The sequence below is a fragment of the Sphingomonas phoenicis genome, from assembly GCF_047238005.1.
Lineage (GTDB): Bacteria > Pseudomonadota > Alphaproteobacteria > Sphingomonadales > Sphingomonadaceae > Sphingomonas.
In genome coordinates, this window is the sequence record NZ_JBDFMC010000002.1 from 1,111,362 (window position 1) to 1,336,698 (window position 225,337).

Below are 225,337 nucleotides of genomic sequence, written 5' to 3' on the forward strand. Positions count from 1 at the left end.
TGTGGCCGACGATATCGATTTCGAGATCAAGGGTCAGGAACTCCAGTTCGTCGAGATCGAGCTCGATCCGGGCGAGAGCGCCGTGGCGGAGGCCGGGGCGATGGTGTGGAAGGATGCCGCCATCCAGATGACCACCGTCTTCGGCGACGGCTCAAGCGATCAGGGCGGTGGCTTCATGGGCAAGCTGCTCGGCGCGGGGAAGCGGCTGGTGACGGGCGAAAGCCTGTTCACCACGGTCTTCACCCATCATGGCCACGGCAAGGCGCGCGTCGCCTTCGCCTCGCCCACGCCCGGCTCGATCCTGCCGCTCAACCTGCGCGATCTGGGCGGCACGCTGATCTGCCAGAAGGATTCCTTCCTCGCCGCCGCCAGGGGCGTGTCGATCGGCGTCCATTTCCAGCGCAAGGTGATGACCGGGCTGTTCGGTGGAGAGGGCTTCATCATGCAGCGGCTGGACGGCGACGGCTGGGTCTTCGTCCAGATGGGCGGCACCGTGGTCGAACGTCGGCTCGCTCCCGGCGAGGAACTCCATGTCGATACCGGCTGCCTCGCCGCGCTCACCCCCGACGTCGATTTCGATCTCGTCACCGTCGGCGGGATCCGAACCATGTTCGGCGGCGGCGAAGGTGTCTTCTTCGCCCGCCTGCGCGGCCCCGGCCGCGTCTGGATCCAGTCGCTGCCCTTCTCCCGTCTGGCCGGCCGGATGATGGCGGCGGCAGGCAGCCGTGGCGGCCAGAACCGTGGCGAGGGATCGGCGCTGGGCGGCCTCGGCGACTTCATCGGCGGCAACGACTGACATCGTTCAAGCAACCGCTGCATTCCAACTGCGTGCTCCTGCGCAAGCAGGAGCCCAGGGCCACGAGCCCGACCGGCATTGTTCGACCAATCGCGGGTTCGCCGAAGCGCAGGCCGAAGCGGACTTGCGCGCACATCGCACCCGGGCCAGGGACGACGGAAAGGCGCGTCGCCCGCATGTCCTACACTACCCCATCCGGGGTAAGGATCGGCGATGCGCCAGGCGTCCCATCCCGCCCCGATCGCTCCCGCCCGCTTGCGACAGCTTTCCTGTCACAACCTTCGCACGACTTGCGACAGGAAAGCTGTCGCAACTTACCCGGTAGCCACCATCTCGCCGCACGTCTCACATCTTCGTCGCAAGCCGTTGATCGCGTTACCGGACGCACGTCGCCGCGGCCCGGCCCGCACCCCGGCCCGAACCCGTCGCAATCCACAACTTCCTCAACATTCGCGCCGCCGCATCCCCGTGCAGGACGGCGACCGGGCGGCTGCGTCAGGCGTCCAGCGCTTCCTCGTCCAGCCGCGCTGCATTCTCTTGGATGAAGGCAAAGCGATGCGCCGGGTTGGTCCCCATCAGCCGGTCGACCAGATCCTTCACCCCTGCCCGCTCCTCATATTCCTGCGGCAGGGTGATGCGGATCATCGACCGCGTTTTCGGGTCCATCGTCGTCTCGCGCAGCTGGATCGGGTTCATCTCGCCCAGCCCCTTGAACCGCGCCACCTCGACCTTCTTGCCCCGAAACGCCGTCCGCTCCAGCTCGGCCCGGTGCGCGTCGTCGCGCGCGTACAGGCTCTTCGCGCCGACAGTCAGCCGGTACAGCGGCGGCTGGGCCAGATACAGGTGCCCGCGCCGGACCAGGTCGGGCATCTCCTGGAAGAAGAACGTCATCAGCAGCGTCGCGATATGCGCGCCGTCGACATCGGCGTCGGTCATGATCACGATCCGCTCGTACCGCAGCGCGTCGGGCTGGCATTCCTTGCGCGTGCCGCAGCCCAGCGCCTGGATCAGGTCGGCGATCTCCTGATTGGCGACGATCTTGGCAGAGGTGGCGGAGGCGACGTTCAGGATCTTGCCGCGGATCGGCAGGATCGCCTGCGTCTTGCGGTCGCGCGCCTGCTTGGCGCTGCCGCCGGCCGAATCGCCCTCGACGATGAACAGCTCGGTACCCGCGGGCGAATCGGCGGCGCAATCGGTCAGCTTGCCGGGCAGGCGCAGCTTGCGCGCGCTGGTCGCGGTCTTGCGCTTCACCTCGCGTTCGGCCTTGCGCCGCAGCCGCTCGTCCATCCGGTCGAGGACATAGCCGAGCAGCGCCTTGCCGCGCTCCATGTTGTGGCTCAGCCAATGGTCGAAATGGTCGCGCATCGCCTTCTCGACCAGCCCGGCCGCCTCGGGGCTGGTCAGCCGATCCTTGGTCTGGCTCTGGAACTGCGGCTCGCGGATGAAGACGGACAGCATCAGTTCGCTGCCGACCATCACGTCGTCGGCGCTGATCTCCTTGGCCTTTTTGTTGTTCACCAGCTCGCCGAACTGGCGCAGGCCACGGACCAGCGCCTGGCGCAGCCCCTGTTCATGGGTGCCGCCATCGGGCGTCGGGATGGTGTTGCAGTACCAGCTATAGCTGCCGTCGCTCCACAGCGGCCAGGCGACGGCCCACTCCACCCTGCCCTGATCGCCCGGAAAATCCTGTCTCCCCGCGAAGCACTCCGCCGTCGCGCATTCGCGGCCGGCGATCTGCTCCTTCAGGTGGTCGGCCAGCCCGCCCGGAAACTGGAACACCGCCTCGCCCGGCGTGTCGCCCTCCACCAGCGACGGGTCGCAGTGCCAGCGGATCTCGACGCCCGCGAACAGATACGCCTTCGATCGCGCCAGCCGGTACAGCCGAGCCGGCTTGAACGACAGCTCGGGCCCGAAGATCTCGGTGTCGGGCGTGAACGCCACCGACGTGCCGCGCCGGTTCGGTGCCGCGCCGACATGCTCCAGCGGTCCCAGCGTCTGCCCGCGCGCGAAGCGCTGGCGATACAGTTGCCGGTCGCGCGCCACCTCGACCACCGTGTCCGACGACAGCGCGTTCACCACCGACACGCCCACGCCGTGCAAGCCGCCCGACGTCGCATAGGCTTTCCCCGCGAACTTGCCGCCCGAATGCAGCGTCGACAGGATCACCTCCAGCGCCGACTTGTCCGGGAACTTGGGATGCGGGTCGACCGGGATGCCGCGGCCGTTGTCGACGATGGTCAGCCGGTTGCCGGGTTCCAGCGTCACCTCGATCCGGGTGGCGTGGCCGGCGACGGCCTCGTCCATCGCATTGTCCAGCACCTCGGCGGCCAGATGGTGCAGTGCGCGTTCGTCGGTGCCCCCGACATACATGCCGGGGCGGCGGCGGACGGGCTCCAGCCCCTCCAGCACCTCGATCGACGAGGCGTCGTATGCGGTGGTCGGCGTCTGCGACGCCGCGAACAGGTCGGATGACATGGCCGCATCATGGAACAAAACGGCGCCATGCGCCAGCATCGGGCAACGGTCGTGGCTGTGGCCGAAGAGACACATGCAGGTGGCAAAGCGCAGCGGGGAGGATATTTCGGCGCCGCTCTCCCGTTTCTGCGCACACCTGCATCAATCTCGGAGAACCCATGCGTACGATCATGCTCGCCGGCGCGGCCTTCGCTGCCGTCACTGCCGCTCCCGCTCTGGCGCAGGAGACGACTGCGGACGCTCCTTTCTCGGGCATCTATGTCGGTGCGGCCGGCGGCTATGACGTCCAGTCGAACGATGTTGGCTCGCGCATCCTGTTCGACCGCAATCTCGACGGCAACTTCAACGACAGCGTCCTGACCGGCGCCGGCGGCAATGCGTTCGCGCCCGGCTTCTGCAACGGCGCCGCCCGCACCCAGCTGGCGCCCCAGAACGGCGGATCGTGCCGCAACGACAAGGACGGCTGGGCCTATTACGGCCGCGTCGGCATGGACGCACAGCGCGGCAACATCGTCGTCGGCGCGGTCGGCGAATTCGGCAAGTCCGAGATCACCGACAACGTCACCGCCTTCTCCGGCACGCCCGCCAGCTACGTCATGTACCGCAACGTGAAGTGGGAAAGCTCGATCCGCGGCCGTGCCGGCTACGCCGTCGACACGACGCTGTTCTACGGCACGTTCGGCGCCGGCTATGCCCGGATCGACCGCGCCTTCCGCTCGTCGCAGTCGACCAACACCTTCGACGGCACCGGCAAGCGCAACCAGTGGGGTATCCTGGGCGGCGGCGGCATCGAGCAGAAGCTCGGCCGCAACATCTCGTTCGGCATGGAATACATGTTCCACCAGTACCAGGACAACGACTACCGCGTCCGTGTCACAGGTCCGGCCGGCACCCCCTTCACCAATGCGGCGAACGGCGGCACCACGGCGGGCACCGACTTCCGCCGCTCGGACGACAAGTTCCGCTGGCACTCGATCCGCGCCACCGCGGCGTTCCGCTTCTGAGGCGGCGGGTGGGCCCTAGCAGGGTCCACCCCAGCCCGGCCTGCGACGCAGCGCGCCGAATCCGAAAACGAGGACACCCGCCGGGAGCGATCCCGGCGGGTGTCTCTTTATCGATCGAAAGCCGCGTTCAGCGGACCCGCGGGCCACCGAAAGGCAATGGCGGCGGCGGCCGACGATCGCGCCGGGGCAGCTGCGCCTGATACGCGTGGCCGCAGTGATCGACGCAGTACGGGAAGCCGGGATTGACCTTCTCGCCGCAGAAATGAAAGTCCGGCTCCCCCGGATGACCCAACGGCCATTTGCAGATGCGGTCATTCAGGTCGAGCAGGCTCGTCTTGCCGGCGATCTCCGGCGCCGGCTTGGCCGGCACCAGCCGCCGCGGCGGGGCCGGCGCGATCGGCGGCTGCTGCTCGCCGGGAGCCTGGCGCAGAAACCCGCCCGGCCCGACAGATCGCAGGATCGGCTGTGGCGCCTTCACCGCCACGGGTGCCGCCTCGACGGCGACCTCGTCCTCTTCCTCGTCGATCTCCTCGACCGGCTCGGGCGCGGGCGTTGCCGGTGCCGCCTCGACGACGGGCTCGGGCGCCGCAGGCGCTTCCACGGCCGCGGCCGGCTCGCTGGTCTTCACCGGCGAGGGACGCGCCTGAAGGCCCAGGCGGTGCGCCTTGCCGATCACCGCGTTGCGGCTGACGCCGTCGCCCAGTGCGTCGGCGATCTGGCTGGCGGTCTGCCCGGCCTCCCACATCGTCTTGAGCGTGTGGATCCGCTCGTCGGTCCAGGACATCGTACTTCCTCGCAAAGACACCCGATCAAAGGCCCGGATTGCAGCCAGCGTCCACAGCGGTTACGCGCTGTGACGATGAGCAGCCAGCCCCCCATCGGCGAAATTCAGGCATATGACCGGGAACCCGGCGTGCCCGTCATCCGGAACATCAACTGGGGCGGCCTACGCACGCTCTATATCAAGGAGGTGCGCCGGTTCTTCAAGGTGCAGCTCCAGACGATCTGGGCGCCGGCGATCACGACGCTGCTGTTCCTCGTCATCTTCACGGTCGCGCTTGGCGGTCGCCACGCCGTGCCGGTCGGTGGGCGCCAGATCCCGTTCGCCGATTTCATCGCGCCGGGCCTGATCGTCATGGGCATGCTCCAGAACGCATTCGCCAACGCCAGCTTCTCGCTGCTCGTCGGCAAGATCCAGGGTACGATCGTCGATTACCTGATGCCGCCGCTCTCCACCGCCGAACTGCTGGCCGCACTGGTCGGCGGAGCGGTGACAAGGGCGATCCTGGTCGGCTGCGCGGTCGGGCTGGCGATGGCGCTGTGGCCCGGCGTCCACGTGACCCCGCATGCACCGCTCGCGATTCTGTGGTTCGGCATCCTCGGCTCGACCTTCCTCGCCCTGCTCGGCGTGCTGACATCGATCTGGGCGGAGAAGTTCGACCACGCGGCCGCCGTCACCAACTTCGTCGTCGCGCCACTATCGCTGCTGTCGGGCACCTTCTACTCGGTCGATGCCCTCGCCCCGACCTGGCGGGCGATCAGCCACGCCAACCCGTTCTTCTACATCATCTCCGGCTTCCGTTACGGCTTCCTCGGCATCGCCGATTCGCCGGTCATGTTCGGTGCGATCGTCGTGCTGGCGATCGACGTGGCGCTGGGGCTGACCTGCTACGCCCTGCTGAAGCGCGGCTGGCGGCTGAAGAACTGAGGTCGCCGGACCGCTGCCGGTCGGAAGGTAAGGCTAAGGTAAGGCCAAGAACGTTACCGCGCGCAGGCTAACGGCCGCCGAGGAAGGTGAAGCACGACACTGTCAAAGAGCGTGCGGCGGCATATAGCGTATCGGATAGAGTGTAGGACACGGCCGCCTTTGCACGGTGCCTGACTTCCGGCGCGCGACGATCAGGCCAGTCCGTGTGGCGTTCCGCGTTCCTGGGCGCCGGTTAAAGTGTGATCCATCTAGGCTGTATCACTCACAGCAACCACCCCGGCGAAGGCCGGGGTCCAGCGGACGGGCGGCAGAGAGGGGCGTTTTGCATCGTCAAGCCGGCCATTCCAACTGGACCCCGGCCTCCGCCGGGGTGGCGCTTCATCCCGATTGAATCGCACTCTAGCCGGCCAACGCCTCGACGAGCGCCCGCACCTTCTTCTGGCGCCATTGCGGCGTCGGCGCGACGAGCCAATAGCCAGATCGCGACGGCGCCGGATCGCCCAGCGCCACCAGTCGTCCGCTCGCCAGATCGTGCGCAGCCAGCAGTTCGGGCACGGTCGCACGGCCGAGCCCGGCCGCCGCCGCATCGATCGCCAGCCCCGCATCGGCGACCCGCACGGGCGCGGACGGGTCCTCGGGACCACCGGGCCAGCCGATCGCGGTATCCGCACCGCCCTGCGGCCGCGCGACCGTCACCAGTCCCTCTGACTCGATCGCCTCGCCCTCATGCTCGCCCGGCCCCTCACCCCAGCGGATCGCCAGATCGAGGTTGGCCTGGGTGAAATCCGCCTCCTCGTCCGCGGACAGCAGGACGAAACGCAGCTCCGGGTCTCCCGCCGCGATCCGTGCCAGCCGTGGCATCAGCCACTTCTCGGTCAGGTCGCGCGGCGCGGCGATGGTCAGCGACTTGGAAGACTGCCCCGCCTGCATCGCGCGCACCGCCTCCTCGAACTGAAGGAAGCCGTCGCGCAGCGGCGCCAGCCCCGCCTCTCCCTCAGGCGTCAGTTCCAGCCCGCGCGTGGTGCGGCGGAACAGGACGACGCCCAGCGTATCCTCCAGTGCGCGGATCTGTTGCCCGACCGCAGCCGGCGTCACCGCCAGTTCGTCCGCCGCGCGGGTGAAGGACAGGTGCCGCGCCGCCGCATCGAGCACGCGCAACCCATTCAGCGGAAGGTGGGTGCGCTTCATACCGCCGCCCTCACTGTGCCACCGCCGGTGCGATCAGGGCGAAGCGTGGGATCGTCACGTCGAACGTCCCGCCATCTTCCGCCACCATGCGGTAACTGCCCTGCATCGCCCCGGTCGGCGTCGCCAGCGGGCAGCCGGAGACATAGTCGAAACTGCCGCCCGGCTCGATCAGGGGCTGTTCGCCGACCACGCCCTCTCCCTCGACCGAGTGGCGGGCGCCGCGACCGTCGGTGATGATCCAGTGCCGCGTCAGCAGTTGCACCGCAGCCGTACCCTCGTTCTCCAGCCGGATATGATAGGCCCAGAACCACCGACCCCGTGCCGGTTCCGACTGTTCCGCCAGATAGCTGACCGAGACCCGGACGGTGACACCCTGCGTCGTCGCGGCATGGGGAAAAAGCGCCTTCACCGGCGGACCTTACAGCCCCACCCGGGACAATGCCCGGTCGAGATCGGCGATCACGTCGTCGGCATCCTCCAGCCCGACGTTCAGGCGCAGCATACCCTCGCCGATCCCCATCTCCTCGCGCTTGTCGACCGCGACACTGGAATGGGTGGTGGAGGCGGGATGCGTCATCAGCGACCGCGAATCGCCGATGTTGTTCGAGATGTCGATCAATTCCAGCGCATCGAGCAGGCCGTGCGCCTGCTCGCGCCCGCCATCCAGTTCGAGTGCGAAGATCGGGCCCGAGGCCGACATCTGCCGCATCGCCAGTTCGTGCTGGGGATGGCTGGGCAGACCCGGATGCAGGACGCGCGGCACCCGACCCTCCAGGAAGCCGCCGACCTTCACGGCATTCTCGGATTGACGACGGATCCGCAGGTCGAGCGTCTCCAGCCCCTTCAGGACGACCCAGGCATTGAACGGCGACAGCGTCGGCCCGGTGTTGCGCGTGAACGGCAGCAGCGTGTTGTCGATGAAATCCTGCGTGCCGCACACCGCGCCGGCGAGCACACGGCCCTGTCCGTCCATCATCTTGGTCGCGGAATAGGCGACCACGTCCGCCCCGAACTCCATCGGCCGCTGCAGGGCGGGTGTCGCGAACGCATTGTCGACCACGGTCGTGATCCCGCGTTCCCGCGCGATCCCGCACACCGCCGCCAGATCGACCACGTCCATCGTCGGATTGGCCGGCGTCTCGAAGAAGAAGACCTTGGTCTCCGGCTTCACCGCATCGAGAAAAGCCTGCGGATCGCGGGCGTCGACCACGGTGGTGGCGATGCCGAACTTCGGCAGCAGCGTGTCGGTCAACCAGCGGCACGAGCCGAACGCCGCCCGCCCGCCGACCAGATGGTCGCCGGTCTGCAACTGGCACAGCAGCGCCGCCGTCATCGCCGCCATGCCGCTCGCCATCGTCCGGCAGGCCTCGGCACCCTCGAGCAGGGCGATCCGCTCCTCCAGCATCTCGACCGTGGGATTCTGGAGCCGAGAATAGGTCATCCCGACCTGCTCGCCCGCGAACCGCGCCGCGGCATCGCCGGCACAATCATAGGCATAGCCGGAGGTCAGGAACAGCGCCTCCGACGTCTCGCCATATTCGGAACGGGCGGTCCCGCCGCGGATCGCCTGCGTCGCGGGCTTCCATGTCGAGGTGATCGAGCGATCCTGGCCGGTCTTGCGCTTCATGGCTGCGCGCTTTGCCCCCTCCGCCGCGGCCTTGCAAGCGACGCGCGAAACGGGAACAAGCCGCAGGTGCCCGCCATCCTCCGCCGCCCCCTGCCCGTTGCCCTGCTGATCGGCGCGTTCGCACAGGCGCTGTTCGCGTGGCGACTGACGATCCCGCACATCCTGGTGTTCGACGAGGTCCATTACGTCACGGCCGCGCGCAAGTTGCTGGCGCTGGAGGGCCCGACCAACATCGAGCATCCGCTGCTCGCCAAATCGCTGATCGCTGCGGGCATCCTGCTGTTCGGCCACACGCCGCTCGGCTGGCGCGCGCTGTCCAGCATCGCGGCCACCGCCGTCGTGCTGGGCGTGTTCGCCATCCTGTGGCTGGGTCTCGGACGGATGCGGCCGGCGGTGATCGGGGCCGTTTCGGTGATCTTGGGCTTCACCGTGTTCGTGCAGGCGCGCATCGCCATGCTCGACGGGTTCATGGCCGGCTTCGTCGTGACCGGGGCAGCCTGCCTGCTTTGGTCGATGCGTGGCCGCGGCGCGCAGGTTTGGCGACGATGGGCGGCGGGTGCCATCATGCTGGGGCTCGCCACCGGCTGCAAATGGACCGCCGCGCCCTATGTGGCGTTCGCCGCGATCGCCCTGATCCTGCTGAAGCACCGGCGACCCGATCGCTGGAAGGGGATGGGCGTGCTGCCGGCGCTGACTGTTCTGGGCACGCTGAGCGTCGCCACCTATCTGCTCACCTTCGCCCCCGCCTTCTTCTATGCGTCGGAGGCGCTGACGCTGGATCGGCTCATCCCGTTCCAGCTGACCATGTACCGGCAGCAGGTGCAGGTCCTGCCGCCGCATACCTATCAATCGGTATGGTGGACCTGGCCGTTCGATATCCGGCCGATCTGGTATCTCTATGAACAGGTCGACGGGGCGCAGCGCGGCATCCTGATGATCGGCAACCCCGCGATCATGTGGGGCGGGCTGGTCGCCGTTGCGGCATGCGCGATCGGCTGGACGCGCACCCGCGATGTCCGGCTGGGCGTGGCGGCGGGGCTGTGGATCGGCAGCTTCGCGATCTGGCCGGCGATCCCGAAATCGCTGGGGTTCTTCTATTACTATTATCTGCCGAGCATCTGGCTGGCGGTGTCGATCGCGGTCGCGTTCGATCACTGGCGCGAGCGGCTGCGGGACTGGGACGAGGTTTTCCTGATGCTCGCGGCCGGGCTGTTCGTGTATTTCTACCCCATCCTGTCCGCCGCACCACTGGCGGGGCCGCGCAGTTTCGAGCGGTGGATGTGGCTGTCGACCTGGCCGTGAACGACGTGTCGCCTACGCCTCGGCCGTCTCCAGTCCCGCCAGCACCGCCGCGGTCATCGCGTCGGTCGACATCGTGCCGCCAAGATCGGCCGTCCGTGCCCCGCCGGCGATCGCCGCCGCTACCGCCCCCTCGATCCGGACTGCCGCAGCCGGGCGATCCAGCGAGTGGCGGAGCATCATCGCCGCCGACAGGATCGCCGCACAGGGATTGGCCCGGCCCTGCCCCGCGATGTCGGGCGCCGAGCCGTGGATCGGCTCGTACAATCCCTTGGCATCGGTATCGAGCGCGGCGGACGGGAGCATGCCGATCGAGCCCGCGCACATCGACGCCTGGTCGGACAGGATGTCGCCGAAAAGGTTGCCGGTGACGATCGTGTCGAACTGCCCCGGATCGCGCACCAGCTGCATGGCGGCATTGTCGACATACATGTGGGACAGTTCCACGTCGCGATAGTCGCGCGCCACCTCGTTCACCACGTCGCGCCACAGCTGCGACGTTTCGAGCACATTTGCCTTGTCGACCGACAGCAGCTTGCGGCGACGCGTGCGCGCGGTTTCGAACCCCACGCGAGCGATCCGGGCGACCTCCACCTCGTCGTAGCGCATCAGGTCGTGCCCCTCGCGCAAGCCGGTGCTGGTGAAGCCGCGGCCCTTCTCGCCGAAATACACGTCGCCGACCAGTTCGCGCACGATCACCAGATCGATCCTGCGCGCGATCTCCGGCTTCAGCGCGGACGCGTCCTCCAGCCCTGCGAACAGGCGGGCCGGGCGCAGGTTGGCGAACAGCTTCAGCGACTTGCGCAGGCCCAGGATCGCCTGTTCCGGCCGCATCGCGCGCTCCAGCGCATCGAAGTCGGGATCGCCGACCGCGCCGAACAGGACCGCGTCCGCGCGATGCGCCAGTTCCAGCGTTTCCGGCGGGAGCGGATGCCCCTGCGCCCGGTAGGCCGCGCCACCGACCAGTCCCTCTTCATAGGTCAGGTCGGGGGCGACCACATCGAGCACCCGGCGTGCGGCAGCGACGACTTCGGGTCCGATGCCGTCACCGGCGAGCAGCGCAATCATGGTCATGATGCGGCCATTGCCGGGCAGGGCGCGATCACGCAACCGCTCTCTTCAACCGTTCCACCAGCCGCTCACGCGCGGCGAGCGGGGCCGCCCGGCGATCGATCAGGATATCGCGCGCCAGAAAGTGCCCGGTCAGGCGCAGCCCGTCGAGCAGCGCGGCGCCATCGGGCTGGCCACCGTGGCGGACGAACGCGGGCAGCGGCAGCAACTGGCGCTCGTACCCCGCCGCTGCCGACCGGCCGACCGCGGCGGCGCTGCGCGGGCTGACGAAGTCGAGGTCGGCGTCGCCGCCGGTGACGACGCATCGATCCAGATCCAGGCCGAACCCCAGTTCGGCCAGCACCAGCAACTCGAACCGCACCAGCCCTCCCGCCCATCCCCGGGCGGCGGGTGCCGCCTCGATCGCGCGCAGAACGCCGTCCAGACCGTCGTACAGCCGGGGATAAGGCTGCTCCTCGGGCAAGGCAGCGGCCGCCAGCGCGGTGAGCCACTCGATCGCCGCTGCCGCCAATGGCTCTCCGTGCAGCGCCGCCCGGCTGTGGAGCGGCTCCAGCGTCATCGCCGCCAGCTGCTCCGCCGTTCTCGCGCGCCACTCGCCCCGCACGGCGTTGCCCGGCTGCAGCACCGGCCGCAACTGGCGCGAGCGCCCGCCCCTGACATAACCGGGGCGAACGCCGTCATTTCGGGTGAGTGCGCGCACGACGCTGCCATGCTCGCCATGCGCGCGGACCGACAGGATGATGGCATCGGCAGCGAGGTGCATCGCCCCAGATATAGCGAGCCTGTGACCCGTTACACCATGATGCCGTCGTTCGACCGCTCCTCAGCGTGCGTGATAGAAGTCGTAGACCTGCTGGGCCACCGCCGCCGACACGCCGGGCGCCTTTTGCAGATCCTCAAGGCTGGCGTTCCGCACGGCGCGACCCGTGCCGAAATGCATCAGGAGCGCCTTCTTGCGCGCAGGACCGATGCCCGGCACCTCGTCGAGCGGCGATGCGCCGATCGCCTTCGCCCGCTTCTCGCGGTGAGCGCCGATCGCGAAGCGGTGAACCTCGTCGCGGAGACGCTGGAGGTAGAACAGGACAGGCGCGTTCACCGGCAGGGTCAGTTCGCGCCCGTCCATCAGGTGGAATACCTCCCGCCCCTCACGCCCGTGATTCGGCCCCTTGGCGACGCCGACCATGCACACATCCTCGATGCCGAGATCCTCCAGCACGGCCTTTGCCGCGTTCAACTGGCCGCGGCCACCGTCGATCAGCACCAGATCGGGCCATTCGCCGCTGTCGCGATCGGGATCCTCCGCCTGCGCGCGGGAAAAGCGGCGCTGGAAGACCTCTCGCATCATCGCGAAGTCGTCGCCCGGCACAGTGTCCTTGTTGCGGATGTTGAACTTGCGATACTGGCCCTTGCGGAACCCCTCGGGCCCGGCGACGACCATCGCCCCCAGTGCGTTGGTGCCCTGGATGTGGCTGTTGTCGTACACCTCGATCCGGTCCGGCGGTTCGGGCAGGTCGAACAGGTCGGCCACCTCGCGCAGCAGCCTGGCCTGGGTCGTGCTCTCCGCCAGTCGACGCTCCAGCGCCTCAATCGCGTTCCGCCGGGCCTGTACCATCAGGCGCCGCCGGTCTCCCCGCTGCGGCACGGACAGCGCGATCTTGTATCCCGCCGCGTCGCCCAGCGCTTGGGCGAGCAGTTCCGCCTCCGCCAGATCACGGTCGAGCAGGATCGTGCGGGCGGGCGGCACCTCCTCGTAGAACTGGGTGAGGAAGCTGGTCAGAACCTCGTCCTCGGGCACGTCGGCGGTGTGCGACGGGAAGAAGCTGCGATGGCCCCAGTTCTGCCCACCGCGGATGAAGAACGCCTGGATGCCGATCAGCCCGTCCTTGCACGCCAGCGCGAAAATGTCGGCGTCGCCAACCCCCTCGGCGTTGATCGCCTGCGTACCCTGAACGAAGGTCAGCGCCTTCAGCCGGTCGCGCAGCAGGGCGGCCAGTTCGAAGTCCATCGCTTCGGCCGCAGCCTGCATCTGCGCGCCCAGCTTGGCCTGAACCTGGGTCGACTTTCCGGCCAGGAAGTCCTTCGCGTCGCCGACCAGTTCGGCATAGCCGTGCTTGTCGATCCGGCCGACGCAGGGCGCCGAGCACCGCTTGATCTGGTAGAGCAGACACGGCCGGTCGCGGGTCTTGAAGAAACCATCGGTGCAGGAGCGTAGCAGGAACAGCTTCTGCAGCGCATTCAGCGTGTTGTTGACGCTGCCCGCACTAGCGAAGGGACCGTAGTAGTTGCCGACCGCGCGCCGTGCGCCGCGGTGCTTCTGCACCCGCGGAAAGTCGCTGTCGGCCCGCAACAGGATGAACGGGAAGCTTTTGTCGTCGCGTAGCAGGACGTTGTAGGCAGGCCGGTAGCGCTTGATCAGCTGCGCCTCGAGCAGCAGCGCCTCCGCCTCGTTGTTGGTCGTGACGATCGTCATCGAGCGGGTCTGGGAGACCATGCGCTGGAGCCGCTTGGGCAGCGCCTTGATCTGCGTGTAATTGGCGACCCGCTGCTTCAGCGAGCGCGCCTTGCCGACATACAGCACCTCGCCCCGCGCATCCTGCATCCGGTACACGCCCGATCGCTGGGGCAGTGTGTTCAGTACGTTGCGGATCGCCGCGACGCCGGCGTCCAGATCCGGGGTATCGGACCCGCGGATCGTGAACATGGCCTTTTCTTCGTTGAAGCGGTCGGTGGTGGGCGTTGCCATAACGCCCATCTAGGACTCGATACCCGCCGCCGCTACCTCCGACGATGCACGATTACCGACCGGGAGCGGCACCGGCGGGGTCGAAGGGGGCGGGTTCGTCGGCCGGGCTGGTCAGCGCCCAGAACGGATCCCGATCCGCCAACGGCGCGATCGGCGGGGCGCCGTCAGCCATGCGTGGTCCGGCGACGGCATGGAGAGCGAGATGATCGGCGAGCGACTCCGTCGGCGCCAGCCATGGATCATCGCGAGCGGCCGACGGCGCCGCTCCGATCGCAGCTTGCCGGGTCTGATCGATCAGGCCTTCTTCGCCGGCGCGGCTGGTACCCAGCACGGCGGTGCCGGCGGCGATGAACAGGCCGATTGCCATGCCCACCGCAATGGCATCATAAGGTCTACGCCGGCCGGCCCTGCCCATCATTCATCCACTCCGTGGCCGCCGCGCTGTCATGTCGCGGCGATCCTGTCGGGGATATTGTCATACCAGCGGGCCCGCTGGTCAAGTCGTCGTCATCAAAAGCTTCTACGACGAAAGTACTGGCGCAGGTCGTCAGTTAGGGCGAGCAAGCCCGGTGATGGCGCGATCCACCATCGCGCGATCCGCGTTCGCGTCATGATGCTCGGCGATCAGCAGGCCCGCCGCCTTGGCCGCGGCATCGGCCGCCCGCATCCGGACCTCCGCGATCGCGGCGCGCTCGGCGGCCGCGATCTTCCCCTCGGCCATCCGGGCACGCCGCTCCATCAGCGCCTCGGCATCTGCCTTCGCCTTGACGACGATGGCGTGCGCCTCCTGATGAGCGTGGGTGCGGATCGTCTCGGCATCGGCATGGGCCGAGCGCGCCTTCGCCTCATATTCGGCACGCAGCGCCTCCGCCTCGGCGCGCAGCCTGGCTGCCTCGTCGAGCTGGGTACGGATCGCCGCGATGCGCGTGTCGAGCATCCCGCCGATCAACGCCGGTACCTTCTTCCACAGCATCAGCAGCACCACGACCAAAGCCGCGATGGCGACCCAGCCGGTCGAGTCGAAGCCGAGCGCGGTCGGCGAGGCGACATGCTCCTCGGTGGCGACCGTGTGGCCCTCCAGCCCGTCACCGCCCTTGATCGGGCGCTCGGTCAGGCTGGTGGCCGCCGCGGGATCGGCGAGGTTCGCGGCGACCTGCGTGTCGCCCGATGCGGTAATCGGATCAGCCATGTGCCCTCACCTCACGTACCGCGTTCGCCGCCTGATCGACCGATACCTCGATACCGGCCAGCCGGGCGACGAGATCGCGTGCCGCCTCGGCGGACACGATCTCGAGATTGGCGAGCGCCTCTGCCTTGGCATTGGCGATCGCCAAGTCGTGATGGCCCGCACGCTCGGCAAGGTCGGCATCCGCCGCCTTCACCTGCTGCTCGGCGGAGGACAGTGCCTGCGCCTTGGCCGCGCTGGTCTCGGCCAGCGCCGCCGCACGGGCGGCGTCCATCTCGACGCGCCATGCCTCTTCCGTCCGGTCCGCTTCCCGGCGTGCGGCCTCGGCCGCCGCAAGGTCACCGGCGACGCGCGCTTCACGCGCATCGACGGTCGCGACGATCTTGGGAACCATCCCGCGGCCCACCACGAAATAGAGGAGGCCGAAGGTCACCAGCAGCCAGAAGATCTGCGAGGCGTAGGTAGCGGCGATCTGGGATATCTGTGGCATGCGCGTCCTCTAGCGTCGGCCGGCCGCGAACGGCCGGCCGGACACCGACAAGTTCAGGCGACGAACACCAGGATGATCATCGTCACGAAGGCGAGCAGGCCGAGCAGCTCGGCACCGGCGAAACCGATGAACAGGCGGCCCTGCTGGCTGTCCGCCGCACCCGGATTGCGCAGCGCGCCTTCAAGGAACTTGGCGAACACGTTGCCCACGCCGAGCGAGGCGATACCCATGCCGATGGCGGCCAGGCCGGCACCGATCAGCTTTGCGGCTTCTGCGTCCATGTCATTACTCCAGTTCGATATTCTGTTGAAAGGTAAGGCTAAGGTAAGGCCCACGACGCCTAGTGCAGATTGACCGCGTCGTTGAGATACACCGAGGTCAGAAGCGCGAAGACATAGGCCTGGATCGCGGCGACCAAGAGCTCGAGCAGGGTGATGCCGATCATCAGCAGGAAGCTGGGCAGCGTCACGATCGCGACATAGCCCGGCCCCATGTTGATCCCGTTGATGACGAACGCGGCCAGCACCTTCAGCAGGATGTGCCCCGCGGTCATCGCGACGAACAGTCGCAGGCCGAGCGAGAAGGGACGCACCAGGAAGCTCATCAGCTCGACCACGAAGATCAGCGGGATCATCAGGACGGGCGTGCCGTGCGGCACGAAGAGCGAGAAGAAGTGGAAGCCGTGCTTGCCGAAGCCGACGATCAGCACGATCGCGAACGAGATGATCGCCAGCACGCCGGTGACCGTCAGATGGCTGGTCACGGTGAAGGGGTGAACGCCGGGGATCACGCCGAACGGCAGCAATCCCAGGATGTTGGCGAACAGAATGAACATGAAGAGCGAGAAGACGTAAGGCACGAAGCGCTTGCCGGCCGGGCCGATGTTCGACGTCAGCATGCCCGACACGAAGCCGGTGAAACCCTCCACCGCGGCCTGCCAGCGGCCGGGAACCAGCTCGCGCTTCATCCCGCCTAGCATGAACAGCCAGAGCGCGGCGAGCGTCACAACCATCCACAGCGCCGAGTTGGTGAACGACAGGTCGTAACCGCCCACCACCCAATGCGAACCCATCACGGGTTCGATCAGGAACTGGTGCATCGGATCGATCTTGCCGCCTTCCGCTGCCGCCACTGTTCTCTAGCTCCAATTGCGAAAAAGCGCTCGGATCACTCCGGGCGCTCGTTGCCGATACGAATGATTTGCCTGAACGCAACCGCTATTCCGAGGAAGAGCAGCACGATCAGTCCCCATGGCGTCGTGCCGAACCAGCGGTCGATACACCAGCCGATCAGCGCGCTGCCGACGAGACTTCCGATCAGCGCGGCGATGACGCGGTTGCCCTGGGCATAGCCCCGGTCAGTATCCTGCTTCACCCCCGACCGCGCCGCTTCGGCTGCCCGCGCCTGACGCAATCGCTCATCGAGCGCGGTCAGTCGCGGATCCTCCGCGTCGTGGAAGTCCTGTCCGGAGTCGTTTTCCGCCACGCGCCATCCCCTGTCTGAACCAGCTGCACATCAGCCGAACGGGGGAGAAACGCACAACGGCGGCGAGCGACCCCGCCAAGGCACGGGCCGTTTAGGTGGGGGTAAGGATCAAGTCAACGGCCGACAGGCAGCAGCGGCCTTTTCAGGACGAGCCTCCCTTTGCACCGGGAAAGCTTGCGGGCGGCGCCGCCCACCGCGCGGCGCGAAGGTCGATCAGACGCAGCGCGGATCGCGGGTCGGCGCGCCGCTGCCGCGGGTCGCCCAATCGCCGGTCGGCGTCCGGTACTTCTCGCCCGCCGCCGTCTGCGCGATCAGGTTGCAACCGCTGGTGAAGGCCAGCTGCTCGACCGTCGCGCCGCTCGCCGCGGCTTTCTGGGTGTAGGCGGACTTGCGCTGGATGTTGATGTTGTTGACGATCGCGCGCAGCTCGGCCGAGCCGGCCCCGACGACGCCCAGATAACCGTCCGGCTGCTCGCCCACCTGGCCGGCGGCGCGGGCGGCGGCATAGGCGGGATCGCGCTGCGCCCAGGCGGCGACCGACAGGCCGGCGAGGCCGATTGCGGCGGCGGTGAAGAAGGCGGCCCTGGCGTTCATCAGAATATCCCCGGGTTCTGCTGGATGAGCGATTTCGCCTCTCCATCGAGGCGGTATACCACTTCCTGCGTCACATTGATGTTGAGATTGATCTCGATCGGCTTGTCCGGCGCACTGATGCTGATGCACCCGCTGGCCGTCAGGCCCATCGTACAGGTCGTGATCCATCGCATCGTCGTCAACCTCGAACGCTTCATCGCACGGTCTCGCTTGCAGGGGGCTGAATGATGGGTGGGGTGGCAGAGGTTTTCGGCGCCGGCGCCGGCGGAGCCCGCCGCTTCTGCTCCTCCAGCAGCGCCGGCAGGTTGCGCTGGATCAGCCGGCGGGGATCGTAGAACGACGCAGCCGAATCGATCAGGCCACGAAACGGCGCCCGGATGCGGACGTTGAAGATGAAGGGCAGTCGCTGGAGGCGACGGACGATGAAGTTGCTTTTCGCCCCCTGCCCCTGGCTGACGCCGGCGAACCGGACATCGGTGACCATCTCGCCTGCGAGCGGTCCGTTCATCGTCAGCGCCAGGCTGCGATAGCGAAGCGAGCGGAGCGCCTGGAAGGCGAGATTGCCCCACATGCCGAGCTGCTCCTCGCCCAGCGCCCCGACATAGGCGATTGTGCCGCCCCCCTCCCGCATCGCCAGGTGACCGTCCTCGATCCGGCCGCCGCTCTGGTCGAAAGTCATCGGGAGGATGCCGTCGAAGGTGCCCGTGGCGTTCAGATTGTCGAAGTCGAACTGCTGCAGGAACTGGTCGGCGCGGGCGCCGGCGATGCGGAAGGTGAGCCGGCGCGAGCGCTGGGCATCGAAGTCGAGCAGCGACGGATCGAGGGTCAGCGATCCGCCGGCAAAGGGCCAGTCCGCCCCCTCCACCTGAACGCGGGTGCCGCCGAGCAACTGGTAGCGGACGGTGCCGTCCTGCACCTCGATCCCGGGATTGACGCTGCGGATGGTGGCGCGCTGACCCGGCGGCGTGTGCAGGCCGAGCAGATCGTCGAAGCGGACCCGGCCGGCGATACCCTGCGCCGGCCCGAACGCGGCGGCGAGATCGAGACCGGCGGAGCCGGGTGCGGTGCCGAAATCGCCCGTGCTGGTCACGCCCGTGGGGCTCCAGTCGATCCGCCCATGGCCGTCGATCGTGCCGTTCACGTCGGCGATCACGCCGAAGGTGAGCGGGGTCAGGCGATCGGGCTGGAAAGCGGGTCCGAAGGTGAGACCGGTGACCGACAGATCGGCATGGCCCCGTCCGGCGGCGAGCAGGTGATCGATCGCGACGGTCGCGACGCGGGTGCCGGTGGTGGGCTCGTGCAGGACGCCGGCCACGGCGACGCGGCCATCGCGCAGGGTGAGCGCGACGCCGCGGGCGTCGACCGGGCGGAACCGCGGCGAGGCGGTGTCCGCATCGGCGACGCGCAGCCCGGCCGAGAGCGACAGGACGCCGTCCGCCAGGCGCCACTCCCCCGCCCCCTCGCTCATCAGCAGCGGCACGTTGGCGATGCGGCCGGTCGCGCCGGAGAAACTGCCGCCGACGATCGATCCGGTGACGGTGCCGGTCAGGCGATCCGCGGCGATCAGGGTCTGCCCGTCGGGCGCGCCCAGCCGGGCGGCGACCGTGGACAGCGCGAACCCGCGATCGGACAGGGCGAACTCGCCGCCCCCGATCGTCATCGCGAGCGCCGTCGCCCCTAGCCGGCCGGTCAGCGCCGTCGCGGTCAGCCGGGCGCCGCCGGACATGCGCGCGCCATCGACGGTGACGAGCGCCCCGCCGGTGGGACACAGCGTCGTTGCCGCGGGGTCGAGGACCAGCCCGGCCACGGCGAGGCGGCGGAACACCAGCGGCGCGCAGCCGGGGTTGACGGTCATCCGGCCGCGCCCATCGCCACGGATCGCGAGCGGCAGCCGCAACGCATCGAGGCGGCCGTCACCGAGCGGACCGGTAAGCGTGAGATCGGTGGTGACGCGAAACGCGCCGGAGCGCGCCACGACGACGTCGACGGGACCTGCCTCCAGACGGGCCGGGCCGGCGACGTAGGGCGCGACGACCGCCCGCGCGCTGAAGGGACCGTCCGGCGTGCGGTGGACCAGGGTCAGCGTGGCGCGGGGCAGCCCGCCCCCTGCGGTCGTCAGGCTGGTATCGACCCGGAGGCCGCCGGCTCCGACAGCGATCCCCTGCCCTCCGGTCATCGCGATCCGGGCGCCGCCGGGCGCGGCGATGGTGGCGTGGCCGACCGCGATGCCGTCGCGCGTCAGGCGGATGGCGGCGTCCACGGCGGCGTCTCGTGCCGCCGCATCGGCGGCGGTCGCCAGTTGCGCCGCCAACGGTGCCAGCGGCGTGTCTGCCGCGGCGCCGCGCCACGACCGTGGCACGCGCCGCCACCGGTCGGCCAGGGTCGCGCCGCGGAGGCGTGCCTCCCCTTCGAACCGGGTGTCGCTGCCGAGTGCGTAGACGCCGTCCAGCGTCAGGCGCGCGGCGGTGCCCATGATGGTCCGCACCCGCTCCGCCGTGAGGTCCAGGGTGCCGCGGGTAACGGCGGCGGCGCCGTCGAAATCGATCGAACCGGTCACACGTTCTGCACCGGCCGCGCCGGTGGCTGCCGGCCCCGAGGCGACCTGTGCGCGGCCGTGCCAGCCGTCCAGCGCGGCGGTCAGGGCGAGGTCGAGCTGCGCCTGCGGACCGGCGACCGTCGCGTCCGGGCAGGCGACGGACCCGGCCCGAACCGGCCCGACCAGATGCGGCCGCGCCTGGTCGATCGACACGCGCATCGCGGCGCGGAGGGCCCTAACGGTACAGCCGCCCACCGTGAGCCGCGGCGCGACGGCGGCGACCGGGCCGGCGAAGCCGTCATCCAGACGCCCCTCGCCCGCCACCGCGAGGCGGACGGGTCCATGCGGTGTCGCGAGATCGACGATGGCGCGGCCGACCGTTACCGGCAGGGCGGGAAGCGCAAACGGCTTGCCCGATGGCGGCGGCAGCAGGCGGTCGAGCGCGCCGAGCGACACGCGACCGTCCGCCAGTGTCGCCTTCAGGTGAACATGGCCGGCGGCGACCTCGGCTAGGTAAGGACCCGACAGGCCGAACTCGATCCGCGTCTCTAGCCAGTCGGCGGTCAGGTCGGGATCGGCGGGATCGCCCAGAACGACGCCGGTCAGCCGCTGGCGGCCGAGCCCCAGATCGGCGATCGCGTAGCGTGCCGGCACCCGGGCGGCGGCAAGCTCGCGATCGATGAAGTGGGTGGCGATCGGACGCCGCTCGACCCAGACGAGCAGCGCGGTGGCGGGGATCAGCAGCAGCGCACCGTAACGGCGGCGCAGGCGGCGGGAACGGGTGGCGGGCGGGATCACAGGAGGCGCGCCGTTGTAATCCTCCACGCGCCTGTCCTGCTCCACCGGGCTCTGCCTTCAGCCGCTTCTACCGGGAACGGCAGGACAAATGAAGCGCCCGAACGCGAAACGGGCCCCCGCGTCGATGACGCGAGAGCCCGATCCAAGCAAAATCCGGAACTTGCCCGTTCCGTTTCGTGCGTTACTTGGCGTCGTCGGCGGTCTTGGCCACCGTCGAACCCGCGGAGCTGACGTCCTTGCCGACGCCCTCGACCGTGTTGCAGGCCGAGACGAGCAACGTGCCGGCGACCAGCGCCAGGCCTACCAACTTACGCATGGGATACCTCCTGAAGGCGAAACTGCCGTGGCGGGGAATGATCCGCATCAACAATCGTTCCGCCTGCCGCATGATCGGGCGCCGACGAGGATCGATGAGATTGAGACGTTAAAGGCCCGGAAGCGTCACCGGGGGGGGGAGGGGTGGACGCTTCCGGGCCTATGTCGTGGATCGCGAGAGCGGGGGGGCATAAGGTCGCGATCCGCAGTGCAGAACCGTCCTCGCGTTCTTCGGTTCCCGCGAAAATGCGATTTTCTGCTGAAGTTTTTTTAGTCGCGGCCCACGACGGCGAAGGCGATCTCGTACGCCCCGGTCAACGGATCGTGGTGCAGCTTGGAACGGAGCTGGCGCGACAGCCCCTCCATGACGCGGCCGTAGCGGGTGCCCGCCAGTTCGCGCAGCTCGTCATTGTCGACCAGCGCGCGCGACACGACGCGCAGGACGGCGCGATCGGCCTCGGCCGCGGGCTTCACCGATACGCGGATCTGCGCCGCGGTGTCGCAGGTGGCGGCGAGCTCGATCATCTCGGTGACCAGGAACGCCAGGGCGACCGCCACGTCCTGGTTGACGAGGAACGCATCGACATCCAGCGTCAGGCCGATCGTCTGCGACTGTTCCGACGCGGTCGCCCGGATGTTGGACGACAATTCGCCGATCATCGTCCGCAGGTTCAGCCCGCGATGCTCCTCCAGCTCGGCGAAATGGTGGCGGTGGACGACCGCCAGCGCATCGACGCGCCGCTGGATCGAGGCATAGGCCCCCATGGCATCCGCACTGCGCGCGCCGCGGGCATGAAAGGCGATCAGGCTGGAGATGACCTGAAGGTTGTTCTTGACGCGGTGATGGACCTCGCGCGTCAGCTTCGTCTGGCGACGCAATCCCTCTTCCAGTCCAGCCTCGTGTGCGGCGACGGTTTCGCTGATGGCGCGGAACGTCTCGCCCAGCTCGCGGATCTCCTGCGAGGGCAGGCTGGTGGCACGGGAGTCGATCACCTTGCCCGGCGTGAAGGCGGCGACGCTGGCGCGCAACTGGCGCAGCGGGCGCAGCAGCAGGCGGTCGACCACGAACCAGGCGATCCCCGCCGCCGCCGCCCACATCACCATCGGCAGCATCAGGGCGACGATCAGCGACGAGGTGACGGGCGCACTGCGCACCGCCGTGCTCAGGACCAGATCGGCGATCCCGACCTCGGTCCGCAACGTCTCGACCCGGCGCAGCGGACCGCCCTCCAGATCGGGTTCCAGCGGCAGTGCCGCCTCACCCAGCACCAGCGCACTGGCGAAGGTGGTCGCACGGCTGATCGGCCTGCCGAGCCGGCGCAGGAACGCCTGCGGGAAGAACGCGGTCGCGGTGACGCCGGGTCGACCACCGGCGATGGTCAGCAGCACGCCCTGATCGGGCGCGATCGATGCCTTCACCTCTCCCGGGGCGGACGTGCGGGGGCCGGCGGGCAGTTCCTCGCCGCACAGCAGGCGGCCGCGGCGGTCGACGATCTCGAACCGGGCGCCGGCGGATGCCTGCTGCGCGAACACGCCTTGGGCGCGGGCGCAGCTTGGTAGATCGGCGGGGTCATTGCCGAGCGCGTCGAGGGCGACTCGCAGCGCCGTGGTATCGCCGATCAGTTCGGTCGCGATCGCCCGCGCACTCTCGTTGGCGGCGATGCGCAGGCGCGACCGCGCCTCGGAATCGGCGACGCGGGTCGTCTGGAGGGTCGCGATGACCGCGATCAGAGCGAGCGGCAGCAGCGCGGCGCTGAGGATCAGGAACAGTTTGGCGCCGGTGGGCAACCGCGCGATCGTCGACTGGCGCACGGCCGCGAGGATCGGCGAGGCGCCGCCTGCCTCGCGGACTGCTCCATCGTGTGCGGAGGCGGCGGCCGGCTGGTCTGGCGGATGCGGGGGCACGGGGTCGGGTGACACGGTAGTGGGATCGCCGGCAGCCATGCCCCGGCTTACGGTCCAATCCCGGCCAGGGCAACGCCGCGGCCGGGATCGGAGCGCCTTATTTCAGCTTGCCGAGCAGATCGAGAAACTCGTCCGGAATCTGCTCGTCCACCGTCTTCTGATAGACGGTGCGCAGCGCCGTACCCATATCCCGGTCACCATCGCCTCCGCCCTTTCCGGCGGGGCGCTTGCCGGTGGGCGCCTTCTTGTTCGTGTCCTGACCCAATCTAGACGTCTTTCCCCCTGGAGCCGCCGGACACCGCGTCGATGCGGCACGTCCGTACGGCCCGCCGCATTGGCGGGTGCGGCGTGATTACGGGCATGAAACCAAAAACCATCTCGTTGGTTCCCGCAGCCTGTATGAAATTTCGGCGCGGATCGGCGGGAGCCGTCGGGCACCGTTTCGCGTTGCATCTTTGCCGATCCCCGAGGTTAAAACGGGGCGGTCAATTTTCAGGGAGTACCTATCGCTCATGTCGCTCGGTCAGCAACTCGCACCGCATCTTCCCTTCCTGCGGCGCTACGGCCGGGCCTTGACCGGCAGCCAGAGCCATGGCGACCGCTATGTCCGTGCCACGCTGGAGGCGATCGTCGCGGCACCCGACCAGTTTCCGCGCGATGTCGATCCGCGGCTGGGCCTCTACCGCATGTTCCAGGGCATCTGGACGTCGGCTAACTATGACGAGATGGAGGATCACCTCGGCAGTGAGCTGGACGGTGCGGAGGCGGTGACGCGTGCACGCCTGTCGCGGATGACGCCGCTGTCGCGCCAGGCACTGCTGCTGACCGCGATGGAGGGCTTCACGCCGGAGGATGCGGCCTATCTGATCGACGTCGATCCGGACGAGGTCGACGCGCTGGTCGCCGAGGCGCTGAGCGAGATCGAGAAGCAGACGCGGGCCCGCGTCCTGATCATCGAGGACGAACCGATCATCGCGATGGACATCGAATCGATCGTCCGCGACCTGGGCCACGACGTCACCGGCGTTGCCGTGACCCGCGACGAGGCGGTCGGGCTGGCGATGGAGGATCGCCCGGGACTGGTACTGGCCGACATCCAGCTGGCCGACGACAGCTCGGGCATCGATGCGGTCAAGGACATCCTGGCCGAGTTCAAGGTGCCGGTGATCTTCATCACCGCCTTCCCCGAGCGGCTTCTGACGGGCGAGCGGCCGGAGCCGACGTTCCTGATCACCAAGCCGTTCCAGCGATCGACCGTTAAGGCGGCGATCAGCCAGGCGCTGTTCTTCGACCAGACAACGGTGCCGGCCGAGTAGGCGGCGACCGTCGCGGGGCCCCCGTCGGGATTTTTCCGGCGGGGTCCGCACGGTTACGGACCCAAAACGAGTTTCGAAGGTTGAAGCGTGATGGCTGATCCCAACGACCGCACCCACCTGTCCACCGACGAGGCCCGCGCCGGAGCGACGCCGCACATGACGCGGTATATCCTGCCGATCTCGCTGGCGCTCATCATCGTGATCTTCGCGGTACTGGTATTCCGTTGAGCGCATTGACCGGCCAGGGCGGGTTGGAAAGCCGCGCCCTTATGCCTATTTTGGCCGAGCGCGGTCTTCGCGCCGAGCCTCAAGATCGGACGAGAATGACTGAGCCCATGTCGCGCGACGACGCAGCCGACAGCCTGGACGTCGACGGCGAGGATGTCTCGCCGGTGGAGCATGTCTCGCTCTCCGACCCTGAATTCAAGAAGCAGCTGGCGCAGGTGATCCCCCACCTGCGCGCGTTCGGCCGATCGCTGTCGGGCAGCCGCGATCTGGCGGACGACCTGGTGCAGGAAACCCTGCTTAAGGCATGGGCCGCACGCAAGCGGTTCCAGGCCGGCACCAACATGCGTGCCTGGACCTTCATCATCCTGCGCAACCTGTACCTCTCGCAGATGCGCCGTGCCCGGTTCAAGGGCGAGTGGGACGATCTGGTCGCCGACCGGATCCTTGCGGCACCGGCCAGTCAGGATCGACACGTCGAACTGGGCGACATGCAGCGCGCCTTGATGCACCTGCCCCAGCCGCAGCGCGAGGCGCTGATTCTGGTGGGCGCGGGCGGCTTCGCCTACGAGGAAGCGGCCGAGATCTGCAACGTGGCGGTCGGCACGATCAAGAGCCGGGTGGCGCGCGGGCGCGTCGCTCTCGACGCGCTGCTGACCGACGGCGCCCTGCCCTCGCGTCGCAGCCACGAGGTCGATCCGAACAAATCCGCGCTGGACTCGATCATGGGTGATGTCGACCAGCTCAGCCGCGGGCGTTAAGCGTCCGAGAGCCAGCGGTCGTCCGAAAGACTTTTCGAGGTAACAAGCGCGCTGAAGCTGCGCTTAATGCGGACGATTGTCCCGGTTCAGCTTCCTGAGCAACTCGGCCATATCGTCCGGCAAGCCCGCACCCGCCGGAAACGCCCCGCGCAGCGCGGTGCCGACATCGTCGGTGACCCGCGGCGGCCGCACGATCTGCTCGCCGCCGGCGCGATCGATAAAAAGGGACGCGGACGTCATCATGCAGTCCACAACGTCCCGTATCGTCATTCGTTGCGGTGATTCGCCGTTCTTCCCCGGTTGGCGTCCGTGTGCGAGGCGCGTACGTCATCGGCGATGACGGTGACGATGACGACCGAAGATGCCGCGCGGCGGCTGAACGATGCCGTGGAACGGGCGACTCTGTACTCGCCGTTCCTGGCGATGATCGCCGATCGCGAGCCCGCAATCGTCGCGGAGGCACGAGCGGGCCGGATCGACCTGAACCCCGTCATCGACCCCGATATGCCGGTCGCACGGGCGCTGCGCATCGCCCGCCGTCAGATCGCGCTGGGCGTGGCGCTGGGCGACCTGGCCGGCATCCTGGACCTGACCGCGGTCACCGGCGCGCTGACCGCCTTTGCCGACCGGGCCCTCGACATGGCGATCACGGCGGCCATCGTGGAGCGCTATCCCGGCGAGGAGCCCCGCGGCTTCGCGGCGATCGCCCTCGGCAAGCAGGGATCGCACGAGCTGAACTACTCGTCCGACATCGATCCGATACTGCTGTTCGATCCGGCCACCCTCCCCCGTCGTGCGCGCGAGGAGCCGGAGGAGGCCGCGGTGCGGATCGGCCGGCGGGTCGTCGAACTGCTGCAGGCGCGCGACGGCGACGGCTATGTCCTGCGCGTCGACCTGCGCCTGCGTCCCTCGCCGGAGGCCACGCCGATCGTGCTGCCGGTGAACGGCGCGATCGCCTATTACGAAAGCCAGGCGGTGGCGTGGGAGCGGGCGGCGTTCATTCGCGCACGCGCCGCGGCGGGCGATGTGGCGCTGGGCGCGACGTTCCTGGCGGCGATCCGCCCCTTCGTCTGGCGGCGAACGCTGGATTTCGGCGCGGTCGGGGAGATCAGGGCGCTGTCGGCGCGGATTCGCGATCATCATTCGCAGGGACAGTCGCTCGGCCCCGGCTATGATCTGAAGCGTGGGCGCGGGGGCATCCGGGAAGTGGAGTTCTTCGCCCAGATCCACCAGCTGATCCATGGCGGACGGGACGCGGTGCTGCGAGCGCCGGCGACGCGCCACGCGCTGACCGAACTCGCGATCGCCGGTTGGATCGATGCCGACGATGCCGGGGCGCTGGCCCAAGCCTATACGCTGCTGCGCACGATCGAACACCGGGTGCAGATGATCGACGACCGCCAGACCCATCGCCTGCCGACCGGCGATGCGCTGGACGGCGTGGCGCGGCTGCATGGATGGCAGGATGGCGGTGCGCTGGTCGAGGCGCTGCGACCACATGTCGAGCGGGTCGGGTCGGTGTACGACGCACTCGACGATCGTCGTCGCCCGGCGCTGGCCGTCCATGCGGAGACGCTGGAGCAGATGCTCGCATCGCGGGGCTTCGACGCGGCCGGCGCGGCGAAGCGGATCGCAGTGTGGCGCAGCGGCGGCTATCCCGCGCTGCGCAGCCCCGCCGCGCGCGAGGCGCTGGAGGCGGTGCTGCCGGTGCTGATCGAGGCGCTGGCCGCGGCGCCGGATCCGGACCAGTCGTTGCTGAAACTCGACCGCATGCTCGAGCGGATGTCGAGTGCGATCAACATCTTCCGCCTGCTGGAGGCGCGCCCGGGACTGGCGGAGCTGCTCGCCCGGCTGCTCGCCCATGCGCCACCGCTCGCCGACGAGCTGGCGCGGCGGCCGGCGCTGATCGACGGGCTGATCGATGCGAGCGCGCTGGACGGGATCGACGAGGTCGGCACGCTGGTCGCCGCCATGCGCGGCGGCGACGTGGCCGATTACGGCACCCGGCTGGATCATGTCCGCCGCGTGGTGGGCGAGGCGCGGTTCGCCCTGGGCGCGCAGATCGTCGCCGGCACGGCCGATCCGCTGGCGGTCGCCGCCGGCTATGCCCGGGTCGCCGACGCGGCGGTGCAGGTGCTGGCCGATGCGGCGATCGACGAATTCGCGCTGGCGCATGGCCGGGTGCCGGGCAGCGAACTGGTGATCCTGGCGCTGGGGCGATACGGCGGCGGCGCGCTGACCCATGCGTCGGATCTGGACCTGATCTATCTGTTCACCGGCGATTTCGCGGCCGAGTCGGTGGGACCAAGGTCGCTCGGTGCGACGCTGTACTACAACCGGCTGGTCAGCCGGGTCACGGCGGCACTGTCCGTCGCGACGGCGGGCGGCGCGCTGTATCAGGTCGATACGCGGCTGCGGCCGTCCGGTGCGCAGGGCCCGCTGGCCGTGTCGCTCGACAGCTTCGCGCGGTATCAGCGGCAGGATGCCTGGACGTGGGAGCATATGGCGCTGACCCGTGCGCGCGTGGTGTACGGTTCGACCGACGCCCGCCTTGCGACGCAGGCGATCATCGACGACGTGCTGAACGGCGCGCGGCCGCCCCGCGACATCGTGGCCGAGGCGGCGACGATGCGGGCCGAGATGGCGCGGCACAAGCCGCCGCGCGGCAGCCTCGACGTGAAGCTGTCGCCGGGTGGCCTCGTCGATCTGGAGTTCGCGGTCCACGTCCTCCAATTGACCCGCCGCACCGGGTTCGACCCGGATCTGGGCGGGGCGATCGATTCGCTGGCGGCGGCGAGGCTGGTCGCGCCGTCGCTGCGCCAGGCGCACGACCTGCTGACCCGGTTGCTCGTGACGCTGAGGCTGGTGGCGCCGGACCTGGAGCCGCCCGGCGGCGCCACGCAGGTGCTGGTGGCGGCGGCCGTCGGCCTGCCCGGCTGGGACGCGGTGATTGCCAGCGCCGATGCCGCCCGGCAGGAGGTGCAGGCGCAATGGGCGCGACTGGTGGAGGCATGATGAACCAAGGCGATCCGATTCCCACGGCGCACGTCGTCGACGCCGGCGGCCAGCCGGTCGATCTCGCCAAACTGGCGGGGCCGCTGGTGATCTATTTCTATCCGAAGGACGATACGTCCGGCTGCACGCGCGAGGCGCAGGATTTCACGGCGGCGGCCCGCGCCTTCGCCGCCGCAGGGGCGCGGGTGATCGGCGTGTCGCCGGACTCGCCCGCGTCGCACGCGAAGTTCGCGACGAAGCACCACCTGACGGTCGAACTGGCCAGCGACCCCGATAATGCGGCGGCGATGGCGTTCGGCGTATGGGGCGAGAAGAAGCTGTACGGCCGGACCTATATGGGTGTCGAGCGTGCGACTTTCCTGTTCGGGGCTGACGGCATGCTGGTGCAGGCTTGGCGAAAGGTGCGCGTCCCCGGCCATGTCGAGGCGGTGCTGGCGGCGGCGCAGGGGCTGTAATGCCGACCGCCCCCGACCTGCCGGAGACGCTGGCCGGGGCGTGCCGCGCCGTATTGCTGACCGCGGATCCCGCCACCAAGGTCCGCCTGGCGCGGGCGACCGCGCGGGCGTGGCGCCGCGGCCGGCTGACGCATCGGTTCGACACGGCGATGCCCGACGCGCCTGCCCGCCCGGAACGCCCCGAACTGCTGCCGCCCAACCGCATGCCGAAGCGGGGCCGTGGCGGGTCGGAGCGGGGGCGCATCGCACTGCTCCACGCGCTGGCGCATATCGAGTTCTCCGCGATCGATCTGGCGTTCGATGCCGCCGGCCGATTCGGCGCGCTGTTCCCGCGACGGTTCGTCGACGACTGGATCGGGGTGGGCGCGGACGAGGCGATGCACTTCGCGATCCTCGACCGGCGGTTGCGTGCGCTGGGATCCGGTTATGGCACCATGCCCGCGCATGCCGGCTTGTGGGAGGCGGCGGCGGAAACGGCGCACGATGCCGCCGCCCGCATGGCGATCGTGCCGATGGTGCTGGAAGCGCGCGGATTGGACGTGACGCCCGAGACGGTCGCCCGGTTCGAGGCGGCGAGCGACGTGACGAGCGCGCGCATCCTCCAGCGCATCTTCACCGACGAGATCCGCCATGTCGGCGTGGGCACGAAATGGTTCGGCTTCCTGTGTGCCGATGCCGATATCGCCCCCGCACCGCACTGGCAGATGCTGGTCCGCCGCCACTTTCGCGGGCCGATTAAGCCACCGTTCAACGACTCGGCGCGCGAGCGTGCCGGTCTGACGCTAGACTATTACGGTCCTCTTGCCGCGTTAACCTCTTCCGGGTCACACCAGCCTCGTTGAAGCGCGGTGGGGCTGCGAATCAGCAAGGATTGGCCAAGTAGGCCTCGCCAGCGGGCGGGACCAACGGTGTTGTGCGGGGTTCGATGAACAACCAACTGCTATCGGTCGTGGCTCTGGTCGCCACTTTGGTGACGACGCAGGCGACTGCCCAGACGGTCCGCCACGCCGCGCCGGCCACTGCCGCGGAGGGTGGCGAGTACATCCCCGTCCCCGGTGCCGAAGCCGCCGCCGACCTGAAGGCGGACAAGGAATTCAAGACGCTGTTCCAGACCTGGAAGAGCTTCGACGGCGGTCTGGGTCGCGGTGCGATCGCCATCCCGTCGGTCCAGCCGGTCGCCTCGCTGAAGTTCACCAGTAATTTCGGCATCCGTTCCGATCCGTTCCGCGGCACCGCGGCGATGCATGCCGGGGTCGACATTCCCGGTCCGGTCGGCACCCCGATCTATGCCACCGCCGACGGCATCGTCGCCAATGCCAGCTGGCGCGGCGGATACGGCAACCTGGTCGAGGTGAACCACGGCAAGGGTATCGCCACCCGGTACGGCCATCTGTCGAAGATCCTGGTCGCCGACGGTGCCCGCGTCACCCGCGGCCAGTTGATCGCGTTGATGGGATCGACCGGACGCTCGACCGGCCCCCACCTCCATTACGAGGTCCGGATCGATGGCCATGCCGTCAACCCGCTGCCGTTCCTGACCACCGCCGATTATCTGCTGGCGGCGCAGGATCAGGCCGTGCGCGAGATCCCCGTGTCCAGCGACGGACCCGCTGCACAGGATTGATGCGGTAGCCTCACGAGGGTGAGGTGCTCGGCCGAGCAGGCCGGATCAAGCATGCTTATGGGGCGTCAGGCGCCCCGCCGCAGCCGGTAGATGCTGCGGCAGTACCCGTAAACGGGCACGCCCTGCCCTTTCCTTCGACCGCGGGAGAGGTTGGCGAACGTCTCGCGCAGGCGGGTATCCAGAACCGCGCGACTGACCGGCGATAATCCCACCGCGCTCCGCGTTCTGGCGTTCGCCCGGAGCACGGCAGATGGCATCAATCACAAGCGACTTTAGCAGACATCTCGCGAAAGCGATCTCCGGTCCGCATATGGTCGCGGCTCCGCCATTGCCTCCTGGCTAGCTCCAGCCTGAACCGGAAGGCCATCGTGCATCGTACGATCGGACAGATCACCGATCCCCAGACGCCCTAGCAATCGTTATTGCCGCGGCAGTGAGTACGGAAAAGTCGGGTATAACGAGCGTCGACGAGGCCGTTCGGCCCCGACCTCAACCCTCGACGATCTCCGTGCCGGCTTCACGGGCGCGTTTGCGTTCGGTGAACCAGATGCCGATGATCGCCAGTTCATAGAGGAGGATCAGCGGAACGGCGAGCAGCACCTGGCTCATCAGGTCGGGCGGGGTCAGTACCGCGGCGACGGCGGTCGCGCCGACGATCGCATACCGGCGCGCGGCGATCAGGCCCTTGCGCGTGACGATACCCGCGCGTTCCAGCAGCATCAGCAGCACCGGCAGCAGGAACGACAGGCCGAAGCCGAACAGGAACTGCATGATGAACGACAGATAATTGCCGATCGCCGGCAGTGCTTCTCGCTTCACGCCACCGACAACGCCGTCGAAACCGAGGAGGAAGTGCAACGCCATGGGAATCGCGACATAATACGCCATCGCCGCGCCCATCAGGAACAGCACAGGCGTCGCGAACAGGAAGGGCAGGAGCGCTCGCTTCTCCTTGCGATACAATCCCGGCGCGACGAATTGCCACAGCTGGTTGGCGATGACGGGAAAGGCGAGCATCATCGCGGCGAAGAACGCGACCTTCACCTGGACGAAGAACGCCTCGAATATCTCGGTATATATCAGCGTTCCTTGTCCGGCACGCAGCAGCGGCTGGACGAGGAAGGCGAAGATCGTCTCGGAAAAGTAGAACGACACGCCGAACGTGACGATCAACGCCGCGATGCAATACAGCAGGCGACGACGCAGTTCGAGCAGATGATCTAAAAGCGGTGCCTTGCTGTCGTCGATCTCGCTCACGATGCGGCCCCTTCGGAGCGATGCGGCGCATCGTGCGGTGCGGGAACGATGTGGGGCTTCTCGACCGTCACCGGATCGGACGTGGTGTCGTGCAGCTCCGGATGATGGCCGGTTGCCGGCGCGGGGTCACCGCCGTCCGTCGCAGCGGCCGGAGCATCGGCATCCGGCGACTGATCCGGCTGCGGATGTTCGCGCATGATCCGCTCGTTCTCGGCGGCCCAGCGCTTCTCCATCTCCTCCAGCTCGGCCTCGCGGACCATCTGGTCGAAGCCGGAGCGGAACTGGCGGGCGACGCCACGGGCACGGCCGACCCAATAGCCGACGACCCGCATCGCCTTGGGCAGATCCTTCGGGCCGATCACGACGAGCGCGACGAACGCCACGAGCAACAGCTCGCTCGAATCGATATTGAACATTCAGCCGCGCCTGTGCGCCAGAGGCAGGATCAGCGATCGTCGCGGACGCGCTCGCCCTCTCGGTCGAACGCCGGCTCGGCGCGGGTCTGCGCCTCGATCCGCTTGGCGGACTTCGTCGATTCGTCTTCCTCCGCCATGCCCTTCTTGAAATTCTTCACGCCCTTGGCGACGTCGCCCATCAGGTTGGAGAAACGGCCGCCGCCCAGCAGCAGGATGGCGACGATGGCGAGAACGAGCAGGTGGATCGGGCTGAAGCTGCCCATAGCGCTTACTCCTGGAAGATATGATCGTATCTAGGCGTTCCCGCCGGGCATTGCCAGCCGATCCGCGACATTGCTTGCGGCTAGCAACGTATCGCGACGGGCGATGGCTTCGCCGGCGTCGCCCGGCCTCGATCTGGCGACGACTGCCCGTGCCAGCCGGTGCTCGGCCAGCGTCGTCATCGGCCCCAGCCGCGCGGCGATCCGCAAGGCCTCCGCCGGCGCAACATGGCAACAGAGCGCCAGGTCGCAGCCGGCGGCGATCGCCGCGACGGCCCGCTCCTCGATCGGCCCGGTCAGCGCATCCATGTGCAGGTCGTCCGACAGGAGCAGCCCGTCGAAGCCCATGGTGCCGCGGACGATCCGGTCGATCACGGTCGGCGACTGGCTGGCCGGCCGCCCGGCATCCCAGGCGGTATAGACGACATGACCGATCATGGCGGCTGGCGCGCCCTGCCCCGCCACCCGGCGGAACGGCGCCAGATCGATCGCGAGGGCGTCGGCAGTCGCCGTCACGACCGGCCGCGCGCGATGAGCGTCGACAGTGGCCCGGCCATGCCCGGGCAGATGTTTCAGAATGGCCACGACCCCGGCCGAAGCCATCCCCTCGACCAGGGCACGGCCGAGTGCCGCGACGGACAACGGATCCGCGCCCAACGTTCTGGCGGCAAGCCCGGCCTCGGTGTCGAGATGCCCGAGGTCGAGCACGGGTGCCGCGTTCATGGTGATGCCGACACCGGCGAGAACATGGCCCAGTGCCTCGCCATTCGCGCGGGCGGCCTGGATCGCGGTCATCGGCGCCTGACGGTACGCCGCCGCGAAACGCGACGCGCCGGGAAAAGCGGGCCAGTGCGGCGGCCGGAGCCGGGCGACGGAACCGCCCTCCTGATCGATCATCACCGGCAGGTCGGCCCGGCCCGTGACGGCACGCAGATCCGTCGTCAGCGCAAGGAGTTGCGCCGGGTCGACGATGTTGCGAGCGAACAGGATGAAGCCGGCAGGATCCACCTGCCGGATCATCGTCCGTTCCTCGTCGGTCAGCACGGGCCCGGCGATGCCGAGGACGATCGGGCTCATGCCGCAGCCGACGCTCCACGCCGTAGCACGATCAGCTCGCGACGAAGCACGCCTCGCCCGCAACGCGAAGCCGGCCGCAAAGCTCGGCGGCCTGGTTCGAATTGCCCGCGTCGACGCGCAGGCGGTAGAGGGTCTTCCCCTCCCGCGCGACCGGCTGCACCGACTTGGTCAGCGGCGCCAGATAGCCGAAGCGCTTGGCGAACCGGTCCCAGGCGGCATTCGCCACCGCCTCGCTGGGATAGGCGCCCAGCTGGACCAGCGATCCGCCGCGGCCGGCGGCGGCGTTGACCGGCCGGTCTGCCGTGAGCGGTGCGGCGGCAACGAGCTTGCCGCCACGCTCCGGCACCTGTGCGACCACGTTGCGGCCGGCCTCCGGACCCGCTGCCGCTGTCGGCGCGATCTGGGGCGTGACGTTCACCGGGGTTTCCGGCACCGCGTTCAGATCGATGGCCCCGGTGCCCGCGTCCTTGCCGGCGCTGGTGGCGATCGCGGTGTCGCCCTCCCCCTCGACCTTCAAGCCGCCCGGTTCCTCCGGCCGCACCTTGTAGGGGCCGACCTCGGCCGGGATCAGCTGCCCGGTGCCCGCACGCTCGCCGCCCTGAAGCCTGACGATCATCAGCACGATTCCGGCCAGCACGACCAGACCGACCACGACCATCGCGATCGTGCGACCCCAGGCACGCTGCGGCTCCTCGTCCGGCTCCACCGTCTCGAGCCAAGGCAAGCGATCCTCGTCGCGCAGGAACCCGTCGTCGCGCATCAGTTCATCTCCGACACGGCCTCTACGCCCATCACGCGCAGGCCGTTGCGGATGATCTGCCCGACACCGGCGGCCAAGAAAAGCCGCGCGCGCGTCGCCTCCGGATCTTCGACGACCAGGAACCGGCGGTCCGGCCGATCATTGCCGACATTCCACAACGCGTGAAAGCCAGCTGCCAAGTCATAGAGATAGAAGGCGATCCGATGTGGCTCCCGGGTTGCCGCGGCGGTTTCGACGACACGGGGAAACTGCGCCGCCAGCTTGACGAGCACCAGCTCGTCCGTCTCCAAACGGGACAGATCGGCCTCACCCTGCTCGATTCCGGCCTCGGCGGCACGACGGTGGAGCGAGGCGATGCGCGCATGAGCATACTGGACGTAGAAGACCGGATTGTCCTTCGACGCCTCGACCACCTTGGCGAAATCGAAATCCATCTGCGCGTCGGCACGCCGGCTCAGCATGGTGAAGCGGACGACGTCCTTGCCCACCTCGCGCACCACATCGGCCAGGGTGACGAAGTTACCCGCCCGCTTCGACATCTTCACCGGCTCGCCGCCGCGGAGCAGACGGACCATCTGGATCAGCTTGACGTCGAACCGCTTGGCGCCCCCGGTCAGCGCGGCCACCGCGGCGACGATCCGCTTCACGGTGCCCGCGTGATCGGCACCCCAGATGTCGATCAGCTGGTCGGCCCGCTCCGCCTTCTGGAAGTGATAGGCCATGTCGGCGCCGAAATAGGTCCATTGCCCGTTCGACTTGCGGATCGGCCGGTCCTGATCGTCGCCAAAGGCCGTGGAGCGGAACAGCGGCAGCTGCACGGGCTCCCAATCGTCCGGCGTCTCGCCCTTGGGCGCTTCCAGTACGCCGTCATAGACCAGGTCGCGGGCCCGCAGCTCCGCCTCCGCCACTTCCGGCTTGCCGGTGGCCTGCAGCTCGGCCTCGGACGCGAAGACGTCGTGATGGATGCCGAGCAGCGCCAGATCGGCACGGATCAGCACCATCATCGCCGCCACCGCGCGGGTGCGGAACGGCACCAGCCACTCCGCCTCCGGCGCCGAAACATAACGGTCGCCGAACTCGGCCGCGAGCGCCTGGCCGAGGGGGACGAGGTAATCGCCGGGATACAGCCCCTCGGGGATCTCGATCGTCTCGCCCAACGCCTCGCGATACCGCAGATGGACGGAGCGGGCGAGAACGTCGACCTGCGCACCGGCGTCGTTGACGTAATATTCGCGGATCACGGTCGATCCCGCGAACTCCAGCAGGCTCGCGAGAGCATCGCCGACCACGGCGCCGCGGCAATGCCCCATATGCATCGGGCCGGTCGGGTTGGCCGACACATACTCGATGTTGACGGTGGTGCCCCTGCCGGACTGCGACCGGCCGTAATCGTCGCCGGCCGCGTGCACCGCATCGAGCTCCGCCCGCCAGCTATCGTCGGTAAGCATCATGTTGATGAAGCCGGGGCCGGCGACATCGACCCGCGCCACGTCGGGCAGCATCGCCAGTTCGGCGGCGAGCGCATCGGCCAGGTCGCGCGGCTTCACCCCGGCCGGCTTGGCCAGCACCATCGCGGCGTTGGTCGCGAGGTCGCCGTGAGAAGCGTCGCGCGGGGGCTCGACCGTCACGTTGCGGCGATCGATTCCGGCCGGCAGCACCCCGCGCCCGGCAAGGATATCGAGCGCGGCATCGATGTGCGCGGCAAAGCGGGTGTAAAGCGTCATGGACCGTCCGTGGTTGGGAAGCCCCCGGCCTTAGCGGAGTTGCACGCCGCCCTCAAACCCCGGTTGGTCCGACCGGTCATACGATTGCATCACCTGCAATCGCAGCGGGCGGCTTTGCAGTTGCCGGTATTGCTGCAGCGCAATATTCCGATGCCAACGACATAAAGAGGACACCTGATCGACATCACGCCATCATCAGCGAGGATAACGATCATGCGCACCATCATCTTCACCCGCGTCGTCGCGCTGTGCACCCTGGCCCTGGTGGGTACCGCCGCACGCGCCGCCGAGGGCGAGAAGTCCTTCGTGCACGAGGGTTATACCTATACCTACACGACGTCGCAGGACGCCGCCGGCCGTACCGTCATCGACGGCCAGCGCCTGCCCGACAACAAGGACTTCCATCTGGTCGTCGACAATGGCCGCGTCGCCGGCCGCTCGGGCAGCAGCGCCGTCACCTTCCGCGTCGCCGATGCCAAGGGTGCCGCCACCGGTGCATCGGGCAGCATGATCGCGATGGGTCGCTGATCCGATACGGTTTCCCGGCCTGTCCCCGTTGAGTAACGGGCAGGCCGGGGGACGATGCGGATCCCGGGCGCCGCGGGATCAGAACCCCTCGGGCATTTCGACCGGGCCGACCACTTTGCGGTACTGGCCGATCGCGTACCGGTCCGTCATCCCGGCGATGAAGTCCGCGATGTGCCGGCTGCGGTCCGGCTCCGCACTGGGCAGGCGTGCCGCCCATTCCGCCGGCAGCGCCGCCGCATCCGCCCGGTAGGCGGCGAACAGTCCCGACACGACATCGTGCGCCGCGGCGGCGGCGGCCAGCTGGACCGGATGATGGTACAGGTTGGCGTACATGAACCGTTTCAGGTCCCGCTCCTCGACGCGCAGGCCATCCGAAAACCCGACCAGCGGGCGCCCGGCGGCGCGGACATCGTCGGCATCGGCGATGTCCGCCTCGGCGATCCGCCGCCGCGTCTCGGCGATCAGGTCGGTGACCATCGCGCCGATCTGGCTGCGCACCAGCTCGCGGGCTAGCCGATCGCGTGGCGCGTCGCCGTGCCTCTCCTCGACCTCGCTCCAGACCCGCTCGACAAGCGGCACGGCGAGCAGCTGATCCAGGGTGAGCAGGCCGGCGCGCAGACCGTCGTCGATATCGTGATTGTCATACGCGATGTCGTCGGCGATCGCCGCAACCTGCGCCTCCAGCGACGACCAGCGCGTCAGATCGAGCGCGTGGTCCGCCTCCACGGCGGCGAGCGCCCAGCCGGGATGGCGGACGGGGCCATTGTGCTTGGCCAGTCCCTCCAGCGTTTCCCAACTGAGGTTCAGGCCGTTCCACCGTGGATAGGGCCGCTCGATCTCGGTCAGGGTGCGCAGCGTGTGGCCGTTATGGTCGAATCCGCCCTGACCGGCCAGCGCAGCCTTCAGCGCGTCCTCGCCCGCATGGCCGAACGGCGGATGGCCGATGTCGTGCGCCAGGCACAGCGCCTCGGTCAGATCCTCGTTCAGGCCGAGCGCGCGTGCGATGGCGCGACCGATCTGCGCCACCTCGATACTATGGGTCAGGCGTACCCGGAAATGATCGCCGTCAGGGGCCATGAACACCTGCGTCTTGTGGCGCAGTCGACGGAAGCTGATCGAGTGGATCACCCGGTCGCGGTCGCGCTGGAACGCGTCGCGCGGGCCGCGGACACCGCCATCGTCCTCATCGTGGCGGCGGCCACGGCTTCTGGCGGGATCGGCCGCCCATGGCGCCCGACCGCTCGTCGTGCCGCTCACTTGGTCGACAGGCGCGTGACGGGCTGGCCGGCGTCGCTGGTGAAGGCGTAGCTGGACACCCCCTCCTTGGCGAGCTTGTTGACGAAGGCGCGCGCCTCCGCATCGGTCTTGAACGGGCCCGTGAGAACGCGGTTGGTGGCGCGCAGCGGCGTCGTATAGCCCGATCGGCCGGCGAACGCGGCGGGCGACTTCGCCCTGGCACCGCTCCACGCCCGGGCAAGGTCGCCCTCGTTGGCGCCGCTGGCGACCTGCACCCAGATGCGTGACGGATTGGCCCTGGCGGCCTTCTTCTCGGCCGCGGCCTTGTCCGCCAGCGCCTTCTTGTCGGCCGCCGCCTGCTTCTCGGCGCGGGCCTTGCGATCGGCGGCACGCTTCTGCGCGGGCGTCAGGACGGGCTCTTCCACGGCGGCAGCCACCTTCGCACCGCGCTTGCCCTTCGCCGCCGGGGCGGGATCGTCGGCGGCGGCATCGCCGGTCAGCCGGGCGGCGACCGCGCGGCGGACCGCAGTGTCTCGCGCCTCCTTGATCGACGCGCCCGCCTCGACGCGCTTGCCCGCGGCGGAAACGGGTGCGTTGGCGATGGCGGCGGGGATGGTGTCGGTCTGTGCCGATGGATCCGCGACACCCAGTTCCGACGCCGGGATGGTCAGGCTGGCGACGATCCGTGCGAGCACGGCATCGGCGCGGCGGGTCGCGGCGTTCGACTCGACCGGGGCGACGCTGGTCGGCGGAGCGGCTCGCGGCGTGACGGCCGCGACCTGCACCGGCGGGCGCGCACGCACCGGCGCGGGCGCGGGTGGCGGCGTGACGGGCACGGACTGCACCACCTCCTGCCGGGGTGCCATGACGATCGCGGGTTCGGTCCGTACCGGGGCCGACGTCACCAGCGGCCGCGTCGCTACCGGAGCGGCGGCGACCGTGGTCGGCTGGGTACGTACGGGCGCCGCGACCACGGGGGCGGTGGTCGCCATCGGTGCCGCTGCGGCCACGACCGGCGCAGCGACGCGCGAGCCGCGCCGGCGATTTGCCGAGCGGATGTCACGCGTGGCCGGCATCGGGGTGACGGCCGCGACCTGCACCGGCGGGCGCGGCTCGCCGGGCAGCGCAGGCAGCGTCGGCGCCAGCTTCGCATCCGCAAGCCGTTCCGGCGTCGGATAGATCTCGCCGAAATGAACGGCGAACGCCCGGTCGACCGCGGACAGGCCGGGCAAGCGGGTGAAGAACACGCCCAGCCCCTGCGCCAGTTGCGGCGGCATCATCGTCGTCGCGATCTTGTTGGCACCCGTCGTGTCGCCGGTCATCGCGAGGATGAAGGCACGCGCGCGCCAAGCCGCCCGGTCCTGCCGGCGGATCAGCGGATCGAGCAGGTCGAGCGCCTCCGCCTGCCGGCCGGAGATGCCGAGCGACAGGGCATAGCGCCGGACCGTCTCGTCCGCCCGCGTCGCGGCGAGAGCGGTGCGATAGTCGCGCTGCGCCCGCTCCTGCTGCCCGATCAGGTCGTACGCCAGGCCGCGATCCGCGGCGTAGGTCGCCGCCGGAAGGCCGCTGCGCTCCGCCTGCTGAAAGAAGCGGAGCGCCTCGCCCGGACGTTCCGAGCGGACCAGGATGGAGGCCATGCCGGCTTTGACGCGGCCGTCGCGCGGATCGATCTTGTCCGCGCGCGCATAGAGCGCGGCCGCGCCGCTGAGATCGCCCAGCTTCAGCGACAGGTCGCCCGCGGTCGTCAGCGCCGTCAGGTCGCGCGGGTTGGTCGCCAGCTGGCGCATCTGCGCGGCGAGCAGATCGGCATCGGTCTGCTCCAGTGATTGGACCATCGCCTGCGCGGCGAGCGGCGACGAAAGCGTCGTCGCGGCGAGGGCGATGGCAAGCGAGGTCAGGCGGTGCGAGTGCGGCATGGGTCAGCCTGATCCTACAGCCGAGGGAAGGTGAACGGACAATGCACCGTGGCAGCCGCCGCGACGAACCGGGGGGCGCCAGCGACGAACCATGCCGATGATGCATGGGACACGTGGGTTGAGGCGACGCATCCGGGAAAGCGGTGGCGCTTCATGAACGATGGAGGTCACGCCAGAATAGCCGGACGTCATTACCCGCGCGAGACAGTCGGCCGCGCGCAAGGCAGGCAACCCAAGGACTGGCCATGGCGATCGTCGCCCACAAAGGCAACGACGCCTGTCGTGACGATCACCCCGGCACGGGTCCATGCGTATCGATCGTCGGTCGCACCGGCATCGCTGCGATGCGGTCGACGATCAGGAATTGCTCTGTCGATGAAGGAACCGCGGGATGTCGAGCGGCTCGGTACCGGGCTTCTCCTCCTCCCGCGGCGCGCCGCGGGCGGCGTTCGACATACGCTCGAACAGGGTTCCGCCCAGCTTCACGCGGGGGACCGGAGCCGCCTCCGGCGCGGGTGCGGCCTCGCTGCCGGGCGCGACCCAGCGGCGCGGAGTCGCCTCTTCGGCGGGTGCCGCCGGTGTCACCGGTGCGGCGGGTGCGGGCTGGTAGCCGCCGTTCGTCTCCGGCACCATCGTATCGGCACCCAGCACCAGCTCGTCGTCGGACGATGCCGCCTCGCGCGGCGGCTCTGCCGGGACGGCCGCTGCCGGGGCCGGCGGCGCGGCGGGCGCCGGCTGCGGATCGGTGCTGGGCCGGAACGACGGCGTCTCGTCGGTGCGACGGGCGCCGGAGAAGCTGAACGGCTGCGATGCCGGGGCAGGCGCGGCAGGTGCCATCGTCCGTTCCACCGCCTCGATCCCGGTCGCCACGACCGAGACGCGGATCTTGCCCTCCAGTTCGGGATTGAAGGCCGAGCCCCAGATGATGTTGGCGTCGGGATCGACCAGCTCGCGGATGTGGTTCGCGGCCTCGTCCACCTCCAGCAGGCGCATGTCGTCGCCGCCGGTGATCGAGATGATGACGCCCTTGGCACCCTGCATCGACACGCCGTCGAGCAGCGGGTTGGCGATCGCCTTCTGCGCCGCCTCCAGCGCGCGGTTGTCGCCCGACGCCTCGCCGGTGCCCATCATCGCCTTGCCCATTTCCTGCATCACCGAGCGGACGTCGGCGAAGTCGAGGTTGATGAGGCCCGGCATGACCATCAGGTCGGTGATGCCGCGCACGCCCTGCTGCAGCACCTCGTCCGCCATGCTGAACGCCTCCTTGAAGGTGGTGTTCGCGTTGGCGATCAGGAACAGGTTCTGGTTGGGGATGACGATCAGCGTATCGACGAACTTCTGCAACTCCTCGATCCCGCCATCGGCGGCCTTGGAGCGACGATTGCCCTCGAACGCGAACGGCTTGGTGACGACGCCGACGGTCAGGATGCCCATGTCGCGCGCCGCCTTGGCGATGACGGGGGCGGCGCCGGTACCGGTGCCGCCGCCCATGCCGGCGGCGATGAAGACCATGTGGCAGCCCTCGAGCTGCTTGGCGAGCGCGTCGATCGTCTCCTCGGCGGCGGCGCGGCCGATCTCGGGACGGGCGCCGGCGCCGAGCCCTTGCGTGATCTTGGTGCCCAGCTGGATGCGGTTGGGCGCGGTCGACTGCTTCAGCGCCTGCGCATCGGTGTTCGCGACCAGGAAGTCGACGCCCTGCACGTCGGCACGCATCATGTTCGCGATCGCGTTGCCGCCCGCGCCGCCCACCCCGATCACCGCAATGCGCGGGGTCAGCTCGTCGACCTCGGGGGCCAGGAATTCGATGCTCATCGCCGTGTGTCTCCGCCCGTATCCGACCGAAGAACGCTGGCCGGACCCATCATTAACGCTATCTACCGTGTCATTCGTCCGCCGCCACCACAAAACGGCGGCGAAGCGCCAGTACGGTCAATAATTCGCCCGTGCCGCCTGGATCAGCTTGCGGAAAAGTCCCATCCCGCCGCTCGGCCGCATCACCGTCTGCCCTGCGGGCGCCAGACTGCGCAGGTCCACCGGGTCGGTCGCCGCATAAAAGGCCAGTCCGGCCAGCGTGGCGAAGGCGGGTCCGCCATGCGCCTCCGGCAATCCGGTCAGCCCGCGTGGGCGGCCCAGCCGCACCGATCGGCCGAGCGCCTGCTGCGCATAGTCAGCGATCCCCTTCAGCTCGGCCCCACCGCCGGTCAGGACCACCTGGCGCCCGACCGGTCCCTCGAACCGCAGATGCGCCAGCGCCTTGCGGATGTCGCCCATCTGATGTTCCAGCCGCTGGCGGATCACACCGATCAGCTGCGCCTTGGTGATCTGCACGCCGGCATGCGCATCGTCCTCGGCCGCGATCGGGGTCACCGGAATCATGTCGTGATTGTCGCGGGGGGACGCGTTGGCGGACCCGTGGAAGCACTTCATCCGCTCCGCCTGCTGGCGCCGCGTGCCGAAGGCCGAGGCGATATCGTCGGTGATGTCGGCGGACCCGGTCGGGATCGAGCACAGCCCGACCAGCATGCCGCCGGCGAACAGCGAGACGTTGGTGATCCCCGCGCCGATCTCGACCAGCGCCACGCCCAGCTCGCGTTCCTCGTCCGACAGGCAGGCGAGCCCGGTCGCGACCGGCGAGGCGATGATCGACTTCACCTCCAGATGGGCAGAGCGGACGCACAGGTCGAGGTTGCGGACCGGTGACCCGTCGGCGGCGACGACGTGGATGTGCACGCCCAGCTTGTCGGCATGCAGCCCCAGCGGCTTCTTCACGCCGGTCAGCCCGTCGAGCGTGTAGAGCGCGGGCTGCGCGTGCAGCACCATGCGGCCCTGCGGATCGATCGACTGGCGACCGGCGGCGAGCAGGGCGTCGATGTCCTGCTGCTCGACCTGATGGCCGCCGAGTTCCACCTCGACCTCGGCCACGTCGGACACCAGGCCGCCGGCGGAAAAGCCGACCCACACATTCTCGATGTTCAGCCCGGCGATCCGCTCCGCCTGTTCCACCGCCTCGCGCACCGCGGCCTCGGTCGCGGCCATGTCGGCGATATAGCCGCGCTTCACCCCGCGGCTTTCGCGCTGCCCGGTGCCCAGCACGATCAGCTCGCCCCCGTCGCCCTTCTTCGCGATCATCGCCGACACCTTCGACGACCCGATGTCGAGTGCGGTGATCAGCCCTTCCGGTGCAGCCTTTGCCATGTTCCGTCCCCCAACAATCGATCAGCCCTCGTTCGGCGCCCCGTTGCCGATCGTGGACGGTTCCGGCCCGCCGCCGATCCGGGCGGGTTCGGCCAATGCATGGTTCTGATTCAAACCGGGTTTCCGCGCAACCAACTTCGCCGGATCGCGCATGTCGAAGCGTAGCCAGCCGCGCCCCAGTAGCGGCCGTGCGCCGTCCAGCTCGGCGAAGCGGACCAGCGCGCGCGGCGCCTCCTCCTCGGGCAGGGCCAGCACCTCCCCGCTGTCGAAGGTCAGGTCCCAGCGGCGATTGCCGATCCAGGTCGCGGCCTTGATCCGCGGTTTCAGCGCCGGTGCCGCGGCGAGCAAATTCTGGTAGCTCGCCTCTTGCCGGTCGGCGCCGGGGCCGATGATCAGCGGCAGGTCCGGGATCGCTTCGGGTCGCACCGGTTCCAGCAGCACGCCGCCTGCGTCGATCAGCGTCAGCTCGCCGCGATCCTGCCACACCGCCGCCGGTGTCCGCTCGACGATGTCGATCAGCAGCGTGTCGGGCAGGCGACGCGAGACATGCGCGTCGGCGATCCAGCCGTAGCGGAGCAGCTTCTGGCGCACCTCCTCCAGATCGACGAGCGGCATGGCCCGGGTCTGCTGATCGAGCGCGACGGCATAGACCGTCATCCGGTCCATCCGCTTCAGCCCGGTGATCTCGATCTGCTGGACACGCAGTCCCGCCTGCCCCGCCGTTTCCGCCAGCGCCGCGCCGACCATCGCCGGCACGCCCAGCCAGCTGGCCGCCACGATCGCGCCCGCGCCCACCGCGCCGGTGATCGTCCAGGTCACGGCGCGGCGCAGCGTCTGCTCGCTGACCGGCAGGCGCGCGACCAGCCGGTCCATCAACGGCACCTTCTTCGCCGGCTGGCGGCGCCGCGGCGCCGGCCGCTTGGGCGGGGAGCCGCGCTTGATCGTGCGGCTCATCCCGACCGGTCCTGCGTATCGACCATCGCCTCATCGACGATCGCCTGTACCAGCTCGGCATAGGACAGCCCGACGTGCCGCCCCTGTTCCGGGACCAGGCTGAGCGCGGTCATCCCGGGCTGGGTATTCACCTCGAGCAGGAACAGGCCGTCGACCCCCCGCTCGTCGTCCCAACGGAAATCGGACCGGCTGGTCCCGCGACAGCCGAGCAGCCGATGCGCCTCCAGCGCCAGCGACTTGCACGCGTCGGCGATCTCGTCCGGGATGCGTGCCGGGCAGACATGCTCGGTAACACCGTCGGTGTACTTGGCGTCGAAATCGTACCAGCCGTTGCGCGGGATCAGTTCGGTGACGCCCAGCGCCCGGTTGCCGAGCACCGCCGTCGTCAGCTCGCGCCCGCGGATATAGGGCTCGGCCAGCAGTTCGTCGAATTCCTGCCAGGGCCCGGTCGCGCCGGGTGAGATCGGATCCCCGTAATTGCCGTCCGCGGTGACGATCGCGACGCCGACCGACGAGCCCTCGTTCACCGGCTTCAGCACATAGGGGCGGGGCAGCGGATCGCGCTGGTACAGGTCGGCGGACTTCACGATCCGCCCGCCCGGCATCGGAATGCCATGCGGGACCAATGCCTGCTTCGTCAGCACCTTGTCGATCGCGATGACTGAGGTGGCAAGCCCGGAATGGGTGTAGCGGATACCCATCAGGTCCATGCATCCCTGAACGGTGCCGTCCTCCCCCGGCGAGCCGTGCAGCGCGTTGAAGACCAAGTCGGGCTTCGCCTCGGCCAGTCGCGCGGCGACATCGCGGTCCATGTCGATCCGGGTGACGCGATGCCCCAGCGACTCGAGCGCCACGGCCACGCCGGCGCCGGACTGCAGCGACACCGGCCGCTCGGCCGACCAGCCGCCCATCAGGACCGCGATGTGCATCGATCGGGGCGAGGACAGGTCAGCCAACACTCTCTCCGTCATCCCCGCGCAGGCGGGGATCCATAAACGCCGACGTGGCGATCGCAATCAGACCTTCACGGGTCCGGATTCCCGCCGGCGCGGGGATGACGGCGGGGCCGGCGCTCACGCCGCCACCCCCACCCGCTGGATTTCCCATTCCAGCGTCACGCCCGCGTGCGCCGCGACCCGTTCGCGGACTTCCTCGCCGAGCGCCTCGATCTCGGCACTCGTCGCCGAGCCCAGGTTGAGCAGGAAATTGCAATGCTTCTCCGACACCTGAGCGTCGCCGCGGGTCAGGCCGCGACAGCCGGCCGCGTCGACCAGCGCCCATGCCTTGTGCCCGGCCGGGTTCTTGAACGTCGAGCCGCCGGTGCGGGAGCGTAGCGGCTGGGAGGCCTCGCGCTCGGCGGCGATGCGGTCCATCTCGGCACCGATCGCCGCCGGTTCGGCCGGATGGCCCTCGAACACCGCCTCGATCACGATCGCGCCCGCCGGCAGGTCGGAATGGCGATAGGTATAGCCCAGATCGGCCGCGGCCAGGTCCACCCGCTCGCCGCTGCGCAGCACCACCGTTGCGCGGCGCAGGATGTCGGACACCTCGCGGCCATAGGCGCCGCCGTTCATCCGCACGAACCCGCCGACGGTGCCGGGGATCGACCGCAGGAACTCGATGCCGCCGATCCCCGCGTCGCGCGCCGTCGACGACACCAGGATACCGCTGGCACCGCCGCCGCACGACAGCGTCGTCGCGTCCAGATGCACGACCTTCGCGAACGGCTTGCCGAGCCGCACGACGACGCCGGGCACGCCGCCGTCGCGGACGATCAGGTTCGAACCCAGCCCCAGCGGCCACACCGGGACGGCAGGATCGAGGGCACGGAGGAAGTCGGCCAGATCGTTGCCATCGGCCGGTTCGAACAGCCACTCGGCCGCGCCGCCGGTCTTGAACCAGACGAGCGGCGCCAGCGGTGCCCCCGGGGTCAGGCGGCCGCGAACGGACGGCAGGGTCACCACGGACCGATGCCCCATAGTCGCGTCCATGCCTGCCACGCGGCCAGATTGGCCTCTGCCGCCTTGCGCGCGGCTTCCTGCGCCTGGACCATCGCATCACCGGCCTTGTTCGCCTGCCCGCCGGCATCGAGCAGCCGGCGCTGCGCATCCAGCATCTGCTTCTGAAGATCCACGGATGCCTTGAACCAGTCGGTCATCGCCGCTCTCCGATCGCCTGCGCCAGCCCGGCCGCCCATTTGGTGATGTCGCCGGCGCCCAGGCATACGACCATGTCGCCCGCACGCAGGTCGACCGCCAGCTCGGCGGCGAGCGCGTCGGCATCGGCGACGGTCGCGGCGTGGCGATGGCCGCGGCGCTTCAGGCCGGCGACCAGCGCCTCGCCATCGACGCCGTCGACCGGTGCCTCCCCCGCCGCGTAGACGGGGGTCACGAGCACGCGGTCCGCATCGTTGAAGGCGGTCTGGAAATCCTCCATCAGATTGCCGAGCCGCGAGTAGCGATGCGGCTGGACGACCGCGACGACGCGGCCCTGCACGCCCTCACGCGCCGCAGCCAGCACGGCGCGGATCTCGACCGGATGATGGCCGTAATCGTCGATGATCGTGGCGGTGCCACCGTCGATTGCGACCTCCCCGACCTTGGTGAAGCGCCGCTTCACCCCGCCGAACGCCTCGAACCCGCGCTGGATGGTCGCGTCGTCGATACCCAGTTCCAGCGCGACGCCGATCGCGGCCAGCGCGTTCTGGACGTTGTGGCGGCCCGGCATCGGCATCTCGATGCCCTCGATCGACCGGACGCCACCGTCGCGCGAGCGGACCAGACACTCGAACCGGTTGCCGCCGGGAATCGGCTGGACGTTGACGCCGCGCACGTCCGCCTGCGCGGAAAAGCCATAGGTGACGACCCGCCGGTCGCGGACGCGCGGCAGCACGTTCTGCACCTCGGGATGGTCGAGGCACAGAATCGCCGCGCCATAGAAGGGCACGTTCTCGACGAACTCGACGAACGCGTCCTTCACCGCATCGAAGCTGCCATAATGGTCGAGATGCTCGGGATCGATGTTGGTGACGACCGCGATCGTGCCGTCCAGCCGCAGGAAGCTGCCGTCGCTCTCGTCCGCCTCGACCACCATCCAGTCCGACGCACCGAGCCGGGCGTTCGAGCCATAGCTGTTGATGATGCCGCCGTTGATCACGGTCGGGTCGATCCCGCCCGCGTCGAGCAGCGCGGCGACCATGCTGGTCGTCGTCGTCTTGCCGTGCGTGCCGGCGATCGCGACCGTCGATTTCAGCCGCATCAGTTCGGCCAGCATCTCGGCCCGGCGCACCACCGGCACGCGCCGCTCCAGTGCCGCCTCCACCTCCGGGTTCGACCGGGTGATCGCGGTCGACACGACGACGACCGCCGCGTCGCCGATATTGTCGGCGGCATGGCCGATCGCGACCGGGATCCCCTTGTCGCGCAATCCTTGCACGACATAGCCCTCGGCCACGTCGCTGCCCTGCACGCGGTAGCCCAGGTTCTTCATCACCTCGGCGATGCCGGACATGCCGATCCCGCCGATCCCGACGAAGTGGATCGTGCCGATGTCGGTCGCGACACCCTTCATGCCGCCCCCCTCATGCCAGCGCCACCTTGCGCTGGGGTACCGTCACCGGCAGCCGGGCACGGGGGGCATCCAGGCTCTCGACCAGATCGGCCAAATCGCTGACCGCGTGGGGGCGCCCCACCCCCCTGGCGCGGCCGGCGGCGTTCTCCAGCGCGGTGGGGTCCAGCCCCAGCTTCTGCATCTGCTTGGCGAGTTCGACGGCGGTGAAGTTCTTCTGCGCGATCGTGCGCGCGCCGCCGGCATCGGTCATCTCGCGCGCGTTGGCGGTCTGGTGGTCGTCGGTCGCGGAGGGCAGCGGTACCAGGATCGCCGGGCGCCCGGCCGCGGTCAACTCCGCGATCGTCGAGGCGCCGGCGCGGGCGATCACCAGATGCGCCCAGGCCAGCTGCTCGGGCAGGTCGGGCAGATAGGTGGCGAGCTCGGCCGCGATCTGGTGTTCGGCATATTGCGCGCGCGCGGCGTCGATATCCTCGATCCGCGCCTGATGCGTGACCTGCAGCCGGCGGCGGAAGGTGGGTGGCAGCATCGCCAGCCCGTCCGGCACCACCGCGCTCAGCACGCTGGCCCCCTGGCTGCCGCCGGTCACCAGCACGCGGAAGATGCCATCCTCCTCCAGCAGCGGATAGGCCTTCGTCCGCAGCGCCAGCACCTGTTCGCGCACCGGATTGCCGACCAGATGGCTCTTGCCCATCAGCTTCTCGGGCAGGCGCTCGGTGCGCTCGTACGAGGTGGCGATGGCATCGACCCGGCGGGCGACCAGCCGGTTGACCCGGCCCAGCACCGCATTCTGCTCGTGCACCGCGGTCGGGATCTTCTCGGCGAACGCCGCCAGCAGCGCGGGCATCGCCGGATAGCCGCCGAAACCGATCACCGCCGCCGGACGGAACGTGCGGTACAGCTCGCGCGCCATCGCCCGCCCGCGCCACATCTCGCGCAGGGCCTTCGCATAGCCCAGCGGTCCGCCGACGAAGCGGCCCGCGGGCAGGACATGCGTCTGTACGCCGTCGAACAGGCCGGGAAAGCGCACGCCGCGTGCGTCGGACACCAGGGCGACGTGGTGCCCGCGCTTCGTCAATTCCACCGCCAGCGCCGCGGCCGGGACCATGTGCCCCCCGGTACCGCCCGCCGCCAATACGTAGTGTCTAGGGTGAGAGCTCATGATCGACGATGGCCATGACGGAGCCGGATCGGGCTCACAGGAAGGAAAGAGGAGGAGGCGATGCATCGCATCGTTGACGACGACTGACGCGTCTGTGGGGCCGATCCGGCCCGCCGCTCCGCGGTCGCCCCGAACGGGCTGCCGGACGGCGTCGCTTGCTTGCGCGTAGCATCAGCTACGCGTCTGCGCCGCGCTCCTTGCCGGCAGCCCGTCCGGGGCGATCCTGGCCATCGTCGATCATGAGTTCTCACCCTTGTCATTCGCCGCTCCAGCGGACCACGTAAGGCGACCGCGTCAGGAACGGATTGCGACGGGTGAAGGCCAGGAGCAACCCCATCCCGATCGACAGCGCGATCATCGACGACCCGCCATAGCTGATGAAGGGCAGCGTCATGCCCTTCGACGGCGCCATGCCGGTGTTCACCGCCATCGACACCAGTGCCTGCGCCCCGAACTGGGTCGCCAGCCCGGCCGCAGCCAGCAGCTTGAATTCATCCTGCTCGTCGAGCAGCTTGACGAAGACCCGCACGACGATGGCGAGGAACACGAGCGCGACGACGGAGCAGGCGATCAGGCCGAATTCCTCGCCGATCACCGAGAAGATGTAGTCCGTATGCGCCTCGGGCAGGCCGAACTTGGCCGATCCCGCGCCCGGCCCCGTCCCCGTCCAGCCGCCGGACGTCAGCGTGCGGTGCGCGGCATCCACCTGGAAATGGTCTGCCGCGCCCTCTCCCTCGACCGAGGGGAACAGGAACGCGTCGATGCGCGCACGCGCGGTGCCATAGAACAGATAGGCGGCGACCAGCCCGGCCGGTACCATCGCGCCCAGCCCGACCAGCACCCGCATCGGCGTGCCCGCGATCATCAACAGCGCCATCCACACCGCGCAGAAGATCACCGTCTGCCCGAAATCGGGTTGCAGCATCAGGATGACCGCGATGCATCCCGTCAGCCCGCCGGTGATCAGCACCGTCGGCAGTTCGCGGTCCTTGGCCTTCAGCGACAGCAGCCAGGCGACGGTGACGATGAACAGCGGCTTCAGGAATTCCGACGGCTGGAACTGCGCGAAGCCCCAGCCGATCCACCGCTTGGCGCCGTTCACCTCCACCCCGATCAGCGGGGTGAGCGCCAGCATCGCCACGAAGAACGCCGCGCCCGACACCGCGAACCGGCGCGCCTGCGCCACCGGCAGCATCGACACGACGAACAGCACCGGCAACGACACGCCGACCCACATCAGCTGCCGCCAGAAATAATAGAGCGGCGCGATCTTGTGCTTGTCGCCCGAATAGCGGGCGGCGGTGGCGGGGCTGGCCGCGGCGACGGCGATCAGGCCGATCGCGATCAGGAACAGCGTCAGCAGCAGGAGCATCCGGTCGATGTCCCAGAACCAGGTGCCGAGCGGCGAGCGGTCGCCGCGTCCGCCGCGCTTCTTAACCTGCGCCATCAGGCGTCCGGGGCCGTCCCGTGACACGTCGGTCATGCCGCACCCTCCTCTGGCAACGCCTCTACCGCAACGCGGAAGGCGGCACCGCGCGCCTCGAAATCGGCGAACTGGTCAAAACTGGCGCACGCCGGGGACAGCAGGACCACCTCGCCGGGCTGCGCCGCTGCTGCCGCTGCGGACACGGCTGCGGCCAGCGTGCCCGCTTCGTCCACCGGCATCCGCTCGCGCAGGATGGTGGCGAGCCGCGGCCCGGCCTCGCCGATGGTATAGGCGCGGATGACATGATCGAAATGCGGCGCGCACGCGTCCAGGTCGTCGCTCTTCGCGCGACCCCCGACGATCCAGTGGATGCGCGGAAACGCGGCGAGCGCCGGGGCGGCGCTGTCCGGATTGGTCGCTTTGGAATCGTTGACGAACCGTACGCCGCCGCGCACCGCGATCGTCTCCATCCGGTGCGGCAGGCCGGCGAAGCTGGCGAGGCAGCGGTCGATATCCACCTCGGCGATGCCCAGCGCCTTGGCCACGGCGATGGCGGCCAGCGCGTTCTGCGCATTGTGCGGCCCCTGCAACCCGGGCCAGCCGCGCTGGTCCAGGCACACGCCCGGCGCGATCTTGGTCAGGTGCTCGGCGCGCGCGGACAGGCTGCGGGCGATCGCGGCGGAGGGTGCGTTGCCGATGCCGATCACCGCCTCGTGCGCCGGCGACTGCATCACGAACAGCCGTGCCTTCGATGCGGCATAGTCGTCGAACCCGGCATAGCGGTCGAGATGATCGGGCGTGACGTTCAGCAGCACCGCGACATCGCAGTCGAGCGACGTCGTCAGGTCGATCTGGTAGCTCGACAGTTCCAGCACGTACACGCCACCGGCGGGCAGCGGATCCTGCGCCAGGATCGGCAGGCCGATATTGCCGCCCATCAGCGTCGGGATCCCGGCCGTCATGCAGAGATGATGGACAAGCGCGGTGGTCGTCGACTTGCCGTTCGTGCCGGTGATGCCGACGACGCGGTGCGGCGGCAGGTCGCCCCGCGCCTGCGCGAACAGCTCGATGTCGCCGATGACCGACACGCCCGCATCCCGCGCCTGCGCGGCGATCGGATGGGTGTTGAGCGGCACCCCGGGCGACACGACCAGCGCGTCGAAGCCGGTCAGGTCGTCGAGCGGCGCGACGACAAGATCCTCCCCGGCACGGGGGGCGAGTTGGTCGCGCCGCGCCGCGTCGCTATCCCACGCCACCACGCTCGCACCGCCCGCCACCAACGCGCGCACCGTCGCCGCGCCGGAGCGCGCCAGCCCCAGCACCGCGAACCGCTTGCCCGCCCAGGCGCGCGACACGATCACCGCAGCTTCAACGTCGACAGGCCGGCGAGCGCCAGCACGAAGGCGATGATCCAGAACCGGATCACGACGGTCGGCTCGCTCCAGCCCATCTGCTCGAAATGATGGTGGATCGGCGCCATCTTGAACACGCGCTTGCCCGTCCGCTTGTAGAAGAACACCTGGATGATCACCGACAGCGCCTCGACGACGAACAGGCCGCCGATGATGCCCAGCACGATCTCGTGATGGGCGACGACGGCGATGGTGCCCAGCGCGCCGCCCAGTGCCAGGCTGCCGGTATCGCCCATGAAGACCGCGGCCGGCGGCGCGTTGAACCACAGGAAGGCGAAGCCGGCGCCCACCACCGCGCCGCAGAAGATGGCGAGCTCGCCCGCGCCCGGCACGTGCGGGATGCCCAGATACTCGGCGAACTTCACGTTGCCCGCCAGATAGACGATGACCATGAACGCGACCGACGCGATGATGACCGGCATCGTCGCCAGTCCGTCCAGCCCATCGGTCAGGTTCACCGCGTTGCCGAACGCCACGATCGTGAAGGCGGCGAACAACGGGTAGAAATACCAAAGCTCGATATACATGCGGTTGGTGAACGGCAGGAACAGTCCCGATCCGTTCTGCTGCATCACGATCCATGCTGCGATGCCGGCGATGATGAATTCCAGCAGCAGCCGGACGCGCCCGGGTACGCCGGCCGTCGTCGCCTTCCGCACCTTGTCGTAATCGTCGAGGAAGCCGATCGCGCCGAACCCCAGCGTGACGAACAGGCAGGCCCAGACGAACGGATTGCTCAGGTCCATCCACAACAGGATGGCCAGCGTCATCGCGGTCAGGATCATCAGCCCGCCCATCGTCGGGGTGCCGCGCTTGGCCAGATGGGTCTGCGGACCGTCGGCGCGGATCGGCTGCCCCTTGCCCTGGCGAACCCGCAGCCAGCCGATGAACCGCGGGCCGATGACCAGCCCGATCAGCAGCGCCGTCGCCACCGCCGCGCCGGTCCGGAACGACTGGTAGCGGATGAGGTTGAGAACGCCGGTGAAGCCCAGCTGCTCGGCGATCCAGTACAGCATCTACGCGCCCCTGAGGCCCGCGACGACCCGCGCCAGCCCTACCCCGTTCGAACCCTTGATCAGCACCACGTCGCCGGGCGCCAGCATGTCGCGCACGGCCGTCGATGCCGCCGTCGCGTCGGCCACATGGACGATGTCCATCCGCCCGGCAAGCGCCGCGGCGAGCGGCGCCATTGCTTCGCCGACCAGCACGGCCGCTTCGACGCGGGCGGCGATCACGGCGTCGGTCAGGCCGACGTGGTACGCCACGGATGCGTCGCCCATCTCCAGCATGTCGCCCAGCACCGCCACGTGCCGGCCGGGCTCGTTGGCGAGTACCGCCAGCGTCGCCCGCATCGATGCCGGATTGGCGTTGTAGCTTTCGTCGATCACCAGCGCCTCGCCGCCGGGCAGCACGGTCGTGAACCGCGCGCCCCGCCCCGGCAGGCCGCCCAGCTCGGCCAGGGCCAGTCCAGCCAGCCCCAGATCCGCGCCGATCGCGTCGACGGCGGCCAGCACCGCCAGCGCGTTCGACACCCAGTGGGCGCCCGGCTGCGACAGGGTAAAGCTCAGTTCGCGCTCGCCGATGCTGGCGGTGACGAAGCTGGCCCCGGAATCGAGCCGCATCGATTCGAGCGCGCGGACGTCGGCGCCCTTCCCTTCGCCGAAGGTCACGATGCGCCCGGCATGGCGCCGCGCCGCGGCGATCAGGCGGTCGCGGTGCGGGCTGTCGAACGGCACGATCGCGGTGCCGCCGGGCTCCAGGCCACGAAAAATCTCTCCCTTGGCATCGGCGATCGCGGCTTCGTCGGGGAAGAACTCGGTGTGCGCCGGCGCGATGGCGGTGACGATCGCGACATGCGGGCGGACCAGCGTGGTCAGGTGTGCCAGCTCGCCCGGATGGTTCATCCCCATCTCCAGCACGGCGGCACGGGTCGCTGCCGGCATTCGCGCCACCGACAGCGGCACGCCGGTGTGATTGTTGTAGCTTTTCACCGACCGGTGCACCTGCCCGCGCATGCCACGGTCCAGGCAGGCGAACAGCGCCTCCTTGGCGCTCGTCTTGCCGACCGATCCGGTGACGCCGATCACCCTGGCGGCGGTACGGTCGCGGGCGGCACGGGCGATGGCCTCCAGCGCGACGAAGCTGTCTTGGACGCGGACGTGCGGGTGCGGCGTCTCGGCGCTGACGATGGCGCCCGCCGCCCCTTGCGCGAACGCCTGGTCGAGGAAGCGGTGACCATCGGTCGTCTCGCCCGCCAGCGCCACGAACAGATCGCCCTGCCCCACCTCTCGCGAATCGAACGCCACGCCGCCGACATCGAACGCGGCGGAGGCGGTGCCGCCCGTTGCCGCGGCGAGCGCGGCGGACGTCCAGAGCGCGCTCACGCCGCCACCTCCCGCGCGACAGCGACGTCGTCGAACGGCAGCACCATTTCGCCGACGATCTGGCCCTGCTCGTGCCCCTTGCCCGCGATCAGGACGATGTCCTGGTCGCCCGCCTCCCCGATGGCGGCGGCGATCGCGTCGCGGCGATCGCCGATCTCGATCGCTTCGGGACAGCCGCGCAGCACCTGCGCACGGATGCGGGCGGGATCCTCCGTCCGGGGATTGTCGTCGGTGACGTAGACGCGGTCGGCACGCGCGGCGGCGACCTGCCCCATCGTCTCGCGCTTGCCGGCGTCGCGGTCGCCGCCGGCGCCGAAGACGACGATCAGGCGGCCGCCCGCATGCGGCTTCAGCGCGGCGATGGCCGCCTCCAGCGCATCGGGCGTATGGGCGTAATCGACATAGATCGGTGCCCCGCTGGGCGCGATCGCGGCGCGCTCCAGCCGGCCGCGCACGGGTTGCAGCCGCGCCATCGCCGCCAGCGTCTCGGCGACCGGTCCGCCGGTCGCGATGACCAGTCCCGCCGCCACCAGCGCATTCGCCGCCTGGTACGCGCCGATCAACGGCAGCCGGACATGATGGACCGCGCCCGCCGCCTCGATCGTCAGCCCCTGTCCCAGCAGCGTCGGATCGCGGCCGACCAGCCGCAGCGTCGCACCGCGCTCGCCGACGGTGATCAGCGTGTTGCCGCGCTCCCGCGCCAGATCGAACACGCGGCCCGATTCGACGTCGTCGACCCAGATCACCGCCGTCCCGTCCGGGGAGAGAACCTCGGAGAACAGGCGAAGCTTGGCGGTCAGATACGCGCCCATGTCGCCGTGATAGTCGAGATGGTCGCGCGACAGGTTGGTGAAGGCCGCCGCCTCGACCCGCAGCCCCTCGGTCCGGTACTGGTGCAGGCCGTGACTGGACGCCTCGAACGCCAGATGCGTCACCCCCTCGCGCGCGAGCCCCGCGACGTTCGACAGGAAGGTCACGACATCGGGCGTCGTCAGCCCGGTCGTCACCCGCTCGTCGGCGGTAGTGACGCCCAGCGTCCCGATCGATGCCGCGTGGTGGCCGGCCATCCGCCACAGCTGGCGGGTCATCTCGACGACCGACGTCTTGCCGTTGGTACCGGTGACCGCGACCGCCGTCGCCGGAAAGGGTGCGAAGAAGGCGGCGGCCAGCCGGGCGAACGCGGCGCGCGGCTCGTCGTCGACGATGTGGACCGCGCCCTCGACCGTCGCGCCCGGCGCCGCCACGACGGCGACCGCGCCCGCCCTGACCGCCTCTGCGATATAATCCTCGCCGTTCACGCGGGCGCCGCGGAATGCCCCGAACACCGTGCCCGGCGCGACCTTGCGGTGGTCGATCGCGAAGCCGGTCACTGCCACCGCCTCGCCGCCGCCGGTCAGCTGCCCCAGCCTCACCGCGCCGCCCTCACTGGCCGGTGGGCGGGCGGCGGGACGGATCGTCCCACAGGGTCGGCACGATGTCCGACACGTCGATGTCGCGCCGCTCGTCGGGGACGACGCCCAGCATCGCGCCGACGCGCGAGATGGTGCGCCCCACGACCGGGGCCGCGTTCCAGGCGGCGGTTTTCCAACCGAAGGTCTCCTTCGTCCCCAGCGGCGAGTCGAGCATCGCCAACACGACATAGCGCGGTGCGTCCATCGGGAAAGCCGCCGCGAACGTGGCGACGTTGCGCGACCGGTCGTACCCGCCGGCCACCGCCGCCTCCGCGGTCCCGGTCTTGCCGCCGACGCGGTAGCCGGGCGCCTCGCCCTTGCGTCCGGTGCCGCGCAGCACGATCAGGCGCAGCATCTGCCGCATCCTCGCGCTCGTCGCCTCGCTGATGACGCGGCGGCCGGCGGCGGCGTGGCCCGGCTCGACCTTCAGCAGCGTCGCCGGGCGCCAGATGCCGCCGTTGACCAGCGTGGCATAGGCGCTGGCGAGGTGCAGCGGCGTCACCGCGATGCCGTGGCCATAGGCGGTAGTCATCGTCGTGGTGCGCGCCCAATAGGTCGGCATCAGCGGCCGTCCCTTCTCGCGCAGCTCGATATCGGGCTTGGTGTCGAAGCCCAGCTTGCGGAACATCGCCTGCATCCGCTGCGGCCCGATCTCGTCCGCGACGCGCGCGGTGGCGATGTTGGACGAATAGATCAGCGTCTCGGCCATGTTCAGCCAGCGCTTGGGATCGCCGCGCTCGTCGTGGATCGTGTAGCCACCCACCTTCAGCGGATGGGTTGCATCGAAGCGGCGCGCGAACGAGGTGACGACGCCGGTCTCCATCGCGGTCGCCATGGTGATCGGCTTGAAGGTCGATCCCAGCTCGAACACGCTCTGGGTGGTGATGTTGCGCAGTTCCTCGGTGCCGGCCATGCCGACGCGGTTCGGGTTGAACGTCGGCAGCGACACCATCGCCACGACCTCGCCCGTCGCCACGTCCATCACGATACCGCCGGCGCCCCGCGCCGAGAAGGTCGCCATCGCCCGGCCGAGTTCGCTCTCCATCGCCGCCTGGACCCGCGTGTCGATCGACAGGGCGATCGGCTGGCCGGCGGTGGCCGGGTTGGTCAGCCGCTCGTCGAGGACGCGCTCCATTCCCGACATGCCGTGGCCGTCGGTCGACAGGAACCCCAGCGCATGCGCCGCCATGGTCGATTGCGGGTACAGCCGCTGCGTCTCGCGCGCGAAGACCAGCGCCGGCTCGCCGATCGCATTGACCTGCTCGACCAGCGCCGGGCTGGCGCGCCGCTGCAGATAGGTGAACGAGACGGGCTTGGTCAGCTGGGCATAGAACCATGCCTGGTCGCCCCGGTCGGGCATCAGCGCGGCGAGGCGCGCCGCGATCTCCATCGGGTCGCCGATCAGCTTCTTGGGGTGGACCGCAATCGTCCATGCATCGATCGTCCGCGCCAGCGGCGCGCCGTTGCGATCGACGATATCGCCGCGCCCGGCGATCGCGGTGGCGCGCGCCTCGGCCTCGGATCCCGACAGCACCGCCAGCATGCCCAGCCGCGCGATCACCAGCAGCACCGCCGCGGCGAACGCCAGCATCATCATCATCAGGCGCGTATGCGCCGTCGCCACCAGCTGGTGGCGCTGCTGGGCGGTGCCCCGATGCGCGACCGGCCGGGCGACGAGCGTGGTCAACGGCGGTGGCCCGCCTCGGTCCGCGCACCGGTCAGGATGTCGCCCAGCGTCGAATCCGACAGCAGCTTGCGGTCGAGCAGCGCCACCGCCTGCGGCCGCACCTTGGCGACGGCGGCGGCGGCGCGGGCGACGGATACCTCGGCGACGCGTACCGGCGCAGCGGCCGGCGCCCGGGTCGTCGTCGCCGTCACCCGCGCGACCGCGGCGGCAGGCGCCGGCACCGGTGCGGTCGCCGCGACCAGCGTCATCGCCGGCTGCATCAATGGCTGCGGCACGCCCGACGGCACGACCAGCGCGGCCTGCCGCACGCCCGGCATGCCACCCGTCGGCAGTGGCGTATTGACGTCGAGCGAGGCCAGCGCCGCCTCGTCGCTGACGAACTGGCCGGCGACCGGCGCCGTCAGCGCCAGCGTGTCGCCGTTCCACTTCTCCAGCTGCACCAGATTGGCGCGGGTGTCGAACTCGGTCTCCAGCGCGCGGATGTCGCGCTCCGCCGTCGCGATCCGGCGGTTGACCAGGTCGAGCTTCTTCCGCTCGCCGGCGACGTGGAGCGAGATCAGGTAGAAGCCGAGCACGGCGGCGACACAGCCCCCGAACCAGCCGATCCCCCGCAACCGATACGCCGCCGTCATATTCCCGTCTCCTGTTCCCACGCCGGGGCGGCCGTCCGCCTCGCCACCCTCAGCGTCGCCGATCGTGCGCGCGGATTCGTCGCAACCTCGACCTCACCGGCGCGCACCGCGCGGCCCACCTCTTCGAAACTCGGTGCCGCCGCCTTACTGGCCTGCGGCAGATGACGCGAACCTGAAGGCGCGGCGCCGGACCGGTCGCGCAGGAAGCGCTTGACCACGCGGTCCTCCAGGCTGTGGAAGGTCACGATCGCCAGCCGGCCGCCCGGCTTCAGCACCCGCTCCGCGGCGGCGAGGCCGTCGGCCAGTTCGCCCAGTTCGCGGTTCACATGGATGCGGATCGCCTGGAACGTGCGGGTCGCCGGGTCCTTCTTGTCGTGCGGCTTGTGGCCGGTCGCCCGCCGCACGATCGCGGCCAGTTCGCCGGTCCGTGTCAGGGGTCGTGCCGCCACGATCGCGCGCGCGATCCGCCGCGACTTCGGCTCGTCGCCGTAGCGATAGATGACGTCGGCGATGGCTGCCTCGTCGGCCTCGTTCAGGAAATCGGCCGCGCTCGGCCCCTCCTGGCTCATCCGCATGTCGAGCGGCCCGTCCGCCTGGAACGAGAAGCCCCGCTCCGCCTGGTCGAGCTGCATCGACGACACGCCGATGTCCATCGTCACCCCGTCGACCGGCGCCGCATCCAGCGCGGCCAGTTCGCCCTCCATCGCCGAGAAGTCGGCATGGACCAGCGTCAGCCCGTCGATGCCGGACCGCCGCCCCGCCCCGATCGCGTCGGGATCGCGGTCGAACGCGATCACCCGCGCCCCCGTCGCCAGGATCGCGCGGGTATAGCCGCCCGCGCCGAACGTCGCGTCGACCATCGTCTCGCCCGGCTGCGGCGACAGGCCGGCGATCACCTCCGCCAGCAGGACGGGTACGTGCGGCGCCACGGTCACAGCGCGATCCCCTTCTGCGCCATGTGGAACTGCGCCATCGCCTTCACGACGCGCGGCATGTCGGCCGTCTCGATCAGCGTGCGGGGATCCCAGATCTCGATATAGTCGAGCACGCCGTAGAAGAACGCATGCTCGCCGATGCCGGCATAGAAGCGGGGAAAGGCGGGCATGATGAACCGGCCGGAACCGTCGAACGGCACCGCCTCGCCGGATGCGCCGGCCCGCTTGATGTTGTAGTCGAACTCGCCGTCGGGGCCGGTGTGCTCCGCCTCGCGCTTGTCCAGCTGCGCGGCCAGCACGTCGAGATAACCCGGATCATAGGCGATCAGGCACGGGTTCTTCTGGTGCGCGCCGATCACGATCGTGCCGCCGTTCTTGCCGTCGGCCTTGGGTGCGTTGGCCGCGAGCGTGGCGCGCAGGGCAGAGGGTATGGCAACGCGACCCTTGTCGTCGACAAGACCGATGCCATCGCCCTGATATCGCCCCCTGGACACAAGCTGACTCCGCCCCTCTGCAGGCAAATCTTTCCCATGTCGAGAAGCGACCTTCGCCACCGCCCGACCAACGAACGCACACGGGAATTCTGCCCCTGAGTTAACCTGTACGTATCAGTGCCCCCCCTTCGTCGCAACGGGATTTTTGGGGAAATCAGGGGAAAAGATGGTCGACCATGGTCGAACCGGGGGCCAGTTGGGGTGAAGCGCACTTCACATCCAATCTGCCGGCAAAAATGCTTTCAGATCAGCGATTAAGCCGGAGTGTCTAAGTTTGGGACAGAATCGCTGATGCGGGCGTCCAAGCGGCCCGGGATGACGTCCCGCGGGCCCGGCGATCCGGCCACTCCGGCCTGTTCCGGCACGTCTCGCAGGGGGGGGGCAAAACGGCGATGTCGCAGCGGGCGGCGGGATCGCATCCCGCGGCGGAAAAAGTGACCGATCGCCGCCCGGGGTGGGGACGACCGCGGTGGGGGAGGCAGCGATCGGTCTCTCCATAGACGGAGACGAGCCACCGATCCCTTGCAAAATGGACGAAGAATTTTCCGGCCGGACCAGCGCGATCGGGGCAAGCCGGCGCAGATCGCGGCCTCAGCGTGCTCCTTCGGCCGGACCCTGGAGGTTCGCACTGCTGGGTGCCACCCCCATCTCCGCGAGCGGCTCGCCCGTTCCCAGGGCGGCGGTGTCGTTGGTCGCGGCGATCTCGGCAACCAGATTGGCCTGTGCGGAGCCGGTCACCGGCCGCTCTCGCGTGGCGCTACTGATGATCGCACTCGCGATCACGATCAGCACCACCACCGCGATAAGGCCGATCATGCCGACCTTGATGCGCTGGAGCGGCTGCGAAGGTTCGGGCCGGCCATCCATCTGGTCCGATCCATCTACCCGTTCGTCGCCCATTTCTCAAGCCACGGTCTGGCCCAGCCCTTTCGAGGCACGCCACGCCGGATCGTAGAGGCTCGACAGGTAGCGGAAGCCGGTATCGCACAGGATGGTCGCCACCCGGCTCCCCGCCCCCAGCTGTCGGGCCAGCGCCACCGCACCGGCGACGTTGATGCCCGACGACAGGCCCAGGCACAGCCCCTCCTCGTCGAGCAGCCGCCGCACCCAGCGGTAACCCTCGTCGTCGGAGATGCGGAACTGGGTGTCGATCGGCGCGCCTTCCAGATTGGCGGTGATGCGGCCCTGGCCGATCCCCTCCGCCACCGACGATCCTTCCGACTTCAGCTCGCCATGCGCGTAATAATCGTACAGCGCCGCGCCGTGCGGGTCGGTCAGCGCGATCGTCACGCCTTCGTCCTTGGCCTTCAGCCCCATGCCCACCCCGGCGATCGTGCCGCCCGTGCCGGCCGCACAGGTGAAGCCGTCGACCCGCCCGTCCATCTGCGCCCAGATCTCCTCGGCGGTACCGGTGATGTGGGCACGGCGATTGGCGATGTTGTCGAACTGGTTGGCCCAGACCGCGCCCGGCGTTTCCTCGGCGATCCGGCGCGAGGTGTGAACGAAGTGGTAGGGGCTGGCATAGGGCGCGGCCGGCACCAGCACGAGTTCGGCGCCCAGCGCTCTCAGCGTGTCCATCTTCTCGCGGCTCTGGGTCTCGGGCATCACGATGATCGTGCGATATCCCTTGGCGTTGGCGACCAGTGCCAGGCCGATGCCGGTGTTGCCGGCGGTCCCCTCCACGATCGTTCCGCCCGGCTGCAACGCCCCGCGCGCCTCGGCATCCTCGACGATCGACAGCGCCGCGCGATCCTTCACCGAGGCGCCGGGATTGGCGAACTCGCACTTGCCGAAGATCTCGGCCCCCGCCTCGTCGCTGGGGCCCTTCAGGCGGACGAGCGGCGTGTTGCCGATGAGGGACAGGGTATCTGGGATGATGGGCATCGCCCGGACATAGGAGGATGGCGGGTCCGGGCCAAGCGATGCCGGCTTGACCGTCGCCAAGCCGCGCTAATGACCCCACCCGGCCTGCCGCGTTTTTCGCGATTGCAGCACATCCGTGCTTGACGCTGGGGAAAGCAGAGGCGAAGCGCGATCCGCTATGAAGATGCGCTCCTTTATCGTCCTCCCGCTCCTGGCGCTCGCCGCCTGCAACTCGCAGCCCTCGCAGCCCGAGGTGATCGAGACCAATCCCGACCCGATGAAGAACCAGCTGGCGAACGCCGCGCCGGTCGAACTGCCGCCGGCGATCCGTGCGGACAAGACGCTGCGCTGCGCCGACGGCTCGCTGGTCGGCGTCACCTTCTTCCAGGGCGACAAGCTCGCCAGCGTCCGCGTGCCCTCCACGGCCACGCCGGTCCGCGTGACGGCGCCGGAGGCGGGAAAGCCGTTCGTCGGCGAAAACGGCACGACGCTGACCGGCGACGAGAAGAACGTGACGGTCACCGTCGCGGGCAAGCCCGCGCTGTCCTGCCACGACTGATCGTTCCGATCGGTGTATCGCAAAGCGGCCGGCGGAGCGATCCGCCGGCCTTTTTTCTTGCCAGGCCGTCCCGTGGCAGTCACCCTGACGGGTACCGATGGAGCGACTTGACCCGCAGATCGTGCTGGGCGCCTACGCGCTGGGCGTTTTCCCGATGGCCGACGCACGCAACGCCGATGCCGTCTATTGGGTGGAGCCGCGGCGCCGCGCCATCCTTCCGCTCGACGGCTTCCGTCCCTCCCGGTCGCTGCGCCGCACGATCGCCGCCGACCGTTTCCGGGTCACCGCCGACCGCGCATTCGGCGCCGTCGTCCGGCTATGCGCGGAAAGCGTCGCGGATCGGCCGGAGACCTGGATCAACGGCAGCATCGAACAGGTCTTCAACGACCTCCACCATGCCGGGCGCGCCCACTCGGTCGAGTGCTGGCATGGCGAGCAGCTGGTCGGCGGCCTGTACGGCCTGGCGATCGGCCGGGCGTTCTTCGGCGAAAGCATGGTCAGCCGCACGACCGATGCGTCGAAGGTGGCGCTGGCATGGCTGGTGGCGCGACTGAAGGCGGGCGGGTTCACCCTTCTCGACTGCCAGTTCCAGACGACCCACCTCGCCTCGCTGGGCGCGGTCGAGATCCCGCGGGCGCGCTATATGGAGTTGCTGGCCGGGGCGTTGGCGGGTTCGGTGCCCTCGCCGTCGGGATTGACCCCCGGGGTCGACGATGCGGACTTCGGCGCGCTCGACCGGGCGGCGCGCGGTTCCGCGACGGTATCCGGCCCGGTCGCCGGAAAGGACATCGTGCAGCTCTTGGTCCAGACGTCGTAGATCGGGTGGTTGACGACGTTCAGCGCGGGACGCTCCCTGAACAGCCAGCCCGAAAAGGTCCGCCGCCACGCGCGGTCGGCACCCCGCACGTCGACCTGCACGAACGCGCCGGTCAGCGCCTCCTGCTCCCATGGCGCGGTCTTCTCGCAGGCACTCAGGCGGACGACGAGATCGCCGATCCGCGCGACGCCGCCCGGCTTCAGCGTCACCTCGCGTGCCTCGCCGTTACGCTTGTTCAGCACGCCGAGCACCGCGACGCGCTGCGCCATCGGCGTCGTACCCTGGTCGGCGACCGCGCCGCCGGTCGCGACCGTCTCGATGTCGTCGGGCACACCCTCCGGCACCACCTGCGCCACCCGGCCGACGGTGGCGGGCGCGGGGCGGCTGGTCAGCGCGCGATAGCCGAACCATCCGCCAGCCAGCAGCGCCGCGGCCACGATGACCGCGGCCAGCCACCGTATCATCCCTCGGGCGTCCACGCTTCGTAATCGCCGGTGGCGGCGGCCCGCTGGCCACCCTTCTCCAGCGCGCCCGACGGGCGATAGGCGAGCGCGGTACCGGTCATGTTCGGCACGGCCGGCTTCTCCCACCGGCGCTGCGGCGGCAGGGCGCGGTCGGGCACGTCGTCGACCTGGCGGTGCAGCCAGCTGAACCATTCGGGTGGCACCCGGCTGGCGTCGTTCGCGCCCTCATAGATCACCCAGCGGCGCGGATTGCCGGCGGTGTCGGTCCGGCCCTCGTAATAGACGTTGCCCAGCGCGTCCTCGCCCATCTTGCGCATGCCGCGCAGGCCGTAGAACCAGGTGCCCCAGCTGGCGCCGTTCCACCAGGTGAAAGGATTGCGATTGATGCCCATGGCGCCCGCTTACCGCGGCGCGGCGTCGCCAGCAACCGCCGCTTTGAGCCAGCTGACCCGGTCGCCCTCGCCGATCCCCAGTTCCGCGGTACGGCCGCCCGGCACCTCCAGCACGGCGGCGACCACCTCGCCCGACAGCACCGGCGTCTCGGAGAAGGGGACGGCGTTCTCGGCGATGCGGGCGATCGTGCCGTCCGCGCGGATGAACACGATGTCCAGCGCGCTCGGCGTGTTCCTCATCCAGAAGCTGGCGAGCCGCGGCGGCCCGCCATCCGGCGGATACGGGGCGAACAACATGCCGAAATCCGGCGCCAGCCCGGTCCGGTACATCAGCCCGCGCTCCTGCTCCGCCGCGGTCCGCGCCAGCTCGGCGCGAAAGACGTGGCGTCCGCCCGGTCCCTGTATCGTCACCGGCACCACCCGGACGGCGTCGGCCTGCTCGCGTTCGCCACCGCAGCCGGCGATCAGGCAGGCGAGCGCGAGCGGGGCGACGATGCGCGGCGTCACGCCCATATCCTCAGTCCAGCGGCTCGACGGCGGCGGCCAGCGGCCCCTTGCCGCCGTCCACCACCCGCGCGCGCAGCGGCTGCTCGGGCTCGACCTCGCCGATCCCGGCCCGGCGCAGCGTCTCCATATGGACGAACACGTCGTGGCCGTCCGCGGCACGGACCAGGAAACCATATCCCTTCAGCCGGTTGAACCATTTGACGGTCACCGGCTCGAACGGCCCGGCATCGTCGATCAGCGCGACGGGATCGATTCGCCCCGACGCGGGGCGGGTACGGGCGGGGCCGGTCTCGACCACCGCGTCGGTCAGGTCGATGGCGACGATCTCGCTCGCCTGGTAACCGCGCCCGCGCTCGACGACCAGCGCCTCGACCCGCGCCCCCTCGGGCAGGCTGCGGCGGCCATGCGGCTGCAGAACACTGAAATGGACCAGCACGTCGCCGACCGACGCGTCGTCAGTCACCGCAAAGCCGAAGCCGCGGGTCACGTCGAACCACTTGATCACGCCGGCGACCGGCATCGGCTGCCCCGCCGGCCCGTCCACCTGCTCCTGTTGCGCCATCATCGCGTCACCCCTGGCAGGCGCCTGACTAGCATGGTTCTGCGCCGTCGCAACAAGATGACGTCATACCTTCATCGAAATGGGGCATCTCCCCCGGTGCGGCCGAGGCGATCGTCCGCGCCAGGCCAAAGGGATGGCCGGCGCGGATCATCGCGCCGATGTGCTTCTCGCGCTGCGGCCGGTCCGCCGCGGCCGTCGCGAACGGGCCGATCCGCTTGCGCCGGGCGAACGCCAGCGCGCTGTCCAGCGCACCGTCCTCCACCGCGGGGCGCACCGCGTCGGCATCCTGCTGGCCGACCCGTGCCTGGCGCAGCGCCGCGGCCACCCGGCCCGCGCCCAGACCGCGCCGGGTCAGCGACGCCGCCTTCGCCTCGGCATAGGCCCGGTCGTCGACATAGCCGAGCGCGGCCATCCGCCCGGCCACCGCGTCCGGATCCGCCGGCGCGCCGTCCCATCCCCGCTCGCGGATCTTGCGGCGCAGGTAATCGGCCAGCTTCCCCTGCGTCGTCGCGAACCGCTCGACATAGCGCAGCGCCAGCCGGTCGAGCGCCGCGGCGTCCAGGGGTGGAATGGGGCGGCGCGGTTGGGCCATCGGCCATCATTGTGCCACACTGGCCCGCGAGAGGAAACGTGGGTGCGCACGCGCGCCGCAGAAAAGCAACGAAGGCTTCGACGATGACGACCGACACGCCCGCCATGGCCGCGCCTGCCGCCCCGCCCCCCGCCCCCATGGCCGGGACGCCGACCCAGGATGCCCTGCCCCGCCGCTTCGCCGACTTCGCGACTCTGGGCGAGGCACTGGATTACGCCGCGACGGGTAACCGCGGGCTTAATTTCCACGACGCGCGTGGCGCGCTGCTGCGGCCCTATTCCTTTGCCGAGCTGCGGCAGGACGCGCTGGTCGCCGCCCGCCGCCTGATCGCCGCCGGGGTGCAGCCGCAGGACCGCATCGCGCTGGTCGCCGAAACCTCCGCGGAGTTCGCGGCGCTCTTCTTCGGCACCGTCTATGCCGGCGCCTGGCCGGTGCCGCTGCCGCTGCCGACCTCGTTCGGCGGCCGCGATTCCTATATCGACCAGCTCCGCGTCCAGCTGTCGAGCTGCGATCCGACCATGCTGATCTTCCCGCCCGAACTCGCCGCGATGGCGGGCGAGGCGGCATCGCTCGCCGGCGTCGCGGGCATCGACTGGTCGGAACTCGCCACGCGCGACGCGCCGGAGGCGGCGCTGCCCGGCGCCGGGACGGACGACATCGCCTATCTGCAATATTCCAGCGGATCGACCCGCTTCCCCCACGGCGTCGCGATCACGCACCGGGCGCTCCTGAACAACCTCGCCGCGCACAGCCACGGCATGGCGATCCGGGACAGCGATCGCTGCGTCTCATGGCTGCCCTGGTACCACGACATGGGGCTGGTCGGCTGCTTCCTCTCGCCCGTCGCCAACCAGGTGTCGACCGATTACCTGAAGACCGAGGATTTCGCCCGCCGTCCGCTCGCCTGGCTCGACCTCATCAGCCGCCACGACGGCACCACCCTCTCCTACTCGCCGACCTTTGGCTACGACATCTGCGCACGGCGCATGTCGTCGCAGACCCGCGCCTCCGACCGGTTCGACCTGTCGCGCTGGCGGGTGGCGGGCAACGGCGCCGACATGATCCGCCCCGACGTCATGCAGGGCTTCGTCGACGCCTTCGCCGATGCCGGGTTCAAGGCGTCGGCCTTCCTCCCCAGCTATGGCCTTGCAGAGGCGACGCTGGCGGTATCGATCATGCCACCGGGCGAGGGCATCCGCGTCGAACTGGTCGAGGAGACCGAATTGTCCGGCAGCGACCATGACGGCCAGCGCCCCCAGCGCTTCCGCGCCATCGTCAATTGCGGCAAGCCCGTCCGCGACATGGACGTCGAGGTCCGCGAGGAAGACGGCACGCCGTTGCCGGAGCGGGCGATCGGCAAGATCTGGTGCAGCGGCCCGTCCGTCATGGTCGGCTATTTCCGCGACGAGGCGGCGACCGACGCCTGCATGGCCGCCGATGCCGACGGGAAGGTCTGGCTCGACACCGGCGACATGGGATACATGTCGGACGGCTATCTCTACATCGTCGGCCGCGCCAAGGACATGATCATCGTCAACGGCAAGAACCACTGGCCGCAGGACATCGAATGGGCGGTCGAGCAGCTGCCCGGCTTCAAGGCGGGCGATATCGCCGCCTTCGCCATCACCACGCCCGGCGGCGAGGAGACGCCGGCGGTGCTGGTCCAGTGCCGCAGCAGCGACGAGAACGAGCGCACCCGCCTGCGCGACGCCATTCGGGAGCGGGTCCGCTCGGTCACCGGCATGAACTGCGTCATCGAACTCATCCCGCCGCGCACCCTGCCCCGCACCAGCTCGGGCAAGCTCAGCCGCGCCAAGGCCCGCAACCTCTACCTCGCCGGCGAGATCAAGCCCTACGCCATCGCGGCGTAACGGCGATATGCGAGGCGGAGGCCTGCTCTCCCCCCATCGTCATCCCCGCGAAGGCGGGGATCCAGATGCACAGGCTTGCGCGGGACGCACGAGCTTTGACGAAGAGGGCGCCGACCCTGCACGCGGATGGCGGGAAGCGGTGAAATCCAGCCAGACAGCTTTCAGCTATGAGATGATGCAAGCGGCCGTTCAATTCGCGGTAGCGCAGCCCCAGCCGTCGTAGTCGCCGTCGTTCTCCCGTGCTGCTCTATAAAGATCGATCGTGACATCATCGATCTCATCGGGCCGATCGATCCTATCGAATTCGATCTGAAACTCTCCATCGGCGTCTCTGTTTTGGGAGATGGCATAGCCTTTGGTGACAAGGTGCTGCGTAAAGGCCTTCCTGTCGCGAGGTGTTTTGAAGATCGCAGAATGATCAATTTTCCGAGCAGTTTCGATGTGGTCGCCGGCCTTAAGCAACCGGTCAATCACGTCGCGGTTCCCCATACGTTGCAGGTCTCCCGGGGACGGGTGAAGAAACTGCCAGTAAGTAGACCAATCGGCGTCTGCACGAATCCCGGTTTCAAAACGATACTCTGGCCAATTTTCCATTGCCGTTTTGATGACTCCCTCAATGGACTGGCACCGAGTGTAAAAATAGAACTCTCTGTTCCCGCTAGAAGTATTTCGACCTACTTATAGGGAGCTTCCATCGCTTTCGATAGCTAGCGCGAGGGAATTTTCGATCTTTATAAGTTCGTCATATTCTTCTTGGCTAGAAAGCCCATCTGGTCGGGGACTATTCAAATGAACGCGCAAGTATGCTATATTCCGGAGGTCAGCAATCGGAGCCTCTTTGGCTACCCCAAGGTCAACGAAGATCGAGGCTGGTTCGTCGTCAACGAGCAATGCGTAGAAGTTCCACTGGTCTGACATCTGCAAATCCGAACCTGTTACGGTCTGACGTTAGCGCCCCAACCCTAACTTTCAACGGCCACTTCTGGGTGAACCGCAACGCATCGCGATCGGCTACGACTGGCCGCATCCGGCCATGTCCTACTCGCCGTCATGAGCATAGAACCACCTCATGCGCGCGCCACCACCTCGCTCCATCACGCCGCCAACGTGGCAAACTTACGTTAGCAAACCTGTCTCAACTTTCCGTTGCCAGATGATCCGCGTCGTTTTGCAGCCACCCGCCGCCATCCCCTTGATCCCGCACGCGATCACCTGTGCCCGGCACCCCGCCTCAACATTCGGCGGGAGGGCTCGCATGGCACAACTTCCTCAACATTCGCGGACGCCGTCACTCGTGGCGCAGGGCGTCGATCGGGTTCAGCGCCGCCGCGCGGCGCGCGGGGAAATAGCCGAACACCACCCCGATCACCGCCGATATCGCGAAGGCGATCAGGTTGATCTGCGGGTCGAACGTCCATGGCACCCGCATCCACGGCACCAGCGCCAGGATCACCAGCTGCGCCAGGATCAGTCCGATCACCCCGCCCAGGCACGACAATGCCACCGCCTCGACCAGGAACTGGAGCAGCACCTCGCGCGCGACCGCGCCGATCGCCAGCCTGATGCCGATCTCGCGCGTCCGCTCGGTCACCGACACCAGCATGATGTTCATGATGCCGATCCCGCCGACCACCAGCGAGATCGCGGCGACCGCGGCGACGATGCGGGTCAGCATCATCGTCGTGCCGGTCAGCGTATCGCTGATCTGTTTGGTATCGAAGATATTGAAATCGTCGTCCTTGCCGCCGGTGATGGTGCGCCGCTCGCGCAGCAGGTCGGCGATCGCCGCCTGCACCGTCTGGGTCGAATAAGCCTGGTCGACGCCGACCAGCATCAGCCGGATGTCGCGGCTGCCGGTGAAACGGCGCTGCACCGCCTTGATCGGCATCACCACCACGTCGTCCTGGTCGCCGAAGCCGCCCTGCCCGCGCGTGGTCAACGTGCCGATCACGTCGCAGCTGATATTGCCCAGCCGCATGCGCGCGCCGACCGCCTCGCCGCCGCGGAACAGGTTCTGGCGAACGGTATTGCCGATCAGGCATACCGCCTTGCCCGCCGCTTCCTCGGCCGGCGTCCAGTACCGGCCCGACGACAGCGGCCATGGCTGCACCGTCAGGAACGCGCTGGTGGTGCCGTTGATCGTCGTCGACCAGTTGGCGCCGTTGTAGATCGCGGTGGCCGACGCGCTGGCCTGTGGCGCGACGGCGGTGACGCCGGCGATCTGGTTGGCGATCGCCTCGACATCCTCTTCCTTGAAGTCGGGCGGACGCGGCCCGCCGCCGCCGCGGCCGAAGCCCTGTCCCGGCCGGATCTGGAGCACGTTGGTGCCCAACGCCGAGATCGACGCCTGTACCGCAGAGGTCGTCGCCTTGCCCAGCGTCACCATCGTCACGACCGCGCCGACGCCGATGACGATGCCCAAGATGGTCAGGAACGAGCGCAGCAGGTGCCGACGGATCGATCGGAGCGCCAGGACGAGCGTGGTGCCGAACATCAGGTCATGCCCCCTTGCTCGTCATCCCCGCGCAGGCGGGGATCCGGACGCGTGGCGGCGTCGATGGAAGCGCACGAATTGGCGTGTTTAGCAGCGTCACGCGTCCACCGCCTCGCCCTGCCGGTGCCGGCTCTCGATCCGCTCGACCAGCCCGTCCTTGAAGTGGACGACGGTGCGCGCGAACGCGGCCATGTCGGGTTCGTGCGTCACCATCAGCACGGTGATGTTGCCGTCGCGGTTCAGCCCGGTCAGCAATTCCATGATCTCGATCGATCGTTCCGAATCGAGGTTGCCGGTCGGCTCGTCGGCCAGCAGCACGTCGGGATTGGTCACGATCGCCCGCGCGATCGCCACCCGCTGCTGCTGCCCGCCCGACAGCTCGGCCGGCGTATGGTCCCACCACCGGTCCAGCCCGACCTTCTCCAGCGCGGCCATGCCCAGTTCGCGACGGCTCTTCTTGTCCTCGCCCCGGTACAGCAGCGGCAGCTCGACATTCTCCAGCGCGGTCGTGCGGCTGAGCAGGTTGAAGCCTTGGAACACGAAGCCCAGGTACCGGCGGCGCAGCAATGCCCGCTGGTCGCGGTCGAGCCGCTCGATATGGTGGCCGCGGAACAGGAACTCGCCCGCCGACGGCACGTCGAGGCAGCCGAGGATGTTCATCGTCGTCGACTTGCCCGATCCCGACGGGCCCATCACCGCGACGAAATCGCCGGTCTGGATGTCGAGGTCGACGCCCTTCAGCGCCTGGAACTGCGTCGCCCCGCTGCCGTACAGCTTGGTGACGCCGCGCAGGCTGATCAGCGGCGGCGCGGCGGGACCGGCGTTATTGTCCACCGCCGCCACTCCGCCGCCGCTGGCCGCCCGCGCCCGCCGGCGCCTGATCGGTGCCCGTCAGTTGCCCGGTGATGACCTCCTGCCCAGGCTTCAGGTCGCCGCCGACCACCTCGGTCACCGTACCGTTGGTGTCGCCGGTGGTGATCTCCACCGCCTGCGGCTGGCCGTCCGCGCCCTTCACATACACCGTCTGGGTCGCGCCGCGCGCCAGCGTGGCGGTCCTCTCCGGCCGGTCGCGGCGGGGGCGGAACGTCAGCGAACCGGCGATGCCGCCGCCCTGCGCCGCACCGGCCGCCGCCGGCTTGAACCGCAGCGCCGCATTCGGCACCAGCAGCACGCCGCGCCGGTCGGACGTCACGATGTCCGCCGTGGCGGTCATGCCGGGGCGCAACTGACCCTGCGGATTGGCGACCGTCAGGTCGGCGGCATAGCTGACCACCTGTCCGGTGGTCGCCGTCGTGCTGGTGCTGGTCGACGAGGATGTCGCCGAACTGACGGTCAGGTTCGATCCCAGATCGACCCGCGTGATCGTCGCCGGAAAGCTGCGGCCGGGAAACGCATCGACGGCGAAGCTCGCCTTCTGCCCCAGCTTCACCTCGCCGACGTCTGCCTCGTCGATCGCCACCTCCAGCTTCATCTTGGTCAGGTCTTCGGCGATGACGAACAGCGTCGGCGTGTTGAACGAGGCGGCGACTGTCTGGCCGGGATCGACCTGCCGGGCCAGCACCACGCCCGACACCGGGCTGCGGATGATCGCGCGGCTGCGCTGCGTCTGGCTCTGCGCCAGCTGTGCCCGCGCCGCGGCGACGTTGGCCTGCGCGGTACGCACGCCGGCGACCGCGCGCTGCGCATTGGCGCGCCCGGTCTGGAGTTCGGTGGCGGAAGGAACGCGGCCGTTCGACAGCTTGTACACCTCTTCCAGCCGCGCCAGCTGCGCATTCGCCTCGCTCAACGTCGCCTGCGCCTGCGCGACCTGCGCCTGGTTCGCCGCCAGCTGCGCCTCGTTGGCGCGGATCTGGTCGTCGATCTGCTCGGGATCGATCAACGCCAGCGCCTGCCCGGCGGTCACCCGGTCGTTGACGTCGACCACGACCCGCGTGACCAGTCCCGACAGCTGCGATCCGACCGTCACCTGATTGGTCGGCGCCAGCTTCCCCGTCGCCGAGACGCTGACGGTCAGGTCGCCGCGCCGCACCGGCGCGGTGGCGAAGCCCGCCGCCTCGTCCCCGCGCATCCACCGCGCCACCAGCAGCGCGAGCAGCACGACCCCGACCAGCACCGCCGCCCATTTCGCCCAGCGGCGCCACGCCGGCACCGGCTTCACACCCAGGAATTCGTCCGTGCTCTGGTCGGCCATCAGCGGGTCTCTGTGTCAGAAGTGGCGGGCACCGGCACCGGTGAAGGCGTCGTCCCGGCAGGCACCGTGCGCGGCGGCGCCTGCGGCACGGTGGCGGCATCCCAGCCGCCGCCCAGCGCGACGTACAGCGCGACCAGCGCGCTCGCCGCATCGGCGCGCGCCTGGGTCAGCCCGTTGCGCGCCGACAGCAGCGCCGCCTCCTGCTGGTTCAGCGTGGTGAAGTCGGTCAGGCCGGATCGATACTGGCTGCGGCTCAGGATCGCGGAATTGTTGGCGGCGTCCAGCGCGATGGCGAACTCCCGCGCCCGCGCCTGCGCCGTACTCAGGGCGACGACGGCATTCTCCACGTCCTCCAGAGCCAGCAGCACCGTTCCCTTGTACGCCGCCAGCGCGGCGTCGGCGGCCGCTTCCTGCGTGCGGACCTGGCTCCGCAGCCGCCCGCCGTTGAAGATCGCCTGGGTCAGCCCTGCGAACAGGCCGCCGGTGATCGCGTCGCCGATCCCCGACAGCGAGGTGGCGTTGGTGTTGATGTTGCCGGTGATCGCCAGCGCCGGATACAGCCGCGCCTTCGCCACCCCGATCTGCGCCGTCGCCGCCGCCAGCGTCCGCTCGGCCGCCCGCACGTCCGGCCGCTGGCGCAGCGTCTCGGCCGGAATGCCTGCCCCGACGGTCGCCGGTCCGTTCGGAATGGGCCGCGGCGCCGCCAGCAGCGGTTTCAGCGCACCGGGCGCCTGCCCGGTCAGCACGCCCAGCCGCGACACGGCGGCGTTGTACTGCTGCTCCAGCGAAGGGATCGTCGCCGCGGTCTGCGCCCGCTGGCTGCGCGCCTGCTCGCTGTCCAGCGACGAGACCAGCCCGGCCTGCACCCGGAAACCGGCGATCTCCAGATTGTCGTCCTGCAGCCCCAGCGAGGCCCGGGCATTGGCGATCTGCGCCTGCAGCCCGCGGGCGATCACATAATTACGCGCGACCTCGCTCTCGACCGTCAGCAGCACGCTGGCATAATCGTAACCCGATGCCTCGTACTGCGCGCGGCTCGCCTCCACGGTCCGGCGCAACTCGCCGAAGATGCCGACCTGATAACTGGCGGACAGGCCGAGCGAGAAACTGTTGGTGCCCCCGCCGCCGGTATCCACCACGGTACCGTCCGGCAGCGTAAACGAACGACCGCCGCCTCGCAGGTTCTCGTTGCGCTGATACCCGGTCGATCCGGACAGCGTGGGCAACAGGCTCGACCGGCTCTGCACCAGCGCTTCCCGCGCCTGACGCAATCGGGCGACCGCCTGGGCGATGTCGGTGTTGGACGTCGCGGACTGCTGGACCAGCTGGCCCAGTACCGGATCGTCGAACCTGTCCCACCAATGCGTCAGATCCTCACGCCTCGGTGCGGCGGGCACGGACCAGGTGACGGGCACCCCCAGCTCCGCCGGCGTCGCCGGCCGATAGTCGGGCCCGACGGAGCAACCCGCCAGCAGCATCGGGACAAGCAGGGGAAAAACGCGAAGGCGCGGCATGACAGCGGGGATGACCAACCCTCCCCTCACTGTCCAGCGCGTTTATGTCGCAGTTTGTCGCTCCACGACGCTGCGGCCTCGTTCCTACTCCAGTTCCAGGATGACCTGATCGACCGACAGGCTCTCCCCCGCCTGAACCTCGATCGTCTTCACCACGCCGGTCTTCCCCGCCCGCAGGATGTTCTCCATCTTCATCGCCTCGACCACCGCCAGCGGCTGGCCGGCTTCGACGCGGTCGCCCGCTGCCACGTCGAGCCGCACCAGCAGCCCCGGCATCGGCGCGATCAGGAACCGGGAAAGATCCGGCGGCACCTTCTCGATCAGGTGATCGGCATAGCCGGCGACGCGGGTCGGCAGCACGCGCGCGACATGGCTGGCGCCGCGGGTGGTGAGCCGGAAACCCGCGCGCACCGGCTCCAGCCGCACGATCAGTTCCTCGCCTGCCACCTCCGCCTGGACGACGCGATCGCCCGGGGTGTACTCGGTGGACAGGTCAAGTGGCTCTCCGTCCACCACGATCGCGTCGGGCGACACCGTCACCGCGTGATCCCGCCCGTCCAGCCGTACCGTCCAGTCGGCCGGCGGGCGCAGGCGGCGCCCCAGCTGGCCGTCGATCCGCCGTGCCCGGTCGGCGTGGGCGGCGGCGGCAAAGGCGGCGATGGCGGCAAGCGAGCGCAGCAGCTTCGCATCGGCGGGCGCACCGCCGAAACCATCGGGATATTCTTCCGCGATGAAGCCCGTGGTGATCTCCCCCGACCGGAAGCGGGGGTGCTGCATCAGCGCGGACAGGAAGTCGATATTGGTGCCCGGCCCCTCGATCTCGAACGCATCGAGCGCCGCAATCTGCGCATCGATCGCCTGCTCGCGGGTCGGCGCCCAGGTGATCAGCTTGGCGACCATGGGGTCGTAGAACATGCTGACCTCGCCACCCTCGACGACACCGTCGTCGACGCGGATGCGGGGCTCGCGCTCCGCCAGCAGGGCGTTGGCCGGCGCATCGCCGCGCTCGACTGCCGTCGTCTCCGGCGGATTGTAGCGGACCAGTCGCCCGATGCTGGGCAGGAAGCCGCGGTACGGGTCCTCGGCGTACACGCGGTTCTCGATCGACCAGCCGTCGATGCCGACCTGATCCTGCGTGATCGACAACGGCTCACCGGCCGCGACGCGGATCATCTGCTCGACCAAGTCGAGCCCGGTGATCTCCTCGGTCACCGGATGCTCCACCTGCAGCCGGGTATTCATCTCGAGGAAGTAGAAGCCCTGCCCGGTCGTGTCCGCTCCGGACACGATCAGTTCCACTGTGCCGGCACTGTAGTAACCAACAGCCCGCGCGAGCGCGACCGCCTGCTCGCCCATCGCCTTGCGCATCGCAGGCGTGACGAAGGGCGACGGCGCTTCCTCAACGACCTTCTGGTGCCGTCTCTGGATCGAACATTCGCGCTCGTTGAGGTACAGGATGTTGCGGTGCTGGTCGCCCAGCACCTGGATCTCGATATGGCGCGGGCTCTCGATGAACTTCTCGATGAACACCCGGTCGTCGCCGAAGCTGGCCAATCCCTCGCGCTTCGTCGCCTCGAACCCCTCGCGTACGTCCTGCTCGCCGTACGCCAGCCGCATGCCCTTGCCACCGCCACCGGCAGAGGCCTTCATCATCACCGGATAGCCGATCTCGGTCGCGATCCGCACCGCCTCGTCGGTGTCGGCGATCTCGCCCAGAAAACCCGGCACGACGTTCACGCCGGCCGCCTTGGCGAGCTTCTTCGATTCGATCTTGTCGCCCATCGCCGCGATCGCATTGGGCGGCGGCCCCACGAACGCGATGCCGGCCTCCGCGCAAGCGCGTGCGAAACTCTCCCGCTCGCTCAGGAAACCGTAACCCGGATGGATGCAGTCGGCCCCTGTTTCCCTGGCAGCGAGCAGGATCAACTCGGCCTTCAGATAGCTTTCGGCAGCCGGTGCCGGCCCAAGCCGAACGCTCTCGTCGGCCATCAGCACGTGCGGGCTGCGCGCGTCCGCGTCCGAATAGACGGCGACGGTGGCGATCCCCATCCGCTTGGCCGTCCGCATCACGCGGCACGCGATCTCACCGCGATTGGCGACCAGGATCTTCTTGAACATCAACGGTACCACTTGCGATGAAGAGCGAGGGGGATAACGGCCTCGACGGTCATTCCGCGGCGACCCGCATCGGCTCGCCGCTCGCCATCGGCACCAATCCCAGCTTGGCGAACAGAGCGGCGTCCGCACCCTCCCCAGCGTTGCCGGTGGTCAACAGCTTGTCGCCGGTGAAGATCGAATTCGCGCCGGCCATGAAGCACAATGCCTGCGTCGCCTCCGACATGCTTTCCCGCCCGGCCGACAGGCGGACCATCGACAGGGGCATGGCGATCCGGGCAACGGCGACGGTGCGTACGAACTCGATGTCGTCGATCTTCGCCATCGGCGTGCCCGCCAGCATGTCGCCCAGCGGCGTACCCTTCACCGGCACCAGGGCGTTGACCGGCACGCTCTCGGGATGGCGCGGCAGCGTGGCGAGCGCGTGGACGAAGCCGACCCGGTCGCCGCGAGTCTCTCCCATCCCGACGATGCCGCCACAGCAGACGTTGATGCCCGCCGCGCGGACGTTCTCGAGCGTCTCCAGCCGGTCTTCGAAGGTGCGGGTGGTGATCACAGCGCCGTAATGCTCCGGCGACGTATCGATGTTGTGATTGTAGTAATCGAGCCCGGCGGCGGCCAGCCGCGTGGCCTGATGCGGCTCCAGCATGCCCAGCGTCATGCAGGTTTCCATGCCCATGCCGCGCACACCTTCGACCATGGCGACGATCGCATCCATGTCGCGGTCCTTGGGATTGCGCCACGCCGCGCCCATGCAGAAGCGCTGCGACCCGGACGCCTTCGCCTCCGCCGCACTGGCCAGCACCGCCTCCACATCCATCAGCTTCGCCGCTTTAAGCCCGCTGTCGGACGAGGCCGACTGCGAGCAATAACCGCAATCCTCGGGGCAACCGCCTGTCTTGATCGACAACAGCGTGCAGAGCTGAACCTCACCGGCAGCATGGTGCGACCGGTGGACGGTCTGCGCCTGAAACATCAGCTCGTCGAACGGCAGATCGAACAGTGCCGCGATCTCGGCGCGGGTCCAGTCGGTACGGGTCATTGGCGATTCCACAGAAGCTTGGCGAGCTGCGTCGTGCGCTCGCGGGTCAAACGGGTCTTGCATTGCGCTTGCGCCAGCGGCTGCATCGATCCGCCGGCGAACTCCCCTCCCTCGATCACGCACTGCGTGTCGCGGAACTGCAGCCACGCGCGCTGGCTGGCAAGCGTCGCCGCGGCATAGCCGAACCCGCCGCCGCGCGATCGGTCCTGCGCGTCGCGGCCCTTCATATAGGCATAGGTACGCTGCCACTGCCGGGTCATCGCGGCATCGGCCGCGCGGTACTCCGTACCGGCCTGCTGGTTCATCTGCGCCTGGGTCTGCGCGGCGGCGGGTGCGGCGGTCAGCAGCACGAGCGGGATCAGGCGTATCATTCGGCGGCCTCCGTCTCTGGTGGCATGTTGTGACCGAGCAGCCGCAGCACTTCCTCGGCCGCGGCGATCAGGTTGGTGCCCGGCCCGAAGATCGCCTGCACCCCGGCATCGCGGAGGATCTGGTAATCCTGCGCCGGAATCACCCCGCCCGCAATGACCTTGATGTCGGCCCGCCCGGCGTCGCGTAGATGCCCGATCAATTCCGGGATCAGCGTTTTATGTCCGGCCGCCAGGCTCGACGCGCCCACCACGTCGACCTGCTTCTCCAGGGCGAGCAGCGCTGCCTCGTGCGGGGTCTGGAACAGGGGGCCGGGCACGATCTCGAAACCCAGGTCGCCGAACATGCTGGATACCAGGTTCGCACCGCGATCGTGCCCGTCCTGCCCCATCTTGGCGACCAGCATGCGGGGCCGGCGCCCCAACCGACGCTCCGTCGCCTCCACGCCGCGCTCAAGCCGCGTCCAGCGAGCGTCGTCGGCATAGGCGCCGCCATAGATGCCGCTGACCGGCGTCGGCTGGGTTCCATAACGGCCGAAGGCGATCTCCATCGCCGTCGATATCTCGCCTAGCGTCGCGCGCGCACGCGCCGCCTTGACTGCCAGGGCAAGCAGGTTGTCGTTCGCCGATGCGCCAACGCGCAGTGCCGCCAACGCCTTCTGGCAAGCCGCTTCGTCGCGCGTCTCGCGCAGACGACGCAATCGCGCGACCTGGGCCTCGCGGACGGCATGGTTGTCGACATCCAGAATGTCGATCGGATCCTCGTCCTTCAGCCGATACTTGTTGACGCCGACGATCACGTCCTCACCGCGATCGACGCGCGCCTGGCGGGCGGCGGCGGCTTCCTCGATCATCGCCTTGGGCCAGCCCTTCGCCACGGCGGCGGCCATGCCGCCTTCCGCCTCGACCCGTTCGATGATCGTCCACGCCTGATCGACCAGCTGCTGCGTCAGGCTCTCGACATAATAGCTGCCGCCGAGCGGATCGACGACCTTGGTCATCCCGGTCTCTTCCTGCAGCACGATCTGGGTGTTGCGGGCGATGCGGGCGGAGAAGTCGGTCGGCAGGGCGATCGCCTCATCTAGCGCATTGGTGTGCAGGCTCTGGGTACCGCCCAGCATCGCCGCCATCGCCTCGACGGTCGTGCGGATGACGTTGTTGTACGGATCCTGCTCCTGCAGGGACACGCCTGATGTCTGGCAATGGGTCCGCAGCATCTTCGACCGCTCGTCCTTCGCGCCCAGATCGGTCATCACCCGGTGCCACAGCACGCGCGCGGCGCGCAGCTTCGCGACCTCCATGAAGAAGTTCATGCCGATGGCGAAAAAGAACGACAAGCGGCCCGCGAACTTGTCGATATCTAGCCCCGTCGCCATCGCTGCGCGCGCATATTCGCGACCGTCGGCGATGGTGAAGGCCAGCTCCTGCACCTGCGTCGCCCCGGCTTCCTGCATGTGGTAGCCGCTGATCGAGATGCTGTTGAATTTGGGCATTTCGGCCGACGTGTACGCGATGATGTCCGCGATGATCCGCATCGAGGGCCCGGGCGGGTAGATATACGTGTTGCGGACCATGAACTCCTTGAGGATGTCGTTCTGGATCGTCCCGTCGAGCAGCTTGCGGTCGACGCCCTGTTCCTCGCCGGCAACGATGAAGAAGGCGAGGATCGGGATCACGGCGCCGTTCATCGTCATGCTGACCGACATCTGGTCGAGCGGAATGCCGTCGAACAGGATCTTCATGTCCTCCACGCTGTCGATCGCCACGCCGGCTTTGCCGACATCGCCGGTCACGCGCGGATGGTCGCTGTCGTATCCGCGATGGGTCGCCAGATCGAAGGCGACGGACAACCCCTTCTGACCGGCGGCGAGATTGCGCCGGTAGAAGGCGTTCGATTCCTCGGCGGTCGAGAAGCCGGCATATTGGCGGATCGTCCACGGACGCCCGGCATACATCGACGCGCGCACCCCACGAGTGAACGGCGCGAAGCCCGGCAGGCCGGGGTCCACCGGCGCATCCGCGGCGGTATAGAGCGGCTTGACGTCGATCCCCTCGGGCGTGGGCCAGATCAGGTCGCGGCCCTTCACCTCCCTGGCGGCGGCGGATTCCCAGTCCGAGAGGGTGGGTTGCGAAGTCGGTTCGGGTGCCGGCTGCGGCTTGGGCGCGGCGCCGCTATCCTCGCCGGTGTTGGTTTCAATGATCGCCATGCGGCGTCTCCATCAATTCCACGAGCACACCGCCCATGTCGCGGGGGTGCACGAAGACGATCGGCGTGCCATGCGCACCGATGCGCGGTTCGCCCAGGATCGTTGCCCCCTTTTCCTTCAGGTCGACGACCGCGACGTTGATATCGGGTACCTCGAAGCAGAGATGATGCTGCCCACCGGCCGGATTCTTCCTGAGGAAGCCGGCGATGGGCGAGGCGTCGTCATACGGTTCGATCAACTCGATCTGCGTGTTCGGCGCATCGATGAAGCACACCTTCACCCCCTGCGCAGGCAGGTCGAACGGACTGCCGATGGCAGTGGCACCCAGCAAGGTGCGATAACTCTCCACCGCCGCCGCGATCGACGGCGTGGCGATACCGACATGGTTCAGGCGGCCGAGGATCATAGGGCGGTATTTCCCAACGCGAGCAACATGCCAAGACCGACGATGAGGAAGACGATCCCCATCACCCCAGTGGCGGCGGTGTTGAGGACGCATCCGACCGCCATGGCGAAAAGCGCCGAGAACATGTCCCTGCTCACAGCGGGATATTGTCGTGCTTCTTCCACGGGTTCTCCAGTGTCTTGCCACGGAGTTTCCGCAATCCCAGGGCGATGCGCCGACGGGTCGAGTGGGGTTGGATCACCTCGTCGATGAAGCCCTTGGATGCCGCGACGAACGGATTGGCGAAGCGTGCCTCGTACTCCGCTGTCCGCTCCGCGATTTCTTCGGGCGTGCGACCGCGGAAGATGATCTCCACTGCGCCCTTGGCGCCCATCACCGCGATCTCGGCGGTCGGCCATGCATAGTTAAGGTCGCCGCGCAGATGCTTCGACGCCATCACGTCGTACGCGCCGCCATAGGCCTTGCGGGTGATCACGGTGATCTTCGGCACGGTCGCCTCGGCATAGGCGAAGAGCAGCTTCGCCCCGTGCTTGATGATGCCGTTATGCTCCTGTGCCGTTCCGGGAAGGAAGCCCGGCACGTCGACGAAGGTCACGATCGGGATTTCGAAGGCGTCGCAGAAGCGGACGAAACGCGCAGCCTTCTTTGACGAGTTGATGTCGAGCACCCCGGCCAGGACCATCGGCTGGTTGGCGACGATCCCGACCGTGCGTCCCTCGATCCGGCCGAAGCCGCACAGGATGTTGCCCGCATGCGCCGGCTGGATCTCGAAGAAATCGCCTTCGTCGACGACCTTCCGGATCAACTCGTGCATGTCGTAGGGCTGGCTGGCGCTGGCCGGGATCAGCGTGTCGAGGCTCTCCTCGATCCGGTCCCAATCGTCGGCCGCGGGTCGTTCCGGCACGCCGTCGCGGTTCGATGCCGGCAGGAAATCGATGAAGTCCCGCGCCGCCAGCAGCGCCTCGATATCGTTCTCGAACGCGACGTCGGCGACGCTGGTCTTGGTGGTATGCGTGACCGCTCCGCCCAGCGCCTCCTGCGTCACCACCTCGTTGGTCACCGTCTTCACGACATCCGGGCCGGTGACGAACATGTAACTGGAATCCTTCACCATGAAGATGAAGTCCGTCATCGCCGGCGAATAGACCGCACCACCCGCGCACGGACCCATGATCAACGACAACTGCGGCACTACGCCCGATGCCAGCACATTGCGCTGAAACACCTCGGCATAGCCGCCAAGCGAGGCAACGCCCTCTTGGATGCGCGCACCGCCGGAATCGTTCAGGCCGATCACCGGCGCACCGACCTTCAATGCCATGTCCATGATCTTGCAAATCTTGGCAGCGTGCCGTTCAGACAGCGACCCGCCGAAGACGGTGAAGTCCTGGCTGAAGACGAAGACCAGCCGCCCGTTGATCGTTCCCGACCCTGTGACGACGCCATCGCCCGGCACGATCTGATCCTGCATGCCGAAATCGACGCAATTGTGCTCGACGAACATGTCGAGCTCCTCGAAGCTGTCCTCGTCAAGCAGCACATCCAGCCGTTCCCGCGCGGTCAGCTTTCCCTTGGCGTGCTGGGCGGCGATGCGCTTCTCGCCGCCGCCCAGCCTCGCCGCCGCGCGCTTCGTCTCCAGCATTGCGATGGTAGACGACATTGGCAGTTCCTCTCGCAGACACGGCCGATGCGTCCTGCCCGCCGATCACGGCCAGCGCAAATGTGAACTTGCGAAGTTGCGAACGTCTTTCTTGCGAACTAGTGCCGGAGACATGCCCAACCCGCGACTGTACGCCGGAGAACAGCTCCGCTCGCTACGAGGCTCCGCCGGCCTGAACCAGCGGGGCATGGCCACGCGGCTGGGCCTGTCGGTCAGCTACCTGTCGCAATTGGAAAGCGGGGAACGGCCGCTGACGGCAGCGGTGATCGCGGCATTGGCCCGCCACTTCCCGCACGCACTGGCGGGGATCGAGGGTCAGGGGTCGGCGCGACGAATAGCCGCCCTTGGTGAGGCACTGGCCGATCCGGCCTTGATGCCGCTGGGTGTCGATGTCGCAGTACGGCTGGCGGAGGAACAGCCGGACATCGCCGATCGGCTGATCGCCCTGCACGTCGCCAAACGGGCGGCCGAGGACCGGCTCGCCCTGGCGGAGGAGACGCTGGTCGCCGGCGGCTCGGCCCGTCTACCGTGGGAGGCGGTGCGCGACTGGTTCCACGAGGCGGGCAACTATGTCGACCCGCTCGACCGGGCGGCCGAGGAATTGGCGGCAACGCTGATGGCCAAGGATGCCGAGGCGGGAATCGCCATGGTCGACGGGATCCTCGACACTGCACTCGGCGGTTACGGCATTCGAACCGTCCTTGATCGCGATCCCGATGCGCCACTCGCGCGGATGGAGAGAGATGTCCTGCTTCTTGGCGGCGCGCTGACCCCGGAGAGCCGCCGCTTCCAGCTCGCCCATCGCCTGGTCGCCATCGCCTTCGTCGATCGGATAGCCGCAATCGTCGCGCAATCGGGGCTCGAAGCGCCGGAAGCGCGCCGCCTGCTGGAGATCGGGCTGGCGAACTATGCCGCGGGAGCGCTGCTGATGCCCTATGCGGCATTCCGATCCGCGGCCCGATCGATGCGCCATGACATCGACCTGCTGTCGCGTCGCTTCGGCGTCAGCTTCGAACAGGCGTGCCATCGCCTTTCGACGCTTCAGCGACAGGGAGCGGCGGGGATCCCGTTCTACTTCTGCCGGGTAGACATGGCGGGCAACATCACCAAGCGGCACTCGGCGACACGATTGCAGTTCGCCCGCTTCGGCGGCGCCTGCCCCTTGTGGCACGTCCACGAAGCCGCCGCGATCCCCGACCGGATCCTTGTCCAGCATGCCGAGACCCCGGACGGAGTGCGCTATGTCTCGATGGCGAAAGGACTGGTGAAGCCGTCGGGCCGCTTTGCCCGCCTGTCACGCCGCTACGCCGTAGTCCTGGGATGCGAGGCCGTCCACGCGGCCGAGTTCGTCTACGCCGACGCGATCGATCGATCCGGGGCGGCGACGCCCATCGGCATCTCCTGTCGGCTCTGCCCCCGCCCGGACTGCGACCAGCGGGCATTTCCGCCGGCGGACCGCCGGATCGCCGTCGACCCGCTGACGCGACGAACCGTGCCGTATCGGGTGATCTGAGGCAGACAGGGCGGAACGGTCACGAGCGCGACGGGTTGACCGGCCATGGCCTCTTCGCAATCGATCGAGCTCGATCCCCCTCCCTATCCAGACCTTGCCACCGCCAGCCTGTTCTTCGACTTCGACGGCACCTTGGTCGATCTGGCGCAGACACCTGACGGCGTCGTCGTCGACGATGCGCTGGGGAACCGATTGTCCCGGCTATCCCGCGCCACGAACGGCAGGGTCGCGATCGTCACCGGTCGCTCGATCGCCCAGATCGACGCATTGATGGGGCATCATGCAAAGGGGCTCGCCATCGCTGGCAGCCACGGCGCAGAGCGTCGCACCTCACGAGAGGGGCATGTGCGTCCCGAGCGGTCCGCAGAGTTGGAAAGCGCAGCCGCGGAGCTGAAGGCGTTCGCGGCGCTGGAGGGGCTGTTGTTCGAGGCCAAGTCGCTCGGCGTCACGCTCCATTATCGCCAATGCCCGGAGCGGGAGGGTGAGGCGGTCGCGATGGCGGAACGGGTCGCGACTCGATTCGGCCTTCATGCCAATCGCGGCAAGATGATGGTCGAGGTTCGCCTGCCCGGCGACAAGGGACAGGCGATCGCCACGCTGATGGACAACGCCGCGCTGCACGGTACCACGCCCTGGTTCTTCGGCGACGACCTGACCGACGAGGACGGCTTCGTGGCAGCAACCGAACTGGGCGGAGCAGGAGTGTTGATCGATCCGCCGCGCGCGACGGCTGCCGCCTACCGGCTTGATGACGTGGCCGCACTTCGCGAGTGGATCGACGAGGTCCTCGCCCGCGCGGAGGCGGTGGCGGAGCAGCGGGCATGAGCCGGCTGGTCGTCATTTCAAACCGGGTCGCGGTACCCAGCAAGGATGCCAGCGCGAATCAGGGCGGCTTGGCCGTCGCGCTGCTCTCTGCCTTGCGCGAACATGGCGGCATCTGGTTTGGATGGTCGGGCGAAACGACCGAGCATTTCACCGGCGATATCCAGCTGACCCAGGGCGACGGCGTCACCACGGCGACCATCGACCTCGAGGAACAGGATATCGACGAGTATTACAATGGTTTCGCAAACCGGACGTTGTGGCCGCTATTCCACTACCGAATCGACCTGACCGAGTTCGAGCGCGACTTCGATAGCGGCTATGCCCGCGTGAACGCGCGCTTCGCCGACACGGTATTGCCGCTGATCGAGCCTAGCGATCTGGTCTGGGTGCATGACTATCATTTGATCCCACTAGGCCGCCAGTTGCGCGAGCGTGGACTGAAGAACCGGCTCGGCTTCTTCCTTCATACGCCTTGGCCGCCGTCACGGCTGCTCACCTCCCTGCCGAGTCATCGAAAGCTCGTGGAATCGCTGTTCGCCTACGACGTTGTCGGCTTCCACACGGAGGATTGGCTGGACAGTTTCCGCCGCTACGTCGTCGACGTAATGGGCGGCACCCTGGGCGAGGGCGATGCGGTCACCATCGGCGACCGTACGATATGCGCGATCGTCGCCCCGATCGGCATCGACACGGCAGAGTTCGAGGCGGCCGCCATTTCCGACGAGGCACGGTTCGCGCGCGACCGCATGCACATGTCGCTGACCGGGCGGAGCCTGATCGTCGGCGTCGACCGGCTGGATTACTCGAAAGGACTGCGAGAGCGCTTCCTGGGGTACGAACGCTTTCTCCAGAACGATCCGGACCGCCGGGCGCTGGTGTCGCTGCTGCAGATCGCGCCGCCAAGTCGTGAGAAGGTGAACACCTATCAGGAGATCCGCGCCGATCTCGACGCGTTGTCGGGCAGGATCAACGGCGAATATGCCGATATGGACTGGGTACCCATCCGCTACGTCAATCGCGGCTACCCCCGCCCGCAATTGGCCGGAATCTACCGCGCCGCGCGGGTGGCACTGGTGACGCCGCTGCGCGACGGAATGAATCTGGTGGCGAAGGAGTATATCGCCGCTCAGGACCCGGAGGACCCCGGCGTCCTGATCCTGTCGAGCTTCGCTGGAGCTGCCGCCCAGATGATCGAGGCAGTGCTCGTCAACCCGTACAGCGCCGAGGAGATGGCGGACGCGATCGTCACCGCGCTGACCATGCCACGTGAGGAGCGCGTCCGTCGTTGGGAAGCACTGATCGAGGGCATCCGCCGCGAGGACGTATTCTGGTGGTGCCGGCTTTTTCTCGACGCATTGGAGAAGACGCCAGTGGCCGAGCCGGCAACAGCCTGACGCTCATCCCCCGATCAAGCCGTCACAGTACATGATCAGCCGGAGCGTACGCCGTGGCTTCGTCATGCCGCCGCGCGCCGATCCGGCATCGCCACGCGCGTACGCGGCATCGCTTCGGGCATATCCACTCGAATGGCGGCGAGCACCGCCTCCCTGACCTCGCACCGGAGATCGAAGGCGGTCGAGGCATCCTTGGCGGTCATCAATCCGCGGACCTCGATCGCGTCCGCCTTTACGTCGGTGACCTGACAGTTCCAGAAACGCCGATCCCATCGCGCGCTCGCCTGAACCGCATCACCCACGATTGCCCGGACGCGATCGATGTCGCTTGCCGGATCGAGGTACCAGAAGACCGATCCCAACAATTGGCTGGTCTCGCGCGTCCAGTTCTGAAAACTGGTCTCCAGGAACTTGGACACCGGCACCACCAGTCGCCGCTCGTCCCACAGCCGTACCACGACGAAGGTCAACCGGATCTCCTCGATCCGTCCCCACTCCCCGTCCATGATGATCACGTCGTCCAGCCGGATCGGCTCGGTAAAGGCCATCTGGATACCCGCGATCAGGTTCTTGAGCGCGGGCTGCGCCGCAGCACCCACGACCAGGCCGACGATGCCTGCCGAGGCCATCAGGGTTACCCCGATGGTGCGGATGCCCGGCACGCTCAGAAGCATCAGGCAAACCGTCAGGAACGCGATGAAAACGCTGCCGATACGCCCCAGTATCGCGACCCGGGTGCGCCGCCGGCGGGCGGCCAGATTGTCCTCGACCGTTATGTCGGTGTTCAACTCGACACCCAGCCGCACGGCTTCGAGAACTCCTACCGCAAACCAGCCCATCAGGGCGGGAAAGACGAAGCCCAGCAGCCGCTCCCACATCTCGCGGGTGTCGGCGGACATCGGCAAGGCGCGCGACACGAAGCTGACCGCGACCATGACGAACAGCCACTGCAAGGGCCGCCGCACGCTGCCGACCACGATCTGCCGGGCATCGCGCCGACTGCGACGTCCGGCGCGCAGGATCAGCCGCATGGCAAGCCAGTGTGTGGTCAGCGCAAACAGAATCGCCAGCGAGACGGCGATGACGCTCTGCATCCACAGCCATTCGCGCGGCAGGCGGAGGAGATCGAGTAAATCCATCCACGCTCAACCGGGCAACGATCCCGCAGTTCCGCTGCGTTGCAGCATCGACAAAGGGCCGACAATGTCCTCGCGTGTCCGTGCGTGCACGCCGACTGCCCCTGCGCTGCAACAATCCAGCTGCATCCACGACTTGTTTAACACCTCCGTTTAGGAGATGACGCCAGCATGTCAGTCACGACCCCCGTCCTGATCGAGCCGCGGCGCTTCGGCGATGCCCGTGGATGGTTCACCGAAGTCTATAACGAGGCGACCTTCCACGCTCGTGGCATCACCCAGCGCTTCGTGCAGGACAATCATTCGCTGTCGGTCCCGCGCTACACGCTGCGCGGCCTGCATTTCCAGACGCCGCCGCATGGGCAGGACAAGCTGGTTCGTTGCATCCGCGGGCGGATCTACGACGTGGCCGTCGACGTTCGGCGTGGCTCGCCGACCTTCGGCCAGTATGTCGGCGCGGAACTGTCGGCGGAGAATGGTCATCAGCTGTTCGTCCCCGTCGGCTTCGCCCACGGCTTCCTGACGCTGGAGGAGGATTGCGAGGTCACCTACAAGGTCAGCGACCTCTACGCGCCCGACTGCGACGGTGGCATCCGCTGGGACACGGCGGACATCGACTGGCCGATGCCCGTCGGCGTCACCCCCGAATTGTCTGCAAAGGACATCGAACTGCCGGCACTCGCCCAGTTCGACAGCCCCTTCCCCTATGATGGCGCACCGCTCGCGCCGCTCGCCTGAGGACCATCGCATGCGTATCCTGCTCACCGGCGGTGCCGGCTTCATCGGCTCGGCACTGGTTCGGCAACTCATCCACAACACCACCCACGAAGTGCTGAACTTCGACAAGCTGACCTATGCCGGAACGCTGACGACCGTGGAGGAGGTAGCCAGCTCGAACCGGTATAGCTTCGTACAGGGCGACATCTGCGACGGCGAGGCGGTGCGGGCGGCGATCGAGGAGTTCAAGCCGGACATCATCACGCATCTGGCGGCGGAGAGCCATGTGGATCGCTCGATCGATGGGCCGGATGCGTTCATACAGACCAACATCGTCGGCACCTTCACGATGCTGACCGAGGCGCGCCGCTACTGGCAGTCGCTGGACGGCGCGGCAAAGGACGCCTTTCGGTTTCACCACATCTCGACCGACGAAGTGTTCGGGTCGCTGGGCGACACGGGCTACTTCACCGAAGACACGCCCTATGATCCCCGCTCACCCTATTCGGCATCGAAAGCGAGCAGCGATCATCTCGTATCGGCGTGGGGCCATACCTATGGCCTGCCGGTGCTGATCACCAACTGCTCGAACAACTACGGGCCGTACCACTTCCCCGAAAAACTGATCCCGCTCATGATCGTCAAGGCGCTCGCCGGCGACACCCTGCCCGTCTACGGCAGGGGCGATCAGGTGCGCGACTGGCTGTTCGTCGAGGATCACGCCCGTGCCCTTCAGACGGTGTTCGAGAAGGGGCAGGTCGGCCGTACCTACAATATCGGCGGTAACAACGAGAAGCAGAACCTAGAGGTCGTCAAAACAGTCTGCGCGATCCTGGATCAGGAGCGTCCGCGCGCCGACGGTCAATCGTACGAAACACAGATCGGCTATGTGGCCGATCGCCCCGGGCACGATATGCGCTATGCGATCGATGCCGGCCGCATACGCGACGAACTCGGCTGGACGCCGCAGGAGACGTTCGAGACCGGCATCGCCAAGACGGTGAAATGGTATCTCGCCAACGAGGGCTGGTGGCGGCAGATCGTCGACGAGCGCGGCGCCGCCCAGCGCCGCGGCCTCGCTGCCTGAGTAAGCCCAGGTGATGAAGCAAGTACTCGTCACCGGCGGCTCCGGGCAGGTCGGCACGGAGCTCGCCCGCTACGACTGGCCCGCGGGTTGGCAGGCCATCGCGCTAACCCGTGCCGAACTCGACCTGACCGATCCCGCGGCCATCAACAGGATGGTCGCATCGCACCCGTGGGTCGCGATCGTCTCCGCCGGCGCCTACACGGCGGTCGACAAGGCGGAGACTGATGCGGTCGCCGCCTGGCAGGTCAACGCTCTCGCGCCAGCCGCGCTGGCCGTTGCCGCACGGGATGCGGGCATCCCCATCGTCCATGTCTCGACCGACTATGTCTTTCCGGGCGATCGGGAGGGAGCTTGGGAGGTCGACGATCCCGTGGCGCCGCTCGGCGTGTATGGCGCATCGAAACTGGGCGGGGAATTGGCGGTTCGAACGTCGGGCGCCCGTCATGCGATCGTCCGCACCGCCTGGGTGGTGAGCGCGCACGGCAACAACTTCGTCAAGACGATGCTCCGCGTCGGCGCCGACCGCCCGGTCATGCGCGTCGTCGCCGACCAGCATGGCAGTCCGACCAGCGCCGCGGATCTCGCTGCTGCTCTCGCAACACTGGTGGTTCGGCTGGCGGAAGATGCGGAGGCGCCGACCGGCACCTATCATTTCTCCAACGCAGGACCGACCAGCTGGCACGGGTTCGCCGAGGAGATCTTTCGTCAGGCGGCGCCGCGCGGCGGCCCCTCCCCCACGGTCGAGGCGATCACGACCGCCGAATTTCCGACGCCGGCCACACGACCGGCCAATTCCCTGCTCAGCCACCGTGCCATCGAACGCGATCACGGCATCCAGCCGCGCGGATGGCAGACCGCGCTGGGCGACATTCTCGACGAGTTGCTAGGAAAACCGAAATGAAGGGTATCATTCTTGCCGGCGGCTCCGGAACGCGCCTGCATCCGGCCACCCTGGCCATCAACAAGCAGCTGCTGCCAGTATACGACAAGCCGATGATCTATTATCCGCTGTCTGTATTGATGCTGGCGGGTATCCGCGACATCCTCATCATCTCGTCGCCGGAGTTCATCGACAATTATCGTCGCATGTTCGACGATGGATCGAAGTGGGGCCTGTCGATCAGTTATGCCGAACAACCCCGGCCTGAAGGGCTAGCTCAGGCATTCACCATCGGCGCGGAATTCATCGGCGACGAGAACGTCGCGCTAGTTCTGGGCGACAACATCTTCTTCGGCGCACACCTGACCGATCTGCTGGCCAGTGCCGTTGCGCGCACCAGCGGCGCGACGGTCTTCAGCTACCGAGTCGAGGATCCGGAGCGTTACGGCGTCGTCGAGTTGGCGGAGGGCGGCAAGGCGATCAGCCTTGAGGAAAAGCCGGAAAAGCCGCGCTCCAATCACGCGGTCACCGGCCTGTATTTCTACGACAATCGCGTCGTGCAACTCGCCCGTGACCTCAAACCCTCACACCGTGGGGAGTTGGAGATCACCGATCTCAATCGCCTCTACATGGAGGCGGGCGACCTGTACGTGGAACAGATGGGCCGTGGTTATGCATGGCTCGATACCGGCACGCACGATTCGCTGCTGGAGGCCTCGGAATTCGTTCGCACGATCCAGCACCGCCAGGGCATCCAGGTCGCCTGCCTGGAAGAAATCGCGTTCGAGCAGGGATTCATCACCGCCGATCAGGCGAGAGCGCAGGGCGAAGCGCTGAAGAAGACCGCCTATGGCCGCGCCATCCTGAATGCGGTGGCCGACGCCGACTGATGGCGACCGGTGGCGTGCAGGAGCGCGCCACCGTCTGCGGCGACTATCGCGCCTTGTCCGTGCATTCGCGCCGCTGTTCGACGCGATTGTCGCCGTCCCGTCGCGTCAGGATGGAAAGCGAACGGCATCCGCTGGTGCCATCCGCAGGGCCGACGACCACGAAGCCGCGTTCGCTGCCATCGGCCGCTGTCCATTGCTGGAGATGTCCGCTGCTCATCGCAGCCCGGATCGCGACGGTCATGCTGGTCGCGACTGCCGTCGCCTCGACCGTATCGAGATCGCCTACCGTAAACTCGTTCGCCGCCGCCCTTTCCGCCCGTGGAGGTGACTGGTTCGCCACTGATCGGAAAGAACTCGCCCTGCGCTCGGCTGTCATTGGCATCTTGGATTTGATGTCCGGTCGCGCCGGGAACGTCCGTACCGGCGGCAACGGCATGCTGACGACGTAACGATAGCCGGCACTGGCCCGCGACGAATTGATCGCCAGACCGATCATGGTCGCACCACCCAGCATTCCGAGCATCGTGCCAATGATCGCGGTAGGCCGCCATCCACGTTGGCGTGGGGCGACGATCCGATGGCCCGTTGCGAATGACGCGGTATATTCGGTCCGGCTGAACGAGAAGTGCCGATTGCCCGCACTAAATACCCATGACCGCTCACGGCGGTCGACGGTCGCGGCTTTGGGCATGGGACTCGAAGGACGAAGCTGCATGACGGTCTCCAAGTCCGGCTTCTACGCCAGCTGTGCGCCCAAACCAAAATGTTTGACGCCACATTGTCATGCTCCGCGTCGGCAAGCACAAAAAAACGCCGCGACCATCAGGCCGCGGCGTCCCTTTTAACCGATTACGCCGAGATTAGGCGAAGACGGTCGTCGTGCGGCGACGCGAGCGCATCGCGAAGCCGACCATGCCGAAGCCAGCCAGCATCAGCGCCCAGGTCGAGGGCTCCGGCACCGCGAACACGAGGTTGTCGAACTCGGCCGCGTTGAACTCCGTCGATGCAACTCGCAATCCGCCAAACGCCGCATCACCGGCCTGTCGGGTGAACGTCACACGATATGCAGCCTGGCCATTCGGCGTACCGGCGGGCGTCGCGAAGCTCAGCAGTTCAGTGCCGGTGTAGGTGCGGATCACCGAACCGGTCGTAGTCAGCAACGAGATCGAATTGTAGCTGTCGACGGAACCGACATACAGGCTGATGAGATCGTAGCTCTTGCTGCGATTGAAAATGCTGACGCTGCTATTTGCCTGCACCGAAGCGTAGGGCGAATTGTCACCCGGCGTCGGGACCGACCACATGTTAGGGTTGCTACCGGTACGAACGCCGAAATTTCCGCCGGCGGGGGCAGGATTCGGTCCAGTCGCTGCCAGCGTAAAGCCAGCGCCTTGAAGATTCGAGATCTCGGTTGCGGTGTTGCCCGAGTTGAAGGTGAATACCGTGCTCGACGGTCCGGTGACCGGCACGTCGAACGCGTCACGCGTAGATACAACAGTAATGGCCGACGCCGGTGCGGCGACGGCAATGGCGGCGAGAATGCCGGCCGCGGTCAATGCGAGCTTGTTCATGGAAAAACCTCCCTGTTTCACCTTCGGAAGCGACCCACGCCTTGATGGTTCGGGCGAATGATCGCGTACGGGCCGCAGGACGGCCTGCGCTCGATAGAGCAGCAGTTTAGCAAAAAGTAAAGATCGTCTATGTCAAATCCGCCCCATTTTGGGATACGTAAGCTGAACCTAATATAAACAGGGCACACATTGTTTCTGATCGAGACACAGGCCTGACAGCGGTGACTCACCCGGATGTGGCTCAGTAGGCGGATTTCGGAAACATCACCGCGGCCACGGTACGCGCCATGATGTACAGGTCGAAGCCCACCGACCAATGGTCGATATAGAACAGGTCGAATTCGACCCGCTTCAGCAGCTTCTCGTCAGTGTCGGTCTCGCCGCGCCAGCCGTTGACCTGTGCCCAGCCGGTCATGCCCGGCTTTACGCGATGTCGTGCGGCATATTTCTGAGTCGCTTCGCTGAAAAGGACCCCAGCCACCCGAGTCGACGGCGCGTGCGGTCGCGGCCCCACCAGCGACATGTTCCCGATCACCACGTTGAACAGCTGCGGTATCTCGTCGATGCTGGTCGCACGGATGATCCGTCCGACACGGGTGACACGAGGATCACCGACCTGCGCTTGCCGAATGTCGCTATATTCCAGCATGTCGGTCCGCATCGATCTGAACTTCCAGATGTGGAAGCTGCGCTGGTTGAACCCTTCGCGTTCCTGACGGAAGAAAACCGGCCCCGGGCTATCGAGCTTCACGGCGATGGCGACGATGACAAGGAACGGCGCCGCCATGATGAGGATCAGCGTGCCCAGAAACAGATCCTCCGCCCGCTTGAGGATCTGGTCGATGCCACTGATCGGCCGCTCGAACAGGGTCATCAGCGGCAGGTCGCCCAGCATGACCAGGGTCTGGCCGGCCATCGTGAACGACGACAGATCGGGAGCGAGTCGGATCAGGACCGGCAGCATCGACAATTGCGCTACCACGCCCTGCAGCTCCGCATCGTTGACATAGGGCATCGCGACGATGACCTGATCGATCCGTCCGGCCCGGATATCCGCCAGCAATGTCTGGACGCCTCCCCTGTAGGGGCAGGACGACGGGGTGAGATCGCCGCTGACATGATCGTCGTAACAACCCACCAGATCGATCGTGAACAGGCCATTGTCTGCGATATAGTGCGCCAGCCGCTTGCCCTGGACGTTCGAGCCGAGAATGGCGACGCGCTGGTTGAACACGCCCCGACGCTTCGCGGATCGCAGCATCAGCGTTGTGCCACCACGAACGATGACGAGCCCGCCGCTGACCGACAGGAACCAGAAGACGGTCCAGCCGCGCGAAAAAGTACCCGACGCCTTCAGGAAAAAGGCGAGCGTCAGCATGGCGACGCAAGCGCCGAGCCAGGCGGTAAGCACCCGCGTCCAGCCGATTCGCAGGGTAAAGCGGGCGTCTACGTCGTAGCAGCCGGTCAACTCGGCGACGAGCGCATATGCGATGGTGCTCAACCAGGCGACCCGGACATAATCCTCGATGGGGCGGAGCTCGAACACGGAATAGCTGAGCCAGATACCGACCAGACCGACGACGACGACGGCGCCACCCTCGACGAAGCGCGAGAACAGTCCTGCCAGTTCCATCATCGCCGGACGGCGAGCCGCACGCCGATCCTGGATCGGCGGGCCGGAGCCGCTGCCACTGCCAGCATCGGTGAACGGACTCACGATTCGTATTACCCCTTCTCACTCGCCGGCGTCGTCAGCCGGACTAATCCTGCATGGTTAACAAGAGACCTACCTAGTTTCGATCGGTCCTGATCCACGTCTTCTCGCGTCGTATCAGGGCCGCCAAGGACAAGGCGAGCTTCCATAACACGTACTTTGGAATTTCGTGCCAACCAGCCAGCAGGCCCAATCGCCGGTGGGCCGCCAGGGCGAGGATAACACCCCCCACCGCCATCGATGTCGCGATGCCCACCAACAGCAAAGCCGCGCCTCCCACTCCGATGAGCAGCCAGACGGTCGCCAGAACCAGCATCAGTGCCGTATCGAGTGCCAGGAGCGGGATCAGCGGCGGCGTCAACAAATGCAGCCCCAGCCATCCCGACATCAGCGGGCCGTGCGTCAACGCTCGACGCAGTAACCCGCCCGCACTGTCCGAAGCCACCTGGAAGAAGCCCGATTCCCAGCGCCGGCGCTGAACGGCCGTTCCCTTGTCCGAACTCGTCGTACCCAGGACGACCGCCTTCGCCTCGAACAGGGGGGCACGATCGTTCAGGCTCGATTCGATGCCCAGCATCAGATCCTCAGCGACATGCCCCGTTGCAAGCGGCAGGTCGGCGAAGACCGGCCAGGGAAAAGCCATGCCCGATCCGGTCAGGACGGCAGGCGCGCCGATTCGTGCGGCGCCCAGCTGGCGAACGGCGTTCTTGACGTAGAAGGCTGCCGCCGAGAAGCGCGCGACACTGCCGTCGGCCGGCGCAACCTCGATGGTATAGGCGCCCTGCACCGGCCGACCGGCGCTGATCGCCCTCGCCGCCAGCCGTTTCAACGCGCCAGGCTGCGGCACCGTGTCGGCATCAACGACGACGACACACGCAGGCGGTGCGAACGACAATGCTTGACGGCCAAAATCGAGCGCGAAACCCTTGCCGCGGCGATCCGTGTCGTGTCGCTCGATTACTTCTACGCCTGCGCTTCGCACGATCGACGCCGTATCGTCGGTACAGTTGTCGGCGATCACCAACAACCTCATGCCTGCGGGCATGCCGGCACGCGTCGCCGTCAGCACCTCGGCGATGCCGTTCGCCTCGTCATGCGCGGGCATCAGCACGACGACGTCAGTTGGATCGGCAATGGGGAAGTCGGCACCATCCGCCCGAGCCGGGACGATACCGCCCCAACACTCGACGATGAAGACGCTGGTGACGAGTAGCAGCGGCGTCGTGACGACGAGGCACAGAATATCGAGCATCGTCACTGGACCACCATGTGCGACAGCAATTGGCGGGCATTCCGCTCTGCATCGTGCATCCGCTCGACACGCCTCCGCCCTACTTCCCCCATGGCAGCCAGCCGATCGGCCGGCGTAACGAATGCAGCCGCCATCGCCGCAGCCAGCGCCGGCGCAGAACCAGCCGGCACGACCCAGCCGCACTCGGCATCCACCAGTTCCGGGATACCCGCCACGGCGGTGGTGACGACCGGCGTGCCTACGGCCAATGATTCCATGATGACCACCGGCAATCCTTCCGCGAAACTCGGCAGGACCATCGCCTTAGCTTGGCGGAGTTGGGCCGCCACGTCGGCGCCGCCACGGCTTCCCAGGAACGTCAGCTGATCGTGAACGCCTAGCCGCGTCGCCTCTCGCTCCAGCGTCGTTCGCAGCGGTCCGTCGCCGACGACGGCGACGCGCGGCATCACGCCTGACGCGCGCAGCAGGCCCAGCGCTTCCACCAGGATCGGCAGCCCTTTTTGCGGCGCGAGCCGGGCGACTACGCAGAAGTCATACCCCTCGCTCGCGGACCCATCCGTCTGATCGATCGCTTCGAGGTCCACGCCGCAGCGGACGACAACGATACGCGGCCATAGATCGACATCCACCCACCGGCACAGCTGACTGCGACCATAGTCGCTGATCGCCACCACGAGCTTGGCATCGGCGATCTTGCCGGCGAGATCCAGTTGTCGCGGCTCGTCGAACTCGTCGGGCCCATGGACGGTAAAGCTGTAGGGAATGCCGGAAAGAAGATGCGTCATCCGCGCGACGGCCGCGGGATTGGTGCCGAAATGGGCATGGAGGTGACGCGTACCGGCAGCGACCATCGTATCCACGATCCGGCAAGCCTCCGCCAGGTAAGCGGTTCGCGTGATCCATCCCCTCAACGAGAACGGAACCATGGAGCGGCTGGCGCGCCACGCCGCTGCCACCCTACGCGGTCGCCTGATCAGGTGTCGCACGATGCCCGCCAACAACGATGCGGGCCGCTGCAACACCACCGTCGTTCGTTCTCGCTCGGCCCGATCGGCCGGATCGGGAAGATGGTCCGGTGCCGCGCGGATCGACAGGCGTAGCACCTGATGGCCAGCCGCTTCGATACCCGCAATCTCGCGCCGGACGAAGGTGTGGCTTACAGTTGGATAGCGATTGACGAGATAGGCAATGTTCATGACTCGTCGCACTGCCCCGCTTCTACCGCTTCGAAGCGGTTGTCATCCCAAATACGATCGCGTCGCGAGGGTCAACGCCCTGCCAGCCCGCGTGCCTGCCCGATCTTGCGTTAATGGGCGATTAGCACGAGAGGCTCTATCCGTGCGCTATGATATGCAGGATCCCGCGAAGAACGATGCCGTGATCGCGAAGGCAGGGGTCGTCAACGACTTACCAGCAGTTGCCGATGACGAACCTTTCGTGTCGGCCGTCACGCCCGACTGGACGCGCGAGGCGAAGGCTCCCGGCCAGTGGAATCCCTCGCGTTCATTACTGGCGTCGATCCGTGCGTACCAGGGTGCGCATGGGCCGCTGGGTCAGTTGCAAGGGCGCTGGGCCGTCCTGCGACATCGTTTCTGGTCGATGGTGACGGGCGCGGATATCCCGCTGACGGCGTTCATCGAGGGGGGTCTCTTGATGCCGCATCCAAATGGCATCGTGATCCACCCGGAGGCGGTGATCGGTCCCAACTGCCTTTTGCTCCAACAGGTGACGATCGCAGGTGGCAGGCAAGGAGCACCACGACTCGGCGGTCATGTCGATGTCGGCGCCGGGGCAAAGATCCTGGGCGCGGTTACCATCGGCGATCATGCGCGGATCGGTGCGAACGCGGTGGTGACCATCGATGTACCCGCCGGGGCGACCGCGGTCGGAGTGCCGGCCAGGATCGTCAAGCAACGAGTGGTTCGCGTCGACTGACGTTTGCCGTCAACAAGCTACGACTTCCCGGCCTGTCGAAATCGGCAGGACCCTCGGTCGGAGAGCTATCGAATTCTTACGGCCTCTGCCGGATAGTCGCCGGAACCCCGATCGCCAACGCGCCAGCGGGGACATCCGTAAGGACGACGGCATTCGCCCCGATTGCAGCACCTTGACCAACGGTCACCTTGCCCAGAATGACCGCTCCGGCGCCAACCTGAACGTCCGCGCAGAGAATCGGCGCATCGTCGAGCGAGCCGAGTCGCCGTATACCGAGCGTGCAGTTCTGGCGGATGATGCATCGATCGCCGATCACCGTGGCACCATGGATCACGATGCCGCCCTGATGTTCGATGATCACTCCCTGCCCGATCGTGCACGTATAGGGTAGTTCGATACCGTACACATTGCGGCAGTGGCGGAAGCCCCATTTGTACAGCGCCGACAAGGGACCGCGAAGCCATCGGGGCCTCACTCCCATGCGCCACACGCCGAAGCGGTAGATGGCGATCGCGCGAAATCCGGGGCGCGTCCAATCGCCCTGATGCGCACCGAGGTCGTTCCGGATCTGCTGGCACAACGCACGAAAGCTCATGACCGCTATCCTTCGGCGCCTTTGTACTCGATCAGTCCGGCACGGCTACCGGTCAGGCGCCGCCAGTGATATCGGAACGCCCCCTTCAACTGGGCGAACTTCCCGACGACGAGAAAAGAGCCCAGCATCCAGGCAAATGACGGCTCGAATCCCCGATCGCGCCGCATTCGGCTGGCGATCCGCGCTATTTGGATAGGATAGAGTGCAGCGAGGACCACACCTGCCGACCAGTGGATGAGGAAGAACGACAGCACGATGAGGACGGGCAGAGCGACTGCCCAGACCAGCATGCTCCGAACCTCCCGGCGCCAATGCGGATCGCCCTTCCTTCCGTGCCGCCACGCCAGTTCGGCGAACGCGTGGCCGCTGCGCTCTGTCCGGCGCCACCATTGGCCGAAGTGGGTGATCGCGGCATCGTGGCGCGTCATCTCCTGATCGATCCTTCGGATGCACCATCCGCTTTCCCGCAGCCGCTGGCACAGGTCGGGCTCCTCCCCGGCAATCATCTCGGGATTATATCCGCCGGCGGCATCGAGTGCCGATCGGCGAAACAAGGCATCACCTCCACACGACATCGCTAGACCGATCGGGACGTTCCACTCGTCGTCGCAAATCCGGTTATACACGCTGACCATGGGATATCGCTCCCGCCTGCGACCGAACACCACAGCCAGATTTGGCTCCGCCTCCAACGCTGCAACGGCGCTGGCCAACCAGCCGGCATCCAATTCACAATCGCCATCCACGACCTGAACATAGGTCACATCATCAGGGCGCAGCGAAGCAAGGCCAGCGTTGCGGGCCAGAGCCGCCGTAAACCGCGTCTCCTTCGGCAAGGTCACCACCTGAACCCCTTGCGACTCCGCGAAGGCCACGCTGCCGTCGGTCGATCCCGAATCCACATAGATGCGCTTTGCCGTCACGGGCAGTGAGCGCAAACAGGCCTTCAATCTCTCGCCCTCGTTTCGACCGATCGCGATGATCCCGATGCTCATCCGTTCACCACCCATGCCGGCGGCTCATCGAGCGGTCCGTCCCAGCGGCCGATCGCCGGCTGGTGATCGAACGGCGAAGGAGCGATGCCGGTTCGCTTCAGATCTGCCAGCTCGTCCGGCGCGTGCGCACTGTTCCTGCCCAGACCGGCCAACTCGCGCAGCCGCCACAACGCGTAACCAACCGTCCACGCGATCCCCGAGATCTTCGCGGCGCGCGGTCCATAAGCCAGAGCGAAGTAGCGCCGGCGCGACCGGAACCAGTAGTCCGGCAAACGACGCTGCGCACTGACGCCGTCGGCTACGCCGGTCGCGGCGCCGCCGACGTGGCGGACCCGGCTTTCCGGCACGAAACGGGCGCTCCATCCGGCGCTCGCCAACCGATGCATCAATTCCACTTCTTCGAAATAGAGAAAGAAGCCCTCGTCGAACAGGCCGCACTGGCGCAGCGCCTCGGTACGAAACAATACGCTGGCGCCGGTCACCCAATCGGCGGTCACGCCGTGATCGGCTTCGACGACCAGCGACGGCGTGCGGCTGAGCTGCTCCAGCAAGGGTGTATTGGCGCCGCGCAGGAATTCGTGCCTGATCGTCGGAAATCGAAATGCGGATCCCAGTAGACGGCCATCGGGCGCGATCAGACGGCTGCCGGCAGAGGCGGCTTCCGGATGCACACGCAGCGTCTCGACCAGACTGACCAACGCTCCCGGCTCGATCTCGGCGTCCGGATTGACGAGGTAGATGTACTCGGGTGGATGCGGCCGGGTCATCGCCCGGCGGATGGCCTGATTATTCGCCCAGCCAAAGCCGCCGTTGAAACCTAGCGATACGAATTTCGTCCACTCGACAAATTCTGGAGCTGCCAGTTGAGAAGTCAGTCGCTCGGCAGAACCGTCATCCGAACCTCCATCCACCACGATGGCGTCCAGCAGCGGCACGCGGTCCCGCTCGCGTGCCAGAGCCGCCAGACAATTTACCGTCAGGTCGGGAGTCCGATAGTTGACGATCACTGCCGTGATCCGGGTAGTTGCCATGGTCATACGGTCGCGTCGGGCTTCCGGATGGAGAGGAGTGTAATCGAGCAACCTGTGCATCTCGCGTCAGGCGCGAATAGTCGCAGCTCTCTTATACCTGCAATTGCCATGGATCCGTTACTCCCGCCAGCTTCTGCCTTCCCGCCTAGTGGATGCCCAGCACCAACCGACCAAGTTGGTCGGCAAAGTAGCCGGTAGCAACGCCGGCGGCGCCCGTCGCGAGGATGATCGTTTCCCAGCGGATGCTCAGCAATCCCAGCCGACGGAGAGCGAACCAGCCGAATATCTGGGCGACAACCTCAACCGTCCCGACCGCCCAAACGATCCCCAAAGGCCCCTTCAGATACCAGCCGATCGCCCCCCCGGCGAGGAGATAGGTCAGGCGGATCACATTGGTGAACAAGGTGAAGCGGGTTCGGCCGAGCACGATCATCAGTTCGTTGGCCGCGTAGTTTCCCATCGAGAAGAACGACGATATCGACATGATCCGCAGGAACAGGCCGGCGCTCGCATAGCGCGGATCATAAAGGATATCGATGACCGCGGGAGCGAACCCCACCAGTCCGCCCGCCGCAAAGGCGAAGAACAGCGTCGGGACGATACGATGATGGTAGTATTGATAGCCCAGCGTCTCCGGCGCCTCACGGCGAACCTGCGCCAGTAACGGGTACGTAATGCGAGCAGCATAGGAAGCCACCATCGACACTGGCGTTGCCGCCAGACCGGCAGCGATGACGTACAGACCGAGCGTTTCCAGCGGAAGCGCCTTCGTTAGGATCAGTTTGTCACTCTGCGTGATGATTAGCGTTAAAATCGTCGAACCGGTAATAAATCTCGAAAAACGCCACAGCTCAGACGCGCGTTCCCGCGAGAACCGCCACCGATGTCCCGAATTGTCATATAGAATATAGCTGAACACGATGCCCATCACCTGCCCAACCATATTCGAAATGATGATCGCCCAATAAGATCGCAACCAGGCCGCCAACGCTATCGAGATCAAAATCCCAAAAACCTGACTCCCGATGTCAATCGCGGTAAGCTTACGGAGCTTGCGGTTGCGCAACGCCACCATCGGCGCAAGCGATCCTAATCCATCAAGCACCGACCACAAACCGGCGACGGCGATCACCAGGTAAAGATCAGGCTTGTCGAGAAAATCAGCCGCTGGAATCGCGATGATGAACGTGACCAGCGACAAAGTGATACCGCGGACTAGTCGCAGCGTCCAAACCTCGTTGCGGAAATCGTTCTCGACGGTTCGCTCATGCCGTACCAGAAACGCGCTAATCCCGATGTCAGAGACCAGCCCGAGTGTAACAGATATGGAGGTAATTACCGCCACGACCGCGAACGCCTCCGCATTCAGCAGCCGCGTCAGGGTGACCGAACTGACGATCCGCATCAGGTTCTGAAAGATCATCAGCCAGATGATGAGGCTGGAATCGCTGACCATGCCGCGTTTGACCGCCTGCCAGGACGGTCGGGTCAGGGTAAGTGCCATGATAAACCCTTGATTAGCCGGCGGTCGTCTGCGCGATCGCGCGGCGGTAGACGTCTTGCCACCGCCCGAGAAGATCACGCCACCTGAACCCCAGATCCATTGCACGCCGATGCGCGCGTGCCGCAAGCGCCTCGGCCCGACCACCATCGGATCCCAGCTCGTTCATGGCAGCCGCCACACCCGCGACGACCTCATCCTGACCCGTCGGTGCGACCATGATTGCGTGCTCGGAACTCAACAACTCTTTGGGGCCGGCCCAGTCGACGCAGATGACAGGCAAGCCGAGCATCATCGCCTCCTGGAAGGCGATCCCGTTCGCTTCGGCGAGCGAGGGCAGCACCAGGCCGCGGTAATCGGCCAGTCGATCGTACAGCGCTTCCCCGGCCGGCAACCAGCCGATGAATGTTACGCGATCCTCGATCGACAGGTCGCGGGCAAGCGCTTCCAACGCAGCGCGCTCTTCGCCGTCTCCGATGATGTCGAGGGTGGTGCCCGGATCCGCCGCGGCGACCGCACGGATTGCAAGATCGCAGCCCTTGTAGGCGACCAGCCGCCCAAGTTGAACGAAGCGGCGATTGACGCCGCCGTGCGTGACCCTCGGCCGGTCGACCAGGCTGTCGGGGATCCCGCAGTCCAGCGTCGCAACCATCTGATCGCGCGAGCAACCGCCCAGCTCAAGCGCCTTCATGGTTCGCTCGCCGCCGGAGACGAGCAACAACGCTTCCCGCTTGCCGCGGAACAAGTGCCCCAGCACCGCCTGAAGCGGAGCCAGAATCCAGCGCCCGATCAGCTTGCCGCGTGGTTCCCGATCCCGGAAAGCAGGTGGGTGAGCAACATTGCCGTTGAGCGGTCCGATCACCACCGCCCTGCCCGGCAGGCGGAAATACGGCAGAACGGGCGAGATAGGTGACGTGTAATGCACGACATCGGGGCCGAAATCGGCCGCGACGGTTATTGTTCGCCGGTGCAGCTGCCATGCATTCAGCAGCCCCAAGAACGGCTTCAGCTTCATCCTGTGCAACAGCACCTGCGCTGGTCCGTCCTCGGTATAGTCGATCGCGAGGTCGGGATGATCGCGCTGCATCTCCGCCCGGACGCGGGCATGCGTCACCTGTCGAACGTCATGGCCAAGCGCCCGCAACTCAAGATGGATCTGAAGCGCCTTCAGTCCTTCACCGCCCATCCCTCGAGAAATGTTCGGCGCCACGAGCAGGATGCGCCGAACCTGATCGGCGTCGACGCCGTCCGGGGTAGCGGACATCAGCCACCCAGCAACGCGTACAGGCCGAGCTTGCGGGCCAAGGCACGCGTACGGATCTTGCGGTCGAACTTGGCTCGGGGATAGCCGACAAAGGGCCGAATCCCAGTCGGCGCCGTTACTGATCGCGGCGCGCTGAACACCCCCGCACCCTCGGCGTCGACGAGCCAGTTCTTCGCCACGCCGCCTGCGTGAAGGGCTTTGGTGCCGTTCAGGTCCAGCGTGCGCAGCGTCGCGACTCCGTCACGTCCCAACCGCCGCCGGATCCGGCTGGTGACCGAGTTGGCGAAGCAGTGCCACGCCTCGGCATTCAGGTAACCGCCGCCCATCCGTTCCGCCAGCGCAGCCCAGACGATCGATTCGACGTGCATGGATCGCGCATGCGGCCTCGTGTCCAACGTCTGCAGCAACTCTTCCAGCAGGTCGAACGGCAGCGGCGCACGATATTGGCAAACGCCGATGTCGGTGTGGTCGGCCATCGCCACATCCTTGGCATAGGCTTCCAGCACCAGCGCCTCGGGCAAGAGGCAGTTGGGCCGCTGCCACATCAGCAGCAAGCCGTCGGCCGGCGTCGGTTCGAAACGAAACCGATTGGGGAAATACACGTCCGGATCGATGATGACGGCTTCTTCACCGGGCAAAGCATAGAGCACCGGGTCAGTGATCTTGCGCCAGCAGGGATGTCCGCCGCGGAACCGGCGGATCGCGGGATAGTCCCGGAACTGCTCTTCTGCGCGCCGATCCGCGTCCGTCTGATCATACACGGTCAAGCCGTGAACCGTACCCTCAGCCAACGGCGTGAATGCGGCACGTAGCACCTCGGCATCTGCGGGTGCGTCGGTCAGGACGGTAAGATCGAGCGGTTCGTCAGCGTTGGCGAAAAGGCTGCCGATACACGCCTGTGCATAGCGGAGCGAGCGCACACCCATGACACAATAGATTTTGCGCGCAGCATTCTCGTCGCGCATGGCCGTCAACGTGTCAGTCAATTGTAGTAGTCCGCGTAACCGCTCGTCTTGCCATAGCCGTAGCCATAGTCGCCGCCGGCGAAGCCCTTGACATAGTTGTTGAGGACGGTGCCGAAACATCTTACCGACTTCATCAGGCGCATTGAGTCTCGCACCTGCTTTGCAGTGGTCACTCCGTCTTCCACGACCAGAATGTATCCGTCGATCAGTTCGCCGACGATCATCGCATCGTCGTTCGCGAATACCGGCGGCAGATCCAGCAGCACCACTGCCGGATCGGGCAATGCCCGTGCCGCGCCGATCAGATCCTGAAAACGATTGCTGGCCAGCAATTCGGACGACATGACGCGTCTCACCGCCGCCGGATAGATGGTAAGCTGCTGACCCTCGACCCCCCATGCCAGATCGGCGAGATCATCGGTTCTCCCCGCCAGATACTCGGTCAGGCCCTGCTCCACGGGAAGGTTGTACCGTTCCGCGACCGACCCACGACGCAGGTCGAGGTCCATCAGCACGGTCTGCATTTCCGGCAGTCGCGCGAGCGAGGCGGCGAGATTGCACGCCACGAACGTCTTGCCGACACGCGGGGTAGCGGACGTGACGCCGATCACCCGTACGCCGCTGGACACGAGACGGACAACCTGGGTTCTGAGCAGGTTGAACGAGCGCGACCGCTCGTCCCGGCTGCGGAAACCGACGATCGCCTCGCCCAGTGCATCGGGTGCGATGAAATGCCGCGGCGTTGTGCTGATCGTCATCTCACTGGTCCGGGCAACGGTCTGATAGTTCATCGACGTTCAGCTTCCTGTCTTAGCCTGTGGTCGCCACAGCAGCCGCATCCTTGCGGCGGAAGGGCCACCTGAACCATTTGCGCTGCTTTACCGGCGCTTTCGTTGACGACAGCTTAGGAACGATGACCAGCGGTGGTTCGCCGGTAAGCGCCTGCAAGGGCCCCACCCCGCGAATCGGGCGGGCGATCAGTTCCAGCAGCAGCACGATCGCCATACCCAATCCACCACCGGCGGCAACACCACCCGCCAGCAGCACGGGTCGGTTGGGCGAGTTGGGACGGTCGGGCGCGACCGGCGGATCGATGACGGTCAGGCGCTCGCCGCGCTGCTGCTCGCTGATCCGCGCGGTTCCCTTCGCGCCGATGAGGTTGGTCTGGATGGTCTGATAATTGGTGCGGAGCCCTTCCGCCTTGGCCTGCAACTGGGCGATCTGCTCCTGCACGGCCGGACCCCTGGCCTGCGCCGCGGCGACGGCACTGGTGCGGGCCTGCTCGTTATTCTGTGCTGCCTCCAGATTCGCGATCGCCGCGGCGTTCGACGACATCTGGTTGCGGATGGTCGAGCCGGCGTTGAACCGGGTCTGGTTCTGCTGGGCGAACTTGCGCGCCTCCACCAGACGTAGCTCGGCAGAGCGGACGTCGGGATGGTTGTCCGAATAGACCGCCTTTGCGCCGGCCAGAGCTGCCTCCGCGCTGATCACGGCAGGATCGCGGTCGGTTGCCGTCGCCTGCTGGTTCAGCGCCTGTTGCAGCTGCTGGTTCTCGCGGCGCAGTGTCGCGATCTGGGCCTGATAATTACCGCCGCTCGAGCCCATGAAGATCGTGCCGCTGCTCGACAATGCCATGCCGTTCGCCAGCTTGATCGTCTCGACCTGGCGCTCGATGGCATTGATCTGGCCGGTAAGGCTGTTGGCCTGCTCCTGCAGGAACTCGACCGTTCCCGTCGCCTGCTCGGCCGTTTGCGTCGCGTCCAGCTTGACCAGCCGTTCGACGAAATCCTGCGCGACGATCTGCGCCTTCTGCGCCTCTGGATAGTCGAAGGTCAGCGAGAAGGCGATGGTGTTGGAGCCGGTTCCGCTGCCGATGTCGGCCGATACGGGCGAGATGCTGGTCGCACCGCGCATATGATCGAGCACTTCGGACAGCGGCTTCTTCTGCCGTTCCTCGGCGTACAGATTGTTGCTCTCGATCAGCTCGATAAGGTCAGGGCGGCTGAGGATCTGCTGCCGGATCTTGGCGATGCGGCGATCGATCATGCTGGTCGGCTGAGCCCCCAGAAGTTCGTTCGGCAACTGGGGCGACTCGACCAGCATCGTCGCGGACGAGCGATAGCTCGGTGGCATCAGGAACGCCGCCGCGCCGCCCAGCGCGGTTCCGACCACCAACGGCGTGATGATCCACCATTTGCGCTGCCACAAAATGGTCGGGATATAGGCGATCAGGCCCCCGCCCTCGCCTTCATTGTCCATGTCCTGCGCGTAGCCATCGTTCATCGGTTTGGACCCAGAAAGACCGAGATGCCTAGGCGGCCAGTTACATCACCCGGCACGTCGCCGCCGGCAAAACCGTTGGGCGCAAGATTGCCGATCCCGCCGGCACTGCGATAACTCACAGAGGCGACTGCGGAGAATATGCGGCCGAGCCGGCGTTGCACGGAAGCGTCGCCGTTGAAATAGTTCTGGCTGCCGATCGCCTGATCGGGAAAAACATCGCTCTGCGTTCCGCCGATCCGCACGTAGTTCGCGGAGAGGCTTGCGTTGGTGACCGCATCGACCCGGTACCCGACATTGGCGCCAAGGCTGTTCTGCACCCGGACACCGCCGAATCCAGTGGGGCTGGGCGTACGCGAGCCAACGATGCACCCCTGCAACCGGTCTCCCGAACGGCAGAGCGACCCGTCGACGGACACGATCACGTTCGTGCCGCCGGTGTCGCGCGTGATGCCGGCACCGATACCGCCGGAGAAGTTCAGCCGCTCGGACAATGTGCGGGAGTAGGTGATGCGGGGCGTATAAATCTCGGAATCAAAGCCGCGCGCATACTCGACATGACTGGCGCTCAGCTGCAAACCGACCGACGACCGCTCGGACAGGGCGCGGGTATAGCCCATGTTCGCGCTGTACGTGCGGAAATTGGAGGCGAAGATATTCTGCTCGCCCAAATTGTCGGACTGATCCGGATAGGATGATCGCTGGACGGAAATACCGGCGTTCCAGGTCGATCGCGCATCGGGCACGTACGATCCGTTCAGCCCTGCGGACAGCGCATTGCGGCGCTGACGCAGGCCGAACAACCCCACATCACCGTTCACCACCGGATCGAACGGTGTGGTCACGACCGGGGTCGTCACCACCGGCGTGGTCACAACAGGTGACGTACCGAGGTCGCCGCCGACCGGCGTCGAGGGCAGACCCACGACTGGAGGGGTTCCTACCGGACTGATCGGGCTGATGAACCCGTTCTGCGCGCCCAGTATCTGGCTGTCGAAAGATGCGGTGATCCCCAACGAAGTCCTGGGATTGGGCCGCGTACCGGCAGACAAGGACACGCCGTACCCGTTGTTGCTGCCATAGTTGGTCAGATAATCGGCGCGGTTGTAGTTCGCGCTGATCACTGCTTCGTTGGTTCCCTCGATCAGCTGCACGGATGGCCGCACATCCAGCTGGACCGATGCCGAGTCCTCCCCCTCGACCGACAGGAACGGATTGGTCGAATAGGCGCCACCCACCGTGGCCGACAGGGAAGGGATAGTAGTTACCTGGGCAACCGCCGCCCCGCAGGGCACGAGCATCGCGGCACTGCCCAACATGATGCCGAGCGAAGCAGATGCGCGCATCACGGCACCACCACGGTGTCGCCGCTCTGCAATTCGAGCAGGCCGGCAAGATCGCGGGCGCTAGGGTTACCCTTGATCGCGTCGGACAGGCGCACCTTGATCGGGGTCAACCCCGCACCCTGCTTGCGCAGGATGACGATGTCGTTGGTGTTGGCGAACTCGGTGGGTCCGCCCGCCAGGAACAACGCCTCGAGCACGTTGACATAGCGCCCGGGCGTCAGCGTGCCGGGCGAGCGTACCTTGCCGATCACCGATACCTGGAACCCCGACGGCGTCCGGATCGAGACCGTGACCTGCGGCACCTGGTCGCGGAACTGGCTGGCCAGACCGCGGGATATCGCCGCTTCCAGTTCGGAGGGCAGCTTGCCCGCAGCCTCGATACGTCCGGCAAGCGGGAACGAGAAGGTGCCGTCGGGCAGGACACGCATCGATCGCTGCAGCCGCTCCTCACCCCAGACATACACCTCGATCTCGTCACCGGGATTGACGCGATAAGGCGGCAGCGCGGCAGTACGCGTCGCCATGGCAGCCGGACCGGCGTTCTGCCCCGTCGACGCTGCCTTCTGGGCGACCGCGGGCACGCCACAGAACACCGATGCCGTCGCGCCGGCCATGGCCAGCGCCCGCACCAAGACCATCTTCATCTTATCCAATCCCCCAGCAACGCTGCGCATCGGGCTTGCCTTAATCGCAGAACCTTGAAAAAGCCATACTGACCGGCGGCTTCGCGACCGCCACCGCATTGTCTTCTCCCGCTTCTGTCATAGGTGTTTCGAGACTTGCCGAGCAACGGATCGACCGGCGTACGAACCATTCGACGGGAAATCGCAAGGGCAGCGGCGTTGTTGCTGGTGGCCGGACCGATCCTGGCCGGCTGCAAATCGTCGGCCGAACGTGCGGCAGAGGCCATGAATCAGGGCCAGCAGCTTGCCGCCGCCGGGCAGTACGGCCCCGCCCAGATGCAGTTCGACTTGGCCGTTCAGGCCAGGGACGACCTGCCCGAACTCTGGATGATGCGCGCGCGCAACCAGGTCGCGTTGCAGGATTATGCTGGCGCCTTCACGTCCTATCGCAATGCGCTGGATCAGGATCGTTCCAATCGCGAGGCGCTGGACGCGCTGGCCCAGTTGGCGCTTGCCTCCGGCCGGATCGACGATGCCCGCGACTATGCCGAACAGATCCTGGGCTTGGCGCCCGAGGATCCGATGGCACAATTGATCCTCGCGACAGTCGCATTTCGCACCGGCCGCTACGATACGGCAGCGGCAGGCGTGGCGAAGCTGCTGGCCAGTTCGCCGGACAACGAGCGCGCGTTGGTGCTGTCCAGCCGGCTCGAACAGCGCCGGGATCGCTTCGCCCAGGCACTTGCCATCGTCGAGCCGATCTTCAAGGCGAATGGCGGCAGTGACGAGACGCGACAGCAGCTGACCGATTTATACGGCCAGCTCGCCGATGGCCCCGGTCTGTTGGCGGTCGCTCGTCGGGATGCGGCCGATCGGCCGCAGGATGCCGTGGCCCAACGCACGTTCGCCAAGCAGCTGGCTGTCGCCGGCCAGCTGGGGGAGGCGGTGGTCGCTCTGGATGCAGCGCACAAGATCGCGCCCGGCGATGCCAGCCGGGCGTTGACGGTACGAGCACTGGCCGATGCGGACGCGGATCCGGCTGCCGCAGCGAAGGCGCTGGGCACACTCGGCTCGCCACAACCCGATCTCGTGCTCGCCATCGCCGAGCATGCGATTGCCCGCGGCGCCTATCCCGTAGCGGCATCGCTCCTGACCGGCGAAACAGCCACCGACGCCGCAACGGCGCTCGATCGAGCAGGCGCGCTCGCCTTCGTGGCCGCAAGCTTGGGCCGGATGAGCCAGGCACGCCAGATCGCAGACGCGACACTGGCGAAGGACAAGGGTCAATCATATGCGCTGATGGCGCGCGCCCTGGTGTCACTGGCGGCTGGCAACGGCGATGCCGCGCTCCGCGATGGGCGCAGCGTGGTCGGCGACAACCAGCAGTTTGCCGCAGGCTACACGGTTCTGGCGAAGGTGCTCGCAAGCCGGGGCGACCGTTTGCTCGCGGAAAAGTCGTTCTTCGATGCGGTGAACGCGGACCGGGACGATCCACTCGCCCTGCGTCAGCTCGTCATCCTGCTGAGATCGCGCGGCCGTTTGGACGACGCGCAGAACTACATGCGGTCCTACACCATCCATCATCCCGCATCGGTCTTCGGCTGGACGGTACGCCGGGACGTATGCCGGCGGATGGACAATGCAGCCTGCACCCAGCGCGCCACCGCCCTGATCGCTCGCCTCCACGGTGCCAAGACACCGATGCCACCAGTACCCCCGGACGAGCGGATCGGCGAGCTGGACTATCGGGACGGGGACATCTGACGGTGACGAATGACCGCGCACGCTTCCTCGGCCTCGATTTCGACCTTCTCGACCGGGATCAGGTGCTGAATGCACTGGACGAGCGCCATCCCGCCCTGCCCTTCGCCTATTGGGTCACGCCGAACGTCGACCATGTCGTCCGACTTCACGACGATCGGTCGGACGATCGGGACGGGATCTGGCAGGCCTATCGCGATGCCGCGCTGTGCAGTTGCGACAGCCGCATCCTGGCCGCGATCGCCCGGCGCCAGGGGATCCGGCTGCCGGTCGCGCCAGGCAGCGACATGACGCAGCTGGTCCTCGATGAGCGGTGTCGGCCCGGCGACCGGATTGCGGTTATCGGCGGGACTCCCGCCACACGGGCTGCATTGGCCGCGCGGTACCCACTACTCGACATCGTGCAGCATCTGCCCCCTATGGGCATGCGGCGGAACCAGGCGGCCATGGATGCCGCCGCCGCTTTCGCCGCAGAGGCAGGCGCCCGTTTCACCTTCCTGGCTGTCGGCTCGCCTCAGCAGGAGTTGCTGGCCCAGCATATACGCAGACGTGGCGATGCGACCGGCATGGGCCTGTGTATCGGCGCGGCGATCGAGTTCGTTGTCGGGGAGAGCAAGCGTGCGCCGAAACTGGTCCAGCGCATGCACCTGGAATGGGCATTCCGACTGTTGGCCGACCCGCGCCGCTTATGGCGACGCTATCTGGTAACCGGCCCGCGCATCTTCTCGCTCGCCCGGTCGCAGAGGCGGCGGAACCCGTCCCACACCTGACAGGCGCCGGACGGGTTCATCGTCACCCGTTGACGATGAGAGCGATCAGCTCTTCGCCTTCGCGGCGGCATCGGCCTTCGGCGCGAAACCGGGCTGATAATCGATCTTTGCGGCGTCGCGAGCCTGCTTGATCTGCTTCTGCGCGATGTCGGTCACCGCGTTCTTGCGGATCAGCTCGGCAGCGATCTGGCGAGCCTGATCGCCTGCGATCGGCGCGTCCTGCTTGCCGCCGACGGTGCTGACGACGACGTTGCCGCCGCTGGAGATCACGAACGGCTCGCCGGCGGGCAGCGCCATGACCTGTTTCAGCAGCTCGGGCGGGGTCGCGACGGTGTCGAGCTTGCCCTGTTGACGCTGGAACTGGATGTTCATGGTCTGAAGACGCTTCGCCACCGCGTCGAGCGTGTGGTCGGCTTCGAACGCCTTCAGGCGATTGCGGTCCTCGGGCATCGGAAAGATGATCTGGTCGAGCGAGTAGATCGCCCGCTGTGCGAACATCTGCGGGTTCTGGGCGATGAACCGGTCCATGTCCGCCGCGGTCGGCGTGGGCACGTTCTTGGTGACCTGCTGCCCCAGCATCTCGATCATGACCTGATCGTCCATCCGCCGCTCACGCTGGAGGAAGTCGGGATCCTTGTCGATTCCACGATCGCGCGCCTGCTGCACCAGCAGCTTGCGATTGATCAGATTCTGCAACGCCTGGGCGCGGATGACCTCCTTGTCGCCGCCGTTGGGCGCGCCCTTCAGCTCGCCATTCAGCTCGGAGAGGGAAATCTCCTCACCGTTCACCACGGCCACGACCTGACCGGTGGCGGACCGCTTGCAGCCGCCGACGGCCAGCGCCGACGCCATCAGCAGGATCGTTAATGATTTTGATCGCATAACAGTCTTTCACTCCTAACGAACGTCCATTACCGGGGGCGGGGCCGGTGATCACGCAGCCCCGCATCGAGACTTGACGGCAGCTTTAAAGGAAACACGTGATGGAGACTATCTACGATTGGATCACGGTGGCCTTTTTTGCCGGCCTGGTAGTGCTACTGCTCCAGCGATCCGTCGGCCCCGAAGAGAAGCAGGACTCGATGCTTCACTACATCGTGCCGGCCGGCGGCTGCGCGGTGACGAATTATCTGGGCAATAATGGGTATGACATTTTCGCCGTCCTCGTATTCGTCGGTATCATCGCCTATACCTTCTACTTCCTTAAGCCGTTCGCTCGCGCCTGACGGTCGAGGACAAGGACCGGCCCCTCACCAGCGCTGGTTCTGGCCTCAGTGCGGACCGATCAACATGGTCCGCCCCGCCTTTCCTGCGGTAGCGACCATGTCGCGAATGAAGTCCGACAGTGTTCTAAGCCCCTCATCGCGGTCGTTGCCGATCACGGACACCCGCGCGAGCAGACCATCGGGGATAAAGCCCTGGAGATTGGCCTTCGCCATCTGCAGCCGCTGATCGAACCACCGCTCAGGCATGGCATCACCGACCCGCGTCCAGTAGAGGATATACTCACGCCGGGCGCCGCGATCGGCGGTCAGAAAACGGCACGGGATCGCGAACCCGTCGTTGATCCGGACTTCGGCCGCGACGTTTTCGAGGATCGAGAACCCGGCGGCCGGATAGCAGACCTCTGGCCGGTGAACCTGCAGGCGTCCTTCCTGAACGCTGCTGTATGCCAACACCATCATGACCGGGCCGACATCGCCCTTGACGTAGTTGCGGGTCAGCAACTGCTCGTACAGCGTCCGCGACAGCTGGTCCTCGGGCGGCAGCACCAGCCCCGATTCGGACAGGTAGCGCCAGGGTCCCAGCTTGTGCGGGAACAGCTTGTCGAACTTGGCGTCGGTCAGCCGAGGTACGCTGCGGCTAGGAACGTACAGCTCCGACACCAGCACGGTCGCGGCGACCGACAGACCGATGATCATCTTGCGGCGGGACAGCAGGTCCGGCCCCTGTCCGGCGCCGTCGGCCGACGCCCCCGGAGTGATCGACATGGCCGGGCCGATTCCCGATGCGCTCATGATTTCATCCATCCCATGCGATGCCCGATGACCGTGAAGATCTTGTCGACCAGGAAGATGGTGAGCACCGACACGACGAACATGAACAAACCGGCGGCCTCGTGCAGGAAGCCCTGTGCCACCGCTTCGCCGGCATAATAGGTGAGCAGCACCAGGATCAGTACGCGCAGGAAGTTGGCGAACACCGCGATCGGGAAGATCAGCGTGACCAGCAGCAGCGTGTACCGCCAGCTCGCGTTGTGGCGGAGATAGACGTAGAAACTGCCGATCGCGGTCAGGCTGATCAGCGAGTTCAGCCCCGCGCATGCCGCCGCGATCAGCAGTTCGAACTGACCGATATAGATGCTGACGCCCGAGGTGGCGACCGGATAGCCCAGGGCCCCGAGCAGACCGACGACACTCTTCGAGATGTGCAGCTTGACGGGCTGGGTCGCGATGTCGACGAACGTATCGGGAATAGGGATCAGGAACAGCGAGTAGAGGATAGGAAACCAGAGGACCGCCAGCACCCGCTTGCCCCCCACCGCATACAGGATGGCGACCAGGGACAGATAGGCGGCCAGTCCGCGCACCTCGAGCAGGCCGGTGATCCGGGCCGCGGCGTAGAGCATCAGCCCCGGCGCCAGCGCCAGCGCCGCACGCCACGCAGGCGGCGGACTCATCGCTGTCACTGCCTGCTTGGCGCTGAGGGCGAACAACCAGATCGCGGTGGCGAAGACGATCGGCGCATGCGCCGCCTGATCGGTGCCCCAACCGCGCGAGGCCAGATCGAACAGGGTCGGACCGGCCAGCGCCCCGATGCCCAGCCAAAAGATCGGCGCGCGCAGAAAGGCGAACCAGGCCGCCTCGAACGCGACGATCCAGGGATTACGCGACGACGCCGGTCCGGGTGCCGGGCCACTCGGGAGCGGCGATCCGCTTGCCGGCTCCGGAACCCATTCGGGCTCGCGCGTCGGACCGGATGATGAAACGCTCAAATCCATGATGGCGCCACGCCTAGGTTCCAAAGGTTAAGGGCCCGCAAAGGCCGTTGCCGCGCACGGGATACCAAGCACCAGCACCGATATGGCCCACCATCCTGACGACGGCGCAGCCGCGATCCGGCTGGCCGAGCCCGGCTGGCGATCGATGCGCCATCATCAGGTTGTCCGAACACCCTCTCGTTCTTCGGCTATTATCCGGCCAACCGGCTTTTTGCAACGGTCGCCGCCGTGCCGCAACCTATCTGGCCATTACGCGTTGCAGGCGCCCTTCAACGCTGCCACTAGGCATGATCAGGAAGGCGGGGTCATGGCGCAGCGATACGAAACCATCCGGGGACGTGCTCTCCGCCGTTTGCCTGCCCTCGATCGGCGCTTGACCAGTGACGTGCCGCCGATCGTCCACACAGGATCCGCTGCATGAGGGATATGACGACGGCCGGCCGCGCCCGCCGCCATCGCCGCATCGGTGCGGCACTCGGTGCCTGGGGTATCCTCGTCTGCCTGTTCCTCCTCTGGCAGACGCTCACCTATCGCGGCCTGATGGCGCTGGCCGCGGAGTGGCAGTTCAATACCTTCGGCCGCTACTATCCGTCCTTGACCTATGTGCTGCTGGCGACTCTCATCGCCTCACCGGTGCTGTGGCTGCTGCGGCGTCCCCCCGTCGACCGGGCGGATACCGTCAGCGCGATGCTGCCCGGGCTGATCTTCATCAGAACCATCGTCGGCATCGGTGCTGGATGCCTGCTCGTTTGTCTCGTGGTGCTGATCGCGATGGCCAGCCTTCCTGGCGACACCGGGCCGATCGAGCGGATCGTGCTGGGATCCCGCACGGCGACGGCGGTTCCCCGCACTGGCCCGACCATCCTGGTCGGCACAGTGGTCAGGGACCGCACCGCCGGACTGAACCAGGAACTGCTCGTCGCCCGGCGTACGATGCGGTTCGCGCCGATGCTGACCCCGGGTGCTAGCCCGCAATCGGTCCGGTTCTTCGTCGAGATCGGGCCGGACGAGAACGCCGCGACGCTGCGACCGGACGGCTTGCGTGAGGGCATCCTGCGCCGCGACGGATTGCCGGGCGAGCTGGAGAAGCTGTTCCGCTATGCCGGATACGACCTGACCAGACCCTATTACACCCTGTTCGCGACGCGCGCCGGGTTGCAATGGCCCTACCGCGTCGCGGCTATACAGTTGGCGGGCGTAGCGCTGGTCTGCCTGATCGCAGCGGGCCTGCTACATCTCCGCCGCGAACGGCTGAGGTGGCGGTTGCACGCGGCAGGGTAAACGCAGCCTACACCTTCTGAATACACCGCTTTCTTTACCTCGCGACGGCATTCCCCACGGTCATGCTGTCGTCCATGTCCTATAAGTCGCTGTCGATCGCGGTCGCCGCCCTGGGCTTTACCGGTATCGCGCCGCCCGACGGGGGCGCCCGGCCCGCGGCGCAGCTGGCGGTCGTCCGTCCCGCCGTCGACCTTGCCGCACCGGGCAAGTCGCTGACGCTGACCAAGGCCACTGACGGACTGTTTTACGTGACCGCCAAGGTGAACGACGTGCCGGTACGATTCGTGGTCGACACGGGAGCGAACGTCGTGGTGCTGACCAAGCACGATGCCAAGGCGACGGGGGTAGTCGCGGCGGCGCGTACGTCCGGCCAGACCCTGCGGACCGCCGGCGGGCGCCAGGCCATGCGGTGGACCAGCATCGACAGACTGAAGATCGCCGGCCGCACGGTCGACAATACCGAGGCGGTAGTGGTCGGTACCGACGGGCCGCCGCACTCGCTGCTGGGTCAGTCGGCGCTCGCCCGGTTTCAATCGATCACGTTACGCGGCGACCGGCTGGAACTGACGATCTGACGGGCATCTCCGCGACCGGTTGATCGACCGCTGGCGTAACGATCCGGATATGCTAGTGCCAGTGTCGGCGGCCCCGTTGTGGCAACGCCGTGCGCCGGACCATGCCCCACACCAAGCCCTCTCCCTTCCTCGATCGTCTGCTCGCCTGGTCGCTGGCGCATCCGCTCGGGACGGCGTCGCGCTATGCGCTGGCCGTGATCGGCGTACTCGCGGTCGGCTTGTTCCGCATCCTTGTCATCACCGCGCTGGTCCCCTGGCTGCTCTTCGTGCCGACCGTGCTGATCGTCGGACTGATGCTTGGCCGTGGACCGGGCGTTCTGGCGAGCGGTGTGGCCGCCATCCTGGCCGCGCTGACCATCGGGAGCAGCGCCAATCCCGTCTGGCTGACGGCGCCCCAATGGATCGCGAGCGCGATCTTCCTGCTGACGGCGATCGGCACCACGCTGCTGGCAGCCGAACTGCGTGGCGCCTTCGCCCGGGCGAGCCGATTGACCGACGAACGTGCGGTCGCCACCGCGAGATTGAGCGAGCGCGAGGCGTTCCTCGCCGGCGTGCTCGGCAGTTCGACCGATTGCATCAAGGTACTGGATCTGGACGGTCGGCTGACGTTCATGTCCGACGGCGGTCTGCGGGTGATGGAGGTCAGCGACTTCAACGCGATCGCCGGCTGTCCGTGGCCCGACTTCTGGCAGGACGCCGGCAATGTCGAGGCGGTTGCCGCGATCGCCGCTGCGCGCGAGGGACGTTCCAGCAGCTTCGTGGGACGCGCCGAGACGATGGCCGGCAATCCCCGCTGGTGGCACGTCGCCGTCAGCCCGATCATGGGCGTGGACGGCCGGCCCGAACGGATCCTGTCTGTTTCCCGGGATGTCAGCGATCTGCGCGAGGCGGAGGAGGAACGCGGCCGGCTGGCACGCGTCGTGGAGAACAGTGCCGATTTCATCGGCATGGCCCGGCTGGACGGGACGGTGTTCTTTCTGAACGATGCGGCATGCCGGCTGGTCGGCCTGCCGCGGGAAGAGGTCGGCAAGGTGTCGATCGCCGACTTCTTCCCGCCTGACGAAGCGGCGATCGTGGCGGACGAGGTACTGCCCGCCGTCGTGTCGTCCGGCAGCTGGGTGGGCGAACGACGGTTCCGCCACTTCCAGACGGGCGAGATCATCCCGGTGCTGTACAGCGTGTTCCCGGTGCTCGATAGCGACGGCTCGCTGATGGGGTATGGCACCGTCACCCGCGACTTCCGTGAGGCGAAGCGCGCCGAGGAGCAGCAGCTGTTGCTGAACCACGAACTCAGCCACCGCCTGAAGAACGTCCTGGCGGTGGTGCAGTCCGTCGCGGCGCAGACGTTGCGTCAGGCGGACGATCTGCCGTCGGCGAACGCGGCGCTGTCGGCGCGGCTGGCGGCATTGGGCGAAGCCACCAACGTCCTGACGGCCAGCTCATGGGCATCGGCGGATCTGCTCGACGTGATCGGCAGGGCGCTGGCGCCGCATGGCGCGATCGGTGAGCGGCTGCGTGTCCAGGGTCCCGCCTTCACGCTGAACGCACAGGTCGCCCTGGCCTTCGCGCTGGCGCTGCACGAGCTGGCCACCAACGCGGCGAAGTACGGCGCGCTGTCAAACGACGAGGGGCATGTGAGGCTTTCGTGGTCAATCGACGACGTGGACACGGCAGAGGAGCGTCGCTTCGTCTTCACCTGGCAGGAAGTCGGCGGGCCGACGGTCATGCCGCCGAGCCGCCGCGGGTTCGGGTCGATGATGATCGAGCGATCGCTGCGGGCCTATTTCCGCGGCGAGGCGAGCCTGGACTATCGCCCAGCCGGGCTGGTATTCACCCTGGATGCGCCGTTGACCGATGCCGGCGAGCTGAGCGAGGCGGCGCGGTGATGCCGTTGGGTGGCACGAGCATCATGATCGTCGAGGACGAGCCGCTGATCCGGTTCAATCTGGCCGACTTCTTCGAAGAGGCGGGTTTCGTCGTGTTCGAGGCGGAGCATGCCGACGAGGCGATCGCGGTGATGCGGCGGGAGCCGGGGATCAGGATCGTGGTGACCGACGTCAACATGCCTGGATCGATGGATGGGCTGAAGCTGGCGCACTACATCCGCGACCGCTATCCGCCGGCCCTGTTGTTCGTGACGTCGGGCGCGATGAATCCGACGGGTGCGGACCTGCCGCCCGACAGCCATTTCCTTCCCAAGCCGTTTGATCCGAACAACCTGCTGCGGACGATCGAGCGACTAGCCAGTTAGGCGGCGAGCGGAAAGCGGAGCAGCCGGTCGTCGACCGGGACCCATGCCTGCCCCGCCCCGCCCATGGCGCGGACGATCTCGGGATGATCGGCATCCAGCCCGCCGGTGAGCGAGCCGAACGCGGGCAGGATGATCTTGGTCGCACTGCCCACGAAGCAGCGGCGCGCGACCTGGCGACCCCGTACCCGGACCCGCAGCTTCGGATGGAAGTGCCCCGACAGTTCCGGGCGTCGCTCCGCCGGATCCGCCTCGTGGCGCAGGACGATGCCGTCGACCACGGCTTCGTCGGCGACATCGCCGCCACAGCGGTCGAGGATCGCGCGGTCGTGGTTGCCGGTGATCCACGTCCAGCACACCCGCGCGGTGAGCGAGGTGAGCATCGACTGCGCCGCCACCGGCAGGCGGTCGCAGCCGGCGATGTCGTGGAAGGAGTCGCCCAGGCACCAGATCTCACGCGCGGCGGTGCGGTCCGCCACCGCCGTCAGCGCCGCGAGGGTCGCGAGCGAATCATAGGGTGGCAGCAGCTGCCCGCGTGCGGCGAACCAGCTGCCCTTTTCCAGATGGAGGTCGGCAACCAGCAGCGCGCCACGCGCTGGCCAGAACAAGGCGCCTTCCGGCAGCGCCAGCCATTCATGTCCGCCGAACGAAAGGGGAACCATGCCCGTGCCTTGCCGTGATCCGGCGCGCCGCGCAAGCGTCGCTTTGCGATAGGCGGACGAGGCGAATCCTGCCAACGGTGAACCGAACCGCCAGAAGGATAGCCGACCATGCCGCTGACCCTGTTGATCGCCGCCACGCTGGCGCAGGCCGCGCCCGCCGCACCGGCCCGCCTGAACCCCGAGCAATCGGATGCGCGCTGCGTCGTCATCCTGGGCTTCATCGGGCAGCAGCCGAACCAGACGCCGCAGCGGATCGAGGCGGTGCGGACCGGTACCGCCTATTACATGGGCAAGATGCGGGGGCGTAATCCGCGCATCGTCTTTGGCCCCACGCTGAACGCCGCCGCCCAGCTGGCGCAGGCGCAGAAGGTCGACGTGGTGCAGGAGAGCCAGCGCTGCGGCAAGGAGCTGACCGATCTCGCCGCCTCGCAGGGGCAGCGCCCCGCCTCCCCTACCCCGCGTAAGCCTTGACCAGGTCGAACAGATAGTCGCGGCCTTCGTACAGGGACTTGACCCGGATACGCTCGTTCAGGCCGTGCGTGCCGCTGCCGTCGCGATCGACGAACATGCCGGGTACGCCGTAGACCGGCATGCCGATCGCCTGAAGGAAGATGCCGTCGGTCGCGCCGGTCGACATGAACGGGGCCATCGGCACGCCGGGGAAGTGCCTGGCCGCGACGCGGCGGGCGGGCTCCATGATCTTCGGATCGAGCTTCGGCGGGATCGCGGTGGGACGGATCGGCTGGTTGGCGCCGACCGCGACCTTGTCGCCGGCCAGCGTCGTCAGCTGCGCCAGCGTCCCCTCGACCGTCTCGCCGGGCAGGATGCGGCAGTTGATGTTGGCGCCGGCGCGCTGGGGTAGCGCGTTCTCGGCATGGCCGGCCTGAACCAGCGTCGCGACGCAGGTGGTGCGCAGGGTGGAGTTGAACGCCTTGTCGCCGCTGACGATGGCATCGGCCTCCGCATCCTGCGGATTGGCGAGCAGGCGGGTGATCGCGCCCTTCATCGGTTCGGGGCTGAGCGAGGCGGCCGAGGTGAAATAGGCGCGGGTGGTGTCGGTGAAGCGGATCGGGAAGCGGTAGGCCTGCACCGCCTTCAGCGCATCGGCCAGTTCGTAGATGGCGTTGGCGGGGGTCGGCTGCGAGCTGTGGCCGCCGGGGTTGGTGACCTGGAAGGTGTAGTTCTGCGCCGCCTTCTCGCCGACCTGCATGGCGAGCAGCTGGCGGTTGCCGGCATCGTCGAGGCGACCGCCGCCGCCCTCGTTCAGGGCGAACTCGGCGGCGATCAGGTCGGGGCGGTTCTTCGCCAGCCATTGCGCGCCGTTCCAGGCGAAGGTCGTCTCCTCGCCGCAGGTCAGGGCCAGCTTGATCGTGCGGCGGGGCCGGGCCTTGTCCTGACGCAAGCGGATCATGGCATCGGACCAGATCGCCGCCTGCGCCTTGTCGTCGATGACGCCGCGGGCGAAGTAGTAGCCGCCCTCCTCGACCAGCTTGAAGGGATCGCGGACCCAGTCCTCGCGCTTGGCCTCGACGACGTCGAGATGGGCGAGGAGCAGCATCGGCCGGGCCGCCTTGTCGCGGCCGGGCAGGATGGCGACGAGGCCGCCCTCCTTCGGGTGATCGGGCACCGAGAAGGAGACGAGGTCGCTGTCGGGGTAGCCGGCCGCACGGAGCCGTGCCTTGATCTGGTCGGCGGCCTGCGTGCAGCTGCCGACCGACAGGGTCGTGTTGGTCTCGACCAGTTCCTTGTAGAGGTCGAAGAACGGCTTCTGGTCGGCGCGGTCCTGCGCCATCGCCGGTGCCGCTGCCACCGCCAGCGCTCCCGCCAGAAACCGTCCGATCCGCCGCATACCCTGAACCCCCGATAGATTATCGCGGGAGTAGAGCCGCTTCGCGGGGGTAGCGCAAGCGATCAGCCCAGCTGGACCCCGGCCATCGGCACGGTGAAGCGGATCGCGCGGTTGGGGAAGTCGATCTCGACCATGCGGAAGGACCGGAGCGTCTGCATGCCGAGGAGCAGCGCCGGCCGCTTCGAGAGCCCAAACCGCTCGAACGGGGCGACATCGGCGACGGCGAGCGGCACCCCGGAGAGCGAGAGGCCGCCGATCTGGAGGCGATCGACGACATAGGCGTCTGCCGGCACCATCTGTCCGCTGGCGGCGAGCAGGTTCCAGCGGCCGATCGACGGGCGGCTGCCGAGCAGCTTCAGGAAGGCGGTGTTGGCGATGGTCACCGCCGATCCGGTATCGATGACGACGGCGATCCGCTTGTTGCGCCAGCGGGCGTCGGTGACGATCAGCTGGCCGAACAGCGAGCGGGCGACGACGACGATCTCGTCGGCCTGCCGCCGCTGCACCCGACGACGGGCGGCAGACGGCGTGAGCGTCATCCGGCTGCGATCGAAGTCGATCGCCACCCGGTGGCCCTGGAGCGCGTCGAGGCCGAGCATGCCCTGCGCGCCGAGGTGGCGGCGGGCATAGACCGGTGCCTCGATCATCGCCGGCGCGAGGCGGCTGACCTTGAGCAGGGGCACCTGCGCCGTGTTGGTCGAGGCGGTGCCGGCCATCGTCGTGACGCGGACGTCGCGGCCGGGCAGCAGGGCGAGCGCGGTGGCCAGTTCGCGCGATACCACGGTGCGTTCGGCGCCGGTGTCGATGACGAAGGGCCAGTCGCCCTTGCCGGCGATCGAGACGGGGACGGTCATCCGCGCCTCTTCGTTGGCGAGCGCCCATTCGTCGTCGGGAGCGGGTGATTCGGCGGGCGCGACCGGCGGGGCCTGCGCCGCCGCGGGGGCCATGAGGCACGCGGCCATGGCCGCGGCACAGGCGATCATCCTCTCCATTACAGACGCGATGGTGCGCCCGTTCCGGTCCCATTGCAATGGGTTGCAATCATCCGCCGGCAGGCGCGGACAGGGGCGATGCAAAAATGTCCCAAACCTCGGAAGGTAAGGCTAAGGTAAGGCATAGAACATGTTTTGCGCGTGGTCGCTTCTGCGCAACATATCCATGCGGATGAACGGGTTGGCGGCTGCATACGCCAGACGGCGCGTGTAGGACAGCGGCCCGGTCAATCCAGCGTCATCGCCTCCGCCGCCAGCGCCTCCGCCTCGATCAGGAGGGCGTCGTCGCCGGCATTGGTCGACACCCGCTCGCGGCCGATCAGGACGAGGACGGGGACGGCCAGCGGCGACACCCGTTCGAGGTCGACGTGCAGCATCGTGTCCGCGGCGCGTTCGAGCAGGCCGGCGAGGCGGCCGACATCGGTCATCCGCGCCCGCGCATCGTCCCATGCCGCCTGAAGCAGCAGGTGGGACGGTTCGTACTTGCGCAGCACGTCGTAGATCAGGTCGGTGGAGAAGGTGACCTGCTTGCCGGTCTTGCGCTTGCCGGGATGCTGGCGCTCGACGAGGCCGCCGATCACCGCGACCTCGCGGAAAGCGCGTTTGAGGAGGTGCGACTGTTGCACCCATTCGACGAATTCATGTTCGAGGATATCGGGCGAGAACAGCGATTTCGGATCGGTGATCTTCTCCAGCCCGAAACAGGCGATGGCATAGTCGTTGGCGACGAAGCCGAGCGGCTTCAGTCCTTGCGTCTCCATTCGCCGCGTCAGCAGCATGCCAAGCGACTGGTGCGCGTTCCACCCCTCGAACCCGTAGGCGACCAGATAGTGGCGCCCCTCGCGCGGGAAGGTCTCGACGAGAAGCTGGCCGGGGGCGGGGAGGACCGAGCGGCGGGCCTGGATCTCCAGCCACTCGCGCACGTCGTCGGGGAAGCGATGCCACTCGGCCGACGAGGCGAGGAAGCCGCGGACCCGGTCGGCCAGGCTGGTCGACAGCGGCATCCGGCTGCCGCCATAGGTGGGGATGCGGGCCGGGCGGGTGGTGGCGCGGACGATCAGATCCTCCAGATCGATCTTCTCGACCTCCAGGCTCAATCCCGCGAAGAAGAAAGTGTCGCCGGTACTGAGCGTGGCGGCGAACCCCTCCTCCACCTTGCCCAGATGACGGCCGTTGCGGAAGCGGACGTTGAGCATCGTCGCCTCGACGATGATGCCCGCGTTCAGCCGGTGCTGGGCGACGAATTTCGGATGGGCGACACGCCAGCTGCCGTCGTCGTCCTGCACCAGCCGCTTGAACCGGTCGTAGGCGCGCAGGGAGTAGCCGCCGTCGCGGATGAAGCCGAGGACCCGATCGAACAGCTCGTCGGTCAGCGCCGAATAGGGGAGCGCGGAGCGGACCTCGTCGAGCAGTTCCTGCTGGTGGAAGGGCGCGGCGCAGGCGCAGGCCATGACGTGCTGGGCCAGCACGTCGAGCGCGCCGGGGCGGAACAGGTCGGGATCGAGCTCACCCGCCTCGACCGCGTCGAGCGCGGCGCGCGCCTCGAGATATTCGAAGCGATTGCCGGGGACGAGGATCGCCTGGCTCGCCTCGTCCAGCCGGTGATTGGCGCGGCCGATGCGCTGGAGCAGGCGGCTCGATCCCTTGGGCGCGCCCATCTGGATGACGCAGTCGACATTGCCCCAGTCGACACCGAGATCGAGGCTGGCGGTGGCGACCAGCGCGCGGAGGCGACCGGCGGCCATCGCGCCCTCGACCTTGCGGCGCGCCTCCAGCGCGAGGCTGCCGTGGTGGACGCCGATCGGCAGCCCCTTGTCGTTCGCCTTCCACAGATCCTGGAAGATCAGCTCGGCCAGGCTGCGGGTGTTGCAGAAGACGATGCTGGTCCGGTGCGCCTCGATCGTCGCCATCACCTGCTCGGCGGCGTAGCGGCCGGAGTGGCCGGTCCAGGGCACGCGGTCCTGCGGCAGCAGGATCTGGATGACGGGATCGGCGCCGGGCTCGCCGATCACCAGGCTGACCGCGTCGATGTCGCCGTCGGGCGCCAGCCAGGCGCGGTAGCCGTCTGGATCGGCGACGGTCGCGGACAGGGCGACGCGGCGCATCGCGGGTGCGAGCCGCTGGAGCCGGGCCATGCACAGCGACAACAGGTCGCCGCGCTTGCCGGTGGCGAAGGCGTGCACCTCGTCGACGACGATGGTGCGCAGATTGGCGAAGATCAGCGATGCATCGGGATAGCTGAGCAGCAGCGACAGCGATTCGGGAGTGGTCAGCAGTATGTGCGGCGGCTTGACCCGCTGGCGGGTCTTGCGATCGGACGGCGTGTCGCCGGTGCGGGTCTCGACCCGGATGTCGAGCCCCATCTCGTCGACGGGGGTGACGAGGTTGCGCTGGATGTCGACCGCCAGCGCCTTCAGTGGGGAGACGTAGAGGGTGTGGAGACCGTCGGCCGGATGCTCGATCAGCTCCGCCAGGGTAGGCAGGAAGCCAGCCAGTGTCTTGCCCGCACCGGTGGTGGCGACGAGCAGCACGTGGCGGCCCGCCCTGCCCTTCGCCAGCATCTCGAGCTGGTGACGGCGGGGGCGCCAGCCGCGCTGCGCGAACCATTCGGCCAACGGCGGCGGCAGATCCGGCTCGCCGTCGCTGTCATGGAAAGCCGGGGTGGCGGGGCCGGCGATCAGTGCGGCTTCGTCTCGTCGGTCGTCCCGTCGCGATACAGGTCGCGGGTCGCCTGTTCGGTCCTGCGTTCCTGTTCCGGGCTGATCTTCTTGTTCTTCGCCCGGGCCCACGCCATCGCCGCCACCAGCACGAAGGCGCCGATGAAGACGACGATCAGCCACATGCTGCCGTTCGCCGTACTGCTCGCGGTCTGTTCCTGAATCTCGTTCATGGTCCATCATCCTCGTCCAGATCTCGTGCAGGCCAACGATCCGGGCAAGCGGTTCGATCCGGCACCGGGAGAGCGGCTCGCGCGTAGTGGGCGGATGGCAAAGCTAGGCGACTGGATCGAACCGCATCCGCACGGCATCTATGTGCGGCCCGCCGATGCGTGGATCGACCCGTCGGAGCCGGCCGAGCGCGCGCTGGTAACGCACGGCCATGCCGATCACGCCCGCGGCGGCCATGGCCGGGTATGGGCGACGCCCGAGACGCTGGCGATCATGGAGGCACGGTACGGCCCGCAGACCGGCGAGCCGGTCGCGTACGGCGAGACGATCCGCCTGTCCGACGGCAAGGGCGGCGAGGTGGAGGTCGGCTTCGTACCGGCCGGGCACGTGCTGGGATCGGCGCAGATCGTGCTGGATCACCGCTGCGAGCGGGTGGTGGTGTCGGGCGATTACAAGCGCCGGCCGGATCCGACCTGCGCCGCGTTCGAGCCGGTGAAGTGCGACGTGTTCGTGACCGAGGCGACGTTCGCCCTGCCCGTGTTCCGCCATCCCGACACCGGCGACGAGATCGACAAGCTGCTGGCCCGGCTGCACGCCAATCCGGACCGCTGCGTGCTGGTCGGCGCGTATGCGCTGGGCAAGGCGCAGCGGGTGATCGCCGAGCTGCGCGAGCGGGGGCACGAGGCGCCGATCTACATCCACGGCGCGCTGGCCCGGCTGTGCGAGCTCTATGCCGATCACGGCGTCAGGCTGGGCGAGCTGATCCCGGTGGCGGGCGTGCCCAAGGCGGCGATGGCGGGCCACGTAGTAATGTGCCCGCCCTCCGCCCTGAACGATCGCTGGTCGCGGCGGCTGCCCGACCCGATCACGGCGATGGCGAGCGGGTGGATGCGGGTGCGCCAGCGGGCGCGGCAGAAGAATGTCGAGCTGCCGCTGATCCTGTCCGACCATGCCGACTGGGACGAGCTGACCGACACGCTGGCCGAGATCGCGCCGCGCGAGGTGTGGGTGACGCACGGGCGGGAGGAGGCGCTGGTCCACTGGTGCGAGCAGCGCCAGATCAAGGCGCGCGCGCTGGCGCTGGTGGGGTTCGAGGACGAGGACGACTGAGCGCGCGAATGTTGAGGAAGTTGCGGGTTGCGGTCGCATCGGCACAAGCGATTTCAACGACATGATATGCCGGGGGCGGCCGTATGTTTCGACAGGATCGGTGACGTTTTCGTGCGGCGTTCCGGCGAGGACGGGATGGAAACGGGCGGGCGGGCGCATCGGCCACCTGTACCCCGACCGGGCGCCTGTAGGACATGCCCGGAACCTGTGCCGGGGTCGCCGCGCTTCTGCTGCTTCACATCGGGAGTAGCTTCATGGCCGAAGACCGGCTGACCATCGATACCGCCACCGTGTTCGACAATGTCGACGAGCGCCGCGTCGAGTTCGCTGCCAGCGTCGATGGCGAGCGGCGCGCCTTCGCCGCGTCGTACGACCTGTTGCGGGCGCTGTCGGGCGAGGATGTCGGCGACCGGCCGGTCGCGGTGGCGCAGCGGCTGACCGGCCAGCTGGAAACCGCGGCGGCGACCGCGCTGGCGCGCGATCCGGACCAGACGATGATCGTCGTCAGCGAGAACGATCTGGCCTGAGCGTCGCGGGCCGGGCTTGGTCGCCCGGCCTACGCACCCTTCGGCAGGGGCCACGCCAGTTCGGCGACGACAGGAAAATGATCCGACGGATACAGCGCGCCGCGATGGTCGGTCAGGGTGCGGACCTTCATCGGTACGAGGCCGCGGGTCCAGATCCAGTCGAGGCGGCGGTCGGGTGTGCCGGTGAAGCCGTGGAAGGTCGCGGCCGGGCCCTTCTTCCTGAAGGCCACCTGCCATGCATCGGTCAGCGTGCCGGCGAGGACCGCATGGGTCGGCGACTCGGCCACCGTGTTGAAGTCGCCGGTGAGGACCACGGGCCCCGGCGTTGCCGCGACGCGGGCGGCGATCAGGCGGGCCCCCCGCTCGCGCGCGACCTCGTCGTCGATGCGATAGGGCAGGTGCGTGTTGAACAGGGTGAAGCGGTGCGTGCCGTCGGACCCGACGAAGCGGCCCCAGCTCACCATCCGGGGATAGGGATGGCCCCATGTGATGCTGCCGGGAACGCCGGGCGTATCCGAGAGCCAGAAATCGCCGTCCGCCTCCACGCGCCAGCGATCGGTGCGGTAGAAGATGCCCATATGCTCGTCGCCATGCCCGCCCCGCCGGTCGCGGCCGAACCAGCGATAGCCGGGCAATTGCGCGATCAGGTCGGCCGCCTGGGCCGCATGAAGCTCCTGCATCCCGATCACGTCGGGGCGGGCACGGCGGATCGTCTGCGCCATCAATGCGCGGCGATGCGGCCAGTCGTTGGCGCCGTCGCTGGCGACGGGCACGCGGACGTTGAAGGTCATGACGGTGAGGTCGGCGGGCCGGGCGTGGGCGGGGGTGGGTAGAAAGAGCAGGAGCAGCAGGAGCAGCATTGCTCCCACGTTGCCGTTGCCAGATACCACCCCGGCGGAGGCCGGGGCCCAGTCGCGATGGCGCAGGTGGGTGGACGCGAACATCGCCCAACTGGACCCCGGCCTCCGCCGGGGTGGTGGTGTGGTCATCGTCGGAGCCAATTCGCCAGCGCCCTCAGCATCGGCAGAGCGTGTCGGGCGACATGCCGTCGTCACGCGCCTTCCAGCGTGCGGGCGCGACGGCGCTGGACCGAGCTGCCGATGCCCATCGCCTCGCGGTATTTGGCGACGGTGCGGCGGGCGATGTCGAAACCCTTGGCCTGGAGCAGCTCGACCAGCGTGTCGTCGGACAGGATCTTCGCACCCTCCCCCGCGATCAGGGCGCGGATGGCGCTCTTCACCGCCTCCGCCGACACTGCGTCGCCGCCCTCCATCGCCTGGATCGCGGAGGTGAAGAAGTATTTCAGCTCGAACGTGCCGCGCGCGCAGGACAGGTATTTGTTGCTGGTGACGCGGCTGACGGTCGATTCGTGCATCTCGATCGCGTCGGCGACACGCGCCAGCGTCATCGGTTTCAGGTGGGCGACGCCGTGGAGGAAGAATGCCTCCTGCTGCTTCACGATCTCCGCCGCGACGCGGATGATGGTGCGCTGACGCTGGTCGAGCGCCTTGGTGAGCCAGTTGGCGCTGGCGAGGCAGTCGGACAGCCATGCCTTCGACGCCTTGTCCTGCGGCCCGGTGGCGAGCTGGGCATGGTAGCGGCGATTGACCAGGACGCGGGGCAGCGTGGCGTTGTTCAGCTCGACCGACCAGCTGCCGTCCGCCTGCCGGGTGACGAACAGGTCCGGCACGACCGAGCGCGACGGCTCTCCGCCGTATCGGCAGCCGGGCTTGGGATCATAGGCGCGCAGTTCGCGGATCATGTCGGCCATGTCCTCGTCGTCGACGTGGCACAGCCGCTTCAGCCGGGACAGGTCGCCGCGGGCGAGCAGATCAAGATTGTCGAGCAGCCGCGCCATGCACGGATCGTAGCGATCGGCCTCGCGCGCCTGGAGCGCGAGGCACTCCGCCAGATCGCGCGCGCCGACGCCGGTGGGCTCGAAGGTGTGGATGATCGCCAGCACGCCCTCGACCCGGGCGAGCGGCACGCCGAGGCGGGTGGCGATGTCGAGCAGGTTGCCGCGGAGATAGCCGGCCTCGTCGATCTGGTCGATCAGGTGATGGGCGATGAACAGGTCGGGACCGGCGATGGCGGGGCCGGCCTGCGCGATCAGGTGGTCGGCCAGGCTGAGATCGGGATTGGCGAAGCTGTCGAAGTCGAGCCCGTCCTCGCCCATGCCGCCACCGGACGACGCGCCCGACGACGACGCGGACAGCGCCCCGTCGCGGCCGACACCGCCGTCGGCGACCGAATCCTGCTGGTGGCTCTCGGTCGCGTAGTCGAGGTCGAGCGGCTCGGCCGGGGCGGCGCCGGTGACCAGCGCGTCGGCGGTCGCCGGGTCGGGCGCGGCGGCCGGTTCGGGACGGACGATCTCGCCCCCCTGCCCCGCCTCGAGCAGCGGGTTCTTCTCGATCTCCTCGGCGATGAAGCCCTCTACCTCGAGATTGGACAGCGCCAGCAGCTTGATCGCCTGCTGGAGCTGAGGCGTCATGACCAGCGATTGCGATTGGCGCAGGTCGAGGCGGGGAGCGAGGCTCATGCGAAAACTCCCTTCGCCTTCAGGGATGGGACTGGCGATGGGGCGTCGCCTGACACTCCGGCGCCCGGGGAGGGGCCCCACCCCAACCCCTTCCCTGAAGGGGAGGGGCCCGAAGAGAGGATATGCTCCATCGCCCTACAGCGAGAAGGTCTCGCCGAGGTACAGGCGGCGGACGTTGGCGTCGGCGACGAGTTCGGCGGGGCTGCCGGTGAACAGCACGCGGCCGTCGTAGATGATGTAGGCGCGGTCGACGATGTCGAGCGTTTCGCGGACATTGTGGTCGGTGATGAGGACGCCGATGTCGCGGCGCTTCAGGTCCTTCACCAGATCGCGGATGTCGGCGATCGAGATCGGATCGATGCCGGCGAACGGCTCGTCGAGGAGCATGATCGACGGATCGGCGGCCAGCGCGCGGGCGATCTCCGCCCGGCGACGCTCGCCGCCCGACAGCGCCATCGCCGGCGCGGCGCGCAGGCGGGTGAGGCCGAATTCCTCGAGCAGCCGGTCGAGCTTCGCCTGGCGGGCGCCGCGATCGGGCTCCGACAGTTCAAGTACGGTCAGGATGTTCTTCTCGATCGACAGGCCGCGGAAGATCGACGTCTCCTGCGGCAGATAGCCGAGGCCGAGGATCGCGCGGCGGTACATGGGCAAGCCCGTGATGTCGTCGCCATCAAGCATGATGCGGCCCGAATCGGGCTTCACCAGACCCATCACCGAGTAGAAGCAGGTCGTCTTGCCGGCGCCGTTGGGGCCGAGCAGGCCGACCACCTCGCCGCGCCCGACGGTGACCGACACGTCGGTCAGCACCGTCCGCTTGTCGTAGGACTTGGCGATCGACACGACCTGCAGGCCGTTCGCGGCCGGCGGCTCGACGATCGCCGAGGCGGTGTCGGTCGGCAGGACAGTAGTGGCCATCGGACGGTCGCCTCGCAGGAAACGGTTACCGCCGCGTTAAGCCCGGCGGTTCTGGCAGGATTCATGCATGACCGGGCGCACGGAGAAAACCCCCAATCGCCCGGTCAATTGCGGTTCGGCACCGAGAAGGTGCCGGTGACGCGGCCGGCACGGCGCTGGACGTTACCGTCGCCGGGGGCGCCGCTGCTGCCGACCGACGACCCGTCGATCACGGCGCGCCCGGTATCGAGGTTGATCGTCAGCCGCCCGCCATTGACGGTGTTGCCGCCCCCTTGCGTCAGCGACACGGCGCCCAGCATGGTGATGACCCGGCGGTTGAGATCGTAGATCGCGTACTGGCTGCGCGCGGTCTGATCCGGCCGGCGGACGGTGACGCCGCCGCTGGCGTCGAGTCGCGATACCTGCGGATTGCCGCCGACGACCTCGCCCGTATAGGCGACGGTCATGCGGGCGGCGTTCAGCGTCATCTCCGCCTGCTTCACCGTCACGCTGCCCGACAGGACGGCGCGGTTGGCGCGATCCTGCAGCTCGATATGGTCGGCGCCGAAATCGATCGGTGCGTTGGTGTTGTGGCGCTGCTGCGCGACCGCAGCCGTCGACAGGGCGGCCGCCGGCATGAGGGCGATCAGGGTGGCGGCGGAAAGCGGGCGCATGGCCGCTATCTCGCCCCGCGCGGCACGATCCGCAAGCGCGCATTGCCGTCGAGCGTGACGGTGCGGCTTTCCAGGTCGGCATGCATCCGGTCGGCGCGGAACGTTCCCTGCGGCACGGTGCCGGACACCGCGTCGGTGCTTTGCAGCTTGCGCTCCTGAAGATCGACGATCGCGGCGTCGGTATCGAGGCGATAGCCGCCCGCCGCCTGGAAGGCGATCGGGCCGTCGACGCGCATCTTCTCGGTATCCATGTCGTAGCGGGCGGAGGGCGCGACGAGCCGGGCGGGACCGTCGGACAGCTGGATTCCGGCGCTGAGCTGCGACAGGCGGACGATCGGTTCGGCGGAGCTGCGCTGCACCGCCGAGCCGGCGTCGAGCTCGAACGGCTGGCCCTTCGAATCCTGGCCCCGGTAGCGGGCGGCCTGGAGGCGCATCCGTTCCTTGGCGACCTCGACCTTGTTCTTGTCGAGGACGAACGACACGTCGCCGGTCGCGGTCAGCGGCGCCATGACGAGAAACGCGGCCAGCACGCCGACCGATACCGGCAGCACGAAGCGCGCGGTGGCGACCAGCTTGTCGTGGCGGCTGCCCGGCGCGGCCCAGACCTGGCGCGCCGTCCGCTCCCGCCGGGCGATCTCAGACATGGGCGAACACGTCGATCTCCGGCCAGCCGGCAAGGTCGAGCGCGGCGCGCGACGGCAGGAAGTCGAAACAGGCCCGTGCCAGTTCGCTGCGCCCCTCGCGCGCCAGGCGGCGTTCCAGCTCGTCCTTCAGCCGGTGGAGGTAGCGGACGTCGGAGGCGGCATATTCCTTCTGTGCGTCGGTCAACTGCGGGCTGCCCCAGTCGGACGACTGCTGCGCCTTCGACAGTTCCTGCCCGAGCAGCTCGCGCACCAGTTCTTTCAGGCCGTGACGGTCGGTGTAGGTGCGCACCAGCCGCGACGCGATCTTGGTGTCCCACGCCGGCGCGGCGACGATGCCCAGATAATGGCGGATCGCCCCGATATCGAAGCGGCCGAAATGATAGAGCTTCACCACCGCCGGATCGGCGAGAAGCGCCTTCAGATGCGGGGCGGCATAGTCGCTGCCCGGACCGAATCGGACGAGATGCTCGTCGGTGCCGCCGTCGGACAGCTGCACCACGCAGAGCCGGTCGCGCGGCGTGATCAGCCCCATCGTCTCGGTATCGACGGCGATCGACGGCGCGCCCGCGAACAGGCCGGCGGGAATGTCTTCGTCATGCAGATGAACGGTCATGCGAGGTGCCGTAGCCGCCCGGGGATGAACGCTCAATGCCGCATCGGTACGCCGCGCCCCCCGACAACGCGACCGCAAACGTTTAGAGTGTGCCGTTCGGGCAACGGCGCGCGGCATTTCTGCCGCGCCGCCGATCGCGGCGCTGCCCGGCAAGAGATTTCGTTCGCAGAGGCGATGCTTATCCGCTATGCAGGACGATAGGCGCAGAAGGTGTGGCGCCGAAAGGCCGTGAGCACGTCGTCCGGCGCTCGGGTTCTTGAGGAAGCATCATACGGGCGAACCGGGAAGACGAACAGGGCTTATGAGTTTCGATAAAGGCGGCCGCGGTCAGCGCGGCGGGCGTGGGCGCGACAAGCGCGACAGCTTCGGCGGTGACGATTTCGGTGGCGGCGGCGGTTTCGGCGGCGGTGGCGACCGGTTCGGCGGCGGCGGTTTCGGCGGCGGTGACCGATTCGGCGGCGGTGGCGGCGGCTTCGGCGGCGGCGGCGGCGGTGGCTTCCGCAGCGGCGGTGGCGGCGGCTTCGGCGGCGGCGGCGGTGGTTTCGGCGGCGGCGGTGGCGGCGGTGGCCGCGGCATGCCCCCCCAGGTCGTCGGCGAGGGCACGGGCGTCGTCAAGTTCTTCAACGGCCAGAAGGGTTTCGGCTTCGTCGTTCGCGATGACGGCGGCGAGGACGTGTTCGTGCACATCTCGGCAGTCGAGCAGGCCGGCCTGACCGGTCTGGCAGAGGGTCAGCCGCTGGGCTTCACCCTGGTCGATCGCGGCGGCCGCATCTCGGCCACCGAACTGAAGATCGACGGCGAGCCGATGCCGGTCACCGACCGTGCTCCCCCGCGCGAGCCGCGCGAGGGTGGCTTCGGCGACCGTCCGGCGCGCGCGCCGGGTGGCGATCGTGGCGGCTTCGGCGGCGAGCGCGGCGGTGCCCCGCAGCGCCAGCTGACCGGCGAGAAGGCGACCGGCACGGTCAAGTTCTTCAACGCCATGAAGGGCTTCGGCTTCATCCAGCGCGACGACGGCCAGCCCGATGCGTTCGTGCACATCTCGGCCGTCGAGCGCGCCGGGATGGCTAGCCTGAACGAGGGCGACCGCCTGCAGTTCGAGCTGGAAGTCGACCGTCGCGGCAAGTACGCCGCGGTCAACCTGGCCCAGCACCAGGGCTGATCCGGTCCATGAATGACGGCTCGCCCGATCGGGCGAGCCGCTTCCTGTTCGCGTTTTCCGAAAAGGCCCGGCGCGGTGATCGCGACGGGCCTTTTTCACGTCCCGGCCACGCCCCGCCCGTGGCGGAGGGCGTCGGCAATGGTGTCGATCGTCTTCCGCGGGGGGGGCGCGCTTGCACGGGGGCGGCGCCGGCCACCGGTGTTCGCCGCCCCTGCCGATCTGCCGGTCGGCCGGGCAGTACCACCCGCCCGACGACGCGGTCACCGACTGCCTTCCCGCTGCCTTGCGCATGGCCTCCAGCCTATTCCCGGTCGGGCTCAGGCTCGTCGATGCGTCTCGGCGGATGCGCTCGCCGGCGTCAACGATGCTCGCTGCGAAGCGACCCCTCGCGATCTTCAGCCTGACAACGGTCTTCACTGAGCACGACGCTTACGGCGCGGCGAATAACGGTAACTGTCAGTGGCCGCGCGAACCTCGTCCGCGGCGATGAATGACAACTCGCCAGATCGGACGACCCGCTTCCTGTCCGCATGTCCCGAAGAGGCCCGGCGCGGTGATCGCGACCGGCCCTTCACGTACCGACCACGCCCGCCATGGCGGCGGTCGCCGTCATCGGTGTCGACCGTCTTTAATTACAGGCGGGCGTGGGCATTCCGTCCTCGCCGCCCCGGCCGATCCAACGTTCGGGCGGGTTAGCACCAGCGACCGGACGCCCCCGTCACCGATCCCCTTCCCCGCCGCCGCTGGCTTCGCCTTCAGCGTGTTCCCGGTCAGGTGAGGGCTCTTCGCAGCCACGTTTCCCAGCAGAATGAGCCGGGCTTCTGCCTGACGTCGCCCCTCGCCGCGCACGGCGCATGCGGCGTGGCGGGGACGGTCAGTGGCCGGCGCGGTCCTCGTCCTTGGCGACGGGTGTTGCGACGCCCGCAGGATCGTCGGCCTTTGCCTCTCCTGCCGATCCGCCGGTCAGGCCGAGCAGCGCGAGTCGCCGGGCGACCTCTTCACCGATCCTCTTCTCCGCCGCCTCGCGATCGGCCTCGGGCATCGCCTTCAGCGCGTCCTCGGTCAGGTTCAGGCTTTTCAGCACCTCGCGGCGCATGCGTTGCGCCGGGGTGAGCGACGCTTCCTTGCGGAACGATTCGATCGCCGCCTTCAGCCGGGTATTGATCTCCTCCGCGCTCGGCGGGCGCGGGGCGGTGGGATAATGGTCGTCATAGGTGATCGGAATGCCATCGGCACGATGCGAGTGGGTCATCACCGCGACCGATGCCCGCTGGCCGAAGGCGAGGCCCATGCCGCCCGGCGCCTGCTCGTTCGCCGCCGCCTGCTGGTTCAGATAGGCGAAGAAGTTGACCGGCGTGTCCCGATCGGATGTCTGCGCGGCAAGATCGAGGACCCCCGCCATCGATCCGGCGCTCGCCCGGCCGTTGGCGACCATCGCGCCGCCGGCGATCAGCATCTGGCGCGGCGTGATGCGGGTGAAGTCGACCGCGCCGTCGGCCAGCCCCTGGGCGACGCTGACCTGCCGCGCGCCCGCGACATAGGCCGTCGCGGCGGCGGGATCGGTGGCGGAACGGGTGAGGTCGAAGGCGGCGATCGCCTGCCGGGCCGCCTCAGCCGCGTCCTCCGCCGCCCGTGCCGCCGCGGCCATCGCCGCGTCGAAGCGGGTGCCGTCGCCGCGCGGCTCGTCGGCGGCGGCGGCGCGGCCGGGCGGTGCGGTTCCCGCGATCGATCCCGTGATCATCTCTTCCTCCAGACAGGAGGCCGACCTTGGGAAATGCTGGTTAACCGATCGTGACACGCAGCGAATTTGTCCGACATGTCGCAAAAGGACCTCGCGATAATCCTTTTCCGCGATGCTGCATCGATCCGGCGTTCCCGCCGGGTGCGGGATCGGCCCCGCCCGGGCGCGACGTGGATCGTCATCGGCGATGGCGCACCGACGGCAAAGCGTTCTAGAGAAACGGCCATGCGCCATCCGCTCATCCTCAGCCTGCTCGCCCTGAGCCTATCGGCTCCTGCCGCATCGCAGACCGCCCCCTCGCCGCCCATCGTCGCCGTCGACGTCGTCGCGCGCTATCCGCATGACCGCACCGCCTTCACCGAAGGACTGATCTGGCGCGACGGGGCGCTGTACGAAAGCGTCGGGCGCGAGGGCGAGTCGGACGTGCGGCGGGTCCGGCTGAAGGACGGCAAGGTCGAACGGCGGGGGACGATCCCGCCAGCGCAGTTCGGCGAAGGGCTGGCCGCGTGGGGCGACGAGCTGGTCAGCCTGACGTGGCACGACGGCATCGCCCATCGCTGGGACGCGAAGACGTTGCGCAAGAAGGGCGTATCGCGCTTTACGGGCGAAGGCTGGGGGCTGACCGGCGATGGCCGGTCGCTGATCCAGTCGGACGGAAGCGCGCAGTTGCGGTTCCTGGATCCCCGGACGCTCGCGGTGCGGCGACAGGTGACGGTGACGCTGCGCGGCAAGCCGCTGACCGAGATCAACGAACTGGAATGGGTGGACGGCCAGATCCTGGCGAATGTGTGGCACCAGCCGTTCGTCGTCGGGATCGATCCGGCATCGGGCACGGTCACGCGGATCATCGACCTGCGCCCGCTGGTGGCCGAGGTCGGTGCAGGCGATCCCGAGGCGGTGGCGAACGGCATCGCGTGGGACGCCAAGGGCCGGCGGCTGTTCGTGACGGGCAAGCTGTGGCCGACGATGTTCGAGGTTCGGCTGAAGGATCGCTGACGCAGCCCTGCGCGTAGTGCTGCAGTACGGGCAGCGAGCGGGTGACCATGGGCAGGATGATCGACGGCGCGTGGCACGCCGGCAAGGCGACGCAGGACAGCAAGGGCGGCGCCTTCCAGCGCCAGGAGGCGGGCTTTCGCGACTGGGTGACGGCCGATGGCGGGCCGGGGCCGGACGGGCAGCCGGGACGTCCGGCGGCGGCCGGGCGCTATCACCTGTACGTCAGCTATGCCTGCCCCTGGGCGCACCGGACGCTGATCGTCCGCGCGCTGAAGGGACTGGAGGCGATGATCGGCGTGTCGGTGGTCGATCCGCTGATGCTGGAGGAGGGCTGGACCTTCGCCACCGATCGCGGCGGCACCGGCGATCCGCTGCATGGCGCCGAGTATCTCTGGCAGCTCTACGCCCGCGCGCGACCGGGCTATACCGGCAAGGTGACCGTGCCGGTGCTGTGGGATCGCGAGACCGGGACGATCGTCAGCAACGAATCGGCCGAGATCATCCGGATGCTGGGCCAGGCATGGGACGGGTTGGGCGCGACGCCGGGGGACCTGTACCCGGCGGCGCTGCGCGGCGAGATCGATGCGGTGAATGCCGAGGTGTACGACCGGGTGAACAACGGCGTGTACAAGGCCGGCTTCGCGACGACCCAGCAGGCGTATGAAGACGCGGTTCGGCCGCTGTTCGCGACGCTCGACGCCCTGGAGGCGCGCCTGACCGGCCGCGACTGGCTGGTCGGTGCGGCGATGACCGAGGCGGACGTGCGGCTGTTCACGACGCTGGTGCGATTCGATCCGGTTTATGTCGGGCGTTTCAAATGCAATGTGCGGCGGATCGAGGACTATCCGGCGCTGGAGGCATATCTGGAGCGGATGCTGGCCGACGAGCGGATCGCTGCGACGGTGCACCTGGATCATATCAAGCGGCATTATTATGCCAGCCACCGCGACCTGAACCCCAGCGGGATCGTTCCGGTCGGCCCCGCTTTGCCATGGGCCGGGAAGGTCGCGGGCGGGTAGATCGGCGTCCGTCGCGGCGGCCCGGATCATGACAGTCGCTGCAACGCGAATCGCACGATGTCGTCATGCGGCGTGGTTAACGCCCGGTCATCATGACCGGGAGAATGACGATGCGGTTCAGGGGCTTGTTGATCGTGGCGGCGGGACTGGCGACGGCGGGTACGGCGCCTGCGGCGACGCTGGTCGGGTTCGCGGCGCTGCCGGCGGACACGTTCGTGCCCGGCCCGACGTCTGGCCAGTTCGGGGTGGGCGGCAACGGCAGCAACGGGCCGTTCGTCGGCCGGCAGCCGGTGCAGGGATTCTCCGCGATCCTGTCGAACGGGCGCGGCGGGTATCAGGTGATGGCCGACAACGGGTTCGGCACGAAGGCCAATTCCGCCGACGCGCTGCTGTACGTGCACGACGTGGACGTGGATTTCCGCACCGCCGCCGGCGGCAGCGGCACGGTGACGGTGAATGGCAGCAGCACGCTGAGCGATCCGAACCGCAAGCTGGGCTTCACCACGGTCGCCGACCAGGCGACCTATTACGGCGGCACGATCCCGGTCGATCCGGCGATCCGCGACGGGCGCCTGCTGACCGGGGCCGATCTGGACATCGAGAGCTTTCGCCGGGTGGCGGACGGCAGCTATTATTTCGGGGACGAGTTCGGGCCGTACCTGGTCCATACCGACGCGCAGTTCCGTGTGATCGACAAGGCGATCCCGCTGCCCGGCGTCCAGTCGGTCGACAATCCGCTGCTGGCCGGCGGCAAGGCGAACCTGGCGAGCAGTGGCGGGTTCGAGGGGATGGCGCTGTCGACCGACGGCAAGACGCTGTACACGCTGCTGGAGAAGACGGTGACGGGCGACGCGGCGGGAACGTTGCGGATCAACGCGTTCGACGTGGCGAGCCAGCGTTTCACCGACCAGCAGTTCACCTATGCCCTGACCGAGGGCGGTACCGCGATCGGCGACATGACCGCGATCGGCGACGGCCGGTTCGTGGTGATCGAGCGCGATGGCGGACAGGGCGCGGCGGCGAAGTTCAAGCGCATCTATGGCATCGACCTGAACCAGGTGGACGCGAACGGGCGGCTGGTGAAGACCGAGCTGCTGGACCTGATGAACATCGCCGATCCCGACGACCTGAACGGCGACGGCAGCACCAGCTTCTCGTTCCCGTTCGTGACGATCGAGGACGTGCTGCCCGTCGACGAGCAGACGCTGCTGATCGTCAACGACAACAACTATCCGGGCTCGGCGGGCCGGACGCCGGGGCGATCGGACAATAACGAGTTCATCAAGGTGCGGCTGGACCGGCCGTTCGCGGCGGCGGTGCCGGAGCCGTCGAGCTGGGCGCTGATGATCGCCGGATTCGGCGTGGTCGGCGGCGCCCTGCGGCGGCGCGGTGTCGCCCGCTTCCTCAGGTCACCAGCCGTTTGAGCGTGTCGAGCCGGTCGGCCTCGTCGGCCGGCTTGTCCAGGCGGATGCGCGCGATGCGGGGGAAGCGCATCGCGACGCCCGATTTGTGGCGGGTGGAGGTGTGGATCGAATCGAATGCAATCTCGAGCACCAGCGTCTTCTCCACCTCCCGCACCGGGCCGAAGCGGTTGAGGGTGTGGCCGCGGACGAACTTGTCGAGCTGGCGCAGCTCCTCGTCGGTGATGCCGCTATACGCCTTGCCGACCGGGAGCAGCTCACCGTCGTCGGTCCAGCAGCCGAAGGTATAGTCGCTGTAATAGGACGAGCGCCGGCCGCTGCCGCGTTGGGCGTACATCATCACGCAATCGGCGGTCAGCGGATCGCGCTTCCACTTGTACCACAGGCCGGCGCGGCGGCCGCCGGTGTAGGGGCTGTCGCGGCGCTTCAGCATCACACCCTCGATCGCGGAATCGCGGGCGCCGGCGCGGATCGCCTCCAGCTCGGTGAAATCGGCGGCCTCGATCGTCTTGCTGAGGTCGAACCGGTCGGGATCGAGGCGGGGGACGAACGCCTCCAGCCGCGCACGACGGTCGGTCCAGGACAGGGTGCGCAGATCCTCGTCCCCGTCGAACAGGATGTCGTAGAGGCGTACGAAGGCGGGATAGTCGGCGAGCATCTTCGCCGACACGGTCTTGCGGCCGAGGCGCTGCTGGAGCGCGTTGAAGCTGGCCGCGCCGCCGCCGTCGTCGAGGGCACCGCCCTGGACGTCGCCCTTCACCATCAGCTCGCCATCGACCGCGCCCGGCGTCGAGAAGGCGGCGGCGACATCGGGGAAGCTGCCGGTGACGTCGTCGCCGGTGCGGCTGTAGAGGCGGGTCTGGCCGGCGACATGGACGATCTGGACGCGGATGCCGTCCCACTTCCATTCGGCGGCATAGTCGGCGAGGTCGACGCGCGCATCCTCCAGCCCGTGCGCGAGCATGAAGGGGCGGAACACGGGAGTGTCGGCGGCGCTGGGCTGCGCGCCCCTGCCCTCCAGCCAGTCGAACAGGGTGGCATAGGGCGGCGAGAGCGCGTGCCAGAGTTCCTCCAGCGCATCGACGTCCACCCCGAACGCCTGCGCCAGCGCGGTCTTGGCGAGGCGCGCGGAGACGCCGATGCGCAGCGCGCCGGTCGCCATCTTCAGGAGTGCGAACCGCTCCTCCGCATCCAGCCGGTCGAGCATGCGGGCCAGTTCAGCCGGTGCATCGGCGCGGGACAGGTGGCGCAATCGCTCGACCGCGTCGTCGAGCGACATCGGCGCGGCGTCTTGCGGCACGACGGGCGCCGGCCAGAGCAGCGACACCGTCTCCGCGGTATCGCCGACATAGTCACGGCTCATCCGGAAGAGGACGGGATCGACCCGCTCCTCGATCAGCGCACGGATCAGCGCGGGCTTCACCCCGGGCAGATCGAGTTCGCCGGTCAGCGCCGCCATGGCCCAGCCTCGATCGGGATCGGCGGTGACGGTGAGATAGTCGGCGATCAGTTTCAGCTTGGCGTTGCGGCCCCGCGTGTAGATCAGCGAATCGAGGAGCGCGGCGAAGGCGTGCATGCGGAGGGAACGCTCGGCGGGGTCGTTACGGTTCCGGGCGGGTCGACGGACGCGGCAATGTCCGTAAAGAGGCCGGCATGACGATGGTTCGACGCGCCGTGCTCGCCCTGCTGATGCTGATGATCGCGGGCCTGGGCTTGCTGGCGCTGGGATACCGCAACGCGCGTGCCGACCCCGTGGTGCGGCGGATCGCGGTCGCCCTGCCCGGCTGGCCTGCGGGCGCGCGCCCGGTGACGGTCGCGCTGCTGGGCGATATCCATATCGGCAGCGCGACGATGGATGCGGCACGGCTGGACCGCATCGTCGCGCAGGTGAACGCGCAGCGACCCGACCTGATCGTGATGGTCGGCGACTTCATCGTCGGGCACGAACCGGGCAGCGCGGCGCGGCTGGCGCCGGCGCTGGTCGCGCCACTGTCGCGGTTGCGCGCGCCGCTGGGCGTCGTCGCAGTGCCGGGCAATCACGATCACTGGACCGGCGTGGCGGCGGTGACGACGGCACTGGACCAGGCGGGCGTGCTGGTGCTGCGGAACGGGGCGGCGGCACGCGGACCGCTGGCGATCGCCGGGCTCGACGACCGGCCGACGCGGCATGCGCGGCTGGCGACGACGCTGGCCGCGATCGAGGCGCTGGACGGCGCCGGGGTGATGATCGCCCATTCGCCGATACTGGGCGGGCGCCCGTCGGCGCGTATTCGGCTGGTGCTGGCGGGGCATACGCATTGCGGACAGGTGGTGCTGCCGATCATCGGTGCGCCGCGACAGGTGACGAACCCGCACTATCGCTGCGGCGTCGTCCGCGATCCGGCACGGCTGACGGTGGTCACCGCCGGACTGGGGACCAGCGTCCTGCCGGTGCGGTTCGGCGCGCCGCCGGATTTCTGGCTGGTGCGGCTGGGCGGTATCCGGGCTGCCCTCTAGCGGAGGCGCCGGAGCGCCTCCGCCGCAGCGCTCAGTCGATCGCGTCCTTCACCTTCTTGCCGGCCATCAGGCTGAGCACGAAGAAGATGACGAACAGCGCCAGCGCGATGAAGAACAGGATCTTGGCGATGCCGACAAAGGCCCCGCCGATCCCGCCGAAACCGAGCGCGCCGAGCACGAGCCCGGCGACGAGGAAGATGAGCGCGAGTTTCAACATGGTACCGGGTTCCCTCAGCTGGTGCGGCTTGCCTCGAACAGGAACCAGGCGCGTTCCTCGGCCTGATCGATCCAGTCGTCGGCGAGGCTGGAGGTCGCGGTGTCGTTCGCTTCCTCGGCCCGCTCGCGGGCATCGCGCAGCGCCTCGACCAGTTTCAGATTATCCTCGCGCAGTTCGGCCAGCATCTCGTGCGGGGGGACGAAATCGCGGTCGTTGTCGGCGATCTGCTGGCGCCGGCCGATGTCGCCGATCGAGCGCAGCGTGGTGTTGCCCGTCTTGCGGACCCGCTCCGCGATCAGGTCGGTCACGCCCAGGATCTGGGTCGCCTGATCGTCGAGCATCAGGTGATAGTCGCGGAAATGCGGGCCCGACACGTGCCAGTGAAAATTCTTGGTCTTGATGTAGAGCGCGTAGCAATCCGCCAGGGCGATGTTCAGCGCCTCCGCCACCGACCTGGTGTCGTTGCGGTTCAGGTCGCTGGGGGTGGAAAGTGCGGGATCGACGTCGGCCATGAAGGACTCCGGTTGGGGTTCGCAGGCGAAACGACCGGGCGTCCGAATGGGTCCGTGCCGGATCAGGCGGCGAGGCGCACCGAACAGGCGGCGGCGAACACGTCGCACGTGGCCAGATCCGACGATTCGGCCGCCACCGCATCGACGAGCAGCGACAGCCAGCCGTGGATCGAGCCGTTGCCCCGCGCCAGCACGGTGCAAAGGAAATGGGTGACGGTGACCACCGGGTCCAGCCCGGCCGCATGGGCGATGCGCCGGATCATGTCGAGGTCGGCGGCGATCTGCGCCGCGCCGGCATAGGGTGCGCGCACGTCGAGCGCGGTGATGCGCGCGGTCAGATCGGCGCGCACCGCGGCGATATCGATGGCCTGTCCCATTCCCTCTCCCCTTGTGCGATCGTTGGCGTGGATGATGCGCGGGCGATGGTTAAGCCGGCGTATAAAGGCGCTGCCGATGGCCATTCCGGTTGACTTCGCCGGTCGCTTGCGCCATGCGCCGCGACTGATCGAGCGGTGGCCTCGCGGCTGGCCGCTCTCTTATTTTTTCAGGAACCGAGGCTCATGGCCAAGCCGACCACCGTCAAGATCAAGCTCGTCAGCTCCGCCGACACCGGCTTCTTCTACGTCACCAAGAAGAACCCGCGCACGAAGACCGAGAAGCTGAGCTTCAACAAGTATGATCCCGTCGTGCGCAAGCATGTCGAGTTCAAGGAAGCCAAGATCAAGTAATCCGCGGACGGCGGCCGTTCGCGGCCATCGGCGCGTAACCGATCGGCATGCAGGACCGCGGGTGGCGACACCCGCGGTTTTTCGTCGTCATGGTGGGTGGACACGGGAGCGGGAAGGCGAAGACGCCGAGTGCCGGCCCATGCCCCCCTTCACGCCAGCCGGTTCACCGCCTCCATGAAGCGCGACAGGCTGATCGGTTTCGATACATAGGCGTCCGCGCCGGCGCCGCGGATGCGCTCCTCGTCGTCGCGGCCGGCATAGGCGGTCACCGCCATGATCGGGATGCGGCGCAGGCGCTCGTCGGCCTTGATCGCCAGGATCAGCTCGTATCCGGTGACATGGGGCATCTGGATGTCCATGACGATCAGGTCGGGCATCACGGCCAGCGCGCGCGCTACCCCCTCGCGCCCGTCACGCACCGGCTCGGCGATCCAGCCGTGCGCGCGCAGCAGGTCGCAGAAGAGCTTCAGGTTGAGTTCGTTGTCCTCGACAACGAGCACCTTTTTCGCCACGCGTTCGATCATCCTTCCTCGACGATATGCAATGACCCGCGCCAACACAAACGACAACGCGGCCGAACTGGCCCTGCACGCCCTTGCGTGGACGCTGGCTGAACCGGCGCGGGCGGAGCGACTGCTGGCGACCACCGGGCTGGACCCGTCCGACCTGCGCGCGCGGGTGGGCGAGCCGGCGGTGCTGGCGGCGGTGCTCGGCTTCCTGGAGGCGCACGAGCCCGACCTGATCGCCGCCGCCGACGCACTGGACTGCCGCCCGGCGGCACTGGTGGCGGCGCGCGAGGCACTGGAGACACGATGAAGCCGCTGTTGATCACCGACTGCGACGAGGTGCTCGTCCACATGGTCCGCCACTTCCGCGACTGGCTGGACGAGGCGCACGCGATCGACTTCGACATCGGCCGGGGCGATTTCACCAGCAGCATGACCAGGCGAAACGGGGCGGCGGCGCCATCGCAGGAGGAGATGTGGGGGCTGCTGGGTGGCTTCTTCCCGGCCGAGATGGCCCGCCAGACGCTGGTCCCCGGCGCGGCGGAGGCGCTGCGGGCGCTGGCGGCACAGGCCGATATCGTGATCCTGACCAACCTGTCCGATGCCTGCCACGCGGCGCGGGTCGAACAGCTGTCCGCCTTCGGGATCGCACACCGGGTGGTCTGCAACCAGGGCGGCAAGGGCGCGCCGGTCGCCGCGCTGGTGGCCGAGCATGGCGCGACCGTGACGGTGTTCGTCGACGATCTGGCCGTCCACCACGATTCGGTCGCGCGCCATGCGCCCGGCGTCCACCGGCTGCACATGGTGTCCGAACCCGCACTGGCCCCCGCCCTGCCCCCCGCCCCGGCCGCCCACGCCCGCATCGACGACTGGACCGAGGCACGAGCGTGGATCGAGGCACGCTTCGCCGCGGGTGGGGCGGCGTAGCGCGTCATCTTACCATTGACCCCGCCTTTACCGACCACCTTTACCCACGGTGGCAACGCAGCCGATTCAGGAACGCCATGACGACAGCATTGTCACGACTTGATGCTGCGGGACCAGCCCGCTCGCTGGCTGGCCGTTCGCCGCTGATGGGCCGACCATGACGTCCGCGTCGATCGCGTCGGCAGCGCCGAGTGCCGACCCTGGCCCCGCCGTAGGCGGCCGAGCCGCATCCGACGCCGCGGCTGCAAAGGGTCACGGCCGGTTCGCGGTGCTGGATGGCTGGCGTGCGACCAGCATTTGCCTGGTGCTGGCCGGGCATCTGCTGCCGCTGGGGCCCGGTCGATGGGGTGTCAACGTCGCCGTGGCGGGTACCGGAATGGCATTGTTCTTCATCCTGTCGGGTTTTCTGATCACCAGGTTCCTGGAGAGCGGGGCAGACCTGCGCGTCTTCATCATTCGACGCTTCTTTCGCATCGTGCCGCTCGCGTGGGTGGTGATGACGATCCTGCTGGTGATCGATGACGCTCCCTCCGGCACATGGGCGGCGAATTACCTTTTCTATGCGAACCTGCCACCGCAGCAGCTGGTGGGTGCGGGAGGCCATCTGTGGAGCCTCTGCGTAGAAATGCATTTCTATGTCGGCATCGCGCTGTTCGTGGCGATCTGCGGCCGGCGCAGCCTGATCGCGCTTCCCCTGATCGCCATCGCGGCAACGGCCCTGCGGATGACCGACCATCGCTATATGGATATCGTCACCTGGTTCAGGATCGACGAGATCCTGGCGGGCGGCATCCTCGCGCTGTGCTACAGCGGGCGGTATGGCGAAGGCGTGCAGCGACTGCTGGGACGGATCAATCCCTATTGGCTGATGCCGCTGCTGGTCCTCTCCGCCCTGCCGGCGGCGGGGCCGTTCAACTATCCCAGGCCCTATATCGCGGCGGCGTTGATCGGCGCGACGCTGTTCAACCCTCCGCCGTTGCTGTCACGTGTCTTCTCCGGACGGATTGCCAGCTATGTCGCGGCGATCTCGTACGCGGTGTACATCCTGCATATTCCGCTCGCCGCGACATGGCTGGGCAGCGGCAGCAGCAAGTTGGTCACGTATGCCAAGCGGCCGCTGCTTTTTGCGGCGATCACCGTGCTGGCACATCTGTCGACGTACCGCTTCGAGCAGCCGTGCATCGCCTTCGCCAAGAAACTGACGCGCGGCATAAGGGTACGGGCGCCCGAATAACCGAACGTCGCGCTTGATCTATCGCGCACCGGCCCAGCGGGCTTGACCAGCCCGACCCCGGAGGGCAGTTCCGGCGGCATGACCGAACAGATCGATCGCGCGCTGGAGCAGCTGGGCCTCTCCCTTCCCGAAGCGGCGGCGCCCGTCGCCGCCTATGTCTCCGTCGTCGAGAACGACGGTTTGCTGCACCTGTCGGGGCAGCTGCCGTTCATCGACGGCAAGCTGGTGACCGGGCGGCTGGGCGAGAACGTCTCGCTGGAAGAGGGCCAGGCGGCGGCGCAGGCGTGCGGGCTGATGATCGTGGCGCAGTTGAAGAAGCATCTGGGCGATCTGTCGCGGGTGCGGCGGATCGTGAAGCTGGGCGTGTTCGTCAACTCGGCCGCCGATTTCACCGATCAGGCGAAGGTCGCGAACGGCGCGTCGGAGCTGATGGCGACGCTGTTCGGCGATGCCGGCAAGCATGCCCGCTCGGCCGTCGGCGTGCCCGTGCTGCCGCTGGGTGCGGCGGTCGAGATCGATGCGATCGTCGCGATCGGCGATCCGCTGGCGGGTTGAGGGCGGACACCCTATCTGAGCGGCGATGACCGACGTCACCGCCCGCCTGCACGACGGCGTCCGCGCCATTCCGGCCGCCGACTGGGACGCGTGCGCCGGCCCGGGCAATCCGTTCGTCGGCCATGATTTTCTGGCAGCGCTGGAGGAATCCGGGTCGGTCGGCGGGCGATCGGGCTGGCAGCCGCTGCCGATCGTGATCGAGGGGGCCGACGGCCGCCCTGCGGGGATCGCCCCCGCCTATGCCAAGAGCCACAGCCAGGGCGAATATGTGTTCGACCATGGCTGGGCGGACGCCTGGGAACGGGCGGGCGGATCCTATTACCCCAAATTGCAGATCGCCGCGCCGTTCAGCCCGGTGCCGGGGCCCCGGTTGCTGCTGCGCGATCCGGATGCCGCGCCAGCGCTGATCGGGGCGATCGAGGCTGTGGCGGACCAGAACGGGCTGTCGTCGGCGCATGCGACCTTTGTCGACGCCGCGCAGGTCCCGCTGTTCGAGGCGGCGGGATGGCTGATCCGTCAGGGCACGCAGTTTCACTGGGCGAACGACGGCTATGCGACGTTCGACGACTTTCTGGCGGCGCTGGCCAGCCGCAAGCGCAAGGCGATCCGCAAGGAGCGCGCGGCGGCGGTCGAGGGGCTGACGATCCGGCACCTGACCGGCGACGCGATCGAACCGCACCACTGGGATGCGTTCTGGCGATTCTATCAGGATACCGGCAACCGCAAATGGGGACGGCCCTATCTGACCCGTGCGTTCTTCCCGCTGCTGGGGCGGACGCTGGGGGAGCGAGTGCTGCTGATCCTGGCGGAACGCGACGGGGTACCGATCGCGGGGGCGCTGAACCTGATCGGCGACGATGCTCTGTATGGGCGGTACTGGGGCGCCACCGAGGAGGTGCCGTTCCTGCACTTCGAGTTGTGCTATTATCAGGCAATCGACGCCGCGATCGCGCGCGGGCTGGCGCGAGTCGAGGCGGGCGCGCAGGGTGAGCACAAGCTGGCGCGCGGGTATGTGCCGGTGCCGACCTGGTCGGCGCACTATATCCCCGATCCGAATTTTCGCCGCGCCGTGGGCGACTTCCTGGTGCGTGAGCGCGAGGGCGTGACGGCCGACGCGGATTATCTGGCGACGATGGCGCCGTTCCGCCGCGGCTGAAGCGGCGTCAGGGTGACGGGCGGCGGCTGGGTACGATCGTCGATGCGGAACAGCGTGTCGCGGCCGCTGCGCCAGATCGGCGTCATGCCCTTCACCAATGCCGGATCATAGACGGGCGGGTTGAGCAGCCAGACATAGTCGAAGGCGCCGCGCGGGAAATTGTTGAGCGCCATCGCCACCGGTCGCCACCACTCCCCGCGGCAACGGCGGTCGGTGACGACCTGCGACGGATCGTGCGCATAGCCACCGGCGGCGTAGTAGCGCGTGGTCAACTGCTGCGCGCCGGCCATCGACCACTGGTCGTTGGTGTAGGCGAGCTTGCGGACCAGCAGCATGCCCGGAATATGCTCCAGCCGCGAATAGGCCCAGTCGTCCGAACAGCGCCGGCCGACGAAGCTGACGACGCGGGCGCGGTCCGGCAGCTTGTCGAGCGCGGTCAGGACGCGATCGTAGCGCTGGTCGTAGAGCCAATAGCTCCACGTCGTGCCGGCGAGCCGCGCGCCGAAGAACGCCAGCCCCAGCACCGCAAGGGTCGCCATGCTGCGCGGCGACACGCCCGGACGGGGGCGCAGCGCGATGACCGCGATCGCCAGCGCGAACGGGGCGAGGCGCATATCGGCATAAGCCGAGCCGAAGACGATGCGCGGCAGCACCAGGAACATCGCGCCGAGGAACGCCGCGGACAGCGCCAGATTGCGCGAGTAGACGATCCGCCGGTCGCGCACGCCCTTGATCAGGATGGCGAACAGCACGCTGGCGGACAGCACGTCCCACAGCATCCAGCGGTCGCGGAGCACCATCAGTACCCAGCTGTACTTGGCGTTCCAGTTGAACCAGTCGGCGGTCTGCCCGGTGACGTGATCGCCCGAGCGCCAGAAGATCATCAGCGCCATCGGCAGCGCGAGCGGGATGCAGCCGAGCCCGGCGCGGATCCATGATTCCAGCCAGTGGCCGCCCCGCCCGTCCTTGCGCAGATCATGCTGGCGGATCATCTCGGCCGAAAAGGCGAGGACGCCCAATACGCCCCAGCCGAAGGTGTGGCAGACCCACAGGGCGCACGAGAGCGGAACGAAGACGATCGCGCGGAACCGCAGCCGTCCGAGGCGGGCGAGGCGCAGCCACCACGCGAACAGGTTCAGCGCCAGCGCCATCGACAGGGCGAAGTTCACGAAGCCGAACTGGAACGGATAGCTGTAGGCCAGCGGCAGCGCGAACAGCGCGGTGGACGGGATGCGCCCATGCACCTCGCGGGCGATCCAGAGCAGCCCGGCGACGGTCAGCGCGGGGATCGCCATGACGATCAGCTTGACCGTCAGCTCGAGCCCGAACACCGGCGCGAGCGGAATGATGAGCAGGTCGATGCCGAGATTGCCGATCAGCGACCAGCGGAAATCATACCATTGGTTGAGCCACGGATTGTCGCCGATCGCCAGTTGCACACGGTACCGGGCCATATGGCCCGGCAGATCGACAAGCGGCGGAATGTCCGGCCACAGCAGCGGGACGATCGCGGCCAACGCCATCGCCGCGACGAACAGGCGCGTCTGCCACCAATGCAGCTTTTCCCCCATCCGGCCAGCCTTAGGGCGATGGACTCGGTGGTGCAACGTGGTTGCGGTGGGTGGCTGATATCCGGACCGTCACCCCGGCGCAGGCCGGAATGACGGTCCGGACAATTCAGCGGTCGCGGCGGCCCAGCAGGCGGAGGCGAAGCGCGTTCAGCTTGATGAAGCCGGCGGCGTCGCGCTGGTCATAGGCACCCTGATCGTCCTCGAACGTCACCACCTTCTCGCTGTACAGCGAGTGCGGCGAGCGGCGGCCGGTGACGCTGCACGATCCCTTGTACAGCTTCAGCCGGACGGTGCCTGTCACCTTGGCCTGGCTGTAATCGACCGCGGCCTGCAGCATCTCGCGCTCCGGCGAGAACCAGAAGCCGTTATAGACCAGCTCGGCATAACGCGGCGCCAGTTCGTCCTTCAGGTGCGCGGCGCCGCGATCGAGCGTGATCTGTTCGATCCCGCGATGCGCCATCGCATAGATGGTGCCGCCCGGCGTCTCGTACATGCCGCGGCTCTTCATGCCGACGAAGCGGTTCTCGACCAGATCGAGCCGGCCGATGCCGTGCCGGCGACCGAGATCGTTCAGCGCCGCCAGCAGCGTCGCCGGGCTCATCGCCTCGCCGTTCAGGGCGACGCCGTCGCCACGCTCGAAATCGATCGTGATCGTCTCGGGCGCGTCGGGCGCATCCTCGGGATTGACGGTGCGCGAGTAGACGTAGTCCGGCACCTCGTCCCACGGATCCTCCAGCACCTTGCCCTCGGACGAGGTGTGCAGCAGGTTCGCGTCGGTCGAGAACGGCGCCTCGCCGCGCTTGTCCTTCGACACCGGGATCTGGTGCGCCTCGGCGAACTCGATCAGCCGGGTACGGCTGGTCAGGTCCCACTCGCGCCAGGGCGCGATGACCTTGATGTCCGGGGCGAGCGCGTAATAGCCCAGCTCGAAGCGGACCTGATCGTTGCCCTTGCCCGTCGCGCCGTGGCTGACCGCATCGGCGCCGACCTGACGCGCGATCTCGATCTGGCGCTTGGCGATCAGCGGCCGCGCGATCGAGGTGCCGAGCAGGTACGTGCCCTCGTAGAGCGCGTTGGAGCGCATCATCGGGAACACGTAGTCGCGGACGAACTCCTCACGAAGGTCGTCGATGAAGATGTGCTCGGGCTTGACGCCCATCAGCTCCGCCTTGGCGCGGGCGGGCTCCAGCTCCTCGCCCTGACCCAGGTCGGCGGTGAAGGTGACGACCTCGCAGCCATATTCCTGCTGCAGCCATTTCAGGATGACGCTGGTGTCCAGCCCGCCCGAATAGGCGAGGACGACCTTCTTGATGCCGCTATCGTTCATGGGTCGCGCCCCTATGCGCTGGCGGGCGCCCATGCAACCGTTACACTTGCAACCTTTGCGCGCGTTCAGCGGTGATGCAGGCGACGGGCGCCATGTGCGCGCCTGATGAACGGAGTTCCTGCCCCATGCGCCTGATGATCGTCGCCCTGCCCCTCCTGGCCCTGTCCGCACTGGCCGCCCTGCCCGCCGCCGCGCAGGAGACCCGCGCGTCCGCCGCGGCCAAGTTCGGCAAGGAGTTCGCCGCCTCCGACACCAACAAGGACGGCGTGCTGACCCGTGCCGAGGTGCAGGCGCGGATCGGCAACATGGGTGCCGGCGCGAAGAAGATCGACGCGGTGCATGCCAAGCGGCTGACCGACCTGTGGTTCGACAAGGCCGATGCCGACAAGAACGGCAAGGTGACGCAGGCCGAGGCGCAGGCGCTGCTGGCGGCGACGTTCGCCAAGTACGATGCGGACAAGGACGGCAAGATCGGGACGGCGGAGCGGCAGTCGGCGAAGCGAGCGGCAGGGCGGTAACTTCGCCCGGCCTTGCCCCGACCGATCTCCTGCGGCCGCAGGAACACGGGATTACCGCAAGGCCCGCTCCGTCTCACCGATATAGTCGCGCGTGAGCGGGACGGTGAGACGCTGTTTCGACAGCTGGATCTGGTAGTTGCACATGCCGCCCGTCCGGAACGCGGCGGCGGCGCCGGCGAGATAGAAGGTCCATAGCCGGTAGAAGCGTTCGTCGTAGAGCGCGACGATCTGGTTCTTCGCGGCCACGGTGCGGTCGTACCAATGGTCGATCGTCATGGCGTAGTGGACGCGCAGCACCTCGACGTCGGTCGGGAACAGGCGCGTCCCCTCGTACCCGCGCACGATCTCCGACAGGGCGGGATTGTAGCCGCCCGGGAAGATGTACTTGGTCGTGAAGGTGTCGGTGACGCCCGGCCCGCCCATCCGGCCGATGGTGTGGAGCAGCATCACGCCATCGTCGGCGAGCAGCTCGCGACACTGGCGGAAGAACGCCTTGTAGTGCGCCGGGCCGACATGTTCGAACATGCCGACCGACACGATCCGGTCGAACTGGCCGGTGACGTGGCGGTAATCGATCAGCTCGAACCGCACCTTGTCGGCGACGCCCGCCGCCTGGGCACGGGCGCGGGCCACCTTCAGCTGCTCCTCGGACAGGGTGATGCCCAGCACCTCCGCCCCCGTCGTCCGGTGGAGGTAAAGCGCCATCCCGCCCCAGCCGCAGCCGATGTCGAGGACGGTCATGCCGGGTTTCAGGAGCAGCTTGGCGGCGATGTGCGCCTTCTTGTCCGCCTGCGCCTGTTCCAGCGAGTTGGCGGGATCGGTGAAATAGGCGCAGCTGTACTGGCGGTCGGCATCGAGGAAGAGGTCGTAGAGCCGGTCGGACAGGTCGTAATGATGGGCGACGTTGCGCTTCGATCGGCGGGCCATGTTGACGCGGTCGATCCGGTGGATCAGCGCGCCCGCCGCGCGGATCGGCAGGCTGGGCTTCAGCCCGCCGCCCTGCTCCCACGGACGGTTGCCCTTCAGCAGATTGACGAGGTCGCGGATGTCGCCGTCCTCGACCACCAGCTTGCCGTCCATGAACGCCTCTGCCGCGCCCAGCGCCGGGTGGCGGACGATACGGCCGGTGACGCCGGGATCCGTGAAGCGGATGGTGACGGGGCGGAACGCCGGATCGGGGGTGCCGAGCGTCAGCCGGCGTCCGTCGGCATGGATGATGGTCAGTTGGCCACGCTGTACCTGGCCGGCGAGGAAACGATCGATCAGCGCCATGGCGCGCCTGCTAACGCGACCTTGCGTCGAACGCCACCGCTTCGATCACGCTCGATTCAGATACCGGCGTACCAGTCGTAATCGACATTGTCCTCCCAGTATCCGCCCTTGCCCTGGCCGATCCCGTCGAGGCTGGCGACGGCATCGACCCGCATCAGGTATTTGGCGTGCTTGTATCCCAGCTGCCGCTCGACGCGCAGGCGACAGGGCGCGCCGTTCATCACCGGCAGGAACCGGTCGTTGAGCGCCCAGGCGAGAATCGTCTGCGGGTGGAAGGCATCGACCAGGTCGATCGTCTCGTAATAGGGGACGCCGCCGTACAGGTCCGCGCAGGTGAACATGACGTAGCGGGCGGCATCGCGCAGGCCGGCGGCGCGCAGGACGGTGGCAAGGGTCGGCCCCTGCCACTTGGCGATGGCGCTCCACCCCTCGACACAGTCGTGCCGGGTGATCTGCGCCCGTTGCGGCATCGCGCCCAGATCCGACAGCGACAGCGACAGCGGTTGGGCGACGAGGCCGCCGACCGCGAGCCGCCAGTCGGCGAAGCGCCCCTCCTGAAGAGCGCGATAGGCAGGCGTGACGGGATCGCGGGTGCCGTTGGGCCGGAAGAAGGGCGAGCGCTGGGCCGCAGTATATTCCGGTGCCAGCGCACCGCGATCCATCAGCGCGCGGTGGAGCCCGCGCTGCATCTCCTCACCCGCGAACAGGATGCGGCGGGCGGCGGGGACCTGCACCACCCGGTCGCAGCCGGAAAGGATCAGGCCGGCCCCGCCCGCCACGCCGGCGGACAGCATGTCGCGACGGCGGATCATTCGGGCACCCTCCACCGGCCGGTCAACATCGAGCGGACCTCGTTCAGCGGCCCGGCCAGGATCACCAGCACGAGGTGGACGATCGTGAACAGGCCGATGCCGGTCGCCGTCAGGAAATGGATCGTCCGCGCCGATTGCCGGCCACCCAGCAGGTCGAGCACCCATGGCCACGCCGCGTTCATGCCCGGCGACAGCGCGATTCCGGTCAGGATGGCGAGTGGCAGCGCGACGAAGATGACCGCGATGTAGGACAGCTTCTGGAAGATGTTGTAGTCGCGCGGGCGTTCCGGATCGTGGAAACGGAAGTTCAGGTGTGCGCGGAAATCCGCCCATAGATGGGCCGCGCTCAGCTCGCGCCGGTGCAGGCGCAGGTCGCGGGCGAAGTGGCGATTGACCAGGCTCCAGATCATATAGCCCAGCAGCCCGAATCCCAGCACCAGCGCGAAGAACAGGTGCCACCGCCGCGAGATCGCCAGATTGTAGCTGGCCGGTATCGTGATCCATGCCGGAAATCGCGGCAGCTCCAGCCAGGCGGCGTCGAAGTTCGCGCCGTAGCGCCCCCAGTAGAGCCGCGGATGCGCGTTCGAGATGCCGAGGCCGGAACCGAGCAGGATGAAGATCGCAACGGCATTGACCCAGTGCCACAGCCGGGTGCCGATCGCGTGCCGCTTGACGACAGATCCGGGGGGCAGATCCTCGGTGATGACGGGGGGTGCGTCCATCGGGTCGATGTAGCAGTTATCGTCGCATGACCGAATGGCATTTCTACGAACCCGCGCACGGCCACGGGCTGGCGCACGATCCCCTGAACGCGATCGTCGCGCCCCGGCCGATCGGCTGGATCTCGACGATATCGCCGTCGGGAAAGCGCAACCTGGCGCCGTACAGCTTCTTCAACCTGATCAACTATCGCCCGCCGCTAATCGCCTTTTCGTCATCGGGGTGGAAGGATTCGGTCGCCAATGTCGAGGCGACGGGCGAGTTCGTCTGGAACCTCGCGACACGCCCGCTGGCGGAGGCGATGAACGCGACCTCCGCGACGACCGACCAGGACGAGTTCGCGCTGGCCGGGCTGGAGGCAGCCCCGTCGCGGCTGGTCGCGCCGCCGCGGGTCGCGGCGAGCCCGGTGGCGTTCGAATGCCGGTTGACCCAGTTGATCCGGCTGGAGACGAAGGAGCACCAGCCGATCGACCAGTGGCTGGTTATCGGCGAGGCAGTGGGGATCCACATCGACGCGTCGCTGATCGACGAAGGCGTGTACCAGACGGCCAAGGCACGCCCGATCTCGCGCGGGGGTGGTCCGGCCGATTACTTCGAGACCACCGAGGCGGCCCTGTTCCGGATGCGGCGCCCTCAATAGGCGCGTGCGAAGAACACGGCGGTGGTCGCGGCGGTGACGAGCAGCGTCCACCAGCGCACCGCGACCGCCGGCAGCCGCTTGCCGATCGCCGCGCCCAGCCAGCCGCCGGCCAGACCGCCGGCGATCATCGGCACGCAGGCGTCCCAGCGGATCATGCCCATCGCGACGAACACGATCGCCGCCGCGAAATTGGCGACCGCCAGCATCAGCGTGCGCGGCGCGAACATGCCGCGTGGCGTCTCGCCCGCCAGCAGGCCATAGGTCGCGGTCGTCATGATGCCGACGCCACCCCCGAAATAACCGCCATAGGTGCCGAGCACCGCCTGCGCGACCAGCAGCGTCGTACGCCCGATCGTCACCCGCCGCGCCAGCCATGCCGCCAGCCGCGGGCCGAGCGCGATCGCCAGGAAGGCGATCAGCAGCAGCCATGGCACGATCAGGTCGAACGCATGTCCGGGCGTGACGACCAGCAGCGCGCTGCCGGCGAGCCCGCCGACGATGGTGATCGCCGCCAGCAGCCGCACCGGAACGCCGCCGACCGGCTTCAGCTCGTCGCGAAACGCCCAGGCGCTGGTCGCGGCACCGGGCATCAGGGCAAGGTTCGAGGTGGCGTTGGCGATGTTGGCCGGCGTGCCGATCGCCAGCAGCGCCGGCATCGTCGCGAACGTGCCGCCGCCCGCCAGCGCGTTCATCGCGCCCCCCAGGATGCCCGCCCCCGCCGCCAGGGCGAGCGTCGGCAGATCAGGCAAGCGCCGCTGCCGCCTCGCGGTCCAGCTCCGCGCGGCTCTTCTTCTCGGCTGCGGTCTTCAGCTGGCCGCAGGCGGCGTCGATATCGCGCCCGCGCGGGGTCCGGACGGGAGCTGAGATGCCGCCCTCGAACACGATGTTCGAGAAGGCACGCACCCGTTCCGGCGTCGAGCATTCGTACGCGGCGCCGGGCCAGGGATTGAACGGGATCAGGTTGACCTTCGCCGGCAGGTCGTAGTGGCGCAGCAGGCGGACGAGCTCGCGCGCGTCAGCATCCGAATCGTTCTTGTCCTTCAACATGACGTATTCGAACGTGATGCGCCGGGCATTGTTGGCGCCGGGATAGTCGGCACAGGCCTGCAGCAGCTGTTCGATGCCGTATTTGCGGTTGAGCGGCACGATCTCGTCGCGCACCTCCTTGGTCACCGCATGGAGCGAGACGGCGAGGTTCACGCCGATCTCCTCGCCCGCGCGCGCCATCATCGGCACGACGCCGGATGTCGACAGGGTGATCCGCCGCTTCGACAGGGCCAGCCCGTCGCCGTCCATCACCAGCTTCAACGCGTCGCGCACCGCATCGAAGTTATACAGCGGCTCGCCCATCCCCATCATGACGATGTTGGTGAGCAGCCGCCCCTCCGGCTGCGACGGCCATTCGCCCAGCGCGTCGCGCGCCAGCATCACCTGGCCGACGATCTCGCCGGCGGTCAGGTTGCGGACCAGGCGCATCGTGCCGGTATGGCAGAAGGTGCAGTTCAACGTGCAGCCGACCTGGCTCGACACGCACAGCGTGCCGCGATCGGCATCGGGGATGAAGACCGCCTCGTAATCCTGCCCGTCGGGCGAGCGGAGCAGCCACTTGCGGGTGCCGTCGGTCGACACCTGCGCCTCGACGATCTCGGGACGGCCGACGACAAAGCGCTCGGCCAGCCAGGGATGCTGCGCCTTCGCGATGTCGGTCATCTGCGAAAATTCGGTCGCGCCGCGATTGTAGAGCCAGTGCCAGATCTGCTTGGCGCGCAGCTTCGCCTGACGCAGCTCCATCCCGGCATCGAGCAGCGCCTGGCGCAGCTGGTCCCTGGACAGCCCGATCAGGTCGACACGGCCATCGGGGCGCGCGGCCGGTGCGGCGCGGGGCACCGGCACGGGATCGACGTGGCCCGGAATGGGCATCAGGTTCGCGGCTGTCTGCATGACGCGCACATAGCGCGGATCGCCGCGATTTTCCACTGCCCGCGATCAGCGCAGCGCGGCGCAGGCCAGCGCGGCGGCGTCGATCGCGGTGGCGGCGCCGGCGAGCGCGTAGCTGTCGGCGAAGGGATGGCCGCCGATGCCGACCGCCTCCACGCTCATGCTGCGGCCGGATCGCAGCGCGGCGGCGATTGCGCGGTCGCTGGCGGCGTCGGCGGCGAACGCGTCGCTGCCGGTGGCGACGAGCCGGAACCGCCGCTCGCCGACGCTGAGCGTGACCGGCTGGTCCGGCTTCACCGGCCGGCTGAGCCGGACGTGCAGCGACGACCGCAGGCTGCGCGAAGGCCAGGTGCCGACCGCAACGAAGGGCTGCCCGACGCGGACCCTGCCCTGCGGCTGGGCGATCGCATAGCAGCGCTCCGGATCGCGGAACGCCGCCCAGCCGCGATAGACGCCCACGGTGTCGCGCGCATCCGCCGCGCCGGCGGCCAGCACCAGTGCCACCGTCCAAGCGATGCGGAACGTGATGCGGAAAGCCATAACGTTCCCGCCCTTCGTTGCGCTGTGGCGCGATGGCAACAGGTTTTCACGTTTAGGCGAGGTTCATGCAGCCCCCGCCGGATTCGGTCATTGGACCCCCACGTCCCCCGATCGGAAGCGGGGACGACACGAACATCGGAGTTCTTATGCGTACAATTATCGCCACCCTGTCGCTCGCCTGCGCGATGGCCGCCGCCCCCGCCATGGCCCAGTCGGTCGATCCCGTGTTCACCGGCCCGCGCATCGAGGGCACGCTGGGCTGGGACAATCTGAAGGCGGGCAGCAGCGTCGACGTTCCCGGCGGCGGCGACCGCCAGTCGACCGACGGCCTGCTGTACGGCGTCGGCGTCGGATACGACCTCGCGGTCGGCGGCTTCGTCGTCGGTGCCGAGGCGGAGATCGCCGATTCGACCGCGAAGACCGGCCGGCGCAGCTATACACAGGACTTCGGCTATGGCCGGGTGAAGACGGGCCGCGACCTTTACGTTGGTGCGCGCGCCGGCATCCAGGCGACGCCGTCGACGCTCGTCTACGTCAAGGGCGGCTACACCAATGCGCGGCTGAACGTCCTGGCGGGCACCAGCAACCAGTCGACCGATACCGACTTCAACCTGGACGGCTGGCGCCTGGGTGCGGGCGCCGAACATGCGCTGAGCCCCAACAGCTTCGTGAAGCTGGAGTACCGCTATTCCAACTACAGCCGCGGCGACATCCGCTATCCGGACGGCGCCACGACCGCGCGGTTCGACGTGGATACCGACCGCCACCAGATCGCGGCGAGCTACGGCTTCCGCTTCTGATCGCGTTTACGCCGCATTCACCATTGCGGCCCGAGGGGGTCGGAGCGCTTGCTCCGGCCCCTTTTCCATGGGTAGGAACGGGCAACACATGTCCCGGATTCGACGGGGCCAGGGGAATCGCATGAAGGCCACCATCGAACGCGCCACGCTGCTAAAGGGATTGAGCCACGTCCAGTCCGTGGTGGAGCGTCGCAACACCATTCCCATCCTGTCGAACGTCCTGATCGAGGCGACCGCCGAGGGCACGCTGAAGCTGATGGCGACCGATCTGGACCTGCAGATCAACGAATTGATCGCCGCGGCGGTCGACCAGCCGGGATCGACGACCGTGTCGGCGCACACGCTGTTCGACATCGCCCGCAAGCTGCCAGAGGGATCGCAGGTCCAGCTGACCGCCGCCGAGGGGCGGATGACGATCGTCGCCGGTCGCGCCCGCTTCTCGCTCGGCACGCTGCCGCGCGACGATTTCCCGGTGATCGCCGAGGGTGAGCTGCCGACCCAGTTCGAGCTGCCGGCAGAGACGCTGAAGCAGATCATCGACAAGACGCGCTTCGCCATCTCGACCGAAGAGACGCGCTATTACCTGAACGGCATCTTCCTGCACGTCGCCGGCGCCGACGGTTCGGACCCGGTGCTGAAGGCGGCGGCGACCGACGGCCACCGGCTGGCGCGCGTCACCCTGCCCCGCCCCGAGGGCGCAGAGAACATGCCGGACGTGATCGTGCCGCGCAAATGCGTCGGCGAGCTACGCAAGCTGCTCGACGAGGTCGACGGATCGGTCGGCGTATCGCTGTCGGGCACCAAGATCCGTTTCGATCTGGGCCGTGCGATCCTGACGTCGAAGCTGATCGACGGCACCTTCCCCGATTACTCGCGCGTCATCCCCACCGGCAACGACAAGATCCTGAAGCTCGATCCGAAGAGCTTCATGGAGGGCGTCGACCGCGTCTCGACGATCGCGACCGAGAAGACGCGCGCGGTGAAGATGGCGCTGGACCGCGACCGCATCACCCTGTCGGTGACCAGCCCGGAAAACGGCACCGCCGCCGAGGAAGTGCCCGGCGAATATGTCGCCGCCGCGTTCGAGATCGGCTTCAACAGCCGGTATCTGATGGACATTCTGGGCCAGATCGACGGCGACAGCGTCGAGGTCCACCTGGCCGACGCCGCCGCCCCCACACTGATCCGCGAGAACGACAAGAGCCCGGCACTCTACGTGCTGATGCCGATGCGGGTCTGACGGGAGCGGGCCGCCGCCGCGCCGCGCGGGTGGCCCGACCCCCTCGTGCTGGTAAAGGGGACTGGTGCTCCATCGCCTGATCCTCACCGATTTCCGCAACCATCCGGCGCTGACCCTGGCGCCGGGTAGCGGGTTCGTCGTGCTGACCGGCGAGAACGGTGCCGGGAAGACCAACATCCTGGAAGCCGTGTCGATGCTGGCGCCCGGCCGCGGGCTGCGCCGGGCGGCACTGTCGGCGATGGCGCGGCAGCGGGGACCGGGCGGCTGGGGCGTGGCGGCGACGCTGGCCGACGAGGTCGAGCTGGCCACCGGAACGCTCGCCGCCGCGCCCGAACGCCGGGTGGTGCGGGTTCAGGGCGCCACCGCCAGCGCGACGACGCTGCCCGAGTGGCTGACCGTGCTGTGGCTGACCCCGGCGATGGACCGGCTGTTCACCGCCGCCGCCGGCGACCGCCGGCGGTTCCTCGACCGGCTGACGCTGGCACTGGCGCCGCAACACGCCGTGCATGCGACCCGGTACGAAGCGGCGATGCGCGAACGGAACCGGCTGCTCGCCGGCGAGCGGGCCGCCGACCCGGAGTGGCTGTCGGCGCTGGAGGCGCGGATGGTGGAGCATGGCCTGGCGCTCGACGGCGCCCGGATCGCCACGGTGACGTCACTGGCGGAGCGGCTGGCTGGCGCGCCGGAGGGTCCGTTCGCGCGCGCCGCTCTGGCGCTGACCGGTGAGGCGACCGAGCCGGAGGGCTTCGCCCGCGCGCTGGCACTGGGTCGCCGCCGCGATGCCGTGGCGGGACGGACGCTCGACGGGCCGCATCGCGCCGATCTGGCGGTGACGCATCTGGACAAGGGACAGGCGGCGGCGCTTGCCTCGACCGGCGAGCAGAAGGCGCTGCTCCTCGGCATCGTGCTGGCCCATGCCGAACTGGTCGCAGATCGCACCGGAACGGCACCGGTCCTGCTGCTGGACGAGGTGGCCGCACACCTCGACCCCGTCCGGCGCCTCGCCCTGTTCGAGCGGCTGGGCGGACGGGGTCAGGTATGGATGACGGGAACGGAGCCGGAGCTGTTCACCGACGCCGGCGCCGCGACGCGAATCGCGGTCGGCGGCTGATCCCCTCCCGACCGAAGCCGGGAGGGGGCCGTCCGTTCAGCGGCAGCTCTGGTTGCGATCGATCGCGCGACCGGCGAGCGCACCGGCGCCCGCGCCCAGGATCAGCCCGGTCGTGCTCGGCCGGTTGTCCCAGCCGCCGCGGCCGATCTCGCGGCCCAGCAGGCCACCGACGACCGCACCCAGTACGCCGCCGGTCGTGCCGGAACTGCACCGCCCGTCACGGTCGTAGCCCGAGCGATAGTAACGGCGGCTATCGCGATAGCGGCGATCATCGCGATAGTCGCGGCGATCATAGCCACGATCCTCGTAATATCCGCCACCGCGCCGATCGTAGTCGCGCCGGTCGTCGTAACGACGGTCGTCGCCGCGATCGTACCGGTCGCTGTAGCCATAGCCGCGACCGAAATCCTGCGCGACCGCCGGAACGGCCGCGACACTGGTGATCGCCACGCTGGCGACCGCGATCATCTTCGTGAACGTCTTCATCATCGATCGTCTCCCATGGCGATACTGCGATGATGATGGAATAGACCGCTCGGTGTTGAACGATGCTGAACCGGGTTGGCAGCATCCGTTCATGCGATCGGGACGGCGCAAGGGCGCCGGCGGGTGCGCGCGGAACGGGCCATTTCGCTTCCGTTTCGGGGGCGCCGACCCTATATGATGGGCATGGCATCCAACCCCAATTCTAACGAGTACGGCGCCTCCTCGATCAAGGTGCTGAAGGGCCTAGACGCGGTGCGCAAGCGGCCGGGCATGTACATCGGCGACACCGACGACGGATCGGGCCTCCACCACATGGTGTTCGAGGTCAGCGACAATGCGATCGACGAGGCGCTGGCCGGGCATTGCGACCGCATCGACATCCAGCTGAACCCGGACGGCTCGGTGTCGGTCACCGACAACGGCCGCGGCATCCCGACCGGCATCCATCCCGAAGAGGGCGTGTCGGCGGCCGAGGTCATCATGACCCAGCTGCACGCCGGCGGAAAGTTCGAGAACAGCAGCGACGACAACGCCTACAAGGTGTCGGGCGGCCTGCACGGCGTCGGCGTGTCGGTGGTCAATGCGCTCTCCGAGCATCTCGACCTGACGATCTGGCGGGATGGCGAGGAGCATTACATGCGCTTCGCCCACGGCGATGCGGTCGCGCCGCTGAAGGTCGTCGGCCCCGCCGCGCCCGCGCAGAAGGGTACGCGCGTCACCTTCCTCCCCTCCCCCGCCACCTTCAAGATCACCGAGTTCGATTTCGAGAAGCTGGAGCATCGCTATCGCGAACTGGCATTCCTGAATTCGGGCGTGCGCCTGTTCCTGACCGATGCGCGGCACGATACCGAGTCCGGGGAGCCGAAGACGGTGGAACTGTATTACGAGGGCGGGATCGCCGCCTTCGTGAAGTGGCTCGATCGGTCGAAGACGCCGCTGTTCCCGGAGCCGATCGCGATCCACGGCCAGCGCGAGATGATCGGGATGGACGTCGCGCTGGAGTGGAACGACAGCTATTACGAGAACGTCCTGGCGTTCACCAACAACATCCCGCAGCGCGACGGCGGCACCCACATCGCGGCATTCCGTGCCGCGCTGACCCGCACGCTGAACAACTATGCCGAGAAGTCGGGCCTCCTGAAGAAGGAGAAGGTGACCCTGACCGGCGACGACATGCGCGAGGGGCTGACCGCGATCGTCTCTGTCAAGCTGCCCGATCCCAAATTCTCGTCGCAGACCAAGGACAAGCTGGTCTCGTCAGAGGTGCGCCAGCCGCTCGAATCGCTGATGGCGGACAAGCTGGCCGAATGGCTGGAAGAAAATCCGGCACATGGCCGCACGATCGTCGGCAAGATCATCGACGCCGCCGCCGCGCGCGAGGCCGCCAAGCGCGCCCGCGAACTGACCCGGCGCAAGGGAGCGATGGACATCGCCTCCCTGCCCGGCAAGCTGGCGGATTGCCAGGAGAAGGATCCGGCCAAGTCCGAGCTATTCCTGGTCGAGGGCGACTCGGCCGGCGGGTCGGCCAAGCAGGGCCGCGACCGCCACTTCCAGGCGATCCTGCCGCTCCGCGGCAAGATCCTGAACACCGAGCGCGCGCGGTTCGACCGGATGATCTCGTCGAAGGAGATCGGCACGCTGATCCAGGCGATGGGCACCGGCATCGGCCGCGACGAGTTCAACGCCGACAAGCTGCGGTATCACAAGATCGTCATCATGACCGACGCCGATGTCGACGGCGCCCATATCCGCACGCTGCTCCTGACCTTCTTCTATCGCCAGATGCCCGAGCTGATCACGCGCGGGCACCTCTTCATCGCCCAGCCGCCGCTGTACAAGGCGACCAAGGGCCGGTCGGAGGTGTATCTGAAGGACGATGCCGCGCTCGACGACTATCTGGTCGACGGCGGGGTTGGCACGATGGTGTTCGAGACCGTCGGCGGTCCGCGCACGGGTGCCGACCTGAAGGCGCTGGCCGACCATGCCCGGCGGATGCGGACGCTGATGCGCTACGTACCGCGGCGCTACGATGCCGGGATCATCGAGGTGCTGGCTCTCGCCGGGGCACTGGATCCGGCGTTGGACCGCGATGGGCGTCAGGCCCGCGTCGCCGAGGTGACGCACCGGCTGGATGCCGGCGATGGCGAAGGCCGCTGGACCGCACGCCTGACCGAGGATGGCGGCATCCATTTCGAGCGGCTGTGGCGCGGCGTGACCGATCACCACATCGTCGAGGCGAGCTTCATCTCGTCGGGCGAGGCGCGCAAGCTGCACACGCTGGCGGCGCTGGAGGCGGACAGCTTCGCACAGGCCGGCAAGCTGGTCCGCGCCGGCGCGCAGAGCGCGACCGATGTTGAGGAGGAAGCGACCGCCGAGGGGAACGAGGAAGAGGGCACCACCCCCGCCCCGACCGCCAAGGCGCGCGGCGAGACGCTGGTCGCACGTCCGTCGCAGTTGCTCGACGCGATTCTGGCCGCCGGGCGCAAGGGTCTGGCGATCCAGCGCTACAAGGGCCTCGGCGAGATGAACGCCGAGCAGCTGTGGGAAACGACGCTCGATCCGTCGAATCGCACGATGCTGCGTGTGACGAGCGAGGACGTGTCGGCCGCCGACATGATCTTCACCCAGCTGATGGGCGAAGTGGTCGAACCGCGGCGTGAGTTCATTCAGGACAATGCGCTGAACGTGGCGAACCTGGACGTCTGACGCGGGTCCCGGCCCCTTGTCATGCCGGCACCCGGGACAGCGAAACGAATTGATCGGCGAGAATGGCTGACGATCTTCACGTCGTGACGGGTGGACCGGGATCGGGCAAGACGAGCCTGATCGACGCCCTTTCCGCCGAAGGCATCAGGTGCATGCCCGAGGCCGGCAGGGCGATCATCCGGGATCAGGTGGACATCGGCGGCACCGCCTTGCCCTGGGACGACCGGGAGGCGTTTGCGGCGTTGATGCTGGCGCACGAGCTGAGATCCTACCGCGAGGCGGTGGAGGCAGGCGGCCCGGTCATCTTCGATCGCGGCATCCCCGACGTGATCGGCTATCTACGACTGTGCGGATTGCCCGTGCCGGCCATGGTGCTGCGAGCGGCCGAGCAGCGACGCTATGCAAGCAGGGTCTTCATCGCTCCACCATGGCCGGCGATCTTCGGGCAGGACGCCGAACGCAAACAGACGGCAGCAGAAGCCGAGGCTACCTTCCATGCGATGGTCGATGCCTATTCCGGCCTGGGCTACGAGCTCGTCACGCTCCCTTATGGGTCCATCGCCGAACGGGCGAGGTTCGTTCGCGGGCACATCGCGTAGCTGCCCCGATCCGACGCGTTCGCGAACACGATGCCGGCAAGCCGGACCGGTTTGCGCGGCGATCGCCAGCCCGATCGAGGGGCGCCGGGCTTGGTGACATGATCGCGACGCTTCGCGATCCCGCGCATCGCTACAGCAGCAATTCCTGCGGTGTCAGCCGGCCGACATGACCACCGCCGCGCCGCCGCGCCATCTCGGTCTCTGCGGTGAAGCGAATGTCGGGATCGCGGTCGGTCAGGAAGCCGACCAGGCTTTCCTCCTCAATCTCGCGCCAGTCCTTGCCGCGATCGGGACCGTAGCGAACGCGGGGCAGCAGCCCGGGTTCGGACGACCATTGGATCAGCTGCTCGACGCTCGCCTCGTTCAGCTGGTCGCGCAGATGATGGGCAGTGACATAGGCATCGGGAAAGGCGCGATGCGCCGGCAGGCCGCGTTCGTGGATCAGTCCGTCGGGCCGGCGCCAGTAACGCAGCACCTGATTCGAGAAGCTGGGGCTGTCCGGCCACAGCCGCAGCGCGCATTTCCACGTGCAGATCCAGTTCGCGCCATGCGTCAGCGATGGAGTGCAGAACTGCTCCTCGAACGCCGCACGGTGCGCGGCCAGCGCAACACGGCGCGGCCACGGATCGAGCACCGGGCGAGCGACGTCGTGCCACCAGCGCGCACCCGCCACGTCCTCGTCGCGGATGTGGTGGATCGCCATGGTGATCGGCGGGATCGGCCGGCCGGGATTGACCATGATGTTGCCGCCCTCGCCATACAGCTCCCAGCGGCCGTCCTTGCCCAGCGCGACGTCCTGCCAGCCGACTTCGAGGACGGCATGGGCCGGCGGGGCACTGCCCGTGGTCTCGAGGTCGATGACGCGGACGATCGTGGGTTGGGGTGCAGGAGGCATCGGCCGCTATCTGGGGCCCATGACGCCGAATTGCGAGGGCTTCAGCGCGCCACGCCGCTAGCGGCCAGCTGGCCATCGACGATCGCCAGCAGCCGGTCGAGCCCGGCGGCATCGCCCGCCTCTGCCCGGACGGTCACGGCGGCCTGCGTGTTCGAGACGCGGAGCAACCACCATCCCTCCGCCTCGCGCACGCGAACCCCGTCGGTCGCGTCGACGGTCGCGCCCGCCGCCGCCAAGCGGGCGGCGACTTCCGCCACCAGCGCATGCTTGCGTTCTTCCGCGACCGGGATGCGCAGGTCCGGCGTCGCGACCCGCGCCGGCATCGTGTCGCGCAACTCGGTGAGCGACCGGCCGGACAGATGGATGGCGCGGATCAGCCGCACCGCCGCGTACAGCGCGTCGTCGAAGCCGTAATAATCCTGGGCGAAGAAGATGTGGCCGGACATCTCGCCGGCCAGCGGCGCACCGGTGCGCAGCATCTCCGCCTTGATCGCGCTGTGGCCGGTGCGCGCCATCAGCGGGATGCCGCCGAGATCGCGCACCCGGTCGAACAGCGCCTGGCTGGCCTTCACATCGGCGATGATCGTGGCGCCGGGCAGCTCGCGCAGCAGCGGCTCGGCCAGCAGCTGGAGGATCTCGTCGCCATGGATCACCCGGCCGCGCCCGTCGATCGCGCCGATCCGGTCGCCGTCCCCGTCGAACGCCAGACCGAAGTCGAGCCCCTCGTCGGCGACCAGCGCGCGCAGATGGGCGAGGTTCGCCTCCTCGGTCGGGTCGGGGTGATGGTGCGGAAAATTGCCGTCCGGTTCGGTGAAGAGCAGGTGATGTTCGCCCGGCAGCGACCGAACCAGCCGCTCGACCGCCGGTCCCGCCGCCCCGCTCCCGCAGTCCCAGCCGATGCGATAGGTGCCGCCGGCATAGCCCGCCATCAACCGTGCGACATAATCGTCGAGGACCACTGCATCGGCGACGGTTCCCGCCCCCTCGCTCCAGTCGCCCGCCGCGGCGATCGTCGCCAGGGTACGAATGTCCTCACCCCAGAACGAGCGATGGCCCAGCATCATCTTGAAGCCGTTGTCGTCGGCGGGATTGTGGCTGCCGGTTACCTGGATGCCGCCGTCGACCTCCAGCACCGCCTCGGCATAATAGAGCATCGGCGACGGCCCGATGCCGATGCGGACGACATCGACCCCGCCCCGGACGAGGCCGGCGACCAGCGCCTCCTCCAGCATCGGCGAGGACAGGCGACCGTCGCGCCCGACCGCGATCCGCCGCCCGCCGCCGCGCCGCAGGACGGTGGCGAAGCTGCGGCCGAGCGCGTGCGCATCCGCCACGGAAAGGGTGCGGCCGACGGTGCCGCGGATGTCGTACTCGCGCAGGATGTCGGGGTGGAAGCGATGGCTCACTGTTCGCCGAGAAGAAGGTCGCGCGCGGCGTTGACGCGCCGGGTCAGCGCGTCGGACCCGCCGCGATCGGGGTGGACACCGGCCAGCAGGCGGCGATGCGCGGCCCGGATCGTGTCGGTGTCCGATCCGGGTGCGATGCCCAGCGTGGCATAGGCGTCGGTCCGCTGCCGCGCGGCACGATCGGCGACGCCACGCTCCGATCGCTCGCGATCACCTGCCAGGCGCCGCTTGCCGCTCGGCTTCAGATAGGTCCACGCCGCCCAGATCAGGAGGGCGGCGAATATCCACTTCACGCCGCAACCCCCGCCGGCTCGCGCGGATACTCTGCACCCGCCTCCGGCAGTTGCAGCCCCGCCATCATCTCGCGCAGTTCCTGCCGCGCGGCGACATGGGCCAGACCCATCGCCCCGAACTCGCGTGCGTCGATCATCGTCAGCCCCTGTGGAAACAGCTCGCGATAGATCACGCGCTCACCCAGTCCCGGGATGATACGGAAGCCGACGCGCTTGGCCAGCTGGCCCAGCGCGTCCGACACGCGGCGCATGTTGCGCGCCTCGACATGCTGCAGCCGGTTGCGCAGCACCACCCAGTCGATCGTGGTGCCGTCCGCCCGCGCCCGCTGCTTGCGCGCGTCCCAGATCAGTTCCGAATAGAAGGAGGGGCGGGTCACCTGGAACGTCTCGGGATCGACATGGCCGATCAGGTCGAAATCGACGAAGCTGTCGTTCATCGGTGTGACCAGCGTGTTCGACAGCGTTGCAGCGGTGCGCGCGAAATGATCGTCGCGGCCGGGCGTGTCGACGATCAGGAAATCGGTGTCGACAGTCAGCGAATGCCACACCTCCTCGAACCTGTCCTCGCTCTCGCCGTCGTGCGTGGCGTGGCGCGGCATCGGCAATGCCACGCCCTTGCGCCGGATCGTCTCCGCCCGATTGTCGAGGTAGCGGCCGGTGGTGCGCTGGCGATGGTCGAGGTCGAAACAGGCGACGCGCGCGCCCTTCGCCGCCAGCGCGATCGCGGTGTGGACCGCGGTCGTCGACTTGCCGGTGCCGCCCTTCTCGTTGGCGAAGACGATGATATGTGGACCGCTCATCCGCTCGCCCGTGTTCCCTGTTGATCCCGTTGATGACCCTCCATAGAAGCCTCGACCGCATGTTTCGAGGGGGAGTTTTCCCGTGTTGACCGTCCGTGATCTCGCCACGCTGCGCGAGCAGTTGGCTGCGTGGCGCAGCGAGGGCGCACGGGTGGCGCTGGTGCCGACGATGGGCGCGCTCCATGCGGGGCATATGGCGCTGGTCGACGCCGCACGGCGGCCGGGCACCCGCGTCGTCGCGTCGATCTTCGTTAACCCGCGCCAGTTCGGCCCCACCGAGGACCTCGCCCGCTATCCCCGGCGCGAGGCGGCCGATGCACGGCTGCTGGCGGAGGGCGGGTGCGACCTGCTGTGGATGCCCGATGTCGCCACGATGTATCCGGACGGGTTCGCCACCACCGTCGGCGTGGCCGGGGTCAGCGAGGGGCTGGACGGCGCCTCCCGCCCCGGCCATTTCGACGGGGTGGCGACGGTCGTCACCAAGCTGCTGAACCAGGTTCGCCCCGATACCGCCTGTTTCGGGGAGAAGGATTATCAGCAACTGGCGGTGATCCGCCGGCTGGTCGCCGATCTGGATATGGACGTCGAGATCGTCGGCGTGCCGACCCAGCGCGACGACGACGGACTGGCCCTGTCGTCGCGCAACATCTACCTCGACGAGGAGGAGCGTGCCCGCGCCGTGGCCCTGCCCCGCGCGCTGGGGATCGCCGCTAGGGCGATCGCGCGCGGCGAGGATAGCGGATCGGTGCTGGCGGATGCCTGCGCGATGCTGGCCGGTGCGGGGTTCGAGGTGGACTATGTCGCGCTCGCGAATGCGGAGACGCTGGCGCCCGATCCGGCCGCGGACCGCCCGCGCCGGCTGCTTGCAGCGGCGCGGATGGGTCAGACTCGACTTATAGATAATATCGCGGTCGATTGAGCCGCCGTCAGGGTTAATCGCATTAACCATTTGGTAGACCGAATCGGTCCAGAGTGGCCCCAACAGGATTGGGGATACCTTTGATGACCGACCGGACGACGACACTGCACTTTCCCATCGATCACCGCATGGCCGACGCGGCGATGGGCGATGGCGATGCGGCCTATGACCTGGGCATCTGCTACCAGACCGGCACCGCCGGCGTCGCGATCGACCTGATCGAGGCGCACAAGTGGTTCAACCTGGCCGCCGTCGCCGGCATGGCCGCCGCGCAGGATGCCCGCGCCGAGGTCGCCGCCGCGATGAGCGCCCGCCAGATCGCGACCGCTCAGGCCGCGGCACGGGCGTGGATGGGATCGATGCGCGCGGCGGCCTGAACGCCCTGCTACCCGGCGTTCTGGATCCAGTCTTCATGGGAACGACGACGATGGGTGGTGGCGAACCTACTCCGCCTTGGCGACCTTCTTCTTCGCCGGCGCCTTCTTCGCGGCCGCCTTGGCCGGGGCCTTCTTCGCCGCCGCCTTCTTCACCGGCTTCTTCGGCTTGGGTGCCGCAGCGGCCCGTGCGTCGATCAGCGAGGCGGCTTCCTCCAGCGTCAGTTGATCGGGCGTGATCGATTTCGGCAGGGTCGCGTTGGTCGTGCCGTCGGTGACATAGGCACCGTACCGCCCCTCCATCAGCTTCAGCTCCAGCTCGGTGCGCGGATGCTGGCCCAGCTCCTTCAGCGGCGCACGCGCCGCCCCGCGGGCCGGCCGGCCGCCACCCGCCGCCGCCTCGGCCAGCTTCACCACCGCGGCGTTCATGCCCGTCTCGAACACCTCCGCGGTCGATTGCAGCCGGGCGTACTTGCCCGCATGCGCCAGATAGGGGCCATAGCGCCCGATCGAGGCGGTGATGTCCTCACCCGTTTCCGGATGCTTGCCGATCGTGCGCGGCAGGCTGAGCAGCTTCAGCGCCCATTCCAGATCGAGCTCGACATCCTTCGGGATCGAGGCCCGCTTCGCCTCCTTACCCTCGCCCAGCTGGATATAGGGACCGAACCGACCCGACTTCCGCTCGACCGGCAGGCCGGTGGCCGGGTCGTTGCCCAGCGTCTCCGGTCCCGTATCCTCGCCCGCCTCTCCGCCTTGCGCGAAGCGGCGGGTGTACTTGCATTCCGGATAGTTGGAGCAGGCGATGAACGCCCCGAACCGCCCGCCGCGCAAGGACAGCTGTCCCGCGCCGCAGTTCGGGCACAGCCGCGGGTCGCCGCCGTCCGCCCGCTGCGGGAACAGATACGGCGCCAGGAAGATGTCGAGTTCGGCGGTGATCGCGGAAGGCTGCTGCTCCATCACCTCGGCGGTGCGCGGCTTGAAGTCGCGCCAGAACGCCTCCAGCACCGCCTGCCACTCCGCCCGGCCGCCGGACACGTCGTCCAGCTCCTCTTCCAGCCCGGCGGTGTAGTCGTACCCGACATAGCGCTCGAAGAACCGTTCGAGGAACGCCGTCACCAGCCGTCCGCTCTCCTCGGCGATGAACCGGTTCTTCTCGACGCGCACATAGGCGCGGTCCTTCAGCGTCTTGATGATCGAGGCATAGGTCGACGGGCGGCCGATCCCCAGTTCCTCCATCCGCTTGACCAGCGACGCTTCGGAAAAGCGGGGCGGCGGCTGGGTGAAATGCTGCTCGGCGTCGACGCTCTTCCTCGCCGGCGCATCGCCCTCGCGCAGGCGGGGCAGCCGGCGCGCGTCCTCGTCGGCCGAGTCGTCCTGCCCCTCTTCGTAGAGCGCGAGATAGCCGGGGAAGAGCACCACCTGCCCGGTCGCCCGCAGCACATGGCGGCCGGTGCCCTCGGCGAGCTCGACCGTGGTCCGCTCCATCCGTGCGGACGCCATCTGGCTGGCCATCGCCCGCTTCCAGATCAGGTCGTACAGCCGCGCATGGTCGCCGCCGCCATAGCGATCGTTGCCGAATTCGGTCGGGCGGATCGCCTCGTGCGCCTCCTGTGCGTTCTTCGCCTTGGTCTGGTACTGGCGCGGGCTGTCGGGAACGTAGCCGCCGTCGTAGCGCTCCGCGATCGCCTTACGCGCGGCAGAGATGGCACTGCCGTCCATCTGCACGCCGTCGGTCCGCATATAGGTGATCGCCCCATCCTCGTAGAGGCCCTGCGCGATCCGCATCGTGTGATCGGCCGAGAAGCCGAGCTTGCGCGCCGCCTCCTGCTGCAGGGTCGAGGTGGTGAAGGGCGGCGGCGGGTTGCGCGTCGCCGGCTTGGTCTCGACCGACTGGACCGAGAAGCGGCCGGCCTCGACATCCGCCTTCGCCGCCAGCGCATCGCCCTCGTTGCCGATCGACAGACGGTCGAGCTTTTTGCCCTGCCACATGACCAGCCGGGCGGTGAAGGGCGTGCCGTCATGCTCCAGTCCGGCGGTCACCGACCAGTATTCCTGAGCGCGGAACGCCTCGATCTCGCGTTCGCGCTGGACGATCAGGCGCAGCGCCACCGACTGCACCCGACCCGCCGACTTCGCGCCCGGCAGCTTGCGCCACAGCACCGGCGACAGGGTGAAGCCGACGAGATAGTCGAGCGCACGACGGGCCCGGTACGCGTCGATCAGGTCGGTATCCAGCTCGCGCGGAGCCTTCATCGCGGCCAGGATGGCGGGCTTGGTGATCGCGTTGAACGTGACGCGCTGGACATCCTTGGGCAGGGCGCGGCGGCCGCGCAGCACCTCCTGCACATGCCAGCTGATCGCCTCGCCCTCACGATCGGGATCGGTCGCCAGGATCAGGCGGTCGGCGGTCTTCGACAGGTCGGCAATGGCCTTCAGCTGCTTGGCCTTGTCGGCGTAGTTCTCCCACTCCATCGCGAACCCGTCATCGGGATTCACCGAGCCGTCCCTGGGCGGCAGATCGCGGACGTGACCGTAGCTGGCGAGCACGCGATAGTCCGAACCGAGGTATTTTTCGATGGTCTTCGCCTTGGCGGGCGATTCGACGATGACGAGCTGCATGGCGTTCCGATAGCGTCCTTACGTGTACGCGCGAGGATTGGGGCCGGTGGCGGCCCCGTCAAGCGGGCTGGTCCAGGCTGACCCGACCGCCGGCGTGACGCATCAGGCGCCCCGCCAGTTCCAGCTCCAGCAGCACCATCTGCACCGCCGCGGGCGCTGCGCCCGACTGCCGGATCAGCTCGTCGACCGGCACCGCGACCGGGCCCAGCAGCGCCGCGATCCGCGCGCGGGCGGCGTCGTCGGGATCCTCCGGCGGCGGCGCGGCATAGCCGATGCCCGGCGCCCGCACCGCGCGCGGATCGATCGGGCGGATCAGCTCCATCACGTCGGCGGCGTTCTGGATCAGGGTCGCGCCCTCCCGGATCAGCAGGTTGCACCCTTGTGCCCGCGGGTCGAGCGGGCTGCCGGGCACCGCCATCACCTCGCGCCCCGCCTCTGCCGCCAGCCGGGCGGTGATCAGCGATCCTGATTTCGGCGCCGCCTCCACCACCACCGTGCCGGTGGCGAGCCCGGCGATGATGCGGTTGCGGAGCGGGAAGTGGCGGGCACGCGGCTCGGTGCCGGGTGGCTGTTCGGCCAGCAGCAGCCCGCGCGTTGCGACCTCCTCCTGCAGCGCCGCGTTCTCGGGCGGGAAGACCACGTCGATGCCGCTGGCGATCACCCCGATCGTTCCACCGCCGATCGACCCGTGATGCGCGGCGGTGTCGATGCCGCGCGCCAGCCCGGAGACGACCGTCGCTCCCTCCAGTGCCAGTTCCGCGCCCAGCTGCCGCGCGAACCGGCAGGCGGCGGCCGAGGCGTTGCGGGCGCCGACGATCGCCACGCACGGCCGCATCGCCAGCGTCAGGTCTCCACGCCACACCAGGGCCGCGGGCGCATTGTCGAGCTGCGCCAGCAGCGGCGGATAGTCGGGATCGTCGAGGAACAGGTAGCGCGCGCCCAGCTTCGCGGTCCGCTCGCGCTCCCGCTCGATCGCTGCGGCTGGAGGCGGCACCGGCGGCACCCCGCCGCCCCGCCGGGCGAGCGAAGGCAGCGCCTCCAGCGCCGCGGCCGCACTGCCGAACCGGGCGATCAGGTGGCGATAGGCGACGGGGCCGATCGACGGCGTGCGGATCAGGCGCAGCTGCGCCGCTGCCGCGTCGCTCACGCCCGGTCGGTCTTCGATCGTCCGACGCGCGGCTCGGTGCCGGCCAGCAGCCGCTCGATATTGTCGCCGTGCTTCCACACGACGATCAGCGCGAAGGCGAGCAGCATCAGCACCAGATCGAACCGTCCCCACAGCGCCGCCGCCACCGGTGCGCTGATCGCCGCGGCCATGCCCGCGACCGCGGAGATGCGCAGCGCCGCGAGCAGGCCCAGCCACACGGCGGCATAGACCAGGCCCGACGGCCAGTGCAGCGCCAGCACCACCCCCATCAGCGTCGCCACGCCCTTGCCGCCGCGAAAGCCCAGCCAGACGGGATAGCAATGGCCGACGAACGCGCCGATCGCCGCCAGCGGCCCCTCTCCGGGGAACAGCGCCTCGACGAGCAGGACGGCGGCCGATCCCTTCAGCAGGTCGAGCAACAGGGTGGCGGCGGCCAGTCCCTTGCGGCCGGTACGCAGCACGTTGGTGGCGCCGATATTGCCTGACCCGATCTGGCGCAGGTCGCCGGCACCGCCCGCCCGGGTCAGGATGACGCCGAACGGAATGGAACCGAGTACATAGCCGATCGCGAGCGCAAGCGCCGGGGCCACCCAGAGTAGTTCGGTGAGCAACACGTCCCCCTCCCGATCATCATAGCGATCGCCGGTCGCCTGTCCACCGACCTGGGTCAAGCACCCCGCCGCCCCGATCGCCCGCCGGCAGGGGCTGACCGGACGCGACCGGCGGGATAAGGGAGCGTGGATGACGGATACGCGACCGCTCCTGTTCCTCGATTCCGGCGTCGGCGGGTTGTCGGTGGTCGCGCCCACGCTGGCGCTGATCCCGACAGCGCCGATCGTCTATGCCGCGGACTCGGCCGGCTTCCCGTACGGCACCCGCAGCGAGGCGGAGATCGCGGCGCGCGTGCCCGCGCTGCTAGGGCGATTGGTGGAGCGCTATCGCCCGCGGCTGGTGGTGATCGCCTGCAACACCGCCTCGACGATCGCGCTACCCGCGGTCCGCGCCGCGCTGGACTTGCCGGTGGTCGGCACCGTGCCCGCGATCAAGCCGGCGGCGGCGATGAGCGTGACGCGCACCATCGGCGTCCTCGGCACCGAGGCGACGGTGCGCCAGCCCTATGTCGACGATCTCGCGGCGCGGTTCGCGGGCGACTGCACGGTGCTGCGCCACGGCTCGGCCGCGCTGGTCGAGATGGCGGAGGCGGCGCTGGCGGGCGAGGCTCCATCGCCCGAGCGGATCGGTGCGGAACTGGCCGGACTGCTGGCCCAGCCGGGTGGCGACCGCGTCGACGTGATCGTCAACGCCTGCACCCACTTCCCGCTGCTGGAAGAGCAGATGGCCGCGGTCGCACCGGCCGGCATGCGGTTCGTTGACGGCGGGCCGGGGATCGCACGGCGGATCGCAGCGCTGACCGCCGGGCAGGACTGGCCCGCGCATCCGGTGCCCGGGCGACTGGTGTTCACCCGGCTGGGCGATCGGGAACGGCGGATCGCGGCCGGGCTGGCCGGCCGCGGCTTCCCGCTGGTCGACGCCCTGTAGCGGCGCCGTGGTTGCCGCCGGGCTGGGACAATTTGTCCACCGCCCCGATCACCATGATCGGCGGATCGCGCTGGAAAATTAAGGACGAGGCGGCTAAGTGCGGCTCATGACCGTTGACGGCACCGTTGCGCCGCGCGTTGATTACTCGCGCGTCTTCACTCAGGCGATCGATCGGCTGCACGCCGAGGGCCGGTATCGCGTGTTCATCGACATCCTGCGGACCAGGGGGGCGTTCCCCAATGCGCGCTGCTTCGCGGGGCACAACGGCCCCAAGCCGATCACCGTCTGGTGCTCGAACGACTATCTCGCCATGGGCCAGCATCCCAAGGTGATCGCGGCGATGGAAGAGGCGCTGCACGATGTCGGCGCCGGATCGGGCGGCACCCGCAACATCGGCGGCAACACCCACTATCATGTCGATCTGGAAGGCGAACTGGCCGACCTGCACGGCAAGGAAGCGGCACTGCTGTTCACCTCGGGCTATGTCTCGAACGAGGCGACGCTGGCGACGATGGCGAAGATCCTGCCCGGCTGCGTCATCTTCTCCGACGAACTCAACCATGCCTCGATGATCGCCGGCATCCGCAACTCGGGCTGCGAGAAGCGGATCTTCCGCCACAACGATGTCGCTCATCTCGAGGAGCTGCTCGCCGCGGAAGATCCCGGCGTGCCCAAGCTGATCGCGTTCGAGAGCGTCTACTCGATGGAGGGCGACGTTGCCCCGGTTGCGGCGATCTGCGACTTGGCCGACCGGTACAATGCCCTCACCTATCTCGACGAGGTGCACGCGGTCGGCATGTACGGCGCGCGCGGCGGCGGCATTTCCGAGCGTGACGAGCTTGCCCATCGGCTGACCATCATCGAGGGGACGCTGGGCAAGGCGTTCGGTGTGATGGGCGGCTACATCGCCGCGGATCGCACGATCGTCGACGTGATCCGCAGCTATGCGCCCGGCTTCATCTTCACCACGTCGCTGTCGCCGGTGCTGGTCGCCGGTGTCCTGGCGAGCGTACGCCACCTGAAATCCTCCAGCGTCGAGCGCGAGGGGCAGCAGGCCTCGGCCGCGCAGCTGAAGGCGATGCTGGCGGATGCCGGCCTGCCCGTGATGCTCGGCGAGACGCACATCGTGCCGGTGATGGTGGGGGATCCGGTAAAGGCCAAGAAGATCAGCGACATCCTGCTCGCGGAATACGGCGTCTACGTCCAGCCGATCAACTATCCCACGGTGCCGCGCGGCACCGAGCGGCTGCGCTTCACCCCCGGTCCGGCGCACAGCCCCGCGATGATGCGCGAGCTGACCGATGCGCTGGTCGAGATCTGGGGCCGGCTGGAACTGCGCAAGGCGGCCTAGCCGCCGCTCCCCAGCACTATTCCCGCCGCGATCGTCAAAGTCCCGAGGCCGATCGACAGCGGCAGCCGCAGCGCCATCCAGTTCGCCGGCGCCTCTCCGCTGGATGTCAGGCGCCGGTCGACCGGCAGGGTCAGCAGGATGGCGCTACCCAGCGCGATGGCCGGCCATGGCGACGGCGCCTGTGGCAGCGACCAGGCGGCGGCGATGACCGTGCCGAACGCCACCAGCGACGGCACGACCGCCGTCACGGCGAGGCGCCCCTGCCCCGTCTCTCGTCGCATCGCATATCCCCACCAGATCCCGCCCAGAAAGCTCAGGATCAGCGCGCCATAGCCGATGGCCAGCCAATAACCCGTCAGCGCCAGCAGGCCGCCCAGGTCGCCGTACGATCGCAGTCCCAGCATCATCAGCAGCAGGGCTGCAACCTGCGGCAGCAAACCGGCGAAACCCAGGCCCATCGCGGTCGCAGCGACCCGCGGCATCAGTCGACCACCATCATGGCGTCGAACGCGCCAGCCTCGTTCATCCGCAGAAACTCGGCGGAGGTGAAGCGGGCCTCGAAGGACGCGTCGAGCGACGTTCCGGCCGATATCGCAGCGGGCCTGTTCAAGGGCCCGCCATAACGGCGATAGCGTCCATCGTCACACCGCCGCCAGCGGACCGGTGGCGATCACCGCGCCGGTCGGCTTGCCGGTCGGCGAGCCGCCGGGCGGCTCGATCGAGATGGCGAGCGTCGCTCCGGCGGTGATCCGCGCGCGGTCTGCCGAGGGCAGCGTCAGCAGCGTCGCGTCGGATGCCAGCAGACCCAGTGGATAGGGTACGCCGTCGTTGCCGATCACCCACAGCTGCGCCGCGCGACCGCTCGGCACTTTGGGTGCGGCGGTCACGCGCAGGCTGCCGTCGGCAGGATCGAACGATGCGGCCACCGCCGCGCCCTCGCCACCGATCGCGGCGACCAGCACCGGCTCCGAGGCGGCGGGCGCTGCGACCGGTGGCGGGCCTGGCGGCGGGCCGTCGCCCGGCCGGATCGCGACGATGACCAGCAGGCACGCCGCCAGCGCCGCACTGGCGATCGCCAGCAGCGGCCACGGGAAACGCCGGGTGGACGGCACGGTGACCCCGCCAAGGCTGGCATCGATGCGGTCGATCAGTTCGACCGGCGGCTCCACCTCCGGCCAAAGATCGAACAGCTGCGCCAGCCACTGGCGCCAGCGTTCCACCTCGGCGGCGAACGCCGGGTCGGCCAGGACGCGCCGCAGCGCGGTGGCGCGCTCCTCGCCCTCCAGCAGGCCCAGTGCCAGCTCGGCGGCGGCGACATCGGGATCTTCGTCAGCGGCCACGGTCGAGGCACTCCTTCAGCCGCGCGAGCCCGCGCCGGATCCAACTCTTGGCGGTGCCCAGCGGCACGCTGCGCCGCTCGGCGATCTCGGCATAGGTGACGCCGTCGAAGAAGGCCGTGCGGATCGCCTCACGCTGCCGATCCTCCAGCTCGCGCAGGCAATCGTGCAGCGAGTGGCGCTCGCCCGCCTCGACCAGCAGCGCCTCCGCGTCCGGCGCCGGATCGGCGATGTCGGGCGCCTCGTCGAGCCCTGCGGTCCGCCTGACGCCATGCGCGCGGCGCCAGTCGATCGCCTTGTTGCGGGCGATCGTCGCCAGCCAGCTGATCGGGCTCGCCCTGCCCGGTTCCCAGGCGCCCGCCCGGCGCCAGATGACGAGATACACGTCGTGCAACACGTCCTCCGCCGCCGATCGATCACCGCAGATACGCAGCACGATCCCGAATAGCTTCGCGGAGGTCAGCCGATACAGTTCGTGGAACGCCGCGCGGTCTTCGCTGCCCGTCGCGATCAGGGTCGCGGCGAGATGCGCGCGGGCATCGTCGGTCGCGGTCCGGCGCATCGTCGCCACCACTCTATGGCCGGGCGCGATGGAGAGGGGCAACGATCGGCATGCTCATTTCTCCAGTGATTTCGCGACGATGCCGCGGTGCATGACGAAATCCACCGCCTCCAGGCGGCGGACATCGTCCAGCGGCGAACCCGACACCGCGATCAGATCGGCGGTCTTGCCGGGTGCCAACGTTCCGATCTCGCCGGATTTCCCCAACAGGTCGGCCGCAGCCATCGTGGCGGTGCGGATCGCCTGAGCCGGGGTCATCCCGACCGAGTCGACGAGCAGCGCGAATTCCTGCGCGTTGATGCCGTGCTTCGACACGCCGGAATCGGTGCCGAACGCAAATTTCACTCCGGCGCGCAGGGCCCGCCGGTGGCTGTCGACCATCGCGGCCGCCGCCGCCTCGGCCTTGGGGATGGTGGCCGGCGGCAGGGCGCCGCTGCGCGCCTGCGCCAGCGCGGCGACCGGTGCCAGTTCCGTCGGCACCAGATAGGCGCCGGTCTTCTTCAGCAGCGCGATCGCCTCGTCGTCCAGGAAGCTGCCGTGCTCGATCGAATCGACGCCCGCCTCCAGCGCCGCTTTGGTCCCGTCGGCGGCGTGGCTGTGCGCGGCGACCTTGCGGCCCAGCCCGTGCGCGGTCTCGACGATGGCGCGCATCTCCTCGGGCGTGAAGGCGCGGCCCAGCCCGCCCGACACGTTCGACAGGACGCCACCGGTCGCCGTGATCTTCACCACCTGCGCGCCCAGCCCGATCTGGCGGCGGGTCGCACGGCGGCAATCGTCGGGGCCGTCGCAGGTGTTTTCGACCGTCGCCGCGACGGCGTGCGCGAACGGCTCGGCCAGCCCGTTCAGCGGATCTCCGTGCCCGCCGGTGACCGAGATCGGCGCACCCGCGTTGACGATCGTCGGCCCGTCGATGTCGCCGCGGTCCACCGCATCGCGCAACGCGCGGATGCTGCGCGGCTCGCCGCCCAGATCGCGGACCGTGGTGAACCCCGCCATCAGCGTGGCGCGCGCGTTGCCCGCGCCGTACAGCACGTCGTCGGCCGGCTCGGTGTTCAACGCGGTCAGCCGTGCGCGCATCGGATCGCCGCCGATGCCGAGCAGGTGGACATGCATGTCGATCAGCCCGGGCAGCACGAACCGGTCGCGCAGATCGATCACGGTCGCCCCCGCCGGCGGTGTCGCGAAGCCGTCGCGGATCTCGACGATGCGGCCGCCCTGCACCACCACCGTGCTGTTGCCGCGCGGCCGCTCGCCCGGCCGGTCCAGCAGCGTTCCGGCATGGATGTAGGTGATCGGCGCGGCCGGCGCGGCGGCGGGCGGGGTCTGCGCCGTCGCTGGCGCCGTGGCCGCAAGCATCCCGGCAACGACGATCGAACGCAGCATGGCCAATTCCCCCCCGACGGGCGCGATGCGCCCCATCTGCCGGAGGTTAGAGGGAAATGTCGGCGGGGCAAGGGCCTCGCCGATCGCTGCCCCGCGCTGCCCGGCCTAGCCGGCGTTCCTCGCTACGCTCTCCTTCATCCGCGCCAGCTGTTCCGGCGTCGCATCCGCCTGATGGCGCTCCTTCCACTCGGCATAGGGCATGCCGTAGATCGCGACCCGCGCCGCCTCCCGGTCGATCCCCGCCGCCTCGCCGATCCAGTCCGACAGGCAGTTGCGGCAGAAGCCGGCCAGCCCCATCAGGTCGACGTTCTGCGCGTCGCTGCGATGGCGCAGGTGCCTGACGAGGCGCCGGAAAGCGGCGGCGGCGGCGGCATCGTCGAGGCGATCGAGTTCATCCATTCGTATGCTCCAAGGTTGATCGACGGCAGATAGTGGCTAGGACGGCGGCCTGCACCCAGGAAACCCATTCGATGACCAAGGCTTTCGCCCCCCGTTCGCGCAAGGTGCGCGTGCTCGCGACGCTCGGCCCGGCCAGCAACTCGCCGGAGATGATCGCCACCTTGTTCCAGGCGGGTGCCGACGCCTTCCGGATCAACATGAGCCATGGCGACCAGCAGTCGAAGGTCGCGGTCGTCCAGGCGATCCGCGCGATGGAAGAGACGTTCCAGCGCCCGACCACGATCCTCGCCGATCTTCAGGGGCCCAAGCTGCGCGTCGGCCGCTTCGCCGAGGGCAAGGTCGAGCTGATCACCGGATCGACCTTCGTCCTTGATCGCGATCCCACGCCCGGTGACGCGACCCGGGTCGAACTGCCCCACCGCGAGATCTTCGCCGCGATCGAGCCGGGCGCCCGCCTGCTGCTGGATGACGGCAAGCTCGTCCTGCGCGTCACCGATCACGCGCCCGACCGGATCGTCGCCACGGTCGAGGTCGGCGGCATGCTGTCGAACAACAAGGGGCTGAACGTCCCCGACGTTGTCGTGCCGATGGCGGCACTGACCGAGAAGGACCGCAGCGACCTGGCCTGGGCGGTCGAGCAGGGCGTTGACTGGATTGCGCTGTCGTTCGTCCAGCGGCCCGAGGACCTGATGGAGGCGCGCGGCCTGATCAAGGGCAAGGCAGCGCTCCTCGCCAAGATCGAGAAGCCGGCCGCGATCGAGCGGCTGGAGGAGATCGTCGAGCAGTGCGACGGCGTGATGGTCGCCCGCGGCGATCTGGGCGTCGAGATGCCGCCCGAGCAGGTGCCGCCGCTCCAGAAGCGTATCGTCGAGGTTTCGCGCCGGATGGGCCGGCCGGTGGTGGTCGCCACCCAGATGCTCGAATCGATGATCCAGTCGCCCTCCCCCACCCGCGCCGAGGTGTCCGACGTCGCGACCGCGATCTACGACGGCGCGGATGCGATCATGCTGTCGGCGGAAAGCGCGGCGGGCCAGTGGCCGGTCGAGTCGGTGTCGATGATGAACGCGATCGGCAAGTCGGTCGAAAGCGATCCTGCGCACGGCGACCGCGTCCACTTCACCGTCATGAAGCCCGATCCGACGACCGCCGACGCGCTGGCCGAGGCGGCGAAGGGCATCGCCCGCACGGTGTCGGCGGCGGCGATCATCTGCTTCACCACCTCCGGCTCCACCGCCCGCCGCATCGCGCGCGAGCGGCCGTCGGTGCCGATCCTGGTCCTGACGCCGCGCGCGGAGACCGCCCGTCGCCTCGGCCTGCTTTGGGGCACCCACGCCGTCCACACCCGCGACGTTGAATCGTTCGAGGAGATGGTCGCCAAGTCGAAGCGCATGGCCCTGCGCCACGGCATGGCGAAGGCGGGCGAGCAGGTGGTGGTGATGGCCGGCGTGCCGTTCCGCACCCCCGGCTCGACCAACGTGCTCCACGTCACGCGGATCGTCGGCGACGAGCTGAAGAACTACCAGAACGAGGTCTGACGGCGCCGGGGCATCATGGTGCTGCCCCCCGAGTTATAGATCAGACCGGCAACGGAAATCCATTGCGGTGGCCTCCCTACTTCGCCGGGGAAGGTGCTTCATCCTGAACGGATCGCACCCAAGCAGAGGTCTGGGCACGACTGGCGAAACGGACCGGGACCTCTTCAGTCGCCGGCCCAGTCCCCCAGCAACGCGGTCACCCGCGCCAGCCGCTCGCCGGCATCGTCGATCCGCTCGGCGAGCAGCCAGCGGCCGTTCTTGTCGACCAGCCCCTCCGGCGCCGCCTCGCCACCGTGCCGCGGGGTGAAGGCGATCGCCGCCGGCCCGGCATCGATCCGGGTGATCCCGGCCACCCGGGCCAGCCGCCGCGCGCGTGCCAGGTCAAGCAGAACCGTCGCCTCCGCCGGAATGGCGCCGAACCGGTCCTCCACCTCCTCTTCGAAGGCGTCGATCGCCGATCCGCGCTGCAACCGGGCGAGCCGGCCATATAGCGCCAGCCTGACCTCCGGTTCCGGGATCCACGCCTCGGGCAGGCGGCCGGCAATGCCCAGCGACAGGTCCGGCGTCCAGTTGTCGACCGTCTCGCCGCGTGCCTGACGCAGCGCCTGGCTCAGTAGATACTGGTACAGGTCGATGCCGATCAGCTTCATGTGGCCGGCCTGTTCCTCGCCGATCAGGTCGCCCGCTCCCCGCAGGTCCAGATCGCGCGCGCTGATCGCGAAGCCGGCGCCCAGCCGGTCGTACGCCTGCAGCGTGCGCAGCCGCTTCAGCGTCGCCGGCGCGATCTCGGCATCGGCCGCCGTCGTCAGCATCACCTGCCCGCGCCGGCCGCTGCGCCCGACCCGGCCGCGCAGCTGGTGCAGCTGCGCCAGCCCGAACCGGTCGGCATGGTGGACCACCATCGTGTTGGCGCGCGGCACGTCCAGCCCCGCCTCGATGATGTTCGTCGCCAGCAGCACGTCGCCATCGCCCGCCGCGAAGGCGACCATCGCCTCGTCGATGTCGGCGGCGGCCATCTTGCCATGCGCCTGGATCAGCGACAGCTCCGGCACCAGCCGCGTCAGTCGCTCCGCCACGGTGTCCATATCCTCGATCCGCGGCACCACGACGAAACTCTGCCCGCCGCCGCCCTGCTCGCGCATCAGCGCCGCGCGTACCGCACGGTCGTCCCACGGCTGCACTGCGGTACGGATCGGCTGGCGCCGGGCCGGCGGGGTCGCGATGATCGAGATGTCCTGCAATCCGACCAGCGCGGATTGCAGCGTGCGCGGGATCGGCGTCGCGCTCAGCGTCAGGACATGACCGGCGCCCAGCCCCGCCAGCTTCGCCTTGTCGGCCGCACCGAACCGCTGCTCCTCGTCGATCACCACCAGCGCCAGATCGCGATAGCCGATGCCCTTGCCGGCGATGGCGCCGGTACCGACGACCACCCCGATCGATCCATCCTTCAGCCCGGCGGCAATCCGTTTGCGCTCCGCGGTGCCGGTCAGCCGCGACAGGCCGGCGACTTCGATCCCCGTCCCCTCGAAGCGACGGTTGAAGGTGTCCAGATGCTGCCGCACCAGCACCGTCGTTGGCGCGGCCACCGCCACCTGCCGCCCGGCAAGCGCGACCAGCGCCGCCGCGCGCAACGCCACCTCGGTCTTGCCATAGCCGACATCGCCGACCACCAGCCGGTCCATCGGCCGCCCACTGGCCAGATCGTGGCGAACCGCAGCGATGGCACGCGCCTGATCGGCCGTCTCGGTGAAGTCGAAACCGCCGGCGAACCGCTCGTACGCCGCGGTATCGGGCTCGATCGGATCGGTCGCCCGCGACTCGCGCTCGGCGGCGAGCGCCGCCAGCGTCCGCGCGCTCTCGGCCACTGCCCGGTCGATCGCGCCGCGCCGCTTCTGCCAGCTCGCCCCGTCCAGCGAATCGAGCGACACTCCCTCGGCCTCCGCCCCGTACCGCCAGATGCGATCGGCCTCCGCCACCGGCACCAGCCGTCGCGCATCCTTGGCATAGGCGAGCACGAGCGCGTCGCCACCGTCCTCCATTGGCTCGATCCCCTCGACCGTCCCGATGCCGAAATCCTCGTGCACCACGACGTCGCCCGGTGCCAGGTCGCCGGCGCTGCCGAACATCGCCCCCGACGGGGTGGGCGCGGCCATGTCGCCTGCGCGTCCGCCGAGCAGGTCGGCGGCGGCCACCACCGCCACCCCGCCGCGCACGAACCCGCGATGGATCGGTGCGGTCAGCAGCAGCGCCGATCCCGCGCCCGCCGCGACGACCACCGCCCAGTCCGCGGCCGGTGCGAAGTCCAGCTTGCCCGCCTTCGCCAGCCGCGGCGACAGGAAGCGCAGGTCGCGGTCGCTGCCGGCGATCACCAGCACGGCATCGTCGCGCCGCGCCGCCACGAAGCGGGCGAACGATCGCAGCGGCGCCCGCTTCTCGACGAAACGCGGCGCCTCCTCGCCATCGTCCGCCAGGGTCAGGTCCGCCCGTCCGCCAAGCTCGGCGTTCCAGTCCGCCGCCGTCACCAGCACGTCCGCACCGCGACCCCGCGCGCCCAATTCGCCGGCGATCCGCAGGAAACGGTCGCGGCGCATGGCCGTCGCCGGATCGCTCGCCACCGCCGCCTCGGGCAAATGCGCCAGGATCGATACCCCGCGCTCGATCGCCGGCTCGGCCGCCCGGCCGAGTTCCACCCGCTCCAGCGTGTCGACCGTCCGCTGGGTGACAGGGTCGTAGCGGCGGATAGCCGTCGCCTGTCCGCCGTCCAGCTCGATCCGCACCGGCCCCTCATGGTCGGCAGGGAAGATGTCGATCACCTGCCCGCGGACCGCGATCTCGCCCGGCTCGTCGACCCGATCGTCCCGCTGGTAGCCGAGTTCGGCCGCCTTCACCGCGAACGCCTCGACATCCACCGGCGCGCCGGTGGCGATCGTCGGCGGCACCGCATCGAACGCCGCCGGCTCTGGATACCGCAGCCCCGACGCCTCGGCCGTGGTGACCAGGATCACGCGCAGCCGGCGTTTGCCCACCTGCGTCGCGCAGCGAATCCGGCGGAGCGCCGCGACGCGCTGCCCGACACTGGCGGGCGATGGCGGCGCCGCTTCGCCCGGCAAGGCATCGCTGGAGGGGACATACGCGACGACCGCATCGGGCATCAGCCCGGCGGCGATCTCCGCCACGGCGACCGCACGCTGCGCGTCCTCCGCCAGGAAGACGACGTCGCCCTTCGCCTCCGCCAGGGCAACCGCGACGATCGCGGCGGAAACGGGAAGCGATTTGAAGGACATGGCGGCTCCTGAAGGCCGGGGCTCAACCGACATCCGGGGATCGGCGTTCCGTCCGATCGAGGACCGGAAAAAAGATGACGATCTTCGTGCCTTACTGCCGTTGCCCCGGCGAAATGGACATGGCATGTCCCGGTGCCATGATGTTCTCCTCGCCGGCCGGTACTCAGAGCGCGCTGTCAGTCCGCCTCGCGCACTATCTGCCGCTGACCGCGGCCGAGGTCGCTGCGCTGGAGGATATGCAGGGCAGCAGGCGTCGCCTGCTCGCCGGCGAGACGCTGATCGAGGCCGGCGGGCCGATCGATGCGCTGTTCGTCGTGCAACAGGGCTGGCTGCATTCGTCGACCCGGCCGGTGATCGGCGGACGGCAGATCCTGCGCTTCCATTATCCCGGCGACCTGATCGGCACGTCGTCGATCGCCTGGTCGCGCGCGTCCGCCACGCTGACCGCGGTCAGCGACGGAATCGTGACCGAGGTGCCGAAGGCGAAGCTGGGCGAGCTGCTGGCGGATCAGGGCCGGCTGGCCGGGCTGCTCTATGCGGTGGCGGCGGCGGAGAACGTCGCACTCAGCGACCGGCTGACCTCGGTGGGCCGGATGAACGCGATCCAGCGGCTGGCGACGCTGCTGCTCGACATGCTCGCGCGGCTGCGCGTGACGGCGGGCGGCGTCGTCGACAGTTTCGACCTGCCGCTGACCCAGACGGATCTCGGCGACGCGCTGGGCCTGACCAAGGTGCATGTGAACCGCACCGTCCGCGAGATGGAGACGCGCGGCATGATCAGCCGCGCCGGTCGCCGCATCCGCATCCTCGACGAGGCGGCGCTGGTCGCCTTCACCGGCTTCGTCGATCGCCATGCCGAAATCGCGACCGACTGGCTGCCCGCCTACGCCTGAGACGTCAGGCTTTCGAAGAAGCGGCGCCACTTCGCCGGCAGCTCAACCGGGCGCCGCGTCGTCCGGTCGACATGGACATGGACGAAATGGCCCTCCGCCGCCGCCTCGGGCTCGTCGCCGCGGAACAGCCCGATCTCGTACCGGACGCTGCTGCGCCCCAGCCGGCCGACGCGCAGCCCGGCATGGACGATGTCGGGATAGGCGAGCGGAGCGTGGTACCGGCACCCCGATTCCACCACCAGCCCGATGATCGCGCCGTGATGGATGTCCAGCAGCCCGGCCTCGATCAGCGTCCGGTTCACGGCAGTGTCGAACAGCGAGTAATGGACCACGTTGTTCAGGTGGCCGTATACGTCGTTGTCCATCCACCGGGTCGGCACCGCGACGAAGCGGCGATACTGGTCGCGAAGGGCGCGTTCGGGCATCCGGTCGGTATAGGATGGCGGGCGGCATGCGGCCAAGCCCCGGCTCGCGACGACGCTATCCCACGCACGCCGCGCGCGTTAGCCATGCCCGCGAAGGAGACGTTGCTTTGAGGATCCAGGCCGCCGTACTCCGCACGATGGGCGCCCCCGTTCCCTATGCCGCCAGCCGGCCGCTGGCGATCGAGGCGCTGGAGCTGGCACCGCCCGGCCCGGGCGAGGTGCTGGTCCGCGTCGCCGCCGCCGGGCTCTGCCACTCCGACCTGTCGGTGATCGACGGTAACCGTCCCCGGCCGCTGCCGATGGCACTGGGGCACGAGGCGGCCGGCGTGGTCGAGGCGGTGGGTGCCGGCGTCGACGACCTGGCCGTGGGCGACCATGTCGTCACCGTGTTCATGCCCAGTTGTGGCCATTGCCTGCCCTGTGCGGAGGGGCGCCCGGCGTTGTGCGAGCCCGGCGCCCTCGCCAATAATCGCGGCGAGCTGCTGGCCGGGGGCAGCCGGCTGACCGATGCCGACGGCGCCCCGGTCCACCACCATCTCGGCTGTTCGGTCTTCGCCAGCCATGCGGTGCTGTCGCGGCGGTCGCTGGTCCAGGTCGACCGCGACCTGCCGCTGGCAGAGGCGGCGCTGTTCGGCTGCGCGGTGCTGACCGGGGTCGGCGCCGTGCTGAACACCGGTGCCGTTCGCGCCGGCCAGTCGGTGGCGGTGATCGGGCTGGGCGGCGTCGGCCTGTCGTCGTTGCTCGGCGCGGTCGCGGCGGGTGCGTCGCGGATCGTCGCGATCGATCTGTCGCCGGACAAGCTCGCCCTCGCCGCCGCGCTGGGCGCGACCGACACGATCGACGCACGCGATGCCGACGCGGTCGACCGCATCCGCGCGCTGACCCGCGGCGGTGTCGATGCCGCGTTCGAGATGGCGGGATCGGTCCGCGCGCTGGAGACGGCGGTCGCGATCACCCGCCGCGGCGGCACCACCGTCACCGCCGGCCTGCCCGAGCCCACCGCCACCCTGCCGCTCGGCATCGTCCAGCTGGTCGCCGAGGAGCGGACGCTGAAGGGCAGCTATATCGGCGGCTGCGTGCCGGTGCGCGACGTCGCCCGGTACGTTGCGCTCTATCGCGCCGGACGCCTGCCGGTCGATCGGCTGGTCAGCGGCACGCTGCCGCTCGCCGACATCAACACCGGCTTCGATCGCCTGCGCGACGGCGAGGCGGTCCGCCAGCTGGTGACGATGTAGGCGCCGCCCGCCAACGTTCAGTTTGGCGCAAGGCGGGAATTGCTCTACAGGCCGCGCGTCTCCCCTGGAATGGAACTCCATGCGCTTTATCGCCGGCCTGTTCGCGTTCGCTGCCCTTCCCCTTGCCGCCACCGTTTCCGCCAAGGAGCCTCCGGCGCCCGCCCCCACCGCGACGGCCCCCGCGCCGCCGCCGATCACCGACAAGGAGAACCTGCTGCTGCTCGACCTGTCGACCGGCGGGCGGGTCACGATCTGGCTGCGCCCCGATGTCGCACCCAAGATGGTGGCGCAGGTCAAGACGCTGACCCGCCAGCATTTCTATGACGGGCTCGATTTCCACCGCGTCATCGACGGCTTCATGGCGCAGGGCGGCGATCCCAAGGGCGACGGCACCGGCGGGTCGCAGTTGCCCAACGTGCCGGCCGAGTTCAACTATCTCCCCCATGTCCGCGGCGCCGTGTCGGCCGCCCGCGCCGACGACAAGAACAGCGCCAACAGCCAGTTCTTCATCGTCTTCCTGCCGCGCCTGGCGCTCGACAAGAAGTACACGGTGTTCGGCCGCGTCATCGACGGCATGCAGTATGTCGACTCGATCGAGCGAGGCGAGCCGCCGACGAACCCGTCGAAGATCGTCCACGCCTATATCGCCGCCGACAATCCGCCGGCCTATGTCCCCGCACCGCCGCCGCCGCCCGTGGATCTCGGCGCACCGGTGACGCTGCCCGGCACCGGCAAGCCCGCTGGCACCGCCGCGCCGAAGCGTGCCGCACCGGCGAAGGCAGCCCCGCGAAAGGCTGCGACCCAGCGTTGAGGGTCGATCTTTTCGACTTCGACCTGCCGGCGGAGCGGATCGCGCTCCACCCGGCCAGCCCGCGCGACGCCGCGCGGATGCTGGTGCTGGACGGGGATGCGACGCACGACCGCTCGGTCGCCGACCTGCCCGCTTGCCTGCGCGCGGGCGACTGCCTGGTCTTCAACGACACCCGCGTCATCCCGGCGCAGCTGGACGGGCGCCGGGGCGAGGCGCGCATCGGCGCCACCCTGCACAAGCGCGAGGGGCCCCGCCGCTGGCGCGCCTTCGTCCGCGGGGCGAAACGACTGCGGGAAGGCGACACGATCGATTTCGGCGCCAGCGTGTCGGCGACCAGCACCACGCGCGGCGATGACGGTAGCTGGGCGCTCGACTTCGCGGGTGACGAGCCGGTCGAGCTTCTGCTCGAACGCGCCGGCCGCATGCCCCTGCCTCCCTATATCGCGCAGAAGCGCGGGATCGAGGCGCGCGACGCCGACGATTACCAGACCATGTTCGCTGCCGAACCCGGCGCCGTCGCCGCCCCCACCGCCGCGCTCCACTTCACGCCCGCGCTGATGGCGGCGCTGGCCGCGGCGGGCATCGCGCATGAAACGCTGACGCTGCATGTCGGCGCCGGCACCTTCCTGCCGGTGAAGGCGGAGGATACCGTCGACCACCGGATGCACGCCGAATGGGGCCGGATCGACGACGCCACCGCCGGCCGGCTGAACGCGGTCCGCGCCACCGGCAACCGGGTGATCGCGGTCGGCACCACCTCGCTCCGCCTGCTCGAGAGCGCGACCGGCGAGGACAGAGTCATCGCGCCGTTCGACGGCGACACCGCGATCTTCATCACCCCCGGCTACCGCTTCCGCGCGATCGACGGGCTGATGACCAACTTCCATCTGCCGCGATCGACGCTGTTCATGCTGGTATCGGCATTGATGGGCACCGACCGGATGCAGGCGGCCTATGCGCATGCCATCGCGGCGGATTATCGCTTCTACTCTTACGGCGATGCGTCGCTGCTCCTGCCCGGAACGTCCCGATGATCGTCCTCGCGCTTCTTCTCCAGGCCGCCTCGCCGCCCGCCGATCCCGACATCCTCGTCACCGCGCCGCCCAAGCCGTTCGCACAGACGCCAGCCACGATGGTGGTCGAGCCGGTGGCGATGATGATGGCCACCTTCGACGCCGATGGCGACGGCGAGACGACGCGTAGCGAGATGATCGCGGGCGTGCGCCGCTCGTACGAGGCGATCGATACCGCCAGGAAAGGGTCGATCGGCTATTTCCAGTTCGCCGACTGGGCGCTGAAATGGCTGGGGGATCGCAATGCGCTGCCCAGCCCGTTCGATGTCGACCGCGACGGCGACAACCGCATCACCCTCGACGAGTTGCAGGCGCATTTCGCCAAGCTGTTCTCGCGCTTCGACCGCAATCGCGACGGTGCGATCGACCGGGCGGAGACGCTGACGATCCGCACGGCGCCGGCCGATGCCAACGGGCCGACCGCCCCACGCCCGCCCTTTGGCGAGAAGCGGAAGAAGGATCGGAAGTGACGACGCCCCCGCGCTTTGCCTTCGCCATCGCCGCGACCGACGGCGCCGCGCGCACCGGTACGATCGCGATGGAACGCGGCGTCATCCGCACCCCCGCGTTCATGCCGGTCGGCACCGCCGCCACCGTCAAGGCGATGAAACCCGGTGACGTCGCCGCCGCGGGCGCCGACATCATCCTCGGCAACACCTATCACCTGATGCTGCGCCCCGGCGCGGAGCGGGTCGCCCGGCTGGGCGGCCTGCACGATTTCATGGGATGGGATCGTCCGATCCTGACCGATTCGGGCGGCTATCAGGTGATGAGCCTGTCCGAACTGACCAAGCGCTCCGAAGAGGGCGTCGCGTTCAAGTCGCATCTCGACGGCACGCGTCACCTGCTGTCGCCCGAACGCTCGATCGAGATCCAGCGGCTGCTCGGCTCGAACATCGTCATGGCCTTCGACGAACTGGTGCCGACCACCTCGACGCGCGACGTACAGGCGGCGGCGATGGAACGCTCGATGCGCTGGGCGAAGCGGTCGCGCGCTGCGTTCGACGGCGGCGGCGACCATGCCGCACGCAACGCGATCTTCGGCATCCAGCAGGGGGCTCTGGACCAGGGTCTGCGCCGGGCGTCGGCCGACGCGCTGATCGATATCGGATTCGACGGCTATGCGGTCGGCGGCCTCGCGGTCGGAGAGGGACAGGAGGCGATGTTCGCCTGCCTCGACTATGCGCCGGGGCAGCTGCCCGCCGACCGGCCCCGCTATCTGATGGGCGTCGGCAAGCCGACCGATATCGTCGGCGCGGTCGAGCGGGGTATCGACATGTTCGACTGCGTCCTGCCGACCCGCTCGGGCCGCACCGGCCAGGCGTTCACGCGCGAGGGGCCGATCAACCTGCGCAACGCCCGCTTCGCCGAGGACCAGTCGCCGCTCGATCCCGCCTGCGGCTGCCCGATCTGCGCGACGTGGAGCCGTGCCTATCTCCACCATCTCGTCCGGGCGGGTGAGATTCTCGGCGCGATGCTGATGACCGAACACAACATTCGCTTCTACCAGGCGTTGATGGCCGATCTGCGCACCGCCATCGCCGAGGGGCGGCTGACGGTGTACGCAAACGATTTCCGCACGCGCTACACGCGCGGCGGCACAGGAGAGACGAAGTGACCGACGCGACGACACCCCGCACCGACGACGATGCCCCGAACGAGATCCTTGCCACCGCCCGCGAGGTGAAGGAAAAGGCGCAGGCTGCCGCCGCCTCCGCGTCCGAGCAGGCGAAGCGCTGGCCGATCGGCCGCATCGGTCTTGGCGTCGGCATCGGCTCCGCCGCGGTCGCCGCCGCCGTGCTGTACGGCAACCGCAAGCGCGACGATAAGTGAGGCACCGCTTCACCGCGGTCGCCGCGCTGCTGGCAGGGGCCGCCCTGCCGGCCGCCGCTCAGACAACGGCCACGTCGACGTCGGCCACTGCGGTGAAGCCGATCGCGTTTACCGAGCGCACGCTTGCCAACGGGCTGCGCGTGTTCGCCATCCGCGACACGACGACGACCAACGTCTCGGTCCAGGTCTGGTACGGCGTCGGCGGGCGCGACGATCCGCGCGGCCGGTCGGGCTTCGCGCATCTGTTCGAACATCTGATGTTCAAGGCGACCCGCAATCTGGTGCCCGAGCAGATGGATCGCCTGACCGAGGATGTCGGCGGTTACAACAACGCGTCGACCAGCGACGATTACACCAATTATTACGAGGTAGTGCCCGCCAACCACCTCCGCCGGCTGCTGTTCGCGGAGGCCGACCGGATGGCCTCGCTGGTGGTCGAGCCGACCAGCTTCGCCTCCGAGCGCGACGTCGTGAAGGAGGAGTATCGCCAAGGCCTCGCGCGGCCGTACGGCAGCCTTTTCCAGACCTGGCTGCCCGCGATCAGCTATACCCGCGATCCCTATGCCCGCGGCGTGATCGGCGATGTCGCCAATCTGGATGCGGCGACGATCGACGACGTCCGCGCCTTCCATGCGACCTATTACCGGCCCGACAATGCCGTGCTGGTCGTCGCCGGCAACTTCGATCCGGCACAGCTCGACGCATGGGTCGACGAGTATTTCGCCGGGATCAGGCGCCCGGCGGGCACCGTCCCCCGTGTGTCGGTCGTCGAGCCGCCGCGCACCCGCGCGGTCAGCCGCACCGTCGCGGCGCCCAACACACCGCTGCCCGCTGTCCTCCTCAGCTGGCAGGCGCCGCCGATGAAGAGCGACGACGTGCCCGCCCTGTCGGTGCTCGACGCGATCCTGGCGACCGGCGAGAACTCGCGGCTGTACCGCAGCCTCGTCTATCGCGACCAGCTGGCGCAGACCGCCGCGACGTCGCTCGACCTGCGGGCCTCGACCGGCGTCTATGCGGTGTACGCGATCATGGCGGGCGGCAAGTCGGCCGCGGCCGGAGAGGCGGCGCTGCGCCGCGAGGTGGCGGCGCTGCGCGACGCGCCCGTCAGTGCGGCCGAGCTGGCGGAGGCGAAGAACGAACTCGTCACTGCCGCGCTACGCGAGCGCGAGACGGCGGAAGGCAAGGCCACAGTCCTCGCCGGCGACGTGATCCTGACCGGCGACCCGCGCACCAGCGAACGGCAACTGGCGGCACTCCAGCGCGTCACCGCCGCGGACGTCCAGCGCGTCGCCCGCCGCTACCTGACCGACGCCGGCTCCGCCGCGCTCCGCTACGTGCCGGCACCGGCCGGGGCGAAGGGCGACAGCCCTGCCCTCGCCCCCACCGTGCAGACCGCCGCACTGGTGCCGCCGCGCGACATCCCCGTCATCCGTCCGGCCGGTGCGGCCGATCGGATCGCCCCGCCCCCGCCCGCCGCCGCCATCGTTCCGGCCGCGCCCGCCATCGCCGAACAGGTCCTGCCCAACGGATTGCGGCTGATCACCGTCGAGCGGCACGACCTGCCGCTGGTCACCGCCCAGCTGGTCGCGGCCGGCGGCGGAGCGGCCGACCCGACCGGCCGTGCGGGCACCGCCAGCCTTGCCGCGACGCTGATGACGCGCGGCACCAACACCCGCTCGGCCACCGACATCGCGCGCGCGATCGAGGCGCTGGGCGGCAGCATCGGCAGCGCCGCCGATCGCGACGCCGCCTCGATCAGCATCGCGGTCACGTCCGACCGGCTCGCCGCCGCGCTGCCGATCCTGGCCGATGCCGCGACCCGCCCCGCCTTCGCGCCGGAGGAGATCGAGCGTGCCCGTGCGCAGGCGATCGACGCCGCCACCGTCAGCCTCACCGATGCGCCGCAGCTCGCCGGGCTGGTCGCCGGCCGCGCGGTGTTCGGCGCCGGCCCCTATGCCGCGCCGCTGGAAGGGACGCCGACCTCGCTGAAGGCGATCACCCGTGACGACATCGCCGCCGCCTATGCCACCGCCTGGCGTCCGCGCCAGGCGGCGCTTGTCGTGGTGGGCGACATAACCCCCGCCGATGCGATGCACCTGGCACAGGCCAGCTTCGGCGGATGGGATCCCGAAGAGGTCACCGGTCCGCAGACTCCCCGCGCCGATCAGCCGCGACCGCGCGTGATCGTCGTCGACATGGCCGATGCGGCACAGGCGGCCGTCGTCGTCGCCCGGCCGGGCGTCGCGCGCAGCGATCCGCGCTACTATCCGCTATCGCTCGGCAATACGGTGCTGGGCGGCGGCTTCTCGTCGCGCCTGAATCAGGAGATCCGGATCAAGCGCGGGCTGGCCTATGGCGCGTCGTCCACGATCCAGGCCCGGCGCCTGCCCGGCAGCATCGCCGCCCGCACCCAGACGAAGAACGCGACCGCCGACGAGGCGATCGGCCTCATCGTCGCGGAGATGACGCGGATGGGTGCCGCCGCCGTGCCGGTCGCCGAGCTCGACACGCGAAAGGCGGTGCTGGTCGGCGGCTTCGGCCGCACGGTCGAGACCAACGACGGCATGGCCTCGCTTCTGTCGGATTTCGTGGCGGAGGGCGTGCCGCTGGCCGAGATCGGGCAGTATCCCGCCCGCATCCAGTCGATCGATCCGGCGGCGGTGCAGACGGCCGCGGCCACGCTGTTCGATCCCGTGCCCGCCAGCATCGTCGTGGTCGGCGACGCCCGCCAGTTCCTGGCGCCGCTGAAGGCCCGTTATCCGCAGGTGGAGGTGATCGCCCATGCCACGCTCGACCTCGATCGGCCGGACCTGCGCAAGCCATGACATGAACACGGGGGCGCCTCGCGACGCCCCCGCTTGCTCACCGGTAACGGCGATCCTGACGGTCGTTCTTGTCCCACCGCACCCGCGCGCTCAGGGCGTCGTAGCGGCGATCCAGATCCCGGCGCTCCGACAGGTTCAGCCCGCCCGCGCGATAGCGCGACTCCAGCCGGCTCAGCTGGCGCAGCTCACCGGTCAGGCGGCGCGCCTCCGGCCGCGTCAGTCGGCCGGAGCGGATGCCCTGTTCGATCCGCTGGTCCAGATTGCCCTGGCGCTGCGCGATCGGCTGCCAGCCGCGCTGGGCGCTAGCGGTCGCCGGCATCGCGGCGGCAAGGCTCAGCAGGGCGGCGCTGAAGGTGATGGCTTTCATGATCGTCACTCCCATTACTCGGCCGGCGGTCCGGCCTGACACATCAGATAGGGGGCGGCTGTAACGGCGCTGTCGCGACCGGCCGGCGAATGTGTCGCCGATCGTGTCAGCCCGTCCGTCGCCGTTCAGGAACCGGTTCGGGGAACGCGAGGCGGCGGCGAGCGGTTGCTCCGGTCAGGAAGGAATACCCATGGACCCAATCAAGCCCACCACCGAGACGGACCGCCCGAACCTGTCGACCGAGCATCAGCGCGACGGCGATGCCCGCCGGCCCAGCGACACGCTGGACCGCGGCCAGCAGGAGGAGGAGCCCGAACAGGGCGAGACCATTCCGCGCAAATCCTCGCTCACCTGAACGCCTCCGGCCCCGCACCATCCGGCGCGGGGCCGTCGCGCATCAGCGGCAGCGGACGTTGTTGCGGTCGACCGCGCGTCCCGCCAGCGCCCCGCCGGCCGCGCCGAGCAGCGTGCCCAGCACTTCCGACCCGCCCGGCGCGATGATGTTGCCCAGCACGCCGCCGGCCACCCCGCCGACCAGCAGTCCGGTGGTGCCGTCCGGGCGGCGGCAGTAATAATTGCCGTTCTGCCCGCGATACACCCGGTCGCGACGCGACAGGCGGCGTTCGCGATAACGGCGATCGTCGACGTAATAACGGTCGGCGTAATAGCCGCCATACGCCGGATCGACGCGGTTATAATCGTAGGAGGAATAGCCGCGGTACCGCGGATCGCCACCGTAATTCCCCCCGGCGCAGCCGCCGGTCAGGGTCGCGGCCGCGACGGCCGCCAGAGTGAGGGGGGCGATGCGCATGGGGATTTCCTCTCCTGTTGTGTTCCAGAAAATCCCAATGCGCGAACCGCCCCCGAGTTGCTTCAGGTCAATTTCGCGTCGAGCGTGATCTCGGCGGTCAGCAGCTTCGAGATCGGGCAGTTCGCTTTCGCCTCCTGTGCGATCCGGTCGAACTCGGCCTGCTCAATCCCCGGCACGCTCGCGACCAGCGTCAGGTCCGATCGCGACACCTTGAACCCCTCGCCTTCCTTGTCCAGCTTCACCGCCGCCTTCGTCTCCAGCGTCCCGTCGGTATAGCCGGCGCCCGCCAGCGCGAACGACAGTGCCATGGTGAAGCAGCTGGCGTGAGCCGCGGCGACCAGCTCCTCGGGGTTGGTCCCCGGCTCGTCGCCGAACCGGGTGCCGAAGCCATAGGGATTGTCGCTCAGCACGCCCGACTGGGTGCTGACGTGGCCCTTCCCGTCCTTGCCCAAGCCGTCGTAGCGGGCGGATGCGGTGCGTGTCGTCATGGTCGGTTCCCCTTGCTGGCTGTTACTGGATGGTCGTGCCGCGATCCGCCGCCAGGCCTGGCGCCGGGACGGTCGCGGGACGCAGCGACTCGCGCATATCGGCGGGCACGGACGCGGTCGGATCGGGGCGGAAGGCATCGGGTGCGCGGTCTGCGGCACCCGGGCGCGGCCGGTCCAACGCAAGATCGGGGGCTGAATGCTCGGCCGGGTTAGCGCGCGTGCCGCGGCGGCTCAGCAGGATCGCGACGGCGGCGGCGCCCAGCCCGATCGCGGCAGCGCCGGCGGTCAGCAGGTTGACGCCCAGCGTCTTGGACCGGGTGTCGGTCGAAGCGCGCTTCCGGTTGGTCCGGCGCGCCGGCTTGCGTGTAGTGGCCATGGAAATCCTCGTTTGCTGGATTTCCGGCCCAACGGCTCGGGCGCGGCGGACGTTCCCGCCCGCGCCCGCGACCGGCGTCAGTCGGTGGTACGCGCCGCCTCGCGCCGCTCGCGCGCGGCCAGCGTCTGCTCGGCGCGCTCGGCCATCGCCGACCAGGCATTGGCGGCCCGCTCGGCCCGCTCGCGGACATTGCCCAGCACGGCGGACTCCGCATTGGCACGCTCGGCATCGGCACGGGCGCGGAAGAGAGTGGCTTCGGACATGGTCGGCTCCTGCGGGGAGGGTATGGGAATGGCGGCGACCCGTCGCCGGGCCGCCGCCGGTGCCGCACTCAGTCGGCGGGCTGCAGGTTCACCGCGGCCATCTTGCCACGGCGATCCTCTTCCAGCTCGTAACCGACGCGCTGGTTCTGGTTCAGCGTGATCATGCCCGCACGCTCGACGGCGGAGATGTGCACGAACGCATCGGTGCCGCCATTGTCGGGGGCGATGAAGCCATAACCCTTGTCGGCGTTGAAGAACTTGACGGTGCCGGTGATCTGGCCCTGGCTCATGATGACTTCCTTCTGGTTGGGGCCGGGCCCGACTGCCGGACCCAGCGGTGCATGGGAGGCAGGGAAAGAAGGAAGAAGGTGCCGCAAAGCGCCGAAGACCGTCGATGTGCGACTGTAGCGGCTGCAATGTGGGCCCGATTAGCCGACGGCGCAAGGGCACGCTGCCCGTCCACGCGCCCTGTCCCCGCCGCAGTGGCGGCGACCGGCAGGTCCGCGATGAAAGAATAGGTCGGGGCGACAGAGCCCCCATATCCTAAGGGTCGGTGATCTTTGCTATCGTCCTTGCACATCGGAGACGGGGCAGTGTTCATGGCCCTGCATGGATGCAGCAATCGAGCATCAACTCGGAGAAGCTGCCATCCCCCATAGCGGCACCCGAGCCTTGTCGAACTTAGGCTGACGCACTTTCACTGATCAAGCCATTGTCGCTCTCGAACGAATCTTGCGCGAGCATTTTGCGCAAGCGGACGTGAATGAGCCGGTGCTCGAGGATACGTCCAGATATCCACAAAAAGAAAAATACACCCATGACCGAGTAGGCGACTTTCATCGAAGGCTTTCGGTTGCGCTTGCCTTGTTCATCATCGCCCTTCTTTTTCTCGGGCTTCGGCGCACCAAGGAATTTGTCGATGGGGTTCATCGGCACATCCTCCGCCTTGATCTTCGATCTCCTCTTCGCTGCCTCTGCTTTGGCTTTGACGACCTCCGGCGGATTGCGCCACTTGTCCAAAGCGACACCAGCGCTACCGATCGCGAAGAAGAGCAACGGTGCCAGAAAACATGCCAGCATCGCGCGACTGATCAGATCGTAGTGCAGCATGCCACCAGACACACGAAGCGTCCCGCCATCGAAAACCGACATCTTGTCCTGTGGCAGCTGCTTCGTCTTGGTGAACGTCAACACATCGCCGTCGATGTGATACGTCGTGTTCTTTTCCTCGAACAATGGCCTCAGATCGTTCAGGGCCTGCGTGGCGGACTGGAACGGGTGGAGCGGCAGCCCCCCCTTCATCCGCCAGATCCAGTCGATATACGGAAGCTTCACGAGATCATCCTTTGCGTGCTCTACCGATCATCGTGCTCGGTCCCGTTGCGACGGGCATGTGGCTGGATGAGGAACCGAAGAGTTGCGACGGCATGAGCCGATCGATCGCCCGGTCACTCTGCAGGGGCGACGAGCAGGTCGTCACGCTCCCTGCGCGCCGCCCATTTCTGCTTAAGCGCCTTGTATGGCTCCGACACGGTGTAGTGCATCGTTTCCCAGATCGACATGCGCCGCCCGCCTTCCTGGCCCAGCAGTTCGGCCTCGCCGTCGCGGCAGGTACCGTGCATGCGATCGATGAAGATCCACGTGCCCGAGTAGTTGCTGCGGGTGCTCTCGTAATCCTGCGCATGGTGAAGGCTGTGGTGCTCGGTCGTGTTGAAGATCTTGAACCACCACCGGGGCGTGTTGAAGCGGATGTTGCAATGCTGATAGCCGCTCACCGCCAGCCCGAATGCACCCGCCAGCAACGCCGCACGGGGCAGGAAGTCGAAAAGACCACCGATGCCCAGACCGATGAGGAAAATCTCGATCGGGTTGCCGACGCTGCCCTTTTGAACGTTCAACTGCGTGACGTAATGATGAGGAGCGTGCGTGACCCAGAGCGGATACCAATTGTGCATCGCACGGTGCATCCAGTACTGGAAATAGTCTCCGATGAACGAAATCGCGAATGCCTGAAGCAGCAGAGGCAGCCCGATGAACCAGGCGAACTTGCTGATGTCGAATGTATCCTGGAACCAGGCGACGATCACGTCGCTGTTGATCGGCCCGAAGACGACCCTGACGAACATCATGCCCATCGCGACATAGAACACGTCGCAGGCCAGTTCCTTCCACGTATGCTGCCAGCTCTTGTAGCGAGGGCTGACCCATTCCATGCCGAGCATCATGAGCTTGACGCCGTAGCCGATCCACAGAGTGACGGACGGCTTGATCCATGCTGCCGGCGCATAATAATAGAATGCGACGACCAGGACCAGGAAAGCGGGCTGGAAATGGGTGAAGAACAGCTGCTTGGCCGGTCCACCCTCCACCCTTCCCAGATTGTCCAGCCCCACCGTGACCGGGGCGCTGACCATGTAGGACGGCTTCTCGGCCGCAACAGTTCCGCTCATGGCAATCTCTGCATGACAGGGTTGAAGTTCAGGTAAAGTACTCCCGTCTTTTATCTCACGGCCGCGATGCCGGCTTTACGTCGTTTAACGTAGAAGTCCGGCGGCCTGCGCCGCCGGGGTTCCGAGGGTTGGTCAATCCGACGGCGTCGCGCCCGGAGCCGGTCAGCTGTCTGCGCGGATGCCGAGATGCGATGGGGCAGGAAGTGCCTGCGCCCGGCGTAGTCGATCAGCCATGACGATCGCCTTGCCCGACGACGGGAAAACCGCCGTTCGCCACGGCAGGCAATTCAGCGTCCTACGTCAAACGACCCATATTGCGCCGGTGTCGCGCCACATAGCCTGACTGCTCACGCTAATGGAGCACGGGCCGCAAAGGCCGGCTGCAAGGCATCGGGGAGATGCCTGTCGAAGCGGGAAGCGCAAAAAATGGGGGCAAAAACAATGCAAAAGCGCACATCAATCAAGTTGCGACTGCTTTCGGCGACCTTCCTGGCCGGGGTGATGACGGCATCCGCGCAGGCGCAGACCGAGCCGCAGCAGGCCGCCGAGACCGCCGCCGACGATCCGCAGGGCGGAAACGAGATCATCGTCACCGGATCGCGGCGTGCGGTGTCGCTGCAGGACGTTCCGATCAACATCAGCGCTGTCGACGGAGAGTTGCTGCAAGCTAACCGGCTGGACGATGTCGGCGACCTCGGCCTGTACACTCCCGGCCTGACCGTGCCCGAAACCGGGCCGCGAACGGCCAACAGCATCGTCATGCGCGGCATCACGTCGGGGGGACCTGCCGGCACGAACCGCAGTACGGCGGTGGGCGTCTATCTGGGCGACATCCCGCTATACGTGGATTTCAAGTTTCTCGACATCAACCGCGTCGAGACCCTGCTGGGGCCGCAGGGCACCTTGTACGGCCTCGGCACCCTGGCGGGCGCGATCCGTTACATCCCCAACCGACCGAACTTCAGCCAGGCCCAGCTCGAGGCGCACACCCGTGTTTACGACGTCGCCCATTCGGATGGCGTCGGCACCGTGTTCGACGCGACGATCAACCTGCCGATCATCCGCGACAAGGTCGCGCTGCGCGTCACCGGTGGCAACTATATCGACCCGGGCTTCATGGATTCGCCGTTTCTGGTTCAGCAACTCGGCGTGTCCCTGCCTCAGCCGAACTTCAACGATCCCGCGGCGGTGGCCGCGAACCTACGCCGCGGGAAGGATCTGAACGACGAGCAGACCTATGCCGTTCGTGCGCAATTGGCCTTCGACTTCGGCTGGTTGCGGCCGACGTTCAGCTATATCCGACAGGATACCAAGACCCACGGCACGCAGGTCAATGGCGGCTTCGGTGCCAGATACACGCTGAACGAGAACGGCGTGCCGTTCCCCGATGGCCAATGCGTCTTCGCCAACTGCCGCGGCGTACTCGGCACCGGCAAGTACGAGAATGGTGGCCGCGTCGAGCAGCCGGCCCGCCGCAAGCTCGACCTTTTCGCCGCCGAAGTGGAAGTCGACCTGGGCGACATCGCGCAGCTGGTGTCCGCCACCGCCTACTCCAAGCAGAAGCTGCACAGCCAGGGCGACATCGCCGATCTGCTTCTCGATCTGGACTATGACTACGAACTGTTTCCGGCGTTCGCCGGTACGACCACGTCGGACAGCGATCCCAAGCAGTTCAACCAGGAACTGCGCCTCACCTCGACCCATGGCGGCCCGATCAACTGGAACCTGGGTGGCTTCTACAACCACTACAAGAGCTACACCTTCAGTGCCGAGCGAATCCCCGGCTTCCCCGAATTCGGCCGCGCCAATTCCACTGGTCGTGGCAGTCTGTACGGCACGCTCTATCAAGGGCTCGTCCGTCCCGACGGCCTGGAATACATCTCCTTCACCGACACTTATACGAAGGAGTATGCCGGCTTCGCCGAGGCTACCTGGCACATCACCTCGAAGCTGCAGGTCACCGGCGGCATCCGGTACTACAAGTACAAATCGTACATCTCGGGCGCGACCGACACGCCGTTGTTGGCGGGCGGTCGCCGGCGCACGCCCTATCCCCTGATCCAGTTCGATCCCTCGCGGATCCGCACCGGATCGACCAACGATGACGGCTTCGTCTACAAGGCCAATGCCAGCTATGCGTTCTCCCCGGATCTGCTCGTATACGGTACCTATTCGACCGGATACCGCATCGGCGGCGTCAACCGCGTCGCTCCCTGCATCATTCCGCTACCCGCCGGCCAGAATGTCTGCGCCCTGCCCAACGAGTTGGCATACGGTCCCGACAAGACATCAAATTACGAACTCGGCGTCCGCTTCAGCCTGTTCAATCGCATGCTGCAGGGCACGGTCGACGTTTACAATATCGACTGGACGAACCTGCAGCTGGGCAGCCAGACGGCGAACGGCGCCGTGGGCATCACCGCCAATGCCGGCGGCGCGCGCAGCCGCGGTGTCGAAGGCAGCCTGTCGCTCAATCTCGGCCGGTTCAACCTGTCGGGCAACTACACCTACCTCGATGCCAAACTGACCCAGGACGCGCCCGGCCTGATCGGCGGCATCAGCAACAACTTCAACATCGCGGGGGCCGGCGATGCGTTCGACGGCGATCGGCTGCCGGGCTCGTCCAGGCATGCCGGATCGGTCACCGCGACCTATACGGTGCCGTTGCCGAGCGGCGACGACCTGAACTTCGTGTGGAGTACCGCCGCGCGCAGCAACACCTATTCGACGACCGGTCTGCGCGGCTATGGCGAGGTGATCCCAGGCTATTCCACCAGCCGCACCGCGGTGACCTACAAGACGAAGGCTTGGGAAGCGTCGCTGTTCGCCAACAACGTCTTCGACAAATATGCCGTGTCCAGCGTCTCGAACGATTACACGCTGGCTCGCGCCAATGACGGCGTGCTGATCCGCTCCTATGGTTTCGGGGTGATCCAGCCGCGCAGCATCGGCGTGGAGATGCGCTTCCACTATTGACGCGATCCGGTTCGGCGCCACCCGCTTTGTGGGTGGCGCCGACAGGTTGTGGCCGCCCGCCCCGCCCAATCCATTCGGCCTGCCTCAGGGGTTGGACGTCGCGTCAGCCTGTGTCGATGCCCTGAGCCTCGAAGAAGCGACGTACCGGCGCCATCGCCTCGGCATGGACCCGCCAGCGGCCGACCGCATCGGCGTTGATCGGCCGTCGGACCTGCGCGGCGCTGGGCGTGGCGACGGCCGCCCGGTTCTCGTGAAAGGCGAGCGTCCGCGCATCCCAGGCCAGGTCGCAGTGCTGCAACAGTCGCCGCGTCTCCCCCTCCTGATCAGCGACGAGCGCCTCGTAGCCGAGTTCGAGGATGCGCCCGGGAAACCGTCGTTGCCAGAACGCCATCAGCCGATCGAACCGCGCGAAATACCGCGCGCTGTCCATCAGGTCGTTCGAATAGAAGTAATAGGACGAACTGAGGGCGAACAGGTTCTTGTAGTTGCTCCACACCGTGTCCATCGGATGGCGGCGCAGGCAGACGATCCGCGCGTCGGGCAAAGCGTGGAGGATGTGCCCGATATACAGGAAGTTCGCCGGCAGCTTGTCGACGAAGCGCTCCTTGCCGGTCGGCCAGTGCGGGATGGCACGCTCCATGTAGCGCTCGCCGAGTAGCGCGGGATCCGTGTTCAGCGACGCACTGATCGTATCGGCGTCGACGACGATCCGCGACCGGGTGGCTGCCGCTTCCTTCACCGCCAACGGCATCGCCTGCAGCTCACCGGCCGAGCCCACTTCGGGATGGGAGGACAAAATGCGGTCGACCAGCGTCGTCCCGGTCCGCGGCATGCCGACCACGAAGATCGGTGCCGGCCCGGAGAAACCCGCGCCCGGGAGAACATCGGCGCCGAACCCCGCCTTGATCGCGTCGAACAACGCCGCGTCGCTCGCGAAATCATAGCCGAGATGGCGTTTGCGGGCATCGTTGGCGTCGGCCAGCTGAGCATAGGCCTCTGCGTCGAGGCCCATGTCCTCCAACTCCTTCGCGAGTGCGTAGCGGATGCGCATCTCGTCGAGCTTGTCGGTCGTTTCCGCCAGCACCGCCCGCAACCGGTCGACATGGTTGTCGGTCGCAGTGTGGCGTTTCAGGATGGCGAGCGCGTAATGCGCACGCGCATGCTTCGGCTCGCGTGCCAGCAGAGCCTCGTAATGCTCCTGTGCCGCCGCGACGCGCCCGGTGAACCCGCATGCCGCCGCGAGATTGAAGCGGAAGCCCGCATTCTCGGGCGCCTGGTCGACGGCCGCCTTGAACGGGCCGTACGATCCCTCGTGATCGCCCAGCCGCGCCAGCACGCAGCCGATAGTATCCAGGCTGTGGGCATCGTCCACCCCCGACGCGAGCGCGGCCCGGGCGATACGTCCCGCCTCCCCGTCGCGTCGTCCCAGGCTGAGCAGCCGCGCATATTGGGCGAGGCGCCGGGGCGTCGGCATCGACGCGACGGCTCGCTGCACCAGAGGCAGCCCCTTCGAGACGCGGCCGGCAGCCGCTTCTGCCAGGCCAAGCAGGTACCAGCTGTCGGGAAGATCGGGCCGCCGTTGATACAGAGCCATGGCCAGGGCGGCAGCGTGAGCGGCGTCACCCCGGTCGAGCGCCGCCTCCGCCGCCTTGATCGTCGCTTCGTCGGTCATGCGTACCGGTCATTCCATCCTGAGCGTCGCGCCGTTCTGCGGCGTGTCGGCGCCAAGCACAATCGGACGACTTCCGCCCGCAAGCCTGCCGGTATCACGATACGCAAGCCAGCCTACCGCGCGGGACGCGGCGGCCGCGGGTAGACGATGAAATCCGCGTGCCGATCGATGACTGGCGGCACAGCGGCATCGGCGAGCGCTTTCGACAGCTCGCCGATCACCTCCGGCGCTAGCGGCAGATCGTGTTCCGACGGGTGGCTTGCCGCGCGCATCGGGAAATCCTGTCCGGGCAACCGGGTCATCTCGATGTGCGCGCCAAGCAGCGCGCGGATCCGATGGCTGCGCGAGAAAGCGACGAGACGTTCGGTGCTGTCGCGATACTCGGCGAACCGCTCGGTCGGGACATACAGCCGCCCTGGATAGAGCATGTCGCCCGAGAACAGCAGCTGCGTCGCCGGATCGTAGATCATGATGTGCGAGGGCTCGTGCCCCGGCGTAGGGATGACCTGAAGCACGCGCCCGCCCAGATCGTAGCGGCCCGCGCCCCGCGGCCAATCGGCGATGCCGAAGAAGGCGGCGACCTGATCCGCCGCAAGGCCGACGACGACCGTGCCGGGTCGGTCGCGGAATTCCGCATCGCCCGCATGATGGTCGCCATGCCCGTGCGAGTGCGCGACGACGAGCGACAGCGGGCGCCCACCGTGATGCTGTCGCCAATCGGCGATCAACCGGTCGACCGTTGGCCGAACGCTGAGCCCGCCCGCCCCCGTGTCGAGCAACAATGCACGATCGCGACCGAACAGCAGGTACAGGAACGGCGCCTCGAAATTGGTCAGGACCGACTGCCTGATCACGGCGGTGTCGCTGTCGATCATCTGGACCTGCAGCGTCGGCTCGCCGGCGGCGGTGCCGTCGATCCAGTGATCGAAGCGCGGCGGCGTCGCAGCGACCGGCGGCGCCATGATCAGAGAGGCGGTGGCAACGGCGCGCAGGGCAAGCCGCCCACGCCCCGCCGCGCGCCACCGGCGACTGCCGCTATCGGGTGCCTGTTCCAGCTGCGATCCGGTCAACGACCTGGTACCTTCCTTGGCCGGATCGACGACGATCGTCCGGCCGGACGACGGTGCCGCCGCTCAATCCTGCGGAGCGATGACGATGCGGACCCCGTCCAGCGCCTCGCCGGCCCTGACCTGGCAGGACAGGCGCGAGGTGCTGCGGCGGTGCGCAGAGCTGTCGAGCAGTTCGTCTTCGTCCGGCGACATTGCCGGCAGCCGTTCGAACGCGCCATCCTCGACATAGACATGGCAGGTCGCGCACGAGCAGAAGCCTCCGCACAGCGCGAAACTGTCCTGGATGTCGGCATCGCGGATGCGCTCCATCACCGTTGCGGCGGCATCCGCCGTCAGGACGTGCGCGTCGCCTGAGCGATCGATTACTTTGAATTCGGACATGATTGTTCCTGTTTCTCGACGAGCGCCGGCGCTTCGATCGCGACCCTGCGGGAGATGAAGTGACGGGTTCGTCAGGCTATTTGCGTGGACTGCAATCCGCCGGCAGCGTCTTCAGCGGAATGCGCGACACGGTGCCGGCACGCAGATTGGTCAGCCAGACGGCGCCGTGCCCGACGTTGAGCGAATCGCCACCCTCGCCCTTCCACTGGCAGAGAGGCGTGCCGGTTCTCGCGTCCGTGGCGGTCAGCGGCGTCTTCATCATGGTTGTCCACACGCGGCCACCGAAGAACGCCACATCGCCGCCATGACCGGGAGTCTCCAGCGGCTGGACGGTCGCCACGCGACGCACCGTGTCGATGCGGCTCAGCGTGCCGTCACCCTGATTCAGCGTCCACACCGCGCCCGCCCCCGCGGCGGTAAAGCGCGGATTGGGGCCAACGGCGATGCTGGTCGCGACGGCATCGGTCCGGGGATCGACGACCGAGACCTCCGCCCCCTCGACGCGGGTGACCCAGAGCATGCCGTCACTGAACACCGGATTGTAGGATCCGGCGGGCAACCGGATGACGCGCAGCACCGCGCCCGTCGCGGGATCGATCCGCGCGAGTGACCCTTCCTTGTCGGTGACGAGCCAGATGCTGCCCGCGCCGATCGCGATGCTGCCTTCACCGGCCGGCGGCCCGACAGGGAACACGCCGGTCACGCGCCGGGTCTTCAGATCGACCCTCGCGAGTTGTGGCGTCTCCCCACACAGGGGGATCCAGACGCTTTGTCGATCGGTGGCCAGCCCTGCGCAAGGCCGACCGGGCAACTCGACCGTATGGACCGCATTCGTCCTGGGATCGATCTCGTTGACGGCATTCGGCCCCGTACTGCCGACCCACACCTTCTTCGGGGTGATCGTCACCCAATCGGCGGTCTTGCCGACCTTGATGGTCGCCGAGATCGGAAGCGCGGTCATCGGCATCGAGACGGGCGGGCGCCCGCCGGCGGAACTATCGGTGGCTGTCTGCGCATCGACCGTGGAGCAAAGTGGCGCGGTCAGGAAAAGCGCGGCGCCCCACGCCGTCGCTGACCGGTATCGACGCAGACGAGACCCGCTCAAGATTGTCGCTCCTGGATCAAGAAAGAATGGACGATCGTCGTCCCGTCGACGGCTGCGCAGCCCTGCGTGCGCCGCGGGGAGCATCGAACCATATCGGCGCCGGCTGCCGGCCCCGTCCTGTCGCCGTGCATCAACGACGAAGGTCGACGTTCAGGAACGCCAGTTCCGTCGTATGGCCGAAGACACCGATCGGCAGCGCCGCCTGCGTCGCGCGACCATTCTGTCCGCCGACCGCCACCGCGATAGAGCGCGCGGCCGGTGCCGACCATTGACGGACGACCTGCAACGGCAGCGTGACATGCCACCGCCGCCCGCCGACGGCGGTGACCTCGTGCTGCTCCACCCATATGGGCGCGGCGGGATCGGGGCGGTGGCCGCTGATCCGCATGCAGGTCTGCTCTCCGCAGCGGCGAAGCTTGACGGACGCATCGATGTCCTCGCTCGCGGCCGATGCCGAAGCGGCCAGGAAAGCGGTGGCGGCGATGACGCCGAGCCCTCGAATATACAGCCTGATCATGCGGCAAGGATCGGAGAAGTCACTGCAACGCCCTATACGGCGTTTGACGTAGGTCGACGGATCGCCGCGTTCTTGGTCGCCAATCGTGGCGTAGAGGCACGGTGGAAGATGCGGCGTGCATGCCATCAACTTGCACGAATATGGTCGGGCCGGACTCTTTGTGTCCTCCGGCCGGGTCGTTTCGACCTAATGGTGCGTTGTCTTCACCGAGGCGATGGATTATCGCGCGCGGAATGCGCCTCTCAGAGCGCTTTAGACAACGTAGGAGATGAGAATGCTGAAAGTAGCTGGTGCGGCGCTTGCCGCGTGCCTGATAACACCGGCTCTGTGCGCCGCTCCCGTGGCCAATCCGCTGGTGAAGAGCAGCACCGTGTTGAAGCTCGATGGTCTGGATCTGGCGACCCCGCAGGGGCAGCGCGTTCTGGCGATCCGGATGAACCAGGCAGCCCGCGACGTGTGCGGCAGCGGGCTCGAGACGATCCATCTGGCGGCCGGCGCGCAGAGCCGCACTTGCCAGTCCGACGTGAAGGCCGACATCCGGTCGCGGATCGAGCAGCGGACGGCGGGCACCGCGCCGGCTTCGGTGATGCTGGCCGCCCGATAAGATCGGGATGGTGACGGGGTTCGGCGGCTTAACCGCTGGACCCACTCGGCATGGTAAGGTTCACAGTTATGGACCGCTGCCGTCAGGTGGCGGCTTTTTCGCGTCTGCTGCCCAAGCTGGACTGATGATGCAACGCAGCATAGGCTACGCTCCGGATTGACCCGGCATTCGTCAGGAGCGACGCGATTTGGTGGAACGTGCGGTCCTGCCCGATAAGACCTTCGCCAGTCGGGTAGACTGGAACCTGCTACGAACGTTCGTCGAAATCGTTCGCGCTGGTGGCGTCGGCGCCGCGGCGCGGAAGATGAACCGCCAGCAGCCGAGTATCAGCGCGGCGCTGAAGCGGCTGGAGGATCAGGTCGGGACCCAGCTCCTGCACCGGACATCGACCGGGGTGCAGATGACCGCCGCAGGCGAGGCATTGATGAGCCTGTGCGAGGAGATGCTGGAAACCGCGCGGATGGTACCGCACCAGATCGCGCAGGCCACCCACCGCGTCAAAGGCATCGTCCGCGTCCAGATCATCTCTGCCATCATCTCGCGCGAGCTCGACGATGCCATCGCCAGCTTTCATCGCCGCAATCCGGATATCCAGATCGAGCTGCGGGTGTCGCCGTGGCGCGCGGTGCTCGACGCACTGGAGCGCGGCGATGTCGAGATCGGCATCGGCTATGACAGCGGTGCGCGTCGCGGGCTTACCTACGAACCGCTCTTCATCGAGCGGCAGCAGGTGTACTGCCACCGCGACCACCCCCTGTTCGGCCATCGCGTCTCCCGTCTGGGCGAGCTGCGCGACGAAGGGTTCGTCCTGACCGGCGAGGATGAGCTAGAGACCATCACGCGCCTGCGCCGGCGGTATCGGCTGGGCAGCAAGGTCAATGGCGTGACCGGGGACGTCAACGAGGCACTGCGCCTCATCACCCTCGGTGTCGGCATCGGCTTCCTGCCAGTCCTCGCCGCCACCGACGCGGTGTCGAAAGGACGGCTGTGGCCGCTGCTGCACACCGACACGGAGCCATCCTACGACATCTTCCTGCTCTCTCGCGCCGAGCCATCCCGCGACACGGCATCGCAGCTGTTCCTCGACGAGGTGCTGCGTCGCATCCGTGCGCAATCGGGTTCATAGATATGGTCTATGCCTTCCATCGATAATTCCGTACTTCATCGATGCCCCTCGCTCTGACAGGTTTCCAACTGTCAGGAGGTCACCATGAAGTTCTACGGGCGGACAAGGCTTTGCGGATGCCGCACACGTTCGGTGCACGGGGTGCGGGATCCTTCGCCTGATGCCGGCGCACGAGCGATTCTGGCCAACCATCGTTCCTGCCGCCGGGGAGCACGCTAGATGCGTCGCGCTCGCGCGCTGCTCACGACCGGGCTGATCGCCGCCTGTCTGGGGCTCGCCGCCTGCGGTTCGGGGCCGGCATCGTCGCAGAACGAAGCGGCCGACGTGAAGAAGGATTTCAGCATCGGCTGGTCGATCTATGCCGGCTGGATGCCATGGCCGTACGCGCAACAGGCCGGCATCGTGAAGAAATGGGCGGATAAATACGGCATCGATATCCGCTTCGTTCAGGTCAACGACTATGTCGAGTCGGTCAACCAGTACGCCGCCGGCAAGCTCGACGGCGTCACATCGACCACGATGGATGCCCTGACGATTCCCGCCGCCGGCGGGCGGGACACGACAGTCCTGATCATCGGCGACTATTCGGACGGCAACGACGGCATCATCCTGAAGAACGGCCGCACGCTGGCCGACATCAAGGGACGGTCGGTCAACCTGGTCGAATTGTCCGTATCCAATTACCTTCTGGCGCGCGGGCTGGAACTGTCGGGCATGAAATTGTCGGACGTGAAGATCGTGAACACGGGCGATGCCGACATCGTCGGCGCCTTTGCCTCGCCCGCGGTCACCGCCGTCGCGACGTGGAACCCCCAGCTGGCGACGCTGCGTGAGATGCCGGGGGCGACCGAAGTGTTCGACAGCTCGCGCATCCCCAACGAGATCCTCGATACGCTGAACGTCAGCACGGCGACGCTGAAGGCGAACCCCAATCTCGGCAAGGCGCTGGTCGGCATCTGGTACGAAACGATGGCGGTCATGCAGCGGCAGGATGCCACCGGTCAGGCCGCGCGTGCTGCCATGGCGAAGCTGGCCGGTACCACGCCCGCCAGCTTCGACGGACAGTTGAAGACGACGCATCTGTACGCCCAGGCCAGGGATGCGGCGGCCTATGCCGAAAACCCCGACCTTGTGCGCGTGACCGACCGGGTCCGTGAATTCAGCTTCGCCCATCGACTGTTCGGGCCGACCGCGACGTCGGTCGACACCATCGGCATCTCGTTCAACGGCAAGCAGACGCTGGGCGATCCGAACAACGTCAAGCTGCGGTTCGACTCGAGCTACATGAAGGCTGCCGCCGAAGGGAAATTATAGCGGGCGGCGCCATCCCGATGAGCCGACCGAACCGCGATGCCCGCCGGGCAGCATGCCGCGCAAACACAGCGATCGTTGCAAGGGATCGAAGATGATGAACGCGACCAGCGCAGCATTTGGCGACGCGAAGACCCGCGCTGCTGCCCGGACGATCGGTGAACCGCAAGCATTCGCCGTGCGCGGTTCCACTCCGCCGCGCCGCACCGATATCGGTCGGCAGCAACCGTGACCCGACTGGTCAACATCCGCGGTACGCAGGGCACACGCATCCTGCTCGGTGCGCTGCCGATCCTGGCGCTCGTCCTGCTGTATCTGCTCGCGTCAGAGATCCGCCACGCAGACAATCCGTCCGACAAGGTTCTCCCGACCTTTGCTGCGATGGGGCAGGCGATCGTCATCCTGGTGACCGATCGCGACCCCGGCACCGATCGCATCGTCCTGATCGCCGATACGCTGGCGAGCCTCTACCGCCTTGGCTACGGACTCGGGATCGCGACGGCGACGGCGCTCTTCCTCGGGCTCCTGCTGGGGATGATCCCGCTGGCCCGCGCCACGCTCGCCCCGCTGATCGCCGTCATCGCCGTCATTCCGCCGCTGGCGGTGTTGCCGATCCTGTTCATCGTCCTCGGTCTGGACGAGGCATCGAAGATCGCGCTGATCGCGCTCGGCATCGCTCCCTTCATGACCCGCGATATGGCCGGGTTCGTCGCGGCGCTTCCCACCGAGCAGATGGCCAAGGCGCAGACGCTGGGGGCGAGCAGCTGGCAATTGGCGCTGCGGGTCGCCCTGCCCCAGTTGATGCCACGCCTGATCCAGAACCTTCGACTGTCGCTCGGGCCGGCCTGGGTGTTCCTGATCGCGTCGGAGGCGGTCGCCGCCGATGTCGGGCTCGGCTACCGCATCTTCCTGGTGCGTCGCTACTTCGCGATGGACATCATCCTGCCCTACGTCGCCTGGATCTCGCTGCTGGCGATCCTCGCCGACGCACTGCTGCAGTTCGTCAGCCGGCGTGGCTTCCCCTGGGCGTTCGGAGCCGGCCGGTGAGCGCGCTCGTCGAACTCCGCAACGTCTGGGTCGAATATGGCGACAAGGTCGTGCTCGAGCGGGTGTCCCTCGACCTCGAGGAGGGTAGTTTCGTCGCGGTCGTCGGGCCTTCGGGGGCAGGCAAGAGTACGCTGCTTCGGCTGATCCTGGGTCAGGAGGGACCGAGTCGCGGCGAGGTCCTGCTGGACGGCAGGCCGATGCGGGCGGAATGCGACGCGGATCGCGGCGTGGTGTTCCAGCGCTATTCGGTGTTCCCGCATCTGACCGCGCTTCGCAACGTCATGTTCGGGCTGGAATGCGGACAGGCACCGTTCACCGCGCGGCTGTTCGGCGCGCGTCGACGCGCCGCGCGCGACGAAGCGGCCGAGATGCTGGCCGCCGTCGGCCTCGAGCACAGCATGGACGTCTATCCGGCGCAAATGTCGGGCGGGATGCAGCAGCGGCTCGCGATCGCCCAGGCCCTCGTCAAACATCCGCGCATCCTGCTCCTCGACGAGCCGTTCGGGGCGCTGGACCCGCGGACCCGTCTCGACATGCACGCGCTCGTCTCACGCCTGTGGCGGGAACGCGGGCTGACCATCCTGATGGTCACCCACGACATCGGGGAGGCCTTCAAGCTCGGCACCCGCGTGCTGGCGTTCGACAAGGGCCGGAACGACCCGCAGGCACCGCACCGCTACGGATCGGTCGTCGTGTCGGACATCGACCTGACCGGCCTGTCGCCGGCCATGCGCCGGGCTGCCGTGCCGCCCGGTCTTCTACCTGATGATGAGGAAGCGATGACGCAGAAGGACGCCACGGCATGACGAGCAGCACGGCCAATCCCAACGCCGCCCGCCATCATGCCCGCGCGATGGACGGTACCGTCGTCGAGGCGATGCCCGTTCTCCCGCCCCGCGCCGACGATCTGCCGGCAGGGGTCGCCGCATCCGACCTGCTGTGGGAAGAGACGATCGCGCCCGGCGGCTATGCCACCCGGCGTCTCTCGCGGGGATCGCGCCTGCGCCTGATCGACCTGAGCGGGGATGCATGCGCCTCGCTCCTGATCTTCAACGCCGAGATGCCGAGCGAGCGGCTGAACGTCGCCGACACCGTCAAGGTGCAGTGGAACGCCTATCTCGGCCAGGGCAAGCTGCTGCTGTCCGACATGGGGCGCGTGCTGATGAGCCTGGTCGAGGACGACGCCGGCACGCACGACTGCTTCTGCGGCACCACGAACGCGACGCTCAGCACGGCGAAATACGGTCGCGACGGGGGCACGACGGCGTATTTCGCGAACGGCCGCGACCGGTTCCTGCTGGGCGTGGCGAAGCACGGGCTCGGCCGGCGCGACGTCCATCCATGCGTGAACCTGTTCAAGGGTGCCCGGATCGGGGACGACGGCACGATCATCCCGCAGGTCGGGCCCTTCGATCCGGGCCGCAAGGTCGTGCTGCGCGCCGACATGGACGTGATCGTCGTCATCGCCAACTGCCCGCACGTCATGGACCCGCGCCCCGCATGGACGGTGACGCCCCTACGCCTGACCGCCTGGCGCGGCCCGTCCGCGCCCGACGACGATCCGATCCGCGGCGCCACGCCCGAGGGTCGACGCGCCTACGCCAATGTCGACGACTATTACCGTCGCTGAAAGGAACCCTTCCTTGCTCGCAGATCCCCATCTCGACAGTCTTCCCGGCGCGGTCCTGCACGACACGGTCGTCCCCGCCTGCCGGCCATGGACCCACCGCGTCCGCGCCGGCGAGACGCTGCGCGTCGTCGACCTGGAGGGCAATCAGGCGGTCGACCTGCTGATCTACGCCGATGCCGACGACAGCGAACGCTACAGCGCGCAGGACACGGTGGCTGCGCAGGGCAACCTGTTCCTCCGCGAAGGCAGCGTGCTGCGCTCCAACGAAGGGCGTGCGATGATGACGATCGTCGCGACCTCCGTCGCCTATCACGACACGATCGGGGGTGCCTGCTCGGTCGAATCAAATACGCTGCGCTACGGCCATCACACCAAGTCGCAGCATGCCTGCGTCGAGAACTATCTGGAGGCTAGCCTGCCCGAGGGACGGACCAAGCGCGACATCGTCTCGAACATCAACCTGTTCATGAACGTCCCCGTCGAGGCAGACGGCGCGCTCGGGATCGTCGACGGGATCTCCGCTCCCGGGCTGACCGTCGATCTTCGGGCGGAGATGGATGTCCGCATCCTGGTGTCGAACTGTCCGCAGATCAACAATCCCTGCAACGGCTTCGATCCCACTCCCGTCCGGATGATCGTGTCGGCATGACGTTCGGGACCGTCCTGATCGCGAACCGTGGCGCGATCGCGTGCCGCATCATCCGTACCCTGCGCCCGATGGGCATCCGCTCGGTCGCGGTGTTCAGCGACGCCGACGCCGGCTCCGCGCATGTCGCGCAGGCCGATGTGGCGGTGCGGATCGGTCCCGCGCCGGCGGCCGAGAGCTATCTCGACGTCGAGGCGATCCTGGCCGCCGCCGAGGCCCACGGTGTCGATGCGATCCATCCCGGCTACGGCTTCCTGTCCGAGAATACCGCGTTTGCCGAGGCGTGCGCAGCCCGCGGGATCGCGTTCATCGGACCGACCCCGGCCAACATCCGCGCGTTCGGGTTGAAGCACACTGCCCGCGATCTGGCCGCGGCGCAGGGCGTCCCGCTCGCCCCCGGCACCGACCTGCTTTCCGACGAAGAGGCCGCAGTCGAAGCCGCCGCGCGGATCGGCTACCCCGTCATCCTGAAGGCCACGGCCGGCGGTGGCGGTATCGGCATGAAGATCTGCACGGACGACGCCGACGTGCGCGACGGCTTTGCCACCGTCGCGCGGCTCGGCGCGGGCAATTTCGGCGACGGCGGGGTGTTCCTGGAGCGGTACGTCGCGCGTGCGCGCCACATCGAGGTGCAGGTGTTCGGCGACGGTGCCGGGCGCGTGGTGGCGCTCGGCGAGCGCGACTGTTCGCTGCAGCGACGCAACCAGAAGGTCGTGGAAGAAACGCCCGCCCCGCTGCTGCCCGACGCCACGCGCACCGCGTTGATCGATGCCGCGGTCCGGCTGACCTCGGCCGCGGCTTATCTGTCGGCCGGCACGGTCGAGTTCCTGTACGATGCCGAACGCGACGACTTCTTCTTCCTGGAGGTGAATACCCGGCTTCAGGTCGAGCATGGCGTGACCGAGCAGGTGACCGGCGTCGATCTGGTCGAATGGATGGTCCGCGCCGCCGCCGGCGACTTCGCTTTCCTCGACGGCTTCACGCCGCGGGCGAACGGTGCATCGATCCAGGTGCGGATCTATGCCGAGGACCCGGCGCAGGATTACCGGCCCAGCTCCGGCCGCCTGGTCGGCGTGACGTTTCCGGCGGGACCGCGCGTCGACACCTGGATCGCCGCCGGGACAGAGGTTTCCGCCTGGTACGACCCACTGCTCGCAAAGCTGATCGTCACCGCGTCGTCGCGCGAGGCGGCGATCGCCGCGTTGCAGGATGCGCTCGATAACTCGTCGATCGCCGGGATCGAGACCAATCTGGACTGGCTGCGCACCGTGGTGCGCGCGGAGGCGTTCACCTCGGGCCAGGTCTCGACCCGGATCCTCGCCCACAGTCCCTATACACCGCGAACCATCCGCGTGCTGGCAGGTGGTGCGTCGACGACGGTTCAGGATTATCCCGGGCGGCTCGGCCTGTGGGACGTCGGCGTGCCCCCTTCCGGTCCGATGGACATGCTGGCCTTTCGCCTCGGCAACCGGCTGCTCGGCAATGACGAGGGCGCCGCGGGGCTGGAGATCACGGCCGCCGGGCCGACGCTGTTGTTCAATACCGCCGCGCGCGTGTGCATGACCGGCGCCGACTTCCAGGCGACGCTCGACGGCATGCCGGTGCCTCCCTACGCACCGGTCGACATCGCCCCGGGGCAGATCCTGAAGGTCGGACGGGTGGCGGGCGCCGGCATGCGCGGCTACATTCTGGTGACCGGCGGGCTCGACGTACCGTCCTATCTCGGCAGCCGGAGTGCATTCACGCTCGGCGAATTCGGCGGCCATGCCGGACGCGCGGTGATGACCGGCGACACACTCCACCTCCCGGCCGCCGATCCCGGAACCGGTATGATCGCGCTGGCGCCGGCGGACCGCCCGGTGATCACCCGCGAGTGGTCGCTCGATGTGCTGTACGGGCCGCACGGCGCACCGGACTTCTTCACCGATGCCGACGTCGCGATGCTGCTCGAAACCGCGTGGAAGGTGCACTACAACTCCAACCGTACCGGCGTCCGCCTGCTCGGCCCCAAGCCGCAATGGGCACGCCGGGACGGTGGTGAGGCCGGGCTCCACCCCTCCAACATCCACGACAACGCCTATGCGATCGGCGCCGTCGACTTCACGGGCGACATGCCGATCATTTTGGGCCCCGACGGCCCGTCGCTGGGCGGGTTCGTGTGCCCGTTCGTCGTGGCGCAGGCCGATCTGTGGAAGATCGGCCAGCTCGCCCCGGGCGACAGCATCCGCTTCGTCCCCGTCGACTACACAGCCGCCGCGGCCGCGGAGCAGGCGCAGGATCGGCTGGTCGCAACCCTGTCCGGCCCGTCGCAGGAGGCTCGGCGAGATCGGGGCGAAGACCTCGGCTCGCCGATCCTGCACGCCATCACTGCACAGGGGGTCCGCCCTGCGGTCACCTACCGCCAGCAGGGCGACCGTAACCTGCTGGTCGAATACGGCCCGATCGTGCTCGATCTGGAGCTTCGCCTGCGCATCCATGCATTGATGCTGGAGATCGCGCAGTCCGGCCTGCCCGGTGTAATCGATGTCACCCCCGGCATCCGGTCGCTTCAGATCCATTACGACAGCCGGCAACTGCCGCAGGCCGATCTGATCGCGGCGCTGGTCCAGGCAGAGGAGCGGCTGGGCGGGCTGGACGATTTCGAGATCCCGTCGCGTACCATCCATCTGCCGCTGTCGTGGCGCGATCCCGCCATCTACCAGACGATCGACAAATACATGGAATCGGTGCGCGACGACGCACCGTGGTGCCCGGACAATATCGAGTTCATCCGTCGCGTGAACGGCCTCGACGATGTCGAGGACGTGAAACGCATCGTGTTCGACGCCGACTATCTGGTGCTTGGTCTGGGCGACGTCTATCTCGGCGCACCGGTCGCGACGCCGATCGATCCGCGCCACCGCCTCGTCACGACCAAATACAATCCCGCCCGCACCTGGACACCGCCCAACGTCGTCGGGATCGGCGGCGCCTATATGTGCATCTACGGCATGGAGGGTCCGGGCGGATACCAGCTGTTCGGCCGCACCATCCAGGTATGGAATTCGTGGCGACAGACCGATGCCTTTCGCGACGGCAAGCCATGGCTGCTGCGCTTCTTCGACCGGGTCCGCTTCTTCCCGGTCAGCCACGACGAGCTCACCGAATGGCGACGCGACTTCCCGCTCGGCCGGCGATCGATCGCGATCGAGGAGGGCGTGTTCCGGTTGTCCGAGTACCGCGCCTTCCTCGCCGACAATGCGGCATCGATCGGCGCCTTCCAGACGCAGCGCGAGGCTGCGTTCGCCGAGGAGCGCGCGGAGTGGGAGCGGAACGGCGAGTTCGACAGGGTCGCCGCGCTGACCGAGGACGTCGCGGGCGACGCCGCCGCTGCCGACATCGACCTGCCCGACGGATGCGAGCTGGTGGAGGCGCCCTTCGCAGGCAGCCTGTGGAAGCTGCTGGTCGCCGAGGGCACGCAGGTGACCGCCGGCGAGACGATCGCGATCATCGAGGCGATGAAGATGGAATCGATCGTGGCAAGTCCGGTCAGCGGCACCGTCCGCCGCATCTATGTGCACCAGCGCCAGTCGATCGCACCGGGTGCCCCGATGCTGGCAGTCGAGACGGCATGATGGACCGCTTCACCATCGCCGGGATCGCCACGGCGGTAACGGCTGGCGCCACCGATGCCGTATCCGTCGCGCGCGAGGCGCTGGCCCGCATCGCACGCTACGACACGGTTCAGCCGGCGGTCTGGATCACCCGCATCGCCGAGGCGGAGGTGCTGGTGGCGGCCGCGCGCGTCGACGAACGCATCGCCGCCGGCGAGACGCTGCCGCTGGCCGGCGTGCCGTTCGCGATCAAGGACAATCTGGATCTCGCCGGCGTTCCGACGACTGCGGCCTGCCCCGCGTTCGGCTACACGCCCGCGCGATCGGCGCACGTCGTCGAACGCCTGATCGCGGCCGGTGCCGTGCCGATGGGGAAGACCAACCTCGATCAGTTCGCCACCGGCCTGAACGGCACCCGCAGCCCCTATGGCGCGCCGGCCTGCGTCTATAATCGCGCCTATGTCAGCGGCGGCTCCAGCTCCGGATCGGCGGTCGCGGTCGCGGCCGGCCTCGTGGCATTCGCGCTGGGGACGGACACGGCGGGCTCGGGCCGGGTCCCCGCCGCGTTCAACGGACTGGTCGGGCTGAAGCCGACCAAGGGCCGGTGGAGCACGAGCGGGCTGGTACCCGCCTGCCGCTCGCTCGACTGCGTCACGGTGCTCGCCCACACGATCGCCGATGCCCGCGCGGTCGACCAGGTCGTCGCCGGCTTCGATCCAGCCGATCCCTATTCCCGATCGGGCGACGACAGGCCCGTGCATGCGGCGCGGATCGGCGTCCCCCACCCTGCGCAGAGGGCGTTTTTCGGCGATACCGCGTCGGAGCGATTGTACCACCAGGCGCTGGCGACGCTGGCCGCCGGCGGCGCCGAACTGATCGACATCGATCTGGCACCGCTCCGGGAGGCGGCGCTGTTGCTGTACAACGGCCCCTGGGTGGCGGAACGTACCGCCGCGGCCCAGCCTCTTCTCGACGCGGATCCGGGTGCGATCGATCCCACCGTGCGCGACATCATGGCGGGCGGCCGGAATGTCAGCGGCGTCGATGTCTTCCGCGGCCAGTACCGGCTCGCCGAGCTTCAGCGGATCGCCGACACCCTGTGGCAGTCGATCGACCTGATCGCGCTGCCGACCACGCCGACGATCTACCGGATCGCCGAAATGCGCGCCGCGCCGGTCGTCCTGAACAGCGTGCTCGGCGCCTACACCAACTTCGTCAATCTGCTGGACATGGCGGCCCTGGCGTTGCCCGCCGGCTGGCGGGACAATGGCACCGGGTTCGGCGTGACGCTGATCGGCCCGGCCTGGAGCGACGCCGGGCTGCTGACGGCCGGCGAGGCCTTTTGCGCCGCGCAGGCGACCACCGCGACCCCACCGATGGACACAGAGGGAAAAATGGAAACAGTAAAGCTCGCCGTCGTCGGCGCTCATCTCGAGAACATGCCGCTTCATTGGCAGCTGACGTCGCGCAATGCCCGCTTCGTCGCGGCAACCACCACCGCCTCGACCTACCGGCTATACGCGATGGCGAACACCACGCCGCCCAAGCCCGCGTTGATCCACGCGGCGGACGGGGCCGCGATCGCGGTCGAGGTCTACGAACTCGATGTCGCCGCGTTCGGCAGCTTCGTCGCCGAAGTGCCCGCGCCGCTCGCCATCGGCTCCGTCGTGCTTGCCGACGGGTCGACGGTGAAGGGCTTCGTCGCCGAGCCGCGCGCGGTCGATGGCGCCACCGATATCACTGCACTTGGCGGGTGGCGGCCCTATATCGCCGGGCTCGGTCAGCCGTGAACAGCCGCCTGTGACAGCCACCGACCCGCATCTTCCCACCGACAGCCGGGGCTCGGATGCCCCGTCGATGCTGGCGCGCCGGGTGCCGGACGCGGCTGATGGCGGGGAGCGGCGGACGGCGGAGGTGTCGGCGGCCGACATCGCCGAACTGCGGCGGGCGAAGGCGGCGGCGGAGGCCGCCAACGAGGCGAAATCGCGCTATCTGGCGGCGGTCAGTCACGAGATCCGCTCGCCGCTCAATGCCATCTACGGCTACGCGCAACTGCTGGAGCGGGGGGACGTCGTGACCACCGCGGAGGCGGGCGCGATGATCCGCCGGTCGGTCGATCATCTCACCAATCTGGCGGAGAGCCTGTTGGAGATATCGCACATCCAGAGCGGGGTGCTGAAGATCCAGTCGGATGCGGTCGACATCCGTGTCCTGCTCGAACAGGTCGTGTCGATGTTCCGGGCACAGGCGTTGGACAAGCGGCTGTACCTGCGCCTCAACCTGTGCGGCAATCTGCCCGCCGTCGTGAAGGCCGACGAGAAGCGCCTGCGGCAGATCCTGATCAATCTCACCTCGAATGCGATCAAATATACGGGGACCGGCGGCGTCGACATCGACGTCCGCTATCGCAGCCAGGTCGCCACGATCGAGGTCGTCGACACCGGCATCGGCATCGATCCGTCCGAGATCGAGCGGGTCTTCGAACCGTTCGAGCGGGGGCACTCGGCAGAGGCGCAGTCGCAGCCGGGGATCGGGCTGGGCCTGACGATCACGCGGGTTCTCGCATGGGTGCTGGGCGGTGAGATCGGCGTCACGCGCCGCCCCGAGGGGGGTAGCCGCTTCCAGCTGAAGCTGATGCTGCCACCGCTGTCGACCGCGACCGTGGACGACAGTCCTGCGCCGCGGATCGACAGCTATCAGGGCCCCCGCCGGACGATCATGATCGTCGAGGACGATCCGGCGCAGGCCACCGCCATGCAGGCGTTCCTGCGGTCGCTCGATTTCGCCGTGTTCTGCGCCGATACGGGCACGCGTGGCATCGAACTCGCCGCAGGGTGCAGGCCGGATCTGGTGCTGCTCGACGTCCAGATGCCCGGCATCGACGGCTGGGAAACCGCGCGGCGGCTCCGGCGCGCGCATGGATCGGCGCTGAAGATCGTCATGACATCGGCAAGCGCGGCATCGACGACCGAAGGCCAACGCGACGACGCGGACCACGACGCCTTCCTGGCCAAGCCGGTTCATTTCGATGCACTGCTCGCCGTCGTGCAGGCGCAGCTCGATCTGGAATGGAACGATGCGGCGATCGGCCGCCTGGTAGAGCAAGACCGGGCGACCGCCGCGGTTCCGCCGGGTGCCCGGCCCTATCTGCGACGGATCAGGGACTATGCGCGGATCGGCCATGTGCTCGGCGTCGAGCAGGAGCTTGCGGTGCTCGACCAGGCGGTGCCGGCGGCGGCGCCGTTCGTCCTCGTACTGAAGGAACTGGCGGCAAGCTTCGACTTCGGCTCTTTGATAAAGAAGATCGAAGATGCTGGAGAACGATAACTTCGAGGAGAGGCAGCCGACGATCCTCGTGGTCGACGATACGCCCGAATCGTTGCGGTTCCTGACGACGACGCTGGCGGTCGCCCGCATGACGGTGCTGATCGCGATGGATGGCCTGGCCGCGATCGATCTCCTGAAGCGGGTGACGCCCGATCTGATCCTGATGGACGCGATGATGCCCAAGCTCGACGGGTTCGAGGCGACCCGCCGGATCAAGGCCAATGCCCTGTACCAGCAACTGCCGATCATCTTCATGACCGGGCTGACCGCGACGGACGACGTCGTCCGCGCCTTCGATGCCGGCGGGGTCGATTATGTCAGCAAGCCGATCGTCGTCGAGGAACTGCTCGCCCGCATCCGGGTCCATCTGGCGCGCGCCCGGGTCGCGGACGGCAGCCAGCTGGCGCTCGATACCAGCGGTCGCCCGGCCCTCGCCGTCGACGTCTCGGGCAACCCGCTGTGGCTGACGCCGATGGCGAGTGAGATGATCGCGCGGTTGTTCCCCGAATGGATCGCGACGCCGGGCGGCTTGCCGGACCCGTTTCGGCTGGCGATCCAGCGCCTGCAGGGAGCGCCGCCCGCACCGGGGTCCAGCGTTACCATCGACACCGGTTCCAGTTCGCTGGAGGCGATCTTCCTGCGCCGCACGGCGGCCAATCACTGGCTGTTTCGCCTGCTAGAGCGCCGCGATGGCGATGACGAACGCATCCTGGCCGCCCGCTTCGGGCTGACGTCGCGCGAGGCGGAGGTCCTGCTCTGGATCAGCCGCGGCAAGCAGAACCGCGAGGTGAGTGAAATCCTCGTCATCAGTCCCCGAACCGTCAACAAGCATCTGGAACAGATTTTCCAGAAGATGGGCGTCGAGAATCGCGCCTCCGCCACGGCGATCGCCGTCGCGACCTTGACGAGGTAATTTCCGTCAGCCGCGCAGCCCGCGAGGCGGGGCAGGCGTCACCATCCCAGGCTGCCCGGTACACCCTTGAACGGCCCCGCAAGGTCGGACGTGATCCATCCTCCATAGAAGCCGCCGGGCTGCGGGGTCACCTGCTCGCCGTCCACCGTGCATCGGTCGAGCGGACCGGCGTAGAAGGCGACATGGTCGCGCAACACCGCGAACGCGGGCGTCGGCTCCGGATAGCTCCACGCCACGTCGCGCAGCAGCTCGTCGCCGATCGCCAGATGCCAGTAGACGGCGTGCCCCTTCCACTCGCAGAACGAGCGCCGCTCCGACGGGAGCAGCAAGCCGGGGGTCAAGGCGTCGGGCGGCAGGTACCAGCTCGGCGGATGGCTGGTCTCCAGCGTGCGGACGGCCGCGCGCGTATCCGCGACCACGACGCCGCGATGCTCGATGCGGATATGCCGATCGCTGGGTTCGGCGATGGCGGGACGGGGATAGCGCCACACGCTCTCCTGACCGGGCGCGACCGGATCGGGCCTCGGCCTCATGCGCGCACCTCTCGCCGGGCTAGCCATCGTTGCAGGTGCGGCCGCACGCGAAGGAAGCGGAGGTAGAGGCGTTCGAGCACCGACAGGACCAACCGGCTGCGCGCGACTTCGCCCAGCGGCCGCAACACCGGAATGGCGCGCCACATCGCGGCGAACGCCGCCGCTCCCGACAGCAACGGCCCACCTGCTTCCTGCGCATGGAAGCGAGCCAGCATATCCGCTTTGTCGAGCGGACAGGTGCCCGCTCCCGCTACATCGACGAAGTCGATGGCGCCCCGGGTATCCAGCCGGCGCATCAGCGCGATCTCGCGCCGGCAGAGCGGGCAATCGCCATCGTGCCAGACGGTGACGCTGCTCATCGTCCCTCCTCCGGATTGTCGCGCCAGATCCGCTCGGCCAGCAGCGTCGCGAAGCCGAGCCAGGCGACGAACGGGACCGCCGCCGCGGCGGCCGGCCGGTCCACCTTGGCCGCGGTCGCGACATAGGCGGCGCCGGTGGCGACCATCGCGCCCGATACCGCCGCACTTGCCCCCAGCCGCTTTTCGCGAAAGAACAGCTGCGTCCAGCCGCCGACCATGGCGGTGTTGAGCAACCACAGGCCGACCGCCGTATTGCGCGCCGGACCGGACGGCTGTCGAAGCAGGCGATATCCACCGACTGCCAGGCCCGTCTCCAGCACGGGCCAGACCGCGCCGAATGCGGCGTCGGGCGGCGTGTAACCCGGCTTGTCCAGACGGCGATACCAACGGCGGATGCCGGGGTGCGACGGGTCTGGCGCGTTGCGCCGGCCGACGAGCGCGCTCGCGCCCAGGACCACGCCGACCGTGCCGAGCGCCAGCAGCGGCGACAGGCCCGTCTGCGATGGGGCGGTCGAGGCGGAAACAGGCGTGTCGTAACGCGAGAGGTCGACGTCCTTGGAGCGGCCACCGAACAGCTTGCCCGCGACCCCGCGCACGGCGGGACGGCTCGCCACGCTCAGCGCGCCGTGGAGCAGCCGGATGCCGGTTTCGCTGTGAGGATTGGCCAGCCGCGGCGCGAATTTGGGCACGCCCTGCGCATCCTCGACCATCGGGCGCATCGCCTGCTCATAGGCCGCAAACGCCGTCTGGACGTCGGTCGAGCGGATCAGCTCCTGCGCCAGGACATAGGCGCCGGCGACCGCCAGCGTCGTGCCGTATCCGGCGATCGGCGTCGCGCACCAGGCCGCATCGCCCGTCAGCACGACGCGACCCGTCGACCAGCGCGGCATCCGCACCTGCCGGAGCACGTCGAAGTAGAAATCGTCGGTCGTCTCCATCCCGTCCAGCACGCGGTCGCTCTGCCAGCCCGCATCGGCGAAGCGCTCGCGCAGCCACGCCTGCTGCCGGTCGACGGGCCAGTCCTGTTCGCCGCCCGGCGGCTGCTGCACCGACAGCATGGCGCGCGCCGTTCCGTACCGGTCGGGGCGAAGCGATACGCTGCGGCCGCCCGGCGCATTGTACCAGCGCCACAGGCGATCGTCGTCGGGCCGGCGGGGGATGGTGAAATAGGCGATCGTCAGGTCCATCCAGCGCGGTTCGTTCTCGCCCGGAAAGACCAGTTCCCGCGTCCTCGATCCCACACCCTCGGCGACGATGACCGCATCGTATCGCTCGACGGTCCCGCTGGCGAAGGTGACGACCGCACCGTCATCGTCCTGCTCGACCCCGGCGATGGAGTCGCCGAACCGGTACGTCGCATGGTCGCGGGCCGGCTCGTATAGCAGCCGGGCCAGGTCGCCGCGCAGGATCTCCATCTCGGCGGTCGGCCCATCGGCACCCGTGTCGGCGGCAAGGAACTGTGCGGCGATCCGGCCGTCGGCCTCTACCCACGCGGTCCCCTCCTCGCCGGTGCCCTGCTCCAGCGCGGTCTGCTCCAGCCCCATCCGGCGCAGCACCTCGCGCCCCACCCCGCGCACGTCGATGTTCTGGCCGCCGTCGCGGAACCCGGGCGTCCGTTCGACCACGGTGACGTCGAAACCGGCGCGGCCCAACCACCAGGCGACGGTATTGCCGGCGACGCTCGCGCCGGTGATCAGGATGCGACGGGACATGGGCATGCTACTCCTCGCCTGCCCAACGAACGGGAGCGGATTAGTCGCGCAGTCATTTTCCCGGAGTCGTCGTTCGCCGGGCCAGCGCCGCCCGGACGGCACGTTCCCCGTCGCGGGCCGTTCCAGCCGAACCGCATTCACAGGAACAGCCATGACCGATCCGCGCACCAGCCAGCCGACGAGCTTTCCCGACGAGCCGCAACAGCCACGCCCCGGCTTGACGGGGAACATGCGAACCCGGCCCGATCACGGCGAGGAGAGCTATGCCGGCAAGGGTCTGCTGACGGACAAGGTGGCGCTCGTCACCGGTGGCGATTCGGGCATCGGCCGCGCGGTGGCGATCGCCTATGCGCGTGAGGGCGCGGACGTCGCCATCTCGTATCTCGCCGACGAACAGCCCGATGCAGAGGAGACGCGCGGCTGGATCGAGAAGGCCGGCCGCCGCTGCGTGCTGCTGCCCGGCGACATTCGCGATCGCGATCACTGCGTGGCGCTGGTCGAGCGTACCGTCGCGGCGCTCGGCGGCATCGACATCCTCGTCAACAACGCCGCCGCGCAGACGATGAACGAGGGGCTGGACAGCATCGACGACGACGAGATGCAGGGCGCGTTCGCCGCCAACGTCTTCGCCATGATCCGCCTCGCCAAGGCCGCCGCACCGCACATGAAGCCGGGTTCGGCGATCGTGAACACCACCAGCGAGCAGGCCAAGGTCGCGAACAGGAGCATGATCGTCTATGCCGCGACGAAGGGCGCAATCTCCAGCCTGACCGTCGGCCTCGCCAACCTTCTCGCCGCGGACGGCATCCGCGTCAACGCGGTCGCACCCGGCCCGGTATGGACGCCGATCCAGCCGATCGCCAAATCGCCGCAGGAACTGGAGACGCTCGGACAGGACACGCCGCTCGGCCGCGCGGGCCAGCCCGCCGAACTCGCGCCGGCCTATGTGCTGCTCGCCTCGTCGGAGGGAAGCTACATGTCCGGCAACGTGGTTGCCGTCACCGGCGGCGTTCCGATATCCTGATCGGGGCGTCGACGCGGACGAGCCGCGCCGGCGCTCCAGCCGTCTCGCCCGCGAAAGCCGAAGCGACTAAAGGGCCACCCTTGTTCGCCAACGAGTTCCGGACCCATGCAGACCGACACAGATCTGGAGACATCCCTGCTCGGACCGGTGCTGGACGGCCGGAGCTGCGGCGATTGCACCGTGTGCTGCACGGTCCTGAAGGTCGACGCGCCGGAGTTCAGGAAGCCGGCGGGAACCCCCTGCACGCATCTCGGCGCGGCGGGTTGCCGGATCCACGCGGTGCGTCCTCGCATCTGCCGGACATGGTTCTGCGCGTGGCGGAGGGTGGCCCGCCTGCCCGACGACGCCCGGCCGGATCGATCGGGCCTTCTGGTGTCACTCAACTTCGTGCGAGAACCGCGGAACTGCTTCGAGGGCGTCTCGATCAACGTGCGATCGCTCCCCGGCAGCCGGGCGATCGAGAACGGCATGGCGGCAACAGTACTCGACAGCCTGTGCGACCAGCTGATCCCCGTCTGGTTCAGCGACGGGTCGAAGAAGATGCTGATGCATCCCGACAACGAGGTCGCAGGGCATGTCGTGTCGGGCGATTCCGCGCCCGCGCATCTGCACGACGAAGTGGACGCCTGGCGCCGGCACTACGGCCTGTTCGCGGCGGGAGATTAGGGCCGAGAAAGCCCCGGTCTCGTCCACGACCCGCTCCCTTTCAGCCGAGACGCCTCGCCAACCATCTGTTTTCCCGCGCAGTTTGCCGCCCCCCGGAAGGAGCCTTGCGGACATTGCAACCCGCTGCCGAGCCGTATACGCAATCGGTAACGGGAAGGGAGCCAACCATGCGCATCCATCGGCCAACCTCATGAGCGCTTCTCAGGAAAGTCGCCGGCTCCATTACGAGCTCACCAACGTGGGGCTGCGCGCGCAGGCCACAGCGGCAGGCCTGGTGCAGCTCTGCGTGGAGTTGCAGCGCGCGAACGTCCTCGATGAGGAGTCCGTCGGCCGCATCAAGGCTTCCATCGCTGACGAGATCCTGATTTCCCTTCCCCGCCACGTCGTGCGTCCGACGTTCAAGGATGACCTGCGGGCCCGGCTGGACCGCATCTTCCGTGGCGAACAGGAACTGGGCACCGGCGACAGCCTCGCGCTGCCGATCGACTGACGCCTGAGCCCCGCCCCCGGTATTCAGGCGCCGCGCGATCGCCGGCTCGCTGATCGGCGGCATCGCCGGCCATCGCACCGGTCCGGTGGCGAACGGAACCGCCGGACCGGTGCAGATTGGTCTTACTTCGCGTCGGCGCCCATGCGTGTACCGCAGCGTGCTACCCAGTCGCGGATCGCCGGATCGGCGGGCATCACGTCGGCGAACCAGAAGAACGGCGAACTGCACAGCATATCGGCCGCGGAGAACCGCTCGCCGAGCAGCCACGGTCCACGACGCAGCGGCTCCGCCAGCCGCTCGATCATCGTGTCGACGTCGCGCAGGCCCGCGGTGATCGCGGGATGGCTGACGTCCGCCCATTTCAGGATCAGCAGCGGTTCGATCACGCCCTGATAATAGAACAACCACGACAGATAGGCGCCGCGCTCCGCCTCCCCCGGCAGAGGGCCCAGCGCTGCATCGGGATAGGCGTCCGTCAGGTAGAGCATGATGGCGCCGCGCTCGCGCACCGCATCGTCGCCATCGGTCAGATAGGGGACCTTGCCCTCCGGATGCGGATTGGCAGGATCGCGGCTGCCCGACCCGTCCTGTCGCGCGATGGTCACCTCGCGCATCTCGATGTCGGCAGAGAGCATGCGTACGAGGGCGACGACCGTGTCGGAACGCGAGTTGGGGGAATAATAGAGGGTGCGCATCGGGTGGCTCCTTGCGTTGGATGACGTCGTCGATCTACCAGGGCGCTCCTGACAATTCCGGGCAGCAGCAATGGCACGATCCGACCGCCTGATGCGATTGCTCGATGCGCTGCGACGCCTTCCCAAGCCGGTAACGGCGGCCCGTCTGGCGGCGGAGACGGAGGTGTCGATGCGGCAATTGTACCGCGACATCGCGACGCTGCGCGCGGGCGGGGTGCTGGTCGACGGCGCGACGGGCTATGGCTACACGCTGACCGAGGATCCGGCCTTGCCGCCGCAGAGCTTCTCGCGCCTCGAAATCGAGGCGCTGATGCTGGGCGTCGCGAGCCTCGGCGATTTCGGCGACGATGCGTTGACGACCGCGGGCCGCGACGCGCTTGCGCGGATCGTCGCCACCCTGCCCGACCGGCAGGCGCGGCAGGCGGCGCACGCGACCATGCGGTCGTGGCGGCCGTCCGAACCACGCGCCGCCGTCACGGTCGATCTCGCCTTGCTGCGTGAGGCCTGCTGGGACGAATTCAGCGTCCGGATCGCCTATCGCGACGCGAACGGGCAACGGACCGAACGCGAGATCCTGCCGCTCGGCATGTCCTACAGCCCCCGCACCCTGATGCTCGTCGCCTGGTGCCTGCTGCGCGAGGCACATCGGACGTTCGAGGTGCCCCGGATCGAAGCGCTGGAACGGGGAGCAAGCAGCTTCCGCCCGCGACGGGTGCAGCTCCTTCGTGAATATGTCACGCTACGCACGGCGGAATGGAAGATGAAGGAACGACAGGAGCGTCGGCCATCCTGACGGCCGCCTGGTGCCTTTCCCGCTCCACTCGATCGCCATCGCACCGGCTGGATTGGTGCGGGATGAGGCCATCCGGAAGACGAAGGGCAGCGACGTCGCCTCGTCCGCATCGTCGGCGTTGCGCCGCTTGGCCGGGGACGCCATGTTTCCGATCGCCCAAGCCACAACGGAGCACGCATGATGGCCACAGCAGACGTACACAAGGTTGCGAGCGCCATCGAGGCGGTCATGCATCAGGCCGACACGGCCTATATCGGCGTTATCGCGATCCTGCAGACGCTGTTCAACCGCGGCGCGCTCACCCAGGCGGAGGTGAAGGCCATCGCCGATGCGATGGTGAGTTCGATACCGGTGGACCGCCATTTCGCGTTCGCGCAATCGCTGGCCGGCATGATCCCTGACTATAAATCACCCCAGGGCGCCAAGCTCTAGATGGTTGAACCATCCGGGCCGGACCGCTCACAGCGACCACTCCGGCGACAGCCGGGATCTTGTTTCATCCCGGAAGGCGACCTCCGGCTACAGTCAATTCGGGCGTAGAGAGCCGTGCGTAGGAGTAGGAGGAGGCGATCGGTACGCCGTCGCCACCCCCCGAACTCCAATCGCCGCCCGGCGCTTCGTCAGAACTGATAACCGATCCCGATATTGGCCCCGACGCGCTTGCGGCTGTTGTAGGTCGCGCCGAGCTTCACGACAGTGTGCCCGTCGTTCATGATGCGCGACATGCCCACCGCGACGGCCGACTGCCCCTGGAAAGTGCCCGCACCCATGGCGAACATGCTCTTTCCCGCCTCGAAGGGCTGCGGCATCCCCGCCATGGCCATCGCGCCCGCCACACCGGCGCTGGCATCGCGGTTCACCCGGCGCACATCGAAAGAGATCGCCGCAACCCGTTGATCGGTATAGCCATTTGCCTCCGCAACGGCACCCGCTAGCGCGCTGTTGACCTGCCCCAGATTGACGGCGTCCGTATCCGCGACGCCCGATGCGACATTGTGGAGGGCCACTGCACTGCTGCCACTGCCCAAGGTGACCGCGCTGTCGTTACCGGCATCGTACTGGACCGAGCGGCTGCTCTCCGCGAGGGCCTGATCCGCCTTCGTCTCGACCGTCGCGACCCGTCCTTCGATGGACGACACACGATCGGTGGTCGCGGCCAGCTGCGCGTTGTCGATCGCGGTCGTCGGCTCGGGACTGCCCTGCGCCGCATTTCCCGCCGCCGGCGTACCGTTGCCGGGCTGGGGACTGTTGCCACCGGCCGGGCTGCCGCTTCCCTGCGTCGCGATCGCCTGCAGCGCGTCGCCGACGTTCGAATAGGTGACGCCGTTCAACGTGTAGCTGGGTGCGGACACGGCACCGGTCAGCGGATTATACTGCGACCCGCCGCCGAACCCGATGGCCAGGGCGTTGCCCAGCCCGTTCGCCACGCCGCGAAGCTGCGATACGTTCACCGCGTCGGTCGCGGCGAAGCCGGCCGCCAGGCCCGTGATCTGGCGGTTCCCCACGGGCGAGGAGACGCCGGTGACCGGATCGAGATACGAAATGTTCCGGGCGATCGCGATCTCACCCAGCGACTGCTGCGCATCGGCCAGACCGAAGGCGGAATAACTGGCCACGGCCCCGCGCACGGTCTGCGCTGCCGAGCCGAGGGCCACGCTTCCGGCCTGGTCGGCGACTGCGCCGGAGCCGAGCGCGGTGGAGGCATAGGCGCTTGCCGACGACAGGGCGCCGAGTGCGGTGCTGCCGAATCCGGTCGCGCGGCCCGAGGTGCCGATCGCGGTCGAATAGCCCGAGTCGGCCGAGGCGTCGTACCCGAACGTCGACGAGTTGGTCGCCGCCGCGACGGCGGAGTTGCCGATGGCGACGGCGCGCAGCCCCGTCGCCTGCGCGCTGTTGCCGATCGCGAGCGTATCGTTGGCACTGGTCGTGACATTGGCACCGATCGCCAGCGCGCCGTCGCCGACGGCGAAGTTGTTCGCGCCGATGGCGATCGCGCCCTGCCCGTCGGCTACGTTCGTGTAGCCGAGCGCGGCCGCACCCAGCCCCTCGGCCCTGTTCATCGAACCGATGGAGGTACTGCCGTCGCCCAGGGCGACGTTGACGTTGCCCAGAGCGATCGCGCCGACGCCGGTCGCGGTGTTGTCCTTGCCGAGCGCGGTCGCGCCCTCGCCGGTCGCGAAGTTCGGATCGCCGATTGCCACCGCGCCGTTGCCCGATGCCACGTTGCCCAGACCGATGGACACGGCCTTGCCGTTCATCGCCTGCGCGCCGTCGCCGATCGCGACCGAGCTGTCGCCCTCCGCAACGGCGTTTCGCCCCACGGCGATGGCCGCCACGCCGCTGGACGTGGAGGCAGGCCCGATGGCGGTCGAATCGAAGCCGGACGCGTCGCTGTCCGCCATGGTCGAATTGGCGTGGAAGTATTTGGCACCGTCCGGGTTGGGAACTCCACCGCCCGAACCCGAATTCGCCGACCCCAGCGAAGTCGCGATCGCCCCGAACACCGACTGGATGGAGTTGTAATTGGCTCCCTTGAAGTTGAACGTGCCGGAAAACCCGGTGAGCGCGTTGTAGCTGAACCCGCTTCCGAACAGATTGGCGGTGGCGCTGGCCAGCGAGAAGATCTGGCCACCATTGGCGGCGTCGGCCGAGTTCATCGCGACGATCCCCGCAGCGACATTATGCAGGCGGACGGGCCCGGCGGCCGCGCCGACCAGCGTCAGGTCCTGCGTCACCGTTCCGCCGTTCGGCATGCCGGGCGATGCGGGATTGGCGTATTGCACCGGGCCGACCGCGCCGGACACGACGTTCGCCCTGAACGCCGCGAGGTCGCCGGCATTCACGGCGATCCGGCTGTCCAGGCCTGCGATGGTCGTCGCCTGATCGGACACCAGGCCGCCCAGCGTGTTGAGGTTCTGGTTGGTTGCGAACAGCTGGCCCGCGGTCGCCGCGTCCGTCGACCCGGCAGCCAGCGTGCCGGCTGCGACATTCCTCAACGCGACGGGCACGCCGGCATTGCCCAGCGTCACCGACGCCTCCGAGCTGTCGTCATACTGGATCGCGAGATCGGCGAGCCCCTGGAAGCTGGTCGCCAGCGCGAACAGCTGACCGCCGTTCACCGCATCGGTGGAGCCGCCGGAGACGCTACCCTCGGCGACGTTGTGCAGCGAAACGGGCTGTGGATCCCGGCCGACGAGCACGAGGCTGTTCGTCAGGGTGCCGCCATTCGGCACGAGCGGCGTGGAGGGTGTC

At 68.2% G+C, this 225,337-nt stretch carries 224 protein-coding genes and 4 pseudogenes (2 of these 228 only partly in view); 84 read left to right on the top strand and 144 right to left on the bottom strand.

The window, feature by feature from the left end; translation table 11 throughout:
* Positions 1–796, top strand: the 3' portion of a protein-coding gene (locus tag ABC319_RS06535) for a TIGR00266 family protein (RefSeq protein ID WP_413069447.1). Its footprint begins 41 nt before the window's first position; 796 of the gene's 837 nt are visible here — the last part of the coding sequence; its start codon lies beyond the left edge, outside the window; its stop codon occupies positions 794–796.
* 495 nt (positions 797–1,291) lie between these two features.
* Here the strand turns inward: ABC319_RS06535 and parE are convergent, their stop codons facing one another.
* Complete coding sequence (gene parE, locus ABC319_RS06540) at positions 1,292–3,271, bottom strand: DNA topoisomerase IV subunit B (protein WP_413069448.1); 1,980 nt, start codon at positions 3,269–3,271, stop codon at positions 1,292–1,294.
* 158 nt (positions 3,272–3,429) lie between these two features.
* Here parE and ABC319_RS06545 point away from each other — a divergent pair, with 158 nt between their 5' ends.
* Positions 3,430–4,275, top strand: coding sequence for an outer membrane protein (locus ABC319_RS06545; protein ID WP_413069449.1), 846 nt, complete (start codon positions 3,430–3,432; stop codon positions 4,273–4,275).
* Positions 4,276–4,402: 127 nt separating this feature from the next.
* Here ABC319_RS06545 and ABC319_RS06550 read toward each other — a convergent pair whose 3' ends face one another.
* On the bottom strand, positions 4,403–5,059 hold the full coding sequence (locus tag ABC319_RS06550) for a GcrA family cell cycle regulator (RefSeq protein ID WP_413069450.1): 657 nt from the start codon (positions 5,057–5,059) through the stop codon (positions 4,403–4,405).
* Positions 5,060–5,134: 75 nt separating this feature from the next.
* Between ABC319_RS06550 and ABC319_RS06555 the strand changes: the two genes are divergently transcribed.
* Positions 5,135–5,983, top strand: a complete 849-nt coding sequence (locus ABC319_RS06555; RefSeq protein ID WP_413069451.1) for an ABC transporter permease — start codon at positions 5,135–5,137, stop codon at positions 5,981–5,983.
* A gap of 399 nt (positions 5,984–6,382) precedes the next feature.
* On the opposite strand, the gene ABC319_RS06560 is transcribed toward ABC319_RS06555, so the two are convergent.
* The 3 genes from ABC319_RS06560 to ABC319_RS06570 are packed head-to-tail and all read right to left on the bottom strand — an operon-like array spanning position 6,383 to position 8,798.
* Positions 6,383–7,171 carry a LysR family transcriptional regulator gene (locus ABC319_RS06560; RefSeq protein WP_413069452.1) on the bottom strand — a complete coding sequence of 263 codons (789 nt, stop codon included), beginning with the start codon at positions 7,169–7,171 and terminating at the stop codon, positions 6,383–6,385.
* A 10-nt stretch (positions 7,172–7,181) separates the two neighbouring features.
* Positions 7,182–7,580, bottom strand: coding sequence for a Co2+/Mg2+ efflux protein ApaG (gene apaG, locus ABC319_RS06565; RefSeq protein WP_413069453.1), 399 nt, complete (start codon positions 7,578–7,580; stop codon positions 7,182–7,184).
* Between the two features lie 9 nt (positions 7,581–7,589).
* The gene (locus ABC319_RS06570; protein ID WP_413069454.1) at positions 7,590–8,798 is read right to left on the bottom strand and encodes a trans-sulfuration enzyme family protein; all 1,209 of its coding nucleotides are present in this window, start codon (positions 8,796–8,798) and stop codon (positions 7,590–7,592) included.
* A 66-nt stretch (positions 8,799–8,864) separates the two neighbouring features.
* Here ABC319_RS06570 and ABC319_RS06575 point away from each other — a divergent pair, with 66 nt between their 5' ends.
* A complete protein-coding gene (locus ABC319_RS06575) occupies positions 8,865–10,100 on the top strand; it encodes a phospholipid carrier-dependent glycosyltransferase (RefSeq protein ID WP_413069455.1) in 1,236 nt (411 codons plus the stop codon).
* Between the two features lie 12 nt (positions 10,101–10,112).
* Here ABC319_RS06575 and leuB read toward each other — a convergent pair whose 3' ends face one another.
* The 15 genes from leuB to ABC319_RS06650 form a co-directional block, all read right to left on the bottom strand.
* A complete protein-coding gene (leuB, locus tag ABC319_RS06580) occupies positions 10,113–11,171 on the bottom strand; it encodes a 3-isopropylmalate dehydrogenase (RefSeq protein WP_413071633.1) in 1,059 nt (352 codons plus the stop codon).
* A gap of 28 nt (positions 11,172–11,199) precedes the next feature.
* Positions 11,200–11,931 (bottom strand): DNA repair protein RecO, encoded by a 732-nt coding sequence (recO, locus tag ABC319_RS06585; protein ID WP_413069456.1) that lies wholly within the window; start codon positions 11,929–11,931, stop codon positions 11,200–11,202.
* A gap of 60 nt (positions 11,932–11,991) precedes the next feature.
* Positions 11,992–13,911 (bottom strand): excinuclease ABC subunit UvrC, encoded by a 1,920-nt coding sequence (gene uvrC, locus ABC319_RS06590; protein WP_413069457.1) that lies wholly within the window; start codon positions 13,909–13,911, stop codon positions 11,992–11,994.
* A gap of 52 nt (positions 13,912–13,963) precedes the next feature.
* Positions 13,964–14,278 carry a hypothetical protein gene (locus ABC319_RS06595; RefSeq protein WP_413069458.1) on the bottom strand — a complete coding sequence of 105 codons (315 nt, stop codon included), beginning with the start codon at positions 14,276–14,278 and terminating at the stop codon, positions 13,964–13,966.
* Positions 14,279–14,458: 180 nt separating this feature from the next.
* Complete coding sequence (locus ABC319_RS06600) at positions 14,459–15,088, bottom strand: F0F1 ATP synthase subunit B family protein (RefSeq protein WP_413071634.1); 630 nt, start codon at positions 15,086–15,088, stop codon at positions 14,459–14,461.
* A 4-nt stretch (positions 15,089–15,092) separates the two neighbouring features.
* Positions 15,093–15,587 (bottom strand): F0F1 ATP synthase subunit B family protein, encoded by a 495-nt coding sequence (locus ABC319_RS06605; protein ID WP_413069459.1) that lies wholly within the window; start codon positions 15,585–15,587, stop codon positions 15,093–15,095.
* A gap of 53 nt (positions 15,588–15,640) precedes the next feature.
* Positions 15,641–15,868, bottom strand: coding sequence for a F0F1 ATP synthase subunit C (locus ABC319_RS06610; protein WP_007406947.1), 228 nt, complete (start codon positions 15,866–15,868; stop codon positions 15,641–15,643).
* 59 nt (positions 15,869–15,927) lie between these two features.
* Entirely contained in the window at positions 15,928–16,686 is a 759-nt protein-coding gene (locus tag ABC319_RS06615) for a F0F1 ATP synthase subunit A (protein ID WP_413071635.1), read from the bottom strand.
* A gap of 68 nt (positions 16,687–16,754) precedes the next feature.
* Positions 16,755–17,072 (bottom strand): AtpZ/AtpI family protein, encoded by a 318-nt coding sequence (locus ABC319_RS06620; protein ID WP_413069460.1) that lies wholly within the window; start codon positions 17,070–17,072, stop codon positions 16,755–16,757.
* A gap of 213 nt (positions 17,073–17,285) precedes the next feature.
* Entirely contained in the window at positions 17,286–17,666 is a 381-nt protein-coding gene (locus ABC319_RS06625; protein ID WP_413069461.1) for a YdbL family probable chaperone protein, read from the bottom strand.
* Entirely contained in the window at positions 17,666–17,839 is a 174-nt protein-coding gene (locus ABC319_RS06630) for a YnbE family lipoprotein (protein ID WP_413071636.1), read from the bottom strand. The genes ABC319_RS06625 and ABC319_RS06630 overlap by 1 nt, the downstream gene beginning before the upstream one ends.
* Positions 17,840–17,859: 20 nt before the next feature.
* Positions 17,860–21,045: an intermembrane phospholipid transport protein YdbH family protein gene (locus tag ABC319_RS06635; protein ID WP_413069462.1), complete on the bottom strand. Its 3,186-nt coding sequence runs from the start codon at positions 21,043–21,045 to the stop codon at positions 17,860–17,862.
* Positions 21,046–21,181: 136 nt separating this feature from the next.
* Positions 21,182–21,316 carry an entericidin A/B family lipoprotein gene (locus ABC319_RS06640; RefSeq protein WP_413069463.1) on the bottom strand — a complete coding sequence of 45 codons (135 nt, stop codon included), beginning with the start codon at positions 21,314–21,316 and terminating at the stop codon, positions 21,182–21,184.
* Positions 21,317–21,585: 269 nt separating this feature from the next.
* Complete coding sequence (locus tag ABC319_RS06645; protein WP_413069464.1) at positions 21,586–23,259, bottom strand: sensor histidine kinase; 1,674 nt, start codon at positions 23,257–23,259, stop codon at positions 21,586–21,588.
* 58 nt (positions 23,260–23,317) lie between these two features.
* Positions 23,318–23,485 carry a NepR family anti-sigma factor gene (locus ABC319_RS06650; RefSeq protein ID WP_413069465.1) on the bottom strand — a complete coding sequence of 56 codons (168 nt, stop codon included), beginning with the start codon at positions 23,483–23,485 and terminating at the stop codon, positions 23,318–23,320.
* Positions 23,486–23,732: 247 nt separating this feature from the next.
* On the opposite strand from ABC319_RS06650, the gene ABC319_RS06655 reads away from it, so the two are divergent.
* The 3 genes from ABC319_RS06655 (at position 23,733) to ABC319_RS06665 (ending at position 25,522) form a co-directional block, all read left to right on the top strand.
* Complete coding sequence (locus ABC319_RS06655; protein WP_413069466.1) at positions 23,733–24,536, top strand: response regulator; 804 nt, start codon at positions 23,733–23,735, stop codon at positions 24,534–24,536.
* A 90-nt stretch (positions 24,537–24,626) separates the two neighbouring features.
* The gene (locus ABC319_RS06660; RefSeq protein WP_413069467.1) at positions 24,627–24,764 is read left to right on the top strand and encodes a hypothetical protein; all 138 of its coding nucleotides are present in this window, start codon (positions 24,627–24,629) and stop codon (positions 24,762–24,764) included.
* Positions 24,765–24,871: 107 nt separating this feature from the next.
* Complete coding sequence (locus ABC319_RS06665; protein WP_413071637.1) at positions 24,872–25,522, top strand: sigma-70 family RNA polymerase sigma factor; 651 nt, start codon at positions 24,872–24,874, stop codon at positions 25,520–25,522.
* A gap of 63 nt (positions 25,523–25,585) precedes the next feature.
* Here the strand turns inward: ABC319_RS06665 and ABC319_RS06670 are convergent, their stop codons facing one another.
* Positions 25,586–25,762: a hypothetical protein gene (locus ABC319_RS06670; RefSeq protein ID WP_413069468.1), complete on the bottom strand. Its 177-nt coding sequence runs from the start codon at positions 25,760–25,762 to the stop codon at positions 25,586–25,588.
* Positions 25,763–25,870: 108 nt separating this feature from the next.
* On the opposite strand from ABC319_RS06670, the gene glnE reads away from it, so the two are divergent.
* The 4 genes from glnE to ABC319_RS06690 all read left to right on the top strand — a co-directional run bounded on the left by glnE (position 25,871) and on the right by ABC319_RS06690 (position 30,616).
* Positions 25,871–28,537 (top strand): bifunctional [glutamate--ammonia ligase]-adenylyl-L-tyrosine phosphorylase/[glutamate--ammonia-ligase] adenylyltransferase, encoded by a 2,667-nt coding sequence (gene glnE / locus ABC319_RS06675; protein WP_413069469.1) that lies wholly within the window; start codon positions 25,871–25,873, stop codon positions 28,535–28,537.
* Complete coding sequence (locus tag ABC319_RS06680; RefSeq protein WP_413069470.1) at positions 28,537–28,992, top strand: peroxiredoxin; 456 nt, start codon at positions 28,537–28,539, stop codon at positions 28,990–28,992. The genes glnE and ABC319_RS06680 overlap by 1 nt, the downstream gene beginning before the upstream one ends.
* Positions 28,992–29,834: a ferritin-like domain-containing protein gene (locus ABC319_RS06685; RefSeq protein WP_413069471.1), complete on the top strand. Its 843-nt coding sequence runs from the start codon at positions 28,992–28,994 to the stop codon at positions 29,832–29,834. Before ABC319_RS06680 ends, ABC319_RS06685 begins: the two co-directional genes overlap by 1 nt.
* An 83-nt stretch (positions 29,835–29,917) precedes the next feature.
* Positions 29,918–30,616: a M23 family metallopeptidase gene (locus tag ABC319_RS06690; RefSeq protein ID WP_413069472.1), complete on the top strand. Its 699-nt coding sequence runs from the start codon at positions 29,918–29,920 to the stop codon at positions 30,614–30,616.
* A 489-nt stretch (positions 30,617–31,105) separates the two neighbouring features.
* Here ABC319_RS06690 and tatC read toward each other — a convergent pair whose 3' ends face one another.
* From tatC to argS, 6 genes are read right to left on the bottom strand one after another with little or no spacing between them, the layout of a single operon-like run.
* Positions 31,106–31,873: a twin-arginine translocase subunit TatC gene (gene tatC, locus ABC319_RS06695; protein ID WP_413069473.1), complete on the bottom strand. Its 768-nt coding sequence runs from the start codon at positions 31,871–31,873 to the stop codon at positions 31,106–31,108.
* The gene (tatB, locus tag ABC319_RS06700; protein ID WP_413069474.1) at positions 31,870–32,289 is read right to left on the bottom strand and encodes a Sec-independent protein translocase protein TatB; all 420 of its coding nucleotides are present in this window, start codon (positions 32,287–32,289) and stop codon (positions 31,870–31,872) included. The genes tatC and tatB overlap by 4 nt, the downstream gene beginning before the upstream one ends.
* 29 nt (positions 32,290–32,318) lie before the next feature.
* Positions 32,319–32,552, bottom strand: coding sequence for a twin-arginine translocase TatA/TatE family subunit (locus ABC319_RS06705; RefSeq protein ID WP_413069475.1), 234 nt, complete (start codon positions 32,550–32,552; stop codon positions 32,319–32,321).
* A 30-nt stretch (positions 32,553–32,582) separates the two neighbouring features.
* Positions 32,583–33,626, bottom strand: a complete 1,044-nt coding sequence (gene nagZ, locus ABC319_RS06710; RefSeq protein WP_413069476.1) for a beta-N-acetylhexosaminidase — start codon at positions 33,624–33,626, stop codon at positions 32,583–32,585.
* A 31-nt stretch (positions 33,627–33,657) separates the two neighbouring features.
* On the bottom strand, positions 33,658–34,386 hold the full coding sequence (locus tag ABC319_RS06715) for an SPOR domain-containing protein (protein WP_413069477.1): 729 nt from the start codon (positions 34,384–34,386) through the stop codon (positions 33,658–33,660).
* Positions 34,386–36,110, bottom strand: a complete 1,725-nt coding sequence (gene argS, locus ABC319_RS06720) for an arginine--tRNA ligase (RefSeq protein WP_413069478.1) — start codon at positions 36,108–36,110, stop codon at positions 34,386–34,388. Before argS ends, ABC319_RS06715 begins: the two co-directional genes overlap by 1 nt.
* A 213-nt stretch (positions 36,111–36,323) precedes the next feature.
* Here argS and ABC319_RS06725 point away from each other — a divergent pair, with 213 nt between their 5' ends.
* The gene (locus ABC319_RS06725; protein WP_413069479.1) at positions 36,324–36,638 is read left to right on the top strand and encodes a hypothetical protein; all 315 of its coding nucleotides are present in this window, start codon (positions 36,324–36,326) and stop codon (positions 36,636–36,638) included.
* 78 nt (positions 36,639–36,716) lie between these two features.
* Here ABC319_RS06725 and ABC319_RS06730 read toward each other — a convergent pair whose 3' ends face one another.
* The 21 genes from ABC319_RS06730 to ABC319_RS06830 all read right to left on the bottom strand — a co-directional run bounded on the left by ABC319_RS06730 (position 36,717) and on the right by ABC319_RS06830 (position 60,973).
* The gene (locus ABC319_RS06730; protein ID WP_413069480.1) at positions 36,717–37,895 is read right to left on the bottom strand and encodes a deoxyguanosinetriphosphate triphosphohydrolase; all 1,179 of its coding nucleotides are present in this window, start codon (positions 37,893–37,895) and stop codon (positions 36,717–36,719) included.
* Entirely contained in the window at positions 37,892–39,790 is a 1,899-nt protein-coding gene (locus ABC319_RS06735; protein ID WP_413069481.1) for a CHAT domain-containing protein, read from the bottom strand. The genes ABC319_RS06730 and ABC319_RS06735 overlap by 4 nt, the downstream gene beginning before the upstream one ends.
* 357 nt (positions 39,791–40,147) lie before the next feature.
* Positions 40,148–41,602: a cell division protein FtsZ gene (gene ftsZ, locus ABC319_RS06740; protein WP_413069482.1), complete on the bottom strand. Its 1,455-nt coding sequence runs from the start codon at positions 41,600–41,602 to the stop codon at positions 40,148–40,150.
* 117 nt (positions 41,603–41,719) lie between these two features.
* Positions 41,720–42,985 carry a cell division protein FtsA gene (gene ftsA / locus ABC319_RS06745; protein ID WP_413069483.1) on the bottom strand — a complete coding sequence of 422 codons (1,266 nt, stop codon included), beginning with the start codon at positions 42,983–42,985 and terminating at the stop codon, positions 41,720–41,722.
* 21 nt (positions 42,986–43,006) lie between these two features.
* Positions 43,007–43,939, bottom strand: a complete 933-nt coding sequence (locus tag ABC319_RS06750; RefSeq protein ID WP_413069484.1) for a cell division protein FtsQ/DivIB — start codon at positions 43,937–43,939, stop codon at positions 43,007–43,009.
* Complete coding sequence (locus ABC319_RS06755) at positions 43,936–44,868, bottom strand: D-alanine--D-alanine ligase (RefSeq protein WP_413071638.1); 933 nt, start codon at positions 44,866–44,868, stop codon at positions 43,936–43,938. Before ABC319_RS06755 ends, ABC319_RS06750 begins: the two co-directional genes overlap by 4 nt.
* Positions 44,869–45,012: 144 nt before the next feature.
* On the bottom strand, positions 45,013–45,918 hold the full coding sequence (murB, locus tag ABC319_RS06760; RefSeq protein WP_413069485.1) for a UDP-N-acetylmuramate dehydrogenase: 906 nt from the start codon (positions 45,916–45,918) through the stop codon (positions 45,013–45,015).
* Entirely contained in the window at positions 45,897–46,097 is a 201-nt protein-coding gene (locus ABC319_RS06765; RefSeq protein ID WP_413069486.1) for a hypothetical protein, read from the bottom strand. The genes murB and ABC319_RS06765 overlap by 22 nt, the downstream gene beginning before the upstream one ends.
* Positions 46,094–47,509 (bottom strand): UDP-N-acetylmuramate--L-alanine ligase, encoded by a 1,416-nt coding sequence (murC, locus tag ABC319_RS06770; RefSeq protein ID WP_413069487.1) that lies wholly within the window; start codon positions 47,507–47,509, stop codon positions 46,094–46,096. Before murC ends, ABC319_RS06765 begins: the two co-directional genes overlap by 4 nt.
* A 10-nt stretch (positions 47,510–47,519) precedes the next feature.
* Positions 47,520–48,614 (bottom strand): undecaprenyldiphospho-muramoylpentapeptide beta-N-acetylglucosaminyltransferase, encoded by a 1,095-nt coding sequence (murG, locus tag ABC319_RS06775; RefSeq protein ID WP_413069488.1) that lies wholly within the window; start codon positions 48,612–48,614, stop codon positions 47,520–47,522.
* A gap of 310 nt (positions 48,615–48,924) precedes the next feature.
* The gene (locus ABC319_RS06780; RefSeq protein WP_413069489.1) at positions 48,925–50,151 is read right to left on the bottom strand and encodes an FtsW/RodA/SpoVE family cell cycle protein; all 1,227 of its coding nucleotides are present in this window, start codon (positions 50,149–50,151) and stop codon (positions 48,925–48,927) included.
* A complete protein-coding gene (gene murD / locus ABC319_RS06785; RefSeq protein WP_413069490.1) occupies positions 50,148–51,455 on the bottom strand; it encodes a UDP-N-acetylmuramoyl-L-alanine--D-glutamate ligase in 1,308 nt (435 codons plus the stop codon). The genes ABC319_RS06780 and murD overlap by 4 nt, the downstream gene beginning before the upstream one ends.
* A complete protein-coding gene (mraY, locus tag ABC319_RS06790; protein WP_413069491.1) occupies positions 51,452–52,522 on the bottom strand; it encodes a phospho-N-acetylmuramoyl-pentapeptide-transferase in 1,071 nt (356 codons plus the stop codon). Before mraY ends, murD begins: the two co-directional genes overlap by 4 nt.
* On the bottom strand, positions 52,523–53,890 hold the full coding sequence (locus ABC319_RS06795; RefSeq protein ID WP_413069492.1) for a UDP-N-acetylmuramoyl-tripeptide--D-alanyl-D-alanine ligase: 1,368 nt from the start codon (positions 53,888–53,890) through the stop codon (positions 52,523–52,525). It abuts the gene before it with no gap.
* A complete protein-coding gene (locus ABC319_RS06800) occupies positions 53,887–55,302 on the bottom strand; it encodes a UDP-N-acetylmuramoyl-L-alanyl-D-glutamate--2,6-diaminopimelate ligase (RefSeq protein ID WP_413069493.1) in 1,416 nt (471 codons plus the stop codon). The genes ABC319_RS06795 and ABC319_RS06800 overlap by 4 nt, the downstream gene beginning before the upstream one ends.
* 10 nt (positions 55,303–55,312) lie before the next feature.
* Positions 55,313–57,028 (bottom strand): peptidoglycan D,D-transpeptidase FtsI family protein, encoded by a 1,716-nt coding sequence (locus ABC319_RS06805; RefSeq protein ID WP_413069494.1) that lies wholly within the window; start codon positions 57,026–57,028, stop codon positions 55,313–55,315.
* Positions 57,025–57,660: a hypothetical protein gene (locus ABC319_RS06810; protein ID WP_413069495.1), complete on the bottom strand. Its 636-nt coding sequence runs from the start codon at positions 57,658–57,660 to the stop codon at positions 57,025–57,027. The genes ABC319_RS06805 and ABC319_RS06810 overlap by 4 nt, the downstream gene beginning before the upstream one ends.
* Complete coding sequence (gene rsmH, locus ABC319_RS06815) at positions 57,657–58,595, bottom strand: 16S rRNA (cytosine(1402)-N(4))-methyltransferase RsmH (protein ID WP_413069496.1); 939 nt, start codon at positions 58,593–58,595, stop codon at positions 57,657–57,659. Before rsmH ends, ABC319_RS06810 begins: the two co-directional genes overlap by 4 nt.
* Positions 58,592–59,089, bottom strand: coding sequence for a division/cell wall cluster transcriptional repressor MraZ (locus tag ABC319_RS06820; RefSeq protein WP_413069497.1), 498 nt, complete (start codon positions 59,087–59,089; stop codon positions 58,592–58,594). The genes rsmH and ABC319_RS06820 overlap by 4 nt, the downstream gene beginning before the upstream one ends.
* Before the next feature lie 591 nt (positions 59,090–59,680).
* Positions 59,681–59,989 carry a hypothetical protein gene (locus tag ABC319_RS06825; protein ID WP_413069498.1) on the bottom strand — a complete coding sequence of 103 codons (309 nt, stop codon included), beginning with the start codon at positions 59,987–59,989 and terminating at the stop codon, positions 59,681–59,683.
* A gap of 3 nt (positions 59,990–59,992) precedes the next feature.
* Complete coding sequence (locus tag ABC319_RS06830; protein ID WP_413069499.1) at positions 59,993–60,973, bottom strand: cysteine synthase A; 981 nt, start codon at positions 60,971–60,973, stop codon at positions 59,993–59,995.
* A gap of 157 nt (positions 60,974–61,130) precedes the next feature.
* Between ABC319_RS06830 and ABC319_RS06835 the strand changes: the two genes are divergently transcribed.
* Positions 61,131–61,511, top strand: coding sequence for a hypothetical protein (locus ABC319_RS06835; protein ID WP_413069500.1), 381 nt, complete (start codon positions 61,131–61,133; stop codon positions 61,509–61,511).
* A gap of 97 nt (positions 61,512–61,608) precedes the next feature.
* The gene (gene aat, locus ABC319_RS06840) at positions 61,609–62,328 is read left to right on the top strand and encodes a leucyl/phenylalanyl-tRNA--protein transferase (RefSeq protein ID WP_413069501.1); all 720 of its coding nucleotides are present in this window, start codon (positions 61,609–61,611) and stop codon (positions 62,326–62,328) included.
* Between the two features lie 35 nt (positions 62,329–62,363).
* On the opposite strand, the pseudogene ABC319_RS06845 reads toward aat, so the two are convergent.
* From ABC319_RS06845 to ABC319_RS06865, 5 genes and pseudogenes are all read right to left on the bottom strand, one after another.
* Positions 62,364–62,792 (bottom strand): annotated as a pseudogene (locus ABC319_RS06845) (DUF2155 domain-containing protein); the annotation flags it as partial.
* Complete coding sequence (locus ABC319_RS06850) at positions 62,789–63,184, bottom strand: NADH:ubiquinone oxidoreductase subunit NDUFA12 (RefSeq protein WP_413069502.1); 396 nt, start codon at positions 63,182–63,184, stop codon at positions 62,789–62,791. The pseudogene ABC319_RS06845 and the gene ABC319_RS06850, both read right to left, overlap by 4 nt.
* A 9-nt stretch (positions 63,185–63,193) precedes the next feature.
* Complete coding sequence (locus ABC319_RS06855; protein ID WP_413069503.1) at positions 63,194–63,697, bottom strand: DUF192 domain-containing protein; 504 nt, start codon at positions 63,695–63,697, stop codon at positions 63,194–63,196.
* A gap of 4 nt (positions 63,698–63,701) precedes the next feature.
* Entirely contained in the window at positions 63,702–64,256 is a 555-nt protein-coding gene (locus tag ABC319_RS06860) for a cold-shock protein (RefSeq protein WP_413069504.1), read from the bottom strand.
* A gap of 25 nt (positions 64,257–64,281) precedes the next feature.
* The gene (locus tag ABC319_RS06865; protein WP_413069505.1) at positions 64,282–64,845 is read right to left on the bottom strand and encodes a regulatory protein RecX; all 564 of its coding nucleotides are present in this window, start codon (positions 64,843–64,845) and stop codon (positions 64,282–64,284) included.
* Between the two features lie 104 nt (positions 64,846–64,949).
* Here ABC319_RS06865 and ABC319_RS06870 point away from each other — a divergent pair, with 104 nt between their 5' ends.
* Positions 64,950–66,716: a fatty acyl-AMP ligase gene (locus ABC319_RS06870; protein ID WP_413071639.1), complete on the top strand. Its 1,767-nt coding sequence runs from the start codon at positions 64,950–64,952 to the stop codon at positions 66,714–66,716.
* Positions 66,717–66,905: 189 nt separating this feature from the next.
* On the opposite strand, the gene ABC319_RS06875 is transcribed toward ABC319_RS06870, so the two are convergent.
* From ABC319_RS06875 to ABC319_RS06935, 13 genes and pseudogenes are all read right to left on the bottom strand, one after another.
* The gene (locus tag ABC319_RS06875; protein WP_413071640.1) at positions 66,906–67,205 is read right to left on the bottom strand and encodes a ribonuclease E inhibitor RraB; all 300 of its coding nucleotides are present in this window, start codon (positions 67,203–67,205) and stop codon (positions 66,906–66,908) included.
* Between the two features lie 39 nt (positions 67,206–67,244).
* Positions 67,245–67,634, bottom strand: a pseudogene (locus tag ABC319_RS06880) (DUF695 domain-containing protein); the annotation flags it as partial.
* Between the two features lie 370 nt (positions 67,635–68,004).
* Positions 68,005–69,210, bottom strand: a complete 1,206-nt coding sequence (locus ABC319_RS06885; protein ID WP_413069506.1) for an ABC transporter permease — start codon at positions 69,208–69,210, stop codon at positions 68,005–68,007.
* A gap of 96 nt (positions 69,211–69,306) precedes the next feature.
* Positions 69,307–70,044, bottom strand: a complete 738-nt coding sequence (locus ABC319_RS06890) for an ABC transporter ATP-binding protein (RefSeq protein ID WP_413069507.1) — start codon at positions 70,042–70,044, stop codon at positions 69,307–69,309.
* Positions 70,034–71,401, bottom strand: coding sequence for an efflux RND transporter periplasmic adaptor subunit (locus ABC319_RS06895; protein WP_413069508.1), 1,368 nt, complete (start codon positions 71,399–71,401; stop codon positions 70,034–70,036). The genes ABC319_RS06890 and ABC319_RS06895 overlap by 11 nt, the downstream gene beginning before the upstream one ends.
* Positions 71,401–72,879: an efflux transporter outer membrane subunit gene (locus tag ABC319_RS06900; RefSeq protein ID WP_413069509.1), complete on the bottom strand. Its 1,479-nt coding sequence runs from the start codon at positions 72,877–72,879 to the stop codon at positions 71,401–71,403. The genes ABC319_RS06895 and ABC319_RS06900 overlap by 1 nt, the downstream gene beginning before the upstream one ends.
* 120 nt (positions 72,880–72,999) lie before the next feature.
* The gene (locus ABC319_RS06905; RefSeq protein WP_413069510.1) at positions 73,000–75,033 is read right to left on the bottom strand and encodes an ATP-binding protein; all 2,034 of its coding nucleotides are present in this window, start codon (positions 75,031–75,033) and stop codon (positions 73,000–73,002) included.
* A gap of 49 nt (positions 75,034–75,082) precedes the next feature.
* On the bottom strand, positions 75,083–76,072 hold the full coding sequence (gene bioB / locus ABC319_RS06910; protein WP_413069511.1) for a biotin synthase BioB: 990 nt from the start codon (positions 76,070–76,072) through the stop codon (positions 75,083–75,085).
* Positions 76,069–76,443, bottom strand: coding sequence for a lysozyme inhibitor LprI family protein (locus ABC319_RS06915; protein ID WP_413069512.1), 375 nt, complete (start codon positions 76,441–76,443; stop codon positions 76,069–76,071). The genes bioB and ABC319_RS06915 overlap by 4 nt, the downstream gene beginning before the upstream one ends.
* The gene (gene scpA / locus ABC319_RS06920) at positions 76,440–78,647 is read right to left on the bottom strand and encodes a methylmalonyl-CoA mutase (protein WP_413069513.1); all 2,208 of its coding nucleotides are present in this window, start codon (positions 78,645–78,647) and stop codon (positions 76,440–76,442) included. Before scpA ends, ABC319_RS06915 begins: the two co-directional genes overlap by 4 nt.
* Entirely contained in the window at positions 78,634–79,053 is a 420-nt protein-coding gene (gene mce / locus ABC319_RS06925) for a methylmalonyl-CoA epimerase (protein ID WP_413069514.1), read from the bottom strand. Before mce ends, scpA begins: the two co-directional genes overlap by 14 nt.
* Positions 79,050–79,178, bottom strand: a complete 129-nt coding sequence (locus ABC319_RS06930; protein WP_413069515.1) for a hypothetical protein — start codon at positions 79,176–79,178, stop codon at positions 79,050–79,052. The genes mce and ABC319_RS06930 overlap by 4 nt, the downstream gene beginning before the upstream one ends.
* Positions 79,179–79,186: 8 nt before the next feature.
* Positions 79,187–80,713 (bottom strand): acyl-CoA carboxylase subunit beta, encoded by a 1,527-nt coding sequence (locus ABC319_RS06935; RefSeq protein ID WP_413069516.1) that lies wholly within the window; start codon positions 80,711–80,713, stop codon positions 79,187–79,189.
* A gap of 112 nt (positions 80,714–80,825) precedes the next feature.
* On the opposite strand from ABC319_RS06935, the gene ABC319_RS06940 reads away from it, so the two are divergent.
* The 3 genes from ABC319_RS06940 to ABC319_RS06950 are packed head-to-tail and all read left to right on the top strand — an operon-like array spanning position 80,826 to position 84,445.
* Positions 80,826–82,226, top strand: coding sequence for a helix-turn-helix domain-containing protein (locus tag ABC319_RS06940; protein WP_413069517.1), 1,401 nt, complete (start codon positions 80,826–80,828; stop codon positions 82,224–82,226).
* Between the two features lie 45 nt (positions 82,227–82,271).
* Positions 82,272–83,051: a trehalose-phosphatase gene (otsB, locus tag ABC319_RS06945; RefSeq protein WP_413069518.1), complete on the top strand. Its 780-nt coding sequence runs from the start codon at positions 82,272–82,274 to the stop codon at positions 83,049–83,051.
* Positions 83,048–84,445 carry an alpha,alpha-trehalose-phosphate synthase (UDP-forming) gene (locus ABC319_RS06950; RefSeq protein ID WP_413069519.1) on the top strand — a complete coding sequence of 466 codons (1,398 nt, stop codon included), beginning with the start codon at positions 83,048–83,050 and terminating at the stop codon, positions 84,443–84,445. The genes otsB and ABC319_RS06950 overlap by 4 nt, the downstream gene beginning before the upstream one ends.
* A gap of 62 nt (positions 84,446–84,507) precedes the next feature.
* Here ABC319_RS06950 and ABC319_RS06955 read toward each other — a convergent pair whose 3' ends face one another.
* A complete protein-coding gene (locus tag ABC319_RS06955) occupies positions 84,508–85,584 on the bottom strand; it encodes a mechanosensitive ion channel family protein (RefSeq protein WP_413069520.1) in 1,077 nt (358 codons plus the stop codon).
* A gap of 168 nt (positions 85,585–85,752) precedes the next feature.
* On the opposite strand from ABC319_RS06955, the gene rfbC reads away from it, so the two are divergent.
* The 4 genes from rfbC to rfbA are packed head-to-tail and all read left to right on the top strand — an operon-like array spanning position 85,753 to position 89,155.
* Positions 85,753–86,319, top strand: a complete 567-nt coding sequence (gene rfbC, locus ABC319_RS06960; RefSeq protein ID WP_413069521.1) for a dTDP-4-dehydrorhamnose 3,5-epimerase — start codon at positions 85,753–85,755, stop codon at positions 86,317–86,319.
* Between the two features lie 10 nt (positions 86,320–86,329).
* On the top strand, positions 86,330–87,385 hold the full coding sequence (rfbB, locus tag ABC319_RS06965) for a dTDP-glucose 4,6-dehydratase (protein ID WP_413069522.1): 1,056 nt from the start codon (positions 86,330–86,332) through the stop codon (positions 87,383–87,385).
* 13 nt (positions 87,386–87,398) lie between these two features.
* Positions 87,399–88,286: a dTDP-4-dehydrorhamnose reductase gene (gene rfbD / locus ABC319_RS06970; protein ID WP_413069523.1), complete on the top strand. Its 888-nt coding sequence runs from the start codon at positions 87,399–87,401 to the stop codon at positions 88,284–88,286.
* On the top strand, positions 88,283–89,155 hold the full coding sequence (rfbA, locus tag ABC319_RS06975; protein WP_413071641.1) for a glucose-1-phosphate thymidylyltransferase RfbA: 873 nt from the start codon (positions 88,283–88,285) through the stop codon (positions 89,153–89,155). The genes rfbD and rfbA overlap by 4 nt, the downstream gene beginning before the upstream one ends.
* 43 nt (positions 89,156–89,198) lie before the next feature.
* Here the strand turns inward: rfbA and ABC319_RS06980 are convergent, their stop codons facing one another.
* The 5 genes from ABC319_RS06980 to ABC319_RS07000 form a co-directional block, all read right to left on the bottom strand.
* Positions 89,199–89,870: a hypothetical protein gene (locus tag ABC319_RS06980; RefSeq protein WP_413069524.1), complete on the bottom strand. Its 672-nt coding sequence runs from the start codon at positions 89,868–89,870 to the stop codon at positions 89,199–89,201.
* A gap of 145 nt (positions 89,871–90,015) precedes the next feature.
* Positions 90,016–90,726 carry a PEPxxWA-CTERM sorting domain-containing protein gene (locus ABC319_RS06985; RefSeq protein WP_413069525.1) on the bottom strand — a complete coding sequence of 237 codons (711 nt, stop codon included), beginning with the start codon at positions 90,724–90,726 and terminating at the stop codon, positions 90,016–90,018.
* A 241-nt stretch (positions 90,727–90,967) separates the two neighbouring features.
* A complete protein-coding gene (locus ABC319_RS06990; protein WP_413069526.1) occupies positions 90,968–92,443 on the bottom strand; it encodes an undecaprenyl-phosphate glucose phosphotransferase in 1,476 nt (491 codons plus the stop codon).
* A 73-nt stretch (positions 92,444–92,516) separates the two neighbouring features.
* Positions 92,517–93,692, bottom strand: a complete 1,176-nt coding sequence (locus ABC319_RS06995) for a glycosyltransferase family 2 protein (RefSeq protein WP_413071642.1) — start codon at positions 93,690–93,692, stop codon at positions 92,517–92,519.
* Between the two features lie 2 nt (positions 93,693–93,694).
* Positions 93,695–94,888, bottom strand: a complete 1,194-nt coding sequence (locus ABC319_RS07000) for a glycosyltransferase family 4 protein (RefSeq protein ID WP_413069527.1) — start codon at positions 94,886–94,888, stop codon at positions 93,695–93,697.
* A gap of 154 nt (positions 94,889–95,042) precedes the next feature.
* Here ABC319_RS07000 and ABC319_RS07005 point away from each other — a divergent pair, with 154 nt between their 5' ends.
* Complete coding sequence (locus ABC319_RS07005; RefSeq protein WP_413069528.1) at positions 95,043–95,627, top strand: serine O-acetyltransferase; 585 nt, start codon at positions 95,043–95,045, stop codon at positions 95,625–95,627.
* 76 nt (positions 95,628–95,703) lie between these two features.
* On the opposite strand, the gene ABC319_RS07010 is transcribed toward ABC319_RS07005, so the two are convergent.
* From ABC319_RS07010 to ABC319_RS07055, 10 genes are all read right to left on the bottom strand, one after another.
* Positions 95,704–96,222, bottom strand: coding sequence for a serine O-acetyltransferase (locus ABC319_RS07010; protein ID WP_413069529.1), 519 nt, complete (start codon positions 96,220–96,222; stop codon positions 95,704–95,706).
* A gap of 5 nt (positions 96,223–96,227) precedes the next feature.
* Positions 96,228–97,217, bottom strand: coding sequence for a glycosyltransferase family 2 protein (locus ABC319_RS07015; RefSeq protein WP_413069530.1), 990 nt, complete (start codon positions 97,215–97,217; stop codon positions 96,228–96,230).
* The gene (locus tag ABC319_RS07020) at positions 97,214–98,224 is read right to left on the bottom strand and encodes a glycosyltransferase family 2 protein (protein WP_413069531.1); all 1,011 of its coding nucleotides are present in this window, start codon (positions 98,222–98,224) and stop codon (positions 97,214–97,216) included. Before ABC319_RS07020 ends, ABC319_RS07015 begins: the two co-directional genes overlap by 4 nt.
* 169 nt (positions 98,225–98,393) lie before the next feature.
* Complete coding sequence (locus tag ABC319_RS07025) at positions 98,394–99,752, bottom strand: oligosaccharide flippase family protein (protein ID WP_413069532.1); 1,359 nt, start codon at positions 99,750–99,752, stop codon at positions 98,394–98,396.
* Between the two features lie 13 nt (positions 99,753–99,765).
* On the bottom strand, positions 99,766–100,959 hold the full coding sequence (locus ABC319_RS07030; protein ID WP_413069533.1) for a glycosyltransferase family 4 protein: 1,194 nt from the start codon (positions 100,957–100,959) through the stop codon (positions 99,766–99,768).
* A gap of 53 nt (positions 100,960–101,012) precedes the next feature.
* Positions 101,013–101,999: a hypothetical protein gene (locus ABC319_RS07035; RefSeq protein WP_413069534.1), complete on the bottom strand. Its 987-nt coding sequence runs from the start codon at positions 101,997–101,999 to the stop codon at positions 101,013–101,015.
* On the bottom strand, positions 101,996–102,769 hold the full coding sequence (locus tag ABC319_RS07040; RefSeq protein ID WP_413069535.1) for a CpsD/CapB family tyrosine-protein kinase: 774 nt from the start codon (positions 102,767–102,769) through the stop codon (positions 101,996–101,998). Before ABC319_RS07040 ends, ABC319_RS07035 begins: the two co-directional genes overlap by 4 nt.
* Positions 102,770–102,788: 19 nt before the next feature.
* Positions 102,789–104,261 carry a GumC family protein gene (locus ABC319_RS07045; protein ID WP_413069536.1) on the bottom strand — a complete coding sequence of 491 codons (1,473 nt, stop codon included), beginning with the start codon at positions 104,259–104,261 and terminating at the stop codon, positions 102,789–102,791.
* On the bottom strand, positions 104,258–105,604 hold the full coding sequence (locus ABC319_RS07050) for a hypothetical protein (RefSeq protein WP_413069537.1): 1,347 nt from the start codon (positions 105,602–105,604) through the stop codon (positions 104,258–104,260). The genes ABC319_RS07045 and ABC319_RS07050 overlap by 4 nt, the downstream gene beginning before the upstream one ends.
* On the bottom strand, positions 105,604–106,248 hold the full coding sequence (locus ABC319_RS07055; protein WP_413069538.1) for a polysaccharide biosynthesis/export family protein: 645 nt from the start codon (positions 106,246–106,248) through the stop codon (positions 105,604–105,606). Before ABC319_RS07055 ends, ABC319_RS07050 begins: the two co-directional genes overlap by 1 nt.
* A 264-nt stretch (positions 106,249–106,512) precedes the next feature.
* On the opposite strand from ABC319_RS07055, the gene ABC319_RS07060 reads away from it, so the two are divergent.
* Both ABC319_RS07060 and ABC319_RS07065 read left to right on the top strand, forming a co-directional pair.
* Positions 106,513–107,991: a tetratricopeptide repeat protein gene (locus tag ABC319_RS07060; protein ID WP_413069539.1), complete on the top strand. Its 1,479-nt coding sequence runs from the start codon at positions 106,513–106,515 to the stop codon at positions 107,989–107,991.
* A gap of 2 nt (positions 107,992–107,993) precedes the next feature.
* Positions 107,994–108,758, top strand: a complete 765-nt coding sequence (locus ABC319_RS07065) for a WecB/TagA/CpsF family glycosyltransferase (RefSeq protein WP_413069540.1) — start codon at positions 107,994–107,996, stop codon at positions 108,756–108,758.
* A gap of 45 nt (positions 108,759–108,803) precedes the next feature.
* Here ABC319_RS07065 and ABC319_RS07070 read toward each other — a convergent pair whose 3' ends face one another.
* The gene (locus ABC319_RS07070) at positions 108,804–109,610 is read right to left on the bottom strand and encodes an EpsD family peptidyl-prolyl cis-trans isomerase (protein ID WP_413069541.1); all 807 of its coding nucleotides are present in this window, start codon (positions 109,608–109,610) and stop codon (positions 108,804–108,806) included.
* 131 nt (positions 109,611–109,741) lie between these two features.
* Between ABC319_RS07070 and ABC319_RS07075 the strand changes: the two genes are divergently transcribed.
* Complete coding sequence (locus ABC319_RS07075) at positions 109,742–109,984, top strand: XrtV sorting system accessory protein (RefSeq protein ID WP_413069542.1); 243 nt, start codon at positions 109,742–109,744, stop codon at positions 109,982–109,984.
* Positions 109,985–110,029: 45 nt separating this feature from the next.
* On the opposite strand, the gene epsI is transcribed toward ABC319_RS07075, so the two are convergent.
* Both epsI and xrtV read right to left on the bottom strand, forming a co-directional pair.
* Entirely contained in the window at positions 110,030–110,776 is a 747-nt protein-coding gene (epsI, locus tag ABC319_RS07080) for an exosortase-associated protein EpsI, V-type (protein ID WP_413069543.1), read from the bottom strand.
* Positions 110,773–111,759, bottom strand: a complete 987-nt coding sequence (xrtV, locus tag ABC319_RS07085; RefSeq protein WP_413069544.1) for an exosortase V — start codon at positions 111,757–111,759, stop codon at positions 110,773–110,775. The genes epsI and xrtV overlap by 4 nt, the downstream gene beginning before the upstream one ends.
* Before the next feature lie 417 nt (positions 111,760–112,176).
* On the opposite strand from xrtV, the gene ABC319_RS07090 reads away from it, so the two are divergent.
* From ABC319_RS07090 to ABC319_RS07105, 4 genes are all read left to right on the top strand, one after another.
* Positions 112,177–113,040: a hypothetical protein gene (locus ABC319_RS07090; RefSeq protein WP_413069545.1), complete on the top strand. Its 864-nt coding sequence runs from the start codon at positions 112,177–112,179 to the stop codon at positions 113,038–113,040.
* A 74-nt stretch (positions 113,041–113,114) separates the two neighbouring features.
* Positions 113,115–113,615 carry a retropepsin-like aspartic protease family protein gene (locus ABC319_RS07095; protein WP_413069546.1) on the top strand — a complete coding sequence of 167 codons (501 nt, stop codon included), beginning with the start codon at positions 113,115–113,117 and terminating at the stop codon, positions 113,613–113,615.
* Positions 113,616–113,716: 101 nt separating this feature from the next.
* The gene (locus ABC319_RS07100) at positions 113,717–115,501 is read left to right on the top strand and encodes an HWE histidine kinase domain-containing protein (protein WP_413069547.1); all 1,785 of its coding nucleotides are present in this window, start codon (positions 113,717–113,719) and stop codon (positions 115,499–115,501) included.
* On the top strand, positions 115,501–115,866 hold the full coding sequence (locus ABC319_RS07105) for a response regulator (RefSeq protein WP_413069548.1): 366 nt from the start codon (positions 115,501–115,503) through the stop codon (positions 115,864–115,866). The genes ABC319_RS07100 and ABC319_RS07105 overlap by 1 nt, the downstream gene beginning before the upstream one ends.
* Here the strand turns inward: ABC319_RS07105 and pdeM are convergent.
* Complete coding sequence (gene pdeM / locus ABC319_RS07110) at positions 115,863–116,525, bottom strand: ligase-associated DNA damage response endonuclease PdeM (protein WP_413069549.1); 663 nt, start codon at positions 116,523–116,525, stop codon at positions 115,863–115,865. The genes ABC319_RS07105 and pdeM overlap by 4 nt on opposite strands.
* Before the next feature lie 108 nt (positions 116,526–116,633).
* Here pdeM and ABC319_RS07115 point away from each other — a divergent pair, with 108 nt between their 5' ends.
* Positions 116,634–116,996 (top strand): hypothetical protein, encoded by a 363-nt coding sequence (locus ABC319_RS07115; RefSeq protein ID WP_413069550.1) that lies wholly within the window; start codon positions 116,634–116,636, stop codon positions 116,994–116,996.
* On the opposite strand, the gene ABC319_RS07120 is transcribed toward ABC319_RS07115, so the two are convergent.
* The 4 genes from ABC319_RS07120 to ABC319_RS07135 all read right to left on the bottom strand — a co-directional run bounded on the left by ABC319_RS07120 (position 116,977) and on the right by ABC319_RS07135 (position 122,256).
* The gene (locus ABC319_RS07120; protein ID WP_413069551.1) at positions 116,977–118,374 is read right to left on the bottom strand and encodes a M20/M25/M40 family metallo-hydrolase; all 1,398 of its coding nucleotides are present in this window, start codon (positions 118,372–118,374) and stop codon (positions 116,977–116,979) included. The genes ABC319_RS07115 and ABC319_RS07120 overlap by 20 nt on opposite strands.
* A 62-nt stretch (positions 118,375–118,436) precedes the next feature.
* Entirely contained in the window at positions 118,437–119,366 is a 930-nt protein-coding gene (locus tag ABC319_RS07125; protein ID WP_413069552.1) for a retroviral-like aspartic protease family protein, read from the bottom strand.
* Positions 119,367–119,593: 227 nt separating this feature from the next.
* Positions 119,594–121,981: a ligase-associated DNA damage response DEXH box helicase gene (locus ABC319_RS07130; RefSeq protein ID WP_413069553.1), complete on the bottom strand. Its 2,388-nt coding sequence runs from the start codon at positions 121,979–121,981 to the stop codon at positions 119,594–119,596.
* 62 nt (positions 121,982–122,043) lie between these two features.
* The gene (locus tag ABC319_RS07135; RefSeq protein WP_413069554.1) at positions 122,044–122,256 is read right to left on the bottom strand and encodes a hypothetical protein; all 213 of its coding nucleotides are present in this window, start codon (positions 122,254–122,256) and stop codon (positions 122,044–122,046) included.
* Between the two features lie 94 nt (positions 122,257–122,350).
* On the opposite strand from ABC319_RS07135, the gene ABC319_RS07140 reads away from it, so the two are divergent.
* The gene (locus ABC319_RS07140) at positions 122,351–123,364 is read left to right on the top strand and encodes a ligase-associated DNA damage response exonuclease (protein WP_413071643.1); all 1,014 of its coding nucleotides are present in this window, start codon (positions 122,351–122,353) and stop codon (positions 123,362–123,364) included.
* Between the two features lie 254 nt (positions 123,365–123,618).
* Entirely contained in the window at positions 123,619–123,891 is a 273-nt protein-coding gene (locus ABC319_RS07145) for a hypothetical protein (RefSeq protein ID WP_413069555.1), read from the top strand.
* 29 nt (positions 123,892–123,920) lie between these two features.
* Here the strand turns inward: ABC319_RS07145 and ABC319_RS07150 are convergent, their stop codons facing one another.
* From ABC319_RS07150 to ABC319_RS07175, 6 genes are all read right to left on the bottom strand, one after another.
* Positions 123,921–124,835, bottom strand: a complete 915-nt coding sequence (locus ABC319_RS07150; protein ID WP_413069556.1) for an endonuclease/exonuclease/phosphatase family protein — start codon at positions 124,833–124,835, stop codon at positions 123,921–123,923.
* Positions 124,836–124,942: 107 nt separating this feature from the next.
* Positions 124,943–126,430, bottom strand: coding sequence for an RNA polymerase factor sigma-54 (gene rpoN / locus ABC319_RS07155; protein ID WP_413069557.1), 1,488 nt, complete (start codon positions 126,428–126,430; stop codon positions 124,943–124,945).
* Positions 126,431–126,565: 135 nt separating this feature from the next.
* Positions 126,566–127,345, bottom strand: coding sequence for an LPS export ABC transporter ATP-binding protein (gene lptB / locus ABC319_RS07160; RefSeq protein WP_413069558.1), 780 nt, complete (start codon positions 127,343–127,345; stop codon positions 126,566–126,568).
* 104 nt (positions 127,346–127,449) lie between these two features.
* Positions 127,450–127,998 (bottom strand): LptA/OstA family protein, encoded by a 549-nt coding sequence (locus ABC319_RS07165; RefSeq protein ID WP_413069559.1) that lies wholly within the window; start codon positions 127,996–127,998, stop codon positions 127,450–127,452.
* A 5-nt stretch (positions 127,999–128,003) separates the two neighbouring features.
* Positions 128,004–128,642, bottom strand: a complete 639-nt coding sequence (gene lptC, locus ABC319_RS07170; RefSeq protein WP_413069560.1) for an LPS export ABC transporter periplasmic protein LptC — start codon at positions 128,640–128,642, stop codon at positions 128,004–128,006.
* The gene (locus tag ABC319_RS07175; RefSeq protein ID WP_413069561.1) at positions 128,635–129,255 is read right to left on the bottom strand and encodes a ribonuclease D; all 621 of its coding nucleotides are present in this window, start codon (positions 129,253–129,255) and stop codon (positions 128,635–128,637) included. The genes lptC and ABC319_RS07175 overlap by 8 nt, the downstream gene beginning before the upstream one ends.
* A gap of 301 nt (positions 129,256–129,556) precedes the next feature.
* On the opposite strand from ABC319_RS07175, the gene ABC319_RS07180 reads away from it, so the two are divergent.
* Complete coding sequence (locus ABC319_RS07180; RefSeq protein WP_413069562.1) at positions 129,557–130,414, top strand: cold-shock protein; 858 nt, start codon at positions 129,557–129,559, stop codon at positions 130,412–130,414.
* 874 nt (positions 130,415–131,288) lie between these two features.
* Here ABC319_RS07180 and ABC319_RS07185 read toward each other — a convergent pair.
* On the bottom strand, positions 131,289–132,155 hold the full coding sequence (locus tag ABC319_RS07185) for a hypothetical protein (protein WP_413069563.1): 867 nt from the start codon (positions 132,153–132,155) through the stop codon (positions 131,289–131,291).
* Between the two features lie 225 nt (positions 132,156–132,380).
* Between ABC319_RS07185 and ABC319_RS07190 the strand changes: the two genes are divergently transcribed.
* The 4 genes and pseudogenes from ABC319_RS07190 to ABC319_RS07205 form a co-directional block, all read left to right on the top strand.
* A complete protein-coding gene (locus ABC319_RS07190) occupies positions 132,381–133,151 on the top strand; it encodes a glutaminyl-peptide cyclotransferase (RefSeq protein WP_413069564.1) in 771 nt (256 codons plus the stop codon).
* Positions 133,152–133,198: 47 nt separating this feature from the next.
* Positions 133,199–134,170: a glutathione S-transferase family protein gene (locus ABC319_RS07195; protein ID WP_413069565.1), complete on the top strand. Its 972-nt coding sequence runs from the start codon at positions 133,199–133,201 to the stop codon at positions 134,168–134,170.
* A gap of 110 nt (positions 134,171–134,280) precedes the next feature.
* Positions 134,281–135,390 (top strand): annotated as a pseudogene (locus ABC319_RS07200) (esterase-like activity of phytase family protein); the annotation flags it as partial.
* Between the two features lie 87 nt (positions 135,391–135,477).
* Positions 135,478–135,594: pseudogene (locus ABC319_RS07205) on the top strand (PEPxxWA-CTERM sorting domain-containing protein); the annotation flags it as partial.
* Here ABC319_RS07205 and ABC319_RS07210 read toward each other — a convergent pair.
* Entirely contained in the window at positions 135,575–137,167 is a 1,593-nt protein-coding gene (locus ABC319_RS07210) for a cisplatin damage response ATP-dependent DNA ligase (protein WP_413069566.1), read from the bottom strand. The pseudogene ABC319_RS07205 and the gene ABC319_RS07210 sit on opposite strands and share 20 nt — an antisense overlap.
* 77 nt (positions 137,168–137,244) lie before the next feature.
* Here ABC319_RS07210 and ABC319_RS07215 point away from each other — a divergent pair, with 77 nt between their 5' ends.
* Positions 137,245–138,087, top strand: a complete 843-nt coding sequence (locus ABC319_RS07215) for a metallophosphoesterase (protein WP_413069567.1) — start codon at positions 137,245–137,247, stop codon at positions 138,085–138,087.
* A 31-nt stretch (positions 138,088–138,118) separates the two neighbouring features.
* Here ABC319_RS07215 and ABC319_RS07220 read toward each other — a convergent pair whose 3' ends face one another.
* From ABC319_RS07220 to ABC319_RS07230, 3 genes are all read right to left on the bottom strand, one after another.
* Positions 138,119–138,304 carry a DUF1328 family protein gene (locus tag ABC319_RS07220; protein ID WP_413069568.1) on the bottom strand — a complete coding sequence of 62 codons (186 nt, stop codon included), beginning with the start codon at positions 138,302–138,304 and terminating at the stop codon, positions 138,119–138,121.
* Between the two features lie 14 nt (positions 138,305–138,318).
* Positions 138,319–138,816 carry a Dps family protein gene (locus ABC319_RS07225; protein WP_413069569.1) on the bottom strand — a complete coding sequence of 166 codons (498 nt, stop codon included), beginning with the start codon at positions 138,814–138,816 and terminating at the stop codon, positions 138,319–138,321.
* Positions 138,817–138,878: 62 nt separating this feature from the next.
* Positions 138,879–139,193 (bottom strand): hypothetical protein, encoded by a 315-nt coding sequence (locus ABC319_RS07230; RefSeq protein ID WP_413069570.1) that lies wholly within the window; start codon positions 139,191–139,193, stop codon positions 138,879–138,881.
* A gap of 183 nt (positions 139,194–139,376) precedes the next feature.
* On the opposite strand from ABC319_RS07230, the gene rpmG reads away from it, so the two are divergent.
* Complete coding sequence (rpmG, locus tag ABC319_RS07235; protein WP_007407030.1) at positions 139,377–139,544, top strand: 50S ribosomal protein L33; 168 nt, start codon at positions 139,377–139,379, stop codon at positions 139,542–139,544.
* A 149-nt stretch (positions 139,545–139,693) separates the two neighbouring features.
* On the opposite strand, the gene ABC319_RS07240 is transcribed toward rpmG, so the two are convergent.
* Positions 139,694–140,056, bottom strand: a complete 363-nt coding sequence (locus ABC319_RS07240) for a response regulator (RefSeq protein WP_413069571.1) — start codon at positions 140,054–140,056, stop codon at positions 139,694–139,696.
* A gap of 31 nt (positions 140,057–140,087) precedes the next feature.
* On the opposite strand from ABC319_RS07240, the gene ABC319_RS07245 reads away from it, so the two are divergent.
* From ABC319_RS07245 to ABC319_RS07265, 5 genes are all read left to right on the top strand, one after another.
* Positions 140,088–140,360 carry a DUF3572 family protein gene (locus ABC319_RS07245; RefSeq protein ID WP_413069572.1) on the top strand — a complete coding sequence of 91 codons (273 nt, stop codon included), beginning with the start codon at positions 140,088–140,090 and terminating at the stop codon, positions 140,358–140,360.
* Entirely contained in the window at positions 140,357–140,977 is a 621-nt protein-coding gene (locus tag ABC319_RS07250; protein ID WP_413069573.1) for an HAD family hydrolase, read from the top strand. The genes ABC319_RS07245 and ABC319_RS07250 overlap by 4 nt, the downstream gene beginning before the upstream one ends.
* 157 nt (positions 140,978–141,134) lie before the next feature.
* Complete coding sequence (locus ABC319_RS07255; RefSeq protein ID WP_413069574.1) at positions 141,135–142,211, top strand: acyltransferase family protein; 1,077 nt, start codon at positions 141,135–141,137, stop codon at positions 142,209–142,211.
* Between the two features lie 78 nt (positions 142,212–142,289).
* Positions 142,290–142,766: a RidA family protein gene (locus tag ABC319_RS07260; protein WP_413069575.1), complete on the top strand. Its 477-nt coding sequence runs from the start codon at positions 142,290–142,292 to the stop codon at positions 142,764–142,766.
* 25 nt (positions 142,767–142,791) lie between these two features.
* The gene (locus tag ABC319_RS07265) at positions 142,792–143,922 is read left to right on the top strand and encodes a GNAT family N-acetyltransferase (RefSeq protein WP_413069576.1); all 1,131 of its coding nucleotides are present in this window, start codon (positions 142,792–142,794) and stop codon (positions 143,920–143,922) included.
* On the opposite strand, the gene ABC319_RS07270 is transcribed toward ABC319_RS07265, so the two are convergent.
* Together ABC319_RS07270 and ABC319_RS07275 are read right to left on the bottom strand one after the other, a co-directional pair.
* On the bottom strand, positions 143,886–145,493 hold the full coding sequence (locus tag ABC319_RS07270; protein WP_413069577.1) for a hypothetical protein: 1,608 nt from the start codon (positions 145,491–145,493) through the stop codon (positions 143,886–143,888). The genes ABC319_RS07265 and ABC319_RS07270 overlap by 37 nt on opposite strands.
* A 106-nt stretch (positions 145,494–145,599) precedes the next feature.
* Positions 145,600–146,820, bottom strand: coding sequence for an argininosuccinate synthase (locus tag ABC319_RS07275; RefSeq protein ID WP_413069578.1), 1,221 nt, complete (start codon positions 146,818–146,820; stop codon positions 145,600–145,602).
* A 125-nt stretch (positions 146,821–146,945) separates the two neighbouring features.
* On the opposite strand from ABC319_RS07275, the gene ABC319_RS07280 reads away from it, so the two are divergent.
* Entirely contained in the window at positions 146,946–147,338 is a 393-nt protein-coding gene (locus ABC319_RS07280; RefSeq protein WP_413069579.1) for an EF-hand domain-containing protein, read from the top strand.
* 51 nt (positions 147,339–147,389) lie between these two features.
* On the opposite strand, the gene ABC319_RS07285 is transcribed toward ABC319_RS07280, so the two are convergent.
* The 3 genes from ABC319_RS07285 to ABC319_RS07295 are packed head-to-tail and all read right to left on the bottom strand — an operon-like array spanning position 147,390 to position 150,144.
* On the bottom strand, positions 147,390–148,610 hold the full coding sequence (locus ABC319_RS07285) for a class I SAM-dependent methyltransferase (RefSeq protein WP_413069580.1): 1,221 nt from the start codon (positions 148,608–148,610) through the stop codon (positions 147,390–147,392).
* Positions 148,611–148,666: 56 nt separating this feature from the next.
* Entirely contained in the window at positions 148,667–149,422 is a 756-nt protein-coding gene (locus tag ABC319_RS07290) for a molybdopterin-dependent oxidoreductase (RefSeq protein WP_413069581.1), read from the bottom strand.
* Complete coding sequence (locus ABC319_RS07295) at positions 149,419–150,144, bottom strand: cytochrome b/b6 domain-containing protein (protein ID WP_413069582.1); 726 nt, start codon at positions 150,142–150,144, stop codon at positions 149,419–149,421. Before ABC319_RS07295 ends, ABC319_RS07290 begins: the two co-directional genes overlap by 4 nt.
* A gap of 26 nt (positions 150,145–150,170) precedes the next feature.
* On the opposite strand from ABC319_RS07295, the gene ABC319_RS07300 reads away from it, so the two are divergent.
* Complete coding sequence (locus tag ABC319_RS07300; protein WP_413069583.1) at positions 150,171–150,782, top strand: flavin reductase family protein; 612 nt, start codon at positions 150,171–150,173, stop codon at positions 150,780–150,782.
* On the opposite strand, the gene ABC319_RS07305 is transcribed toward ABC319_RS07300, so the two are convergent.
* From ABC319_RS07305 to ABC319_RS07315, 3 genes are read right to left on the bottom strand one after another with little or no spacing between them, the layout of a single operon-like run.
* Complete coding sequence (locus tag ABC319_RS07305; RefSeq protein WP_413069584.1) at positions 150,776–151,531, bottom strand: sulfite exporter TauE/SafE family protein; 756 nt, start codon at positions 151,529–151,531, stop codon at positions 150,776–150,778. The two genes, ABC319_RS07300 and ABC319_RS07305, sit on opposite strands and share 7 nt — an antisense overlap.
* Positions 151,524–152,723: a dual-specificity RNA methyltransferase RlmN gene (rlmN, locus tag ABC319_RS07310; RefSeq protein ID WP_413069585.1), complete on the bottom strand. Its 1,200-nt coding sequence runs from the start codon at positions 152,721–152,723 to the stop codon at positions 151,524–151,526. The genes ABC319_RS07305 and rlmN overlap by 8 nt, the downstream gene beginning before the upstream one ends.
* A gap of 45 nt (positions 152,724–152,768) precedes the next feature.
* Positions 152,769–153,260, bottom strand: coding sequence for a hypothetical protein (locus tag ABC319_RS07315; protein WP_413069586.1), 492 nt, complete (start codon positions 153,258–153,260; stop codon positions 152,769–152,771).
* 146 nt (positions 153,261–153,406) lie between these two features.
* Here ABC319_RS07315 and ABC319_RS07320 point away from each other — a divergent pair, with 146 nt between their 5' ends.
* From ABC319_RS07320 to recF, 3 genes are all read left to right on the top strand, one after another.
* The gene (locus ABC319_RS07320) at positions 153,407–154,060 is read left to right on the top strand and encodes an outer membrane protein (RefSeq protein WP_413069587.1); all 654 of its coding nucleotides are present in this window, start codon (positions 153,407–153,409) and stop codon (positions 154,058–154,060) included.
* A gap of 121 nt (positions 154,061–154,181) precedes the next feature.
* Positions 154,182–155,300: a DNA polymerase III subunit beta gene (gene dnaN / locus ABC319_RS07325; protein WP_413069588.1), complete on the top strand. Its 1,119-nt coding sequence runs from the start codon at positions 154,182–154,184 to the stop codon at positions 155,298–155,300.
* A 64-nt stretch (positions 155,301–155,364) separates the two neighbouring features.
* Positions 155,365–156,411, top strand: coding sequence for a DNA replication/repair protein RecF (recF, locus tag ABC319_RS07330; RefSeq protein WP_413069589.1), 1,047 nt, complete (start codon positions 155,365–155,367; stop codon positions 156,409–156,411).
* A 36-nt stretch (positions 156,412–156,447) separates the two neighbouring features.
* Here the strand turns inward: recF and ABC319_RS07335 are convergent, their stop codons facing one another.
* Positions 156,448–156,900: a glycine zipper 2TM domain-containing protein gene (locus tag ABC319_RS07335; protein WP_413069590.1), complete on the bottom strand. Its 453-nt coding sequence runs from the start codon at positions 156,898–156,900 to the stop codon at positions 156,448–156,450.
* 180 nt (positions 156,901–157,080) lie between these two features.
* Between ABC319_RS07335 and gyrB the strand changes: the two genes are divergently transcribed.
* Together gyrB and ABC319_RS07345 are read left to right on the top strand one after the other, a co-directional pair.
* Positions 157,081–159,603, top strand: a complete 2,523-nt coding sequence (gene gyrB, locus ABC319_RS07340) for a DNA topoisomerase (ATP-hydrolyzing) subunit B (protein WP_413069591.1) — start codon at positions 157,081–157,083, stop codon at positions 159,601–159,603.
* Between the two features lie 62 nt (positions 159,604–159,665).
* Complete coding sequence (locus ABC319_RS07345) at positions 159,666–160,202, top strand: AAA family ATPase (RefSeq protein WP_413069592.1); 537 nt, start codon at positions 159,666–159,668, stop codon at positions 160,200–160,202.
* Positions 160,203–160,332: 130 nt separating this feature from the next.
* Here the strand turns inward: ABC319_RS07345 and ABC319_RS07350 are convergent, their stop codons facing one another.
* From ABC319_RS07350 to ABC319_RS07365, 4 genes are read right to left on the bottom strand one after another with little or no spacing between them, the layout of a single operon-like run.
* Positions 160,333–161,097, bottom strand: coding sequence for a 3'-5' exonuclease (locus tag ABC319_RS07350; protein WP_413069593.1), 765 nt, complete (start codon positions 161,095–161,097; stop codon positions 160,333–160,335).
* Between the two features lie 41 nt (positions 161,098–161,138).
* Entirely contained in the window at positions 161,139–162,503 is a 1,365-nt protein-coding gene (gene pgmG, locus ABC319_RS07355) for a phosphoglucomutase/phosphomannomutase PgmG (protein ID WP_413069594.1), read from the bottom strand.
* Complete coding sequence (locus ABC319_RS07360; RefSeq protein WP_413069595.1) at positions 162,500–162,796, bottom strand: DnaJ domain-containing protein; 297 nt, start codon at positions 162,794–162,796, stop codon at positions 162,500–162,502. The genes pgmG and ABC319_RS07360 overlap by 4 nt, the downstream gene beginning before the upstream one ends.
* A complete protein-coding gene (locus tag ABC319_RS07365; protein ID WP_413069596.1) occupies positions 162,793–163,596 on the bottom strand; it encodes a division plane positioning ATPase MipZ in 804 nt (267 codons plus the stop codon). The genes ABC319_RS07360 and ABC319_RS07365 overlap by 4 nt, the downstream gene beginning before the upstream one ends.
* A gap of 82 nt (positions 163,597–163,678) precedes the next feature.
* On the opposite strand from ABC319_RS07365, the gene panC reads away from it, so the two are divergent.
* Entirely contained in the window at positions 163,679–164,515 is an 837-nt protein-coding gene (gene panC / locus ABC319_RS07370; RefSeq protein ID WP_413069597.1) for a pantoate--beta-alanine ligase, read from the top strand.
* Between the two features lie 83 nt (positions 164,516–164,598).
* Complete coding sequence (locus ABC319_RS07375; protein ID WP_413069598.1) at positions 164,599–164,892, top strand: hypothetical protein; 294 nt, start codon at positions 164,599–164,601, stop codon at positions 164,890–164,892.
* Positions 164,893–164,958: 66 nt separating this feature from the next.
* Here ABC319_RS07375 and topA read toward each other — a convergent pair whose 3' ends face one another.
* From topA to plsY, 3 genes are read right to left on the bottom strand one after another with little or no spacing between them, the layout of a single operon-like run.
* The gene (gene topA, locus ABC319_RS07380) at positions 164,959–167,508 is read right to left on the bottom strand and encodes a type I DNA topoisomerase (protein WP_413069599.1); all 2,550 of its coding nucleotides are present in this window, start codon (positions 167,506–167,508) and stop codon (positions 164,959–164,961) included.
* A gap of 58 nt (positions 167,509–167,566) precedes the next feature.
* The gene (gene dprA, locus ABC319_RS07385; protein ID WP_413069600.1) at positions 167,567–168,655 is read right to left on the bottom strand and encodes a DNA-processing protein DprA; all 1,089 of its coding nucleotides are present in this window, start codon (positions 168,653–168,655) and stop codon (positions 167,567–167,569) included.
* The gene (gene plsY, locus ABC319_RS07390; protein WP_413071644.1) at positions 168,652–169,245 is read right to left on the bottom strand and encodes a glycerol-3-phosphate 1-O-acyltransferase PlsY; all 594 of its coding nucleotides are present in this window, start codon (positions 169,243–169,245) and stop codon (positions 168,652–168,654) included. The genes dprA and plsY overlap by 4 nt, the downstream gene beginning before the upstream one ends.
* A 151-nt stretch (positions 169,246–169,396) precedes the next feature.
* On the opposite strand from plsY, the gene murI reads away from it, so the two are divergent.
* Together murI and hemA are read left to right on the top strand one after the other, a co-directional pair.
* Positions 169,397–170,194 carry a glutamate racemase gene (gene murI, locus ABC319_RS07395; RefSeq protein ID WP_413069601.1) on the top strand — a complete coding sequence of 266 codons (798 nt, stop codon included), beginning with the start codon at positions 169,397–169,399 and terminating at the stop codon, positions 170,192–170,194.
* Between the two features lie 106 nt (positions 170,195–170,300).
* The gene (gene hemA, locus ABC319_RS07400) at positions 170,301–171,545 is read left to right on the top strand and encodes a 5-aminolevulinate synthase (RefSeq protein WP_413071645.1); all 1,245 of its coding nucleotides are present in this window, start codon (positions 170,301–170,303) and stop codon (positions 171,543–171,545) included.
* On the opposite strand, the gene ABC319_RS07405 is transcribed toward hemA, so the two are convergent.
* The 6 genes from ABC319_RS07405 to ABC319_RS07430 all read right to left on the bottom strand — a co-directional run bounded on the left by ABC319_RS07405 (position 171,542) and on the right by ABC319_RS07430 (position 175,226).
* Positions 171,542–172,027, bottom strand: coding sequence for a DUF3429 domain-containing protein (locus tag ABC319_RS07405; RefSeq protein ID WP_413069602.1), 486 nt, complete (start codon positions 172,025–172,027; stop codon positions 171,542–171,544). The two genes, hemA and ABC319_RS07405, sit on opposite strands and share 4 nt — an antisense overlap.
* The gene (locus tag ABC319_RS07410; RefSeq protein WP_413069603.1) at positions 172,027–172,155 is read right to left on the bottom strand and encodes a hypothetical protein; all 129 of its coding nucleotides are present in this window, start codon (positions 172,153–172,155) and stop codon (positions 172,027–172,029) included. The genes ABC319_RS07405 and ABC319_RS07410 overlap by 1 nt, the downstream gene beginning before the upstream one ends.
* Positions 172,156–172,186: 31 nt before the next feature.
* Positions 172,187–172,885, bottom strand: a complete 699-nt coding sequence (locus ABC319_RS07415; RefSeq protein ID WP_413069604.1) for an anti-sigma factor — start codon at positions 172,883–172,885, stop codon at positions 172,187–172,189.
* Entirely contained in the window at positions 172,875–173,444 is a 570-nt protein-coding gene (locus tag ABC319_RS07420) for a sigma-70 family RNA polymerase sigma factor (RefSeq protein WP_413071646.1), read from the bottom strand. The genes ABC319_RS07415 and ABC319_RS07420 overlap by 11 nt, the downstream gene beginning before the upstream one ends.
* A gap of 54 nt (positions 173,445–173,498) precedes the next feature.
* A complete protein-coding gene (locus tag ABC319_RS07425; RefSeq protein ID WP_413069605.1) occupies positions 173,499–174,827 on the bottom strand; it encodes a metal-dependent hydrolase family protein in 1,329 nt (442 codons plus the stop codon).
* A 105-nt stretch (positions 174,828–174,932) separates the two neighbouring features.
* Complete coding sequence (locus tag ABC319_RS07430; protein ID WP_413069606.1) at positions 174,933–175,226, bottom strand: DUF1244 domain-containing protein; 294 nt, start codon at positions 175,224–175,226, stop codon at positions 174,933–174,935.
* Positions 175,227–175,297: 71 nt separating this feature from the next.
* Between ABC319_RS07430 and pyk the strand changes: the two genes are divergently transcribed.
* Positions 175,298–176,761: a pyruvate kinase gene (pyk, locus tag ABC319_RS07435; RefSeq protein ID WP_413069607.1), complete on the top strand. Its 1,464-nt coding sequence runs from the start codon at positions 175,298–175,300 to the stop codon at positions 176,759–176,761.
* 164 nt (positions 176,762–176,925) lie between these two features.
* On the opposite strand, the gene ABC319_RS07440 is transcribed toward pyk, so the two are convergent.
* The gene (locus ABC319_RS07440) at positions 176,926–180,045 is read right to left on the bottom strand and encodes a helicase-related protein (protein ID WP_413069608.1); all 3,120 of its coding nucleotides are present in this window, start codon (positions 180,043–180,045) and stop codon (positions 176,926–176,928) included.
* Between the two features lie 74 nt (positions 180,046–180,119).
* Here ABC319_RS07440 and ABC319_RS07445 point away from each other — a divergent pair, with 74 nt between their 5' ends.
* Positions 180,120–180,938 (top strand): Crp/Fnr family transcriptional regulator, encoded by an 819-nt coding sequence (locus tag ABC319_RS07445; RefSeq protein ID WP_413069609.1) that lies wholly within the window; start codon positions 180,120–180,122, stop codon positions 180,936–180,938.
* Here ABC319_RS07445 and ABC319_RS07450 read toward each other — a convergent pair.
* On the bottom strand, positions 180,929–181,399 hold the full coding sequence (locus tag ABC319_RS07450) for an acyl-CoA thioesterase (protein ID WP_413069610.1): 471 nt from the start codon (positions 181,397–181,399) through the stop codon (positions 180,929–180,931). The genes ABC319_RS07445 and ABC319_RS07450 overlap by 10 nt on opposite strands.
* A 71-nt stretch (positions 181,400–181,470) precedes the next feature.
* Here ABC319_RS07450 and ABC319_RS07455 point away from each other — a divergent pair, with 71 nt between their 5' ends.
* From ABC319_RS07455 to ABC319_RS07485, 7 genes are all read left to right on the top strand, one after another.
* Positions 181,471–182,598 carry a zinc-dependent alcohol dehydrogenase family protein gene (locus tag ABC319_RS07455; RefSeq protein WP_413069611.1) on the top strand — a complete coding sequence of 376 codons (1,128 nt, stop codon included), beginning with the start codon at positions 181,471–181,473 and terminating at the stop codon, positions 182,596–182,598.
* A 79-nt stretch (positions 182,599–182,677) separates the two neighbouring features.
* Positions 182,678–183,409 carry a peptidylprolyl isomerase gene (locus ABC319_RS07460; RefSeq protein WP_413069612.1) on the top strand — a complete coding sequence of 244 codons (732 nt, stop codon included), beginning with the start codon at positions 182,678–182,680 and terminating at the stop codon, positions 183,407–183,409.
* Positions 183,406–184,443 (top strand): tRNA preQ1(34) S-adenosylmethionine ribosyltransferase-isomerase QueA, encoded by a 1,038-nt coding sequence (queA, locus tag ABC319_RS07465; RefSeq protein ID WP_413069613.1) that lies wholly within the window; start codon positions 183,406–183,408, stop codon positions 184,441–184,443. The genes ABC319_RS07460 and queA overlap by 4 nt, the downstream gene beginning before the upstream one ends.
* Entirely contained in the window at positions 184,440–184,952 is a 513-nt protein-coding gene (locus tag ABC319_RS07470; RefSeq protein WP_413069614.1) for an EF-hand domain-containing protein, read from the top strand. Before queA ends, ABC319_RS07470 begins: the two co-directional genes overlap by 4 nt.
* Positions 184,949–186,100: a tRNA guanosine(34) transglycosylase Tgt gene (gene tgt, locus ABC319_RS07475; protein ID WP_413069615.1), complete on the top strand. Its 1,152-nt coding sequence runs from the start codon at positions 184,949–184,951 to the stop codon at positions 186,098–186,100. Before ABC319_RS07470 ends, tgt begins: the two co-directional genes overlap by 4 nt.
* Entirely contained in the window at positions 186,097–186,315 is a 219-nt protein-coding gene (locus tag ABC319_RS07480) for a hypothetical protein (protein WP_413069616.1), read from the top strand. Before tgt ends, ABC319_RS07480 begins: the two co-directional genes overlap by 4 nt.
* Positions 186,312–189,140 (top strand): M16 family metallopeptidase, encoded by a 2,829-nt coding sequence (locus tag ABC319_RS07485; RefSeq protein ID WP_413069617.1) that lies wholly within the window; start codon positions 186,312–186,314, stop codon positions 189,138–189,140. Before ABC319_RS07480 ends, ABC319_RS07485 begins: the two co-directional genes overlap by 4 nt.
* 37 nt (positions 189,141–189,177) lie before the next feature.
* On the opposite strand, the gene ABC319_RS07490 is transcribed toward ABC319_RS07485, so the two are convergent.
* Positions 189,178–189,507, bottom strand: coding sequence for a hypothetical protein (locus ABC319_RS07490; protein WP_413069618.1), 330 nt, complete (start codon positions 189,505–189,507; stop codon positions 189,178–189,180).
* 190 nt (positions 189,508–189,697) lie between these two features.
* Here ABC319_RS07490 and ABC319_RS07495 point away from each other — a divergent pair, with 190 nt between their 5' ends.
* Complete coding sequence (locus tag ABC319_RS07495; RefSeq protein ID WP_413069619.1) at positions 189,698–189,862, top strand: hypothetical protein; 165 nt, start codon at positions 189,698–189,700, stop codon at positions 189,860–189,862.
* Between the two features lie 42 nt (positions 189,863–189,904).
* Here the strand turns inward: ABC319_RS07495 and ABC319_RS07500 are convergent, their stop codons facing one another.
* The 7 genes from ABC319_RS07500 to ABC319_RS07530 form a co-directional block, all read right to left on the bottom strand.
* Complete coding sequence (locus tag ABC319_RS07500) at positions 189,905–190,318, bottom strand: glycine zipper 2TM domain-containing protein (protein ID WP_413069620.1); 414 nt, start codon at positions 190,316–190,318, stop codon at positions 189,905–189,907.
* A 62-nt stretch (positions 190,319–190,380) separates the two neighbouring features.
* Positions 190,381–190,806, bottom strand: a complete 426-nt coding sequence (locus tag ABC319_RS07505) for an OsmC family protein (protein WP_413069621.1) — start codon at positions 190,804–190,806, stop codon at positions 190,381–190,383.
* Positions 190,807–190,828: 22 nt separating this feature from the next.
* Positions 190,829–191,182: a hypothetical protein gene (locus ABC319_RS07510; RefSeq protein WP_413069622.1), complete on the bottom strand. Its 354-nt coding sequence runs from the start codon at positions 191,180–191,182 to the stop codon at positions 190,829–190,831.
* 77 nt (positions 191,183–191,259) lie between these two features.
* A complete protein-coding gene (locus ABC319_RS07515) occupies positions 191,260–191,445 on the bottom strand; it encodes a hypothetical protein (RefSeq protein WP_413069623.1) in 186 nt (61 codons plus the stop codon).
* Between the two features lie 68 nt (positions 191,446–191,513).
* On the bottom strand, positions 191,514–191,735 hold the full coding sequence (locus tag ABC319_RS07520; protein ID WP_413069624.1) for a cold-shock protein: 222 nt from the start codon (positions 191,733–191,735) through the stop codon (positions 191,514–191,516).
* Between the two features lie 391 nt (positions 191,736–192,126).
* The gene (locus ABC319_RS07525; RefSeq protein WP_413069625.1) at positions 192,127–192,780 is read right to left on the bottom strand and encodes a hypothetical protein; all 654 of its coding nucleotides are present in this window, start codon (positions 192,778–192,780) and stop codon (positions 192,127–192,129) included.
* A gap of 113 nt (positions 192,781–192,893) precedes the next feature.
* Entirely contained in the window at positions 192,894–193,895 is a 1,002-nt protein-coding gene (locus ABC319_RS07530) for a sterol desaturase family protein (RefSeq protein ID WP_413069626.1), read from the bottom strand.
* 465 nt (positions 193,896–194,360) lie between these two features.
* On the opposite strand from ABC319_RS07530, the gene ABC319_RS07535 reads away from it, so the two are divergent.
* Positions 194,361–196,871 carry a TonB-dependent receptor gene (locus tag ABC319_RS07535; protein ID WP_413069627.1) on the top strand — a complete coding sequence of 837 codons (2,511 nt, stop codon included), beginning with the start codon at positions 194,361–194,363 and terminating at the stop codon, positions 196,869–196,871.
* 103 nt (positions 196,872–196,974) lie between these two features.
* On the opposite strand, the gene ABC319_RS07540 is transcribed toward ABC319_RS07535, so the two are convergent.
* From ABC319_RS07540 to ABC319_RS07560, 5 genes are all read right to left on the bottom strand, one after another.
* Complete coding sequence (locus ABC319_RS07540) at positions 196,975–198,543, bottom strand: tetratricopeptide repeat-containing sulfotransferase family protein (protein ID WP_413069628.1); 1,569 nt, start codon at positions 198,541–198,543, stop codon at positions 196,975–196,977.
* 113 nt (positions 198,544–198,656) lie between these two features.
* Positions 198,657–199,613, bottom strand: coding sequence for an MBL fold metallo-hydrolase (locus tag ABC319_RS07545; protein ID WP_413069629.1), 957 nt, complete (start codon positions 199,611–199,613; stop codon positions 198,657–198,659).
* Positions 199,614–199,676: 63 nt separating this feature from the next.
* Positions 199,677–199,994, bottom strand: coding sequence for a 2Fe-2S iron-sulfur cluster-binding protein (locus ABC319_RS07550; RefSeq protein WP_413069630.1), 318 nt, complete (start codon positions 199,992–199,994; stop codon positions 199,677–199,679).
* A gap of 76 nt (positions 199,995–200,070) precedes the next feature.
* On the bottom strand, positions 200,071–201,099 hold the full coding sequence (locus ABC319_RS07555) for a Vgb family protein (RefSeq protein ID WP_413069631.1): 1,029 nt from the start codon (positions 201,097–201,099) through the stop codon (positions 200,071–200,073).
* A 130-nt stretch (positions 201,100–201,229) separates the two neighbouring features.
* Complete coding sequence (locus ABC319_RS07560; RefSeq protein WP_413069632.1) at positions 201,230–201,616, bottom strand: hypothetical protein; 387 nt, start codon at positions 201,614–201,616, stop codon at positions 201,230–201,232.
* Between the two features lie 274 nt (positions 201,617–201,890).
* Here ABC319_RS07560 and ABC319_RS07565 point away from each other — a divergent pair, with 274 nt between their 5' ends.
* The 12 genes from ABC319_RS07565 (at position 201,891) to ABC319_RS07620 (ending at position 215,813) form a co-directional block, all read left to right on the top strand.
* Positions 201,891–202,220, top strand: coding sequence for a UrcA family protein (locus ABC319_RS07565; protein WP_413069633.1), 330 nt, complete (start codon positions 201,891–201,893; stop codon positions 202,218–202,220).
* Between the two features lie 187 nt (positions 202,221–202,407).
* Positions 202,408–203,346, top strand: coding sequence for a LysR family transcriptional regulator (locus ABC319_RS07570; RefSeq protein WP_413069634.1), 939 nt, complete (start codon positions 202,408–202,410; stop codon positions 203,344–203,346).
* Between the two features lie 219 nt (positions 203,347–203,565).
* Entirely contained in the window at positions 203,566–204,660 is a 1,095-nt protein-coding gene (locus tag ABC319_RS07575) for a putative urea ABC transporter substrate-binding protein (RefSeq protein ID WP_413069635.1), read from the top strand.
* Positions 204,661–204,751: 91 nt separating this feature from the next.
* A complete protein-coding gene (locus ABC319_RS07580; RefSeq protein WP_413069636.1) occupies positions 204,752–204,889 on the top strand; it encodes a hypothetical protein in 138 nt (45 codons plus the stop codon).
* Positions 204,886–205,704 (top strand): ABC transporter permease, encoded by an 819-nt coding sequence (locus ABC319_RS07585; protein ID WP_413069637.1) that lies wholly within the window; start codon positions 204,886–204,888, stop codon positions 205,702–205,704. Before ABC319_RS07580 ends, ABC319_RS07585 begins: the two co-directional genes overlap by 4 nt.
* The gene (locus tag ABC319_RS07590) at positions 205,701–206,510 is read left to right on the top strand and encodes an ABC transporter ATP-binding protein (RefSeq protein WP_413069638.1); all 810 of its coding nucleotides are present in this window, start codon (positions 205,701–205,703) and stop codon (positions 206,508–206,510) included. Before ABC319_RS07585 ends, ABC319_RS07590 begins: the two co-directional genes overlap by 4 nt.
* Entirely contained in the window at positions 206,507–207,334 is an 828-nt protein-coding gene (locus ABC319_RS07595) for an urea amidolyase associated protein UAAP1 (RefSeq protein ID WP_413069639.1), read from the top strand. Before ABC319_RS07590 ends, ABC319_RS07595 begins: the two co-directional genes overlap by 4 nt.
* A gap of 13 nt (positions 207,335–207,347) precedes the next feature.
* Positions 207,348–207,983, top strand: a complete 636-nt coding sequence (locus ABC319_RS07600; protein WP_413069640.1) for an urea amidolyase associated protein UAAP2 — start codon at positions 207,348–207,350, stop codon at positions 207,981–207,983.
* Complete coding sequence (gene uca, locus ABC319_RS07605; RefSeq protein WP_413069641.1) at positions 207,980–211,594, top strand: urea carboxylase; 3,615 nt, start codon at positions 207,980–207,982, stop codon at positions 211,592–211,594. Before ABC319_RS07600 ends, uca begins: the two co-directional genes overlap by 4 nt.
* Positions 211,591–213,363 carry an allophanate hydrolase gene (gene atzF / locus ABC319_RS07610; RefSeq protein ID WP_413069642.1) on the top strand — a complete coding sequence of 591 codons (1,773 nt, stop codon included), beginning with the start codon at positions 211,591–211,593 and terminating at the stop codon, positions 213,361–213,363. Before uca ends, atzF begins: the two co-directional genes overlap by 4 nt.
* 10 nt (positions 213,364–213,373) lie before the next feature.
* On the top strand, positions 213,374–214,900 hold the full coding sequence (locus ABC319_RS07615) for an ATP-binding response regulator (RefSeq protein WP_413069643.1): 1,527 nt from the start codon (positions 213,374–213,376) through the stop codon (positions 214,898–214,900).
* On the top strand, positions 214,884–215,813 hold the full coding sequence (locus ABC319_RS07620; protein WP_413069644.1) for a response regulator: 930 nt from the start codon (positions 214,884–214,886) through the stop codon (positions 215,811–215,813). The genes ABC319_RS07615 and ABC319_RS07620 overlap by 17 nt, the downstream gene beginning before the upstream one ends.
* 38 nt (positions 215,814–215,851) lie before the next feature.
* Here the strand turns inward: ABC319_RS07620 and ABC319_RS07625 are convergent, their stop codons facing one another.
* From ABC319_RS07625 to ABC319_RS07635, 3 genes are read right to left on the bottom strand one after another with little or no spacing between them, the layout of a single operon-like run.
* Positions 215,852–216,346, bottom strand: coding sequence for a DUF427 domain-containing protein (locus ABC319_RS07625; RefSeq protein WP_413069645.1), 495 nt, complete (start codon positions 216,344–216,346; stop codon positions 215,852–215,854).
* On the bottom strand, positions 216,343–216,705 hold the full coding sequence (locus ABC319_RS07630; RefSeq protein WP_413069646.1) for a thiol-disulfide oxidoreductase DCC family protein: 363 nt from the start codon (positions 216,703–216,705) through the stop codon (positions 216,343–216,345). The genes ABC319_RS07625 and ABC319_RS07630 overlap by 4 nt, the downstream gene beginning before the upstream one ends.
* Positions 216,702–218,423, bottom strand: coding sequence for a tryptophan-rich sensory protein (locus ABC319_RS07635; protein WP_413069647.1), 1,722 nt, complete (start codon positions 218,421–218,423; stop codon positions 216,702–216,704). The genes ABC319_RS07630 and ABC319_RS07635 overlap by 4 nt, the downstream gene beginning before the upstream one ends.
* A 145-nt stretch (positions 218,424–218,568) precedes the next feature.
* On the opposite strand from ABC319_RS07635, the gene ABC319_RS07640 reads away from it, so the two are divergent.
* The 3 genes from ABC319_RS07640 to ABC319_RS07650 all read left to right on the top strand — a co-directional run bounded on the left by ABC319_RS07640 (position 218,569) and on the right by ABC319_RS07650 (position 220,597).
* Entirely contained in the window at positions 218,569–219,441 is an 873-nt protein-coding gene (locus tag ABC319_RS07640) for an SDR family oxidoreductase (protein ID WP_413069648.1), read from the top strand.
* Between the two features lie 105 nt (positions 219,442–219,546).
* A complete protein-coding gene (locus ABC319_RS07645) occupies positions 219,547–220,107 on the top strand; it encodes a YkgJ family cysteine cluster protein (protein WP_413069649.1) in 561 nt (186 codons plus the stop codon).
* Positions 220,108–220,297: 190 nt separating this feature from the next.
* The gene (locus ABC319_RS07650; protein WP_413069650.1) at positions 220,298–220,597 is read left to right on the top strand and encodes a hypothetical protein; all 300 of its coding nucleotides are present in this window, start codon (positions 220,298–220,300) and stop codon (positions 220,595–220,597) included.
* Positions 220,598–220,719: 122 nt separating this feature from the next.
* On the opposite strand, the gene ABC319_RS07655 is transcribed toward ABC319_RS07650, so the two are convergent.
* On the bottom strand, positions 220,720–221,292 hold the full coding sequence (locus ABC319_RS07655) for a glutathione S-transferase family protein (protein ID WP_413069651.1): 573 nt from the start codon (positions 221,290–221,292) through the stop codon (positions 220,720–220,722).
* A gap of 70 nt (positions 221,293–221,362) precedes the next feature.
* On the opposite strand from ABC319_RS07655, the gene ABC319_RS07660 reads away from it, so the two are divergent.
* Together ABC319_RS07660 and ABC319_RS07665 are read left to right on the top strand one after the other, a co-directional pair.
* Complete coding sequence (locus ABC319_RS07660; RefSeq protein ID WP_413069652.1) at positions 221,363–222,085, top strand: helix-turn-helix transcriptional regulator; 723 nt, start codon at positions 221,363–221,365, stop codon at positions 222,083–222,085.
* Positions 222,086–222,262: 177 nt separating this feature from the next.
* A complete protein-coding gene (locus ABC319_RS07665; RefSeq protein WP_413069653.1) occupies positions 222,263–222,517 on the top strand; it encodes a hypothetical protein in 255 nt (84 codons plus the stop codon).
* A gap of 188 nt (positions 222,518–222,705) precedes the next feature.
* Here ABC319_RS07665 and ABC319_RS07670 read toward each other — a convergent pair whose 3' ends face one another.
* Positions 222,706–225,337, bottom strand: partial view of a YadA-like family protein gene (locus ABC319_RS07670; protein WP_413069654.1) — the 3' portion only. Its footprint extends 1,673 nt past the window's final position; only the last 2,632 of its 4,305 coding nucleotides appear in the window; the start codon falls outside the window, past its right edge; the stop codon is at positions 222,706–222,708.

Excerpts from the sequence above, each read along its gene's own strand:
- parE (WP_413069448.1), bottom strand. The coding sequence starts at position 3,271 with ATGTCATCCGACCTGTTCGCGGCGTCGCAGACGCCGACCACCGCATAC.
- ABC319_RS06545 (WP_413069449.1), top strand. The coding sequence starts at position 3,430 with ATGCGTACGATCATGCTCGCCGGCGCGGCCTTCGCTGCCGTCACTGCC.
- ABC319_RS06550 (WP_413069450.1), bottom strand. The coding sequence starts at position 5,059 with ATGTCCTGGACCGACGAGCGGATCCACACGCTCAAGACGATGTGGGAG.
- ABC319_RS06555 (WP_413069451.1), top strand. The coding sequence starts at position 5,135 with ATGAGCAGCCAGCCCCCCATCGGCGAAATTCAGGCATATGACCGGGAA.
- ABC319_RS06560 (WP_413069452.1), bottom strand. The coding sequence starts at position 7,171 with ATGAAGCGCACCCACCTTCCGCTGAATGGGTTGCGCGTGCTCGATGCG.
- ABC319_RS06570 (WP_413069454.1), bottom strand. The coding sequence starts at position 8,798 with ATGAAGCGCAAGACCGGCCAGGATCGCTCGATCACCTCGACATGGAAG.
- leuB (WP_413071633.1), bottom strand. The coding sequence starts at position 11,171 with ATGACCATGATTGCGCTGCTCGCCGGTGACGGCATCGGACCCGAAGTC.
- recO (WP_413069456.1), bottom strand. The coding sequence starts at position 11,931 with ATGCACCTCGCTGCCGATGCCATCATCCTGTCGGTCCGCGCGCATGGC.
- uvrC (WP_413069457.1), bottom strand. The coding sequence starts at position 13,911 with ATGGCAACGCCCACCACCGACCGCTTCAACGAAGAAAAGGCCATGTTC.
- ABC319_RS06595 (WP_413069458.1), bottom strand. The coding sequence starts at position 14,278 with ATGGCAATCGGCCTGTTCATCGCCGCCGGCACCGCCGTGCTGGGTACC.
- ABC319_RS06605 (WP_413069459.1), bottom strand. The coding sequence starts at position 15,587 with ATGCCACAGATATCCCAGATCGCCGCTACCTACGCCTCGCAGATCTTC.
- ABC319_RS06610 (WP_007406947.1), bottom strand. The coding sequence starts at position 15,868 with ATGGACGCAGAAGCCGCAAAGCTGATCGGTGCCGGCCTGGCCGCCATC.
- ABC319_RS06615 (WP_413071635.1), bottom strand. The coding sequence starts at position 16,686 with ATGCACCAGTTCCTGATCGAACCCGTGATGGGTTCGCATTGGGTGGTG.
- ABC319_RS06625 (WP_413069461.1), bottom strand. The coding sequence starts at position 17,666 with ATGAACGCCAGGGCCGCCTTCTTCACCGCCGCCGCAATCGGCCTCGCC.
- ABC319_RS06630 (WP_413071636.1), bottom strand. The coding sequence starts at position 17,839 with ATGCGATGGATCACGACCTGTACGATGGGCCTGACGGCCAGCGGGTGC.
- ABC319_RS06640 (WP_413069463.1), bottom strand. The coding sequence starts at position 21,316 with ATGCGTAAGTTGGTAGGCCTGGCGCTGGTCGCCGGCACGTTGCTCGTC.
- ABC319_RS06645 (WP_413069464.1), bottom strand. The coding sequence starts at position 23,259 with ATGGCTGCCGGCGATCCCACTACCGTGTCACCCGACCCCGTGCCCCCG.
- ABC319_RS06655 (WP_413069466.1), top strand. The coding sequence starts at position 23,733 with ATGTCGCTCGGTCAGCAACTCGCACCGCATCTTCCCTTCCTGCGGCGC.
- ABC319_RS06660 (WP_413069467.1), top strand. The coding sequence starts at position 24,627 with ATGGCTGATCCCAACGACCGCACCCACCTGTCCACCGACGAGGCCCGC.
- ABC319_RS06665 (WP_413071637.1), top strand. The coding sequence starts at position 24,872 with ATGTCGCGCGACGACGCAGCCGACAGCCTGGACGTCGACGGCGAGGAT.
- ABC319_RS06670 (WP_413069468.1), bottom strand. The coding sequence starts at position 25,762 with ATGACGTCCGCGTCCCTTTTTATCGATCGCGCCGGCGGCGAGCAGATC.
- glnE (WP_413069469.1), top strand. The coding sequence starts at position 25,871 with ATGACGACCGAAGATGCCGCGCGGCGGCTGAACGATGCCGTGGAACGG.
- ABC319_RS06680 (WP_413069470.1), top strand. The coding sequence starts at position 28,537 with ATGAACCAAGGCGATCCGATTCCCACGGCGCACGTCGTCGACGCCGGC.
- ABC319_RS06685 (WP_413069471.1), top strand. The coding sequence starts at position 28,992 with ATGCCGACCGCCCCCGACCTGCCGGAGACGCTGGCCGGGGCGTGCCGC.
- ABC319_RS06690 (WP_413069472.1), top strand. The coding sequence starts at position 29,918 with ATGAACAACCAACTGCTATCGGTCGTGGCTCTGGTCGCCACTTTGGTG.
- tatB (WP_413069474.1), bottom strand. The coding sequence starts at position 32,289 with ATGTTCAATATCGATTCGAGCGAGCTGTTGCTCGTGGCGTTCGTCGCG.
- ABC319_RS06705 (WP_413069475.1), bottom strand. The coding sequence starts at position 32,552 with ATGGGCAGCTTCAGCCCGATCCACCTGCTCGTTCTCGCCATCGTCGCC.
- nagZ (WP_413069476.1), bottom strand. The coding sequence starts at position 33,626 with ATGAGCCCGATCGTCCTCGGCATCGCCGGGCCCGTGCTGACCGACGAG.
- ABC319_RS06715 (WP_413069477.1), bottom strand. The coding sequence starts at position 34,386 with ATGCGCGACGACGGGTTCCTGCGCGACGAGGATCGCTTGCCTTGGCTC.
- argS (WP_413069478.1), bottom strand. The coding sequence starts at position 36,110 with ATGACGCTTTACACCCGCTTTGCCGCGCACATCGATGCCGCGCTCGAT.
- ABC319_RS06725 (WP_413069479.1), top strand. The coding sequence starts at position 36,324 with ATGCGCACCATCATCTTCACCCGCGTCGTCGCGCTGTGCACCCTGGCC.
- ABC319_RS06735 (WP_413069481.1), bottom strand. The coding sequence starts at position 39,790 with ATGCCGCACTCGCACCGCCTGACCTCGCTTGCCATCGCCCTCGCCGCG.
- ftsZ (WP_413069482.1), bottom strand. The coding sequence starts at position 41,602 with ATGAGCATCGAATTCCTGGCCCCCGAGGTCGACGAGCTGACCCCGCGC.
- ftsA (WP_413069483.1), bottom strand. The coding sequence starts at position 42,985 with ATGGCAAAGGCTGCACCGGAAGGGCTGATCACCGCACTCGACATCGGG.
- ABC319_RS06750 (WP_413069484.1), bottom strand. The coding sequence starts at position 43,939 with ATGAGCCGCACGATCAAGCGCGGCTCCCCGCCCAAGCGGCCGGCGCCG.
- ABC319_RS06755 (WP_413071638.1), bottom strand. The coding sequence starts at position 44,868 with ATGCACATCGCGGTCCTGATGGGCGGCTGGTCGGCCGAGCGGCCGGTG.
- murB (WP_413069485.1), bottom strand. The coding sequence starts at position 45,918 with ATGGGGCATCGGTCCGTGGTGACCCTGCCGTCCGTTCGCGGCCGCCTG.
- ABC319_RS06765 (WP_413069486.1), bottom strand. The coding sequence starts at position 46,097 with ATGACCGACTGGTTCAAGGCATCCGTGGATCTTCAGAAGCAGATGCTG.
- murC (WP_413069487.1), bottom strand. The coding sequence starts at position 47,509 with ATGAAGGGTGTCGCGACCGACATCGGCACGATCCACTTCGTCGGGATC.
- murG (WP_413069488.1), bottom strand. The coding sequence starts at position 48,614 with ATGGTCCCGGCCGCGGCGCTGGCGGTGGAATTGACGAAGCGCGGGCAC.
- ABC319_RS06780 (WP_413069489.1), bottom strand. The coding sequence starts at position 50,151 with ATGACCGACGTGTCACGGGACGGCCCCGGACGCCTGATGGCGCAGGTT.
- mraY (WP_413069491.1), bottom strand. The coding sequence starts at position 52,522 with ATGCTGTACTGGATCGCCGAGCAGCTGGGCTTCACCGGCGTTCTCAAC.
- ABC319_RS06810 (WP_413069495.1), bottom strand. The coding sequence starts at position 57,660 with ATGACGGCGGCGTATCGGTTGCGGGGGATCGGCTGGTTCGGGGGCTGT.
- ABC319_RS06825 (WP_413069498.1), bottom strand. The coding sequence starts at position 59,989 with ATGGGCGACGAACGGGTAGATGGATCGGACCAGATGGATGGCCGGCCC.
- ABC319_RS06830 (WP_413069499.1), bottom strand. The coding sequence starts at position 60,973 with ATGCCCATCATCCCAGATACCCTGTCCCTCATCGGCAACACGCCGCTC.
- ABC319_RS06835 (WP_413069500.1), top strand. The coding sequence starts at position 61,131 with ATGAAGATGCGCTCCTTTATCGTCCTCCCGCTCCTGGCGCTCGCCGCC.
- aat (WP_413069501.1), top strand. The coding sequence starts at position 61,609 with ATGGAGCGACTTGACCCGCAGATCGTGCTGGGCGCCTACGCGCTGGGC.
- ABC319_RS06850 (WP_413069502.1), bottom strand. The coding sequence starts at position 63,184 with ATGGGCATCAATCGCAATCCTTTCACCTGGTGGAACGGCGCCAGCTGG.
- ABC319_RS06855 (WP_413069503.1), bottom strand. The coding sequence starts at position 63,697 with ATGGGCGTGACGCCGCGCATCGTCGCCCCGCTCGCGCTCGCCTGCCTG.
- ABC319_RS06860 (WP_413069504.1), bottom strand. The coding sequence starts at position 64,256 with ATGATGGCGCAACAGGAGCAGGTGGACGGGCCGGCGGGGCAGCCGATG.
- ABC319_RS06865 (WP_413069505.1), bottom strand. The coding sequence starts at position 64,845 with ATGGCCCAACCGCGCCGCCCCATTCCACCCCTGGACGCCGCGGCGCTC.
- ABC319_RS06870 (WP_413071639.1), top strand. The coding sequence starts at position 64,950 with ATGGCCGCGCCTGCCGCCCCGCCCCCCGCCCCCATGGCCGGGACGCCG.
- ABC319_RS06875 (WP_413071640.1), bottom strand. The coding sequence starts at position 67,205 with ATGGGGAACCGCGACGTGATTGACCGGTTGCTTAAGGCCGGCGACCAC.
- ABC319_RS06885 (WP_413069506.1), bottom strand. The coding sequence starts at position 69,210 with ATGTTCGGCACCACGCTCGTCCTGGCGCTCCGATCGATCCGTCGGCAC.
- ABC319_RS06895 (WP_413069508.1), bottom strand. The coding sequence starts at position 71,401 with ATGGCCGACCAGAGCACGGACGAATTCCTGGGTGTGAAGCCGGTGCCG.
- ABC319_RS06900 (WP_413069509.1), bottom strand. The coding sequence starts at position 72,879 with ATGCTGCTGGCGGGTTGCTCCGTCGGGCCCGACTATCGGCCGGCGACG.
- ABC319_RS06905 (WP_413069510.1), bottom strand. The coding sequence starts at position 75,033 with ATGTTCAAGAAGATCCTGGTCGCCAATCGCGGTGAGATCGCGTGCCGC.
- bioB (WP_413069511.1), bottom strand. The coding sequence starts at position 76,072 with ATGACCCGTACCGACTGGACCCGCGCCGAGATCGCGGCACTGTTCGAT.
- ABC319_RS06915 (WP_413069512.1), bottom strand. The coding sequence starts at position 76,443 with ATGATACGCCTGATCCCGCTCGTGCTGCTGACCGCCGCACCCGCCGCC.
- scpA (WP_413069513.1), bottom strand. The coding sequence starts at position 78,647 with ATGGCGATCATTGAAACCAACACCGGCGAGGATAGCGGCGCCGCGCCC.
- mce (WP_413069514.1), bottom strand. The coding sequence starts at position 79,053 with ATGATCCTCGGCCGCCTGAACCATGTCGGTATCGCCACGCCGTCGATC.
- ABC319_RS06930 (WP_413069515.1), bottom strand. The coding sequence starts at position 79,178 with ATGTTCTCGGCGCTTTTCGCCATGGCGGTCGGATGCGTCCTCAACACC.
- ABC319_RS06935 (WP_413069516.1), bottom strand. The coding sequence starts at position 80,713 with ATGTCGTCTACCATCGCAATGCTGGAGACGAAGCGCGCGGCGGCGAGG.
- ABC319_RS06940 (WP_413069517.1), top strand. The coding sequence starts at position 80,826 with ATGCCCAACCCGCGACTGTACGCCGGAGAACAGCTCCGCTCGCTACGA.
- otsB (WP_413069518.1), top strand. The coding sequence starts at position 82,272 with ATGGCCTCTTCGCAATCGATCGAGCTCGATCCCCCTCCCTATCCAGAC.
- ABC319_RS06950 (WP_413069519.1), top strand. The coding sequence starts at position 83,048 with ATGAGCCGGCTGGTCGTCATTTCAAACCGGGTCGCGGTACCCAGCAAG.
- ABC319_RS06955 (WP_413069520.1), bottom strand. The coding sequence starts at position 85,584 with ATGGATTTACTCGATCTCCTCCGCCTGCCGCGCGAATGGCTGTGGATG.
- rfbC (WP_413069521.1), top strand. The coding sequence starts at position 85,753 with ATGTCAGTCACGACCCCCGTCCTGATCGAGCCGCGGCGCTTCGGCGAT.
- rfbB (WP_413069522.1), top strand. The coding sequence starts at position 86,330 with ATGCGTATCCTGCTCACCGGCGGTGCCGGCTTCATCGGCTCGGCACTG.
- rfbD (WP_413069523.1), top strand. The coding sequence starts at position 87,399 with ATGAAGCAAGTACTCGTCACCGGCGGCTCCGGGCAGGTCGGCACGGAG.
- rfbA (WP_413071641.1), top strand. The coding sequence starts at position 88,283 with ATGAAGGGTATCATTCTTGCCGGCGGCTCCGGAACGCGCCTGCATCCG.
- ABC319_RS06980 (WP_413069524.1), bottom strand. The coding sequence starts at position 89,870 with ATGCAGCTTCGTCCTTCGAGTCCCATGCCCAAAGCCGCGACCGTCGAC.
- ABC319_RS06985 (WP_413069525.1), bottom strand. The coding sequence starts at position 90,726 with ATGAACAAGCTCGCATTGACCGCGGCCGGCATTCTCGCCGCCATTGCC.
- ABC319_RS06995 (WP_413071642.1), bottom strand. The coding sequence starts at position 93,692 with ATGCTCGATATTCTGTGCCTCGTCGTCACGACGCCGCTGCTACTCGTC.
- ABC319_RS07000 (WP_413069527.1), bottom strand. The coding sequence starts at position 94,888 with ATGAACATTGCCTATCTCGTCAATCGCTATCCAACTGTAAGCCACACC.
- ABC319_RS07005 (WP_413069528.1), top strand. The coding sequence starts at position 95,043 with ATGCAGGATCCCGCGAAGAACGATGCCGTGATCGCGAAGGCAGGGGTC.
- ABC319_RS07010 (WP_413069529.1), bottom strand. The coding sequence starts at position 96,222 with ATGAGCTTTCGTGCGTTGTGCCAGCAGATCCGGAACGACCTCGGTGCG.
- ABC319_RS07015 (WP_413069530.1), bottom strand. The coding sequence starts at position 97,217 with ATGAGCATCGGGATCATCGCGATCGGTCGAAACGAGGGCGAGAGATTG.
- ABC319_RS07025 (WP_413069532.1), bottom strand. The coding sequence starts at position 99,752 with ATGGCACTTACCCTGACCCGACCGTCCTGGCAGGCGGTCAAACGCGGC.
- ABC319_RS07040 (WP_413069535.1), bottom strand. The coding sequence starts at position 102,769 with ATGAACTATCAGACCGTTGCCCGGACCAGTGAGATGACGATCAGCACA.
- ABC319_RS07045 (WP_413069536.1), bottom strand. The coding sequence starts at position 104,261 with ATGAACGATGGCTACGCGCAGGACATGGACAATGAAGGCGAGGGCGGG.
- ABC319_RS07050 (WP_413069537.1), bottom strand. The coding sequence starts at position 105,604 with ATGCGCGCATCTGCTTCGCTCGGCATCATGTTGGGCAGTGCCGCGATG.
- ABC319_RS07055 (WP_413069538.1), bottom strand. The coding sequence starts at position 106,248 with ATGAAGATGGTCTTGGTGCGGGCGCTGGCCATGGCCGGCGCGACGGCA.
- ABC319_RS07060 (WP_413069539.1), top strand. The coding sequence starts at position 106,513 with ATGAATCAGGGCCAGCAGCTTGCCGCCGCCGGGCAGTACGGCCCCGCC.
- ABC319_RS07070 (WP_413069541.1), bottom strand. The coding sequence starts at position 109,610 with ATGGCGTCGGCGCTGGCCGTCGGCGGCTGCAAGCGGTCCGCCACCGGT.
- ABC319_RS07075 (WP_413069542.1), top strand. The coding sequence starts at position 109,742 with ATGGAGACTATCTACGATTGGATCACGGTGGCCTTTTTTGCCGGCCTG.
- epsI (WP_413069543.1), bottom strand. The coding sequence starts at position 110,776 with ATGAGCGCATCGGGAATCGGCCCGGCCATGTCGATCACTCCGGGGGCG.
- xrtV (WP_413069544.1), bottom strand. The coding sequence starts at position 111,759 with ATGGATTTGAGCGTTTCATCATCCGGTCCGACGCGCGAGCCCGAATGG.
- ABC319_RS07090 (WP_413069545.1), top strand. The coding sequence starts at position 112,177 with ATGAGGGATATGACGACGGCCGGCCGCGCCCGCCGCCATCGCCGCATC.
- ABC319_RS07095 (WP_413069546.1), top strand. The coding sequence starts at position 113,115 with ATGTCCTATAAGTCGCTGTCGATCGCGGTCGCCGCCCTGGGCTTTACC.
- ABC319_RS07100 (WP_413069547.1), top strand. The coding sequence starts at position 113,717 with ATGCCCCACACCAAGCCCTCTCCCTTCCTCGATCGTCTGCTCGCCTGG.
- ABC319_RS07105 (WP_413069548.1), top strand. The coding sequence starts at position 115,501 with ATGCCGTTGGGTGGCACGAGCATCATGATCGTCGAGGACGAGCCGCTG.
- pdeM (WP_413069549.1), bottom strand. The coding sequence starts at position 116,525 with ATGGTTCCCCTTTCGTTCGGCGGACATGAATGGCTGGCGCTGCCGGAA.
- ABC319_RS07115 (WP_413069550.1), top strand. The coding sequence starts at position 116,634 with ATGCCGCTGACCCTGTTGATCGCCGCCACGCTGGCGCAGGCCGCGCCC.
- ABC319_RS07120 (WP_413069551.1), bottom strand. The coding sequence starts at position 118,374 with ATGCGGCGGATCGGACGGTTTCTGGCGGGAGCGCTGGCGGTGGCAGCG.
- ABC319_RS07125 (WP_413069552.1), bottom strand. The coding sequence starts at position 119,366 with ATGGAGAGGATGATCGCCTGTGCCGCGGCCATGGCCGCGTGCCTCATG.
- ABC319_RS07135 (WP_413069554.1), bottom strand. The coding sequence starts at position 122,256 with ATGAACGAGATTCAGGAACAGACCGCGAGCAGTACGGCGAACGGCAGC.
- ABC319_RS07140 (WP_413071643.1), top strand. The coding sequence starts at position 122,351 with ATGGCAAAGCTAGGCGACTGGATCGAACCGCATCCGCACGGCATCTAT.
- ABC319_RS07145 (WP_413069555.1), top strand. The coding sequence starts at position 123,619 with ATGGCCGAAGACCGGCTGACCATCGATACCGCCACCGTGTTCGACAAT.
- ABC319_RS07150 (WP_413069556.1), bottom strand. The coding sequence starts at position 124,835 with ATGTTCGCGTCCACCCACCTGCGCCATCGCGACTGGGCCCCGGCCTCC.
- rpoN (WP_413069557.1), bottom strand. The coding sequence starts at position 126,430 with ATGAGCCTCGCTCCCCGCCTCGACCTGCGCCAATCGCAATCGCTGGTC.
- lptB (WP_413069558.1), bottom strand. The coding sequence starts at position 127,345 with ATGGCCACTACTGTCCTGCCGACCGACACCGCCTCGGCGATCGTCGAG.
- ABC319_RS07165 (WP_413069559.1), bottom strand. The coding sequence starts at position 127,998 with ATGCGCCCGCTTTCCGCCGCCACCCTGATCGCCCTCATGCCGGCGGCC.
- lptC (WP_413069560.1), bottom strand. The coding sequence starts at position 128,642 with ATGTCTGAGATCGCCCGGCGGGAGCGGACGGCGCGCCAGGTCTGGGCC.
- ABC319_RS07175 (WP_413069561.1), bottom strand. The coding sequence starts at position 129,255 with ATGACCGTTCATCTGCATGACGAAGACATTCCCGCCGGCCTGTTCGCG.
- ABC319_RS07180 (WP_413069562.1), top strand. The coding sequence starts at position 129,557 with ATGAGTTTCGATAAAGGCGGCCGCGGTCAGCGCGGCGGGCGTGGGCGC.
- ABC319_RS07185 (WP_413069563.1), bottom strand. The coding sequence starts at position 132,155 with ATGATCACGGGATCGATCGCGGGAACCGCACCGCCCGGCCGCGCCGCC.
- ABC319_RS07190 (WP_413069564.1), top strand. The coding sequence starts at position 132,381 with ATGCGCCATCCGCTCATCCTCAGCCTGCTCGCCCTGAGCCTATCGGCT.
- ABC319_RS07195 (WP_413069565.1), top strand. The coding sequence starts at position 133,199 with ATGGGCAGGATGATCGACGGCGCGTGGCACGCCGGCAAGGCGACGCAG.
- ABC319_RS07210 (WP_413069566.1), bottom strand. The coding sequence starts at position 137,167 with ATGCACGCCTTCGCCGCGCTCCTCGATTCGCTGATCTACACGCGGGGC.
- ABC319_RS07215 (WP_413069567.1), top strand. The coding sequence starts at position 137,245 with ATGACGATGGTTCGACGCGCCGTGCTCGCCCTGCTGATGCTGATGATC.
- ABC319_RS07220 (WP_413069568.1), bottom strand. The coding sequence starts at position 138,304 with ATGTTGAAACTCGCGCTCATCTTCCTCGTCGCCGGGCTCGTGCTCGGC.
- ABC319_RS07225 (WP_413069569.1), bottom strand. The coding sequence starts at position 138,816 with ATGGCCGACGTCGATCCCGCACTTTCCACCCCCAGCGACCTGAACCGC.
- ABC319_RS07230 (WP_413069570.1), bottom strand. The coding sequence starts at position 139,193 with ATGGGACAGGCCATCGATATCGCCGCGGTGCGCGCCGATCTGACCGCG.
- rpmG (WP_007407030.1), top strand. The coding sequence starts at position 139,377 with ATGGCCAAGCCGACCACCGTCAAGATCAAGCTCGTCAGCTCCGCCGAC.
- ABC319_RS07245 (WP_413069572.1), top strand. The coding sequence starts at position 140,088 with ATGACCCGCGCCAACACAAACGACAACGCGGCCGAACTGGCCCTGCAC.
- ABC319_RS07250 (WP_413069573.1), top strand. The coding sequence starts at position 140,357 with ATGAAGCCGCTGTTGATCACCGACTGCGACGAGGTGCTCGTCCACATG.
- ABC319_RS07255 (WP_413069574.1), top strand. The coding sequence starts at position 141,135 with ATGACGTCCGCGTCGATCGCGTCGGCAGCGCCGAGTGCCGACCCTGGC.
- ABC319_RS07260 (WP_413069575.1), top strand. The coding sequence starts at position 142,290 with ATGACCGAACAGATCGATCGCGCGCTGGAGCAGCTGGGCCTCTCCCTT.
- ABC319_RS07265 (WP_413069576.1), top strand. The coding sequence starts at position 142,792 with ATGACCGACGTCACCGCCCGCCTGCACGACGGCGTCCGCGCCATTCCG.
- ABC319_RS07270 (WP_413069577.1), bottom strand. The coding sequence starts at position 145,493 with ATGGGGGAAAAGCTGCATTGGTGGCAGACGCGCCTGTTCGTCGCGGCG.
- ABC319_RS07275 (WP_413069578.1), bottom strand. The coding sequence starts at position 146,820 with ATGAACGATAGCGGCATCAAGAAGGTCGTCCTCGCCTATTCGGGCGGG.
- ABC319_RS07280 (WP_413069579.1), top strand. The coding sequence starts at position 146,946 with ATGCGCCTGATGATCGTCGCCCTGCCCCTCCTGGCCCTGTCCGCACTG.
- ABC319_RS07285 (WP_413069580.1), bottom strand. The coding sequence starts at position 148,610 with ATGGCGCTGATCGATCGTTTCCTCGCCGGCCAGGTACAGCGTGGCCAA.
- ABC319_RS07290 (WP_413069581.1), bottom strand. The coding sequence starts at position 149,422 with ATGATCCGCCGTCGCGACATGCTGTCCGCCGGCGTGGCGGGCGGGGCC.
- ABC319_RS07295 (WP_413069582.1), bottom strand. The coding sequence starts at position 150,144 with ATGGACGCACCCCCCGTCATCACCGAGGATCTGCCCCCCGGATCTGTC.
- ABC319_RS07300 (WP_413069583.1), top strand. The coding sequence starts at position 150,171 with ATGACCGAATGGCATTTCTACGAACCCGCGCACGGCCACGGGCTGGCG.
- rlmN (WP_413069585.1), bottom strand. The coding sequence starts at position 152,723 with ATGCAGACAGCCGCGAACCTGATGCCCATTCCGGGCCACGTCGATCCC.
- ABC319_RS07315 (WP_413069586.1), bottom strand. The coding sequence starts at position 153,260 with ATGGCTTTCCGCATCACGTTCCGCATCGCTTGGACGGTGGCACTGGTG.
- ABC319_RS07320 (WP_413069587.1), top strand. The coding sequence starts at position 153,407 with ATGCGTACAATTATCGCCACCCTGTCGCTCGCCTGCGCGATGGCCGCC.
- dnaN (WP_413069588.1), top strand. The coding sequence starts at position 154,182 with ATGAAGGCCACCATCGAACGCGCCACGCTGCTAAAGGGATTGAGCCAC.
- ABC319_RS07335 (WP_413069590.1), bottom strand. The coding sequence starts at position 156,900 with ATGATGAAGACGTTCACGAAGATGATCGCGGTCGCCAGCGTGGCGATC.
- gyrB (WP_413069591.1), top strand. The coding sequence starts at position 157,081 with ATGGCATCCAACCCCAATTCTAACGAGTACGGCGCCTCCTCGATCAAG.
- ABC319_RS07345 (WP_413069592.1), top strand. The coding sequence starts at position 159,666 with ATGGCTGACGATCTTCACGTCGTGACGGGTGGACCGGGATCGGGCAAG.
- ABC319_RS07350 (WP_413069593.1), bottom strand. The coding sequence starts at position 161,097 with ATGCCTCCTGCACCCCAACCCACGATCGTCCGCGTCATCGACCTCGAG.
- ABC319_RS07365 (WP_413069596.1), bottom strand. The coding sequence starts at position 163,596 with ATGAGCGGTCCACATATCATCGTCTTCGCCAACGAGAAGGGCGGCACC.
- ABC319_RS07375 (WP_413069598.1), top strand. The coding sequence starts at position 164,599 with ATGACCGACCGGACGACGACACTGCACTTTCCCATCGATCACCGCATG.
- topA (WP_413069599.1), bottom strand. The coding sequence starts at position 167,508 with ATGCAGCTCGTCATCGTCGAATCGCCCGCCAAGGCGAAGACCATCGAA.
- murI (WP_413069601.1), top strand. The coding sequence starts at position 169,397 with ATGACGGATACGCGACCGCTCCTGTTCCTCGATTCCGGCGTCGGCGGG.
- hemA (WP_413071645.1), top strand. The coding sequence starts at position 170,301 with ATGACCGTTGACGGCACCGTTGCGCCGCGCGTTGATTACTCGCGCGTC.
- ABC319_RS07405 (WP_413069602.1), bottom strand. The coding sequence starts at position 172,027 with ATGCCGCGGGTCGCTGCGACCGCGATGGGCCTGGGTTTCGCCGGTTTG.
- ABC319_RS07420 (WP_413071646.1), bottom strand. The coding sequence starts at position 173,444 with ATGCGCCGGACCGCGACCGACGATGCCCGCGCGCATCTCGCCGCGACC.
- ABC319_RS07425 (WP_413069605.1), bottom strand. The coding sequence starts at position 174,827 with ATGCTGCGTTCGATCGTCGTTGCCGGGATGCTTGCGGCCACGGCGCCA.
- ABC319_RS07430 (WP_413069606.1), bottom strand. The coding sequence starts at position 175,226 with ATGGATGAACTCGATCGCCTCGACGATGCCGCCGCCGCCGCCGCTTTC.
- pyk (WP_413069607.1), top strand. The coding sequence starts at position 175,298 with ATGACCAAGGCTTTCGCCCCCCGTTCGCGCAAGGTGCGCGTGCTCGCG.
- ABC319_RS07440 (WP_413069608.1), bottom strand. The coding sequence starts at position 180,045 with ATGTCCTTCAAATCGCTTCCCGTTTCCGCCGCGATCGTCGCGGTTGCC.
- ABC319_RS07445 (WP_413069609.1), top strand. The coding sequence starts at position 180,120 with ATGACGATCTTCGTGCCTTACTGCCGTTGCCCCGGCGAAATGGACATG.
- ABC319_RS07460 (WP_413069612.1), top strand. The coding sequence starts at position 182,678 with ATGCGCTTTATCGCCGGCCTGTTCGCGTTCGCTGCCCTTCCCCTTGCC.
- ABC319_RS07470 (WP_413069614.1), top strand. The coding sequence starts at position 184,440 with ATGATCGTCCTCGCGCTTCTTCTCCAGGCCGCCTCGCCGCCCGCCGAT.
- ABC319_RS07490 (WP_413069618.1), bottom strand. The coding sequence starts at position 189,507 with ATGAAAGCCATCACCTTCAGCGCCGCCCTGCTGAGCCTTGCCGCCGCG.
- ABC319_RS07495 (WP_413069619.1), top strand. The coding sequence starts at position 189,698 with ATGGACCCAATCAAGCCCACCACCGAGACGGACCGCCCGAACCTGTCG.
- ABC319_RS07500 (WP_413069620.1), bottom strand. The coding sequence starts at position 190,318 with ATGCGCATCGCCCCCCTCACTCTGGCGGCCGTCGCGGCCGCGACCCTG.
- ABC319_RS07505 (WP_413069621.1), bottom strand. The coding sequence starts at position 190,806 with ATGACGACACGCACCGCATCCGCCCGCTACGACGGCTTGGGCAAGGAC.
- ABC319_RS07510 (WP_413069622.1), bottom strand. The coding sequence starts at position 191,182 with ATGGCCACTACACGCAAGCCGGCGCGCCGGACCAACCGGAAGCGCGCT.
- ABC319_RS07515 (WP_413069623.1), bottom strand. The coding sequence starts at position 191,445 with ATGTCCGAAGCCACTCTCTTCCGCGCCCGTGCCGATGCCGAGCGTGCC.
- ABC319_RS07520 (WP_413069624.1), bottom strand. The coding sequence starts at position 191,735 with ATGAGCCAGGGCCAGATCACCGGCACCGTCAAGTTCTTCAACGCCGAC.
- ABC319_RS07530 (WP_413069626.1), bottom strand. The coding sequence starts at position 193,895 with ATGAGCGGAACTGTTGCGGCCGAGAAGCCGTCCTACATGGTCAGCGCC.
- ABC319_RS07540 (WP_413069628.1), bottom strand. The coding sequence starts at position 198,543 with ATGACCGACGAAGCGACGATCAAGGCGGCGGAGGCGGCGCTCGACCGG.
- ABC319_RS07550 (WP_413069630.1), bottom strand. The coding sequence starts at position 199,994 with ATGTCCGAATTCAAAGTAATCGATCGCTCAGGCGACGCGCACGTCCTG.
- ABC319_RS07560 (WP_413069632.1), bottom strand. The coding sequence starts at position 201,616 with ATGATCAGGCTGTATATTCGAGGGCTCGGCGTCATCGCCGCCACCGCT.
- ABC319_RS07565 (WP_413069633.1), top strand. The coding sequence starts at position 201,891 with ATGCTGAAAGTAGCTGGTGCGGCGCTTGCCGCGTGCCTGATAACACCG.
- ABC319_RS07575 (WP_413069635.1), top strand. The coding sequence starts at position 203,566 with ATGCGTCGCGCTCGCGCGCTGCTCACGACCGGGCTGATCGCCGCCTGT.
- ABC319_RS07580 (WP_413069636.1), top strand. The coding sequence starts at position 204,752 with ATGATGAACGCGACCAGCGCAGCATTTGGCGACGCGAAGACCCGCGCT.
- ABC319_RS07595 (WP_413069639.1), top strand. The coding sequence starts at position 206,507 with ATGACGAGCAGCACGGCCAATCCCAACGCCGCCCGCCATCATGCCCGC.
- uca (WP_413069641.1), top strand. The coding sequence starts at position 207,980 with ATGACGTTCGGGACCGTCCTGATCGCGAACCGTGGCGCGATCGCGTGC.
- atzF (WP_413069642.1), top strand. The coding sequence starts at position 211,591 with ATGATGGACCGCTTCACCATCGCCGGGATCGCCACGGCGGTAACGGCT.
- ABC319_RS07620 (WP_413069644.1), top strand. The coding sequence starts at position 214,884 with ATGCTGGAGAACGATAACTTCGAGGAGAGGCAGCCGACGATCCTCGTG.
- ABC319_RS07625 (WP_413069645.1), bottom strand. The coding sequence starts at position 216,346 with ATGAGGCCGAGGCCCGATCCGGTCGCGCCCGGTCAGGAGAGCGTGTGG.
- ABC319_RS07630 (WP_413069646.1), bottom strand. The coding sequence starts at position 216,705 with ATGAGCAGCGTCACCGTCTGGCACGATGGCGATTGCCCGCTCTGCCGG.
- ABC319_RS07635 (WP_413069647.1), bottom strand. The coding sequence starts at position 218,423 with ATGCCCATGTCCCGTCGCATCCTGATCACCGGCGCGAGCGTCGCCGGC.
- ABC319_RS07640 (WP_413069648.1), top strand. The coding sequence starts at position 218,569 with ATGACCGATCCGCGCACCAGCCAGCCGACGAGCTTTCCCGACGAGCCG.
- ABC319_RS07645 (WP_413069649.1), top strand. The coding sequence starts at position 219,547 with ATGCAGACCGACACAGATCTGGAGACATCCCTGCTCGGACCGGTGCTG.
- ABC319_RS07650 (WP_413069650.1), top strand. The coding sequence starts at position 220,298 with ATGAGCGCTTCTCAGGAAAGTCGCCGGCTCCATTACGAGCTCACCAAC.
- ABC319_RS07655 (WP_413069651.1), bottom strand. The coding sequence starts at position 221,292 with ATGCGCACCCTCTATTATTCCCCCAACTCGCGTTCCGACACGGTCGTC.
- ABC319_RS07660 (WP_413069652.1), top strand. The coding sequence starts at position 221,363 with ATGGCACGATCCGACCGCCTGATGCGATTGCTCGATGCGCTGCGACGC.
- ABC319_RS07665 (WP_413069653.1), top strand. The coding sequence starts at position 222,263 with ATGATGGCCACAGCAGACGTACACAAGGTTGCGAGCGCCATCGAGGCG.